Source organism: Planctomycetaceae bacterium (assembly GCA_041398825.1).
Lineage (GTDB): Bacteria > Planctomycetota > Planctomycetia > Planctomycetales > Planctomycetaceae > F1-80-MAGs062.
The window spans coordinates 634,383-865,068 of the sequence record JAWKTX010000001.1 but is presented as its reverse complement, the minus strand read 5'-3'; the positions used below and the strand labels follow the sequence as shown (position 1 = coordinate 865,068).

General features: G+C 54.0%; 168 protein-coding genes and 1 other RNA gene (1 of these 169 running past the window's edge). 78 read left to right on the top strand and 91 right to left on the bottom strand.

Features of this window, described 5'->3' with window-relative positions:
* Positions 1-78: 78 nt before the first annotated feature.
* The 4 genes from R3C20_03080 to R3C20_03065 all read left to right on the top strand — a co-directional run bounded on the left by R3C20_03080 (position 79) and on the right by R3C20_03065 (position 5,007).
* Positions 79-423, top strand: a complete 345-nt coding sequence (locus R3C20_03080; protein MEZ6039462.1) for a DUF3467 domain-containing protein — start codon at positions 79-81, stop codon at positions 421-423.
* Between the two features lie 339 nt (positions 424-762).
* Positions 763-1,410, top strand: a complete 648-nt coding sequence (locus R3C20_03075; protein MEZ6039461.1) for a DUF3467 domain-containing protein — start codon at positions 763-765, stop codon at positions 1,408-1,410.
* Positions 1,411-1,698: 288 nt separating this feature from the next.
* Positions 1,699-3,957 carry a hypothetical protein gene (locus R3C20_03070; GenBank protein ID MEZ6039460.1) on the top strand — a complete coding sequence of 753 codons (2,259 nt, stop codon included), beginning with the start codon at positions 1,699-1,701 and terminating at the stop codon, positions 3,955-3,957.
* Positions 3,958-3,990: 33 nt separating this feature from the next.
* Positions 3,991-5,007 carry a glycosylase gene (locus R3C20_03065; GenBank protein ID MEZ6039459.1) on the top strand — a complete coding sequence of 339 codons (1,017 nt, stop codon included), beginning with the start codon at positions 3,991-3,993 and terminating at the stop codon, positions 5,005-5,007.
* Positions 5,008-5,143: 136 nt separating this feature from the next.
* Here R3C20_03065 and R3C20_03060 read toward each other — a convergent pair whose 3' ends face one another.
* Positions 5,144-5,779 (bottom strand): peptidylprolyl isomerase, encoded by a 636-nt coding sequence (locus tag R3C20_03060; GenBank protein MEZ6039458.1) that lies wholly within the window; start codon positions 5,777-5,779, stop codon positions 5,144-5,146.
* Between the two features lie 434 nt (positions 5,780-6,213).
* Between R3C20_03060 and R3C20_03055 the strand changes: the two genes are divergently transcribed.
* The 3 genes from R3C20_03055 (at position 6,214) to R3C20_03045 (ending at position 9,243) form a co-directional block, all read left to right on the top strand.
* A complete protein-coding gene (locus R3C20_03055) occupies positions 6,214-7,230 on the top strand; it encodes an aspartate carbamoyltransferase catalytic subunit (protein MEZ6039457.1) in 1,017 nt (338 codons plus the stop codon).
* Positions 7,227-8,513: a dihydroorotase gene (locus tag R3C20_03050; GenBank protein MEZ6039456.1), complete on the top strand. Its 1,287-nt coding sequence runs from the start codon at positions 7,227-7,229 to the stop codon at positions 8,511-8,513. The genes R3C20_03055 and R3C20_03050 overlap by 4 nt, the downstream gene beginning before the upstream one ends.
* A 103-nt stretch (positions 8,514-8,616) precedes the next feature.
* Positions 8,617-9,243 (top strand): SET domain-containing protein, encoded by a 627-nt coding sequence (locus tag R3C20_03045; protein MEZ6039455.1) that lies wholly within the window; start codon positions 8,617-8,619, stop codon positions 9,241-9,243.
* 270 nt (positions 9,244-9,513) lie between these two features.
* On the opposite strand, the gene R3C20_03040 is transcribed toward R3C20_03045, so the two are convergent.
* The 18 genes from R3C20_03040 to R3C20_02955 all read right to left on the bottom strand — a co-directional run bounded on the left by R3C20_03040 (position 9,514) and on the right by R3C20_02955 (position 33,233).
* Positions 9,514-11,019, bottom strand: coding sequence for a DUF1501 domain-containing protein (locus R3C20_03040; GenBank protein ID MEZ6039454.1), 1,506 nt, complete (start codon positions 11,017-11,019; stop codon positions 9,514-9,516).
* Between the two features lie 33 nt (positions 11,020-11,052).
* Positions 11,053-14,685 (bottom strand): DUF1553 domain-containing protein, encoded by a 3,633-nt coding sequence (locus R3C20_03035; GenBank protein MEZ6039453.1) that lies wholly within the window; start codon positions 14,683-14,685, stop codon positions 11,053-11,055.
* Positions 14,686-15,132: 447 nt separating this feature from the next.
* Entirely contained in the window at positions 15,133-19,530 is a 4,398-nt protein-coding gene (locus R3C20_03030; protein ID MEZ6039452.1) for a PA14 domain-containing protein, read from the bottom strand.
* A 351-nt stretch (positions 19,531-19,881) separates the two neighbouring features.
* The gene (locus R3C20_03025; protein ID MEZ6039451.1) at positions 19,882-20,937 is read right to left on the bottom strand and encodes a bifunctional oligoribonuclease/PAP phosphatase NrnA; all 1,056 of its coding nucleotides are present in this window, start codon (positions 20,935-20,937) and stop codon (positions 19,882-19,884) included.
* A 109-nt stretch (positions 20,938-21,046) separates the two neighbouring features.
* On the bottom strand, positions 21,047-21,889 hold the full coding sequence (locus R3C20_03020; protein ID MEZ6039450.1) for a hypothetical protein: 843 nt from the start codon (positions 21,887-21,889) through the stop codon (positions 21,047-21,049).
* A gap of 129 nt (positions 21,890-22,018) precedes the next feature.
* Positions 22,019-23,008, bottom strand: coding sequence for a DNA integrity scanning protein DisA nucleotide-binding domain protein (locus R3C20_03015; GenBank protein MEZ6039449.1), 990 nt, complete (start codon positions 23,006-23,008; stop codon positions 22,019-22,021).
* A gap of 147 nt (positions 23,009-23,155) precedes the next feature.
* Positions 23,156-24,361, bottom strand: a complete 1,206-nt coding sequence (locus R3C20_03010; protein MEZ6039448.1) for a DUF1559 domain-containing protein — start codon at positions 24,359-24,361, stop codon at positions 23,156-23,158.
* 15 nt (positions 24,362-24,376) lie between these two features.
* The gene (locus R3C20_03005) at positions 24,377-25,306 is read right to left on the bottom strand and encodes a DUF1559 domain-containing protein (GenBank protein MEZ6039447.1); all 930 of its coding nucleotides are present in this window, start codon (positions 25,304-25,306) and stop codon (positions 24,377-24,379) included.
* Positions 25,303-25,698 carry a hypothetical protein gene (locus R3C20_03000; GenBank protein MEZ6039446.1) on the bottom strand — a complete coding sequence of 132 codons (396 nt, stop codon included), beginning with the start codon at positions 25,696-25,698 and terminating at the stop codon, positions 25,303-25,305. Before R3C20_03000 ends, R3C20_03005 begins: the two co-directional genes overlap by 4 nt.
* The gene (locus R3C20_02995; GenBank protein ID MEZ6039445.1) at positions 25,695-26,009 is read right to left on the bottom strand and encodes a hypothetical protein; all 315 of its coding nucleotides are present in this window, start codon (positions 26,007-26,009) and stop codon (positions 25,695-25,697) included. Before R3C20_02995 ends, R3C20_03000 begins: the two co-directional genes overlap by 4 nt.
* A gap of 303 nt (positions 26,010-26,312) precedes the next feature.
* Complete coding sequence (locus R3C20_02990) at positions 26,313-26,729, bottom strand: hypothetical protein (protein ID MEZ6039444.1); 417 nt, start codon at positions 26,727-26,729, stop codon at positions 26,313-26,315.
* A 94-nt stretch (positions 26,730-26,823) separates the two neighbouring features.
* Positions 26,824-26,970: a hypothetical protein gene (locus tag R3C20_02985; GenBank protein MEZ6039443.1), complete on the bottom strand. Its 147-nt coding sequence runs from the start codon at positions 26,968-26,970 to the stop codon at positions 26,824-26,826.
* A 136-nt stretch (positions 26,971-27,106) separates the two neighbouring features.
* Entirely contained in the window at positions 27,107-28,177 is a 1,071-nt protein-coding gene (locus R3C20_02980) for a type II secretion system F family protein (protein MEZ6039442.1), read from the bottom strand.
* 35 nt (positions 28,178-28,212) lie between these two features.
* Positions 28,213-29,652: a hypothetical protein gene (locus tag R3C20_02975; GenBank protein ID MEZ6039441.1), complete on the bottom strand. Its 1,440-nt coding sequence runs from the start codon at positions 29,650-29,652 to the stop codon at positions 28,213-28,215.
* A gap of 49 nt (positions 29,653-29,701) precedes the next feature.
* A complete protein-coding gene (locus tag R3C20_02970; protein MEZ6039440.1) occupies positions 29,702-30,772 on the bottom strand; it encodes a type II secretion system F family protein in 1,071 nt (356 codons plus the stop codon).
* Between the two features lie 23 nt (positions 30,773-30,795).
* Complete coding sequence (locus R3C20_02965; GenBank protein MEZ6039439.1) at positions 30,796-32,091, bottom strand: GspE/PulE family protein; 1,296 nt, start codon at positions 32,089-32,091, stop codon at positions 30,796-30,798.
* A gap of 42 nt (positions 32,092-32,133) precedes the next feature.
* Positions 32,134-32,649 carry a hypothetical protein gene (locus tag R3C20_02960; GenBank protein MEZ6039438.1) on the bottom strand — a complete coding sequence of 172 codons (516 nt, stop codon included), beginning with the start codon at positions 32,647-32,649 and terminating at the stop codon, positions 32,134-32,136.
* Between the two features lie 20 nt (positions 32,650-32,669).
* The gene (locus tag R3C20_02955; protein ID MEZ6039437.1) at positions 32,670-33,233 is read right to left on the bottom strand and encodes a sigma-70 family RNA polymerase sigma factor; all 564 of its coding nucleotides are present in this window, start codon (positions 33,231-33,233) and stop codon (positions 32,670-32,672) included.
* 233 nt (positions 33,234-33,466) lie between these two features.
* Here R3C20_02955 and R3C20_02950 point away from each other — a divergent pair, with 233 nt between their 5' ends.
* The 4 genes from R3C20_02950 to R3C20_02935 all read left to right on the top strand — a co-directional run bounded on the left by R3C20_02950 (position 33,467) and on the right by R3C20_02935 (position 37,459).
* Positions 33,467-34,471, top strand: a complete 1,005-nt coding sequence (locus tag R3C20_02950) for an aspartate-semialdehyde dehydrogenase (protein MEZ6039436.1) — start codon at positions 33,467-33,469, stop codon at positions 34,469-34,471.
* A 130-nt stretch (positions 34,472-34,601) separates the two neighbouring features.
* Positions 34,602-35,642, top strand: a complete 1,041-nt coding sequence (locus tag R3C20_02945) for a metal ABC transporter substrate-binding protein (GenBank protein ID MEZ6039435.1) — start codon at positions 34,602-34,604, stop codon at positions 35,640-35,642.
* A gap of 63 nt (positions 35,643-35,705) precedes the next feature.
* Positions 35,706-36,497: an isoprenyl transferase gene (locus R3C20_02940; GenBank protein ID MEZ6039434.1), complete on the top strand. Its 792-nt coding sequence runs from the start codon at positions 35,706-35,708 to the stop codon at positions 36,495-36,497.
* 68 nt (positions 36,498-36,565) lie between these two features.
* Positions 36,566-37,459, top strand: a complete 894-nt coding sequence (locus tag R3C20_02935) for a phosphatidate cytidylyltransferase (protein ID MEZ6039433.1) — start codon at positions 36,566-36,568, stop codon at positions 37,457-37,459.
* 18 nt (positions 37,460-37,477) lie between these two features.
* Here the strand turns inward: R3C20_02935 and R3C20_02930 are convergent, their stop codons facing one another.
* The 5 genes from R3C20_02930 to R3C20_02910 all read right to left on the bottom strand — a co-directional run bounded on the left by R3C20_02930 (position 37,478) and on the right by R3C20_02910 (position 43,465).
* Entirely contained in the window at positions 37,478-38,824 is a 1,347-nt protein-coding gene (locus R3C20_02930) for a methyl-accepting chemotaxis protein (GenBank protein MEZ6039432.1), read from the bottom strand.
* Positions 38,825-38,836: 12 nt separating this feature from the next.
* Positions 38,837-39,514, bottom strand: coding sequence for a hypothetical protein (locus R3C20_02925; protein ID MEZ6039431.1), 678 nt, complete (start codon positions 39,512-39,514; stop codon positions 38,837-38,839).
* 200 nt (positions 39,515-39,714) lie between these two features.
* Complete coding sequence (locus tag R3C20_02920; GenBank protein ID MEZ6039430.1) at positions 39,715-40,962, bottom strand: class I SAM-dependent rRNA methyltransferase; 1,248 nt, start codon at positions 40,960-40,962, stop codon at positions 39,715-39,717.
* Between the two features lie 125 nt (positions 40,963-41,087).
* Entirely contained in the window at positions 41,088-42,059 is a 972-nt protein-coding gene (locus tag R3C20_02915) for a pseudouridine synthase (GenBank protein ID MEZ6039429.1), read from the bottom strand.
* Between the two features lie 80 nt (positions 42,060-42,139).
* Positions 42,140-43,465: a hypothetical protein gene (locus R3C20_02910; GenBank protein ID MEZ6039428.1), complete on the bottom strand. Its 1,326-nt coding sequence runs from the start codon at positions 43,463-43,465 to the stop codon at positions 42,140-42,142.
* Between the two features lie 383 nt (positions 43,466-43,848).
* Here R3C20_02910 and R3C20_02905 point away from each other — a divergent pair, with 383 nt between their 5' ends.
* Entirely contained in the window at positions 43,849-45,360 is a 1,512-nt protein-coding gene (locus R3C20_02905) for a serine/threonine-protein kinase (protein MEZ6039427.1), read from the top strand.
* Positions 45,361-45,415: 55 nt separating this feature from the next.
* On the opposite strand, the gene rnpB is transcribed toward R3C20_02905, so the two are convergent.
* An RNA gene (rnpB, locus tag R3C20_02900) (RNase P RNA component class A) lies at positions 45,416-45,817 on the bottom strand.
* Between the two features lie 183 nt (positions 45,818-46,000).
* Between rnpB and R3C20_02895 the strand changes: the two genes are divergently transcribed.
* Positions 46,001-46,477 carry an FHA domain-containing protein gene (locus tag R3C20_02895; GenBank protein MEZ6039426.1) on the top strand — a complete coding sequence of 159 codons (477 nt, stop codon included), beginning with the start codon at positions 46,001-46,003 and terminating at the stop codon, positions 46,475-46,477.
* Between the two features lie 221 nt (positions 46,478-46,698).
* On the opposite strand, the gene R3C20_02890 is transcribed toward R3C20_02895, so the two are convergent.
* On the bottom strand, positions 46,699-47,016 hold the full coding sequence (locus tag R3C20_02890) for a hypothetical protein (protein ID MEZ6039425.1): 318 nt from the start codon (positions 47,014-47,016) through the stop codon (positions 46,699-46,701).
* A 1,075-nt stretch (positions 47,017-48,091) separates the two neighbouring features.
* On the opposite strand from R3C20_02890, the gene R3C20_02885 reads away from it, so the two are divergent.
* The 3 genes from R3C20_02885 to R3C20_02875 all read left to right on the top strand — a co-directional run bounded on the left by R3C20_02885 (position 48,092) and on the right by R3C20_02875 (position 52,233).
* Complete coding sequence (locus tag R3C20_02885) at positions 48,092-49,462, top strand: hypothetical protein (GenBank protein ID MEZ6039424.1); 1,371 nt, start codon at positions 48,092-48,094, stop codon at positions 49,460-49,462.
* Positions 49,425-50,654, top strand: coding sequence for a UDP-N-acetylglucosamine--N-acetylmuramyl-(pentapeptide) pyrophosphoryl-undecaprenol N-acetylglucosamine transferase (locus R3C20_02880; GenBank protein ID MEZ6039423.1), 1,230 nt, complete (start codon positions 49,425-49,427; stop codon positions 50,652-50,654). The genes R3C20_02885 and R3C20_02880 overlap by 38 nt, the downstream gene beginning before the upstream one ends.
* A 292-nt stretch (positions 50,655-50,946) precedes the next feature.
* Complete coding sequence (locus tag R3C20_02875; GenBank protein MEZ6039422.1) at positions 50,947-52,233, top strand: BBP7 family outer membrane beta-barrel protein; 1,287 nt, start codon at positions 50,947-50,949, stop codon at positions 52,231-52,233.
* 86 nt (positions 52,234-52,319) lie between these two features.
* On the opposite strand, the gene nadC is transcribed toward R3C20_02875, so the two are convergent.
* Positions 52,320-53,201, bottom strand: coding sequence for a carboxylating nicotinate-nucleotide diphosphorylase (gene nadC, locus R3C20_02870; GenBank protein MEZ6039421.1), 882 nt, complete (start codon positions 53,199-53,201; stop codon positions 52,320-52,322).
* 68 nt (positions 53,202-53,269) lie between these two features.
* On the opposite strand from nadC, the gene ald reads away from it, so the two are divergent.
* A complete protein-coding gene (ald, locus tag R3C20_02865) occupies positions 53,270-54,379 on the top strand; it encodes an alanine dehydrogenase (protein MEZ6039420.1) in 1,110 nt (369 codons plus the stop codon).
* 29 nt (positions 54,380-54,408) lie between these two features.
* On the opposite strand, the gene R3C20_02860 is transcribed toward ald, so the two are convergent.
* Positions 54,409-55,116: a hypothetical protein gene (locus R3C20_02860; GenBank protein ID MEZ6039419.1), complete on the bottom strand. Its 708-nt coding sequence runs from the start codon at positions 55,114-55,116 to the stop codon at positions 54,409-54,411.
* 444 nt (positions 55,117-55,560) lie between these two features.
* Here R3C20_02860 and nrdR point away from each other — a divergent pair, with 444 nt between their 5' ends.
* From nrdR to R3C20_02845, 3 genes are all read left to right on the top strand, one after another.
* The gene (gene nrdR, locus R3C20_02855; protein MEZ6039418.1) at positions 55,561-56,025 is read left to right on the top strand and encodes a transcriptional regulator NrdR; all 465 of its coding nucleotides are present in this window, start codon (positions 55,561-55,563) and stop codon (positions 56,023-56,025) included.
* Positions 56,026-56,027: 2 nt separating this feature from the next.
* The gene (locus R3C20_02850; protein MEZ6039417.1) at positions 56,028-58,508 is read left to right on the top strand and encodes a ComEC/Rec2 family competence protein; all 2,481 of its coding nucleotides are present in this window, start codon (positions 56,028-56,030) and stop codon (positions 58,506-58,508) included.
* A 293-nt stretch (positions 58,509-58,801) separates the two neighbouring features.
* A complete protein-coding gene (locus R3C20_02845) occupies positions 58,802-60,205 on the top strand; it encodes a serine/threonine-protein kinase (GenBank protein ID MEZ6039416.1) in 1,404 nt (467 codons plus the stop codon).
* Positions 60,206-60,433: 228 nt separating this feature from the next.
* Here R3C20_02845 and R3C20_02840 read toward each other — a convergent pair whose 3' ends face one another.
* Complete coding sequence (locus tag R3C20_02840; GenBank protein ID MEZ6039415.1) at positions 60,434-60,862, bottom strand: hypothetical protein; 429 nt, start codon at positions 60,860-60,862, stop codon at positions 60,434-60,436.
* Between the two features lie 565 nt (positions 60,863-61,427).
* On the opposite strand from R3C20_02840, the gene R3C20_02835 reads away from it, so the two are divergent.
* Together R3C20_02835 and R3C20_02830 are read left to right on the top strand one after the other, a co-directional pair.
* The gene (locus R3C20_02835) at positions 61,428-62,138 is read left to right on the top strand and encodes a sigma-70 family RNA polymerase sigma factor (protein ID MEZ6039414.1); all 711 of its coding nucleotides are present in this window, start codon (positions 61,428-61,430) and stop codon (positions 62,136-62,138) included.
* Positions 62,128-64,317, top strand: coding sequence for a serine/threonine-protein kinase (locus R3C20_02830; GenBank protein ID MEZ6039413.1), 2,190 nt, complete (start codon positions 62,128-62,130; stop codon positions 64,315-64,317). Before R3C20_02835 ends, R3C20_02830 begins: the two co-directional genes overlap by 11 nt.
* A gap of 247 nt (positions 64,318-64,564) precedes the next feature.
* On the opposite strand, the gene R3C20_02825 is transcribed toward R3C20_02830, so the two are convergent.
* From R3C20_02825 to R3C20_02815, 3 genes are all read right to left on the bottom strand, one after another.
* The gene (locus R3C20_02825) at positions 64,565-66,898 is read right to left on the bottom strand and encodes a transglutaminase family protein (GenBank protein MEZ6039412.1); all 2,334 of its coding nucleotides are present in this window, start codon (positions 66,896-66,898) and stop codon (positions 64,565-64,567) included.
* A 50-nt stretch (positions 66,899-66,948) separates the two neighbouring features.
* Positions 66,949-68,223, bottom strand: coding sequence for an enolase C-terminal domain-like protein (locus R3C20_02820; protein MEZ6039411.1), 1,275 nt, complete (start codon positions 68,221-68,223; stop codon positions 66,949-66,951).
* Positions 68,224-68,298: 75 nt separating this feature from the next.
* Complete coding sequence (locus R3C20_02815; GenBank protein ID MEZ6039410.1) at positions 68,299-69,219, bottom strand: sugar phosphate isomerase/epimerase family protein; 921 nt, start codon at positions 69,217-69,219, stop codon at positions 68,299-68,301.
* A gap of 584 nt (positions 69,220-69,803) precedes the next feature.
* Here R3C20_02815 and R3C20_02810 point away from each other — a divergent pair.
* Positions 69,804-72,116, top strand: a complete 2,313-nt coding sequence (locus tag R3C20_02810; protein ID MEZ6039409.1) for a DNA translocase FtsK 4TM domain-containing protein — start codon at positions 69,804-69,806, stop codon at positions 72,114-72,116.
* Between the two features lie 1,878 nt (positions 72,117-73,994).
* On the opposite strand, the gene R3C20_02805 is transcribed toward R3C20_02810, so the two are convergent.
* The 4 genes from R3C20_02805 to R3C20_02790 form a co-directional block, all read right to left on the bottom strand.
* Positions 73,995-74,510, bottom strand: a complete 516-nt coding sequence (locus tag R3C20_02805) for a peptide deformylase (protein ID MEZ6039408.1) — start codon at positions 74,508-74,510, stop codon at positions 73,995-73,997.
* Positions 74,511-75,155: 645 nt separating this feature from the next.
* Positions 75,156-76,139 carry a hypothetical protein gene (locus tag R3C20_02800; protein ID MEZ6039407.1) on the bottom strand — a complete coding sequence of 328 codons (984 nt, stop codon included), beginning with the start codon at positions 76,137-76,139 and terminating at the stop codon, positions 75,156-75,158.
* Positions 76,136-76,426, bottom strand: coding sequence for a hypothetical protein (locus R3C20_02795; GenBank protein ID MEZ6039406.1), 291 nt, complete (start codon positions 76,424-76,426; stop codon positions 76,136-76,138). Before R3C20_02795 ends, R3C20_02800 begins: the two co-directional genes overlap by 4 nt.
* Positions 76,427-76,551: 125 nt before the next feature.
* On the bottom strand, positions 76,552-77,217 hold the full coding sequence (locus R3C20_02790; protein MEZ6039405.1) for a zinc-ribbon domain-containing protein: 666 nt from the start codon (positions 77,215-77,217) through the stop codon (positions 76,552-76,554).
* Between the two features lie 246 nt (positions 77,218-77,463).
* Between R3C20_02790 and R3C20_02785 the strand changes: the two genes are divergently transcribed.
* The gene (locus R3C20_02785) at positions 77,464-77,688 is read left to right on the top strand and encodes a hypothetical protein (GenBank protein MEZ6039404.1); all 225 of its coding nucleotides are present in this window, start codon (positions 77,464-77,466) and stop codon (positions 77,686-77,688) included.
* 18 nt (positions 77,689-77,706) lie between these two features.
* On the opposite strand, the gene R3C20_02780 is transcribed toward R3C20_02785, so the two are convergent.
* The 8 genes from R3C20_02780 to R3C20_02745 form a co-directional block, all read right to left on the bottom strand.
* Entirely contained in the window at positions 77,707-78,246 is a 540-nt protein-coding gene (locus R3C20_02780) for an SMI1/KNR4 family protein (GenBank protein MEZ6039403.1), read from the bottom strand.
* Positions 78,247-78,395: 149 nt separating this feature from the next.
* Positions 78,396-78,761 carry a hypothetical protein gene (locus tag R3C20_02775; GenBank protein ID MEZ6039402.1) on the bottom strand — a complete coding sequence of 122 codons (366 nt, stop codon included), beginning with the start codon at positions 78,759-78,761 and terminating at the stop codon, positions 78,396-78,398.
* Between the two features lie 174 nt (positions 78,762-78,935).
* Complete coding sequence (locus R3C20_02770) at positions 78,936-79,691, bottom strand: sterol desaturase family protein (protein ID MEZ6039401.1); 756 nt, start codon at positions 79,689-79,691, stop codon at positions 78,936-78,938.
* Positions 79,692-80,048: 357 nt separating this feature from the next.
* Entirely contained in the window at positions 80,049-81,332 is a 1,284-nt protein-coding gene (locus tag R3C20_02765; protein ID MEZ6039400.1) for a hypothetical protein, read from the bottom strand.
* A 1,554-nt stretch (positions 81,333-82,886) separates the two neighbouring features.
* Entirely contained in the window at positions 82,887-83,336 is a 450-nt protein-coding gene (locus tag R3C20_02760) for a hypothetical protein (GenBank protein MEZ6039399.1), read from the bottom strand.
* Between the two features lie 108 nt (positions 83,337-83,444).
* Entirely contained in the window at positions 83,445-84,164 is a 720-nt protein-coding gene (locus R3C20_02755) for a hypothetical protein (GenBank protein ID MEZ6039398.1), read from the bottom strand.
* A gap of 2,838 nt (positions 84,165-87,002) precedes the next feature.
* Entirely contained in the window at positions 87,003-87,512 is a 510-nt protein-coding gene (locus R3C20_02750; protein MEZ6039397.1) for a hypothetical protein, read from the bottom strand.
* Positions 87,513-88,991: 1,479 nt separating this feature from the next.
* Entirely contained in the window at positions 88,992-89,192 is a 201-nt protein-coding gene (locus R3C20_02745; GenBank protein MEZ6039396.1) for a hypothetical protein, read from the bottom strand.
* 2,439 nt (positions 89,193-91,631) lie between these two features.
* On the opposite strand from R3C20_02745, the gene R3C20_02740 reads away from it, so the two are divergent.
* The 3 genes from R3C20_02740 (at position 91,632) to R3C20_02730 (ending at position 96,268) form a co-directional block, all read left to right on the top strand.
* On the top strand, positions 91,632-92,612 hold the full coding sequence (locus tag R3C20_02740) for a DMT family transporter (protein ID MEZ6039395.1): 981 nt from the start codon (positions 91,632-91,634) through the stop codon (positions 92,610-92,612).
* A gap of 231 nt (positions 92,613-92,843) precedes the next feature.
* Positions 92,844-94,478 (top strand): phosphoglycerate dehydrogenase, encoded by a 1,635-nt coding sequence (serA, locus tag R3C20_02735; GenBank protein ID MEZ6039394.1) that lies wholly within the window; start codon positions 92,844-92,846, stop codon positions 94,476-94,478.
* A gap of 113 nt (positions 94,479-94,591) precedes the next feature.
* The gene (locus tag R3C20_02730) at positions 94,592-96,268 is read left to right on the top strand and encodes a fatty acid CoA ligase family protein (GenBank protein MEZ6039393.1); all 1,677 of its coding nucleotides are present in this window, start codon (positions 94,592-94,594) and stop codon (positions 96,266-96,268) included.
* Positions 96,269-96,510: 242 nt separating this feature from the next.
* Here the strand turns inward: R3C20_02730 and R3C20_02725 are convergent, their stop codons facing one another.
* Entirely contained in the window at positions 96,511-96,993 is a 483-nt protein-coding gene (locus R3C20_02725; GenBank protein ID MEZ6039392.1) for a hypothetical protein, read from the bottom strand.
* A 382-nt stretch (positions 96,994-97,375) separates the two neighbouring features.
* Between R3C20_02725 and R3C20_02720 the strand changes: the two genes are divergently transcribed.
* Positions 97,376-98,845 (top strand): hypothetical protein, encoded by a 1,470-nt coding sequence (locus R3C20_02720; protein ID MEZ6039391.1) that lies wholly within the window; start codon positions 97,376-97,378, stop codon positions 98,843-98,845.
* Between the two features lie 57 nt (positions 98,846-98,902).
* Here the strand turns inward: R3C20_02720 and R3C20_02715 are convergent, their stop codons facing one another.
* Positions 98,903-99,481, bottom strand: coding sequence for a DJ-1/PfpI family protein (locus R3C20_02715; GenBank protein ID MEZ6039390.1), 579 nt, complete (start codon positions 99,479-99,481; stop codon positions 98,903-98,905).
* A gap of 189 nt (positions 99,482-99,670) precedes the next feature.
* Here R3C20_02715 and R3C20_02710 point away from each other — a divergent pair, with 189 nt between their 5' ends.
* Positions 99,671-100,408 (top strand): peptidylprolyl isomerase, encoded by a 738-nt coding sequence (locus tag R3C20_02710; protein MEZ6039389.1) that lies wholly within the window; start codon positions 99,671-99,673, stop codon positions 100,406-100,408.
* Between the two features lie 84 nt (positions 100,409-100,492).
* On the opposite strand, the gene R3C20_02705 is transcribed toward R3C20_02710, so the two are convergent.
* Positions 100,493-101,482 carry a hypothetical protein gene (locus R3C20_02705; GenBank protein ID MEZ6039388.1) on the bottom strand — a complete coding sequence of 330 codons (990 nt, stop codon included), beginning with the start codon at positions 101,480-101,482 and terminating at the stop codon, positions 100,493-100,495.
* Between the two features lie 751 nt (positions 101,483-102,233).
* On the opposite strand from R3C20_02705, the gene R3C20_02700 reads away from it, so the two are divergent.
* The 3 genes from R3C20_02700 (at position 102,234) to R3C20_02690 (ending at position 104,161) form a co-directional block, all read left to right on the top strand.
* Positions 102,234-102,371 carry a hypothetical protein gene (locus R3C20_02700; GenBank protein ID MEZ6039387.1) on the top strand — a complete coding sequence of 46 codons (138 nt, stop codon included), beginning with the start codon at positions 102,234-102,236 and terminating at the stop codon, positions 102,369-102,371.
* 242 nt (positions 102,372-102,613) lie between these two features.
* Positions 102,614-103,561 (top strand): DUF1559 domain-containing protein, encoded by a 948-nt coding sequence (locus R3C20_02695; protein ID MEZ6039386.1) that lies wholly within the window; start codon positions 102,614-102,616, stop codon positions 103,559-103,561.
* A 72-nt stretch (positions 103,562-103,633) separates the two neighbouring features.
* Positions 103,634-104,161 (top strand): carboxypeptidase-like regulatory domain-containing protein, encoded by a 528-nt coding sequence (locus R3C20_02690; protein MEZ6039385.1) that lies wholly within the window; start codon positions 103,634-103,636, stop codon positions 104,159-104,161.
* A gap of 94 nt (positions 104,162-104,255) precedes the next feature.
* Here the strand turns inward: R3C20_02690 and R3C20_02685 are convergent, their stop codons facing one another.
* From R3C20_02685 to R3C20_02675, 3 genes are all read right to left on the bottom strand, one after another.
* On the bottom strand, positions 104,256-105,161 hold the full coding sequence (locus tag R3C20_02685; GenBank protein ID MEZ6039384.1) for a DUF58 domain-containing protein: 906 nt from the start codon (positions 105,159-105,161) through the stop codon (positions 104,256-104,258).
* A 97-nt stretch (positions 105,162-105,258) separates the two neighbouring features.
* Positions 105,259-105,936, bottom strand: a complete 678-nt coding sequence (locus tag R3C20_02680) for a 7-carboxy-7-deazaguanine synthase QueE (protein MEZ6039383.1) — start codon at positions 105,934-105,936, stop codon at positions 105,259-105,261.
* A 146-nt stretch (positions 105,937-106,082) separates the two neighbouring features.
* Complete coding sequence (locus R3C20_02675) at positions 106,083-107,081, bottom strand: ABC transporter substrate-binding protein (protein ID MEZ6039382.1); 999 nt, start codon at positions 107,079-107,081, stop codon at positions 106,083-106,085.
* A 277-nt stretch (positions 107,082-107,358) separates the two neighbouring features.
* On the opposite strand from R3C20_02675, the gene hisB reads away from it, so the two are divergent.
* From hisB to R3C20_02630, 9 genes are all read left to right on the top strand, one after another.
* On the top strand, positions 107,359-107,958 hold the full coding sequence (gene hisB, locus R3C20_02670) for an imidazoleglycerol-phosphate dehydratase HisB (protein MEZ6039381.1): 600 nt from the start codon (positions 107,359-107,361) through the stop codon (positions 107,956-107,958).
* A gap of 230 nt (positions 107,959-108,188) precedes the next feature.
* Positions 108,189-108,875 carry a GDSL-type esterase/lipase family protein gene (locus R3C20_02665; protein MEZ6039380.1) on the top strand — a complete coding sequence of 229 codons (687 nt, stop codon included), beginning with the start codon at positions 108,189-108,191 and terminating at the stop codon, positions 108,873-108,875.
* A gap of 390 nt (positions 108,876-109,265) precedes the next feature.
* Positions 109,266-110,570, top strand: coding sequence for a glucose-1-phosphate adenylyltransferase (locus R3C20_02660; GenBank protein MEZ6039379.1), 1,305 nt, complete (start codon positions 109,266-109,268; stop codon positions 110,568-110,570).
* 201 nt (positions 110,571-110,771) lie between these two features.
* Positions 110,772-112,040 carry a pyridoxal phosphate-dependent aminotransferase gene (locus tag R3C20_02655; protein MEZ6039378.1) on the top strand — a complete coding sequence of 423 codons (1,269 nt, stop codon included), beginning with the start codon at positions 110,772-110,774 and terminating at the stop codon, positions 112,038-112,040.
* A 60-nt stretch (positions 112,041-112,100) separates the two neighbouring features.
* Complete coding sequence (locus R3C20_02650) at positions 112,101-113,147, top strand: sugar phosphate isomerase/epimerase family protein (protein MEZ6039377.1); 1,047 nt, start codon at positions 112,101-112,103, stop codon at positions 113,145-113,147.
* A 440-nt stretch (positions 113,148-113,587) separates the two neighbouring features.
* Positions 113,588-114,166, top strand: coding sequence for a hypothetical protein (locus R3C20_02645; protein ID MEZ6039376.1), 579 nt, complete (start codon positions 113,588-113,590; stop codon positions 114,164-114,166).
* 64 nt (positions 114,167-114,230) lie between these two features.
* A complete protein-coding gene (locus R3C20_02640) occupies positions 114,231-115,046 on the top strand; it encodes an AAA family ATPase (GenBank protein ID MEZ6039375.1) in 816 nt (271 codons plus the stop codon).
* A 446-nt stretch (positions 115,047-115,492) separates the two neighbouring features.
* On the top strand, positions 115,493-119,263 hold the full coding sequence (locus tag R3C20_02635) for a CRTAC1 family protein (GenBank protein MEZ6039374.1): 3,771 nt from the start codon (positions 115,493-115,495) through the stop codon (positions 119,261-119,263).
* Positions 119,264-119,472: 209 nt separating this feature from the next.
* Positions 119,473-120,087, top strand: a complete 615-nt coding sequence (locus R3C20_02630; protein MEZ6039373.1) for a hypothetical protein — start codon at positions 119,473-119,475, stop codon at positions 120,085-120,087.
* Between the two features lie 162 nt (positions 120,088-120,249).
* Here R3C20_02630 and R3C20_02625 read toward each other — a convergent pair whose 3' ends face one another.
* Complete coding sequence (locus R3C20_02625) at positions 120,250-121,353, bottom strand: hypothetical protein (protein ID MEZ6039372.1); 1,104 nt, start codon at positions 121,351-121,353, stop codon at positions 120,250-120,252.
* A gap of 208 nt (positions 121,354-121,561) precedes the next feature.
* Here R3C20_02625 and R3C20_02620 point away from each other — a divergent pair, with 208 nt between their 5' ends.
* Together R3C20_02620 and R3C20_02615 are read left to right on the top strand one after the other, a co-directional pair.
* The gene (locus R3C20_02620; protein MEZ6039371.1) at positions 121,562-124,495 is read left to right on the top strand and encodes a DUF1592 domain-containing protein; all 2,934 of its coding nucleotides are present in this window, start codon (positions 121,562-121,564) and stop codon (positions 124,493-124,495) included.
* Between the two features lie 61 nt (positions 124,496-124,556).
* Positions 124,557-125,927, top strand: coding sequence for a DUF1552 domain-containing protein (locus R3C20_02615; GenBank protein ID MEZ6039370.1), 1,371 nt, complete (start codon positions 124,557-124,559; stop codon positions 125,925-125,927).
* A gap of 15 nt (positions 125,928-125,942) precedes the next feature.
* Here the strand turns inward: R3C20_02615 and R3C20_02610 are convergent, their stop codons facing one another.
* The 5 genes from R3C20_02610 to R3C20_02590 form a co-directional block, all read right to left on the bottom strand.
* Positions 125,943-126,443 carry a transcriptional repressor gene (locus R3C20_02610; GenBank protein ID MEZ6039369.1) on the bottom strand — a complete coding sequence of 167 codons (501 nt, stop codon included), beginning with the start codon at positions 126,441-126,443 and terminating at the stop codon, positions 125,943-125,945.
* 37 nt (positions 126,444-126,480) lie between these two features.
* Positions 126,481-126,771: a hypothetical protein gene (locus R3C20_02605; GenBank protein ID MEZ6039368.1), complete on the bottom strand. Its 291-nt coding sequence runs from the start codon at positions 126,769-126,771 to the stop codon at positions 126,481-126,483.
* Positions 126,772-127,015: 244 nt separating this feature from the next.
* The gene (locus R3C20_02600) at positions 127,016-128,092 is read right to left on the bottom strand and encodes a hypothetical protein (GenBank protein MEZ6039367.1); all 1,077 of its coding nucleotides are present in this window, start codon (positions 128,090-128,092) and stop codon (positions 127,016-127,018) included.
* 492 nt (positions 128,093-128,584) lie between these two features.
* A complete protein-coding gene (locus R3C20_02595; GenBank protein MEZ6039366.1) occupies positions 128,585-131,974 on the bottom strand; it encodes an efflux RND transporter permease subunit in 3,390 nt (1,129 codons plus the stop codon).
* A 69-nt stretch (positions 131,975-132,043) separates the two neighbouring features.
* Positions 132,044-133,144 carry an efflux RND transporter periplasmic adaptor subunit gene (locus R3C20_02590; GenBank protein MEZ6039365.1) on the bottom strand — a complete coding sequence of 367 codons (1,101 nt, stop codon included), beginning with the start codon at positions 133,142-133,144 and terminating at the stop codon, positions 132,044-132,046.
* Positions 133,145-133,503: 359 nt separating this feature from the next.
* Here R3C20_02590 and R3C20_02585 point away from each other — a divergent pair, with 359 nt between their 5' ends.
* From R3C20_02585 to R3C20_02575, 3 genes are all read left to right on the top strand, one after another.
* Entirely contained in the window at positions 133,504-134,607 is a 1,104-nt protein-coding gene (locus R3C20_02585) for a glucose 1-dehydrogenase (GenBank protein ID MEZ6039364.1), read from the top strand.
* Between the two features lie 60 nt (positions 134,608-134,667).
* Complete coding sequence (locus R3C20_02580; protein ID MEZ6039363.1) at positions 134,668-136,242, top strand: aldehyde dehydrogenase (NADP(+)); 1,575 nt, start codon at positions 134,668-134,670, stop codon at positions 136,240-136,242.
* Positions 136,243-136,307: 65 nt separating this feature from the next.
* Positions 136,308-137,711: an RtcB family protein gene (locus tag R3C20_02575; GenBank protein MEZ6039362.1), complete on the top strand. Its 1,404-nt coding sequence runs from the start codon at positions 136,308-136,310 to the stop codon at positions 137,709-137,711.
* A gap of 54 nt (positions 137,712-137,765) precedes the next feature.
* On the opposite strand, the gene R3C20_02570 is transcribed toward R3C20_02575, so the two are convergent.
* Positions 137,766-138,035 carry a hypothetical protein gene (locus tag R3C20_02570; protein ID MEZ6039361.1) on the bottom strand — a complete coding sequence of 90 codons (270 nt, stop codon included), beginning with the start codon at positions 138,033-138,035 and terminating at the stop codon, positions 137,766-137,768.
* A 66-nt stretch (positions 138,036-138,101) separates the two neighbouring features.
* Here R3C20_02570 and R3C20_02565 point away from each other — a divergent pair, with 66 nt between their 5' ends.
* A complete protein-coding gene (locus R3C20_02565) occupies positions 138,102-138,644 on the top strand; it encodes a DUF2062 domain-containing protein (GenBank protein MEZ6039360.1) in 543 nt (180 codons plus the stop codon).
* A 7-nt stretch (positions 138,645-138,651) separates the two neighbouring features.
* Here R3C20_02565 and R3C20_02560 read toward each other — a convergent pair whose 3' ends face one another.
* The 5 genes from R3C20_02560 to R3C20_02540 form a co-directional block, all read right to left on the bottom strand.
* Positions 138,652-139,386 carry a hypothetical protein gene (locus R3C20_02560; GenBank protein MEZ6039359.1) on the bottom strand — a complete coding sequence of 245 codons (735 nt, stop codon included), beginning with the start codon at positions 139,384-139,386 and terminating at the stop codon, positions 138,652-138,654.
* 432 nt (positions 139,387-139,818) lie between these two features.
* On the bottom strand, positions 139,819-140,784 hold the full coding sequence (gene truB / locus R3C20_02555) for a tRNA pseudouridine(55) synthase TruB (protein MEZ6039358.1): 966 nt from the start codon (positions 140,782-140,784) through the stop codon (positions 139,819-139,821).
* 7 nt (positions 140,785-140,791) lie between these two features.
* The gene (locus R3C20_02550) at positions 140,792-142,414 is read right to left on the bottom strand and encodes a CTP synthase (protein MEZ6039357.1); all 1,623 of its coding nucleotides are present in this window, start codon (positions 142,412-142,414) and stop codon (positions 140,792-140,794) included.
* Positions 142,415-142,724: 310 nt separating this feature from the next.
* The gene (locus tag R3C20_02545) at positions 142,725-143,675 is read right to left on the bottom strand and encodes a metallophosphoesterase (GenBank protein ID MEZ6039356.1); all 951 of its coding nucleotides are present in this window, start codon (positions 143,673-143,675) and stop codon (positions 142,725-142,727) included.
* 134 nt (positions 143,676-143,809) lie between these two features.
* Complete coding sequence (locus R3C20_02540) at positions 143,810-144,331, bottom strand: hypothetical protein (GenBank protein MEZ6039355.1); 522 nt, start codon at positions 144,329-144,331, stop codon at positions 143,810-143,812.
* Between the two features lie 274 nt (positions 144,332-144,605).
* On the opposite strand from R3C20_02540, the gene R3C20_02535 reads away from it, so the two are divergent.
* The 4 genes from R3C20_02535 to murF all read left to right on the top strand — a co-directional run bounded on the left by R3C20_02535 (position 144,606) and on the right by murF (position 150,035).
* A complete protein-coding gene (locus R3C20_02535; protein MEZ6039354.1) occupies positions 144,606-145,559 on the top strand; it encodes an alpha/beta hydrolase-fold protein in 954 nt (317 codons plus the stop codon).
* Between the two features lie 125 nt (positions 145,560-145,684).
* Positions 145,685-146,905 (top strand): glucose-1-phosphate adenylyltransferase, encoded by a 1,221-nt coding sequence (glgC, locus tag R3C20_02530; protein ID MEZ6039353.1) that lies wholly within the window; start codon positions 145,685-145,687, stop codon positions 146,903-146,905.
* Between the two features lie 16 nt (positions 146,906-146,921).
* Positions 146,922-148,472 carry a UDP-N-acetylmuramoyl-L-alanyl-D-glutamate--2,6-diaminopimelate ligase gene (locus R3C20_02525; GenBank protein MEZ6039352.1) on the top strand — a complete coding sequence of 517 codons (1,551 nt, stop codon included), beginning with the start codon at positions 146,922-146,924 and terminating at the stop codon, positions 148,470-148,472.
* A 114-nt stretch (positions 148,473-148,586) separates the two neighbouring features.
* Positions 148,587-150,035 (top strand): UDP-N-acetylmuramoyl-tripeptide--D-alanyl-D-alanine ligase, encoded by a 1,449-nt coding sequence (gene murF, locus R3C20_02520; GenBank protein ID MEZ6039351.1) that lies wholly within the window; start codon positions 148,587-148,589, stop codon positions 150,033-150,035.
* Here the strand turns inward: murF and R3C20_02515 are convergent.
* From R3C20_02515 to R3C20_02480, 8 genes are all read right to left on the bottom strand, one after another.
* Complete coding sequence (locus R3C20_02515; GenBank protein ID MEZ6039350.1) at positions 150,032-150,301, bottom strand: hypothetical protein; 270 nt, start codon at positions 150,299-150,301, stop codon at positions 150,032-150,034. The genes murF and R3C20_02515 overlap by 4 nt on opposite strands.
* Before the next feature lie 61 nt (positions 150,302-150,362).
* A complete protein-coding gene (locus R3C20_02510; GenBank protein ID MEZ6039349.1) occupies positions 150,363-151,781 on the bottom strand; it encodes a sigma-54 dependent transcriptional regulator in 1,419 nt (472 codons plus the stop codon).
* A 73-nt stretch (positions 151,782-151,854) separates the two neighbouring features.
* A complete protein-coding gene (locus R3C20_02505; protein ID MEZ6039348.1) occupies positions 151,855-152,577 on the bottom strand; it encodes an ATP-binding protein in 723 nt (240 codons plus the stop codon).
* Positions 152,578-152,676: 99 nt separating this feature from the next.
* A complete protein-coding gene (gene pnp / locus R3C20_02500; protein MEZ6039347.1) occupies positions 152,677-154,455 on the bottom strand; it encodes a polyribonucleotide nucleotidyltransferase in 1,779 nt (592 codons plus the stop codon).
* Positions 154,456-154,516: 61 nt separating this feature from the next.
* On the bottom strand, positions 154,517-154,801 hold the full coding sequence (locus R3C20_02495; GenBank protein ID MEZ6039346.1) for a hypothetical protein: 285 nt from the start codon (positions 154,799-154,801) through the stop codon (positions 154,517-154,519).
* 413 nt (positions 154,802-155,214) lie between these two features.
* Complete coding sequence (gene rpsO / locus R3C20_02490; GenBank protein ID MEZ6039345.1) at positions 155,215-155,484, bottom strand: 30S ribosomal protein S15; 270 nt, start codon at positions 155,482-155,484, stop codon at positions 155,215-155,217.
* 402 nt (positions 155,485-155,886) lie between these two features.
* Positions 155,887-158,715, bottom strand: a complete 2,829-nt coding sequence (locus R3C20_02485) for a trypsin-like peptidase domain-containing protein (GenBank protein ID MEZ6039344.1) — start codon at positions 158,713-158,715, stop codon at positions 155,887-155,889.
* Positions 158,716-159,043: 328 nt separating this feature from the next.
* On the bottom strand, positions 159,044-159,634 hold the full coding sequence (locus tag R3C20_02480) for a hypothetical protein (GenBank protein MEZ6039343.1): 591 nt from the start codon (positions 159,632-159,634) through the stop codon (positions 159,044-159,046).
* A gap of 225 nt (positions 159,635-159,859) precedes the next feature.
* On the opposite strand from R3C20_02480, the gene R3C20_02475 reads away from it, so the two are divergent.
* On the top strand, positions 159,860-161,302 hold the full coding sequence (locus tag R3C20_02475; GenBank protein ID MEZ6039342.1) for a metallophosphoesterase family protein: 1,443 nt from the start codon (positions 159,860-159,862) through the stop codon (positions 161,300-161,302).
* A 249-nt stretch (positions 161,303-161,551) separates the two neighbouring features.
* Here R3C20_02475 and ispE read toward each other — a convergent pair whose 3' ends face one another.
* From ispE to R3C20_02445, 6 genes are all read right to left on the bottom strand, one after another.
* Positions 161,552-162,421, bottom strand: a complete 870-nt coding sequence (gene ispE, locus R3C20_02470) for a 4-(cytidine 5'-diphospho)-2-C-methyl-D-erythritol kinase (protein ID MEZ6039341.1) — start codon at positions 162,419-162,421, stop codon at positions 161,552-161,554.
* A complete protein-coding gene (locus tag R3C20_02465) occupies positions 162,418-164,751 on the bottom strand; it encodes a TIGR03545 family protein (protein MEZ6039340.1) in 2,334 nt (777 codons plus the stop codon). Before R3C20_02465 ends, ispE begins: the two co-directional genes overlap by 4 nt.
* A gap of 56 nt (positions 164,752-164,807) precedes the next feature.
* Positions 164,808-165,320 (bottom strand): TIGR03546 family protein, encoded by a 513-nt coding sequence (locus R3C20_02460; GenBank protein MEZ6039339.1) that lies wholly within the window; start codon positions 165,318-165,320, stop codon positions 164,808-164,810.
* Positions 165,321-165,621: 301 nt separating this feature from the next.
* Positions 165,622-167,739 (bottom strand): elongation factor G, encoded by a 2,118-nt coding sequence (gene fusA, locus R3C20_02455; protein MEZ6039338.1) that lies wholly within the window; start codon positions 167,737-167,739, stop codon positions 165,622-165,624.
* Between the two features lie 402 nt (positions 167,740-168,141).
* Positions 168,142-169,365: a hypothetical protein gene (locus R3C20_02450; GenBank protein ID MEZ6039337.1), complete on the bottom strand. Its 1,224-nt coding sequence runs from the start codon at positions 169,363-169,365 to the stop codon at positions 168,142-168,144.
* A 41-nt stretch (positions 169,366-169,406) separates the two neighbouring features.
* Complete coding sequence (locus tag R3C20_02445) at positions 169,407-169,805, bottom strand: bifunctional nuclease family protein (GenBank protein MEZ6039336.1); 399 nt, start codon at positions 169,803-169,805, stop codon at positions 169,407-169,409.
* Between the two features lie 245 nt (positions 169,806-170,050).
* Here R3C20_02445 and R3C20_02440 point away from each other — a divergent pair, with 245 nt between their 5' ends.
* From R3C20_02440 to R3C20_02420, 5 genes are all read left to right on the top strand, one after another.
* A complete protein-coding gene (locus R3C20_02440) occupies positions 170,051-171,109 on the top strand; it encodes a DUF1559 domain-containing protein (protein ID MEZ6039335.1) in 1,059 nt (352 codons plus the stop codon).
* A gap of 157 nt (positions 171,110-171,266) precedes the next feature.
* Positions 171,267-171,677 (top strand): hypothetical protein, encoded by a 411-nt coding sequence (locus R3C20_02435; GenBank protein ID MEZ6039334.1) that lies wholly within the window; start codon positions 171,267-171,269, stop codon positions 171,675-171,677.
* 158 nt (positions 171,678-171,835) lie between these two features.
* Positions 171,836-172,600, top strand: coding sequence for a 3-deoxy-manno-octulosonate cytidylyltransferase (gene kdsB, locus R3C20_02430; protein ID MEZ6039333.1), 765 nt, complete (start codon positions 171,836-171,838; stop codon positions 172,598-172,600).
* 44 nt (positions 172,601-172,644) lie between these two features.
* Positions 172,645-173,142, top strand: coding sequence for a M50 family metallopeptidase (locus R3C20_02425; protein MEZ6039332.1), 498 nt, complete (start codon positions 172,645-172,647; stop codon positions 173,140-173,142).
* A 361-nt stretch (positions 173,143-173,503) separates the two neighbouring features.
* Entirely contained in the window at positions 173,504-174,292 is a 789-nt protein-coding gene (locus R3C20_02420; protein MEZ6039331.1) for a DUF6348 family protein, read from the top strand.
* Between the two features lie 183 nt (positions 174,293-174,475).
* Here R3C20_02420 and leuS read toward each other — a convergent pair whose 3' ends face one another.
* Positions 174,476-177,190, bottom strand: coding sequence for a leucine--tRNA ligase (gene leuS / locus R3C20_02415; protein MEZ6039330.1), 2,715 nt, complete (start codon positions 177,188-177,190; stop codon positions 174,476-174,478).
* A 485-nt stretch (positions 177,191-177,675) separates the two neighbouring features.
* Here leuS and R3C20_02410 point away from each other — a divergent pair, with 485 nt between their 5' ends.
* The 8 genes from R3C20_02410 (at position 177,676) to R3C20_02375 (ending at position 186,963) form a co-directional block, all read left to right on the top strand.
* Positions 177,676-178,980: an acetylxylan esterase gene (locus R3C20_02410; GenBank protein MEZ6039329.1), complete on the top strand. Its 1,305-nt coding sequence runs from the start codon at positions 177,676-177,678 to the stop codon at positions 178,978-178,980.
* 93 nt (positions 178,981-179,073) lie between these two features.
* The gene (locus R3C20_02405; GenBank protein MEZ6039328.1) at positions 179,074-179,592 is read left to right on the top strand and encodes a hypothetical protein; all 519 of its coding nucleotides are present in this window, start codon (positions 179,074-179,076) and stop codon (positions 179,590-179,592) included.
* Between the two features lie 218 nt (positions 179,593-179,810).
* A complete protein-coding gene (locus R3C20_02400; protein ID MEZ6039327.1) occupies positions 179,811-180,572 on the top strand; it encodes a creatininase family protein in 762 nt (253 codons plus the stop codon).
* A gap of 410 nt (positions 180,573-180,982) precedes the next feature.
* Positions 180,983-181,978, top strand: coding sequence for an MFS transporter (locus tag R3C20_02395; protein ID MEZ6039326.1), 996 nt, complete (start codon positions 180,983-180,985; stop codon positions 181,976-181,978).
* Between the two features lie 147 nt (positions 181,979-182,125).
* Positions 182,126-183,739, top strand: a complete 1,614-nt coding sequence (locus R3C20_02390) for a peptide chain release factor 3 (GenBank protein MEZ6039325.1) — start codon at positions 182,126-182,128, stop codon at positions 183,737-183,739.
* 153 nt (positions 183,740-183,892) lie between these two features.
* A complete protein-coding gene (locus R3C20_02385) occupies positions 183,893-184,429 on the top strand; it encodes a peptidylprolyl isomerase (GenBank protein MEZ6039324.1) in 537 nt (178 codons plus the stop codon).
* A 132-nt stretch (positions 184,430-184,561) separates the two neighbouring features.
* Positions 184,562-185,719 (top strand): hypothetical protein, encoded by a 1,158-nt coding sequence (locus tag R3C20_02380; protein ID MEZ6039323.1) that lies wholly within the window; start codon positions 184,562-184,564, stop codon positions 185,717-185,719.
* Positions 185,719-186,963: a PQQ-binding-like beta-propeller repeat protein gene (locus R3C20_02375; GenBank protein MEZ6039322.1), complete on the top strand. Its 1,245-nt coding sequence runs from the start codon at positions 185,719-185,721 to the stop codon at positions 186,961-186,963. Before R3C20_02380 ends, R3C20_02375 begins: the two co-directional genes overlap by 1 nt.
* Positions 186,964-187,158: 195 nt before the next feature.
* On the opposite strand, the gene R3C20_02370 is transcribed toward R3C20_02375, so the two are convergent.
* The 4 genes from R3C20_02370 to hflK form a co-directional block, all read right to left on the bottom strand.
* Positions 187,159-188,469: a hypothetical protein gene (locus tag R3C20_02370; GenBank protein ID MEZ6039321.1), complete on the bottom strand. Its 1,311-nt coding sequence runs from the start codon at positions 188,467-188,469 to the stop codon at positions 187,159-187,161.
* Between the two features lie 57 nt (positions 188,470-188,526).
* Entirely contained in the window at positions 188,527-189,534 is a 1,008-nt protein-coding gene (locus R3C20_02365) for a hypothetical protein (GenBank protein MEZ6039320.1), read from the bottom strand.
* Positions 189,509-190,618: a protease modulator HflC gene (gene hflC, locus R3C20_02360; protein MEZ6039319.1), complete on the bottom strand. Its 1,110-nt coding sequence runs from the start codon at positions 190,616-190,618 to the stop codon at positions 189,509-189,511. Before hflC ends, R3C20_02365 begins: the two co-directional genes overlap by 26 nt.
* 63 nt (positions 190,619-190,681) lie before the next feature.
* Positions 190,682-191,737 carry an FtsH protease activity modulator HflK gene (hflK, locus tag R3C20_02355; GenBank protein MEZ6039318.1) on the bottom strand — a complete coding sequence of 352 codons (1,056 nt, stop codon included), beginning with the start codon at positions 191,735-191,737 and terminating at the stop codon, positions 190,682-190,684.
* A 308-nt stretch (positions 191,738-192,045) separates the two neighbouring features.
* On the opposite strand from hflK, the gene R3C20_02350 reads away from it, so the two are divergent.
* Positions 192,046-193,023, top strand: coding sequence for a hypothetical protein (locus R3C20_02350; GenBank protein ID MEZ6039317.1), 978 nt, complete (start codon positions 192,046-192,048; stop codon positions 193,021-193,023).
* 187 nt (positions 193,024-193,210) lie between these two features.
* Here R3C20_02350 and R3C20_02345 read toward each other — a convergent pair whose 3' ends face one another.
* The 6 genes from R3C20_02345 to R3C20_02320 form a co-directional block, all read right to left on the bottom strand.
* The gene (locus R3C20_02345) at positions 193,211-193,717 is read right to left on the bottom strand and encodes an acetolactate synthase (GenBank protein ID MEZ6039316.1); all 507 of its coding nucleotides are present in this window, start codon (positions 193,715-193,717) and stop codon (positions 193,211-193,213) included.
* A gap of 92 nt (positions 193,718-193,809) precedes the next feature.
* Positions 193,810-194,574, bottom strand: a complete 765-nt coding sequence (gene lptB / locus R3C20_02340; GenBank protein ID MEZ6039315.1) for an LPS export ABC transporter ATP-binding protein — start codon at positions 194,572-194,574, stop codon at positions 193,810-193,812.
* Positions 194,575-194,782: 208 nt separating this feature from the next.
* Positions 194,783-196,738: a signal peptidase I gene (lepB, locus tag R3C20_02335; protein ID MEZ6039314.1), complete on the bottom strand. Its 1,956-nt coding sequence runs from the start codon at positions 196,736-196,738 to the stop codon at positions 194,783-194,785.
* A 400-nt stretch (positions 196,739-197,138) separates the two neighbouring features.
* Positions 197,139-198,878 (bottom strand): signal peptidase I, encoded by a 1,740-nt coding sequence (gene lepB / locus R3C20_02330; GenBank protein ID MEZ6039313.1) that lies wholly within the window; start codon positions 198,876-198,878, stop codon positions 197,139-197,141.
* Positions 198,879-198,970: 92 nt separating this feature from the next.
* On the bottom strand, positions 198,971-199,411 hold the full coding sequence (locus R3C20_02325; protein MEZ6039312.1) for a hypothetical protein: 441 nt from the start codon (positions 199,409-199,411) through the stop codon (positions 198,971-198,973).
* A 255-nt stretch (positions 199,412-199,666) separates the two neighbouring features.
* The gene (locus R3C20_02320) at positions 199,667-200,914 is read right to left on the bottom strand and encodes a GNAT family N-acetyltransferase (GenBank protein MEZ6039311.1); all 1,248 of its coding nucleotides are present in this window, start codon (positions 200,912-200,914) and stop codon (positions 199,667-199,669) included.
* 365 nt (positions 200,915-201,279) lie between these two features.
* Here R3C20_02320 and hemE point away from each other — a divergent pair, with 365 nt between their 5' ends.
* From hemE to uvrA, 6 genes are all read left to right on the top strand, one after another.
* Positions 201,280-202,329: a uroporphyrinogen decarboxylase gene (hemE, locus tag R3C20_02315; protein ID MEZ6039310.1), complete on the top strand. Its 1,050-nt coding sequence runs from the start codon at positions 201,280-201,282 to the stop codon at positions 202,327-202,329.
* Between the two features lie 70 nt (positions 202,330-202,399).
* The gene (gene hemG, locus R3C20_02310; GenBank protein MEZ6039309.1) at positions 202,400-203,866 is read left to right on the top strand and encodes a protoporphyrinogen oxidase; all 1,467 of its coding nucleotides are present in this window, start codon (positions 202,400-202,402) and stop codon (positions 203,864-203,866) included.
* Complete coding sequence (locus tag R3C20_02305; GenBank protein ID MEZ6039308.1) at positions 203,866-204,270, top strand: DUF2237 domain-containing protein; 405 nt, start codon at positions 203,866-203,868, stop codon at positions 204,268-204,270. Before hemG ends, R3C20_02305 begins: the two co-directional genes overlap by 1 nt.
* Before the next feature lie 120 nt (positions 204,271-204,390).
* Positions 204,391-206,607: an FdhF/YdeP family oxidoreductase gene (locus R3C20_02300; GenBank protein MEZ6039307.1), complete on the top strand. Its 2,217-nt coding sequence runs from the start codon at positions 204,391-204,393 to the stop codon at positions 206,605-206,607.
* A gap of 1 nt (position 206,608) precedes the next feature.
* On the top strand, positions 206,609-207,196 hold the full coding sequence (gene mobB / locus R3C20_02295; GenBank protein MEZ6039306.1) for a molybdopterin-guanine dinucleotide biosynthesis protein B: 588 nt from the start codon (positions 206,609-206,611) through the stop codon (positions 207,194-207,196).
* A gap of 174 nt (positions 207,197-207,370) precedes the next feature.
* A complete protein-coding gene (gene uvrA, locus R3C20_02290) occupies positions 207,371-214,450 on the top strand; it encodes an excinuclease ABC subunit UvrA (GenBank protein ID MEZ6039305.1) in 7,080 nt (2,359 codons plus the stop codon).
* Positions 214,451-214,777: 327 nt separating this feature from the next.
* On the opposite strand, the gene R3C20_02285 is transcribed toward uvrA, so the two are convergent.
* Together R3C20_02285 and R3C20_02280 are read right to left on the bottom strand one after the other, a co-directional pair.
* Positions 214,778-218,287: an endo-1,4-beta-xylanase gene (locus tag R3C20_02285; protein MEZ6039304.1), complete on the bottom strand. Its 3,510-nt coding sequence runs from the start codon at positions 218,285-218,287 to the stop codon at positions 214,778-214,780.
* 346 nt (positions 218,288-218,633) lie between these two features.
* Entirely contained in the window at positions 218,634-221,456 is a 2,823-nt protein-coding gene (locus tag R3C20_02280; GenBank protein ID MEZ6039303.1) for a PSD1 and planctomycete cytochrome C domain-containing protein, read from the bottom strand.
* A gap of 74 nt (positions 221,457-221,530) precedes the next feature.
* Between R3C20_02280 and R3C20_02275 the strand changes: the two genes are divergently transcribed.
* The 3 genes from R3C20_02275 to R3C20_02265 all read left to right on the top strand — a co-directional run bounded on the left by R3C20_02275 (position 221,531) and on the right by R3C20_02265 (position 223,222).
* Entirely contained in the window at positions 221,531-221,746 is a 216-nt protein-coding gene (locus R3C20_02275) for a hypothetical protein (protein MEZ6039302.1), read from the top strand.
* Positions 221,730-222,107 carry a hypothetical protein gene (locus tag R3C20_02270; GenBank protein MEZ6039301.1) on the top strand — a complete coding sequence of 126 codons (378 nt, stop codon included), beginning with the start codon at positions 221,730-221,732 and terminating at the stop codon, positions 222,105-222,107. The genes R3C20_02275 and R3C20_02270 overlap by 17 nt, the downstream gene beginning before the upstream one ends.
* A 314-nt stretch (positions 222,108-222,421) precedes the next feature.
* Positions 222,422-223,222, top strand: a complete 801-nt coding sequence (locus tag R3C20_02265; GenBank protein MEZ6039300.1) for an ATP-binding protein — start codon at positions 222,422-222,424, stop codon at positions 223,220-223,222.
* 36 nt (positions 223,223-223,258) lie between these two features.
* Here R3C20_02265 and R3C20_02260 read toward each other — a convergent pair whose 3' ends face one another.
* Positions 223,259-224,821: a sulfatase gene (locus tag R3C20_02260; protein ID MEZ6039299.1), complete on the bottom strand. Its 1,563-nt coding sequence runs from the start codon at positions 224,819-224,821 to the stop codon at positions 223,259-223,261.
* A 187-nt stretch (positions 224,822-225,008) separates the two neighbouring features.
* Positions 225,009-227,246 (bottom strand): hypothetical protein, encoded by a 2,238-nt coding sequence (locus tag R3C20_02255; GenBank protein MEZ6039298.1) that lies wholly within the window; start codon positions 227,244-227,246, stop codon positions 225,009-225,011.
* A gap of 509 nt (positions 227,247-227,755) precedes the next feature.
* On the opposite strand from R3C20_02255, the gene leuB reads away from it, so the two are divergent.
* The 3 genes from leuB to R3C20_02240 all read left to right on the top strand — a co-directional run.
* The gene (gene leuB / locus R3C20_02250; protein ID MEZ6039297.1) at positions 227,756-228,829 is read left to right on the top strand and encodes a 3-isopropylmalate dehydrogenase; all 1,074 of its coding nucleotides are present in this window, start codon (positions 227,756-227,758) and stop codon (positions 228,827-228,829) included.
* Positions 228,830-229,118: 289 nt separating this feature from the next.
* Complete coding sequence (locus tag R3C20_02245) at positions 229,119-230,309, top strand: pyridoxal phosphate-dependent aminotransferase (protein ID MEZ6039296.1); 1,191 nt, start codon at positions 229,119-229,121, stop codon at positions 230,307-230,309.
* Between the two features lie 187 nt (positions 230,310-230,496).
* Positions 230,497-230,686: the 5' end (the start) of a DUF1501 domain-containing protein gene (locus R3C20_02240; protein MEZ6039295.1), read on the top strand. Its footprint extends 1,295 nt past the window's final position; 190 of the gene's 1,485 nt are visible here — the first part of the coding sequence; its start codon is at positions 230,497-230,499; its stop codon lies off the right edge, out of view.

Sequence of the window (230,686 nt, the reverse complement as noted above, 5' to 3'; positions counted from 1 at the left end):
GAATGTCGGCTTTGAACCACTCAAACTGAATGATTCGGGCCTGTTGAATTTCAGAAAAAGTGAATGGGAGTAAAATCGGTGAGCGAAGCAAATGAAGGTACACCAGCGTCTGAAGCACCACAGCAACAGCAGCAGGTTCAGGAAGTTGTGGTCGATGATTCTGGCGCGAACGCTGGTTACGCGAACTTCTGCCGAGTTTCAAGTACTCCGGAAGAACTGATTCTGGACCTTGGTCTCAACCCAACGCCATACGCAACTGGCAAGGTTGACGTAAAGGTCAATCAGCGAATCATCCTGAATCACTTCACAGCCAAGCGTCTGTGGAGTGCCCTCTCCATGGCGTTGCAGCGTCACGAACAGGCATTCGGAGTTCTGGAAACTGACGTTCGCAAGCGAGTGAAGATTCAGAGCCCTGAAGGCTAATGCCTTTGGCGTGAGATCCAATCAGCGATCATGACGGGCCACAGATTGACTGTGGCCCGTTTTGTTGCGTGGATCCGTTTCTTCGTCGAGCAATTGTGTTCGTGACTGATGTCGATAGACTGATGGTTATCGGATATAGCCAGCCTATGATCTGAGGATCACTGCAGAAACAATCCCCTGAGTCGTGCAGACAGCAACTTCCAGAGTCGAACCCGGCCATGCCCGGAATTCCAAACTTCAGTCTTCTCGCGCTGCGTGCTGCATTCGGCAATCTACCAATCATTTCGGTTGTTCACCATTTCATGGGACAACGGACCGCTTTTGCGAAGCTGCCCAAAGATGACCAGTAATTCACATCCCGAGGGAACTCCTGGAGACGACGGCCCACAAAGTCAGGAGATCCGGCACAGCCAGATCGGGGCGCTGGTCCCGGCAAATGTGGCCAGAGGCACATTCAGCACGGGAGCCGTTGTCCTGCAGGGTCAGCACGAATTCATCGTGGACTTTTTACTTCGGATGCAGCAACCGCAGCAGGTCGCCGCGAGAATTGTCATGCCACCCGGCGTCGTCGCGCAATTCATTCAGGCTCTTCAGGACAATCTGCGCAAGTACGAGGAACGATTTGGGGAGATTCCTCCGGCCAATAATCCCTCTCCGCCTCCCGGCGCGCAACGTCAGTCTGCCCAGGATTTGTACGACATGCTGAAAATCCCCGAAGATACAATGTCGGGGAATTATGCAAACGCTGTCATGATCGGGCATACCGCAACTGAATTCTCGTTCGACTTCATTACAACATTCTTCCCGCGTTCGGCTGTTTCGCAACGGGTCTTTCTGGCCGCGCCGAACGCCAAAAGATTGCTGGAATCGCTGAACCATTCTTTCGGACAGTTTCAGCAGCGTTTGCAGAATCCTCCGGCACCGCCGACGCCACCAGATACGTGGAATGCCGATCAGGATCACCACGACCCGGATTCGCTGCTCTGATTCTCCCGCAGAAGCGATCGCGAATCATGATTCTGTTCTGCGGAATGCTCGGGGCCAGAACCCGCTTGTTCCGGGCAGGAAATCAGGCAATTGCAGGATCCGACCCCAGGGTTTCAGCGTTCCGTTCGAACTGACCATTGACAGATTCCATCGCTGCCGGGGCATTCTTTCCCTCATCCTCACCGTCTATACTTATGTCCCGTGCATCGGTTTGAACGGACGGATGCGCTGATAGCATCCCATAACTACATCACTTCCCGCTCATTTAAGAAACGTGGAGCGGAGACAATGAAACTCAAACTTAGCCTACCCATTCTGTTGCTGAGCCTGTTTACGGCAACCCCCACTGTACTCACCTGCATGGCGCAGGAGCAGGGCGTTGACGACCCTAAACGGTTTGGCCGATTCATCACGGTGACGAGCCCCATTGACGACCGAATGGTGAGTGAAATCACCAACCTCGCCCTGAAACTGGAGTCGCAGGCCGAACGTGAACAACGCGAAGGTGTTCTGCTGCTGGAGATTGAACCTGGACTCAGCAAGTTTGGTCAGGTTCGGGACCTCGCAAAGTTTCTGACGTCGGCCGATGTCTCACGGATTCATACGGTGGCCTGGATTCCCAGGTCCGTGGATGGCACCAACGCGATTCTTGCGCTGGCCTGCCACGATATCGTGATGGGACCGGATGCATCACTGGGCGACTTCGGTCGCGGTCAGGCTCTGGAACCCGACGAACAAAATTTCATCCTCAGCATCGTGGATCGACGCCGAAATGGTCGACTATCCCGCGGCGTCGCAAAGGCCATGATGGCGCCCAATCTTTCATTAATGCGGGTCACTGTTGAGGACAGCACCGGAAAGACCGAACATCGTTTTCTGACCGAAGACGAAATGCGCATACTTCAGGATCAAAACGTTGTGATTTCCGGCACTGACCGCATCAAGGAACCGGGAAGCCCTGGCTTCTTCAATGCAGACGATGCAGAGCAAGCTGGCTTTCTGGTATCAGCGGTGCGAAAAAACCGCCGTGAAGTGATTGCACTTTACAAGCTTCCCATGGAGGCCATGCGAGACCAGAACAAAGGCAGTGCCGAAGTCAAAGCCAGGGTCATCGCTGTCCACGATATGATCGAACCAATCCTCGGTGAGTTCGTCCAGCGGGAAATGCGAAAGGCGATCGCGGATGGCGCGAATCTGTTGATCTTCGATATCGATTCGCCAGGCGGTTATCTGCATACCAGCGAAGAACTCGCAATCTCCATTTCGGATCTCGATCCCAAAAAGATCACCACAGTGGCATGGATTCGCAATGACGCAATCAGTGGCGCTGCCGTAACAGCGCTCGGTTGCGACCATATTGTCATGCACCCCGAAGCAAAGATTGGCGATGCTGGGGTTATTCAGGAAACGGCAAAAGGCGGCGCCTTCGAACGAGCAGAAGAGAAGATTGTCAGTCCCTTTCTGCAGTTCATGGCCGATCTTGCGCACCGTAAGAATCGTCCGGTCGCGGTGCTTCAGGCCATGGTGGATAAGGATCTGGAAGTCTTTGAAGCCACCCACACAAAAACCGGACAGGTGACCTGGATGTCTCAGTTCGAACTGGATGATTCAAACGGAGAATGGGTGAAAGGCAATGTGATTCCGGAATCCCGGCCGGGCATTCTTCTTACCCTGAATGGTCAGCGTGCATCAGAACTTGGGATTGCCGATGCGCCATGCGAAGATCTTGATGAACTTCGTCAACGATTCGGAGTACCCGATGATGAGCCGCTTGTGGTTGCCCAACGAACCTGGGTCGACACGTTTGTATGGCTGCTGAATACACGATTTGGCGGATTCATGCTGATTACCATCGCCATCATCTGCATTTACATTGAATTACATGTTCCAACGGGATTCTTTGGCATTGTTGCAGCCATCATGTTCTCGCTGTTTTTCTGGAGCCGCTTTCTCGGCGGAACCGCCGGTACTCTGGAACTGGTGTTGTTTGTCCTCGGGCTCGTCCTGATTGCAATGGAAGTGTTCGTGATTCCGGGCTTTGGAGTGTTTGGCGTTACCGGAATCCTTCTTCTGTTTGCTTCTCTGGTTATGGCGAGTCACACGTTTGCAGGGATGACAGCCGGCGAATCGTTTGAAGCCTCGCTCGAAAGCCTCGCCTCGCTCGCTGGTGCCCTGGTGACCGTCGTGGTCGTTGCCCTGCTGCTCAATCAGTTTCTTCCCTCAATTCCGTTCCTGAAGAACCTGATCCTTACCCCGCCCGGCTATGCCGCATCTGCATCCGGCGCACCATTTCTGAAACGGTCACTGGCATCGTCGCCATTGTCACCAGACACTCCGGTGCAGCCCGGCCAGATCGGAACGGCGGCATCAATGCTGCGGCCATCCGGAAAAGGTCAGTTTGGTGTTGACTTTGTCGACGTGGTCAGCGACGGCGGCTATATCGATCATGGATCAACAATCGAAGTCATCCGCGTTGCCGGAAATCGCATCATTGTGCGTGCTCTGGATTCCGGCGGCGAAACCCCGCCTGTGGACTCAGTTGGCTGATCGAGTTCCCCTGCAACTGAAAGTCATGAGACCATGGTTTTTGTATACGGCTCTCGTTCGGTACTGATCTTCGCCATTCTAGGCATCGCATCGGCATGGCAGTCGACAGTAAACGCCCACGATGCCCCTCGCTGCGACAAGCTCGAAACTACCCATTGTCGTGAAACAGAGTCCGACGGCAAGACTGCTGCAGATGATGTGATCTCGCTGCCCGAGCACCTGACACACTGGAAGGCCGCTTTGAAGCAGCCTGTTTTTGAAGGCAGGGCAGGGCACTGGGATGCACTCATTCGGGAACGCGGCTGGATCGTCCGTGACGGGGAAACCTGGCGCCTTTGGTACACCGGGTATAATCCTGAAGTGCAACCCGTCATCAATCGACTTGGATATGCGACCAGTGCTGACGGAATTCACTGGACTCGACATTCCGATCAACCTGTTCTCGATGACGTCTGGGTTGAGGACATGATGGTGGTCCGCCATGAAAAACGCTGGCTCATGTTCGCCGAGGGTCTTGACGATCAGGCGCAGCTGCTGACCTCGGACGACGGAATCGAATGGACACGCATTGGCCCGCTGGACGTGCGACTGTGCAGCGGCCAGCCAATTCCCCCCGGTCCCTATGGCACACCGACCGTCTTTCAGAAAGACAACGTCTGGTATCTGTTTTACGAACGACGCGATGCCGGCATCTGGCTGGCGACCTCAACAGATCTGAAAACCTGGACCAATGTCAGCGATGAACCTCTGATTCTGCCGGGACCAGATGAATACGATCGGCTCATGGTTGCCATGAACCAGATCATCGAAATCGATGGGACTTACATCGCCGTGATGCACGGCACCGGCACAGCGCAAAAACCCCGAGACTGGTGCACAACATTTGCGGTCTCGAGAGATCTGCGAAAGTGGCAGAAATATCAGGGCAATCCCCTGTTGCCCATCGCTGACAACAAATCCAGCGGACAACTCGTCTTCGACGGTCAGCAATTTCGACTCTACACCATGCACGCCCGAATCGACCTGCATGTGCCAACCGGAAACAAGTGACTCGCAACACCTGACCAAGCGATTCCGGTCAGGCTCGGCTCGCCCCCCCGGCGAGGCAGGCACAGTTTGAAATACGAGACAGCCACCCGGCAAGAAATGCCTCACCGGGGGCTGTTCAATTGTCGGTCGGAGCAGATTATTCGGCCGCTGGAACGATGGTCGCTTTCCGGATGTAATCCAGTTTCGGAAAACGAGCTTTCAGATACGCATTGCCCTCGGCGGTAATGCGGCCCTGATTGGGGCTCTGACCATATTCGGAATTGATTTTGTCCACGACGTCCATCCCTTCCACGACCAGCCCGAACGGAGCGAAGCCCATCTGATCCAGCCGTGAGTTGTCGTCGAAATTGATAAACAATTGCGTCGTACGTGTGTTAGGGCCGGCTGTTGCAAAGGTCAGGTACCCGCGTTTGTTGCTCTGAGTTACGGGATCGTCTTTGATTTTTGCAGTTGTCCATTTCGCCTGAACGGCTGGATCGGCATTTAATCCAAACTGCACGACAAAGCCCGGGACGACGCGGAAGAAACCAGCCTCGTCGAAGAATCCAGCCTGAACCAGTTCATGAAACCGGTCCGCGCCGACTGGAGCCCACGATCGTGTCACTTCAACAACAAAATCTCCCCTGGTGGTTTCGAATTTCACCTTAAACTTTTCAGGGCTGGCCGCGGCAGACTGAGGCGTGGTGACCGTTTCGTCTGCCGTACCGGTGAGTGGAAGGACGCTCAGCAAACAAACGCATATCATGGAACGAACAGCAAATCTCAGAGACATAGATTCAATCCTCTTGTGACTGGAATCGGTTTTCAGAACCAGAATCGATGACATGAATGCACGCTGGGGCAGGGACCGTACCGTTTTGGCTCCCTGTTTTACATGTGCAATCGTGTGCCGTGAAATTCTGGTGCGGGAATTTATCTTCAGTGGTCGAGTCTAAAAGGATGTTCGAACAACTGCCACTCATTCGGGAAACGAAGTTGATAGCGAAATCGATGTCCGGGTTTGAAGTGAAGAGATGGTGAGTGATAAAGGCAAGGTGGTCTCAATCATGCAAAACCCCTGGCCTTTTGGGTTTTCATTCCGCTCTTCGTCCCGCATGAATTGCAGTTGTGATTGTGCTGAATTAGATTCGCTTCGCTTGGGAGTGGCGCTTTCTGAGGCGGTCCGGGAAGACGGCTCCATGGGCTTGCGAGCGGCTCGGGGACACAATGCTCTTGTCAGAATTGCCCATGACGGGTCCGTGGGGCGAACGGCATCTGCTGGGACTGGAAAAACTGTCGGCAGATCAGATCCTGACGATCCTGAATCTGGCCGATCACTTTGATCGCGTTACCAGCGGTGGGTCAGGCAAACTTGATCTGCTGCGTGGAATCGTTGTCGCGAATCTGTTTTTCGAAAACTCCACGCGTACGAAAACAAGCTTCAACCTTGCGGCCCGAAGGCTGGGCGCGGATACGGTCGACTTCCACGCCAGCACCAGCAGCCTTTCCAAGGGTGAAACGTTTATCGACACCGCACTCACCATCGAAGCCATGAGTGTTGACCTGGTTGTGTGCCGTCATCGAACGCCGGGAGCCCCACACCTGCTGGCTCGTCATCTGCAGGCCGGCGTTTTAAATGCAGGCGACGGCACTCACGAACATCCGACTCAGGCCCTGCTGGACATGCTCACCATTCGTCAGCGACTTGGCCGTATTGAGGGACTGACCGTCGCACTCGTCGGTGATATCCGGCACAGTCGCGTCGCGATGTCCAATATCCATGGATTGCTGAAGCTGGGAGCCCGAGTGATTGTCTGCGGCCCGGCAACGCTGATTCCTGCTGAAATCACGCGACTGGGAGTCGAAGTCGCCTACAACCTGGACAAGATTCTTCCGGAAGTTGATGTTGTGAATCTGCTGCGAGTTCAGTTCGAACGACAGCGAGGAGCTTTCTTCCCGTCGATCCCGGAGTACGCACACTTGTTTGGGATGAATGGAGATCGGATTCGACGCGGTCGAAAAGAACTTCTGGTGCTGGCGCCGGGGCCGATTAATCGCGGGGTGGAGCTAACACCGGAAGTAGCCGATGGTCGGCATTCTGCCATCCTGCAACAGGTTTCGAACGGGCTGCTGGTGCGAATGGCATGTCTTTCTCTGCTGGCTCGCGAAGCGATGGGGACAGAACGGCCAGTTGCCGCGGCCGCACGCAACCGCTCCCTGAACGAAAAGGGAGGTGTGGCATGACAACGACGCTCATCCGAGGCGGCCGCGTCATTGACCCGGCATCCGGGCAAGACGCCATCGCCAATGTCCTGATCGAAAACGGGCGTGTGACCGAAATCAGTGTGAATGCCGGTGAAGGTCGCCCGGAAATTGACATCATTGACGCCGCAGACCACATCGTTTGTCCAGGTTTTATTGACACACACGTCTCTCTCCGCGAACCCGGCTTTGAAGAAGACGAATGCACAATCACCGGCACAGCGGCAGCTCTCGCGGGTGGATTCACCACGATTGCGGCAATGCCCGACACAGATCCGGTCGTCGATAATCGCTCGTCGGCCGAATTCATCCGATTGCAGGCCGACCGAGCCAACAACTGCCGGGTTTTTCCTATTGGGGCTGTCACAAAAGGCAGCAAAGGATTGGAGCTCGCCGAAATCGGTCAGCTCTGCGAAGGCGGAGCGGTTGGATTTTCGGATGGCAAGCTGCCAATCGCCAACGCAGAAGTCATGCGTCGGGCTCTTGAATATACCCGGATGTTTGACCGTCCGATCCTGCACTTCGCCATCGTCCCCGAACTTGCTGACGGCGGTGTGATGCACGAAGGCTTCCAGTCGACGCGACTTGGCCTTCGTGGTGTTCCGGCCGCCGCTCAGGATATCATGACCGGGCGCGATATTGCTTTGGCGGAATTGACCGGCGGCCGCATCCACCAGATGTGCGTGACAACTCGCGATGCCGTGGAAAGGATTCGCATCGCCCAGTCTCGCGGGATTCGCGTTTCAGCAGATGTCACTCCCCATCATCTGCTCCTCGCAGACAACGTCATGGAATCGTTCGATACACTTTATCGCTGCAATCCACCGCTTCGTTCAGCCGACCACATCGCGTCATTGATTGAGGGTCTGAAAGACGGCACAATTGCTGCAATCTCAGCCGATCATCAACCGCTGGCCATTGAGAAAAAAGCCGTTGAGCTCGATGTGGCCCCGCCGGGGATCTGTGGGCTCGAAACACTCCTGCCCATCTGCATACAGGCATTGATCGAGCCGGGGCATTTAACGTGGCCCGAACTGATTGCCAGACTCACCACCGGCCCGGCCGCTGTACTCGGTCTTGATCACGGCAAGTTACAGACAGGGAAGGCCGCAGATATCACCATCATTCAACCGGACGTCCGTTGGACAATTTGCGCCGAAGCCTTTCATTCGCGAAGCCGAAATACTCCATTCGATCAATGGCAGGTTCGAGGCCGGGTTGTCACCACAATGGTTAATGGAATCATCCGTCATCGCCTGCCCTGATGAACTCTACCAATCCTCGGCTGAGTTACCCGTACCCGGATGCCAGCCTCCGGATTCAGCAGGGTTGCTGAATCGTTTCAACTCCCATTTTCAGGCAACATAAATGCCCACTCGCCAAAGTCCTATGATTGAAATCCGCCGCACCCGATCCAAGGGACGCGGCGTCTTCGCGACACAATTCATTCCCAGAGATACCGTGATTGAAATCGCTCCGGTCCTTGTTCTGCCTGCCGGCGAAGTTCTGGACGATACGATTGAGAGCGTCTTATCGCATTATGTCTTTGAATGGACAAAGAAAACCGTTGCCGTCGCGCTGGGCTATGGGTCGCTTTACAATCACTCCTACACCCCCAACGCTCGCTATGAAGACCGACCGGGACAAATCAAGGCCTACATCGCTGTTCGGGATATCCAACCCGGTCAGGAAGTAACGATCAATTACAACGGCGATGAATTCTCCAAAGAGCCTGTCTGGTTCGATGTTGTGGAAGAACCCCCGGAGTCTTCAAAGAACAGGACAAAGGGCAGCAGCAGGAAAACAACTGTGGCGTCCGCTCGTGGTCAGAAGAAATCCACGAAAGCATCCGCCACGGAAACAAAAAGCAAACCACAGGTGACGACAGCGAAAACACCATCCGCTGCCCGAACGACTCGGCGGAACAGTGAAAGAAATCTGACGCCCACACTGGCAAATGACAGTAAGACGAAGGCCCGTCGGACGTCCAGCTAGCAGACTGTTGAAAAACGGGACTGGCTCAAGCAGGAGACCTTAAAACAGGACGGTTTACAGCCGTCAGCGTGACGGTCCCGATTTTTCAACGGACAGCTGGCAGGCCATAGAAGAACCACGCAAAAGGCATCCCGAAGCGTTCGCAGGGGACGTTTTCACGGACATTCGCTGTACGGCGATCCCGCGCTGACGCATTGGGTTCCGTTGCAACGTCCAGCCAGCGAACCATCACAGACCTATCTGTCTGGAACGCGAAGGGCCAGCAGTCCTTCACGTCAGGATTTCATGGATGGGATGCCCGTAGTCAATCTCAAGCCGCTTTCTCCCGGGTATTTCCAGTTGACGATTATCCAGCCCCAGGAGATGCAGAACAGTGGCGTGCAGGTCAGTGACGTAGTGCGCATTCCCCAGGGCATGATAGCCCAGCTCGTCAGTTTCTCCGTGCACAAAGCCTTTTCGAATGCCCGCTCCAGCCAGCCAGATCGTAAATCCATTCGGATGATGATCGCGTCCATCTTTTCCGCCACCTCGTAATTCCAATCCTGGTGTACGGCCGAATTCGGTACAAAATACGACAGTGACGTCCTCCAGAAGTCCCCGCTGTTTCAGATCGGCGATCAGTCCAGCCACCGGAAGATCAACCGTGGCACATAACCGGGTGTGATTGTCCTTCAGCTTCTGATGAGAATCCCAGGTACCGTAATCAGATGGGTACACCTGCACAAAGCGTACACCACGCTCGACCAGTCGTCTGGCTGCCAGCAATCTTTCTCCTGCCACTTTCGTCGCGTCGTTATCGAGGCCATACATCGCGCGTGTTCCGGCCGTTTCTCCGGTAAAACGGATCGCCTCAGGAACAGCGGCCTGCATACGGAAGGCCAGTTCGTAAGCGCGAATTCTGGCGCGCAGTTCCTGGTCCTCGGGATATTCGACGGCTGTCAGTTCATTCAGGCGGTTGATCAACGCATATTCGCGCTGTTGTTCATCCAGAGTCTGATCCGCAACACGCTGTCCAAATGGCAATGGGTTCTGGGGATCGAGGGTCACCGGCACTCCGGAATATGCAGGTCCCAGATAACAGGCGTCGATTGACTGACGCGTATCCGAGCGAGTCGGGCCTCCCAGCACCACGAACTGAGGCAGGTTTTCATTCAGGCTGCCAAGACCATAGCTGGCCCAGGCTCCTATGCTGGGCTGAGGTTCATCCAGCCGGTGACGTCCGGTGTGAATCTGATTCTCAGCCGCGTGGTCGTTGTCTGTCGTCCACATGTTTCGCACAAAACATAAATCGTCGATCTGTTTGGCCAGGTGAGGCCACCAGTCCGTCATCTCGATCCCGCTTTGACCATGCTTTCGCCAGCCCACCTGCATTGGAAAAATGGTCGGATAGACGTCCCGAACGTTGATTTCTTCGGCTGCAACAGAACGAAATCGCTTCTTCTGCAAGGGTGAATTGACCGGATTATCAAACGGCGTGGCATCGAAGGTCTTCCCCGCAAATTGATTCAGCGCCGGCTTGGGATCGAAAGTTTCCAGATGGCTGTACCCTCCTGAGAGGAAAATCCAGATGACGGACTTCGTCTTCGGCGTCGACATCGTCGGCGGCTTCATCGCCCCCGGGGAAACAGCCTGTTCGTCTGCTTTCAGACGCCCGTCGCGAGCCAACATGGCCCCCAGCGCCATTCCGGTGAAGCCCATGCCAAAGTCAGCCAGGAACACTCGACGCCCCGAATGACTCTGCGAACACACAGGGCAATGACGGTACGAAATCGGCATAAGATTACCTGCAATCAGAATGGCCAGGCGGATTCATCGAATGGTGATAAAGTCGTTGTGATTCAACAAGGCTCTCACAATACTCGACATCGCCCGATGCCGGGCTGCTGTGACATCCTGCGTTGTGACATCCTGCGTTGTGACATCCTGCGTTGTGACTGAAGCAGCCATCACCTGCTGCTCGTAAACCTGCTCGCAGAGTTGTAATTCTGCGGGCGAAGCAGGACGCGACAAGATCTGCAGAAACAGGTAACGAAGGCACCGCCGGATGATCGTTTTCTCATCACGCCGATCACCGTCAGATGGATCACCTGGATCATTCTTAACTGGCAGATCTGATACAGCAGCCCTGGAGAAAACTTGCTCAGCCAGAGTGGTTGATAAGTCATGCATCAGCTGGCTGTTGGTCAGTGCCAGCGCCTGCTGAGGGATGATTGTCCTCGAACGCCGGTAACAATCACCGGGATTGGGAGCATCAAACAGCTTGCCAAGTTCACTCTTGCCATCGTTTTCGGGATTGCAGCTGTAATAAAGACTTCGACGGAAGGTCGTCAGTGCCTGATCATTTTCAAGTTCCTGGCCGCCGATCGTCAGATCAAGTTTTCCTGCGCACGAAAGCAGGCTGTCTCGTACCACCTCAGCCTCCATCCGTCCTGCATTCATGCGCCACAGCAGCCTGTTTTCCGGATCTGCCGCGGATTCCTGGACAGAATTCCCCGCAGAAGAGCTGCGCCGATAGGCGTCACTTGTCACGATCAATCGGTGCAGCGACTTCATGCTCCACCCGGATTCCATAAACTCGACCGCCAGCCAGTCGAGAAGTTCCGGGTGGGTCGGTTTTGCTCCGTTTCTTCCGAAGTCAGATACCGAAGCCACAAGGGGTGCATGAAAGTGTCGCAGCCAGATGTGGTTAACTGCAACACGTGCCGTCAGCGGGTTATTCCGATCTGTAATCCACTTCGCGAGCGCCGTGCGACGACCGGTACTGGAGGTCGGATACTGAACGCCAAAATCCGTATACTCATGAGCAATCTCAGGATCCTGTTCCGCCTGCTCAGCCGCGTTGAACTCCTGTTGTGCGTTCACAAGGGACTGCTGAAAAGACTCAATCTGCTTTTGACGGCTTTCTGCGTCATCAGGCAAGAGCTCTGCTTCGGTGAGCGAAGTTTCTGCTGCCAGCACGGCGACTCTGGCATTAAGAGCATTTGCTGCCCGCTCCTTCCGGGCAGCCTGTTCAGCCAATTGCGCGACCAAGTCAGCGGACAGGGGTTGTCCGGAATCCTGATACTTTGCACGTTCAGCGGCCACTCTGGCATTGATACTTTCAATTTCACAGTTGGCGGCCTTGATCTGTGACTGGTGTAACCGTTCCGGATGCTGCATACATCTCAGGCGTCGCAGAGCAGACTGAACCTTCGCGGCGGCGGCACGCAGTTCGACATGACTTCCATAGGTCGTCACCATAGATGTCGCCGGCGCAGTGCCAATGGTGGAGACTTTCCAGCCACGCATGCCCACCACATCTCGATCCGTCTGATAGTCCGGAGCCTCGAAGTTAATCGTCAGTATGTCGCCGCGGAGCAAATCGTCCGAAGTGCGGGGCGATGCCGAAGCGAGGTTGCGAGGAGAGGTGATAAGGATGTCATCGACCAGCACAACGCTTCCAGTACGAGCATCAAGAAAAATGGCTTTGGTCGGATCTCCAACCGGATTCCATCCGTTCAACGCCACTGGCACGGCATCCACAAGAACCTGGCCATCAGGTTCTGAACGGATTGTCAGATCACATTGATCCGCTGCCTGAAGAATCACCAGCTCAATCACAAACTGAGACTGTCCGTTGCCAAAGTCGTAAGTGCCCACCTGGAACTCGGTGAAGGTGGCCGGACGATATGCCATGATCCGCCCGGCATCGAAACCCACATAGCCCGCGGTCAGTCCCTTCTCAGCATCTTTCGCCAGCTGAAAATTGAAATGCGTGTCCGTTTGCAGGCGACACCGAAATGACAGTTTCGAACCTTCTGGCAGGTGCTTCACATCGGACAGGGTATTGAAGAGAATTCTGCGCCCCGTGCCGGCATCCAGCAGAAGCGACTGCTTACCGGAAATCACCGGAGCCCGCCCGTCCTGAGTCGCACTGTTTGCAGCGTCCTGCAGTTCCAGCTCTGCCAATTGTGCCTCGCGTTCCAGACGTGCGATCAGGTCCTGTTTAACCTCTTTTTGTTCATTCAGCTTGATTTCAGCATCTCGAATGATGTTGTGCTGTTCCTCAATCAGCGATTCGATGATGGATGGACGCAGGCCCGGATACCATGCCGTCAGAGGCAGGTCCACAGGCTGGATCGTGATTGCAGAATCCGACAAAATGTCAGGAACTCCCGGCGATAATGATCCTCGCTCAGTTTCACGATTGCGTTCATCGCCCCCCGTGTAAAACCAGGTCGGAGCATCCGGCGTCTTATCAAAAACTCGCACGGCCCCGAGGCGCACAACCTTTCGCAACGGACCGGAATACACATAGTCCTGAAAAGGTCCCGGATCGGCTTCGCCTGGAACGCGATCCTGGCGAACATCGATCGGTTCAAAAAACGCTCGCAGGCGAAAGTAATCGTCCTGTGAGATGGGATCATATTTGTGATCATGACAGTGGGCGCAGTTAAAGGTCAGGCCCAGAAATGCCTTGCCGGTATGTTCAACGTTGGCTCTCATCCAGTCATTGGGATTCAGGGCATACCAGTTACGAATCAGGAATCCGGTCGCGTATCCGGCCGAATCATTTTCCGGTGCCACCTCATCGCCCGCCAGCATCTGCTGAATCATCTGGTCGTAGCCCAGGTCTTCGTTTAAGGACTGCACAATCCAGTCGCGCCAGCGCCAGATCTGAGGAGCGCTGTTCCAGACATCCGGCACGTGTCGACGACCATACCAGTCGCTGTACCGCCAGACATCCATCCAGTGGCGACCCCATCGTTCGCCGTAACGAGGATCCGCCAGTAGTCGATCCACAACGCGTTCCCACGACTGTGGATGCCGGTCTTGAACAAAGGACATGACCTCATCATATTCTGGTGGAACACCGATCAGATCGAGGTAGACGCGGCGCAGCTGAAGGTGCGGTTCGGCGGGCGGGCGGGCCTGCAGACGTTCCCGCTGTAAACGCGACAGGATAAAGGCATCCACAGCATTTTGCGGCTGTTCCATGTTGCCATCGATCGACGGAATCACCCGCTGCAGGGGCTTTTGAAATGCCCAGTGGTCAGTCGGTTTCGCTTCTGGCTGTTCAACCAATGGTGATCGAGCACCTGAGTCAATCCAGCGCCGCAAGACCTCGATCTGGTCGTTCGACAGCGGAGGCCCGTCGGGAGGCATGCGTTCGGAAGCATCTGACGCGGTCACACGGTCAACGATCAGACTGTCTGCGGCATCTCCAGCGATGATGACGGCTCCGCTAACGCCCCCCGACTTCATCAGGTCGACCGTATCCAGTCTCAGATTCGCCTCCTGCTTCAGGGCACCATGACACGCAAAGCAGCGATTGCGCAACAATGGCTTGACGGTCTGTTCATACGCCACCAGTCCGCTTTCATCAGCGGCTCCCGCAGGCGAAAGAAAAGTCAGTGTTCCGCCGGCAACAGCGATCGCATAAACGAACCAGATTGTTCTCATCGAAAACCCCTGATTCAGACCTGGTGATTTTCCCTGAAGTAGTGACCGGCCCGGCCGATCGGGGCAACTTCACGGAACTCTCGCAATCAGAATCCACTCATACTTCGCAGTAGCCAACACTTAAAACGCGCGAATTGCGTCTTCGTGGTTAACCTCAGACGTACACCTTGTGCCGACTGGCACGGACGCATCAAAATCCCGGGTCAGCGTTTCGTATGTTGCCGCGAAACTCCGCCCCTCACAAGCCCACTCGTGAATTCAGATCTCCCACGAGGCTCGTCGAGCCCCGAGAAACAAGAATCCGACAACCTCTGAGCCTGCAGAACGGCTTCAGGGACGCCAGCCGGAACAGTCGACGTTGTCCCCTCGGTCAATGTTACTACATGCAAACAGTCGCAGAACTGCGGTCGAGTTCATCAAGCAGGCGCAGCCCTTGGAGAGAGCGGACTACTGGGTCGGTTTCTTCTTCAGAAAATAATGAGCTTCCGACGGCCAAAACGAAACAGGCGTCTCAGGACCGTCCGCTTCATCAGCCTGCCGGATTGAAAGATCGTAGAGGCTTCCCTGACGCAGGTCTTCAATGCGAAGTTCGATGCTTTTTTGATCGTCGGCAATGACAACCGAAGAAATCTCGCAACTATGTTGTTCTGAATCCGGAGTTGCATAGCTTCCACCCCAAACACGAGTGTACCCCTGAACGGAATAACTATCCCTCCTGCTGAGACGACCGCTTCCATCAACCGTGTCGAAGAAATGAATTCGGAATCCATTGACCGTTGCTTCGACTTCACGAATACCATTCGGACGCGAGTTTACATCCGGAATCAGTTTTTCAATTCCCCCGGTGTTTGGCCCTCCCTGCCAGCCACTGTCCCAGATGCTTCCAACATACAATTCTCCGGCTGGACTAATGGCTGAGCAAATGGGGCCGATGAAATTTGAGCCGCCAGCGGCCTGATCCGGTAAGCTGAGTGGATAACTGGCTCCCTGCATGACGCCGTTGACTTGCTGGATGTTAAAGCGAATCAGAAACCGCAGGTCGTATTCACATCCCACTCCCTGTCCCGCTAATCCCATCGACTGAAACATCTTTGGAAAGAACAGAATACTATTCACACTGCGGGTCCAGGGGTGCGGGATTTGCAATGCAGGAGTCTCATGAGAGACGCTGTCGTCTGCAAAATGACGTGAAGGCACACCGTAATGGGCCCCCTGAACAATGTGATTGATTTCGTTAAAGGTGTTCTGCACGCCCTGATTGTCGGTCGCGTACAACCGCCCCGAGCCATCAAATGCCAATCCCATCGGATACCGAAAGCCGAATGCTATCGGTGTAATGATTCCGGACGGATCAATTTTCAGGACCGTTCCTCGCCAGCGATCTCGGTTTTCCGGTCGTCCTTTCTGTGAGTAATCGCTTCCCAGTCCCACATAAAGATTCTGATGGGTATCGCGAATCAGCCCGCTGGTCCAGTCATGGTAATCGTCCGTGAGCCCCCATCCTGAGGCAACGACTTCACGGACATCGGCTCTGCCATCACCGTCAGAATCCCGCAGACGCAGGACTTCGGGCTTGTGCGAAACAATCACAGAATCGCCGTCAACAACCACTCCAAATGGTGCGGACAATCCTTCTTCGAACAGCGAAAGGGAATCTTCCGCGCCATCGCCGTCCGTGTCGCGCGCGATCCAGACGTGGCCTTTCAGGGAGGTAAACACCATGCTCCCATCTGACTGCCACGCGATCGCGGTCGGCATAATGTTGGTCGGCAGTGGCAGGCGTTCGCCGCGGAATCCCGGGACGGTGGTGACCGGTTCCGCCGTCGTCATGATCACAGGCAATTCTGTCGCCACAACACGGGGAATGCTTTGAGGAACTATTCCGTTTACTTCAAGCAATCTTCTACCATCCGACTTTTCACCGCTTGCAGGATCAGGTCCTGATTGTTCCATTCGAGCAGTCGGAACATTGGTCGAAGCGATGGACACTCCAGGCATCGTTACAAGTTGCAGATTTGGATCGACATCCTCCAGATAGAATGCCCGAGTCCATCCGGTTTTCCCGTCGAAATCCAGAGCTTCAATTCGCTCACGAATCGTCACGGTGCGTACAGGGGACTGAGGATTATCCCAGGCCGTCATCGCGCTGTGGGGATTCCTGGTCTTTCCTTCGGCTGGTGATCGTGGCTCAGAATTGTCACTGACAGGGAAACGAATTCGGTGCCACAAAGTGACGCCTGTGGCGTCTGTCGTGTAACGCGTCAGTTCAGAGATGCGCCCTTCATCTTCAACGGGTGAAAGAATTCCGGAACCGTTTGTTCGTAACTGAAACAGAAATTCGGGAGGCCCCAAGATATTTGGCTGGCGAATCACCTCGATGCCAGCGGTGCTCCAGAACCAACTCTTGCCCTCTGTTCGCTGGCGAGCGAATTCTCCGATCGTCCATTGCCGAAGCTGAAGAGTGTCCAGATCGATCAACAGGTTGTGCCCATTTCCCAGACCGATGGCAAATGACCGAGCAACCCCTTCGCGGTTCTTATCTTCACCCAGCGTAAACACGTCACGAATGATCCGAGGTGGCTCTCCGGGACCAACGTTCACGAACTGTTCGTATCGACTGACCACAGTGGGTGCGGTAAATCGCGGGTCTCGAATCGCCTTCCAGATCACGCTCATTTGATTCGAAAGATCTTCATCCAGGACTCCCGGAGTGGCTCTTTTGATCGCAGGCATTTCAATCCCGGCGACGACGCGAATGGGATTTTTCATCCACCGCTGAAAGAATCGCGGCCGAAGTCGCTGCCCCATCGTCAACAGATCAGAACCACGAGTTCCCAATGCCACATTTCGTGGTTCGAAAGCACCAGCCTGGTGACAGGCAACACAGTTGAATCCGCCAGCCCCCGTTAACTGGTTGCCGATCAGCAGATCCTCCGTCGATGTCTCTCCGGCCACCGCAGCTTTGACAATGTCCTCGCGTGCGGAATCGGCAGAGTCCGGGATTCGGTCTGCGGTCAGGAAGTAGGCCAGCAATGATTCTGATTCCTCTGGCGTGTGTGCAAATTTCGGCATTCGAACCGACAACCATGGCAGCCGACCGGAACCCTGCTGACCAGCCACGGCCTTTGCAAGGTAGGCGTCATTCAGTTTGTCTCCAACGGCTGTCAGAGAAGGTGGAACAAACGCCTGACTTCGACCGCGAAGAGTGGCGAGCTGTTGCTCAATTTTGCCAGCGATTGCTGAAAGACCGCGAGATTGATCCCTGTCGTGACATGCGAGGCACTGCTTACGCTGAATCACTCTCTGGCCGTGGTCCATCGACGAAAGGCGGTGGACTCCATCGTCATTTGCGCCGCGACTTGAAAGAAATTCCCGATACCAGTCCACAAGAGCCTGGCGATCACGATCATCAAGTGAAAACCGAGGTGTTGACCCTCCCACGCTGTTCTTACTCAGACATCCCCCCGGCTCCAGGTTGTCAACGGACATCTGAACAGCCAAATCCACCCGTGTCTCACGCTCATTGTCCATCCCCGGAATTGCGTGACAGCTGTAGCAACGCAATTGCCGGACCAGTTTCCGACCCGCATCGACATCACCTGGCTCCGTGTTTGTCACATCGCGACCTTTATCGGGACTCTCCGCTACTTTTTTGGACCCCCATGTCAGCGAGGCAGCAATTTGCCGACGCTCATCATCGGACAGGTCGAACACGGGCATACGATGGTCGGAATTCAGGGAAGCAGGATCCCGCAACCAACGCAGGATATACTGGGCGTCACGACGAGCCTCGATTCCGTCGAACGAAGGACCGCTATAAGTGGCATCTCTGGTGGCAGGCATCTCGCTGGCAACCAGTCTTCTGGGCAATTCGTGACACGCGATGCACCCGGTTGATAACAGCAGCTCGTCGCCACGCTGAACATCATTCTCCTTAATCTTCAGAGGCTTTTCGCTGCGTGGCTTCTGCGCAACGGAGAACAGGAACGCGGCTATCTGTTCGGCCTGCTTCTGCGAAAGTGCGAAATGCGGCATTCGACTGTCAGTCAGAATCGGGGCCGTCGAAACAAGGCGATCAATGACGGCACTGGGCGTCGCAGCATCGGCGATTCGAGCCAGATTCGGTGCGGGAAGAACGGGAATATCAGCGGCCGACCGATGGCACGCAGCGCAACGCAGCCCGTCCGATAACTGCGCACCCCGTTGCAGGCTGTGAATCACCGAAATGTCCGGTGACGAAACTGTCTTGCCGAGGTCCAGTTGTTCAAGAATGTCCTGGCTGACGTAAAAGACATCGGCTGGAAGTGGCTCCAGAGTGAATCGATCGGATGACCAGAACAACTGGATTGAAGAGTTGTCAGCGCCTGAACGGAATTCGATCCGGACGGGAAACTCTCCAGCACTCAAACGGCAACTTTCCGAGGTCGCAAAGCCAATCGAATCTGTTTCCGTCTCCAGAACAAGTTGATCTTCGATGTACAGTTTCACCTTGCCCTGTACGCGACCATGAAATCGATACACACCTGGTTCGCGGATGAGAATGACTCCGCGCCAATCGATACGGTATGCCCCCTCACCCACACGAACATCCGGGCTGAAATTCTGCCAGTCGAAAGCAGGGCGTGCATCCAAACGGTAGACCGACTTCCCCGCCTGACTTATTTCCGCAAGGAGACCCGACTGAGGTTCATCATCAAACTCATCAGCAGCAGCGATGGAGCAGGAACCAGAAAGACCAATCCAACAAACGCAACACATCTGGAAAGCGAATGCGATCAGAGCAGTTAGGTCGCATCGGCGAATGGGCGATCCCGAAGAAATATCAGAGCCAATCATAGACAGCATGCGGATCTCCGTCTTTGTCTGGTATGGACGAGGCGGGAGCTCCGCAAGATGAACCAGCGGAGTGGAAGGTCAGTATCGGCTGACGACTATAACGCAGGCTCGGCTGATAGAAAACAAACACGCCGCGAAGCCCAGTATCCACGAAGCCCAGTATCCACGAAGCCGACAAGAGCAGGCACCCAAATATCCGGGACCGCCAACAATTCGTGAACTCAGCTTTCGTGTTGCCGTCGTCTGGAACATCCGGATCTCCTGCGGCGAAGGGGAGGTTCGGCGACAGGCCATCCCGGCGAAATTCAAAGCGCGTGCAATGCAGGCGTGGTATCAGAGTCGACCGGCGGGATGTCGCTGTCAGGAATTCTTTTGGCTATTCACACTTCCAGCAACAGTTTCCGGCGTCTTTGCTTCCTCTGCAGGTGTGGCTCCCAGCATCTCCAGGAATGCCAAACGCATTTTTTCGATGGCGGGTTTTAACGGGCCGGGAAGTGTGGCACCGGAGGCAAGTTTATGCCCACCACCGTTGAATTTTTCTGCTGCTTTCGCCACGTCGTGCGGAGGACGACATCGAAGACTGAACTTGATCTGTCCCGTTTGTAATTCCACCGCTATGAATGCAGCTTCAGATCCTGCAACAGTCAGACACTGGTTCACCAGGCTTTCCGTGTCCGAAGGGACGCTGCCTGTCTCGGCAAGATCGGATGAATCTGCATAAACCCAGTTCAGACGTCCGTCCGCTTCGGTTGTGATTCGCCCCAGAACACGTCCGGCCAGACGAACGCGGGCAAGTGAACACTGTTCATTAACGAGGTTATAAATGATGTGTGGTACAGCCCCTCGATCGACCAGTGAAGCAGCGATACGCATCGTCAGCGCAGTGGTTGACGGAAACCGAAACCAACCAGTGTCGGTCGCGATGGCAGCATACAAAGCGCTGGCCGTCTCTTCGTCAAACTGAACATTCATAGCTTCGGCAGCTTCGAAGATAAGTTCTCCTGTCGCTGCTGCGTTGACGTCTTTGAACTCGATCGCGTTCATGTCGTCCGAACTGACGTGATGGTCGATCACAATCCGTTTCGCGTCGGATGCCTGAATGATGTCGGCCATCGTCCCGATTTGCTGCCACGCACTGGTATCAACGATGATGACGACGTCCACCTTCGGGACATTGGCCTTCGTTATCGATTCGTTGAGTTTTAGAACATGGCCGTCAGCGTTCAGGAACTGCAGGTTCGCTGGCGGAGCCGAAGCATTGACGATGGTAACTTCTTTTCCAAGAGCCAGCAGGATGGCACGCATCCCAAGTTCCGACCCAAGCGCGTCGGCATCCGGCCTGACGTGACTGGTAATCAGAAACGAATTGTGAGATTGAATGGTTTCTTTCAGCAGTTCCCAGTCACAAGACGACACGTGCAGACACTTTCAGTGAGGATGATTTGGCCCTTGATCCGGGAATGGTCGGGGAAATCAACCGGCGAATCAACATTCAATGATGGTGAATTACCGATTCCACTGTGCCTTATTTTTGCCGGGGATTGACAAGTTCGAGATATTGCAATCGGCCAACATGCCACATGTATGACGGGCCGTACCCTGCTTGACGAGGCCATGGATTGAGAATGCTGTTCGCCAAATGTGGTTTTGCGGCTTCGTTTTTCCCCAAAACAACCTCATTCAGACCAACATACAATTCTGAGTAGAACAGCCGCGAATTGCGGTCAGGCGCATCGGCCGGGATTGCGGCCAGAACCTGGTCTGGGGTCATTCGTCCTTCGAACAACTGGTAGACTTCCGGAAACGGTGGACGGTCATCCTTCGCATATCGAAGGAGCTCTTTTCGAGCGAGGTCCGGACCAAAAGCACGGTGGTGCGAAAAGTATCGCCAGATGCCATTCTCACGATCAACGTCGTCAAAAGAATGGTATTTGTCGAACTGGCTTGCCGCTTCCTTTGGCTTTCCGGCATAGAAAAAGGCGATTCCAAGTCGCCAGTGTGACGCGTCCAGGCGGGGATCAATTCTGACCATCGCCCGGTAATCATCGACCGCCTCCTGAAATTGCCCGGAAAAGAACCGCACGTCGCCGCGAGCCGAATACTGCTGAACCGCATCCGCTGCGTGATCGTCGATCTCCATCGGCAATTTCCGGAGGGCTAGCTTTAGTTGCTCCGCCACCTCAGCCTGCAGCATGGCCACCGCATCCGGATCCACGGTTTCCCGCTCGACGGTTTCCCGCTCAACCGTTTCCGCATCGGCCACCGCTGCTCCCTGCCGATTCGCCCTCGATTCATCCCCGAAAATTATCGGCACATCGAGTATCAGAACAAGCACGACGAAGACGGCGTGATTTGTGAGGAATTTCATGCGATTTTCCGATCTGAGCAAAGTCTGGTCGGCCACACATCCAGTGATTCAGAAACGGAGATCCCGTAACCAGCGACATCAGAATTGAACCGGCAGTTTAGAAGAGAAGGTCATGCTCAAAAAGGAATGTCACGAATCCTCATGCCATTTCATCGCGGAATCCATGGGCTCAATTCTCAGGACGACCATCCCGTCCTGGAAGACACGCACCGTACCGGTCGACTCGGAAACAGCGATCGCAATCGCACCGGTGGCCTGAGAAATCTCTGCTGCAGCCCAGTGTCGCGAACCAAGCCCTTTCGAGAGCGTGAGATTTTCGCCCTGTGCCCGCAAGTGACGTCCAGCTGCCTGAACAACACCGTCCGCAGAAATCACGAACGCGCCGTCCATCTGTGCAATTTCTTTGATGCTTTCACGCACGCGAGGATTTCGGATCAGCCGTTCAACGCGGGCATAACCACGAAACGGATCATGAACCTGTTCTGTGGACAACTGCATGACTTTGCGGTGGTTGCCAACCACAAACAAGGTCCCAACGGGTTTTCCTTCTCGCCCTTCGCGACCGATTTCGCAGGCCAGATCCACTACGATCCGCAGGGTCTCAAGAGGCACCTTCGTTTCAAGACGCTGCAGGTCTCTGGACGTGAGTCGTGACAACTGATCAGCCAGGCGAATCTGACTTACGGTATCGCATCCGTCTCTTTCGTGAAGCGAATAGACACAGACAACGATATCCCCAGTCTGCACCAGCTCATCCGCTATGGCTTCCAGAAGCACCTGAGTCATCTGCAGATGACTCGTCTGCGGCTCGTGCAGAATCGGCACCAGTGTGATGTCATCAAGAGTCACAGCTTCCTGAACATCTGCCTTGTCAGCGGCAACAATCAGCCGCCCTCCGCTAAGAAGCTTTGCGACTTCTTTGAAGTCGAACGGATGGTTGGCCAACAGTATCACCGCGGACGCTTTGCTGGCCGCCGACAACTGTCCAGCAGCTTTCAAGACGTTTTCAAAGTGGGGTGATATGGTTTGCCGACTCATGGGGCAAAGTCTACGCAATTCCGCAAGGCGGTCAATGAACTCCCGCAGCTGTTCAAAGCCGAGAATGTACGCAATTGACACTCCGGGAAGTTCAGAATCTTCGCGGCCCGCTGGGAAAAAGAACCCGATGGCCCCATAGGAAATTGCGGGCCCGAAAACGCAAAAGCGTGTGAATATGTTCCTCGCCGGTGTTCCGATCCGCCTTTCGAATCGCTCTTGAAAGCCCTGTCAGAATTCGTCTGTTGAAATGATTTGCCCGTCATTCCGACCGCAGAGCGATTGAAAAACCGCTGGATGAATCATCCTGTCCAGCTGCCGCACGCTTCCATCACAGAAGGCAAAGTTAACACTCGTGTGAAAGCTGTCAAAGCTGCCGACGACCTGCCTGGAAATAACCACTGCGCGCTCTTCATCATCCATCGCGGCCAGTTGTTCAGCAGTGTATTCACCATCCGGAGGAGACTCACCGCGTTGCCAGCTACTATATCTGGAAATGCCAGGCATCGTTCCGCCATTTCGCAGCGTACTCCGATCGCCATAAAACCAGCCATCACCCCTGCGATCATTCGCGTGCTCCCCCAGCAGAATTGTGGTCGCCGTACCGTCCGGAACATCAAGCAGCGAAATTGAACTGTTCAGAAACAGGACACCATCATTGTCAGAACTGATCAGCGTCTCGACGGACGAATGGCAACCCGCGTAATTACCTTCGTATCCAAACCGACCAGGATTACGACTACCCGGGTCCGATGGACATGACAGAAACGGCAAATTGATCTCGGCACCGGTATAACTGAATTTGAAACGAGCAATATATTCTTCAGCAGATTCGATCTCCGGATCAAAATCATCAACTCCGCTGTAGCCCGAGAAGCCACCGCCAAAGTATTCCAGACCAGCAGCCGGGTACGGGGATTCATCCCCGGCAGCGATGTCCGGTTCATTCGCATCGGGCCCGGATGACTCTGCAACGGGTGTCTCTGCAACGGGTCTCTGTGTTTTCAAATACGCACTGGCCTTCGCCAGAGAACGAATTGTCTGATCGTCCAGAAATGAGAGCTCCGGAGACACAAAGTCCACGCGGCGGTAGACCGCATCCTGACCCATGTATGGCAGTATTTGCACGAGCCAGCCAATCCGATAGCCGTCCTTCTGGCCCGTGTAGACCGGGGACGAAGGATTAACGCATCCCGATGGCAACACTCGATGTGACATTTGGTAGCTGTGCAGAGCAACACCAAGCTGCATGAGATTGTTACGACACTGCGTCCATCGCGCTCGCTCCCGTGCCTGCTGAACAGCTGGCAGAAGCAGGGCGATCAGAATAGCAATGATGCTGATCACAACCATCATCTCAAGCAGTGAAAATCCACGCGATCTTCCATGCGGCCTGTTGTGGCCTTTGCAGAAAGCATTCCCCGGCGACAAACTCATCTTATGTCCCTTGCCTTAGAAATCCGCGAGGATCTGCATGTCGTTGCGATTACCCAGATACTGGAACATCCGCACATCGATATTCTCGCTGATGAACCGGACAGAACCATCAGCAAACAGTGTTTGGACCCCGCCGGTGTGTCGGCTGCTGAAGCCGCCGGTTTTCTGATCATCGGGCACTTCCGGCAATGGTTCTCCATCGTCCGATGAAATCCGGTTCAATCCCGCGCCTGGCAATCCGGTCCTTGCGTTCGCTTGCAGGTAATTTGGTGGAATTCCGGTACTTCGCAAGGTTGCAGATGTGCCGGACATCCATCCCAGATCGCCAGGATTCGAATCGAAACGCTTCTCTCCGACCAGAATTGTATTGGACGCTCCATCATGAATCTCTCGATATCCAACGCTGCTGTTCAGGAACATCAACCCATTGTTGTTCACATCAATGGCAACATCATCCCCCCCCGTGCATCCGGCATAGCTGGACCGAGAAATGATTCCTGTCGCGGCCGTATTTGACAAATGGCCGTAGTCGGATGGACAGTGCATGGTGGGAATACTGGCCGTACGCACTTTGCCGTTTTCAGCAGAGTAGGCGCCTTCGGCAAAATTGACGTTCGAGAACAATCCGGCCTGTTCCATCATTGGCAACAACTGCACGATCCAGCTGTGATGGTAACCTGTCGGTGCATTGGCAATGGGGCCCGTCGGATTGACTGTTCCCGGCGGCAGCATTTCATATCCCATGTCATAATTCTGCAGCGCCAATCCAATCTGCATAAGATTGTTCTTGCACTGTGTCCGGCGAGCAGCTTCGCGAGCCTGCTGCACTGCAGGCAGGAGCAACGCGATCAGAATGGCGATGATCGCAATTACAACCAGTAGTTCGATAAGGGTGAATCCAATGCTCTTGCGGCGCGGGATTCGTTGAAGGCAGTCACTGCTCATTGCGGAAACCTTTTCGTTCGAGTCACCTGACAGGGTCTGTTTGAATTTGAGGGGTAAGAGGCGATGACGGTCACCAGGCCATTACTATCTACAGAGATGATAACCCTGCCGGAATTTGTCTCATCAATTGCTCCAACCGGCACTTGCCAGTCTGTCCCGGTCCAGGCCTGATCGGTACGCAGACTGCGTTCCGCCAGCAGGAGGCCCGCATCGCAAAGACGCATGGTTTGCAGGTGCTGCAGTTCGTCCCTTGTATGGCGGCGTTCAGCAAGTACGCGGCGAACTTGCGACAGCACCACAAGTGACAAGACGACCATCACGACAATGACCATCGCCGAAACAGCGCCTCTTCGCAGACTTGCGTCAGGCACACTTCGATAATGAGACTTCATTCAGCAGCCCCCTTTGGCGGTACTTCCTGCTGCCCGGGTTTCGCCAACGGCCAAAGCGCGATGTCTGTCCATCGAGCTTTGGTCCCGACGCTCGGTAAAGGGCGAGCTTCCGAATGGCTGGGCAGCGCGTCGGTCAACCGAAAGATCACAGTTGCGTTTTCGCCTTCAAGAAATGCGGTGGCCGATCCCGTACGAAATACAAAGCGATCACGTCCAACCAGCGTAGCATCACGTTCGACCGTCCTTTCGACAGTTCGTCCATCACATCGCCATTTGACAATCCCTGCCGAAGAACCAGCATCGCCGGGCATACCATCCTCTGATCCCAGCGACGAATGGTTCTCGAAAACCAGCTCCGTTCGCGCAGTGAAATGAAAACTGTGGCGCAGGCAGCATCGTATCGCATCGATTCTTCAAGACGCATCAGCGTCAGCATAACACAGTCCGAGTCAGTTCGTCCCGTGAACCAAACTGAAAGATCGAATGAAGGATCATCCCCACAGTGACGAGCACGGTCCCTGTAAGAAGCAGATACATCAGGTAATAATGAAAGATGGCTCCCTTTCGAGAATACGGCATACAGCTCCGAAGTTGAGCATTTCTGCGGGTCCGTTTCATTCCTGATCCCCCTCGCGTTCCGGAACCACTTCAGGCTCAACAGGCTGCACGTTCAATTCCGCAGACCGGGCAGGTTGTTTTTCACTTTCATCTGGCTTCCAGATAACAACAGAAACCACTGCCGGAGGCTGATGGAGACCAACAGGCATTGAAATCATCAGGCGGTAACAACGCAGCGGAATAGCCGTCGACACTTCACTGATCGTGAGAGCAGATGACGGATAACGATGGCGAAACGACTCAGAGCATTCGCCGGGCAAATGATTCTGGTGAAGAACGGCCTGATGCAGATTGTTCAGTTCTATGCCTGCGTACTGCCGGAACAAGATCGCCTGCCGTTGCTGATTGATGCCATGCAACGATGGCACGAGCACCAGTGACACCACCCCAAGCAACACGGTGCACACAACCATCTCCACGACGAGCGAACCCCGTCGGCACCGAACTTTGCATGAATTTATTTTCAACCGTCGCTTCATCACTTAACCCACACTTCCACGCTGGAGGCTAATGGTTACTGCAAGACATGGGGCAGTTCTCGCAGCGCGTCACGCCACCCTTGTGATACTCACGAACTCCGCACCAGAAGACACCAACATCTGTGATTTCTGAACCACCCGCAGTGGCTTTCCCGGCCTTCAATTGCCATTTCATTGGGGTCTCCCTGACCTTATCTGCTAACGGTCCGCTGGCAAACCGGGACAGGCACGCAGGACGACTGTAAACGATCGTGTTTAAATGTCTCCTGGTCGAGTCAGTCCCGTTCTTCAACAGGCTGCTAACCGAGGACTTACGAAAGGTCATTCAACAACTTAACCAGAGGCATGAACATCGACACCACGACAAACATGACGACAAGCCCGAACCCAAGCAGCACACATGGCTCAAACACATTCAGCAGTCGACCGAGCCAGCGAAAGCGTCTGGTTTCGATGGAACGGCCCAGATGCTTCAAAGCCCAGTCCAGATGCCCGGACTTACCGGCCGCCATCAGAAATGCTTCTTCACGACCTGTGATAAAACCTTCCGCCTTCAGAGCCGTTTCAACCGCTTCGCCGTTTTCCAGCCGGAATCGCACCCCACTTAACTGTGTCGCAGCTCGCCCGGGAACCAACTGGCTGCCAAAGCTATGCACCGTATTGATCAGCGGCTGACTGGATGCGGCTGTAATGCTCAACATTCTCAGTAGTTCCGGGGACCAGAATCGCAGCCAGTGCTGAGACAGCGGAGGAGAACCTTTGGAAATCATTCGAATGGAATACTGCACCCGCAGGATCGCAATTGCCGCAATCATCGCCAGCAACGGCAACAGAAATATGATTCCCCCACTCACCATAAAGTCAGACAGGTCCACCAGCAACACGGTTGTGGCTGGTAATTCTGTATCGAAGTCCTCGAAGATCTTTTTGAACTTTGGAACAATGAAAATGATGATGAACGAAAGCACGCCGATCATCGTCACACCGACCAGCATGGTCCAGATTGCGAGATTTCCAAGCGAGAATCCAACGACGCGATGTGTCCCTGCGGAATCGGAAAGACGAATCGCTTCATCAGCCAGTACCTCAGCCAGACTGCCTGTCTGCTCACCCACTCGCACAGCGGCAATGGTTGTCTCTGGTAACAATCCAGGATTGTTGCTTAATGCCGTCGAAAGCGGTTGTCCCTGTTCCAGAAGTATTCTCAGGGAATTCACTCGATCCGACCACGGACTGCCACTCTCAGCGGCGTGGGATCTCAGACCTTCCAGCAATGAATCGCCATGCCCCGATCCTGAGGCGAGAACAAGCAACAGCGATGCCTGCCGGATCGGCTCAGCACGATTCATGGAAAAGAGAATTGTTTCCAGAACAGAACTCATAGGTTTATTCGATCATCAAGTCTGCGAACAAAAGTTCACGCGAGGTCGTTGAGCAATTTGATCAGGGGCAAAAACAACGAAATCACAACAACGCCAATCATGAACGCTGATATCAACGTTACGGAATACTGCAAAATCAGGCCGATGAAACGGCCGTGCCCCACACTTGCCTGTTCCAGCATTTGCGCCAGAGTATTGAAGTTCGCTGCCATCTTCTGGTCACTCCAGCCGAGGTTCCGGGGCACCGCGGTGGAAATGTCTGAGATCTTGTCCGACGAGTCTCCCGCAGCGACAGCACCAGAATGACTTTGTGGTATCGCCAGAAGACTTAGAGGTAAACCCGATAAGTCCCGAATGGGAATTGTGATCCCCTTTCCGGCTCGCACTTCATCGGCGAGATAAGCCCCCTTGGTACGGACATCGGGGAAAGCACTTGCTGCGGTCGCGGCGCGAAGGGATTCCGATCGATCAATTTCAAACTTCAGCATGGATGCCAATACCCTGGCAACGCGGGCCTGCATCAGCCAGCGAATGGGCGAACCAAAAACAGGGACGTGGCTCAACGCTTCTGCGACCGCCCCGATGGACATTCCAACATAAAGAAACACCAACAAGGTCAAACCAGAACCGGTCAGGAAAAGGAATCCAAACCAGCCTCCGGTTGCAAGCAACGTCGAGGCTCCCACGACGAGCTGTGTCAGATACGGAACTTCGGAACCAAAGTCTTCGAAGATCTTCCCGAATTCAGGCACAATCTGCCACACAATCAGATAAAGCCCCAGCACAAATGTCAGCGTAATCGCGACGGAACTAACGATCGTCATGAGAAACCGATGATGGTAGTACCTCGAGCCCATCAGCTTCGGAACGAGGTCGGCGACGGCCAGTGCCTTCTTCTCGTCGTCAACACCGGATTGAATAACCGCATTGACTTCGACAGGCAGTCCAGCGGCATTCACAAGACTCAGGTTTCCCTGCTCCAGTTGACTTGCCATGGATTCCAGCAAGGATCGAGGACGACCATCCAGATAGTAATGGCCAATCGACCACAAACAGGGAAGAACGAGTGCCGACAGGCACAACAAACAAATGAAAGGCAGATAACTTCCTGGCACAACCAGCGCCCACAATGCTGCAGGAATCAATGCAACAACGCTCAATCCAAACACCCAGGGCATGATACTCAACAAGGGATGCTGGAACGGCTCTGCAGCCATCGCACGGATCGCATCATGGGCGGGCAGTCCGGTCAGAATCGCTTCACGAAGGCGCTCTCCTACTCGCAACTGATGCATCCGGGGCAACTTAGCCTGCTCAGACGCCAGCCGCCGATCCAGTGTCAGAACGTGGCATTGCAGCAACCCGACAGATCGCTGAGCCAGTATCTGACGCAAATGTGGCTCGGATTCAGCCTCCATCGTGCCAAAAACAGGAGTCCCGTTTTCAAGTTTTCCGTTGTAGCGGTATGTTGGCATATTTCGGTATTTCACCGGGTCGATCAGGGGAATTGTTCGATCGCAGAATTCAGGATAAGCTTGCTAACTGCTGATAGATTTCGACGACCGGCCAGAAAATCGAAGCGGAATAGAGAACAACGGAACCACCAGCAACGACCAGAAAAATTGCAATCGGCATCACGACTCGGATCCATGCCGAATTAAAATCCAGCCGCGTCCGATAGTGTTGAGCAATTGCAGAAAGACGCAGCGAAAGGCGGTCAGCATTGCTTGACGCCTGCTTCAGACAAGCCTGAAGCAATGGTGGCATCTGGCCACGCTTCCAGCGTGAATTCACGCTTAAACCGGTCGCATCCCCGTTGAAAATCTTCTCAGCTGCTTTCTGGCAGGCCTGATCCAGATTTGCGGAGCCGCACGCTGCGCCGGCCAAAACCAGAGCATCCGGCAAAGGCATCTGTTTCTCAATCATGATCCCCAGAATGCGTGTCAGGGTGTAGAACCGCATATCCCGAACCAAACCTCCAACGCCGGGGCACAACAACAGCAATCGCTCCGGTCCGCGAAAAGCCATTGAAGAAGCACGGCCGGATATCACCCAGCCCCCCCACAGCAACAGAAACGCCAGGGGAACCAGAAACATAATCTCCGGGTAATCGACAACGATTTCGATGAACCGATCAAGAACAGGATGAAACTCAACCCCCAGGTCCATCGCTGCGGAATAAATCCGGACAAGGCTGAGGCGAGTAAACACGGCAAACATTCCCCACGCCAATGCCAGCACAATCAGTGGATACGTCATCGCATGGACAATCTTCTTCCGCAAGTCTGCCAGATCGCTGGCAAAGTCGCCCATCATTTCAATGGTTGTCCCCAGATCGCCACAATGTACTCCCGCAGCCACAGCCGCGGACAACATCCGGGAAGCTCCACTTTGTTCCTGATCGATGACGTCCGACAACCGTTCTCCATTATTCAAATGCTGAATCATGGATTGCGTCAACAACTCCAGCCGTTTCCCATGGCCCTTGCCAGCGGCAGCCAGATGCTGCTCCAACGGCAGCCCGGCTCTCACGATTAATCGAACCTCGTCGCTGAGATTGCGAATGTCTTCGAGGCTGAGTTGAGATGTCTTCACAGCAGTCTTTCAGAAATACCAAATTACAACTGGGCGACCGGTTCAGAACCAGGCGACATGCCAAGCACACGAAACACTTCTTCTTCCGTCGTCACACCCTCCGACACTGCGTTCAACGCGACATCCCGCAGCGTTTTTATGCCACAACTCTGCACGATACGAGCAAGCTCCCTGGTATCCGACTTCCGCATCACCGCTCGCGCCAGCTCAGGAGTCTCCAGTGTCAGCATTTCGGCAATCACCCGACGCCCTTTGTAAACGTGGTGACCAGCTGCTGCTGCTGATTTGTCTGATTGTTTCTCCAAATCTGATGGATTGACGATCTGACGAACAAGTCTCTGGCATACCACGCTGCGCAAGGAGCTCCGCAGGACATAAGGTTCCAGATGCATATCAAGAAGCCGCGCGATTGCTTCCACACAGCTCCCCGCATGAAATGTTGTCAGAACCAGATGCCCCGTTAATGATGCCTGAAATGCAGCTTCGGCCGTGGCGGGGTCGCGAATTTCGCCAACCATAATCACGTCCGGATCCTGCCGCATTAACGATCGTAATCCCGTCATCAGATCAAAGCCCGACGACGTCCGGACCTGAGACTGAGTCGTCCCATCAACAGCCACTTCAATCGGATCTTCGAGAGTCATCACGCTTCGGCCATCCCCGGAAGCCTGAAGGATTTCTCGCAGACAGGCGTAAACCGTCGTTGTCTTGCCGCTTCCCGACGGCCCTGTCAACAGAATGACGCCATCCGTAGACAAGAGCTGGTGACGCAGTGACTGCTCAATCGACAACGGCAGCCCCAGTTGATCCAGTCGTTTCAGATCATCACTGCCTGCAAAAAGCCGAATGGCGGCTTTCTCCCCGTATAACGTTGGAAACGTGGTCACGCGGATTTCCGTGGCAGAATACTCCCGGGAAACACGCCCCTCCTGAGGAAGATCGGTGCGATAAGTCAGGAGTCCGCAAATCACTTTGAGTCGAGCTACCAGCCGAGTCCCCGTCTCAGCATCGAAGACCGCGACGGCCTGCAGCACTCCATCAAGACGCCACAGCATCTTCATGCCGCCGGAGCCTGGCACCAGATGCACGTCACTTGCACGGGCTGCACGAGCTTCCTTCAGAAGCAGGCTCACAACCTGTGGAACGTAATCTTCCGCCTGTACCGGCAGGTTCGCCATCGCAGCCGTAAAGGATCCACCGGTTTCTTCAGAGATCACGTATTCGAATTCCTGCTGGTTGTCACCGCCGTTGATCACGCCAGGAAACAGTCGTGGTTCCAGATGAATCGCGGAGTGCTGCAAATCATTCAGAACAGCCATGCCTGCAGCAGGAGCCGATGACTCATGGCATCCAGAAACTCACTAGAACACGGGCAGGGCCCCGCATAATTTTTTCTGACGCATTCTCAACTCTTCCATCAGGAAATTGATCTGCCTCTGTTCCTGTGGAGCCTGAGTCTCCTGCCTTTGCCGTTCAACAGGACTCCTCGGTGCAGGAAAATGCATCTGTTCAGCCACGGGAAGATCCCGACTGGTCGAATCCTGATCCGGTGATTCATAACCTGGCGATCCACCGGGAGAACCCTCCGGATGGAATTCCTGCGGACCTTGACTTCCGGTTGGCGTAGCTTCCTGCGTCATCTGATCTGGCGGAACGGGTTGCCTGACAGCAACCATGAACAGCAGGCAGCAGACAATCACGACAACACCGCCGGCTGTCGACCGCGACTTCCACCTTGCAAGACGAATCTCCTGGCCACAACTTGCCATCACCTGCTGGCGCAGGCCGGAGGAAAGTTGTGGTAGTGACGCCGCATCCCGAATCAACTGATGCTCGGGAAGCATCGGATCTGGTAATGATTGCGGTTTGTTTTTCATGACCGTTTCTGTTTGTCCATTTATTTCATGAGCGGTTCCAAACTTCGCTGGAGCTTCTCCATCGCATAGCGGTACCGACTCGCCACTGTATTCTGTGACAAGCCAAGGGCTTCTGCGATTTCAGCGAAGGTCAGATCTTCCCAGTGTTTGAGAATGACAACTTCATATTGAGATTGAGGTAATGTGCCGAGAACTCGCCGGACCCGCTCATTGGTCTCTTCGAAAACCATGGCCGTTTCAGAATCTTCGGATCCTGATGGCCTCGCATCCAGCGAATCACTGCTGGTGATATGCCTTCGCTTCTGAAGAATCCGCAATGCTTCATTTCGAACTGTCCGAATCAGATACGGCCAGGGGGAATCTGCGCGGGCAAGCAAGCGAGGTTTACCAGCTATCCTCGAAAACGCCCCCTGAAGCGCGTCTTCGGCATCCGGCTGATTCCCCGTGATTGTCATCGCAAAACGAACGAGCCGCTGCGCCGTCAAATCAAACATGACTCCCAGCGCGCGCTCCGTGTCACACGTCAATAAATTGACGGTTTCCACAAAGGCACGCTGAAATTCAGAATTGTCTGGGGCAGCCACGGCAGGCTTCTGATTGCGGGGAAATAGAAGTTTGTCTGGCCGAATTTGAATTTTCCCGGGAGATCGATATTTTCCCAGGACCAACCAGACCAAAATACGGCATCGAACGTGATCCACCCGGTGCGGAATCGAGCCAGTCTAGCGTGCATCTCAGGCTTCGCACCAGTCCGGGTGGTCAGCCGTCTCTGTGTTTACACGTCAATTCAACGTAAAGCTCAAGTAAGGACAAGTTTGTGTTTAACACCGTAGCCGTTGTTGGCGCTACTGGCGCAGTGGGCCGAATTATTCTGCAACTTCTGGAAGAACGCCAGTTTCCGGCGAAGAACTTCCGTTTCCTCGCTTCCGCCCGCAGCGCCGGCCAAACGGTCACTTTCAACGGGAAACCGATTCAGGTTGAGCTCCTGACACATGATTGCTTTCAGGGAATCGACCTCCTGATTGGCAGCACGCCGGATGAGACGGCTGCCGAGTACTTTCCGTCCGCTGTGAAGGCTGGCTGCAGGGTGATCGATGAATCGGGCTACTGGCGGATGAAACCAGACGTTGCTCTGGTTATTCCCGAAATCAACCCGGAAGCAGCAATCAAGGCCAAAGGAATCATTGCCAGCCCCAACTGCTCCACCACACAAATGGCGCTCGCCCTGAAGCCGCTGCACGATGCCGCAAAAGTCAAACGCGTTATCGTCAGTACTTATCAGGCAACCAGCGGGGCAGGACTGCAGGGTACAACAGATCTTATGGATGGCAGCCGTGCTGCGCTCGAAGGCGTCAGCTACGAATACAAAGCCTTCAAACACCCCATTGCTTTCAATGCAGTCCCCCAGATCGGTGGTCATAAAGAGGATGGATACACCAGCGAAGAAATGAAAATGGTGTACGAAACAAGAAAGATCCTGGGGGACGAATCGATTCAGGTTTGCCCAACCTGCATTCGGATCCCCGTCAGCAATTGCCACAGCGAATCCATCAACGTGGAAACGGAACGCCCTGTCAGCGTTCAGGAAGCAAGAGAGTTGTTTGAGAAGATGCCGGGCATCACTGTCCTGGATGATCTCGACAGCGGTCTTTACCCAATGCCATCCACCTGCAGCGGTAGCGATGACGTTTTCATCGGCCGTATTCGTCGTGACATTTCAAATCCCAATGCAATTACCTTCTGGTGCGTATCAGATAATCTGCGGAAAGGTGCGGCAACGAACGCAGTCCAAATCGCAGAACTCCTCGCAAAACACGCGTAGTCCCGGCTTTTCAGCCGTCTGCGGTATAGTTTCCGCAATCAATTCGGCGGGACGATCTGTCTCGCCGACGTTTTTGATCAGGGCATTGCAGGACATGCGTCGACTGTTCCAACCCCGCCGATACTCTTCTATGCCAATCGTACCAACGGTCCTACTGATCGTTTGCGTTGGTATGATCGCGGGGTGTTCGAACCGATCCCCTTCAACAGCCAATGATCCTGATGCAGAACAGACGCGCATCAGGACGGTCGCGGTAACTTCCTGGCCCCTGTATGCCATCGCTTCGCAACTTGTCTCAGAGGATGCAACGCCGATCCCGAATGAATTCGGCGATGATGAATCAGGCAATGTCGATCCTGCACCGAGCGTGCACCAGCCGTTCCGCATCGAAGCGGTGGTTGGTAACGGCGAACTCTCGATCGACTGGAAACCATCTCTGGATGACGTCCGTCGAATACAGGATGCAGACTTGTTGCTGATCAATGGCGCTGGCTTTGAACCGTGGCGTGATCGGATCACGCTGCCGCGTTCACGAATGATCGACACGGCTTCCGGTTATTACGACCAGTTCCTTCGCATACCGGATGCATTAACGCATCAGCATGGCCCGGATGGAAAACACAGTCACCCGGGCACAATCTGGGCAACATGGTTGGATGCAGAGCTAATGGCGTCACAAGCCCGACAGGTCGAAGCCGCACTATCGAAACTGGCACCGGATTCAGCAGATGCTATCGCCAGACGAGCCGCTGCACTGCAGCGACAGATTGATCGGCTGGAACAGGCGATCAACAAGCTGGCTGCCGCCACGTCCCGAAATCCTCCTAAAGTCCTCGCGGACGGTCCGCAGTTCAACTATCTGGCCAAGAAACTCGGATGGACCGTGAAATACCTGCACTGGCCATTGCCCTCGACAACAGCCGAACTGAGTGCAGCGGAAGTGGCTGAATTTCAGCAGGCTGTGCAGGATGAGCAGTTTGATGTGTTCCTGGCGGTCACAGGACGCGGACAAGATGTCCAAAACCTGGCAGAATCCGCTCAGCTTCCACTGGTCAGCATCGACCTGTGCGAACGAATTCGCGATGATTCCGGCAGTATCATCGATCGACTTGCGGCAAACATCAAACGTCTGTCTGCGGTGTGCGCCAGCGACGATACCGTCAACAAGTAACTACGAAGCACGTCTGCTCCTTGTGCAATTCAGAGTGCAATTCAGAAGATTCTGAGGCAACGAGTGTCCCCCAATATCCCCTATACTGACGCACAACTGGCAGAGCGAGGGCTGCTCCGCCCGCGCCTGCCCGGCCACATTGCCATCATTATGGATGGAAACGGCCGATGGGCGCAAGGACGATTTCTGCCCAGAATTGAGGGACACCGCCGTGGCGTTAAATCCGTCCGATGCATTGTTGAGGAATGCAGTCGACTCGGCCTGAAACAATTGACCCTGTACTGCTTTTCCAGTGAAAACTGGAAACGCCCCAGGCAGGAACTCAGCCTGTTAATGACGCTGCTCCGGCAATATCTGGTCGAAGAGCGGCAGGAGATCATGGCACAAGGTTTGAGATTTCGAGTGATTGGTCGCGTGGAGGAACTGGATCCGGTTATCCAGTCGGAGATTCGCCAAACGGAAGAAGTCTCTGCAAACAATACCGGCATGATGTTGTGTCTGGCCGTGAATTATGGTGCGAGAATGGAGATCGCGGACGCTGTTCGCCGCATCGGCAGGGAGGTCAGTGAGGGTCGCCTTGAACCTGAAAGTATTAGTGAAAAGACCATCACAGACCACTTGATGACTCAGGGAATGCCGGACCCGGATCTGGTGATCCGAACAGCGGGCGAAATGCGAATCAGTAACTTCCTGCTGTGGCAGATCAGCTACGCAGAGTTGTGGGTTACGAATAAATTCTGGCCCGAGTTTCGAGAGCCTGATCTCTACGATGCTCTGCGGGACTTTGCCTCCAGAGATCGTCGTTTTGGCGGCCTCGCAAACATGCAGGGCGCAGTCGCCAGCGAAAAATCCTGAGGTCGAGTCACCAGCAGACGACGACTCAATCAGCATCCCCCCTCGCCATATTTCACGAAGGCCCTTCTATGCTTGGCTGGCGCGTACTCGTTTCGGTGATCGTTGTCCCGTCATTGATTGCACTCTTCTGGTTCGATTCGACGTTGGGTAGCGCAGCCTGGGGACTGCTTGCATTCTGCCTCGCAGCAGCGGTTCGCAATGCTTTCGAAATGTCGACGCTGATGCGAGTCCGATCGATTCGCCCATCGTTCAGACTAACCGGCACCTGCTCGGCGGTTGTCATTCTTGCAGCCTGGATGCACGTTCTCCTGCCGGGGCACGAGCCGTCAGTCCTGATATCAATGGGATGGATCACAGCAGCCCTGATCAGCTCCTTTCTCGTTCTGCTGGTCCGTGAAGCTGTGGTCTTCTCGGAACCAGGCGCATCGATGGAATCTCTGGGCGCAAATCTGCTGACCGTTGTATACGGAAGTGGATTGCTCGCAATCGTCGCCCAGTTCCGATGGTTTCCTGATGCGTCGATCGCATATTTTGCAATCGGATCCATGGTCATTGCGGTAAAAGCAGGAGATATCGGGGCGTATACCTTTGGACGACTCTGGGGCAAACGCAGGATGGCTCCAAAGCTGAGCCCGGGAAAGACGTGGATGGGCTTCAACGGAGCCTTGTTTGGCAGTATCGCCGGTGGAGGCCTCTGGTTGTGTTTCGGCGGCCAGCTTTTCGAGTCCGCCCCAACACCCGGTCACCCCGTTGTGGTTGTGGCCTACTGTGCGTTGATGGGAGTTGTCGGGCTGTTAGGAGACCTGTGCGAATCATTGATCAAACGGGACACAGGAAAAAAAGATTCAGCAGCTTTGATGCCCGGATTTGGTGGACTGCTGGACCTGATCGACAGCCCGATTTTTGCAGGCCCCATTGCTCTGGCATGGTGGCACTGGCTCCCCCCGGCTGTCCTGCCTTAAAGCGGTTCTGCACGCCATTCAGGACATCATTTCACCGAATTCAGCTTGCCCCGGAGGACGACGCAGGGCGTGGTCATGATTGGGAGCTCCCAGATCGATATCAGCACCGACATCAAAAGCTCTCACCATCCGTGCCATCCGCATCGAAGAAGAACTTGTTTCTTCGCGGATCCTGCAGATCGTTTCATCCGTCGATCTTACAATGGCTTTGACTTCATCAAGCTGGCGGGCAATGTCGTCTGTGGTTTCAAGGCTCTCTCCGACGCGTTCTTCACAAAGCCGAGCCGTCCTGGTAATCCGACTTGCCGCAACGCTGGCCTTGACTGAAAGTTCCTTCACCTGACGGGCAACGACAGCAAAACCCGCCCCGGCAGAAGAATTCGAACGGGCGGCCTCGATCGTCGCATTCAAAGCCAGCAGTCGAGTTTGCTCCGCAATCGTATTAATTTCAGCAATCGACGCCGAAATTTCTTCGACACTGCTGTTGAGTCGGCGCATTACCTCGCGCGAAATTTCCGCGCGCTCAGTTCCGGTTTCAACGACATCCACCGCAGAACTGGCCGTCTGTGACAACACCCCCGTTTGAGAATCAATATCGCTGACCGAGTGCTGCACCCGTAGCATTCCGTTTCGAATCAGCAGCAATCCCTTCTCAACAGCCTCGTGGCTCAACAATCCTTCCGCGCCGCTTTGAATCGCAAACTGAGCGTAGTCCGGATCGATATCCATTGCTCGAACGCAGCGATTGATCGCAGCAAATGTCTGATAGAGGCTTTTGTACTTGCTTCGACTCTGCACGATTGTCAGGATCAGGATCACATCTTCAAACACGACCCAGAGGACATGTTCCAGAATTCGGAGCAGCTGGACTTCGGCAATACCGAATACGGATTGCGGAAAATAAATTCCACGGACAAGATGGTCCAGAGCAAGAGTCAGCGTCGCAGCGACAATCACACCGACATCCAGATATGCGGCAAGAATGGCAAGAGAAACGAATGCATGGAAGTGCATTTCGATACGACCGCCACCGACATGGATCAACACCGCAGTGATCATTGTCTGGGCAACACCGATGATCAATCGAGTACTCTGCTCCCCCGGACGTAGCCAGGCAAGGAATGCGGGAAAAGCAGTAATCAACATGCCCAGCGTGGCAGAAACCCAGACATGAACATGGATGGACGATTCTGTTCCATTCCATGTGTATGGCGTGAGCAGCACAGCCATCAGAATAAGCGCGAATCCCTGCAACGGCAGCAGGTACATGAAGACCCGATCGGTCTGTGCATGCCTCCCCCGAAATGCGTTTTTGACAATGTCTTCCGATGACGTCCCGAGCCGAACCGTTGATGCAGACTTCATAACCAACCGACCTCAATGTACTTCGGTACTGAACGATTTGGTTTCAAACCCCTGACTTCGCTTTTCAACGAGACCCGCCGAATTTCGCTCGTCAGATCCAGAGAACATCAGGCACCCAAAGACGGGAACGTTTGACGTACAGGCTCGCCCGGTCTCCAGCGCGCGAAAGAGTTGCTCTGAACCGGCACTTGGACCACGATGGCCTCGCGACTGCGTAATCCCACCGATGTACAACAGATTCTCATGCGGACCATACAGGGCCAAAGTGCCGGAGGTTGTGATCCCGAATCGACGTGTTTCCACACCGTTCGCGTCGAAATAGACATGGCCTCCCGCGAATTCTCGACACATACGGACAATCGGAGTTTCATCCCAGCCCGATAATTCTTCGGGAGTTCTGACGACGAAAGTCAGGGCAGGCATTGGTGCAACTCTTCGCTGACTCAGCCTGGACCAGAGGGTCTTCAGTTCCTCAAGGGTTGCGATGGTGCATGCGCATTTCGGGTGCACGAAAACAAGAAGTAGTGAATGCTCGAAGTCCGGCGAGAGATCCGTTTCACTCGGCAGCATATTCTGCGTATGCGATAACTCTGCACTGACAAATGTGTAGTTCCAGAACGCACAGATGCCGGAAACGGACAGAACCAGCCAGACGGCAGTCATCCCGTTGATCAACCAGCTGCTTTTCAAGGTTTCCTCCACGTCTTACGTTTGACCACCCGGGTCTGCACCGTCCGCGCAAGGGAAAGATGCAGAAGGATCATCGAACTGCCGTGGATACACTTGTGTGCTATTGCAATCTCCAATGGGCAATCATCACATCGGAGATTTGTTACTCAAAGTTGTAGCAGTGTTAACGAATCGGGTGCCCTGGAAACCCGTCAGGGAAATTACCCCATGATCATCCAAACCGCCTTCAGATACTCTGTCTCGGGACAACTCGAGATGACGGGATGGTCCGGCGCTGCGCCGGTTTTAGCAATGATCTGCATGGATCGGGACGCATAGCGAGCAGGACGCCCGATGGACTCCGGCTCAGTTTCTTCGCCAGCCTGGCGGGACGCAGCGATCAGCAGATCTACGAATTCCGGTTCCGGCAGCAAACCCGCACAGGAACAACTCAGCAGCAGCCCACCGGGTTTTACCAATCGCATCGCCAGCCGGTTCAGGGCAAAGTGCTTGCGAGTACCATCCTCAATTTCCGTACGGGTCCGAATCAGTTTCGGGGGATCCAGGACGACCACGTCGAATAATCGGTCATTCCGAATCATCTCGCGCATGTAACTGAACGCGTCCGCCTGAACGAATCGCACTCTTGCCTGATTCAGATTTGCATTTTCCCGGGCAACTTTCAGCGGCTCTTCATCCAGATCGACCCCAATGACTTCGTCAGCCTTTCCCAGTGTCTTCGCCTGAACCGAGAATCCGCCCGTATAACAGCACAGATCCAGAACACTCCGGCCTTCACAGAACTCCGCCAGTTTCCTTCGGTTCTCTCGCTGGTCACAGAAGAAACCAGTTTTGTGACTGCCATCGAATCGCACTCGAAATCGCGTCCCGAACTCATTAATGGTCACGTAGTCCGGGCACCCCTCTGATTTGAGCTCTGCCGGGTCACAACCCTCCTGAGACAGAAACTGCGGACTACTGCGAACAAGCCAGTGTTTCGCTCCAACCATGGGCGCGAGCTGTTTCAGTAACAATTCCGATCGCTGATACATCCCCAGCCCGAATGCTTCTGCAGAAAGCACTTCACCAAATCGATCCACAACAAACCCGGACAGCCCGTCCGATTCTGCATGGATCACCCGCCATGCGCTGGATTGTTCATTCAGTCGCAGTGTGCTTGTCCGAAGATTCACAGCCGTTTGCAGTCGATGGGTCCATGCCTCCTCCGACGGCAACTGTGGGGTATTCCAGAGTAATCGAACGGCAATTTCACTTCGCGGATTATAGACTCCGTAACCAATCAACTGATGATTGTCCGAATAGACAGCCACCAGGTCGCCGGCCCTGGCATCTTCAATGCGATCAATCCGCTTGCGATAAATGAACGGATGCTGTGTGAAACCTTTCAACCAGACGCCGGGAATTGATCCCGATGCAGGCGGTGAGAGATTTTCGCGCTGGAAGGCCATTTTTGAAGTTGAAGCTGCAGCATCGAACTTAGACTGACCTGAACCTGGCCACACAGGACCAGCAGTGGACTGACGGCGATCACGTGAGGATTTTCCGGGGCGACGCGATTTCAACGGGACGGCTTTCAAGTGGAGACAGAGGGAATTCGATTCAGGAATCGCTGCATATCCATCGGCCAGGGCGATTCGAAATGCAGCAATTCTCCTGTGACCGGGTGCACAAACCTCAGTTGCGTTGCGTGAAGTGCCAGTCGCGGGACTCCACTTTCATCTTTAACGGGTTCACTTCCCATCGGACCGCGGTACTTGATATCTCCACAGACAGGGTGGCCAAGTTCTGCCAGATGAATACGGATTTGATTTGTCCGACCGGTTTCCAGCGAACACTCCAGCTCCGACAGTGCTCCAAGCGAACGTAAGGTGCGGAAGTGTGTGACGGCGTGTTGCCCGGTCCGCCCATCAGGTGAACTCCCCCGCAATCCATCGCCTCGATCCCGGATGAAACAACTTCGTACACTCTGGTCTTCGATGCTTCCCGGAATCAGGCTGAGATATCGCCTGACGGCATCATGTGCGGCGAATTGTTCGATCAGTTTGTACTGCACATTCTCATTGCGGGCAAAGACCAGCAATCCACTGGTATCCCGATCGATGCGATGCACCGAATGCAATTCAGAATCACTCTCAGATCTTGAACGAACGTACTTTGCATCGACCAGGCGAGCAACACACTCGTCCAGAGTGGGTTGTAACAGCTTTCTCTGCGGGCGCCAGTTTTTTTCCGTTGAGCGTCGCAGAGTCAGCATGCCCGACGGTTTTTCGACAACCACCAGCGACTGGTCGAGCCATCGTATCACAACGTCCTTGTCGGAAGGTGGCACCGGCAGCGAGTCCACGTGCACCTGAATGACTTCTCCGGCGGCCACTTTGCGGCCCTCATCCAGGCACAGAACGCCGTTCAGGGACACGCGTCGAGTATTCAGTAATCGTCGAACATCCTTCCAGGACGATCCTTCGATGACTTTTCGTAACACCGACAAAACCGCTCCGGCCGCATCGTCGTCAACAACAACTTCAATTGGCAATACGCTCGACACTCAACAGCAATCTGTAAAAAAACGATTTTGCAACCAGCCCTCAGCACAGGCAGACATGGCGGGCCGGTGCTACCGGCATCTTAACGAGGAAACGGGTGGATTCTCGGGGGCTGGTAGCCGGGAGGCCATTTTCCTGAGATTTCAAACTCACCCACCTGATCTTTCGACGTCAGTTGATGCATAAGATCAACAGCGGTCAGCCCTTTCTGATCAACCAGCACCCTGACCAGATAACGCCCCTCCTGCAACAGCGGTTCGCTGATCTGATCGCCGGATTCTGATGCCCGCTGCACTTCATTGTCCGAAGACCGAACCAAATCGTCCGAAGACCGAACCAACTGGATCGGATTCTGCCACACATTGCCTTTCGCATTGACTCGACTGAAGGCTGTTGCACAACGTTTCTCAGCCCAATGCCCGGTCTTGTCATCCCATACGAAGAAGTCGACCTGAATCGCCATCCCACCGAATTCAGGAGGAACGTTCCTCAATCGAAGCTGTTGCTGAGTCAACTCGAACGTTTCCTCAGGAACGTCGGGCAGATCCTCGACCCTGCTGTAATCCCCATTCCGAGTAGCCGCGTAATCGGTCAGAAAATGGGCAAACTTGCGATAGGTGTCACTGCCGGGAAAAAACTTTGGGCCGCCTCCGTGTTCTGTTAACCCGGCTGCCTTCGTGAGTAATGAACTTTCAACTGGATGCTCCAAATCGATGGCTCCCGTTTCAACCAGTCTTTCGAGTGTTGCAGCCGGGTTACGGGGAACGATCCAGGAAATCGCGTCGACTTCTTCCCTCGTATGTTTGGCATTGATCTTATTACGGTTCAACTCCGGATTATGGCAATTCGCACATCGCCCGGTTTCATTCCAGATACTGTCAATAAAGGCCCTGGTGACCCGGTCGCGTCGCGCGTGATGGATTACTTCCGGCGGAAGAAATGTGGGCGGTTGTGAATTCGCGGACGGACTCAGCAGCGAAGGATTCCGGACCGCGGCCTCGATCCATTCGCTGAATGCAGCGTGCTCTTTCGAGCGGACCGTATCGCGAAGGGACGACGCCTCATCCGGTTTTCGGGCAATAAATGTCAGCAGCTTAGACTGTCCGGGACTTTTGATGTTGATCAGACCTGCTGCCCTCAGAGCTGTAAATGTCGATGCTTCGTCGTGCTGAATGTATTGTGCGAGCTCAACGCCACTCAAATGACAATCACGGCAACTCGAACCATCAGGGGCCGTCGCCAGCGGCAGGATCCGTTCCTGAAAGACACGACTGTCCTGCGCATTCAGGATAACGGGCGTAGCCGCAAGCAAACAGGCGACGGTGCACGCGAAAAAATGGCCACGTGCGACGCACAAACCACGCAGGACGCCTTGTTCTTCGAAATGATCGGGATGGCATGCATTCATGAATGGTCGCTCCGGCAGATGAACGGATTTTCGTTCTCCAGATTCAACTCCGAAGTATGCGGTCAGCCGGTGTGATTTGGAAATGCGCCGAAACCAATAAAACCAACATCTTCATCGCAAAACGACCTCAGCAATCCCCCCTCTCCTAAACCAGCAACCTCCCCCGTCTTCAAAGGATCTCTCTCGTTAACCATGATGCACATTAGAATCAGGGTGAAATGCTGAGGAACGACAAGGTCAGGGCAGCTCGAAAGACGCGCGGAATGACGGAGACATTGGCTCCCGGGACTTTCTCAAGCCGGGTGAAGTCGGTTGTACCACCAGTTCAAAATCTCGATACTGCGGGGCGGGCCGTCCCAAATCAAGCATGCCGGAAGACCGCTGTGGCTGAACACTCCGAAAACTCGAATGATGGTTCACCCCCAAAACGCACCCAGCGTCTCGGTGATTTCGAACTGAAGCGCAAGCTTGGCAAAGGTGGTATGGGCGAGGTCTTTCTGGCCCGGCAGACCAGCCTCGATCGGCTGGTCGCCCTCAAAACCCTCTCAAAAGAGCTTGCGAAAAGAGAGGACTTTGTCCAGCGCTTCCAGAGAGAAGCCAAGTCAATGGCAAAGCTCGACCATCCCAACATCGTCAAAGTCTATGCGGTCGACACGTTCAAAGGCCTGCATTTTGCTGCCATCGAGTACATCGATGGTAAGAGTGCACAGGATTGGCTGGACCAGCTGGAAAAACTCGAAATCAGTGATGCCACGCACATTGCGCTGATCTGTGCCGAAGGGCTGAGGCACGCTCATGAGCTGAACATGGTGCATCGTGACATCAAGCCCGACAACATACTCATTACCAGCAAAGGAATCGTCAAAGTTGCGGACTTTGGGCTGGCCAAGGCGATGGACGAAGACGTCTCAATGACTCAAAGTGGAACCGGGCTGGGTACCCCGCTTTACATGGCGCCAGAACAAGCGAGAAATGCAAAACACGTCGATCAGCGAAGCGACATTTATGCACTGGGAGCAACCCTTTATCATCTGCTGACCGGTCGACTCCCGTATTGCGGGACTTCGACGCTGGAATTGATCATGGCCAAAGAAAGGGGAATCTACCCTTCGGCAAAAAGCCTCCGGCCGGACATCCCGGAGAAGCTGGACTTGATCATCGACAAGATGATGGCAAAGGACCCCGCTCATCGATACAAGAACTGTGAGCTGTTGATTCGCGACCTCAGTGCACTGGGCCTGCACAGCTCCGTGCTGAGTTTTATCGAGGGAGCTGAACCTGTATCTGTCGTGCTTAGCGGAGCGCAGACGGTTGTAGGAGGTATGACCAACGTTTCACCGACGGCCCGCACATCAAAGTCGGTTGCCCGTAAGAGCAGGGCGGACTCGAATGCAAGGACGCAGCTGGCCACAACACCTTCGCGAGTCTGGTTTGTTCAGTTTGAGAATTCAGAAGGCGATCCGGTCGTCGAAAAACACTCGACGGGGCGAATTCTGAAGATGATCGCTGCAGGAATCCTCACCGCAAAAGCCAGAGGAAAGGCAACCGCCGACGGCACATACCTGCCTCTCGCACAGTTCCCCGAATTCACCGAAGCGATTGAGAAACAATTGGCACGGCAGACAGCCGCTGTTCGTAAGGAAGACCTGAACAGCCTTTACTCAAAGGTGGCAAAGGCAGAGGCAAATCGACATAAGTGGCGGACTGCAAAGAATTTCCTGCGAAACCTTGTCGGTGCAACATCTCTGATTATCTGGATTGGCGTCATTCTTGTCGTTGGCGGCCTTCTGTTTGTCTATGGCGGCGAACTTGTGAAGTCTGCCGCTGGCTCCCTTGGGTTTGATCTGCCGGCAGACAGCTCATCAAACAATTCAGCTGGCGAAGTTGAGCAATAGAAACGGGAAGATCGGCGGCGAATCGCTGGTGTGATCACCCAGAGTTTCGGAAAATGCTGGCAGAAGATCGATAAGCCGGGTTCTGTCGAGGGCGTTCATTTATCTGCGATGCCGATTGCTCGGCACCTGACGCGGCCTACCCGAAGGTCAAGCGAAACGGACCGCTTCGCCACCGTCGCAGGACGGTGATTCCTTCTGCTTGGCCTTGCTCCCGATGGGGTTTACCCAGCCGACTCAGTCACCTGAATCGCTGGTGCGCTCTTACCGCACCGTTTCACCCTTACCACGCCGAATACGAAGTCGATACAAGCTCGACATCGCATTCGCGTTCGGCGGTTTGCTTTCTGTTGCACTTGCCCGATCCTCGCGGACGGTGGGCGTTACCCACCACCGTGTCCTTCGGAGCCCGGACTTTCCTCCAGATCCTTTCAGATCCAGCGAACGCCTGATCTTCTGCCAGCTCCGGGAGTCTACCGCCTTTCGCGCACACATGCACGCAATCCGTTTCGACATGCCCCAGCTTTGACTCGACTGCTCTGAATGTTCAAAATGCTGCCAAACGACGGGGAAGGCGGTACGCCCCCCGAAATCCCCGTCCCCGTTCATTCCCCACACAGCCACGACCCGGAATTAACAAGTCATGTTCGGCGAACTGAATCCAACCGGCGGAGGTGATCCAATCCCGCTGCTCGGCCGTAAACTGTTGATTGGACGAAGATCATCGTGCGACATCGTCCTCGCATTTCCCAACGTCTCGTCCCACCATTGTGAGCTGGAACTGAAAGACGGTTACTGGCATGTCCGCGATCTTGGAAGCAGTAACGGGGTGCTTGTGAACGGTGAAAAATGCATTATGAAGCCCCTGTATCCCGGCGATGAACTGGGGGTTGGGAAGTATCACCGTTTTAAAGTTGAATATGTCGTCGGGGCAGATGCGAAAGCCCCGGCCGAGGAAGAAGAAACTTCGATGAGCCTGCTTGAGAAAGCCGGCCTGCAGGCGCAGCAGTCCGAAGATGCCAGAAGCCCGGAAGCGCGGGAAGAGTTGAAACGTCGAAAACAATCCCGGCGTCTCTCTGCTGAAGACGCCTTCATCATCGAATGGTACCCGGAAATCTAAACGGCAGTTTCAATGCGATCTGTCGGTACGACTGTCGAAGGCTGAGTACCGCAGAGCCGCATCCTCTAAAGGATTCAGAAATACATGCTCACCAGAACATCCCCGCCACTGAGGGGAAGTTCTGGTGACAGTTCCAGGCCATCCGACACCTGCGGTCTTCGCGACAAGTGTCCGCCAAATGGCCCCGGAACATCGGACACGATGACGCCACGGTCCGTTGCTCAGTAAGTTCGGGGAAGGATCTCCGGCAACATCCCGGTCCGACTGTCGGGCACCGATCGATATTGCCCCACCTGAGCAGCTCGAACTCGTTGTTCGCCATCGAGACGCGGCCAGACCGGCAGTTCTGTCTGGTCGATCGTGCCGGGTGCAACAGGCGCTGCTGGAACAACGTCCTGTGGAATGCTGTCTGTCGGCGTGAGCTCAACTGGTGCCCCGGGTGGAACCGGTGCAGGGACCAACGGAACGGTTGGTGTCAGATTCGGCACTGCTGGCGGTGCGACGGGCGCGGTATTCTTTTCCAGAAACGGATCTGTCATGGATTCCGCGATGCACGGCTTCTGCTGGTGAGCATCGAGCTGCTGCAGCGTATACAACGTATCGCCGCAAACACCGCAGGACTCGCTGGCACAGCTGTCCGTGCATCCGGGTTCTGTTGTACATCCCGAATCCGATGATCGATGGAAGCAACGAAGCTTCCTGAACAGACAACTTTCACGATGTTTGAATACTTTCAGGACGCAAAGCTTCCGGAGTCGGCCGCCGTCATCATCACACTCAGGATCACCGCAGCCTGAGTCGCTGCAGCTCTCTGTGCACCCATGATCGTCCTGATCGCGCCATGGTGAGCGAACCTTCGCTCCCAAATCGCGAATCAACCCGACACTCTTGACTCGAGAAACGCCGATCGCGGGTGGAACGGGCGGTGGGGTGACTGGACCCGGCTCATAACTCCGATCGGAATCCTGTGAAGGACTGAGCTGCGTTGGTGGCTCGTATTCCCGTGTGTGGCGGGGCGGTACAAAAACCTTCGTTCCGGGTGAGCTGACTCCTGATGATGAAGCAGCTCTGTTCGCTGCACACCCGCTGAACAAGATCGAAGCGGTTGCGCACAAGAGCGAAACCTGTACAAGTCGCATGGTGAGATCCTTACTGCGACGCGTCATGGGACACCAGGCAGACGCGGTTCCGGCATGACACAATTCCAACAAACCTCCTGCCATGACTTTCATCGGCAGCATTTGCTGGAACGCAACCTGTTTCCTGCAGGAAACTGCCGCTCTTTAATTTCAGCAGTCCGAGTGTTTTGGGAAGCGCGAAAAACACGCTCAAGCGGAGCATTCCGGTCGTAACAATCAGGCAAACTGCCACGATCGGCAGCGATCTCAAACAATCCGTCCACAGACGCCGAGCAATCCCTGCCTCATCGCATTTCCGGAATTAAGTCGATGATGGGGTCAGCAAACCTACGATTGCCTGTCAAGCCTGCGGAGTCATCTCTTCACCAGAACCACAATCTGAAAAGTTCACCTCTGAACGTTTGTCCGGTTGCCGGAAAAACTCTTTAGCATACCGCACGTCTGATTTATCGAATGAATCGATGGGCCAACATTCATGACCACTCCCGAGAACACGCCGGATCCTTTTTCCGGCGCGAAAAACTTCACACTTTCCGATCAGCTTGTGACAGGACCGTCAAACTGGTTTCAGCTGCGATGTCCAGCCTGGTGTGAAATTCAGCAAACGGAATCCAGAGTCGAAGTCCGACCTGCAAGGTGGCGCCGAGGTGCAACGGCACTCAGCGACCAGCGAACGACAGACTGCCGTCCGGTATTCACCATTCAAACAGAATGGCTGCCTGCTGTTTCAGTCCCAGAGGAGAGCAGCCTTTCCCGAACCTTTCGCCGTTTCCCCCGCATCGTCGCATCACGCCCCGAATCGGACTCGCCATCGATCTATCCTTCCCAATGCTGGTCCGGTTTGTCACAGCAACCAGCTCAGGGTGGATTCTTTCAGCGACTGTGGCATCGCCCTCAGATCTTTCAATGGTGGTTCTGCATACTGCGCAACGCACAGGTTCAGATCACCGCGTCTGTCCAGTCGGCACCAGGACTCCTCATTGATGAACAGTTCCTGGCAACGTGCATGTCGATGATGGACTCACTGGTGCTGCCCGACTACCCGGCGATGCCAGCTGAAGTGTTCCGTCAACGTGTCATCGATCTTGCGAACCACCGATTTCCCCTGCTCAGATTTCAGGCCGGTGACGCTTTTTCCGTCCAACTCGATCATTCACGAATCTGCCTCAAGAATCTTTACCAGAGGTATGTGGAACAGCCGGAGTTTTTCGAACAGATTTCGCTCCGCGCACTGACCGACATTGTCCGGATGCACGAACTTGGGCCACTCCAGCTCTCTCCTTCGCTGAGTGAAACAACGACCAGGATTCTGCCCATCATCGTCCCGCTTTCCGAAGCGACTCGCAGCGAACAGGTCTACATACCATGGGTCGGCGACCTCGCCATTTCCTTTATTATCGACGACCGATCGACCTGTCGCATTGTCGACTACTCACTTGCTGGCCACTGGCAGATCTCGTCGGAACATCTTTATCAAATCGCCGTCACCAATCTTGCTGAACTCGACCAGCGTTGCCCGCTGGAATTCGCAGTCACCGAGAATCGATCGACACCACTGATGGCGATGCCCGTGACCCGTGATTCATTCAATAGTTCCCGGCTGCTGTGTAACGAGTTCCGGGAACGACTGATCAATATGCTTGGGGAGCAGGTAGTGGTCTCTGTTCCGGAACAGGAATTATTTCTTGCCACTCCACTCCATTCTTCCCCGGAAACCAAAGACGCTCGACAGCGGGTTGACGCCCGCGCGACGAATCCGCAACATCCGCTCTCAAAATGCCTCCTGATCATCTCTGCGGACGGAGTAAGTGAATACACCAAAGAGCGGCCACTCAACTCCAATTAAATCGCGACTTCGTATTTGCTTTGCGGGAGGTGGTTCGGGTGGGCATATCAACGCCGGAATTGCCATCGCAGAGGCCCTGATCGCTGATCGATCTGTCGACTTGCTGTTTCTGACCAGTGCCCGGGAAATTGACAGCAAGATCACGTCTTTATTCGCAGGTTCCCTGCCTGCATCATCCGTGTGTCATCAGATAGCACTGCCACTGCGAACAAGCCTGCCTCTTCCCGCCAACACGGGACGAACCTGGTTTTCTCCCTCCGCCGTTTTACAAGCCGGCAAATGGACCGTTAGCTTACTGAATTCATTCAGAATTGCCGTGAGGGCTTTGAAACGCCATCAGCCGGAAATGATTGTCGGGCTGGGGGGATTTGCCAGTCTGCCAACGGTGGCTGCCGCGAGCCTGCTTGGCATCCCGGTTTATCTGCTGGAGCAGAACAGCGTTCCGGGAAAGGCGAACCGAATCTGCTCTCGATGGGCCGCCGAAATGTGGACTGGCTGGACCATCGATCCAGCATGGTCTCAGACAATTCGTTGTCCCCAAAAACAAACGGGCATTCCTCTCCGACAGGGCTTTACCTGTCTGCAATCGCGCAGAAAGGAAAAACCCGCGCATACCCGTACCGCCACGCGAATTCTGATTACCGGAGGAAGCCTTGGAGCAAGGAGGCTGAACGAACTCAGCCTAAACGCACTTCAGCAGATTAAGCTTCCGGACCATCGCGTCCACGTCATACATCAGACAGGGAATCAATGGTCAGCCGGAGATGCGAATACCAGAATTTCTGACAGTGTCGACTACTTGGCTCTACCATTTCTCAACAACCCTGCTCAGGAAATGGCGGACTGCGATCTTGTTATCTGCAGAGCGGGTTCCATGACGCTGGCAGAAATTGCCTGGATCGGTATCCCCGCCATCATCGTTCCGCTTGGACAATCGGCAGACCTGCACCAGCAGGCAAACGCTCGCGCCTATCAGAACGAATTCGAAGCGGTCGTCATTGACGAGCACAGCCCGGAAGCTGCTGGCCAAATTGTGCGCCTTATTCTGGCCTTCGCTGAATCGGGACATCTGATGGATACCGGCTGCCCACAAAGCCATTCTGTGGGAACCAACAGCGATCGCACCCCGTTCAACAATGCAGCGCAACGAATCGCATCATTGATTATCGCAGCGGCAGAAACTGCCGACTGACGCCTGAAGCATTCGAATCCAGGTCACATTTGCCGCTGAAGACAGCGTCAAAGTCGCTCCAGACCTCCAAACCGGCAGATTCGTTGACATCGAAAGAATTGGGGCAAAGTTCAAAGTCGTCAGGATCCGATATCGACGACAGCGGACTGTGCCAGTGGTTTGGTCCGCATCCGTCAGTGTCTGCCGAGCTGTTTGTTGTCGGCCCCCAAACCTCGAGCGAGTTCCTTCGCAGCGAAGTTCGGGATTCTTCACTGACGACCCATTGTCTCCTTATGCAAAGGTCCGGTTCGAAATGCTCCGTCCGAACCTGTACTCGCTGTTGGCCTCCGTGGTCATCCTGATTTCTGCATCCAGCCAGGCAGCGGCACAATACGGGCCTGCCCCCTATGGAGGCATGCCGTACGGCTCATACGAGTCAGGACATCAGCCATTCATTCAGATGCCGCAATCCGGCCGTCAGGCGCCGATCGTCGACCATTATGTCGAGAGCGCACCTGCATTGTGGGACGATTCCCGGCCAATCGAACACTTCCTGACGGAAGTCTCTCGACGCAGCTGGATCAGGGTAGAGTACCTGCACTGGAATGCCCGGGACCTTGGGAACAGTAAGATCGGAGCTCCCGTTGCAGGGCTTCGGACTGAACAGTTTGAAGGTTTCGACAACCTGAATGGCGGACTGTCTGTAGGTACTTCGATCATCGAAGACAACGGACAACTTTCACTGAACAATATTCCGGGCGTTCGCGGAACCTGGGGTCTGGATCTGAATGGTGGTGCGGCCGAGTTGAGCTTCTTTGGCACGTCGGATCGCGAAGATACATATGCCAATCGCAATATTCGCAACTTCCGAAGTCCGCTCGCACCGGAACTGGGAAATGTGTTCTCGCCGAACGTCATCATTCCTCTGCTGAACAACGGTGGTGTTTCGGATGTCGCAACACTGAATGGGATTGTCATCGACAAGAGCATTGAGGTTTCGATGAGTTCACAGATTTGGGGAGCCGAAGCCAGTCTTCTGACAGAAGCATATCTGCCGGGCGAAGGCTTCAAATGGCAGTGGCTTGGCGGATTCCGCTACCTGAATCTTGACGAAGCATGGAATCTGGATGGACGTTACGATGCGGGCGGAACTGTGACTGAACGAGTGACTCGTGTTATCTCCAATACGTCGAATCATGTCTATGGCCCGGAAGTCGGAGGACGAGCCTCCATTGTCAGTCGATGGATGACACTGAGTGTGACTCCGCGAATTGCATTTGCCCTGAACGACAACTCTGCAGCTGTCACCTCAGACGCTCTGGGCACTGGTATTGCAACCCGATATACCAAAAGCGAAGTAGACTTCACGACCGTGACACAGGTCAGCTTTGCCGGTGAAGTCCATCTGAACCCGCACTTTTCACTCTTCGGGGGATATGACTTCATGTGGATGCCAAGGATCACTCGTCCCTACGAGAACATCAACTGGAATAGCCAGAATGCCCCTGCGGGCGGTTTCATACCAGACATTCAACTGGGCAAGCGGATGAAGAACTACGTACTGGACGGCTTCAGTGTCGGTGCAGTATTCCGCTACTAACAGATTCCACCGGAACTGCATTTAGTGCAACCAGGCCCTGCCGGACGGATTGTCTGGCAGGGCCTTTTCATGCGCAACTGCCAGGTTCACCACGGCCAGTCAAAGCCAAGATCCAGTGCGGTGGCCGAATGTGTGAGACCGCCAATACTGATGCGATCAACTCCCGTTCGGGCAATGGCACCAACGGTTTCCAGCGAAATCCCCCCGGAGGCCTCCAGCAGCGTGGAAGCTGAAAGCTGGTCGCGCAGTCGAATGGATTCTTCAAGCTGCTGGATCGACATATTATCCAGTAAGACGATTTCCGGGTGTTCAACCAGCGCAAATCTGAGTTGATCAAGCGTATCTACTTCGATTTCGATGGGAATCGAATCCCCTCGACTCGCAAGAAACGTGCGGGCCGATGCGACCGCAGAACCAACGTTTCGATCGCCGCGTGCAGCAAGATGGTTGTCCTTGATCAGGATCCCATCGAACAACCCCATTCGGTGATTGTGGCCGCCACCGCAGCGGACCGCATACTTGTGCAGTAGCCGGTATCCGGGGAACGTTTTTCTGGTGTCAAGAATTACAGCCTTCGTTCCGTTCACTTCCCGGACGAACTGCGCTGTCCTGCTGGCGACCCCGCTCAGATGGATCATGAAATTCAAAATCGTCCGTTCTGCCGTCAGAAGTGACCTGACATTACCAGACAGCGATGCGATCACAGTTCCCGGCTGGACTGCGTCACCGTCGGGCACATCGATTCGAACCTCCACAGCTGCATTCAATTGCTCAAGGACGATCGGAACGATGGCCCCTCCGGAAATCACACCTGACTCACGGGCCACAATATTGACGGATGCAGAGAGGTCGGCAGCGATCGTTGACAGGCTGGTGATATCTCCGACGTCTCGCAGATCTTCGTCCAGAGCCATTCCAACTAATCGTTGTGCTGAAGACCTTGTGGCTTCATCGAACACGACTACCATGCTTTATTCTCTTTTCGTTGCCACTCTGTGACGTTCATTCAACAAAAAAACTCGCGGAACATAAACACATGATTGTCGGACTCCCTCGCGAAATCAAAGCAGATGAATATCGAGTTGCAATGTTGCCGATCGGGGCCGAAGAACTGACGCTCGCCGGGCATACCGTACTGGTAGAAAAAGGCGCTGGTCTGGGCAGTGGAATACCGGATGAGCAATACATCGAAGCCGGGGCTCAGATCATTGAGACCCACGAAGAGGTCTTCTCGCAGTCAGAATTGATTGTGAAAGTCAAAGAGCCTTTGGCCTCTGAATGGTCCCTGCTGCGAAAAGGGCAGATTCTGTTTACCTACTTCCATTTTGCCGCGGATGAAGTCCTCACCCGAAACGTGATGGAAAGCAAAGCCACAGCAGTCGCCTATGAAACACTGCGAGGTCGCAGCGGAGACCTGCCACTACTGACGCCGATGAGCGAAGTAGCAGGGCGCATGAGCATACAGGAAGGTGCCAAGTATCTGGAACGACCACAGGAAGGCCGAGGAATTCTGCTGGGTGGCGTGCCTGGCGTCGAACCTGCTCACATCGCAATTCTGGGTGGCGGTGTCGTTGGAAAAAATGCCGCCCGAATTGCCGCGGGCTTTCAGGCGGATGTCGCAATCCTTGACGTCAACGTGGATCGATTGAGGTACCTGGAGGATATCATGCCGCCCAACGTGAACACCCTCTTCAGTGATCGTCACAATATTCGAGAACAGTTGAGGAAGGCGGATCTTGTGATCGGAGGCGTCCTGATACCCGGAGCACGCGCGCCGCGACTGGTCACTGCAGAAGACCTGAAACTGATGAAACCGGGCGCGGTGGTCATTGATGTCTGTATCGACCAGGGTGGGTGCCTCGAAACATCCCGGCCAACAACACACGGCGAACCAACGTACATTGTGGATGACATTGTGCATTACTGTGTCACAAACATGCCAGGCGCTGTCGGCCGAACCAGCACGTACGCCCTCTGCAACGTCACATTTCCCTATGTATTCAGAATTGCCAGCCATGGTCTGATGAAAGCGTGTGGCCAGGACCCCGGACTTGCCGCCGCGGTCAATATTCTGGAAGGAAATGTCACCAACAAGGCGGTTGCCGAAACATTCAGCATTCCGTGGAAAGAATTCAAAGCGATCTGAAAGCTGTTCCCCGGAGATCACAGAACCATTCAGGAGCAGCGTCGCATCTGGTAGCCGTTACCGCTTTGAACAATTTCAAGCAGAATATCCTGCAGTCGGCCACAAAGTCGTACCCGATGCCGTTCAAGATTCTTCTCATTGACGTTGGGGTCAAGGTCCAGAAATGCCTCGCGGCTCAATCGATGACCGTGAGCCCGCCAGAAGGCCATGAACATCGGAATATTGCTTGCGCCTCGAATTCGAATGCTGCCGTTCTTGTCGCTCTTGACAATTAATTCATCACCAAAATCCTCAATCACCGCTCCCAGAATATCGCTTCGGTTCCCAATGCGTTCTTCGGCCCGCTGCTGCATGTCCGCGCGTGCCTGAATTCTTGCCACCGTTTCGATCACATCGTGAAAACCCTCCAGCAGAACTTCACCCGTTCCATCACCTTCCACCGCCTCCCTGAGCGCATCCAGTAGTGGCGCGAGCAAAGTCTGCCTGACGCGGCTGTTCTTCTGGCCGCGACCGAATTCGTAGACCGCCAGATCCAGAGGCTCTGAAAGCTCAATCGCCTCTGCTGCACGAGTCGGAGAGACAAGAAATGCTCGGCGTTTACGATGGGCCGGATCCACTGGCGGAATCAGAACATTCTGCTGCAGCCACTCCACAAGCCGTGACAGATCTTCAGCCATGATCGCTGGAGATTCATGCCATAACTTCGCCTGATTCTTTGCATCAATTCTGGTTGACATATTCTGTTACTTTGTCCGTAGTCGAGTCACTTCCGCAGTCTGAGTTAACTGTCCGTTGAAAAACCGAGACAGGCACGCAGGACGACGGTAAACCATCGTGCTCTAAGGTCTCCTGCTCGAGCCAGTCCCGTTTTCAACAGGCTGTTAGGTTAACGTTGGTCAGGCATGCTGACCGTGCCGTTGCCCCCCTCCGGCTGAACCATCGCGTTTGCTGGTCATTTCAACAAACCCGTCAATTGAATTCACGTCCAGTCGGCAAACCTGACGAGAGTTCTCGCCAATTCCGACACTTCCATCGGACGGGACAGAAAACAGCCATGTCTGAGGTATACAGATTTCCGGCCTGCGCTCTTGCGTTTCCAAGTTGGATATCGCATAGAATTAGCGATTGGTATTCCTCACTGGCCCTGGTCAGCCGCAATTCTCTCCCTTCAGGCCGCCCCAATGCGATGTCCATTTTGCATGTTTGACGAATCGAAAGTCATCGATTCCCGCACGAGTGCGGATTTCTCGATTCGTCGACGACGGGAATGCCTCTCCTGCGCACGGCGATTCACGACCTACGAAAGAATTGAGGAATCGCCGATCAAAGTGATCAAGAAAGACGGCTCACGCGTGGCATTCGATAAAGATCGAATCCGGGCGGGCGTTGAAAAAGCATGCTACAAGCGGCCCATCAGCGCAGAACAAATCGATCAACTTGTTGGTGATGTCGAAGCAGCCATTTACGAAGATGGTCTGCGAGAAGTCCCTTCCCGACGGATTGGTGAGCTCGTCTTTAATCTGTTACGGGACCTCGACAAAGTTGCGTTTGTCAGATTCGCCTCGGTTTACCGCGAATTCAAAGACGTTCACGATTTCGTAGATGAATTACAACCCATCCTCGAGAACCGGCGGCGCGAGCCTTAGTTGTGAAGTTGAGCGTCCCGATTATCGTCGCCTGTTGTCTGGCAGGCGGTATCTGGTTCGGCAGCATCCTGCCAACTTCGCATGGGATGATCGGGGCACTCTGGCTGACGCTTTGCGGACTTCTCGTGGCGTCCTGGTTCGGGAAGGCCCGGACGCATCGAATTCTGTTCATCGGCAGCTTTCTGGCAGGAGCATTGCTGCTTCAACGGCAAGACGTCCATCTTCGTGCGCAAGCCGAACTCTTACCACACAGCGATGAGGGGGTCACAGTTCGAGTTCGCGGACAGATTTCAAGCATCCCCTCAGTTCGAGAAAAAAGAGAATCGTGGCAGACGACAGAAGGACAAAAGCCACTTCAAACGGTGTTTATTCTTCAATCGCAGGAGATCGCCGGGCTGTCAGACGATGGCAACGCGTCTGGAATATCAGTTCGCCCACCGCGATTTCGAGTGATCGTCGACGGAAATGCGCTGAGCCGCGCTGGGTGGGGTGATACCGTCGAATTGACTGGAAAGCTGCTGACCGTATTCCCTCCATCAAACCCGGGAGAAATGAACTACGAGAACTTTCTGTTCCGACAGAGGCTTTCGGGAATCCTTTTTGTTCAGCATCCGTATGCGATGATTCCGGTGGACTCACTTTCGTGGTGGAATCCGCGCCGCAGACTCAATCAGGCAAGGCAGGAGGCCAGCCGTTTGATTTCTCAACACCTGTCACCACAACATCGCCCCCTGGCCGAAGCGCTGCTGCTCGGCAATCGAGGATTTCTGCAGGCATCCTCCGAACGACAGTTCATCCTCAGCGGCACACTACACCTGCTCGCAATCTCCGGCCTTCATACCGGAATTCTGTTCCTGTTTATTCGACGCGTGCTTCATGTACTGCTGGTGCAACACAGCCACGCCCTGATTCTTGCGGCAATCAGCTGCTTACTGTACGCGTTGCTCACAGACCTGCGGCCCTCAGTTCTTCGAGCAACGGTCTTCCTGCTGTTGTCAACGATCAGCCAACTGACTGGTCGCCCAATGCGAACGTCAAACCAGATTGCCGTGACGGTCATCCTGCTTGCGGTTTTTGATCCGGCACTGATCTTCGATACCGGAGCCTGGCTTTCATTTCTTGCAGTTTCTGCACTGGCCTGCGTCGACTCAGCCCGCGGCGCTCGACAAACAGAGCAGGGCGTCCCCATTGACGCAATCACCTGGGAGGAATGGTTTCGCGAACGAGCCGGCAATGCAGGATTGTGGCTGGCTTATCGATATCGACAGATGCTGGCGGTCACACTGTTTTCGATGCCAATGGTCGCTTCACAATTCCATGTCATTTCGCTTTCGGGAGTGCTGATCAACGTTTTGCTGATTCCGCTGACTGCTTTCACAATGGTTGCCGGTTTTCTTTTTCTGCTGTCAGGATTACTGCTCCCCTGGCTGGCCATTCCGCCCGCATTCGTGTTCGGAAGACTGCTTCAGGGACTTCAATCGATCGTTTCATTTGCGGCAGGCTTTGACGCAGGAGCTGTCACAATTGCAGATCTACCGGCATGGTTTTGTCCGACCTTTTACGGGATACTGGCATTTCAGATTCTGACAAGACGCCCGAGACGGCGATACTGCTTGCTGACCATTCAGTTAGTTTGTGTGGTCATCGCATTTCGATTGGCATCTGCGCCGCCAATGCATTCCGGAGAACTGCACTGCACCGTTTTGAATGTAGGGCACGGAAACGCCGCCATCGTGATCACTCCGGAGAATCACGTGATCCTGATGGATGCCGGGGCCTTGAATCGCGGGCATCGCACTTCTGAAACCATCGCCAACTGTCTGTGGCACCTGGGATATCGGATGGTCGATGCGGTGATCGTCTCCCATGCAGATGCAGATCACTACAACGCTCTGCCGGGACTGCTGGAGATGATTCCTGTCGGACAACTCATCACAACGACCGAATTCATTCGTTCCGATGCAGCCCCTGTTCAGGAGTTGCTGGAAGACGTCAAAGATCGCCGGATCCCTGTCACGATCGTTGCGAGCGGCGACCGTATGACACTCGGCGAAACCATGATTACGTTCTTTCGGGCCGATTCTGCGCTCTCACAGGAACTGAATGACAACGAGCTCAGCCTCCTTTCCGTTGCAGAATACAGAGGTCATCGGATTGCCTTTCCGGGAGATCTGGACGGGCGAGGATTCGAACAAGTCAGTCCAGAACTTCCGGAATGCGATCTGCTGATCAGCCCGCATCACGGAAGCTTGAATTCAAACAATTCTGACACGAAACGGGTTTTCCAGCCGGAAACGGTAATCGTCAGCAGCCGAAATGATGCCACAAAGGCTCAGCTTTCCCGGATCTTCGGCGAACGTACGAGATTTCTGTTCACATCGGTCTGCGGTGCCGTCTCAATCAGGATTACGGAGCGACCGCTCGGCAGTGAAGAGTTTCAGGGCAAATCCCCTGGCAGCGTTCGGGTTTCCGGAATGCGTTAGCTGTCGCTGAAAAATCGGGACAGGCTCGCTGGGCGACTGTAAACTTTCGTGTTTTCAGGTCTCCTGCTCGGGCCAGTCCCGTTTTTCAACCGGCTGTTGGACAATTGCATTTTGACTCGCGCAAACTGCTGATTGATCCAGGAATTCAGATCCGAGGACGAATTGCATTTCGAAGTGAATCCGAGTTTCAGAACAGGCCCCCGGCAGAAATGTCATGAACCTTCTGGTACCGTGCTCTGACGAATCCGGCGAGACCCATCCGTTTCCAGTTTGATGAACAAAAAGAACCGCCCGTGGCAAAAGTCTACTGCGTCGCATGCAACGAAGTGTTTTCCGCACGGACCGCGAAATGCCCTCGCTGCGGGTTGAACACCACCCATACGCCCAACGGAACGGCGACCGAAACGCTATTGCTGACCCATGATGGGAAAACATCGGACGAACCGATCGAAATCACGCTCGACCATGATCTGCTGGATGGGCAGCAAATCCACATTTACACCTGCGAACGAATGCTGGGGCGTGGCGGGATGGGCGTCGTCTACCTTGCTCGCAATCAGCAGCTTCATCGCTTTTGCGCCCTGAAAGTTCTCTCCCCGAAACGAGTGTCCAGCGAATTCGACTATATCGCACGATTTGAAAATGAAGCCAGAGCCGCTGCGGCACTTGTCCATGGCAACATTGTCACGACACACGCAATTGGTCGATGGGAGGACATGCACTTCCTGGAGATGGAATATGTCGCGGGGACGTCCCTGCAGCAGGAAATTGACAGCTACGGCGCACTGGGACCGATTCGCTCGACAGCCATGGCCGTCGGAATTGCCAGTGGACTTGCTGCAGCGCACCGAATGGGAATTATCCACCGTGACCTGAAGCCGGACAACGTCATTGTGACGCCGGCCAGCGTTCCAAAGATTGCAGATTTTGGCCTGGCAAAACGAATTGTTGGAGATGACCTTCCGACAAATAACCTTGCAGGCACACCGTACTACATGGCTCCGGAATTATTCGAAGGCAAGCCGGCAACGACCAGCAGCGATGTGTTCGCCCTGGGCGTGTGCTATTACCAGATGCTCACCGGCTGCTACCCCTTTCAGGGTGAATCGATCTCGGAGGTCATGAATGCAATTCTCGCCGGAAACTGCATCAGTGTGCGACGTCGGAATCCTGATATTCCACTCGACATCGCCGAATGTGTCTCACTGCTGCTGGCGCCGGATCCTGACCGACGTCCTCGCGATGGCGGTGCCGCCTCACAACTACTGCAAGCGGTCATGGGAGCGGTGCGCGACCTGGAATCGCTAATCTACGAAGCCTTTCATGACCTGCCTTCGGTCGAATGCCACGAGGATGAGCACGCCAAGTTTCAAATCCGGCTCACACTGCGGAACAATCGCCATCAGGTTGTCTACGTGGAGAATAGCGAGCACGGAGCCGGAGACCGTTTGCTGCTGATCTACTCCGTCTGCTGCGACGCGCGGTCTGATTTCTTCGAACAAGCCCTGAGGCTCAACGCAAGCGTACATCACGGTGGCATTGCAATCCGCGAGATTAACGGGCAACCCTGTTTCGTCATGATCGATACCTATCCCAGGGCCACCGTGGCGGCCGAACAAATTCGCCGCAGTGTCCTTGAAGTGGCTGCTCAGGCAGACGAGATTGAGCGAATCCTCACCGGCCGTGATGTGAACTGAACGGATACGACTGGCTCTTCGCATTCTCACGTCGTCATTGCCGGAAACACCGCCGGATGTCGTAATGACTGCAATCAGTTCTCGACTTCTGCAGTGACGTACGTTGCCAGTTGCCAAAGGATCAATTCGAGTCCGTCCGGACGATTCAGCCATACCGCAATGGCTGCTCCGGTCCCATTAAATTTCCCGCCCAAATGCCGGACCACACTTCATTTCGCCATGCCAAAGTTACATCCAGCTAATCAGCTTCATCCTGAGGTAGTTGAGTTCACTGTCTGAGCAGTCAGTCCGGCGGAAGTCTCCATCCGGGGAAGACAAATTGATGCTGGCAGCTCCAGAATTCATCGCGATCGCTTTCTTCATTCGCTCCAGAATCACCATCGCGCGGTGACGTTCCGTCAGTCCTGCGCATTTGGCCAGATCCACGCGGTGGAGCTCAGAGCAATCCATCAAAGCCTGCTTGACCCGCGTTAACGGAATATCCACAACCTTGCGAATGTCGCGAATCGCTTTGAGTGAATCACCTGATCTGACGACAGTCAGAACCGCAATCAATGAATCACAATCCACGCCATCGTAACACCCGAATTCCTTTTGTGATTGTTCAAATGCAGCGTTGGCCTGAGTTTGCAGACGGAATTGTTCAGCGGTTTCCATGTCTCAATCCAGTTCTTTGATTCAGTACCAGAGGGACGACCAATCAGCCCAAACAAAATCTAACCCATGATCCAGCCTGCCGTCGTACAGAGTTCCTCCACAATTCCCATTCAGGCAGAACCGTCTATTCTGCTGGACCACCATGGGCGACGGCTGCAAGAACGGATTCAGGGTGCCAGAAATCTCGGGGAACCCAACCGGCGTGCTGTTTCGAGGCTGAAGGGCCAATTGAACCTGTTTCCCGGTAAATCTCCCGGCAAACCTGGCTTCGGCCGTCGGATGGCGGAAAAACGGGCAGTGGCCTTCTCAGTATCGATGCCGGTTCTGCAGGCCACGCAAAATCTCAAAAGTCGCGTAAGGAATCCGGCACAGCTTTAGTCTGAGAATCGTAACGATCGATTCTCTGGTTCCATCCTGTTGTCCATCGGTCCATACACTTGGGAAGTCACCCCCGCGACTGCTAAACTGCCGCCGTTCACTCTTTGAAATCATCGACGGCTACAGATTAGGAGGCGAGCTGTGAAGCTCGTGATTTGTTGCTCGTGGTGGCGGGCGGAGGTCAGCAGTGCGGGAGCAGTCTAAATCCGACAATGATCGCGATGCGATCCAGGAGGACGGTACGTCCAGTGATTCCGTTCATGGGTCCGGTGCGAGTCTGTTGATCGATCCCGACCAGTGGGTGGATCTTCATGGCGACTACCTCTACCGCTATGCGTTCGCACGGCTGAGAGACACAAATGCATCAGAAGAAGTTGTGCAGGAAACTTTTCTTGCGGGAATTCGCTTTCAGGACCGCTATAACGGGCGTGGGACGGAACGGGCCTGGCTGCTGGGAATTCTGAAACGCAAGCTCATCGACCATGTCCGCATGCGGGCCCGGTTTAATCGCGATGGAGTTGCTGACGATGGAAGCGATCCCACTCAGCAATTGTTCGATGGAAAGGGTAACTGGAAAGCCGGAGCGATGGCTTTCGATTTACCTGATCAAAAAGTTGAACAAAAAGAACTGTGGGAAGTGGTCAGGAACTGCCTGAATCATATGCCAGCCGGTCAGGCTGACGTGTTTGTCTTAAGTGTCATGGAAAACATGGAATCTGAACAGATCTGCCGTGAACTGGATATCACGCCGTCCAACCTCTGGGTGCGGATGCATCGCGCAAGGCTCGCCCTTGCACGATGCGTCGGTGCAAGGTGGTTTGACGATTCTGCGGACTCGCAATCAGAAAATAAACAAGCTTTAAACGCTGGTGCGGAGGTAAGTGATCATGGGAAGTGATCGTGAGATTTCAGATCTGATTTCGCGGTCGTTGTCCGGCGAATTGTCGGTAGATCAGTCAGGGCGGCTGGTCGCCGGAGTCGAACGCAGTGAACAACTGCGCAACTTCGCACGCCTTTCGAGTTTGATACAGGATTCAGTTTCTGACATCGGCAGAAAATCAGGCAGCGACGAAGCCAGTTCCGTTCTGCCAGGACTTTCATCGGACGCCAGAATTCGTATGAAGCGTTCGATGGCACTTGAACAAATGAAACGCAGCCGAACCGGAAATACCAGCACCGGCGCCAGTCTGGTTCGTACTGTCGGCTACGATGGAAGGACGTTGCCGGAAGTCGAAGCACCTCCTCCATCCAGCCGAATCATGACTTCCAGCTTCGAGTTCATAAGACAGCTGGGAGAAGGTGGTTTGGGAACAGTTTGGCTGGCACGGGACGAACAGCTCCGTCGAGTGGTTGCTGTGAAGGAGATGAACGCCGAAGCTGCGGAAAACCCTCGGGCCTGGCAACGATTTCACCGGGAAGCCCAGATCACCGGACACCTGGAACACCCCAGCGTCGTTCCGCTCTACCAGTTCGGAACAGATACCCGTACCGGTCAGCCATTCTACGCGATGCGGTTCGTCGGTAAACGGACCCTCGTGAACGCGATCGAGGAATACCACCAGCGTCTTGCTGCGGGAAAAGACGTTTCGATGGACCAGCACTACCTGCTGACGACGTTCATCTCCGCCTGCCAGGCGATTGCATACGCCCACAGTCGAGGCGTGATTCATCGTGACCTGAAACCGGAAAACGTTGCTCTGGATAGTTTTGGTCAGGTGATTGTTCTGGATTGGGGACTGGCACGCGTTTCTTCGGATTTTGAAACCTCCATGGGGGCTCCGCTGATCCCGATCAGTCAGGACCATGACTTCGGTCGGACCCTGGCGGGAGAAGTGATTGGGACGCCACTTTACATGGCCCCGGAACAGGCCATGGGCGATCAGGACCGTATCGACGAACGGACGGACGTCTACGGACTGGGTGCAATCCTTTTTGCCATGCTGACCGGTCAGGCCCCTCACCAGGCGGTGACTCAGGCGGATGGAAAACACATCGGCATTCAGGAAATGCTGAAACAGATACCAACTCAGCCAAGTCCCTCACCCGAATCTGTTCGGCCTGCCGTGCCTGCTGGTCTGGAAACAATCTGTATGCGAGCGATGGAGCAGCATCCGCATTCACGGTATCAGTCGGCACTGGAACTGGCTGAAGCAGTGCAGCGCTGGGTGGCCGGAAGAAGCGAACAGCGAGAACAATACAGCAATGCCCGAAGTGAAGGTCGAGAACTGAAGACGAGCCTGCAGTCGACAGTTCGGGATCTGGAGCGAAATGTACGCTTCATGGCGGGCATACCACCCATTCAGGAAATGATCGACGCGCTGGTTGCCGGCTCAGCATCCGGAATGCAGGCGTGGCGTGAACGATTATCCCAGATCTTTCAGGGTCTTCTGCACGCGAACACTGATTTTGCTTCCGTTTCATTCTGTCAGGTTCAGGAAGAAGAATGGCGGGAACTGGTTCGTGTGGAACGCCTTGCGTCTGACTTCAGTACCGTGCGTGCTATTCCAGGCAGCCGCCTTGGATCAGGGCCTCTCACGGATTGTATGCAGACCGCACTCAATCTGAATCCGTTTGAAGTCCACGTTGCACTGTCAAACGATTGCGCCAGTGGGCCGACAACGCCACCCAAACGGCAACAAAAAGTCAGCATGTTGTCCGCAGGAGTGCCAGTGTTCGACCAGAAATCGGAGCATCTGTTTGGCTTTGTCCGCATCGAAACCTCACTCGATCGACTGATTGAAAATGAAATGCGAGAACGCCTGCGTTCGACGTCAGATCTGATTGTTCTGGATAATGACTGCTCTGTTGTTCTCCACCTGAATCAAAACAGCGGACGCAACCGAACTTCAGAAGGTCGGGCCATGACGGACTTTCTGTCAGACTGGCCCGAAATCCGCTTTGCTCTGCGAAACACCGGTGAATTCTATGACGAGCAGAATCATGCGATTCATGCGACGAAAGTCGATCTGATTCCCGGACGCTACTCACTGGCCATTGTCCAGAGTATCAAAGAAAAACTGCTGCCGCGGAAAGAGTGTCAGCGAGTGTCAAACTGCGATGTCCGGGCGGAAATCTAGAACTCGTTCTGCTCTGGTTTGAATCTGCCACAGGAACACCAGGCGGCAATCCGTTCGTCCGATGATTCACTGGCCTTGCGGCACATGGACCTGCACACCTGAGTACGACAACACTGTTGAAACGGGAGTCGTGAGACACTTGAAATTCCCGGTGACTCCCGCAAAACCATGGCCAGCGGGACTGACTGAAATACGCATTGAATTCAGCCGCAAGAACGCCCCTGTCAAATCCCGGCCCGGGCTGGCATCAGGGAGTCGGCAATCGCTGTTGTAGCTGGGCGCGATACTGATACAGCCCATCCTTGTTAAGCGAGGGAATTGGTTGTTCAATCAGCCAGTCGATATCTTCGATTGCTTCAGTGATGCGACCTGTGCGAGCTCTGATTTCCAGCCGTTTCACTCGAGATTCCAGGTCACCAGGATCAAGCAGAACGAGAGTTTCGAGATACCTGAGCACGTCTGAATTGTTTCGATCTGCTTCTGCCAGATTCAGCAGATTGTGCAGCATTCGAACGATGATTTCCGTGGGGGTCCTGGACGCAAAATATTCCGGCTCCAGTGGCAGTCCACGGGACGTGATGATCTTTTCTGCCTCCGGCCGCGTGAGCCGCCGCCCCCGGTCAAACACATCGATGATTTGGTTTTCTGAGGACCCGTCCGTGGGTTCGAATCGCACGACAAAATGCCCCGGCAGGGCGACACCTGCGACTGCCAAATCCAGCCTTCGGGCCAATTCCATGTAGAGAACGGAAAGTGTAATCGGGAGACCTTCCCGATCATCGATGACTTCGTTGAGGTAGCTGTTTGAGGCAGTGTAGTAGTCACGTTTACTGCCCCGAAAGGCGTACTCCTCAAACAGAATCCTGTCCATTGCCTGCAAGGTCTGTGTCTGAGTTGCTTTCTCGGGTAATGTGCCTCTGACTTCGTCTGCCAGCTGATCCAACCGATCGATGTACGGGGCAGGGTCGACCTCTTCGTTATCAAGCACAGCAATAAGCAATGCGGCTTTCATCAAATCCGGCGCGGAATCATTGACCGGATTCAGTGTCTGCAGAAGTGCATCACGTACGACGGATGCATGGACCTCTTTCGCCAGCTCACGAACACGCTCTGCCTGTTTCTCCAGACGTTTCGCCCGAGCCTGCAACAAAGAGGCATAGCCCTGTATTTCCTGCAGTTGTTCAACATCCTTCGCTTCCGGTGGCCGATTCATCGAAAGTCGACCGACCACCTCTTCGATGGTGGCAGTTCCATTTTCATCGGGGAAACCTGAGGGGAGATCCGATGCCACCTTGAATCGCCTGAATTCAGCAATTGTCCCGCGGAATGTCGCCAGGCCAACTCGACCAGATGTGAGGCCATTGTCCTGCGATTCGAGGACCAATTGCTGGTTTAACCAGCAGATCATTCGACCTTCTTCGACTCGAACGCGAAATGTGTTCCATTCCCCGGGGCGATAAGCATCGTGCGGTTCGTTGTGCAGAATGTTCCACGAATAAACATCCGGGCCATCAAAGCGAGTCAACCGTATATTTCCGTCGCTGGGATAGTAGCCATAGTGGCGATCTCCTCCATCCGAATGAAACACCAGGCCAGCAGCTCCGGCTTCGTCAGCGAGCTTGACTTCAACCTGAACATCAAACGGAACGGGGGGAGGATTCGACGTCTGCAGGCAAAGTGATCGGCCGCCAAATGAATTACCGGGCCCATCGACTTTGATCCGCCCCGCGCGCTGACTCCACGCTGCGTCGAAAACAATCTGCCATCGTTTGGGATCCAGCGCACCAATCGTAATCCAGCGTTTCATTGGAATGGGCGTTGGCTCTGCAAGCAGGTCTCGCAAATGTCGAACCGGCACCGCATAGCCGAGACTTCTTTCCAGCGTGGACTTCATCACGACAACTCCGACCACTTCGCCAGCGCGATTGACAACCGGCTCGCCGCTGCTGCCGGGTTCAATGGGCATTGCAAGTTCCAGCAGCCGAATGCCATCAATATCCTGGGTCCCTGCGATAATGCCGCTCACCGTTGTATTGGTCCGGTTGCCGGGATGGCCCACAGCAACCACAGATGCACCCGTTTCAATGGCATCCTCCTGACACAGGGGTAGGGCGTCCATTTCCTTTCCGTCAACTTTGATGATCGCGACGTCAATCGATTCGTGGACGCCGTAAACGTGAGTCGCCTTGGCGGTCTGACCGTTCGGCATCACAACTGCAACCTGTCGTCCATCCCCAATGACGTGGCGTGCTGTGGCAATAAGTCCGTCGGGGGAGATCTCAAATCCTGTTCCGTGCCCCTGCATGCTTCCGTCGCGACCTGTCGCCTTGACGATGACAAGCGACCGATTGATTCGCCTGGACAATTCAGGGATCGTTAGTTCCTTCGGTGCGTCCGATACCTCAACCTGAGTCGCTTCCTCTGCCGTTGTCGGTGGCGTCGGCATCGTCGGCGTCGGGGTTTGTGGTGTGGGCGTCGGTGGAAGATCCTGCGATCGCCCCCTGTCGGCAATCAAAAGCAACGCGACAAGAACAACTGAGACAGTGGCAGGCTTTCCGCGGGATAAGATTCGCAGATTCATAGGACGATCTCTGGTGATTCTGTTTTCCGGGGAATTCAAACGTCACAAACTCAGAAGACAAATTCCTGAATCGCTGCCTCTGTGAACTGCACACTGTATCCCGGTGCAGAAGGCGGCATGTATCGACCGTTCTTCATGCTGACCGGATCGCAAACATGCTCGTGAAGATGATCGGAATATTCCGTCACCCGGTCGTCCATCGATGCCGACACACAAACATAATCTATCATGCTGAGGTGCTGGACGTATTCACAAAGTCCGACTCCGCCTGCATGCGGGCAGACAGGTACCCGAAAACGTTCCGCCAGCAACAATACGGCGAGTACTTCATTGACACCACCAAGTCGACAGCTGTCCAACTGGCAGACCTGCATCGCTCCGCACTGTATGAATTGCTTGAACATGACTCGGTTATGACACATCTCTCCGGTCGCCACGCGGATCGGTGCGATCCCTTCCGCAATCGCTTTGTGACCAAGAATGTCATCCGGCGAAGTTGGTTCTTCCACAAACCACGGATTGAACTCCGCCAGATGCCGCACCCACTCAATGGCCTGAGGAACGTCCCAGACCTGATTAGCATCGATCATCATTCGTGCATGATCACCCATCTCACTGCGCAAAACCCGACACCTCCGAATGTCATCGTCCAGATCTCTCCCCACCTTAATCTTGAAGTGAGACCATCCTCGCCGTTTCAGATCATCACACTTACTCCGAAGAGAGTCGTCCGAATAGCCAAGCCAGCCAGCTGAGGTTGTATAACTTGGATACCCGGAATCGAGCAGCTCCGCGATTCTTGACGCACGTGTCGATTCATGTCGACGAAGCAATTCCAGTCCCTGCGCGGGAGTCAGTGCGTCTGACAGGTATCGCCAGTCGATGCTTGCGACGAATTGCTCCGAAGGCATTTCACACACATACTGCCAGACGGGAACGCCCTTCATTCGCGACCACAAATCCCAAACCGCATTGATAACGGCAGCAGCCGCCAGATGAATCACACCTTTCTCAGGCCCAACCCAGCGCAGCTGACTGTCGCCGGTCAGTTGTCGATAAATCACGACGGGATCCGCCATTAACTTTTCAACACTCGTCCCCACCAGAAGGGCGGCCAGCGAACGAATGCCGGCCACGCAAAGTTCGTTGCCGCGGCCAATCGTAAACGTCATCCCATAACCGTTCAGTTCCCCGGAATTTGTCCTCAGCACGACGTAGGCGGCAGAGTAGTCGGGGTCCGGATTCATCGCATCAGAGCCGTCCAGATGTTGCGACGTGGGAAATCGAAGATCGAACGTTTCGAACCCTGTAATGACAGTATTCATGAAGAAATTTTCGTTGGCGACATATAAACAAAAACAGCGATCTCGGGGCACTCAGTTTCATTCGACCATGGAAGGTCAGTGACGCGGCACGAAATTGCGAAGAAAGGTGTGACTCTGAACGAGCGATGCACAGCGTGCATCCAGGCTGCCTTCGTACGCCCGATCCTCAACTTCAACGCAGACCGGCCCCTGGTATCCGGTGTCCGTGAGAGCAGAAAAGAATTTGCCCCAATCGACATCACCCATGCCAGGCAACTTGGGGGTATGGTAAGAATTTGGATGGGCCAGAATGCCTGCCTGATCCAGTCGATGCCGATCAAGACGAACATCTTTCGCGTGCACATGGAAAAGTTTGTCGCTGAAATTCCGAATCGGCGCAATGTAATCCATCTGCTGCCAGATCATGTGCGATGGATCATAATTCAGGCCGAAATGATCCGAAGGAATGTCGCTGAACATTCGCGTCCAGATATCAGGGGATATCGCCAGATTCTTTCCTCCCGGCCATTCATCTGCAGTGAACAGCATGGGACAGTTTTCGATACCGATGCGCACATCGTTTTCTTCGGCAAGCTGAATCAACGGCCGCCAGGTCTGAAGGAACCGGCTCCAGTTCTCGTCGACCGACTTCGTCCAGTCTCGCCCGATAAATGTATTCACTCGCCCGATATTCAATGCCGCCGATGCCCGAATCACTGTCTCCAGATGCTTAACGGCAGCATTGGCTTCTTCATGATTCGGACTTAAAGGGTTTGGATAATACCCCAGTCCGCTGATCCGAACACCAGAAGAATCCGTCAGATGCTGGATCGCTCGAATCATTTCCTGAGAGATATCAGCGACGTCAACATGAGTGACGCCGGCATACCGACGTTCTGCTTTCCCAACGGGCCAGCAGCAAACTTCGACGCAGTCGTACCCGATCTCCGATGCTTTCTGAAGGACATGTTCGAATGACAAGTCCGGCAGAATCGCACTCACAAATCCCAATTTCATTTTCACGTACTCCCGAAACGGTCATCGTCGAATCTGGCAACAGCAATGCGACGGCAGCAATCCGAATACTGGCCCAGCAAAGATTGTCCTCGCACCGGAATACCGCATTGAAGGTTCAGCCCGATATTCTGCGAATAACCTCTTCAGGCCAGACAAAAGTCACGACATTCAGGACCGGTACAATCAACCGCCGGAAATGCTAGTGGATGCAGCAGCAAAACAGAATTGATCGATTTCGATAAACCCGATCACCAGGTCCCTTCGCGACTGCCGCGGGACTTCAGTGTCAAGTCCTCCCTTCGCAACATTTCTGCCAGCGTCACGAACAACCCTCGTTGTGACCGCTTCTTTCGAACCGTCGACACAGGCGGATCTTCGCCCCGCCTTCGCTGATCGTCCCAGACCTCAATCCCGTTGCGTTTGTTGTCGGCGTGAGTCAATTGATGCCATTTTTCCACAGTCCCCGAAAGTTCTGATGTTACCCTCAATAATGGAAGGCGAACTGGCGCGCTGACGATTCGCCGGACGCTCAACCCTTTACCTCTGCAGCGGCTGCCGCCATCTTGCGAAGAACGAACTGACTGATGGATCTCGAACGACTCAAAACCGATCTGCTGGCACTGGGGCTTCTGGCCCTCGTCGTCTTCGTCGGCTTGAGTTTCGTCAGCTACGACTACGCAGATCCCCCTTCCAGCATGGTGTTTCCTCAACGGCAGGTCCCGACAAACCTGTGCGGAAAGCCGGGCGCGACGCTCGCTTTTCATGCTCGACAGGCCATGGGACTCGGGATCTGGATCGCTCTGGCGTCTCTGATTTCATGGGATCTGAAACTCTTCTCGCGCGAACCATCGCGCAGAACGTTTATCACCGTTCTGGGCATCGTGCTGCTGGTAATTGGTGCGTGTTCGATGCTGCACCTCCTGATTCCCGGATTCTCCTCAGGATCAGCCTACGGAAGCGGCGGAAAAATCGGGGCATGGACAGGCATCCTGTTAACGGAGCAGTTCTCCCCGACCGGAGTCATGCTGCTGGCCGGAAGCGTCTTCATCGCAGGCTGGCTACTCACACCACTTTCAGATCTGACTCGCCCTGGATTTCAGCTGGCGGCAGCGCCCGTGCTGACGGCCTTCAACGGAGCAAATGCGCTGCGCGACCACTTGAAGTCATGGCAGACGAAGCGTGAGAAATCGCCGGCACCACTGCGTCCGCGATTGACCAAAACCGAAGAAGCCGTCAGCGAGGAAGATCTGCCTGATATTCCGGTCCATCAACCCATCGTGGTCGATCAGGATTCTGAGCCGGAAGACGAAAACTCAATCCGCGTCAATAAGCCCGCGGCCCTGACCATTCACGGGGCCGACGATCACGTTGACGAGAACGAACAACGACGCTACGAACTCCCTGATCCCGAAATGCTGGAGTTACCAGAAGACTTTCCTTACGAACTGCTCGCAAGAAAAGCACGCATCGCAGCAGCAACCCTGGAAAAGACCTTCGAAGAATTCGGTCTCAACATTCGAGTATCCGAAATCGACACCGGTCCTGTCGTGACCCAGTTCGAACTGGAACTGGAAGCCGGCCTGCGTCTGAATAAAGTGACCGCCCTTGAAGATGATCTTGCCATCGCACTGCGAGTTCCATCGGTACGTGTTGTCGCCCCGATTCCGGGCAAAAATACCGTGGGCGTCGAAGTTCCCAACGACAAACAGGTCATGGTTCGTCTGCGGGAACTTCTGCAAATCTCTCGCGCAAGCCGTGACGACATGTCCATTCCGCTCTTTCTTGGCAAAGATGTCAGCGGCCGGCCACTCACTGTGGACATGTGCCGAATGCCACACCTGCTGATCGCCGGACGAACCGGAACCGGGAAGAGCGTGTGCCTGAATACCCTGATCCTCTCGATCCTGATGACTCGCACCCCGGACGAGGTGCGAATGCTGATGATCGACCCGAAGATGGTAGAGCTCAGCCCCTACAAACGCATCCCTCACCTGATGCATCCCGTTATCACGGACATGAAGAAGGCCGAAGCCGTCCTCGCATGGGCGGTCGATAAGATGGAAGAGCGTTACGATCTTCTCGCACGAGTCGGTGTACGACACCTGGACAGCTACAACAAGCTCGGCAAACCCAAAGTGCTCGAACGTCTTGGAGTGAATCCCTACGACGACGATGCAGAAAGCATCCCCGAAAAGATGCCTTACATCGTGATCGTGGCAGACGAAATGGCCGACCTGATGATGACGTCCGGGAAGGACGTCGAAGCGCACATCATTCGACTGGCTCAAAAATCGCGCGCGGTCGGAATCCATCTTGTACTGGCAACGCAAAAACCAACGGTCGATGTCATCACAGGACTGATCAAATCGAATCTGCCGGCCCGAATTTCGTTCCAGGTGGCAAGCCGAATGGACAGTCGCGTCGTTCTGGACGAAGGTGGTGCAGAACGACTGCTGGGCAGTGGAGACATGCTCTATCTGGCACCGGGCACCAGTAGTCTGACTCGCGCTCAGGGCACGTATGTCAGCGACGAAGAAATCAACTCTGTCATCGACTTCTACGGCGATATGGAACCGGAGTACAGTGCCGAACTAGCACAGCTGACGTCGGCCGGAGCCGGGTCTTCTGGTTCAGGCGGTGGTGATACAGCAGCCCGCCACCATGATGATCTCTACGACGATGCCATCGACGTTGTCATTCGAGAAGGACGCGGAAGCGTGTCTTTGCTTCAGCGAGCTCTTGGAGTCGGCTACGGCCGAGCGGCTCGAATGATCGACTACATGGCCGAAGACGGTATCGTGGGAGACTACAACGGAGCACAAGCTCGCGAAGTCCTGTACACACCCGAACAGTGGGAACAGACAAAACGCGACCGCCAGCACGACGATGCAGAATAAAGGCAGCGTCTGAAAGCACTCCGGACTGTACCGCCTGCAAACAGGCTTGAATGCCTCGCATTGCCGAATCATCGCGGCGTCTGGTGATGACCGAAGTCGATTCGCCAGCGCAGAAGCTCTGCAGGCCGCCACAAGAATCACACCGCTGACTCACCAAAGCCGCAGACAGAAAACCGTCACCTGCCGCTGGGCGGTCGGCAAATTTGCAGGACTTCCAAATCACCAAAAGCAAGTGGGCGACCGCCTACTCTACCCAAAATCGCCACCATTGGAGATTGCGGCAAGGAAAATCCCCACGGAGCAATTGTCTTGCAAAACCGCGCAGTGATGTGGCAACTAGTTTTGGTTGCCCGTACCAGTCGGAATCAAGCATCCATACTCGCAGGGAACCAGTTTTCTTGACGAAATAGTATCCACCACCCCCATCAGCACCTATCGCAATATACTTTTTGAGCCAAGTCGGTGGAGCAGCCTCAACACACAAAGAAGCCTCGATGGCTGACTCGTGGATATCGCAGACATCTTCTTCCGCTAAGCAAATACCGGCTCCAGTCTCTCGCGTGCATCTGATCGACGATAGCGACTCTGCATGCTCCGCGAAGAACTCCAAAACCGTGCGCGGGACCCGAAATCCGAGTCTTTCTTCAGCTAGAGATTTGGGTGCCATAACTAGCCAAGTTGTTTTCAGGTGTGAGGGAAAAACGATTTAGCCGAAACGACAGCCCTCACCGAGCACGGAGAGACGAATTTTCATTTGTGAAACCTGCAAGCCGTGCTCCGCGTGCACGGATTGGTTACGTTTCTGATCCATTGTCAAAACTTCAGCCACGAATTGCAAGTTTGGGCTCATGCCAGACCAAGTGTGCCTGAACAACGCTCGCAACGGAGTCTGCGGTTATGCCCTTACGTTGGCAGTAGTCAGAGCAAAGCCAGACCACCAAGTCTTTTGCTCCCTTGCTTGCGTTGCATGAATTGCAACACAATGCGATGTTCTCCAGCGTAATGATGGTAGCGTCATTTACGATGTGCTCCCATGTCGCGACACGTTTTCGCGAACCATGATTCGCGTCCGAGTCGAGGAATGCAATCCCGCAGTAAACGCAAGTCTGATCGCGGTCGCGGATTGCACACTCCATTTCGGTAGGGAGTCCCCATCTGTTCATTGTCTGGTCGCGTAACGTCCCACATCAGCAGGTTACGGGAGACGATTTTCCAACGTTAAAAACCGAACCACTGCAACCCTGCTGCATGCGATTGTTCTAGGAAGCTGATTTGTGGCCGGGTTGATTGTAGCGGTAGAAGTATGTGGCGTCATCACGTGAAGTGTGAGTAGCACGGTTCTTTTGGCAACTTCGATTTCCTGCTCGAAAGGACACGCGACGAACTCTTCCAACTGGAGCGAACGAATGGTGTCGGATCTGCTGCTGGCCGGAAGGCCTGATCCGAACTCGGCAAGCCTATGTTGTGGGCCGTGCGGATGCTCAGCAAATTCTTAAACGACAGCGATCCATCAAAGCTCACCGAAGAACAGGGCAAAGACGACAGGCTCTGGATGAGGCATGAACAACGCACTGCACCGGGGACTGAAAATCAAGATCGGCGGCTATCCGTTTCTTTTATCACCTCACCTGCGGGCTGGACGGGAGGTGCTCGGGCAGCTGTGGTTATCTGACACTTGTTTCGGTCCACGGAGGCTTGCAAATCACTCTCAAGGCAGTGATGCAGTTCAAGCCGGATTACGCCCCACATCTGCAGATCGTAAGATATGCGTTTCCAATTTCAGGACCAGTCCACAGCTCTCCTGCATGCGATCGTTGACGTGCGATCCTTGACTTGCGATCTCTGGAACACAGCGCCTGGTTTGCTCAAGTGCATCGCTTAAAAAATGGCTTTATCCTTTATCAGCACACCGTCCAGATGATCCATTTCATGCTGAATAATCCATGAATCACAATTGGGCCCATCGCCCCTTCTGCTGCCATATTCAAGCTCAATGTGCTTTCCATCCATGTTGTACCCGGAAATCACTACATAAGTCTTTCGTTTGACAACACAGGAGAAATTCGGAATTGAACCACATCTTTCAGTGCTGTTGACAGACTGCCCGGCGAGCTTTTCGTACTTTGGGTTGATGACAGTGACGTACGTTTTGCCGAAGGGGACCCAGAGCATTCTGACTGGAAATTCCGTGGTTTCCCAGTAGATGTTATTCGAGGAGATCCCAGCAAAATCATACAACTGCTGAAAGTGAGTCATTATTCTGCAGAGTGCCCAGGCAATATCCATTTCATTTTCAATATCCAGTTCTCTGGCCCTTGCTCTCACCCATTCTTCGTTTTGATCAACGGTCGCAAGCAAGGCACCATGTCTAGTCACCGTCTTATTACCCTTCATACCTGTTCTTCCCGCTATCGACAACAGGCGACTAACGATTCGGCTCTGTCTTCTGGACACCGACAAGTCAAATCGGTTCCGTGGAGGGAGACAAATTTCCCATTTGAAGGCCAGGCCGAGCTCGGATTGCTTCTTTCAGTGTTCGTTCCGCAATTGAGCGAGACCGTCACGATTGGCGGGCGTGTTGCATGCATCGCTTCTGCAAAGCGAGAACATTACGTGTCACATGGCCGGAGCAAGCCGATTGTTTGGTGATGGCGGGTGGGCGAAGGCCCCGGTTGACCCGATTGGTATTTGGCCGCTTTCCTGCAGCATCTGCGTGACGAGAGTCCATGAAACGGCTTGATTTCTACACATACGGAGCAACCCACAGGAAGCCCTGGTGCAACTCTGAGCCGAGTACAGGAAACTCCTCAACTTCAATCCGGAAATGCGTTGATAACTCCACCCAACACACCGCACTCTGAAAACGTTCGTCCGATCCCACGACGACTTGTCCTCAACTGTCGCTTGACGACTCACCGCAAACCGTCGCAGCAGTCAAACGAGGACACATCTTTAACGAATCCTCAGGTGAGGACGCGGCTACCCTCTTATGCTAGCCTAGCAGCCTGTTGAAAACGGGACTAGCTCGAACAGGAGAGCTCAAAACCCGATGGTTTCGAGTTGTCCTGCGTGCCTGTCCCGGTTTTTCAACGGATAGTCCGCACCTGGCTCTGTAACGGTGACCTGTATCTCTATCGGTATCCGGCGTGCCCCGCCGCTGTTTGTGATTAGGATCATCCTGGTTGTTTCAGTTCCAGGACTTTGTGCTTTGAAACGATAGGTGATATTTGATGAAGTTGACGCAGGAACTGCCATTGGCAAATTGACGAACTGGCCGCATCCGATTCGACTGCAGACAACAGCGTTCTCCACTCCAATTATGCGGTAGGCCGTTGATTGCTTTGGAACTGGAATCTGTGCGTCCATCTCCTGCCCTGCCGCGACAGTGACGCTTATGCGAGAAGGACTAAGCTCAAACTCACCGGCCTCAAACGAATATGCGAGTGTAGCGTTGGCGATGCCAAAAGCAGACGGCTGAAATCGATCTTCTTTCACACCGTTGAACTGAAAGTTGTCCACAGTTGCAAACTCAATCACTGTACGTCTCTGACCCTCATCAACTCGAATCTCGACCTTCGATGGTACGTCAAATCCGCCCATGGGATATTCCTCGTACTCAACGTCACCGGAGTAGACTGCCACATTTTGTTTTTCGTCCGACGGATCGGCTGAATAGAACAGCTTATAGGCAACCACCTGATATGTGTGAGAGGGCTCAAAGGTAATCAGCGCGCGATGAAAGCGAAAGATTGTGTGGTCGAGTTCAAATTCGGCAGTGACTGTGTCCCTGTTCTGGCGAGTAGCGGTGAACGCACGGAGAAGCTTTGCGTTCTTACTGTTAATCAGAGTATTCATTGACACGTCAAAAACGTGCGTCGCCGCCAGTGAAACGGGTTTGTTATACCGACGATGATACCGCTTCAGTACCTCGTCATTCGATGGGCCGATGCCACTGATAAAGAATGCAGCGGCCTCGTTCTCTTTGGACAACTCATATGTTCCATCGGGCGATTCTGATCTCACGTGGACCTGCGGATACCCTGCTGGGCGCGCGCATTACTATCGGTGCTGTACTGCTGGGCAGACAAAAAATGAGCCCCGTCAACTGCGTATTCAACAATGGCATCGTACGTTGGGCGTTTATGTTCCGCTCGACACGTAAAATTGGAAAATCGATCTTCAAGTACCTTGAGGGCGGGGCGGTAAGCACTCATGAATTCAACTGGGGCGATCGGCTGGGAAGATTCATCCGCCAATGAAGAAGCTGACCACCACAGTCCTGCAAGGATGAGTATGGACAATCGCGACATGGAATTGGGTCCTCTGATGTGATGCGATCACGCCGATGGTCAGCCAGTTGCCACGGTTGATCTTCGAATGTATGCATGACCGTTCGGCAACTCAGATGCAGCTTCCTGTTACGTCCGCGACTTGATCATTGTTCGAAATCAGACCGGGAAAGAGCCAATAAATGACGTGTCACCGCGGCGGAAAACTCTTCGATCCTATCAACCACCTGCAATCCGGACTGTGGCGCATTGAATGCTACCCGCACCATCTCTGAGCATTGCGCACAGCGGTCCATAGTTTCTGCGATCAGCGTAGCACTGTTACGGTGGTACCAACAAGTGAGTAAGAGGTCGTCGCGTTCATAATCGAGGGTTATGGTCCCTTTCGTTGGCGGGTGCGATTTACTGACAAACTTGAAGCCGGTCTCTGCAATAACTGCTGCAATGCCTGTCTGTACCCGCTTCATCAGCGTGCCTTCATGCTTGATTGGGTTCGGATCGCCGTGCCCACTATGTATTCCAGCGTGAACCTTTCGACATTCCCGGCACCGAACTGCGGTCGCGTACAAAGATCCCCTGGCAACCTCGTAATACCATTGCTGCTGCTGTGCCGACCAGATCTCGCTCTTGCCGCAGTCGATGCAAGTAAATGGCTTGTCAACGTAGAAGAGGACAGGTGCACCACAGGAATTGTTTGGGACTTGCTTCGAGGGATCGGCGATGACGGCACCTTCGGGAAACAGTGAGCGCTCCGCTTTGCGTTTGGCTTCCCGCTTCGCGTCGATCTTGAGTCTTTGACGTTTTCCGCTCATTGCATCCCCTTCAACACGCCTTTGGACGTAACGCCTAAGTTCACGCGGCGGGCTTGATTGTAGCGGTAGAAATATGTGGCGTCATCGTGTGAAGTGTGAGTAGCACGGTTCTTTTGGCAACTTCGATTTCCTGCTCGAAAGGACACGCGACGAACTCTTCCAACTGGAGCGAAAGAATGGTGTCGGATCTGCTGGTGGCCGGAAGGCCTGATCGAACTCGGCAAGCCTATGTTGTGGGCCGTGCGGATGCCCAGCAAATTTTTAAACGACAGCGTTCCATCGACGCTCACCGAAGAACAGCGCAAAGACGACAGGCTCTGGATGCGGCATGAACAACGCACTGCACCGGGGACTTTGAAAACCAAGATCGGCGGCCTCCGTTTCTTGTATCGCCTCACCTGCGGGCTCGACGGGAAAGTGCTCGAACGCTGTGGTTATCTGACACTTGTTTCGGTCCACGGAGGTTTATGAATAGAGGATGACATCACGTCATTGCCACAGCGGGCCGGACGAGAGGGTTGGGCACGGAGAGCCAAACTTGCATTGCCCTGACAACAACCGACAGGCCAACTGATCCAACCATGCCCGACAGTCGTTAGCGAGAATCTCCACGTTGATACCTGCGGTACAACAATTGGTAACCTGACAAACCTGCCCATAGAGATCGCTCGATAAGTCGACGAAAATTCCATCAGGGCCACGGTTGGCGGTCATGGGTAGCCAGTCATTCTTCCACCATGACGCTTCGGGGATTGAAGGCGTCCCCAATCGTCTGCGTTCGTCTTCCAACCCATTCCTCAATGTAGCCCAAATGCCGTATGCGCTGATTGCAGCCTCGATCGCGTAAATGCGATGCGAATGTCGAGTTGAATTCACGGGGTAGAAAAATGCCGTGCCGGTGCCGTTATGGGTTAAGTAGAATTCCTGCAGAGCGGCCGGCAGCGTAATCCCGAGCTGTTCTTCAGCAAGACAAATCGCTTCAGTCGATGCCCCGGCAGGCAGCGCAACACCATGGGGCAAGTGTTGCATCAGAACATCCCAGCTGGCGGATATTGAACGCATAAGTCGTGCAGCGAACGACCCGCATCAGCAGGTTGCGGGAAAAGATTTTCTAATGTCAAAAACTGAACCACCGCAACTCTGCTGCATGCGATGGATACCCGTCTTGAGCGATTTGGCTAATCATCACTCAGTTGGCTGGGCAGAGGCTTGCTGTTCTGCAATCGCTCCGCGTCTTTAATTCGGCGACACTCAGGACAATATGAGATCTTTGCGGATTCAACGAATTCGTATTCACGATCGCGCAGTGCAACCGGCATGTCGTTCGCGTATGGAAATCTGTTGTAGTCTTCAAAGTCAAAAGGCTCAACGTAGCTGACGGTGCCGTACCATGCTGGCTTTTCCTCGGTTTGAAGTGGCGATCTGTGCAAAGAACACACCTTGTTGGGCTCCGTCAATCCGCGACCTTCAGAGCGGATGTGCAACCAGCGAAAGCTGCAAAGAGTGTCAGTGCACAGCACAGGTGCTTCTCGTTGATTTGCCATCACAATTTTCGGTATGCGAATTGATGTGCCGTCACTGGGAGGCGTGAGAGCAGAAGATACCGCGCGGCTTCGGCCATTGAAAGATCGCATTGCTGCGGTGTTAAAGGGAAACAGCACACGTCGCCCGCGAAGGATGTTTCATTGAAAAAACGGGCAATCGCGTGCATAGCTTTGTTACCCGACATTGTCTCGATCTCGGAACGGGGCAGCGAGCATCGAACGAATGCAATGCGTGCTGGAATCATCGAATCCCTTCAATCCATGTGATATGGTCTCGGAAGACGTTCCAAAGGTACCGAAGGTGCGGTCCCAAATAGACAGGACAGATGAAAAGTTGCGTTCGAAATTAACAGGATCACGAGAATGATGCACTGAATGCATCGCAGGTGTGACGATGATTGTGCGTAAAATTGGATCGTATTTCGCGAGATCAATTCTTGAGTGATGCAGCATTGAGACGCCGACAAGTGCAGTCTCGTACACAAGCAGCAGATTCGGGTTTACGCCGAGCACGCACAGAATCGGGAGTCGGATGATTGCACCAACTCCGAGTTCGAGAAAATGAAAGCGGCCTGAAGTTGTCACATCCATTGCGTCGTCGGAATGATGAACTTCATGGAATCGCCAAAGCACGGAAAACTTATGGTTGGCTCGATGCCAAAGATATCCGAAAAGATCGAGCCCAAAGAACGCGACAACCGGAGAGGCAATTCCGAACCAGCTATGATGGAATTTGCCACAGACAGAAACGCTCAAGAGACCGATGGAGAAGAAAAGCAATACGCCATTGACAGCAGCCAAAGAGAGGTTAGCAATTCCGTGCCGAAGACGATTATTCTGCGGGCGGGAAAGATACGTTTCGGCTGTCCAGATGATTGCAAGCCACAACGCTGCTGGTATCAGGCGACTCGCTGCGTGATTGATCCCCATAGCGAAAAGGCCGTTCAGTGCTCGAGAGGCATCTAGTTCGACGGGTAACGAATGGCGATCTCCGCGACGGCAGGGTGCACGCGTATGGATCGAGCGCTGAACTTTGCCGCTTTACGAGTGCTTGTGGTTCGGTTGTTGGCTTGCGGGATTCATCACGATAATGGATCCGCTGCGGAGAAGTTTACCGATGGGGCGACGGGTTGTCACCCTGGGATTGGCGATTTGACGGTGGTTCGGTTCCGGCGGATTCTGGGATTGATTCGGATACGAATTTTGTTCGAGCAACGAATGGGGCGGCATCTTCGGAGTGGCGAAGAGATCGGTTTCTGATACGTTTTGTGTCCTCTTTTGCCGCATTTAGTCAGCAAGCGATTTCAGCTTTGACGACCATCGCAGGTAAAACAGAAAGTATGGATCCACGATGTCAAGAACAGTTTCATCCGGGTCCCATTCGACAACGCGTTGATCCGGATACATGTCTATTGCTAGTTTGGATATTTGACTGCAGGCCTGATAGATACTGGAATTTGACGGAATCTCATCGCGACATGTGTTCGCCATTCGATTCGCCAAGTCTTTTTGGTTGAACGAGAGAGATGGAGGATCAGCGGCCAAAGAAAGAAGGACCGCACGGTAAACATCACCGTTAGAGTTGTCGCTAAAGTCAAATTCTTTTCGTTCCGTTCCCCTGGTATTTGGCCCTTTATGGCACTTTGCTACCAATGAGCTAAAGTCTGTCCTTGACGAAGTCTCCTCTAGTATTTCCCGTCGTGCGTTGTCGTCTATCTCTAATTCTGTCAATTCCGACCGGTAATCACGTTTATCGAGCGAGAAACAGGTTTGCAGGCATAGTGCCTGCATTAGTTGCGGTGACCCAGAAGCTTCTCTGGCGAAAAACTCAACTGTAGCGGGATCGATCTGGAGATTAAGGAGCGGGAAGCCAATTGATGCAATTGCGACAAGATGGTTTGTATCCCAGTACTCCGAGTCTATCGCGCGAATTCGACCTCTCAATTCCGGGTTTCCACGAACGACATCATCCGATCGATGTGGAACCGACGCAGTACAGATCTTGATCCCAAGTCTCGCAGCTTCTTTTATTTCGCGAGCAACTGCCGACTGCACATCCCGGGGCATGTAGTGGAAATCATCGATTAAGATTACGAAATCGCTGTTTGCAATCTCTTTGGCTACGTGCTGCAGACCTGCTCGTGATTTCCTGGTTGATCGTTCGTTTCCTTTACTTCCAGAAACTGCAGCCGACCCACCAATCTCACCTTCTGCAACAATTGGAACTCCGGTCTTCCCTGAAGCTGATGCAGAAAAAGTTCCCCCAAACTCGGTTGATGACGACTCACTGGACTCGTCAGGAACCCCCATCCAATTCAATACACGCTCCCAGAGCATCGCACCGCTTTCCAAACCAGCACCGGTGACGATGATCAATTCAGCTTCACCAACTACCCTCTGAACGAGAACAGTTTTCCCAGATTTTGAAGGCCCAGAAACCGATACGATTTCGCCAGGTGTCTCGAGCGCATCGCGAAGACGACGTTCCATCGCTTCGTCATCTCGAGCAACGTAGGTCTGTACGGGGAAATCACTCGGGGTAAAGACATCAGTAGCTCGTAGAGTAGTCATAAAACTTCGGTCACTTGAGCGGGATAACGAATTGCGATCTCTGCGACGGCAGGATGCTGGCGTATAGATCGCGCGTTGAACTTTGCCGCTTTGCGAGTGATTGCGGCTCGGTTGTTGGCTTGCGGGATTCATCACGATAATGGATCCGCTGCGGAGAAGTTTACCGATGGGGCGACGGGTTGTCACCCTGGGATTGGCGACTTGATGGTGGTTCAGTTCCGGCGGATTTTGGCTTTGATTCGGATGTGACTGTTGTTCGAGCAACGATTGCGGCTGCATTCTCGAAGTGCGCAGCGGCGAAGAGATCGGTTTCTGTTTCGAAGCGATCTGAACATCGACTTGTGCTTTCAGAGACTCTGGCATCCATCCGGCTCCCGCGATCGATACCATGCTGGCCTCGCACCGCTGCGAAAGATGTGTCGCCAGCTTGTGCGACGGACGTATTCCACACGTTCCAATTCCTCACCACAGGGCGGACAACATCGGCCTGGCGAATCGGTGGGTTCCGTCTCCTGATCGAATTCGTGCGGCCATTCTGAAATCAATGGAGGACGTGGAATCGGATCTTGAGCTCGAACAATGGTCGCCGCCGGTACTGACTCGTACGCCAGACAACGGCCTTAGCTGTCCGGTCTGCGATCATCCACTGCGGTCGAATGCTTCACCCTCATCCGCCCGCCGCCGTTGGAACTCCGTGGCCGTTCTTTGGATCTCGCGATCACTCATTTCGAAAGCATTCAAAACTGAGTCCGCTACCCGTCGGCACTGATCCCGAAAAGATCGTCCCAAAGCAGCAAAATGCCGGCCGTCAGGCAACGCAAATCGGCGTCCTGATATTCCATCCACCAAATCTCGCAGCAAGAAAAGCCCGAATATCCCTCCGGGCTCCTTGAACAAACAATTAGAACTCGGCCACGCGAGTTTCTAATCCACTAGGGTTATGTAGCGCGGTATCTGACTATTCTGCCGATCTAAAATGCCCAGGAAACTGAGAGCGAAACTCCTCCCGGAAGCCAACTACGAACGCCTTCATGTGATCGCGTTCGGCTAGAATCGTTAGTATATCATCGACGCTCTGTATGCTGTTCTCTGTCGTCGCCTTTGAGGTTATTACCCTGACCCGGTTGAGCATTGAGGTCATTTCTGCGTTGGAGATGCGCGAGTGATCGGGGTGATACGTTGCGTTCATCCAAACATTAATTGGAGTGCTAATCGCACTGCGCCAGGACTGGGAATCTACGCCCTTTGGTGGAAATTTTTCGAGAGACGTAAACGCTTGAATTTGTTCAGTCTGGATACGAAACCACTCCCACTGTTGCCTTATATGTGAAGTTGCGAGGGCGACTATCACTACGACTGCAACTGATGGGAGCATAATGGAGAACAGCTTTTTGCCATCCACGACGTTCCCCTTGGGGGGCATAACGTCTGCCGTTACCGGGCACGAACGGAAGACTTTGATTCCAGTTGCCGCGTGAATGAGTGCTCCGGTTCACGGCTTTGTTCTGTCGCGGCTGATCCAGAACAGCGATCAGTAATGGAGTAATACGTTGTCTACCATTCTGGCTTGGCCAACCAGATCGTCCCATCATCAATTCCGTACCGGTGTGTGCCAATGCCCGCAACTGTTCCGTCTTGGCGGATAGCCAACACCAAATTAGAATCTTTGAGTCCGTACGCATGCTCAGTTGGACGGTCGATTTGCAACTCCGTCTTCGGATTCGGAGAGATACGCTTATGCACAGTGGAAACATTATCGTCGAGTTTGACGTACGAAGCGAGTTTTTTCAGTTTCTGCTGCGGTGATGATTCGGCGAGCAGAATCGACTCGATGGTTGCACGCGCAGTCGCGTTTGGACGACTCAACCGGAAGGCAACAGTCACAACTAGACAAACACACACGAGCAAAGACAGGTTAATAAGCTTGCGACTCCCAGTGCGTGGATGTGTCATGTTCTTGGCCTTTGTTGGATGCGGGATGGTCACCGACAGAACGACTGCCATCAGCCGATAGCGGGAGAAGAGTATCCATGTCAAGACGCGAGGTACCGCCAGTCCGCTGCATGGCCTTGTTCTGCTTTTGTCGCGATTGTCGAACCAAATGCTTCAGCCCTACTGGTTCTTGAACTTAACTGTACTGACAATCTGTTTGAGTATTGGCCAATCCTCAGTGCTCCGAGTTGAAATCGTGCCAGCGTTGAACTGAAAAATGCTGTCGCCGACATAGTAGTGTGCAGCAAGCCCTTCAACTTTTAAACCCTCCGGGCCATCAAGTTCGCTTTTAAGCCACACGATTCCTGTGGCCTCATCGAGTACCGGCACGCCAACAGTCATGGAAATATTGATGCCGCTTTGCTTCGCAGCCTCTTTTGCCATGGCACTGCCAGAGGCTTCAAACAGGTCCTGTGCCGCCTTAATCTTGTCTTTCGGCATGAGTCGAGCAGGAAGCTTTCGAACAAGGATGAATGGATGCACAAAGAGATCCGCCGCCAACACTTGATATCCGGCGATATAATCAATCTTCATTTTTGGCCCGGAAACCGCCTTGCCTTGGGCGGCCAGTGCGTCTGGCGAGATAGGACCCCAATCCTTTGGGACAACAATTGCGTATTGATTGTTCGATTCTTGAAGCTCTACCCAACCGTCAGGAATCACATCGGGCGATTGCTTCTCTGCTGAAGGTTCCTGCTCGGTTGGCGTAGTGGACACTGGAGCAGCGACGCTGGACTGTTGCACCACAGGTGCTGAGGCGACGTTAGAGGCAGGATCATCACCCGAGGTGCAGCCAATGAAACTTACGGCCAACAACGACGGCACAATGAATCGATTCATTACAGGCTTTCAGACAGAACGACCGCAATCACCCGGCTGCGGCGAGTGATGTTGTAAAGTGTGAAACACGCACCACCGCAGCTCGGTGTGCATTGGATTGTTCTGCGGTTACGAATTTCTCCAGACATCCGTGACCGTTGGGGATCTTGATTACGCGACAACAGCCCCACAATCCCGGGCGCAGTTTGATGGCAAAAGTATCACCAACACTCGGGAAGATTTTTTTGTCAGTTACCATGGATTTTGCCGCAGAACGACGGTGGTAACGGGGCCGCCGCCAAGAACCTATGATTTCAAGACTCGCGGCATCGGTGGCTCCCGTTCACCGCATGGTTATTTGGCTTTGTGCCAGCACTCGGGTCACTGTTCTTCGCACAACGCTGCGGTCTGGGCAGGTGTTTTTGCATTTCCAGTATTGTCGGCGAAATTCCAGTCCTCGCCAACCAATTCGGCGGATTCGTTTCGAGCGGGATATTCAGCCGTGTCTGGTTGTCCTGTGACGCGCATCCACGCGCGATGTGCCGCCGCATAAATTTCCGCCTCGGCATCAATACTTCGGCGAACCACACCGGCGATGCCACATCCGCAAGACTGTCAGGATTCGCGACAGCGTCGTGGTAGATTTGCTTGCCCATTCCAATGAGCCAACACCGAAAATAGTAGAAACCATCGTCGGACGCGCCATTAATAAGATACGCGGCCGCCCATAAATCGGTGCGATACGCTTGAGCCGCGAGACAGTCAAATTCGGTGATTCCGCTGAGCGATCTCCTCCGCGGGCAGTTGAGCTAGCACATCGGTGAGTCGTTGGTCCCAGTCTTCGGCGGATCGTGGATCAGAACAGCACGCGGTGTCGATGATTTGCCAGAACTGATCGTGGGTCATGCTGTTTGCCAAATAACGCTACGGTCAACGTGGCGGCGGCCAGAAACCGTTGCTTCAATTCCGACGTGATCCGCCGCTCACAGTTAAGCCGTTTGTTCTTCCGCGGATTCAGTTGCCACCTGGGCCGACTGAATCCGAGAAGTCAGGATTGGAGGATAGCTTAATCGGGAGTTTTGCATCCACGACGGCCTCCATTACGGACATTGCCTGTGGCGGCGGTTCGCCCGCCCCTTTTTCACGGTAGTACCAAACCACGCCGTTCTTTTCTTTGAGTTCTGCGAAAGCGGTCTTAAGTTCGTCAATGACGACCTGTTTGTCATTCAGCAGGAAATCGTCCCATCAGCGAGCACCTTGACCTTTGCGACATTTTTATCATCAAACGGAGTTGTGTTTGGTCATTCGAACCGAACAGCGGACTTGAAGACCTTGATTCGTTGCCGTCTGTCTGTGGTGTTTTCCGGAGCCGCAACCAACAAGCACAATGCAGACAACAGCGGCAATTGTGATTCAAGCACGTCAGGTTTCAGCAGTGTCATTTTCTCACCATTGGTCGCGTGAGTGGTTAGCGGAAGAACGTCTAAGCTAACCGGGTGGCGGTGAGCGACGTTCCACGTCAATTCGGTTGTTTCGCCACTCGGTTCAAACTGCCGTTCCGGCGTGCCTTTACTGTTGCGAAGTGTTCAGCCGCTGTTCCAGCGAGCGCACAGCCGATTGGTACCACCAGGGCTTTTACCAGGGCTTGGGCATCCACTGCGACAGCCACCAAGGTCGTTCCGGGAAGGTCGGGCGTTTTGCCAGCAGAGGGCACATCATCCGGCCCATTTAGCAACGTGGGGGCAAACTCAAGGTCGCTCCCTTTTTGCCCCCCTGGCAAGGGCGTTCTCGACCAACGCCAATGCACCATTCCAGCGCTGGAGCGTAGCGAACATCGTCGGCGACTCTGCCACCACATCTGGGCCAGCGTCTGCTTCGCGGTATATCAGTTCCTCGTCAGGCGTCGGTACTCGCGGATGCAGTTGCGAGAATCCTTGCGGCGATGGTCGGGCAAACTCACCCCGGAGTCCGACAACGCTATCCCGCCACGAACGCCATCGGCACGAAGTCTGCTAAGGCGTGGAGGGTCAGCTCGCCGAGGCCATCGCCACTTTGGATCGCATCGCCGAGACGAGCATGGCTCGTTCTAAACCTTCCACACCAAGCCTTCCGCCCATGAGTTGCTCGGCGTCTCGTAACATCAGAATGGTCTCAGCTGCCGTCCGAACCAACACTTTCGTGTCATGCCTTCCGAAGATTTCCCATCCTGCGAACCCATATGTCACAATTCCTGCTCTGACGCCGAACGACGATTGCGATGACCGCGGTCGCCGCGAGCGATCATCCCATGGAAAAACAGGCCGTTCAGCGACTCGGTCCATCGCTTGGTTCGTTGCTTCTATCGCGGACCCGGAAGCCGACGGGCAACTCCCATACGCTCACGAGTTCAACAGAAGAATCGCAATCGACACGAAAGTTAAATTGTCCGGCCGGAAGTTCAGTGTAGCAGGGGCCGTCCAATTTCCAGACCCGACCTTTCATCTCGTAGCTGCACGAGCCACTGAGCACATAGACGTGACACGCTCGCGAAGCGCATGCAAACTGAGTGCTGCCTTTGTACAAAGAAGGTGATATTCGAAAATCCCCATTGGCATAGTTGAACGAATGGCCTCAAGAGTCAAGGGCCCGCTGGCTCGATTACGTTCCAGGACGTGAATGTTTCGAACTCACTCGGCATCAGGTGGCCTTGTTGAAGCGGCGAACGACCACAATCACCAGGTTGCCGCCAGCGGCGACAAATTCAGATTCGACCCGGACGGCAAATCCGGTGCATTGTATTGTTAGCTGGCGTTTTCGGGATACGGATACAGTTGGGTCGACGTCGTGCCGTGGCAAAGATTAACCGTGGCCGACCGAAGGTCAAACTGCTTTATGAACCAGTCCGGAAAAGTAGTCCGATGACCATGACTTGAACCAAAGATGTCCAGGATCGGGCTGGAAAGTGATCTGTTGCCACTGTTCTGCGGCGGGTTCGATTTTCCGGATCGGCCCCGTTGCCTTGCCGCATGAATAATCTTTGTCGCCCAAGGCAAACCATGTTGAACCGTCTCGACGACCAGTGACTTGCTGAGAGCGTTTGCCAGCGAAGATACCAATACCGCACAGCGTTTCATTGACGAGTGTTGTTTTTGCTTTGCGACGTGCAGTTGCGTGAGCAGGAATTTCGGTGTGGTCATACCGTTGTGGGAAGATTTCGACATCGAACCCGGGGCCGTCGTCGCGGACGGTAGCGGCACCTGCATCGTCGGCTGCCGTTGTGATTGTGATCGCTGTCGCACAACCGGTTATTGCGTTGTCGAGTGCGATGCAGAGTGATTCAGTGAGCAACGTGTTGATCGCGGCAGGATCGTCGAGCGGACCGACGAACATCGCAGGCCGTCTTCAGACTGCCGTTCAGCCCGTCAATGATCTCGATATCGTCAGGACTGTACTCGGGTGTTGCCATGTGGTTTTGGTTTGCCAGCTAACGCCAGATCAGCCGGTTGGCGCGCGAGTTGACTTACCATGTGAAAGCCGCCGACGCCAACTCGGCTGCATCTTGTTGTTACTTGCGTCCCGCTATTTCAGTATTCGCCGTACGGCCATACCTGCTACGTTTGCGCCGTCAGATGATTTCCGCCGCCAGACGCGGCTCATTCGTGATCTCCCTGGTCCGACCTTGCGCATGAATCTTTGTGGTGCCATCAATCTCTTTGCATCCTTGTCTGCCAGTGACAACAATTCGGAAAAGTCTGCCGCAGATTTTCCAGCAGATCTGGTCTTTTCCACTAATCGGCCGCTGTCTCGTTCAGAAGTTCATCTTACATTTTCTTGGCTTTCGTCAGCGAATGCGATCCATAGCCGTCGTATCTGGGTCACGTAGCACCTGAAACTACAAAAGTCGACAGTAAAACGGTTGCCATCTGGGTGCGCTACAAATGGGTTGCCGACATCGCAGGTTCGCTCCGGAGGACCACAACGACCAAGTATGCGCCAGCAAGTAACGACTACGCTAACGGTTGCCGCAGGTGCTTCATTTCCAAAACCGTCATCCCGGCAACTCGGGTTCAACCGTTTTGTTCGTCGCGACTTTCGGGTTCCAATATACAACGTAGCGCAACGTAGACCACACGATACCGGTTGCCAATTTCGTCACAAAGTGCATTCCATTCGCGTCCGCATCTCGAAAGGTTGATCCAACGTCCCATAATCGACGCATTGTCGAACATTCAGCATTGCCGAAGCGCTCGTGTTCTTCATTGCGCATCAATAGGTGGTTGGTGCTATCCAGTTGTTTTTGGCGTTGGCTTAACTATGTCTTGTCGGAGAAATTAACTGAGCGTAATGGCGTCTGCGTCCACCTGATGTAGGCTGAAATTCAGTAAAGGCCATCAGCAGGGCATTTACAGAAGGAAGTTCGACCGCTTGAGTCGCAATGCATAAGTGAGTCGATCAAACGCCAGTCAGTAGTATGCCCTTGCCAGCAGAGTTAATGTCAATCTATTGCCAAAGATATAGCTCTTTGTTCCATGCAAGAACGAAACGGTCGCGAATCCGACCATTAACAGGCGTTGCGGTGGCAAACGCTGTCATCGAATGGCTGCCTGGAACCGGTTTCCGCTAGCAACGAACGTAAATCCGATGAGATCTTGATCGCCAGTCATCAGCAATGCCTGCGAAGTATAAATTTGTCATCGCTAAAGAAGGCCATCTTATTTCATCGACGAACGCTACACGGAGTAACGTGGCGTGAAACCGTTGCTTCGTTCAGGCAATGATCTGCCGCTCACGTTCAACCGTTTGTTCTTCCGCGGATTCAGTTGCCGCACGGAATGATGATTAGTTCGAGAAGTCAGTTTGGAGGACAGCTTAATCAGGTTTTGCATCCACGACGGCCTCCATTACGGACATTGCCTGTGGCGGCGGTTCGCCGCCCCTTTTCCTGATAGTACCAAACCACACCGTTCTTTTCTTTGAGTTCTGCAGCTTGATCTTAAGTTCGTCAATGACGACCTGTTTGTCATTCAGCAGAATCGTCCCATCAGCGAGCACCTTATTGCTTTGCGACATTTTTTATCATCAAGTGAGTTGTGTTTGGTCATTCGAACCGAACGGACTTGAAGACCTTGATTCGTTGCCGTCTCCGGTGTTTTCGGAGCCGCAACCAACAAGCACCATGCAGACAACAGCGGCAATTGTGATTCAGCTTACGTCGATTTCAGCAGCGTCATTTTCTATACCATGGTCGCGTGGTGATTGTGGAAGAACGACAGATCGTACAGTTTGCGCGGTTGATTTTCCAATGTGTGCACCAGTCCATCAAACACGCTCCGGCTTGCATCTTATTGTTGCCTCTTTTTGACTCACATCAACATCGTCTGCAAACGTCGATGATAGTTTGAACTAACCAAAAGCGGTAGTCACCGCGTAGTTAAAATCGTTCCTGTGACTTTCAGCTCCATACCATTGTCAGGAAGATAGATCGACAGCTGGTAGTGCTGGGTGAGACACGTCGAATTCAGACCGAACTCGTGTCCTTCTTCGGTTGCGCTGAGTCGCTCCAAAGGAGACGGGCGACCCGTAGTCACGAACGCCGAGTTTGCCGGTATGCTACCTATACGATCCACTCCGGATAGTCCATGGTATGTGGCAAAACCGTCACTCGTGAGCGTGATCAACTGCGTTGCCGCCCTCCAGTTTGATTAGATCCGGCCCCCAAAGCCTGGAGTTCGATTTTGGAGAACGGTAGAGAAGCACGAGCCATCTGCTATAAATCAGTGCATCATGCAGCCAATGAATGCGTATTTGCCAGTCGGCTCAATGGGGAGCTGCGAACCATTTTTCGCTGGGTGTATCGACCTGCATAGTGCCAGCACTTTTCTTTTGAACCAATCAGCAGCTAAGAATGGCAGAAGACAGGCAAACAAAATTCGCATCGGATGGCTATGGAAGACATCAACCCAATTGACAAGTAACTCTTCATTATCTTCATAAGCGTGATATCCTGATATTGGAAGGGAAAAAACGCGCGAATAGGCGGTAATATTCAATATCACGCGTGGGCAGATATTGTGCGATTGACGTCTAATCGACGGGTATCACAATACCCGCATGGCTTACAGGTGTCAATGTATCGCCCTTGAATGCTGAAGTTCGTACAAAAAGGGGTGGGGTGGATGTCGCTGCAGCCATGGAACATGCGTCAGCGCGATTCACCTGAGCGAGAGACGCACGCTGGTTTCCGCACTGGTTGGGAGTCGATGCTCTGATAGCTATCCAGCCGCCCGAAGGAAACCATCGAAGTCAACGCGTCGATGCTGATCCGTCGCTGGACCCGCTGCAGAGTGCGATCATAAAGACGTTCATCTTTTGATGTAGATCGTCGGAAGAACGGCGGTGAGAATGCGTCTGATCAGGCCTCCTTTGGGTCGGGTTAAACAGCGGCAGGCACTGTTCTGGAATAGAATGACCGTTCTTGATTGGTTCAGTCATCTGCACTGGCTCGACTGTGACCCGAGGGACGGATGGTTACGCGAGTGGTTGATCCTGCTCACGCTTTGGGTTTCCTTGTGGCACTGTCTTGGAGCACCTGTTGGAATCAGGCAGCGATCTTCGAACGGCGCAGGTCGTGAAGAACTACCGTCGTGAAGAAATGTGTGAGGCCGCTTGTGCTGAGGCCACCCTTCGGGCCGGTTCGGCAATTAGGGACAGACACCTCGCGTGAAGCAGCCTCCCCTTTCGGTCGGTTAAACGAGCAGCGAGCATAGCTCTGGAATGGAACGAACATATGCACTGGCACGACCGCGACAGATGGTCAGGGCAGTTCATCCCTCGCTCACGCTTCGGGTTTTCTTTTTGGCATGTGCGGGGTGATGTCTCACCAAAAGACGCCAATGCTGCCAAAAGGCGGACAACAATTCTGGGGGAACTTGAGGGGTCCAGACGGATGCCTCGAGCCTACGGACTGTTCTTCTGGCGTTTCGTCTTCGCGTCTTCGCGCCTTGGCGACTTTGCGTGCTCGCTCTCCGGTCCCTTGCTGACGCATCGGGTTTCCCGCTGGGCCGGTCTCACGGCGGTGCTGCCGGTTCCCGGACTGAGGCTGTCTCTCGCTCGCTTCGCGGTTCACGCCTGAGTTTACTCGTTCATGTTTCGGGTTTACTTTCGTGTCGTTTTTTGCAGCGGCCTGCTGAAAGACGAAAAGGGTATCGGCACCTGTCAGGCATGTCCCTGGTAACGCCGATAGCAGCACCACCATGATCTATTTTTACATCCGACAACAAAAGCCTCGGGGCATTCAGAGCCTGCAATAAGGCACTCGTCCGATGCATCAAAAATGAAGAATTCCTGAAAACTCTTATCAGGAAACCGGAAAACCCACGCTAAAAGGCCGGTACGTCTTCTGGTCGCGCCGTGTCAGTGGACTATCATTCGGTCTGTTCACTGATCGAGACATCCACTCATTCCGTTCCACCCGGGCGTTCAGAACCGTCTGACCGAACATCGAGACCTATGAGTACCGCCGCCGTTCGTCGTCCGGAATCGACCCAGCCTCCCGTACCGCCGCTGAAGACTGCGGATTCTGACGCCGCCAAAGGTGTCGCACTGGGATTGCTGGCAGCCGTCGGATATTCCGTAGCGAATCTGGCCTTGCGTCAACTGGCGAAAGGGCAGGGCGGTTTCTTCTGGGATGTCTGGATATCCGGAATGAAGGCACTGCCGACTTTTCTTGCTGCGGCTGTCCTGCTGGCGATGAATATTTCGAAGGGCAGAACAACTTTCCCGGCATGGTCTGCCTTTCGACCATTGATCGGGGCGGCGTTGCTGATGCAGTTTGGCGGTAACCTTGGCTTCCAGCTGGCACTGCGTGAAATTGGTTTGGCGATCACAGTTCCGATCGTGTTTTCTTCAATCATCGTCAGTGGAGCGATCGTCGGCCGCATCGTTGTTGGCGATGCCGTCTCTGTGCGCACAGCAATCAGTATGGGACTGATGGTCGCTTCAATCGGATTTCTTTCTGCCGCGGCTCATACCGGCGGTGGAAGCGTTGACCCATCGAAGAGTTCCGCATCCTTTGGAATTGCCATCGCGCTGGTATCCGGCGTCTCCTACGGACTGTGTGGTGTCGTGATTCGGCGCGTGGTGCAGTCAAAACTCCCGATTGAGGTCACTCTTTTGGCATTCAGCGTGACGGGGTTGTTGACTCTTTGTCCCATCAGCGCGGCAAATCTGGGGATTTCCGGGCTTAGAGCGATCAGCGGTCAGGACTGGTGGACAATGATTGCGGCTGGAACGTTCAACGCGGTAGGATTCTTCGCCATCACACACGCTCTTCGATTCCTCACCATCAGCCGCGCCAATGTGGTAAATGCCTCCCAGAATGCCATGTGTGCAGTGGGGGCATTTGTATTTTTTGCGGAACCGCTGACTTCCGTCACGCTGGCCGGAATTGGCCTGACCATCGTCGGTTTGCTGATTCTTGACCGCAAGTAGCAACAACCGGCGGCCGTCATGGCGTCCCGGCGTCTTCTCCCGGGATCCCTGCGTTCAAAACCAGGAATGGTTTCCGGGCAGTCACAAGTTTCCCCTGAAAACGTTCGTCTTCTTGTGATTTAGGCTCGTTACGCTTAGAACACGTGCCCCGCGGATGCGCAGCTGGATGAAAAGGAGCTGCAACCCGCCCAACACGATCCAATCACTCAACCAAGATTCAGAGATTTGCACGTGTACCGAGTTCTCATTACCGACAGTCTGTCCAAAGCTGGTCTGAAGATTCTGGAAGAAACCGAAGGGATCGAACCCGTTGTCAGGAGTGGCTTGACGCCCGAACAGGTTCGCGAAGAACTTCAGTCGTGCGATGCGATCATTATCCGAAGCGGAACCACGCTGACTCCGGAGATTCTGGACGGACAGAAACGGCTGAAGGCAATCGCTCGAGCAGGCGTGGGCGTCGACAACATCAACCTGGATGCCGCCACAAGGGCCGGAATTCTGGTGATGAACACACCTGCTGGTAACACCATCAGTACGGCCGAACACACCTTCGCCATGATGCTGGCGCTTTCGCGCAACATCGGCCCGGCCCACGCGAGTATGAAGGCCGGGAAATGGGATCGAAAATCCTTTCAGGGGCGACAACTGGCCGGAAAAACGCTGGCCGTCATTGGTCTGGGACGAATCGGGCTCAGCGTTGCACAGCGGGCCGTTGCCTTTGAAATGAATGTGCTGGGTTACGACCCGTTTTTGTCCGAAGACAAAGCCAAGGAATTGGGCATTGATCTGTTCCGCGACGTCGATGAAATCATCACTCGATGCGATTATCTCACCGTGCATACGCCGCTGACAAACGAAACCCGCGGCATGATCAATGCCGAACGCCTGAAGAAAATGAAGCCGGGAGTTCAGCTGATCAATTGTGCTCGTGGAGGCATTATCGACGAGAATGACCTCGCAGATGCGATCGAATCCGGCCACGTTGGTGGCGCGGCGATTGATGTTTTTGTGGAAGAACCTCCAACAGACCGACGATTGGTTGATCTGCCACAGGTTCTGGCCACGCCGCACCTGGGTGCGTCCACCGAAGAAGCACAACAACTGGTTGCCATCGAGGCTGCCGAAATGGTCTGCGGCTATCTGCTGCGAAACGAAATCCGCTGTGCCGTTAATATGGCACCGGTTTCCGCGACCGAGATGCAGGACCTGAAGCACTACCTGGACCTCAGCCATCGACTGGGTTTGCTTGGATCTCAGATGATCAAAGGGCAGGGGCTGAAATCTGCTGAAATCATTTTCCGAGGTGATGCAGCCAATCGCAAAACACGACTGATGACATCTTCGTTCACAGTCGGCCTGCTTGAAGGGTCGCTCGACCAGTCTGTGAATATCATCAATGCCACGGCAATCGCTCAATCGCGCGGAATTCCGATTACAGAATCCTCCAGCGGTGACTGCGAAAACTTTTCGTCAATGATCTCGATCGTGCTGACCACCGATCATGGTCGGTTCGAAGCGTCAGGCACAATCTTCGGTAATCAGTTCCTGCGTCTGGTGCGACTCGGCGAATTCCACTTCGAGGCCTATCTCGACGGACTTCTGCTGATCTATCGCCATCGGGACGTCCCGGGCCTGATCGGGTATATCGGTACGATCTTCGGCGAACACAAAGTCAACATTGCGCACATGGCTCTGGGCAGAAAACATGCTCAGCCGGGTGGAGATTCTGTTGCTGTGCTGAACCTGGACAGCGAACCGTCCGCCGATGCCATCGCGCAGGTGCTCAAACATCCGGAGGTCAGCGGTGTCGAGCTTGTGCGACTTCCTTCTGCGGCAGCCGAACTCCCGTGGCAGGGCCAGAGCTAAGTAAAACATCCACAACACCATTCTTTGGGGACGAGGAATTCACGCTGAATGCCGAGGTATTGCACTGTCTTGCGTGAATCCGTCCATTCTGAACGCTCAACAGCAGGCCGATCATGTCGAAGCAGCTGAACATCGCTGACCGGCTTCGACAATCCGCAGAAAGGGCGCCTCAGCAGCGTGCGGTGGTTTTCCCGGAGGGCAGGGATTATCAGGGGCGAGTGGCCTATACGCATCTGACCTTTCAACAACTGGATCAGGAAGCAGACCAGATCGCCCGCGGGTTGATCGAAATGGGCGTGCGACCAGGTCACCGTCTGATCCTGATGGTGCGTCCATCGCTCGAATTCATCGCACTCACATTCGGAATATTTCGATCCGGCGCTGTCTGCACTTTGATTGACCCCGGGATGGGTCGGTCCAGCATTTTCAAATGTCTGGATGAAGTTCAGCCCGATGGATTCATCGCGATTCCCGTGGTCCATGCGATTCGTCGCAGTATGGGAAAACGATTCGCAGATGCCCGGTTCAATGTCGTGGTCGGGCGAGTCAATCACCTGTTGCGCAAGACAATTTTAAAGGCGTCGACCTACCAGCAGCTGATCGATGGCGGACGCAACTCTCAGGCACAATTACCACAGACACAAGCAACCGATCATGCCGCCATCATTTTCACCAGCGGAAGCACTGGCCCGCCGAAAGGTGTCTGTTATGAACATGGGATGTTCAACGCGCAGGTCGATTTGATTCGAGATCGCTTTGACGTCCAGCCCGGTGAAACCGATCTGCCCGGATTTCCACTGTTTGCGTTATTCAACATCGCAATGCAGGCGACGACCGTCATCCCGGACATGGATCCGACACGGCCCGCGAATGTCGACCCCGTCAAACTGCTGGAGGCGATCCACAATCAGAATGTCACTCAGGCCTTTGGTTCACCGGCATTGTGGAATCGTTTTGCCCGCTACTGCGAAGATCAGAACATTACGCTGCCTACCATCAATCGAACTCTTTCCGCCGGCGCGCCAGTTCCGAATCACGTCGTCCGCAGAATGGTTCGTTCGCTTCGCGACAACGCAGATATCTTTACGCCCTATGGAGCAACTGAATGTCTCCCGGTTGCCGTCATTGGTGGTCGACAAGTCCTGAATGAAACAGCTGCACTGACGGCTGATGGTCACGGCACATGTGTTGGCACCATTTTTTCCGGAATGGAAGCCCGGATTATTCAGGCGAGTTTCGAACCGATTTCGGAGATCTCCGAAGCGGTACCACTTCCGACAGGCCAGATTGGCGAGATTATCGTGAAGGGTCCCGTGGCAACTCGCGAATACTTCAGACGGCCTGATGCCACGGCCATGGCGAAAATCAAAGACGGAGATTCATTCTGGCATCGGATGGGCGACGTGGGTTATTTTGATGACCAGTCCCGGCTCTGGTTTTGCGGCCGCAAAGCACACATCGTCTTTGCGCAGGATGGCCCCATGTATTCAGTTTGCTGCGAAGCGATCGTCAGCAACCACCCCCACATCTATCGATGTGCGCTGGTCGGAATTGGACCGAAGGGGACTCAACTTCCGGTCATCGTTGCGGAACCCGAAGCAGGACACTACCCGGCGACGCCAGCTCGTGTGGCGGCGTTGCTTGACGAACTCAAGCAACTTGCCGCCGCGCACCCGCTCACGAGGTGTATTCAGACATTTCTGCTTCACCGAGCCTTGCCCGTTGACACGCGTCACAACGTTAAAATCAACCGCGAACAACTGGCCGAATGGGCGGCAACTCGAGTCTGACGGGGCAAGCGTCCACATGCACTCCGGTGATGTCAGCGATAGCCGGTTCAATCCATCACTTTGATGGTACGTTGTTCCGTGACCAACTGGCGCGTTGGAAACCGTCGCCCCTGGACTGGAAGCCTGTTGAAAAACGGGACTGGCTCGAGCAGGAGACCATTAAACACGATGGTTTCCAGTCCTGCTGTGTGCCTGTCCTGCTGTGTGCCTGTCCTGGTTGTTCAACGGACAGCTAGGCTAGGCTAGTGGTGCCGCGTTTCGTCACAGTCGACGCATCGGGGATCCGGCTGTCGAGCGAGGTACGAAGGACCATACTGGCTTCGTCCCGTGTTTAATGTGTAAGGAGAATAATCCATGCGATATCCATCGCACGGGCGAGCGAACAGATGCCCGAGGCCGCGGGGCCGGAAATCGTCCGGGGCACAGCGTTGACATTGTGTCAGGGTGGCAGCTCTGGGGCGGTACCAGGTTCCATATTTATCAAGAGGCATCATGAAATGACTGAATCCATGTGCCGCGGAACCAGGAGCACCCAAATCGGGATGAGCTCGATAGATGGAGAACCCATTGAACTCCGGAGATCCCTCAAGAAGTTCCGGGGAACTGATCACCGGCATCCCTGAGGAGTCAGGGACAGGAGCCAGAGGGGGGGATTGAGCCGCCGCAAATGGCTGCAGAGAAATGAAAGCGGCTGTGAAGGCCGGCAAGAATCGAGCGAGTCGCATCCTGCGTCTCCCGTGGTTAGAGCATCCGTGACATCTGCGTGACTGCAAAGCGCAACATCATCAGTTTCGGATGATTCCCGCGTCGGAACCAAGCCGTTCCGGCTGGATACAGAGCCTCCGGGTCAGACGGCCGCGGATTGTGGGACTGGTTCTGATTATTCGCAACGTTCTGCCCATCCAGCGCAAAGCAGTCGTTCCGGTTACAACGAAAACGGCCGGTGACAGTCGTGGAAAACGACGGAACGTACCGGCCGGGTACCATGACAAATCGAATCTGTTGAAGAATCTGGTTGTAACGGTCCGGGGATTTCGATCAAATCCCACTAAACAGATCGTTACGGCCCCCCAATTCTTCCCTGCGTCAACTGCTGGAGTTTCGCGAATGTGTCCACCCGATGGTTGCCCAGAGAATCAAGCGCTGAGCACACATCAATCGCTGAGCAATCACCAGTGGAAGCCGGAGCCAGAGGCCGCCGAATGGATTGGCCTGCAGTTGACTCGACTTTGTCACAACAACCCTCTGCTCAACGATTTCTCCAGACTGCTGAATTCCCGAGTTTCCGGCCGACTCATTGACTGGATTGACCACCTGGAGCTGCAGTCGTTGAGTGGCATTGAGGAATCAGGTTACCGAGAAGTTGGCAACGACTGGTACACCCATTCCGGAGCCCTGCTGCCGCCGGTTCAGTATGGTCATCGAGACAACGTTTATCTGAAAGTTGATTCGGTCACTGATTTCGTGGCAGCCAATCGATGGCGTTTTCCCTTCAGACTACACGGAGGCCCGCTGGATCCCGTTCGCTCGGCAACCATTGAACTGGACGCTCCGGCCGGTCTCGGTGTTGTTGAACGCCACGGTATCTCTCCGACAGCCAGCTCCATAACGATTCCTGCTGAGACACGAGTGAAAACGCTTTCAGTTTTCGACGAATTCGTCAATCGTGAACGGACATTCCCTTCCGAGGAACATGGCTTTGATGCACTCACACGACTTGTCGATCAGGCCATCCTGGACGTCGGGCAGGAACTGGCCTGTGATGCTTTCTTCCGTGCCGAAAGATCTTACTGGCAATCGCGTAACCGAGCTGCTCAGGTCCAGTACATGCGGCAACAATCACTGGGACTGGGTTGGGGCAACCACGATCACCATACTTATCGCAGCAGTCGCACATCTTTCCACCGGCTGATCGCGGTGTTCGAACAGTTCGGATTCCAGTGTCGAGAGAGGTTCTACGCCGGCGCGGAGGCTGGCTGGGGTGCTCAGGTGCTGGAACACGGTCCCTGCGGAATCGTCATCTTTGCTGATGTCGACCTGTCCGCTTCGGAACTTTCGAATGATTTCGCCCACCAGCCGCTGGATGAAACCGATACCCCCGGAACAATTGGGCTCTGGTGTGCGCTGCATGGAGAAGCTGTGTTTCAGGCAGGCATGCACCATCTTGAGTGTCAGTTCGATTTTGATCTCGCCCGCGCACAGCTGCTGAAGCAGAAAGTGCGGTGCATGCCCCCGTTTACGGAAACACCATACCTGCAACAATGCTTTACGGAAGGCGAACGCTGGGCCGTTGCTCCATACAAGATTACCCGAGCGCTGGAAAACAATTGGATCACTGACGAACAGGCGCAGCGTTTTCTTGCAGAAGGCGCAATCGGCTCTCACCTGGAGATTCTGGAACGTAACGATGGATATCGCGGATTCAACCAGTCCGGTATCAATGACATCATCAAACGCACGGATCCGCGGGCTTTTGGTGACGATCTCTCGCCACAACAGATCATTGGCCAGATTCTTGATGTGAATGAATCCGTGGCCGATCTCGAGGACTCCAGCGAATTCATTCTCGGTGACTGATCCCCGGTGAATGAATCGCGGTGACTGAATCGCGGTGACTGGGGCCACATCGGAACATCAGCCAAACGGCACGCTCAGCAGCTTCAGAAATTCGCGGCAAAACGCAGGATGTGCTGGCCATGCAGGAGCAGAGACGAGATTGCCATCCACAAACGCGCCGTCGATGTCAATTTGCATGTACTCGCCACCACCCAAAGTAATCTCCGGGCCACAGGCAGGATAAGCGGTGCAGCGTCTGCCTTTGATGATGCCAGCGGCTGTTAAGATCTGCAGGCCGTGGCAAATGGCCGCGATTGGTTTCTTGGCATCATTGAACGTCCGCACAATCTCCAGCACCCGCGGGTTCAGTCGCAGATATTCGGGAGCTCGACCACCGGGAATCAACAGGCCGTCGTAATCTGACAGGTCAATGGTTTCGAAATCTGCATTCAGAGTGAAGTTGTGGCCGGGCTTCTCGCTGTAGGTTTGGTCACCTTCGAAGTCATGAATCGCCGTCCGGATCTGCTCACCCGCTTTTTTGCCGGGGCAGACACAGTGGACGGTCAAACCTGCTGTCAGCAACGTCTGAAATGGCACCATGATTTCGTAGTCCTCAACAAAATCACCTGCCAGCAATAAGACTCTCTTCTGCCCCATTTTCCCGTCCTTTGAATCAATAGCTTCGATCGAGATCAGCCAACATTGAAGCGGATCTCATCCGAAGGTCAACCCACACTTGAATGCGACGGCTGACTCAGAAATACTCCGCTCCTGCAAAGACCACATTCGTGGTCGCAGCCTTCGACATTTCATTCCAAACGCTCACTCTGCTCCCGGATCATTCTAATGACCATGCCTCGAATTTCACGACGCGATCTCCTGCCGACATTGCTGGTAGCATCCTTCCTGGCAGTCGGTTGCTCCGGTGCAAACCGAAATGAAACGGCTCCCCCCGTAATGCAGTCACTTGATGCCCTGGAGTCGCTGGGCGATAACACGAACTCACCTCCACCGATGGGAGCCGCAGCAACCGCATCAACGGCTACGGACGAAGGTACCAACGTCCCCCAGGAAGGCACCTTTAAGGTGAAATTCGAAAGCACGGCGGGCGATTTTGTAATTGAGGTCAACCGGGAATGGGCACCGATCGGCGCGCAACGGTTTTACGACCTGGTTAAGAGTGGCTTCTATGATGAATGCCGATTCTTCCGTGTTGTGCCCGACTTCATGGTTCAGTTCGGACTGAATGGAGATCCCGCGATCAACGGCCAGTGGGACCGTAACCTGAAGGATGATCCAGTGAAGCAGAGTAACGAACGGGGCTTTATCACGTTCGCAAAAACCGCGTTGCCTAACAGCCGAACGACTCAGGTGTTCATCAACTTCAAGGCAAATACATTCCTGGACAGCGATGGATTTGCCCCGTTCGGCAAAGTCATTGAAGGAATGGAAAATGTCGATGCGATCTATTCAGGCTATGGCGAAAAGCCCGACCAGGGACGAATCCAGTCCAGCGGCAACGAATACCTGAAGGGTAGCTTTCCAAATCTTGACTATGTCAAAAAGGCAACCATCATCGAATAGCCGGTGGTCCTGAACCCGAGTGTGCCCCACGCCCCGCCTTCGCACGAAGAGCGGGGCATTTTTTTGTCGGGAGACCAAACCTGTCTATTCGTCGTCGCGGATCAGACTTTCCGTGTAAGTTCCAAAGGAACTCACAACAGAATTCTGCCCGGCTCCATTGATGACCGTTTGATCGAACTTCCACTGCTTGCCGACCATGATCCCTTCTTCAATATCAAATTGCAGTGTCCCCTGAGGCGTCGCCTGAATCAGCTGAGTTCTGATGGATGGGCTATTGGCTGGTGAGAGGACAGACGATGCAAACTTGATTTGCGCAACACCGTCCTTCACGCTCTCCAGCCGAAAGGAACGCAGAATTTCGATCTCGCGAGTAATCTTGTCTGTCACACGCACCCGGACTTTTTGCACATCCGTCCATGAATCTCCGACTGACACTCGTTCCTGAGGAAGAGGCATGAGGAACGTTCCCGCCGCATCGTCATCACGCGGTTCTTCGGCACTTGCCGGAAGCACCAGATGAGCGTCAGGGCTTGCTTCTCCTGTCGCAATCACCTGAAAGCGAGTGGCCTTGCCGCGAAGTCGATCGGCTGTCATTCGAAACATAACAGGCACCTCATCGGGCTTCATCGTCGAATCGAAAACGATGGGCTTGCTTCCATTGGACTGCCACTGCATTCGAATATGCTCATACTGCATAGCGATGTGGGTGACCCCATTATCATCAACCTCATCAACGGTGAACACACGTCGTTGCTGCACCTCGGTCTGATCGGACGTGACCTGCTCCTGCCGACTTCCATTGACGGTGGCGACAGAGGTCGTGCTGTAACGCAGTTTCTGACCTGTCTGGAATTTATATCGCAGCAAGTAGTTCTGGCTGGTCGCATCCGAGGATGCATCTGCGACGTCCGATTCTGTCCCGGAAGAAGACTGGGGCTGAATCGAAGCTGCAGTGGTTTCCGATCTTACTTTGTCTGCATCTTCTGTGGCCGCGAAAGCCGATAGATGCACGGGCACGATCACCATCGCGCAGGTGGCTGCAAGCGTCGGCAATAAACGAAACGGTGTCTTCATCCCTGAACCTCGTATTCCCACGAATCGACAGGTTGCTCCATGCAACCATCGAAACTTCATGAGTGAACTGCGGACTCTGGCACAAAATCAAAATCCAGAGCCATGCGATTGATGCTAACGGATGATTGGCAATCACTGCGAGGGCATTCTGGTGAGCGATTTTCGTCCCTGAACGTCAAGAACAGCCCTGCCTGCGGAATGAATCACAGCTGGACAACAGTCAGGTGCGTTCTTAAGAAAGCTGCAACTCATTCGCTGTCAGATCGTTGCATCAATTTCACGCTCGACGCAGGTACGATTGAGGCAGTTTTCAGCTCATTTGATCACGCCCACATCGGGACACGAATCCTTTGGATGTGGCACGGCCGGTTCAGCCGAAGAACAGCTGGGAAAAGTCAGACTGATGCTCCTCACGTGATTGCCCGGCATGTGATTGCCCCGCACGTGCTGCAGACGCAGAGAAACGCAGCCTCGGCCGCATTACGTCTTTGTGCGAAGCATCAACTCTTGAGAATCCATTTCGGATGGCGGTCGGAACGAAGATATACTGCATTCCCGCAACGCGAGGGTCAGACTGTGGCTGAAAGAAACGCAGACGGTACCGGCCTGGCGACGGCTTCAAGGACGGCATGAACTCGTCATCATCATCGAAGCCGGAATCATCACTCTGCATAATCATGAGAGCTGTCTCACTGATAACTCTGAGAAGACTTCAGACGAATTGGTGAATTTCTACGTGAATACAGATTTGATGGCTGCTGATATTCTCGGACATGCAAACGCCGGACTTGAACGCTCTCCGGCAAATTCCGCCGATGCCATGACATCCCCCGCAGGAATTGCCCCGGAAACCGCCCCCGCGCCAACACTAAACATTCGTCCTCCATAATCACACATGGCATTTTTTCTTATGTCCACAAACTAATAACCGCCAGCAGTAGATGATAGCATCCTACCCCACAGGGCAGACGGTCCTCGTTTTTTTCGAGGTTGAGAACCGGGGAAGAAGGGATCAGCGGTACTCAATTTCTTAACATGGCGAAGTTGAAATGCCCGTGGCAGCTGTGCCAACGACTTTCTTTAAATAGTTCTGTCCACAAAATTTCTTTGCATCGCCTAAAGGAGGCATCGATGGACGTCCGGCGCAAACGTACCGCAGGATTCACACTGATCGAATTACTCGTCGTCATCGCAATCATTGCGATTCTGATTGCGCTTCTTCTGCCCGCAGTTCAGCAGGCGCGAGAAGCTGCACGCCGAACTCAATGTAAGAACAATCTCAAGCAACTGGGTCTGGCGATGCACAACTATCACGACACCTTTGGAGTATTTCCCTATGGGTTTGATCAACGAGAGACTCTCTGGTCAGCGATGATCCTGCCACAAATTGAACAGGGAAACCTCTACGCGACCCTGATTTGGCAGGAAAGCGGCCCGGGTAACTGGGATGCAAATGGTTCGCCGAACGAAAAAGCCTGCGGCACTGTGATCAGTGCATTTCTTTGCCCGTCAACGGCTGACGGTGGTCCACGTGACAACAACGGAATCCCCGGTCGCGTTCCAACAGCCTATCGAGCTGTTGCCGCATCAAATGCATCCTCCGATGACCTGAGCACTCGAGTTGCTCCCTACAACACATCGGCTTATACGGCTCTTGAGATTGTACCGCTGAACGGCATGTTCTACGGCTGCAGTAAAGTGCGTATGCGGGATATTGTCGACGGCACAACCAACACGCTTATGATCGGCGAATCCTATTCTGACACGTACGTCAAAGACGGTCAGCAAATGGATTTCTGGTTGTTTGGTTCACCACAAACCGGCGGATGGAACCCGGGTGGAAAGGGTGGAACAGAATATTCAGAAGGCTTGGGTTCCGCATGCGTCCCAATCAACTCCCGCCTGAATCCGACAATGCATGGCACATTGATGGAAATTTCATTCGGAAGTTATCACGTTGGCGGCGCTCAGTTCACTCTGGCAGATGGTTCAGCACGCTTCATCTCTGAAAACATCGACCTGAACCTCTATCGATCACTTGCCACAATTCGTGGCGGTGAGATTGTTGGAGAATTCTGATCCGCCCCGGGAGAGATCGCCGGGCAGCATCAGGGTTGCCCGGCCGCAAAACAGATTGAAAAAGTGGACACGATGATTGCTAAAATAATCCCCCAAATGACGGCACGCGCGATTCTGGCTTCGGCCATCTGCACAATCACTCTGACCGGCTGCAGCACTGCCCCGCAAATGGACTACAGTAAGGCGAAACTCGTCTCTGTGTCCGGCACAGTGACTCTGGATGGTGAGCCGCTGCCGAATGCTGTCGTCACGTTTGAATCCGTGGTCGACGGAACATTCTCCTTCGCTCAGACTAACAGCAGCGGTAAATACACACTTCAATTCGATTCGCAAATGTCAGGCGTGACACCCGGACAGAAGAAAGTGGCGTTCAGCACGACACGGAAAATTCTTGGGTTGAACTCAGACGACGAATCAGGCGGAGAAGGCGAAGGAAGCGGAGAAGGCGAAGTGGAATCGGCGACACCAACGCCTAACGTGGAACTGGTGCCGGACTGCTACAACAAAGATTCAAAGATTCAGGTTGAAGTCACAGCATCAACAACGACTTTCAACTTTGATTTGAAGAGCGACTGTTCCACAACCGGTGCCACTCCTTAAAAGACCATCGTCAACGACCAAAGTGTCCGGAAGCACGATCGCAACGATTTGCGATCGTGTTTTTTTACGCAGCCCGACAGTTCAGAAAGAGTGGTCATCGGCGAGCATCACGTTCAGCAAGCCACGACCCCAGGGCTGACTGAAGGGGGTCCGTCGTCAACAGGCGTTTGTATCCGACGTTCAGCATGCCACATTGCCGCGACAATTCTTCGGCGAATTCGCGATACAGACGCAGATATTCTCGCCTGAGGCGAAGTGGATCAACGAGGATCCGATGATTCTGTTGCTCAATATTTCGGAATTGAGTTGGGCGTTCGAATGGAAACTCTTCTTCCTCGGGAGCGGCAATTCGAAACACGATCACTTCGTGCCTGGCGTGCCGACATCTTTGTAAAGCGCGGACCAGATCATCCACAGAATCAAAACAGTCGCTGATCAGAATCAAAAGACTGCGTCGTGCAAGTGTCGGCAACAGGCTTTCCAGCACTGAAGCAATGCTGGTTTCAGATTCAGTTTTTTCCTGCTGAAGATGCTGCTCAATCTGCCGGAAGACATTTCGATTACTGGAGGGCTTCACCTGCGATCGAATGGCAGAATCGAAGGTGACCAGGCCAACAGCATCTCTCTGATTCAACAGCAGCCATGCCAGCGATGCGGCCAGCATCCTTGCATAAGAGAACTTCGAAAGCGTTGAACCGGCATATGCCATGCTGGAACTGCAATCGACAATCAGATGAGCGCGAACATTTGTCTCATCTTCAAATTCTTTGACGTAGTAGCGGTTGGTTTTTCCGTAAGCACGCCAGTCAATGTGCCGAATTTCATCGCCCGGATAGTATTCGCGATGCTCTACGAATTCGACACTGCTGCCTTTATACGGGCTGCGATGACGGCCCATCAGCAATCCCTCCACCAACTGCCGGGCGATCAGCTCGAGCGAACCGAACTGAGCGAGTTGAGTTGGATCCTGAGGAATCGGAGAGGTTGGCGTTTCAGACACGTTTGATCCTTCATTCAGCCCTTCAATAGCATCGCTTCAGTTCAGACCATCGCATCAGCTGAAACTGCGCCCGGCGCTTTTCGAACCTTTGCAACTGTTATATTCCCCGCCGATTGCCGAACAATTCAATATGAAGTCGGGACGAGTACTGAAAACCATTTTCTATAGCGGCGGCCTTTAACCATTCCGATTTCTCAGCCAGCTGATCTCGATCCCGAGCCTGCGGCATCAGCCAGATCTGATTCAGCTGAATCTCAGGAAATTCATCCAGATAGCTGCGGACTTCCTGCAAGTCTTCAGGCGAATCGATCACGAACTTGAACACGGCGTTATACCTGGAAACCAATGCGCGCAACACATCGGGCTGATGTCGAATTCGGTCGTGCCGTGATCCCCAGATGGCATCCACCGGAATCGAGTTTTTCAATTTCGGGCTAATCGCCATCAGATCGCATTCGACGTCAAGATCCACCGTGCCAGCCGTTTCAATCGTGACTCGTTTCCCCAATTCACGACAATGCCGACTGAGGGGCACCAGGTCATTGACAAGCATCGGTTCGCCGCCCGTCAAAACCACATCCGGAGACTCAGATGCTGCAACGACATCGCAGAGTTGTTCCAGTGAGTACTGGACGCCTTCAGCCTGCCACGATGTGTACGGCGTATCGCAGAACCAGCAGCGCAGGTTGCACCCCGACGTGCGGATGAACAGGGAGCGAGTACCGGACCACGGTCCTTCGCCCTGGATGGATTCAAAGATCTCAGAGATCAGCACGATTCAACCGAACAGAGAGTAAGGTGCACGGGTTCAACAGCATTGAGACGCATGTCCGAGCGCCACGACCGGGATTCACGTCGCCGAAGAATACCGCACTCCGTGGGGGTTTTCGCAACGTTCGCAGCAATTTGCCCCACGAACCCTTATTTTTCGCCAGATTCCGGAAGGAATTTTGTGGAGAAACAGTCCTCAGCCTTCACCGAGCCCGCTTCAATCTCGCCGACTTCCTCAATCTGCGACACCAGAGTTTGCCAGCGCGTCAGAGACATTTCCCCTAATTTCGTTGATTCCTCGGGCAGGCAGAGCGGCCGCATTGCTGATACACCAAACTCCAGGGCCGCGATACTCATCCCATCGTTCATCGAATGAATGGCTTGATTTGTTTGTGTGGCATCCTGCAGATATGTTTGCCACCCCTCAAGGCAACCATCAACAACCTGCTTTACCAGATCTGGCTGAGTCTGGATTGCTTCTTCCGTTGTGACAAGAAGACTCGCGTACGGATTGAATCCGAGGTCCGACACCATCAGAGTCTTCGGATCGCCTCCCTTCTCCCGGGCGACGAACGGTTCACTGAACACATATGCCTGCTGAGCAAACTTCGGCTTTGTCAGAAACTCCGCCACGGACCCGGAAAACGGAATCATTGTGACGTTTGTCAACGGCAACTTCCTTTTCATCCACAATGCAAACGGACGGGATTCGCTGATTGCGAGTTCCAGATTTGCAAGATCTTCCAGCCGTTCGATGCCGGCACCCTCGTGAACCATGATACAGCGGGGCGAATTCTGCATCGCCGCCATGACAGCGACCAGTTTCGCTCCTCGGGATCTCGCTTTGACGACGTTATCCGCATCAGAAACCGCAAATAGAATTCGTCCGGAAGCAAGATCGGCAATCACCTGCTGGGGTGCCCCCACTGCGCCGGGAATAATCTCAACATCCAAGTCTCTGGCTGAAAAATGTCCATGAACATCGCCGGCGATGAACCCGCCGTGCTCACACTCCGGAAACCAGTTCAATGCCAACTTCACCCTTGTGGTACCATCCTTCAGAGCAACAACCGGCTCAGATTTCGTGCACCCGGTCACACACCAGAATAGTCCTGCCATCAGCAGAACACGTTGAAACACGGCATTCATCGAACTGCGATACCTTTCCCTCAGCGCCAAACATGACCGCTTGTCACCTGCCCAATTGCCCGCGTGATTGTAGGCAGTATCAACTGAGAATAGTCGTGCCGATTGAACGGACATCGCAGATTCTTCCGACTCGCTGGAATCTGCCACCCCAAACACGATGATTACTCGTCGACCAGAGCGAATCATGTGCTCAAACACCTTGCCGACGAACTTCAGCCGTCATGATTGTGGCAGAGTGCTCGATCTTCTTCCTCACTTTTCTCCGTGTGCTTCCATCATGTCAGCAAACCGCTACGCCTCCATCGAACGCAACACATCGGAAACTCAGATCAAGCTGTCTCTTCATCTGGATGGTACAGGCCAAAGTTCCGTAGAGACCGGCGTTGGATTTCTCGACCATATGCTGACGCTTTTTGCTCGACACGGTTTGTTCGACCTTTCCGTCGCAGCCAATGGAGACCGGCATATTGATGATCATCACACAGTGGAAGATGTTGGAATCTGTCTGGGGCGTTGCCTGGGCCAGGCCATCGGCGACAAGAAGGGCATCTCTCGCTATGGTCATATGACGTTGCCAATGGAAGAAACGCTGGTCACATCTGCGGTCGACCTGAGCGGTCGATTTGCGTTTCATTTTGGAGCACAATTCCCGTCGCAAAAAATCGGGACGTTCGATTCTGAACTCGTGCACGAATTCTGGAACGCGGTTGCGTCGAACACCATGATGAATCTGCACGTGCTTCTGCACCATGGCGCCAATAGTCACCATATTGCCGAAGGAATTTTTAAGGCGACTGCCCGAGCCTTGCGCATGGCGGTCGCGATCGACCCTCGCCAAACCGGCATCCCGTCTTCCAAAGGGACGCTGTCCGAGTAAGCGAAGTGAACAACTGGTCTTACCCGCTGGTGCTGTGAAAACTCCGCCGAACAGCAGTGTCCGGCCGTGTCGACTTGAAAAACGCACTCGAGACTCGTCATCCTTCGGAATCAAACTTTTTACGAAGGACCCCATCCATGTCGTGTTTCGAATCAGCCGCCTGCGCAGCACCAGCAGGCAAACCAATCAGGCGGGCGGTAACCTGTCCTGGACCGTCAACCCACGAACTCATGTGGACCCTGCTGTTTGCATTGGCGATGCTGGGAGCATCCGGAAAATGCATGGCCCAGAACAAGGCCGCGCCAGCATCCCGATGGGAAAAAGACATTTCCGAAATGGAGTCCCGGATTGCATCTGGAATGTCTGCAAAGGGGGATATTGTCTTCGTGGGTAGTTCCAGTATTCGGCTTTGGAAGCTGAAGGACTCATTCCCTGAATTGAATGCCTGCAATCACGGTTTCGGTGGCTCAGAAATTTCAGATTCGATTGAGTTCTTTGATCGCATAGTTGCACCCGTTCAACCGAAAGCGATTGTCCTGTACGCCGGTGACAACGATATTGCAAAAGGCAAAACGGCAGATCGGGTCGTTGCAGATTTCCTGAAGTTCGCGGAAAAAAGCGACGCGTCAACCGGCAAACCAACCCCCATTTTTTTCATCTGTATCAAGCCAAGTCTCAAAAGGTGGTCAATGGCGGATACCATCCAGGAGGCAAATCATCGCATCCAGGAGATCTGCTCAAAGTCTGAACACCTTCACTATGTTGACGTCTGGGCATCCATGCTGGATGCCGACGGAATGCCGAAGAAGGACTTGTTCGTCAAAGACGGTCTTCACATGAGCCCTGCAGGCTATGCGATCTGGACAAGGCAATTGGCGACCGCATTCACAGCGGCAGGCATCGCGACAGACAAGTAGCTGCTGGTTCATCACGGACAACTTCTCTGATGAAGAATTCATGCCCTCACCCGGAGGGTTCGTCCGGCGACCACGAATGAGAACAACTATTCCCCAACGGGAGACCTGGTTCGCTTGTTCAGATGTTGACTGGTAACTTCGGGCCAGGTCGCGTAAACCTCGCTGTGTTCGAGGTCACTCCTGCGCTTGGTAATCTGCACGACACGCTGTCGGTATTCAGACGAATACAGACAGCGAACGGACGGCAGGTTTTGCAATGTGATTGTTGCCCGTGCGTCGGAGCCTGAAAACAAAAGACGGGGTAGTCTGCGATACCAGGAATCGCAACCATTTGGAACGATCAGATTACAGCCAGGCCACTTTGACTGACCCAGGAAGGCAGGTGTCAACATGGAAATGCGTCACGTCGTTTGTCTGATTCTCGGCGGGGGAAAAGGCACGCGGCTGCTGCCACTGACCGAAGTGCGATCAAAGCCGGCGGTCCCTGTTGGCGGTAAGTATCGTTTGATTGACGTACCCATTTCCAACTGCATCAACAGCGGCATCAATAAGATGTACGTGCTGACACAGTTCAATTCGGTCAGTCTGCACCGCCATATCCGACAGACATACAATTTCGACTTGTTTCACAATGGCTATGTCGAAATTCTGGCCGCTCAGCAAACTCTGAATGACGTCAACTGGTACCAGGGAACGGCGGATGCCGTCCGAAAACAACTACACGTCCTGAAAGAGCATGGAAATCGCTACGTTCTGATACTGTCAGGCGATCAGCTCTATCGTATGGACTTTCGCAGGATGCTTGCGACGCATGTCAACAACAAAGCAGGGGTCACCATTTCTACTGTTCCGGTAACCGCAGATGCCGCCCGAGGATTCGGCATCATGCAGCTGGACAGCACTGGACGTGTGAACGGATTCGTCGAAAAGCCGAAAGACGAAGCATCACTGGACAAGGTCAGGACACCAGCAGAATGGATCAACCAACAGGGAATTGAGGCCAATGGCCGCGAGTACCTGGCGAGCATGGGCATCTACCTTTGGGACCGAGACCTTCTGGTCGACCTGCTCGAATCCACAGATTATGAAGACTTTGGCCGCGATATCTTTCCAATGGCGATCAAGCATCACCATGTTCAAACTCACCTTTTCGATGGATACTGGGAAGATATCGGTACGATCAAAGCGTTCTTTGATGCCAACCTCGCGCTTGCTGACACCAATCCTCCGTTTCGTTTTGCGGACCGCCTCTCGCCAATCTTTACGCGTCCGAGATTTCTGCCATCCACTCGTATGGAATCCTGCACGATCCGCCAAAGTCTGGTCGCTGACGGCTGCACGATCGGCGAGGGAGCCAGCGTGGATCGATGCGTGCTCGGAATGCGCACACATCTCGGAAGCAACGTCACCCTGAAGAACGTTGTCATGATGGGAGCCGACTTCTATCCGGAAAACGACTCATTTGCGACGCGAAGCCTGAATGGTCCCGTTTGGGGAATCGGGGATAACGCCTACATCGACGGCGCTTTGCTCGACAAGAACGTCTGCGTCGGCCGAAATGCACGTATTGTGGCGAGCGAAGCGCCATCGCCCAACTGCGATTGTGATGAAGTCTACATGCGGGACGGTATCGCCGTGGTTCGCAAGAACGCCCGAATTCCTGACAACTGGTCCTTCGCGAATCGTTCCCAATAGAAGAACGCCGCAGAATCGCTCTGATCATTGCACCAGTATCGACGCACCAGCTGAACGCTCACCATCCATTTGTGATGAGCTTATCCACGTTGGTTTGCAGTCACAGCACGTCCTTGTGCGCTGCGCTCTGTGACTTGCTTTTCACAAATCAATCCGGTTGAATCTCGCCTGTACCAATCCTACCCGTTTTAAGAGGTCGACATGAGCGCGCAGCTGAGCGAGTTTGCTCAATCATTGAGTGTTGAAACTGCCTTCACAGTCCTGGCGGCAGCACGAAAATTAAAAGCAGCGGGGAAGGACGTTGTCGAACTGGAAATCGGTGACAGCCCTTTCAACAGCACCGAATTCGCTCGCCAGTCGGGGCTTCAGGCCATCCACGACAACCAGTCGCACTACTGCCCGTCACCAGGCCTGCCGGAATTTCGAACGGCGGCAGCAACATTCGTCCGGAATGAATTCGCGATTCCTGCCGCCGCAGAGAATATTGCTGTCGGGCCAGGAGCCAAAGTCTTCGAACAGTTCTTCTGTGAAGCTTTTCTGGGACCGGGAGATGGGTGCCTGGTTTTCAGCCCTTATTTTCCAACCTACCTGCCGAATATCCAGAGGCGTGGAGCCCGACCCGTCCTGAAGGCCCTCAAACAGGAAACAGCCTTCCGACCGCAGGTGAGCGACATCGAGGACTTTCTGAACAACGACCCTTCGCCTCGCGCGATTTTCCTGAACAGTCCCCACAATCCAACGGGCGGAATCACGACCGAACAGGACCTGCGCGATATTGCGGACGTCATTCGTGGCAGAAACGTCGCTGTTTTCAGTGACGAACCGTACTGTCACATGATCTGGAAAGGCCAGCACCATTCACTGGCTGCCCAGCCCGGAATGCTGGACCAGTGTGTGGCAGCTTACACCTTTAGTAAATCATATTCGATGAGCGGTTGGCGGCTGGGGTTCTGCGTCTCCTCAGCAGCAATTACCGATGCCATCAGCAAGATGATTAACACCACACTTTCCTGTACCCCGCCGATTGTGCAACTCGCAGGCAAAGCGGCGCTCGAACGTGACACGGCCGAACGCGATCAGGTGATGAAAAAATTTCGGGACAAAGTGGTCCTGCTGACCGAAGCCCTGAACAGGATCGAAGGCTTTCATGCACTGGATCCCACTGCCACGTTCTACGTGTTTCCGAATGTAGCGCCCATTTGCAATCGACTTGGTATCACCAGCCACGGACTCGCACTTTACCTTCTGGAAGGCGCTGACGATGATTTTGGCGTCGCGTGTCTGGGAGGTGAATGTTTCGGCGAGGCGGGTGGAGGCTTCCTGCGATTCAGCTGCGCCGAACCTAACGAACGACTGCAGCAGGCAGTTGATTTTATTCCCGTCGCACTGTCACGACAGGACCGCATTACAAAATGGCTGGAAGACCATCCCAAATTCCGGCTGAGCGAAGCCTACCCCGTGAACTCATGAAAGCGGATAAGTGACTTCCCATTCGGTACCACACAACGCGCTGTCAGGGGATTCAAGAAGATGCCAGACTTGACCAGAAGAAAACTGTTGTCCAGTACCACCGCTGCCGGACTAAGCTGGATCGCCCACAGCACTCACGCCAGCGTGCTGAGACCTGCGTCGTCGTTCGCAGGGACAGCGGCTTCGGCAACCGATGCTTCGGGGAAATCGTCAGCACCCGGAATTGAAGCCAATTCCAGACAGTTCACCATGGATCTCACGCCCGGCGCCATCGGCGTGAAGTCGAACCAGCTCGAAACCATTGAACTCGCACATAAGTATGGTTTCGAATCTGTCAGTCCCGACCCCGGTTTTCTTTCCGGGCTCGACGATAATGGCCGGGAGCAATTGCTGGAATCAATGAAGGAGAAAAATGTCCAATGGGGTGCCGCTGGGCTCCCGGTTGATTTCCGCAATGACGAAGAGACATTTCGCACCGGCCTGCAACAACTGCCCAGGATCGCGACGGGGCTCCAGAAGGCTGGGGTGACACGCGTGGGCACCTGGCTGAAGCCGTTTCATGACTCAATGACTTACGTCAGCAACTTTCGACAGCACGCCCGGCGACTTCGGGAAGTTGTTCGGATTCTCGGAGACAACGGCCTGCGATTCGGGATGGAATACGTCGGACCAAAGACACTGTGGGCTTCGACTCGCCACAGTTTCATCCACACGATGCCCGAAACGAAAGAATTGATTACTGAAATCGGAGAGCCAAATGTGGGCTTTGTCCTGGACAGCTGGCACTGGTTTACATCTCACGAAACACTGGATGATCTGCGTACGCTGACCAACCGGGATATTGTTGCATGTGACCTGAATGACGCACCACCTGATATTGCGATCGACGAGCAGATCGACGAGCAGATCGACAGCCGCAGAGAGTTACCATCCGCCACCGGCATTATCGATCTGAAGGGCTTTCTTGGCGTTCTCAAAGAATTGGGGTATGACGGCCCGGTGCGTTCAGAACCATTCAATGCCGCGTTGAATCAGCTGGATAACGACGCAGCCTGTACTGCGACCGCCGCTGCCATGAGGAAAGCGTTCAGTCTGGTTGGCGGATAAGCTCCGTAGTTCTCAGCCAATCGCAATGCAGCCCTGTGGGAAAGCCAGTCCTTCAGACTCCCTGTTTCCCGGGGCTGAAGCAATTTCGCTTCTGTCGACGGCAATCGGTCCGTTGAAAAATCGGACAGGCACGCAGGACGGCCGTAAACCGCCGTGTTTTAAGGTCTCCTGCTCGAGCCAGTCCCGTTTTTCAACAGGCTGCGATGGTCGTACTTCAGGATCTCCCAATCCGAAGATTCGTCAAGTTCCGTCCATTCACAGGCCGATCAAGACCCAGGGGCGCTGGAATTTCGCTGGACGACAATCGTGCGCGGATTCCGGTGGGAATGCTTCCACGTTGGATTTACCGGTCGTCAATCGTTCGAATGTCGACCAACTGCGTCTTGCCTCTTCGGCAAAAAACGCGCAACACTGCAGGGATGCGGTGCGGGGGACCAGGGATGATCGACCAACAATCGGCCGATTCAGGAATTGCATCAGGCAAACCAGCCATCGCCGGGGCTGAAGTTGAATCAAATGCAGCGGCCTCACATCCTTCAGGATCGAACGTGCCCACTCGCGTCCAGCTGGCATTACTGTGGCCGCTTGAACACAGACGGCCAGCAATCGCAGTTGTCATTCTCGCAATGATGGGACTGGTCTATTCCGAAACGCCACCGCCTGATTCTGTTACGGAAGCGCCGGTGGTGCAGCAGAGTGATTCTCAGGAAGACATGGTTTCAGCGTTCCCTGTCGCTATCCAGGACGAACCGACCAACCCGTTCAGCGACGCAGCATTTCAGTCCCCACCGGAAACAATGCCTCCTCTTCAGATCCCTGTATCCGATCAGGCGATCACTGGTCAGGAACCCCAACAATTCGATTCTGCAGACGTCTACCAGACGCATCGGCAGACGCTACCGGTTCATCTTACGGGCGCGGGCGAACGAACTTTCTACGGAACCGTCGATCATTCGGCTCCACAGGGCCACGATTCTCCCGGGATTCGTTTTCGCGGAGCGATCAACCCCGTTCCGTAGACATGACCACAAATCCTGATTTGCAAACAGCCTCCTTGTGAAACGTTGACTGGAAATATCCGGCATGTACGAATCTTACTGGAATCTGACCCACAAGCCGTTCATCCAACGGATAAACACGTCTGCGATGTACCGCAACCATTCTCAACAGGCAGCAAAACTGCGTCTGAAATACTGCATGGACAATAGTCTGGGCATAGGGATGCTGATTGGACAATCGGGGACCGGCAAGTCCAGCCTGATGAAGTCTTTTGCATCGAGCGGGTTTTCTCCGATCGTCTACGTGCCGTTCTCTTTGCTTGCTCCGGTTGAGCTGCTTCGCATCATCACGGCCGACCTTCAGAATGAAGAAGCGGTCAGGAACATCGACCTGCCGACCGACTCACTACTGAATTCAATCCGATCAAGCCTGATCCGTCTGACGAACGACGGCAAGCAGACTTTAATCTGTTTCGACGACGCTCATCAGATGTCCGACGCCTGTTTAATGCAGGTAATCCAGCCGCTGTTAAGCATCTGTGATGCCGAAGAATCCATCCGTTTATCGATCATTGTCGCGGGCCAGCCTGTGCTGTCCGCAAAACTTCGCAAGCATGTTCAAATTTGCGACCGGATCGCTGTTACGGCCGCATTGCAGGGTTTGACACTGACAGAAACACAGGACTACGTTCGATCTGCTTTACAGGCGGCCGGATCTACGGAACCGATTTTCACCGACGACGCCGTAAACCGCCTTTACGAAGTCACGGGCGGTAATCCGCGAAGGCTCAACAGACTGGCCGACATGGCGTTACTGGTTGGATACGCGGATCAGCTTGATCAGATCACTGAATCAGAAATCGATGCCATCAGTCACGAACTGATGCCAGCAGCCGCCTGATCCGCACGAACGGAGATTGCGTGCGGACGTTACCGGGCGACCGAGGCACTCACACGTCGCTGCGTTCGCAATCCGAAGTGCTTTCTATCGTGGTGTTGCCTTCCGGCTCAAACCACTCTTCTCGCTCGGCCGACGCTTGTCAGGGAGGCAGCTCTCCAGTCAGGCGTCGCTTCTACGTCCAGCCGAGTGATCAGCGAGAGCTTTTCCGGCCCCCTGCATTCACTGACGCGTCGAGGGCAAGTCCACCGAATCTCCTTACCCATGCCGGGCTTATTGCGATGAACGGGCGAGCAAGCGAGAACAAAACTAAGGTATGCTCGACTTTTTCGTTCGTACAGATTCGGTATTCTTCGTAAATCTGGCAGGGGGCGCCGCCACTGAATCCTGTTAACGTCAGACGCCGCTCCCACCATACATGTTGAAGCGGCCTGGTTCGGAAAGTTTGGATGGCTATGGAAGTTCGCAACCTGATTCGAATTGCGTGTATGGCGAGTCTATTCGGCCTGAATACCGGCTGTCGCAACGACGTCGAATCGTCAAAAGATCCCGTGACCGATGCTTCTGCCAACAAGGCCGCAACGAAGTCCTTAACCTCCGAAGATCTCCGCCAGGCCATTGAATTCAAGACCAGGGGGCTTGGGCATCTGGAAAACAAAGAGTGGGCTCCGGCAGAAGAAGCTTTGACCGCACTGGCGAAGCTCCTGCCTCAGGATCGAGCGGCTTTACGAAATTTGGCAGTTGAACGCGTCCTGGCGCTACTGGATCGCGAATCCCCATTCTCTCAATCGAGCGATCCGGATGCCTACGCTGCAGCCATCGCAGGTGCAAAAGAAGCAATCACAGCAATGCGGGCAGCCTCTCCTGAGGATGCGTTGCTGGCCGACCATATGCTCGGGCGTTTGTTAGTTCACAGCGATTCACCGCAACAATCCACGGCCGCAGAAGGAATTGATTTGCTGAGGAAAGCGGCAGAAGCCAGCAACCTTCCGGAGTACTGGTTTGCTCTGGCAGCGGCAATGGAAGGGCATCGCGATTTCAACGATACAGCTGGCCCCATTAATGCACTCATCAAAACCCATGAACTACAACCGGACAACATGTTTGTCGTCCACAAATTACTGGAACGTCAGGCGCTTGGACTCAATTCCAAAGACCCAATGGTCCAGGAGGCAGCCAGGAAAATTCCAGAGACCATACGTTCGGCTCGAAGCCTGGTCGCACCGCTGAATGCATCCATCGTTAAACAGCGGAAGACCGACTTGCTGGAAGTCATTGACAAAGCAATGGCGGGTTTCGATGGCACGAATCACGCGGCCCTGATGGGCACGGCCATGATCACAAAGAACCTGATGTTGCCGGAACTGGCAACACAGATTGACCGAAGACGGATTGACCGCACCGCTGGACTATGTGCTGACCGATTTCGAAAGCTGACATTGTCTAACAACTGCAGGCAAGTTGGCCTGCTGACAGTCAATTCCGAAATTGTCATTAAATCGTTCACCAGGGGCGAAGGACTGCCCGGCGTTCAGGCAGTGTCACAGATTGAATTTCAGGACATGAATCTGGATGGTGTGGACGACCTGATTGTATGCTCGCAGGGAAAGATTCAAATCTATGCGCGCGATGTGGAAACGGACAAATGGACGGCCATTGCAGAAGCTGCCGGCGAACTTCCCTTCAGTGGCTTCAAGCTGGCCGACCTGGACCGCGATTTTGATCGAATGATTTCTGATTTGAAGGCCCCGGTATTACTGCGTGATCGCGATGGAGATCGCAGGACTGTGACGGACCCGGCTGGCAAGCATCGCTGGTTTGATGCAGACCTGGACGTGATTGCCTGGCATGCAACTACGATCAGCCTGTTCAGAAACAACGCGACCGATGACAACGTACGCAGTTTGGAAACCATCACCCAGATCAACCTCCCCGCAACGATCAACGATGTGGAAGTGGCGGACATCGAAGCGGACGGCGACCTGGATATCATCGCCGCAACTGAAGCAGGCCTGACTGTGGTTTTGAATCTGGAACGCTCTGGATTTGAAATCGTGACAGAAAGCATCGCTGCACCAGAATATCCGATTTCGGCGTTAGCAATCGGTGACTGGAATCGTGATGTCGCGATGGATCTTGTTGGAGTCAGCCTCGATGGCGCGGCCGGTACTCTACAGAACATGCTGCACAGTCGCTTCCGCTGGCTGACCGACACGGACGGAATTGAACAGGTGCCCGCGGCATCGGAGGTCAGGATCCTGGATTGTGACAGGAATCAAAGCTGGGACCTGCTGACCTGCGGCCCGCAGGGCCTGACTGTGACAATGACAGCCACTTCGATGACGGGCAGAATGTCTTTGCTTCGAAAGCAGATCGTCACGACAGATGCCGTAACCAGCATGGCTGCAGAGGATGTCGACAACGATGGATTTCCGGATATCATCGCACTGGCAGCCGGCAAGGTCAGGCTGTTTCGCGGCTTGGCCGATGGATCATTCTCGGAAATCACTGGCTTGATTGCTGATGATCTGGATGCCCGAACCATCGCAGTTGCCGACGCAGACGATGACGGTGATCTGGATTTGATTGTGGCGACCAGTGATTCGCTGCATCTGCTGAGCAACGAAGGCGGCAATACAAACGGATGGCTGGATATCGTGGCCAGGAGTGAAGGCAATCCCGAACAGTTTCCTTCGCAGCGGGTGAACATGCACGCGATCGGTGGCGTCATGGAATGTATCGCAGGGACTCACCGACAATCGTTAATCATCGACAAACCAAGGTTGCATCTTGGAATCGGGGATGCACCGAAAGCGGATGCTGTCAGAGTCATATGGACCGACGGCGTCCCTCAGAATATTGTGGTTCCGAATCTTCTGAAGCCGCACGTGGGAGCATTGCATCCACAAATCCTCAAGGGATCCTGCCCGTATATTTACACCTGGAACGGAACGCAGTTCGAATTCTTCAGTGACTGCCTCTGGGCCGCTCCCATCGGGTTGGTTCAGGCAAACGGTGACCTCGCACCAACACGCGATTGGGAATACCTGCTGATTCCGGGGGAACAGCTCGCCGAAAGAGATCAGCAGTACACTCTGCAACTTACTGAAGAACTCTGGGAAGCCGCCTACTTTGACGAAGTCAAGCTGGTTGCCGTGGACCATCCGGCAGATGTATCCATCTTCACAAATGAAAAAGTCGGATCGCCTCAAATGGCGGCCCATCGCATTCACACCGTGCAAAAGCGGCACTTGCCAGCGTCAGTGACTGACGGTCGTGGCAATGATCTGTTACCCGCCCTGAAGTCACAGGATGGGAACTATACGAAAGCCTTCGAACAACGCATCGTTCAGGGTCTGACGGACCAATGGACGATGGAATTTGACCCGGGATTGCCAAACCGGCCTCATAGCCTGCGACTTGTGCTGATCGGCTGGGTCTTTCCTACCGACACATCGATAAACGCAGGCCTCTCCCAGAATCGATCCCTGCAGGGCCCGATTCCACCATCTCTTGAAGTCATTGATACTGAGGGACAATGGAAGACCGCGCGTCCATTCATTGGATTTCCAGGCGGAAAAACAAAGGCCATGGTCATTGACTTGTCTGATGTATTTCTCACAGACGATTTCCGGTTCCGAATAACATCAAGCATGGAGCTTTACTGGGACACAGCTTTCTTCATCGTTGACGAACAGGACGCAGAAACGATTGTTCAGGATTGCACGTTCATCAGTGCTGATCTTCATTACCGTGGCTTCTCTGCCCGCACGTATGCCGACAACGCTTTGTTCCGGAATGGCTATGCACCTGAAGGCTATGACTATCAGGCAGTATCAACACAGCCTCGGTGGCACGCGATGATGGGCCGATTCACGCGTTACGGCGATACAACGCCGCTGATCCATGACGCAGACGATCAAATGGTTGTCATGGGACCCGGTGATGAGCTGACTCTGAATTTCGCGGTACCAACCGGCAGAGTGCCCGAGGGCTGGAAGCGAGACTTTATTCTGTACAACGTTGGATGGGACAAAGATGCCGACCTGAATACAGTTTATGGTCAGTCCAGCGAACCTTATCCGTCCCGATCCATGAACCAGTATCCGGAGACGATCAACATCGATGAGCAGACAGGTTCATCGGACACATTCTCGGAATACATGCAGCAGTGGCAAACTCGCGAATGGTCGCCGAGAGCACTCTGGAAACTCAGGTAAGTGATTTCACAGAAAGCAACTCCCGTAGACAACCTTCGATCAGCACTCAGGAATAGAACTCTCGCCGACGGCTGCACACGTTCTGGTGGATATAGAAAATTCTGACGGCGAAGTCAGATTCTCGTGAACCGCTCTTTGCAAACGCACGTTCCCGTGATTTGTTCATCAATCCCGGAAATCCAGTGCAAGCGGAAGGGGCGAAGGTGAAAATGATCTCAATACAGTGCATTTGCGGCGAAAGATACGACGTCGATGATCGTTATTCCGGCCGTACGACCCAGTGCCCCGTTTGCACCAGCCAGCTTCAGGTGCCCGCTCCAAACGGTCATGAAACCACTGTACTACCGCCCCGACGACGCAAAAAGAAACAGCCATCGGCAAAGCCACGAGCCCGAGCTGTCCCTGCAGATGACTACACTCCCGCCGCGATCGACAACGAAGAAATGCCCGGCGCGGCGGTCGCACCGCTGACGCTGCTGCTGTTGATCAATGGAATGCAGTCCATTCGCCATCTCATGTTCATTGGACTGCATTTTTTTGATGATCGATACACAGGGCTCCTGACGGGCCCCGTCATTCTGGCTTTGATGCAGGCCGTGGTTGCAGCATCGATCGCGGGTATTCTGCTTTGGAATAGAACCGCAGTTCTTGTCGCGGTGATAGCCGCCATCGTCCGCTGCCTGTGCGATGGATGGATCCTGAAGGCACTGGGCAGCAGTGCCATCCTGACTCTCGTGACGCTCATTACCTCGTTGTTGCTTATCCGGCACTATCGGCCCGTCGCCTGGAAGCGTTTGATTCGCAAGACGACGGTTCTGTCCTGACACTCCTGTGCGGTGCCGTCTGACGAAATTGCGCAAGGAATTGCAGAAACACCACTGCGGGCTGAATACGCAATTCGATAGCAGTTTCTGTTTGAATTTCTGCCGACCGACGACAAGAAAATGATCAGGCGTCAGCGCGTGCAAAATTAGGGCTCGCTGGTGTTACCGTGAATTCGACTGTTCCGAGTGACCGATCCCGAATTGATCACCGTGCGCGACGGGCTCACCATCTTTCCAGTCAATCTCCAGCATTTTTTCACTTCCAACATCCCGACCAACTTCGTCCGTCAGAAGAGCCACCTGGTTGAATGTCACCGTTTCAAAGACTTCACCACTGGACGGATAAGCAAAGCGACCATCGATACTGAAAGTCACCCAACCAGGCTGGTCTCGCACCGGCAAACTCTTCATCTGGACCGGTGGTATGACCGTCGCATCGTAAACGTGCAGATGACTGTTGTGACCATCCGTGACCCAAAGCTGTTTTTCATCGGGTGTCAATCCAATTCCATGGCTTGGGCAGCCGTGGCGTTTCACTGGCCCCATTGAAAACCCATTCACTTCGACACGGTGGATTCTCTTCCCCGTTTCAAGATCGCCGATTTCAAATCCCAGGCAATCGTTGATGCAAGCAAACACCAGCGACTCCGACCCGTTGATCGTGAAGGGACGGATATTGTGGCTGAAGGGTCCGCAGGTCTTGAACACAGAATGTCCCTGAGTTTCGACAATCGTCAGCACAGGCGACTTAAGCCCCGCCAAATATGCAAATCGACCACTCGGACCACAGATCGTATTGTGAGCGCCGGAATTCGTTTGAATCCTGTTAATCAAACTGCCATCAGCTGCGTTGACCACGTGCCAATGTCCTTTTTCCAGCGAAGGCACATAAAGAATATGGCCGTCAGGAGTAAGCGACATTCTGTCACAGCCACCGTCATAGAATTTTTCCCAAAGCAATTTCTCGGTCGTCAGATCCAGGCAGCTTAAGGATGTCAGCGTGCTGACATAAATCCGATCGGTCACGGAACTGGCACAGATGCCTTTCACGTTGATGGGCTTTCCACTGGCATCGAGTCCTGATGTTGGAATCCTTTTGACGAACGCATGATCGTTATCGATGTCGAACACCAGAATGCCATGACCACCATATTCAGGGTAGTTGCGAATACCAGGCGACGCGACGTACAGGTATCGACCGTCCTTTAGCTGCCCACACGCAACGGGTGGGCAGAGCACAGCAACCAGAAGCAGGAGAATGCGCATAGCGTTCTTTCTGTTGACGAAGCGACGATTAGCAGTGACGCGAACAACCTGAAGTCTCGCGGCAGTTTCGCAGTCTGTCGATTGTAATTTGAAGTCGAAACGGCAGGTCGGCGAAGGATTGTGTTGTCACAACACAGACGCTCAGCAAGAATACGGCTTCCCGCCGACGCACCGATCATACTTCCCGCCAAATCGAAATCGACCTGCCATGTCTGTTCTTCGCTTCGCGCTGTTTTCGGCCGTGACTTTCCTGTCCGGCAGTCCGTCACTTCCTGCTGAAGATGCCGACGTAGCAACAGTCATTGCACCATTCCTGAAAACACACTGCCTCGATTGTCACAACACGGAAACGGCAGAGGCAAAATTGAATCTGGAAACAACCAGATCCGCTGCGGATATTGTCGACCGACATCAGGTCTGGCAGGAGATCATCCATCGTCTTCAGGCTGACGAAATGCCGCCCGCCGATTATTCCCCGCGGCCATCGGAACAACAGGTTGGCGAGATTGTCAGGCAGATTCGGGAAATCCTGATGTCGGAGGCGAAGCGAAATGCAGGTGATCCGGGTGAAGTACCGGTTCGTCGGCTGAGCAATGCCGAGTACAACTACACCATCCGCGATCTCACGGGCGTTGATATTCAGCCGACTCGAGAGTTTCCGGTCGATCCCGCAAATGAAGCTGGATTTGACAACTCTGCAGAATCATTAACTCTCTCTCCCGCTTTATTCAACAAGTACCTCTCCGGCGCGCGGGAAGTCGTTCAGCATCTCGTACTCAAACCAGACGGTTTTGACTTTGCTCCCCATCCGGTGATGACGGACACGGACCGCGACAAGTACTGCGTGAATCGAATTGTCGACTTCTATCGACAACAGCCAACAGACCTGGCCACGTACTTCCTCGCTGCTCGTCAACTTCAGGTTCATCCAGGCAAGTCAGTGAGATCTGTAGATGCTGTCGCTGCAGAATTTGGTATCAGCGCAAAGTATCTGTCAACGTTAACCCGTCTGCTGATCGATAGCCAGGACGACTACGGACCACTGGAGATCGTACGTCGAATGTGGCGTGAAATCCCTGACAATGCAGATGAATCAACCGCAATGGAGGCATGCCGCAGGATGGCAGAATTTGTGGCCACCGTTCGGCGTCGTCTGGAACCGCCCGTTGAAGGACTCGATGTACGAGGTATTCACCGCGGTGCTCAGGCATTCGTGCTTTGGAAGAATGATCAATACGCAGCCAATCGTCGCCGATTCAACTCAGCGGCTACCATCGACGCCCCTGACGTTGCACCGACAACACTGGAAGAACAGTCTTTGGTGCTTCCAGTGGATGGAGAAGAGCGTCGACAATACTGGAGAGCATTAGCCCGATTTGCAGACATCTTTCCAGATGCCTTCTACATTTCTGAACGGGGGCGCGACTATGTGGGCGTACCACGTGAAAAGCAGGAGAAAGGACGACTGCTTAGCGCTGGCTTCCACAGCATGATGGGGTACTATCGTGACGACGCGCCGCTATGCGACCTGATCCTCACTGAAGACCAGAAGTCCGAACTGGATCGTCTCTGGCGAGAACTGGATTTCATCGCCTACGCCCCCGTCAGGCAGTATCAGGGATTTCTCTGGTTCGAGCGAACAGACTCTCAGTGGATGCGAGATGAAGTCTTCGATTTTGCGAGGCCTGAGAACCTGAACGCACTGGAAGAAAATCAGATCGAAAAGCTGTCTGAAGTTTATCTCGACAAAGCCCGAAGAAATGGTGCTGAAGGAGTCTCAGAACAAGCGATCGTCGATTACTTCCGGAATATGAACGGTGCCATACGGTGGGTCGAACAGGCACATCTGGCAGCAGAGGCTTCGCACCTGGTACAGCTCGAAGTTTTTGCGGCAAAATGCTACCGGCGACCACTTGCGGATACGGAAAAACACGAACTGAAAACTTTTTATCAGTCACTCAGGTCGAAGGACGGGCTGACGCACGAAGAAGCCATTCAGGACACGATTGTTTCACTACTGGTCTCACCTCTTTTCTTCTATCGCACGGATCTGGCTGCGCGGACGAATGATTCCGGTCCGTCCCTCACAATAAATCGACACGCTCTGGATCGCTTTCAACTTGCAAGTCGCCTTAGCTACTTTCTGTGGTCGAGCATGCCGGATGAAGAACTACTGAATCTTGCAGCCAGCGGTCATCTTCAGGACCACGACCAACTGAAATCGCAGGTCAGGCGAATGCTGCAGGATGAACGATCCCGCTCACTGGCGATCGAATTCGCAGGGAACTGGCTGGGATTTCGACGATTCGAAGAGCATAACAGTGTTGACCGAAATCGTTTCCCGCAATTCACCGATGCACTGCGTGCCGCGATGTTCGAAGAACCAGTGCGGTTTATTCATTCGATCATTCAGAATGACAGTCCTTTGCTAGATTGCCTTTACGCAGACTACACGTTCGTGAACGAACCACTCGCACGACACTACGGCCTCGAATATCCCTCATCGCCACCAGAATCGACAGACGATGGCTGGATTCGAATCGAACAGGCGGCACAGAAGCAGCGTGGTGGTCTGGTCCCGATGTCGGTATTTCTCACCCAGAACTCGCCAGGGCTGCGCACCAGTCCCGTAAAGCGAGGATACTGGGTTGTTCGCAAGCTGCTTGGCGAACACATCCCCGCGCCGCCTCCCAATGTCCCGGACTTGCCCGAAGACGAATCAGCGTTGGGCGACCTGACGCTTGCGGCGGCACTTGCAAAACACCGGGATCACGCGGCCTGTGCGGGCTGCCATGACCGGTTCGACTCCGTTGGACTGGTGTTCGAAAACTACGGCCCCATTGGAGAATTGCGATCCATCGACCTTGGTGGTCGTCCCATCGAATCATCGGCCGTCTTTCCAGATGGTTCAGAGGGTAGCCAGCTCGTGGATCTTCAAAGGTATCTGAAGCAGAATCGAGAGTCCGATTTCATTGATGCGTTCTGCCGAAAACTTTTGACCTTTGGTCTGGGACGCAGTTTGTTGTTATCCGATGACCTGCTTCTTGACGAGATGAAAGCAAAGCTGCACACTGACGGCTATCGATTCCGAAGCCTGATCGAAACCATTGTCACAAGCGAACAGTTCCTGATGCGACGCTGAAAACGCGTTGTAGAACATCCCGAACTCTCCATCGCAGGAACCTGAATCAAGCGAAAGAATTATGAATCATCACTCAGGACAAAATCGCAGCTTTCCTCGCCGAATGCTTCTCCAGGGAGCTGGCGTCACCATGGCGTTGCCATGGCTGGAATCCGTCCCGGTCTGGGGAATGACATCTGCATCCGGTTCGACCATCGCCGAATCTGCCGTCGCCGACACCAAAGGCTCGCCAACACCGAAACGATTTGCAGCATTGTTTATGGCCTGCGGGGTCAATCAGGAACACTGGTGGGCCAAAGGGCAGGGCGGAGAAATGGAATTGAGCAAAACCCTTTCTCCAATGGAACCTCTGAAACAGAAGATGAATTTCATCGACGGTTTATTCAACAGGAATGCCACGGGCGTGGGTATCCACCCCGGACAAACCGGAAACATTCTTTCCGGCGCAGCGCTTCAGAAGGGATCCGAACTTCGAGGTGGAATCAGTATCGATCAGCTCCTCGCCAATAGGCTGGGGCAGGAGACTGCTCAGCCGAGTCTGGTGCTTGGCTGTGAACAGCCTGTGACGGGGTATCACGAAACAAACTTTTCGATGGCTTACAGTTCACATATTTCGTGGCAGAACGCAACGTCCCCTGTCCCCATGGAAGTCTACCCGTCACTGGCATTCGACAGCCTGTTTGACAATCGCGGAAATCGACGCAACAAGAGCGTGCTGGATCGGATTCAGGAACATGCTGCGAGCCTGAGTCGTCAGGTGAGCGATGCCGATCGAGTCCGACTGGATGAATACCTGACCAGCGTGCGAGAAGTTGAGAAGCGGATTGACCGCGCAAGAGGAGATCAGAATAAAGCGGCTGAGCGTGCGACGCAGAATGGAACTCCCCTTGTTGCGATGAAGCGTCCGGACAACGGCTTGCCGGAAGATATTCGTGAACACATGAAGTTGATGTGTGACGTCACAGCCATCGCCTTCCAGACGGATAAGACTCGTTTTGCAACTCTTCTGCTTTGCAGAGACATCTCCGGATTGTTTTACCCGTTCCTCGATGTTCGCAACGCTCACCACTCGGCATCACACAACGATAAGTCAGACGACTTTGAACGTATCTCTCGGTACTATGTCAGTCAGATGGCCTATCTGGCGTCAAAGCTCGACACGATGAATGAAGGGAATGGAACCGTGCTGGACCATTCCTGTCTGATCTTTGTCAACAACATGCTGTCCGGCAGCCGACATGATTCCAGCCGGGTGCCGCTATTCACCGTCGGCGGTCTCGGTGGAGCACTTCAAACTGGCAGAAACATGAACTACCAGGACAAAGGCGACGACAATCGAAAACTTTGCAGCCTGTATCTGGCGATCGCAAATCGTATGGGACTTAATCTCGATGCATTCGGCGATGCGACAACGGAACTTCAGGCCATTTAGTCCGACGAGAACAGGTCAAATCATATCCAGCTTGCGGTGGCGTCGTTCCGGCGGCCTGGCGCATTCGGCACAGATGCCGTTGACTTCCAGTCGATGGCCATTCATTCGAAACCCAAATTCACTGGCGACCCGCTCAAGGATCACCGAGATCTCGTCGTTACGAAATTCGACCAGCTTGCTGCACTTGCTGCAGATAAAATGGTCATGCTGTGGATAACCATAGTCGTGTTCATAGACTTCCCGGTCATTAGCTCGGGCAACCTTACGAATCAGGCCGGCTTCTTCAAGAGAACTCAGTGTTCGGTAAATGGTTGCTCGACTGACTCGACCACCATTGATCCGGGGCTTCGATAGCCGGGCTACAATCTGATCAGAATCAAAGTGCTCATGGTCGGCGAAGATTTCGCGAACGATTATCTCTCGTTCCTGCGTCAGACGTTTACCTTTGGTACCCAGGTATTCACGAAACTTTTCAACGGGGGAAACTGCCACATCCTGGGGAGCCAGCTCGCTCACGATAAACCTCTTTGCCTATTCTCTTTTCAGGCGCCGCTTATTGCTGACAGCCGTCTTGTAAATTACTTTCCCTGTCCGGTGTACTACTTTCCGGATCCTGACCAAGTCGCTCAATCATGATCCGAACAGATCGTTCCAGCAATTCATCGGAATCGTAGTCACCAGATTCAACCGCCTTTCGAATTGTCGCAAGACGCTCATCCCTGAGTTGCGCCATCTCCTCTGCAGTGAGGCCAGCGTTCGCTGAAGCCTCTGCCGCATCGGAACCATGGGAAGACTTCTCCCCAGCCTCTGCCAATGCTGCTTTTTGACTTGCTGAGAGTGACATACTGAATCCTCGAAAGGTTGCTGCTCTGGCACGGAACCAGCCCACACCAAATCTTCAGAAACCTGCACAGAACGCACACCATCGTATTGCCGAAACTGGAGATGGTCCAGCACGTTCTGTTAGATCACCGATAAGTCGAAGATTATCCCGAGAATTGGCGCAAACTCAGGAATCTGGGGAGGTTGAGCGTTATCTGCAGGGGAAAAGAAGTGATGAGCCACTGTTTAAGTGGACAGCAGAGGGATCATTCTGACCGCAACCCGTCGTTTTCCTGACCGGTCAAATCCTGTGACGAGCTTTCGGTGGGCGATGGAAATACGGAATTCCAGAGCGGTATATTCAATCGGTCGCCCAGCTTTTCAATCTTTCGATTGATTTTACCGGCCAGTCCACTGTTTGCTTTCCTGACGGCGTGCATCACGAGTGGCTGAAACATCTCGCCGATCTCGCGAGCCACATTACCTTTAACGTGGCTAATTCGATTCACCCGGAAGTGCGTGATATGAATTTCTGCCGTGTCGATCACCGGCGTAATTCGGAGTTGAACCTTTCCGTCTATTGTCCGAACAGTGCGTCCCACATTCACCAGAGCCAGAAGTTTTGCCCCCACATCGACGTCGGCAGAGACGCTCCAGAGAGACAAACCCCAATTCCATTGTTGACGTTGCCCGATTGCTTTGACAAGGACATCGCATTCGACACTGTAGCGCGTCGATTCGGGCTTCGTGAACTCCCCCGTTCCAACCGAAGGTGCCGCGACTTCATCAGTGCCATTGGGCAATTGGGTTACGCGAAGCTGAAATGTGTTTTCGGGGTTGACCAGTCTCGCTGAAACGCGGGCCCAAACGCCGTGATTCACATTCTTCCAGCGACGACTCGTATGAAGCTTGCCACGACTAATATCGACATTCAGGCCTGACTGGATTCGCCGCTGATTTCCCCATCCGTCGTCGTCACTGAACTCCTCAGGCAGGAGAAGGAGGATCATTCCACGGAGAAAATCATGGGCTTCATCTGACAGAGTCACTGGCATCGGCGGCTGACTATCACCGTCGCCCTGCGGGGAAACCGGGATCCGCAGCGGTGGTAACACGGTGTTCCTTCCCGTCGCAGTGTTATCCAGATTTTTCTGCGTGAAACCAGCAGACGGTTCATCAATGGACTGGCTGGCTGGAAGCGACTCTGCTGAGGCAGCGATCGGTGACAGAACCACAAACAACAAGAGCAAGGTCCGCAACACCAGGTGACTTACTCCCTGCAATCTGACGGAATGCCGCTGGCCCCCGATGTCCGGGATGGTAACAGAAGGTTTCCTTTGCATGTCAGAATTCCCATCCGTCGCCTGAAATCGGCATCGGTTTGAATTTATCCAAATCTGTCGGCTGCTCTCTCAGGGGGCGACCTGCAGTCCGTATACTGCCAATGGTATACCCAAAGCGTAAACTAACAACAGGAGCTCGCAAGATCATTCATAAGTCTATTTGCGTTAACTTGGCAGCCTGTTGAAAAACGGGACTGGCTCGAGCAGGAGACTTTAAAACACGATGGTTTTCCGTCGTCCTGCGGGCCTGTCCCGGTTTTTCAACGGACAGTTAGGTTAGCTCTTACGCGCCGGCTTCGCGAGACGTCCCGGGATACGCGACGGCTCTGGACTGCGGTGGTCAGTTTCACGCACGGTGAGAGAAAAGAACATCCATCAAGACACGCCGCTGCCTGATCGAAACCATTGGAACGCATTCTTCAGTGAAGTCACTCGATGCACGCATACCAGCGCCAAATATCGGACGAGATCCACATTGATCGCTGCATTTCATCAGTCGCGGACCTGTTTTCGGGGTCCGTAAATCAACCAATACACGACAGGAATGACGAACAGCGTAAACAGAGTTGAAGTCACGATTCCAAAAATCACCGACCAGGCAAGGCCGGAAAATATCGGATCCAGTGTGATCACCCAGTTTCCCAGAAGGGTTGTTCCAGCGGTCAGAAGGATGGGCCGAGTTCGGATCGCGACACTGCGGATGATTGCTTCTTTCAGCGGATGCCCTTCCTGCATTCCCAAATGAATGAAATCAATCAGGACGACAGAATTACGCACCACGATTCCCGCCAGCGCGATCATCCCAATCATCGCTGTGGCGGTAAAAAAGACAGGGTTCGGATAGCCATCGACAGGTTTGTTGACGACAGCATTCAGGAACCAGAATCCCGGCATAATTCCGATCAGAGTGAGCGGGATTGACAACATCATCACGGGTGGCAAAACGCGGCTACCGGTCTGAAACATCAAAACCATGAAAATGCCAATCAGGGCCGCGGCAAACGCCAGGCCGAGGTCACGGAAGACATCCAGCGTGATCTGCCATTCGCCTTCGCCTGCCCATTCAACCTCAATCCCCTCGGGAACCTGCCACTCATCTCCGCCTCCCCTTGCCAGCCATGTCCGACTTTCGACATCACGGGCTTTGCGATCAGCTTCCGGAGGCAAATTCACCCCGGAGTTCCTTTGATCGGTTTGCATATCAATGATGGCATCCGCTGGAGCACGTCCTGCGACTTCGCCGTAAACAAAAACGACCCGTTTCAGATTCTTGTGATAGATGGTCTTGTCTTCAATCACCTGGTGAAACGATCCGATTGCCCCCAGCTGCACCAAAGCTCCTCCATCTCCCGGAACATAAAGCTCTCGCAGATCATCCAGTGCAGATCTCTGCTGGCGAGGAAGTCGTAGTTGAACATTCAGAGGATCGATTTCACGAGACTGATGCAGGATGGTGGCATTCAGGCCGTTCAGCGCAGCCCCCAGCGTCGACACGACTGTCTGCGTCGACACGCCGCTCATCGCTGCTTTGGGTTTGTCGACCTCAAATACCCATTTCTGCTGATCGTCTTCGGCACTGATGTCGACATCTTCGATGAACGGCTCCCGCTCCAGACGACCTGCAACCAGCCTGGACGCGGCAATCAGTTCTGCGTAGGCCATATCATCTCGCCCGTAAACCTCCGCCGTAATCGTAGCAAGCACCGGGGGCCCGGGCGGAACCTCAACGAGCTTCAGATTTGCGTGGAATCGGCTGGACAGTTCCTTCATATCATTCCGAATGCGAAGAATGAGTTCATGAGACTGTTGAACTCGCAGGTCCTTCGAAACGAGATTGAATCGGATGTCCGCGACATTTGAACCGGACCGAAGAAAGTAATGACGAACCATGCCATTGAAATCCATCGGCGATGAAGTTCCCACCGTAACACAGTAGTTGGTAACTTCAGCTTCAGCGGCTACATGCAAAGCGACTTCCCTTGCGACACTTTCCGTTCTTTCCAGCGTGGTGCCTTCCGGCATGTCGACAATAATCTGAAACTCATTCTTGTTGTCATACGGCAACATCTTCAGGGGAACCATCCGCAAAGCCGGCAGCAAACAGGCAGCAGCAAACAAGACGGCCGTGCCGGCAAGAACCGCCCAGCTGATCCATCGTTTCTCCAGCATGGGTGTCAGTAACCAGCGAAAAATCCGATACAGCGGCCGAGCCGTGATATCAAATTCATCGTCCGGATTTGCATCGTCCATCATTCTTCGAAGTGCGACCATGGCCAGCCAGGGCGTCAGGACGAATGCGACAACCGTTGACATGGAAACGGTCAATGGGACATTCAATGCCATCGGCGCCATGTACGGTCCCATCATGCCCGTAATGAACGCCATGGGAAGAAAACTGGCAATGATCGCCAGCGTCGACAGTAACAAAGCCGGACGCACTTCCTGAACTGCCCTGAGCACCGATTGACGTGGCGGAAGCACGCGCAGTGCGAAGTAGCGAGCGATGTTTTCGACATCGGTAATGGGGTCATCGACAAGCAGCCCCAGCGACAGAATCAACGCAAACATGGTAACTCGGTTGATTGTGTAGCCAGCCATCAGGTTAATGAACAGTGTCAGGCTGTAACAAACAGGAATCGCCAACGCGACAACCAGAGCTGCACGCCAACCCAGAAATACTCCGATGAACACGATCACTGTCAGAACCGCAACCGCAAGTCCCTCGACCAGTTCGTTCACCTTATCGTCTGCCGTTTCGCCGTAGTCTCGTGTAATTTGATAATGAACTCCGTCCGGTAACCATTGCCTGGACAATTCTTCCAGACGATCTTTGACCGCATCGGCTACCCAAACCGCATTGCTGCCTTTCTGCTTGGCAACAGCAATCTGTACTGCAGGAAAGACGTCGTGTGGCTGGCGTGAAACTTCATTCTCATGTGCAGGCCCGAACCCCAGCCAGCTGTATGTGGTTGATTCCGCAGGACCGTCTCTGATGACGGCAACATCATGAAGATGCACAGGACGATCACTCGAAAGTCCGACGACCAGTCGGCCAAGCTCCTGAGTGTCCTGAACGAATCGACCTGCATCGACCACAAACGATTGCTCCAGCTGATCGAATGAACCGACCTGCTGATTCACATTGGAGACCTGCAGGGCCTTCGCAATCTGCAGGATGGAAACCTGCCGGGCAGCCATCGCAGACGGATTTACTTCAACGCGAATTTGTCTTGGCCGACCGCCAACAACCCAGACGCGATTGGTCTGATTAATGGCCTGTAATTCGTTCTGGAATTGCTCGGCCAGTCGCCGCAGTTCGAAATCACCATACTGATCCGTGCGATCTGTCCACAAGGTCGCAACAAGGATCGGAACATCGTCGACTTCGATTGGTTTCACCACCCACCCGGATACACCAGGCGTAATCTGGTCGACGTTCGACTGCAACTTGTTGTAGAGCTTGATCAGCGAATCCTCGCGATCTTCGCCAACGTAGAATCGCACCGTAACGACCGACTGCCCCGGACGCGACATCGAATAAACATACTCGACGCCATCGATCTGGTAGAGCATTTTCTCGACGCGACTTGTGACTTGCTGTTCGACTTCTTCCGCAGACATCCCTGGCGCAGAGATCAGCACATCCGCCATAGGAACTACGATTTGAGGCTCTTCTTCCCGTGGAGTCAGCCAAAGGGACACGGCTCCAAGAATCAGAGAGACGATCGTCAGCAGAATCGCAACGTCTCCCCGCAAAAAAACCTCGACGAGCCGTGTCATCACTGACGAGCTGTCACTGGTAGTGGCCTGTTCAGCCGTCGCGACAGCGGCGAGATCATGACCGGGCATAGAATCTGAAATCGGGGAGGGCTGATCCGTCACGACGTCTTGCCTTTACTGTTGACTCAAACCGGAAACCGGAACACGCACCGCCGAAGAGATGCACGAGCACTATTCAGAGTCCACTCGTGCATTCCGAAGAACAACACGTTCTCCTGCGGACAAGCCGCTCAGCACTTCGACACGGCCGGGAATTCCGACCTGACCGGTTCGAATCAGTCGTCGCTCAAGAGTCTGATCGTCACGAACAACGTTGACAAACTGAAGCTGGCCGACTTCCTGAACGGCCGCTTCGTTCAAACAGAGATGCTGACGCTCACCCGCGGGGATCAGGAGTCGGCCGAACATGCCCTCATACAAGTCCTCTGTACGAGGAATGATTGCTTTCACAAGGAACGTGCGACTGGGCGCATCGGCCTGCGGCACGATTTCGTCAATCGTCGCCGTCACTTCGCGATCCAGAGCGTCGATACGAGCCACCAGTTCCTGACCTGGCTTCAGCCGAATGGCCAGTGATTCCATTACCGGAGCCTCAAGCCGCAAAGATTCGGCATCGTAAACCACCAGCAACGGTCGTCCGGGCTGAGCGGTGTCTCCGGGTTCCGCCAGCCGATCAACAACGCGTCCTGCCCGTGGTGCTCGGATGGTCGCGTACGACAATACGATTCGGGCCGATTCGATGGCTTCCTTTGCTCCCGCAGCCTGAGCCGTCGCGATGTCGTAACGACTCTGCGCGGCATCCAGCGCCGACTGGACTCCCGCATTTCTTTCTCGCAGTTGCCGTTCTCGATCAAGATCTATTCTGGCCTGCGACAATGCCGCATCAGCCGACATTGCAGCCTGCTCGGCCTGCTTCAGTCGCGACTCCAGTTCCTCGCGGTCCAGCTCGATCACAATGTCATCCGCATTCACGATTGCCCCGGCAGTCACAAGCACCTTTTCAATGCGGGCCAGAATGCGAGCTGAAATCTCTGTCCGGCCAGCAGCCTTCAGGGTCCCAACGGACTCTTCGATATCGTCCCTGACGACTTCATGAACGGTATCGGTGTCTTCCCCGTTCAGCCGCGCAGCTTCAGTTGCAACCCGACCGGGCGGAATCTTGTCCGTGAATGCTCCGGCCAGCCACGCGATCATCGCGAGCAAACCGATCATCCCAACCAGCCCCGCCAATGCCCGCATCAGAACAGACGACGTTCTTGATTCACGATTCATAAGACTCATCCTGTTTCTCACATCTTTGATCCATCTGCCAGGCAGCATGAATTGTGCCATACCTGCTCAAGCCCGGACGTCGATAGCCCAATCACTGATCGAATGGCAGGAATTCTCATCCGAGTCGCTGCGACGGGGGGTCGATTGACGCCACTAGTCAGCCTCATAGAATCCGCCTGCCATTTCGCACACGAGCAGTTGTCGGTCATCTCCGATTCTGCCCACCTTCACCTCGTGCGTAGTTGCACACTCCAGACTCATCGCCGCACACTTCCAGTTTCTTAAAACTCCGGATTCGCTCTGCCTGGTCCGGATATCAATCCAGTATTTGTTCGTGTTCTGCTTGAAAGTTGATTGAGATGAAAGCCATCGCTGTCCGACCGGGTACCCCCAATAGCGTGCATCTGGCAGATCTTGCGAAGCCCGCTGTCACGGATATCCCCGATGGTCGAGGCGTCCTGGTTCGAGTGCTGAAGGTCGGCGTCGACGCAACCGATCGGGAAATTAACGATGCGCTGTATGGGAATGCACCGGATGGCTATGACTTTCTGGTGATTGGGCATGAATGCTTTGGCATTGTGGAAGAAGTCGGTCCGGCAGTCACGCGAGTGAATGTCGGCGACTACGTCACGTGCACGGTACGTCGGCCTGGTGGCTCTATCTACGACAAGATTGGGCGATCCGATATCACCAGCGAAGAACAGTACTACGAACGCGGCATCAATCTGCGGCACGGTTACCTGACCGAATACTTCGTGGATGACGAAGAATTCGTTGTACGTATGCCCGTCGGCCTGAAACATCTTCACGTTCTGGCCGAACCCATGAGCTGCGCTGCAAAGGCGGTTGAACAGGCCTTTCTCGCTCAGAAACGGCTTCAAGTCTGGGAACCCAGAACGGCATGGGTGACGGGAGCGGGGCAGATTGGTCTGCTTTCAACTCTCATCCTGCGACTGCGCGGTATTCAGGTCTTCACGCTTGCTCGAGGAAAAAAACCTAATCTGAAAGCGGAGATCGCAGAAGGCTTCGGTTCCACCTACGTCAGCACATCAGAAACATCAATGAAGGAACTGGCTTCCCGGAACGGAAAACCCGACCTGATCGTTGAAGCCACCGGCAGCAGTGCGATTGCTTTTGAAGCCATGGAACACCTGGGACACAATGGCTGCGTGGTCTGGACCAGCATCACGGGTGGACAACGGAAAGTCGAAGTGCCCAGCGACAACCTGAATCTGAACTGGGTACTGGGAAACAAGTTGCTGCTCGGATCCGTGAATGCCAACTTCCGACACTTTGAATCCGGCATCGCCGACCTGGCACTCGGTGAAGTCACATGGCCGGGCGTCATCGAGAAGATCCTCACCACGCCTGTGGATGGTTTGGACAATTACAAGGAAATGATGCGTCTGCTGGTCGAAGACCGCGACGCACTCAAAGTCTATGTCAATGTCGCAGAAGGCTGATACCCGGCGGCTTCCCGACTTCAACGAATCACTCAACAGACCATCGAAAGCAAAACAGTCATGACACAACCCGTACTGATCAACGGCCAGTGGAAAACCAGTTCCGGTACAAAGACCTTCCAGGCAGTCAATCCGGCAACAGAACAGCCGATGCCACAGGTTTTCCCGGTCAGTCCCTGGTCCGAAATCAGCGAAGCGCTGGAGGCCGCAGCCGCGGTTTCACGCGAAACACGCGGCTGGTCAGGAGTACGATTCGCAGAGTTTCTCGAAAGTTACGCCCGTCAAATTGAATCACGATCCGACGCCCTGGTCGAAGCAGCACATGCCGAAACAGCTTTACCCGTCAGCCCGCGTTTGAAAGATGGCGAGCTGCCTCGCACCATTAACCAGCTGCGACAGGCCGCCAAAGCAGCGCGGGAGCAATCATGGTGTCACCCTGTCATCGACACCACCTCGGGAATTCGGTCCGTCTTCGGTCCCATTGGGCCTGTGGTTGTTTTTGGCCCCAATAACTTTCCATTTGCGTTCAATGGAATTGCCGGCGGTGATTTCGCGGCAGCCATCGCGGCCGGTAATCCAGTCATCGCCAAGGGACACTCGTGTCACCCCGAAACCACCCGACTTTTCGCGGAAGCCGCCCTGGCAGCGATTGAGGAAACAGGGATGCCCAAAGCGCTTGTCCAGCTGATTTACCGGACAAGTCATGAAGATGGTTACAAACTGGTGTCCGATCATCGCATCGCCGCCGCCGGCTACACCGGCGCGCGTCAGACAGGCCTGAAACTCAAAGCCGCCGCCGATGCCGCTGGCAAGCCAATCTATCTCGAGCTTTCCAGCATCAATCCGGTTTTCATTCTGTCCGGCGCTCTTGCAGAACGTTCTGACGCTATTGCCGATGAATTCGCCGGAAGCTGCCTCATGGGAACCGGCCAGTTCTGCACAAATCCCGGTGTCGTCGTTTTGCCCACGGGCGAAGCAGGGGAATCATTCCTGAAAGCAGTGGCTGAACGATTCACGACGGCCCCGGTTGGCACCATGCTGGCCGAAGGCGTCCGTTCCAGCTTTTCGTCCGGAGTTCAAACAATTGTTAACGCCGGAGCCACAGTTGTCACGGGAGGACAACCGGGAGGCGGAAAAGGAGTCTGTTTTCAGAATACATTGCTTCGCGTTTCCGGCGAACAGTTTCTGAATGACCCGGCGATTTTTCAGACCGAAGCATTCGGGAATGGTTCCCTGTTCGTCTTCGCCAGCACCGCGAAACAAATGGCCGACATCGCTGAAGCTCTGGAGGGCAATCTGACGGGTTGTATCTATACGGACAATGCAGGCAGTGATGACACCGAATACGCGATGATTGCTCCCGCACTTCGGACAAAAGTGGGCCGTCTGCTGAATGACAAAATGCCGACAGGCGTCGCGGTTAGCCCGGCCATGAATCATGGCGGACCATTTCCGGCGACCGGCCATCCGGGCTTCACATCCGTCGGCATTCCCGCCGCGGTTTCACGTTTCGGCATGCTGCAGTGCTACGACGCTGTCCGCCCATCACGATTACCAGCCATCCTGCAGGATAAGAATCCTGGCGGTGTCTGGCGCAATATTGATGGGAAATGGACCACCGGAGATGTTGATTAACTTTTGAATTTTACAGCCGCAAAATCCAGCGAACATTCACGGGATCGCTGGTGTCGAGGCTCGTCATGAATGCTCGACAACTGGAAAAATTCGGAATCCCGCGTGCAGCGTCGAATGCTGCCATCATTGCCATCCAGCAGTTGATTCAATCCGGCACTGTTCGTCGGAGGGATATTAAGCAAAAACTGCGTCAGATCGCTGTCTCACCGGAATTGTTCCTTGGTGACCCCATTCTTGACGCGCTCGCGAAAGAACTTCGCCAGATTGAAGGTCCTTACGACGGTCCGCTGCCCACCGGCGACGTTCCCGAATACAAGGTTTGGGGCAGCCAGATTGATCAGGCTGCACACCACCAGATGGACAATGCGTGTCATCTGCCAGGGGTTGTTGCGGCCGCTTTAATGCCGGATGCCCATGTTGGATACGGACTGCCAATTGGCGGCGTTCTGGCCGTTCGAAATGCGGTCATCCCTTATGCCGTTGGCGTTGACATCGCATGCCGAATGAAACTCAGCGTGCTCGACATCCCCGTGGAGACCATGGAGAAACGCCCCGAGCATTTCCGAAATGCACTCTTGAACGGGACACATTTTGGCATGGGTGTCAGTCGACCCAAACCAACCAGTCATCCCGTCATGGATGAAGACTGGACAGTGACCCGCGTCACTCGCGAAAACAAGGATCGCGCAAGGAGACAACTGGGGACATCCGGTTCCGGAAACCACTTCGTCGAATTCGGCGTGCTAAGCGTTACGGAATACACGGAGGATCTGCAGCTCGCACCCGGTCGATACACCGCGTTAATGAGTCACAGCGGAAGTCGTGGCAGTGGCGCCTCTGTCTGCTCGACTTATTCTAACATTGCGCGTCGCAAACTGGACAAACGCTGGCAACATGTCGACCGCCTCGCATGGCTGGAGATGGATTCAGACGCTGGCCAGGAATACTGGTCCGCCATGAACCTCATGGGAAAATACGCGTCAGCCTGCCACGACGTTATCCATCGAACCGTCACCTCGCTGCTGGGTGCGAGAACGATGTCAGCCGTTGAAAACCACCACAACTTTGCATGGATCGAAGAGCACCAGGGCGAAACAGTGGTCGTTCACCGAAAAGGGGCAACGCCAGCAGGAGATGGCGTCCTGGGCGTCATCCCAGGTTCAATGGCCGATCCAGCCTTCGTCGTTCGCGGAAAAGGGAATTCTGAAAGTCTGCAATCCGCAGCTCATGGAGCGGGACGCCGAATGTCTCGAAGGCAGGCGACAAACAAGTACAACTTTCGAGCTGTCCAGAAGTCGCTCGCTGCAAGAGGAATTGAGATTCTGTCGGCAGGGGCCGACGAAGTTCCGATGGTGTACAAGAACATCGAGCAGGTCATGGCAGATCAGTCTGATCTTGTGGAATCCATCGCCCGCTTCGACCCGCGCATCGTTCGGATGTGTGGCGATGGAAGCAGAGCAGAAGACTGAAGGCGCTTGGGAAGAAGACTTCGCTCCCGGACAACAGACGCCGCCGCTGCAATTCTACGTAAGCCTTAAGAATCGGGGACTGCCTCGCGATTCCATTTCCGAAAACACCAGTAAAGACGATTCTGCCGACTTTTCCGTGTCATCACAGTGAAAGTCCACCGGCCTGAACTGCCGCCCTTTGGCACTGACGACCCGAAATTCCGGCGTCCATCCATAAATGCGTTCGACGCTTTCTGTTTTGGGCTCATCGTCGCCGCGATAAAAGCTCGATCTCCCCATTAATGCTTCGCAGAAGTCGCCGTATTCTGTTTTTTTGTACGCCACTCTCGCCCACATAAGCCAGGCTTGTGAAGCACAGCGATCGCTGACAGGACCAAGCTGAGGGTTTGCATGCTGGCATCATTGAAAAAACGACTTCAATTGAGCTTGCGGTTCAGCCTGCGCGATATCCTGAAACAGGATGATTGCCCCCGCGCTGTGGCACTCGGTGTTTCCGTTGGCATCTTTATCGGCATGACGCCCACCGTTGGGGGGCAAATGGCGATCGTACTGCTGTTCGCCTGGATGACCAGACGACTCTTTCGATTTAATCGACCAGCTGCATTGATGGCGGTCTACGTATCGAACCCGTTCACGATTCTCCCGCTTTACTATGCACAATATCGCACGGGAGCAGCCCTTGTCGGTGGTCACACATCAATCACGCAAATCGAGCAACTCTTATTCTCATCCGATGGTTGTTGCGTGAAGTTCCAGAGAATGTGTGTGGAGATTGGATCACCGTTGCTTGTTGGAACCGCCATATTCGCCGTCGTTGGCAGTTTGACCGCTTATCCTGCCACACAACTTCTTCTGCATTGGTACCACTCGAAACCAGCCGGAGCCCCCGCGAGTTGCCGTACGCCCGAAATTCGCCGCCTTGTTCGACGGTGACAGGCGATTAGTCCGAGGCAGGATTTGTACGTTGAAGGAAACGGATGATTCCGTTCAATAGCCTCGCATTTTGTTCGTAGCTTTCGCACCGGTGACAGATTCTCAAACAGCCACCATTGGCCAGACATTCGCGCCAACCGTCGGGAAGCCGCCATGCCCCCTTCGAACCGCGGACCACAATCATCGGGCGAATCGATCGAAATCGCAGTTGCCCAATCCATTCGACAAGACAACGGGATGTCCGAAAGCAATCCCGGGAATCAGTCAGCAGCGTGTCCGTTGGAACAAAAAGGCGAATTCCACTGTCAGCGACCAGCACTGCACTTCGCAAAAGACCGTCCCGCACGATCCGTTCGGCATGGTTATATGTGTGAAGACCTCTGTTACCTGGCAGCACGATGATAGAGGCAGCATTCAGCAATGACGCTGTTTCGACTGCGCGTTGTACATCCGCAACAGCATCGTCGAAACTTGGCCAGATCGCACCGGTGAAGCCTCCCGCAAATCCGAGACAGCTCACGGAAATCCCGTGATCGTCCAGGACTTCTCGAATCGCAAGTTCTCCGATCAGATGGGCCTGCTGGCGCCGCACAGCCACAAATCTGATGCCGTGGCGTTCGAGTGAGACAGCTTCGGTCGCAAGTTCCTCAAACGAACGCGCTTGAAGCGGTCGGGCCACCGACAAACGAGACAAGACAGAAACACCCGTCTTGCTCGGCAGGTCTTCCAGGAATACGTCCATGTGTATCGGGGAAGTCGTAAATCAGGTAGATCGATAAAGTTTCGCTCAGGAACAGGCACGACCAGCGTCACGCCGTTTTCAAGAGCAACCGAAGAGCGCCGAATCCTTCCAAGCTGAGCCAAACGGCCTGATGACTAAGAAGATCTGTCGCCGTTGCGGAGTCTCACCGATCCTTCAGTCACTGTAAACATTGCCACGGGTTGCTTCTGAAAACTCTGCTGAATCGTGCAAAATCACGAAAAACATTTCCGTGGGATCAATCGTCAGCCTTCACAACGGGGGATCCCGGTTGCCATCAGACGGATTGGACGCATGTTTGTACCGAGACACGCCGGAATTCTCAGTCCAGACGGAGAATCGGCGACAGAACGAAAGGCCATCGCGTCGGCCCGTTCGAAACCTTGTTACTGACAACGTCCGGATGGGGCATCATCAGGGGCGAACGAAGACAAGTCTTGGATGGATCGTTTTCATTGAGCGTGAGATTTCTCCAACTGCCCAAAGCTGTCCATCCTCTTCCCCCCACAAGGCAACCTGCTCGTGATCAGGAGGTCCATCTTCGGTAGATGGACCAGCAATCCGACTGCGATCGATGAGCACCAGGCGATCGCGATCGACCGGGACGGCCTTGCCACAGAGCAACATAGTGCGATCGGCATCCGTACATCGGTACTGTGACAGGGCATTGGTAATTGTTGATGCCGGCTCAAGATGATCCTGAAGTGTTTCGGTGGAAATTGTGTCCGCATCCAGTGCTTCGGTGATCGAAAATCGTCCGACGCGTGTCCGGACAAGTCGACTCATTAATCCGCCGCACCCCAGCGCCTCACCTAGATCTCTTGCAATCGAACGGATGTACGTCCCGGAGCCGCAGGACACTTTGACCGTCAGCTGGGGCCATTCATAGCGAATGATCTCAATGGAATCGATCTGTACTTCCCTGGCGACCAATTCAACGGCTTCTCCTCTGCGAGCCAGGTCATAAGCTCTTCGGCCATTGACGTGGACTGCAGAGAATGATGGCGGCACCTGCGCAATACTTCCCGTCATTTGATCCAGTGCAGCCTGCACGGATTTTCTCGCTGGGGGACTGGCCTTCAGTTCGACGCTGGCCACTTCGCCCGTTATGTCGTCTGTATTGCTGGTTTGGCCAAGGAGAAAATCGGCTTCATAGACCTTTGTCGTATCCTGCAGGTATGAGATCAGTCGCGTCGCCGGACCTACACAGACCAGCAGGACACCGGTCGCCATCGGATCCAGCGTCCCTGCATGACCACACTTTTCGGGACGGACCAGCTTCTGAACCCGATTGACGACATCACGCGAAGTGATGCCTTCCGGCTTATTAATATTTATGACGCCGAACAACGCCGCATTTCGGTTTACTGAACGATCCATGAAGTCCTCAGGTTGCCGAATTTGTTCGCAGGTGATGTCGCTCCAGAGAAGCTTCGATGAAGCTTCTGAACAGCGGATGCGCGTTATGAGGCTGGGACTTAAATTCAGGATGATACTGGACGGCAATAAACCACGGATGTGACTGCAGTTCGACGATCTCGACCAGGGTACCGTCGGGGCTCGTACCCACAGGAATCAGTCCTGCCTCAACGAATGCCGCTCGATAATTGGGGTTAAACTCGTATCGGTGTCGGTGGCGTTCAGACACTTCCTGGGCTCCGTAGGCAGCCTCAGCCCGACTTCCGGCCTTCAACGCGCAAGGCATCGCACCCAGACGCATTGTTCCACCTTTGTAATTCACATCCTTCTGAGCCTCCAGAAGACAAATGACCGGATTCTGGGTTTCGGCAGAAAACTCACTGCTGTTGGCATCTTCAAGTCCCAGTACGTTGCGGGCATACTCAATCACTGCGCACTGCATGCCAAGACAGATACCGAAGAACGGGATATTGTTTTCGCGAGCGAACTGAATTGCCTGAATCTTGCCTTCGATCCCGCGCATCCCAAATCCACCAGGCACCAGGAGTCCGTCGACACCTTTCAACAAGAGCTCCGGTCCCTGACGTTCAAGATCTTCCGCCTCAATTCGCTTAACAATGACCTGAGCGGAGTTGGCGAATCCAGCATGGTCAAGTGATTCGTAAATAGATTTGTATGCGTCGCGGTGCTCGATGTATTTGCCGACAACGGCAATAGTGACTTCATTCCGCGGATTTCGAATGCGATGGATAAGTTCGCGATAGTCGTCCATCTGCAATGGACCGGCCTGCATACCAAGTTTCTCGATGATCAGCTCATCGATTCCGTGTTCCACGAGTCCAATCGGAACTTCGTAGATGGAATATTCTTTGTCGACCTCTTCGATCACCGCCCGCTTCTCAACGTTACAGAACAACGCGATCTTGTCGGTGTGTTCACGACCAATCGGCCGTTCCGTTCTGACGATCAGGATATCCGGCTGGATCCCAATTTCTCGCAGTTGCTGAACGCTGTGTTGAGTCGGCTTGGTTTTTGCTTCTCTCGCTGCCTTCAAATACGGTACGAGCGTCAAATGAATGAAAAGGCAGTTCTGCTTGCCGATGTCGAGTGGTATTTGACGAATGGCTTCAAGAAAAGGAAGCCCTTCAATATCCCCGACTGTTCCACCGAGCTCCGTAATGACAACATCGACGTCAGGCGTGGCGAGCCGTCGGATACAGGATTTGATCTCGTCGGTGATATGAGGAACCACCTGCACTGTGCGTCCCAGGTATTCTCCGCGCCGTTCTTTGTCGATGACCGTCTGGTAAATCTGCCCCGTCGTGTAATTGGAATGCCGATCCAGCAGGCTTGTTGTGAATCGTTCATAATGCCCAAGGTCGAGATCCGTCTCTGATCCGTCATCAAGAACGTAGACTTCGCCGTGCTGAAATGGGCTCATTGTGCCCGGGTCTACGTTGATGTACGGGTCCAGTTTCTGCATCCGGACTCTAAGCCCGCGACGTTCGAGCAGCATCGCGATAGACGCCGATGTGAGGCCCTTGCCCAGCGAACTAACAACACCGCCAGTGACGAAAATGTGCCGAGTCATATTTTTGCCGCGATCTCTTCTGTCCGTTCGGATGCACAGTCTGTCGGGTGACGGCTCATGTGAGGCAGCGTCTTATCGAGGCCAGTTCCAATTGTGGCCGACTGTGAAAAGGGGTTCTTACAGGACAGAACCGTCCTCCTCAATGATTCCCCGCCGCATTCTCATTGAAGCATCCGAAATCCCTGGAACCCCGCGTTCTGAATTTCGGATATCCGATGCCAACAGGCGTTTTTCAGGCCGACCGTATTGACAAATTCAGACCCAGAGAACGCACATCCGCTGAGCGACTCGCATCGAGTCCGGAAAAGACTCACGACTCTGCAGCAGTGCATTTGATGGAAACAAATTTATCCGGCGACAGTTCCTGCTCACCATCGAATCGATAAGCGCAAAGAAAGCCGTCCTTTGCAATACTGTAATCCAGGCAGGCGACATTGCGTCTCAACGGTTGAGGCACCCTGTCAGGCATCCAGTAGTGCCCGAAAAAAACGGGGGGAGCGTCCTTTGGATAGGGGATTGGCACGGATCGTCGATTGAATGACGGTGGTATGGGTATGTCCTGGAGGGGCGATCGATCGATCGAAGGAAGTGAATATGTCCCCACAGTGTGCCCATCAGTTGGATCAAACCAGCGGATTCGAATCTGCCTTCGATGGCACCCTTCTTTGTCCGTTACCGTCAGTCCGTCGGGAAGTCTGAGTTCCGGGCCCTTCAGTACGCGTTCAACACTGTTAAACAGATCTGCTTCTTCATCCACGGCCAGTTCCAGCAGGCGTTCAGTAAAAGCGCCATGGTTCTGAATGTGCGAGTTGATGGTTGAAATGTCGCCGGGATCCCAACAGGCATGAACCACCCTCAGGCTCCCCATATCCAGCGCCACAGGAAGCGTCCTGAACCAGTCAATCGCCGATTCAAGTTCCTTCTGAGACAGCTGATCCAGTGTTGCCTTGTGCTGGTTTGTATTTCTGTCACTGTGCGATCGGAAAAACTCATTGGCCGCGCTGGATCTGGGCGTGTGAAAAGCGATAGCGTTGAATTCATGGTTGCCCATGACCGCCATCGCGCTTTCGTCCTGGACCATACCGCGAGCAATCGAAAGTACGTCGCGAATACGAGGTCCTCGATCAATGAAGTCGCCACAAAAGATGGCTCGCCTGTCTGGATGTCGATAGATCCCGTTGATTTCTCTGTAGCCCATCGTCTCCAGGAGCACAATCAGCTCGTCGGCATGGCCGTGAACGTCTCCGATGATGTCAAACATTTCTGATCTACTCGAATGGCAGCATTTGCTGCGTCTGAATTTCATGATGGGTCAAATGAAAAAGAACCGCCAGTGCAACCAGCGGTTCTCAACGAAAAACCCCATCAAATATGGATTCGACTGGAAGAGCCAGACTATTCAGCCTTCTTCTTCTTACCCTTGTTTTTCTTATTGCCGCCGTCCTTGCCCTTGCGTTGCTGAGGCAGTTTTTCCTGTTGTTCCGGAGTCAGAACCTTCTTCAGAGCCTCAACAATCTTCCCATTCAGCTCTGTCTGCTCACGTTGCAATGCTGTCAGCTTTTCCTTCTGTTCCGGAGTCAGGTTCATTGCATCCTGACCTGCCTTTCGAAGTTCACCAGCCGATTTGCCGGCATCCTTCGCGGCCTGGGTTGCTTCACGTTGCGCTTTCATCTGGTCCCGGGAGACGATCTCTGATCGCTTCTTGTTGAGGGCCTGAACTTTTTCCGCAAACTCTTTATCGATAGCGCTGATCTTTGTTTTCTGCTCCGCCGTCAGATCCATTCCGGCGACAAAACGCGCGGTCGCAGATGGAGCGGCCTGCTTCTTCTTGCCCTTTTGTCCTTTTTCGTCCGCGTTTGCACCTGAAACGCAGGCAGACAGTACGGCGGCACACACCAACAATTGGAACAGCTTCATACAACAACTCCGAAACGAAGGATCGGTAAGTCCTGAGACACAGTTTTCGGACCACAGCTCAGGAGAATCGCAGGCACAGCATTATCACCACAGTGGCTCGCAAAACTCAATCGTGGCAATCAAAATCCTTCTGCCAACCGAAAACCATTCGAAGATCACTCAGTCACCAGGTAGACGCCCGTCAACCCGGCACGTCAAACGTTCATCCGGGCGCCAGCAAGGTTGCGTTTTTCTTCGAGGTCCCCCCTGTCCAAATTTGAAACGGAAGACGAACATGAATTCGATTCGCACTGGCTTCATCCTATGGGTTTGCCTGGTCACTGCGATGTCGACCGTGCCGGATTTTTCAACATCCTGTTCCGGGGACGAAGACCCGGATGCCATCTACGTTCCTGGGCCGGATTCTCAGGTAGGCGATGTCCCTCATGGCGTCATTCACGAGTCCACGTGGAGCAGCCATATCTTTGAGGGCACAACGCGTGAATACTCGCTGTATATTCCGGCCCAGTATGATGAATCAGCGGCTGCCTGCCTGATGGTGTTTCAGGACGGACACGCTTATGTCGACCCCAATGGCCAGTTTCGCGTTCCTGTGGTCATGGATAATCTGATTCACAGAAAAGAAGTTCCAGTGACCGTCTGCCTGTTCATCAATCCCGGGCACAAGGGGGACACATTTCCCGAGAATCGCTGGAGAGCAAGCAATCGAAGTCTTGAGTACGACACGCTGAGCGACCAGTACGCACGATTCGTGATGGAAGAATTGTTGCCCCATGTTGTTCAGGAGCACGGTCTGAATCTATCAAACGATCCTGCGGATAGAGCGATCTGTGGTATCTCAAGCGGTGGGATCTGTGCGTTCACTGCGGCGTGGGAGCATCCCGAATGGTTCGGCAAAGTCTTGAGCCATGTTGGAAGTTTCACGAATATCAGGGGAGGGCACAATTACGAAGCGATGATTCGAAAAACCGACAGGAAACCCATTCGGATCTTTCTGCAGGATGGCTCCAATGATTTGAATAACCAGCACGGTAACTGGTGGCTGGCAAACCTGCAGATGGAATCCGCCCTGGCCTTTAAAGCCTATGATTTCAAATTTGTCGGTGGCACGGGAAAGCACAGCGGCAAACATGGTGGTGCAATTCTTCCGGATTCTCTCCGTTGGCTTTGGCGAGACCGAATTACTTCAGAGGTCAGGAAGTTGGATGATCGCCCTTTGCCTGAGTGAATCAAGAGACTTGTCAAAGTCGGATGCGGGACCATCTCTTGTGGATCCGAGCGACCACCTGATACAGTGCCGGTGCCCTGATTCAACGCAAATTGGAATGCGGCGACGTTGGCAAAGGAAGTAAAATGCACGATGTGCTGGCAGTAGTTCTGGCGGGTGGCAAAGGTTCGAGGCTGGATCCGCTCACGCGTGATCGCAGTAAGCCTGCTGTTCCGTTCGGTGGGTGTTTTCGAATTATCGACTTTACTCTTTCGAATTGCCTGAACAGCAGCATCCGAAAAATCCTGGTTGTTACGCAGTACAAGGCTGCCAGCCTTGAACGACATATTGAGCTGGGGTGGCATTTCCTGCCCGCAGAACTGGGGGAATTTGTCAGTATTCGTCCGCCGGAGCAACGAATTGACGACAATTGGTACCTCGGCACCGCCGACGCCATTTATCAGAACATCTACACAATCGAGAAAGTCCGTCCGCGACACATCGTCGTGCTGAGTGGTGATCACATTTACCGAATGGATTACCGCAAATTTGTACAGGATCACATCGCTGCGGGAGCTGACGCGAGCATCGCCTGCCTGCCGGTCCCGCTGGAAGACGGGGCTCGATTCGGAGTCATGCAAATCGATGAAGAAAACCGAGTCGTAAAGTTTCGCGAAAAACCTGCTGAACCGGATGCCATGCCGGGGCGCCCGGATACCTGCCTGGCATCCATGGGGATCTACGTTTTCAATACAGACTTCCTGTTCGAGCAACTTTGCATCGACGCCAATCAACCGGGCAGTAATCGAGATTTTGGGAAGAACATCATTCCGTCAATGATCGAATCGGCTCACGTGCATGCGTGGCTGTTTCAGGACAAAGACGGAAACCCGGAGTACTGGAAAGATGTTGGAACACTGACCTCATATTTTGAGGCAAACATGGATCTGGTTTCCGTGAAGCCCGACCTAAACCTGTACGACGCCGGATGGCCGATCAGGACTTATCAACCTCCACTGCCACCGCCGAAGTTCGTTTTCAACGACTTACACCCGAACACACCAAGGATCGGGCATGCAATGGACAGCCTGGTTTGCTCCGGAACCATCATCTCCGGTGGGGCGGTGGCTCGTTGTATTCTGTCGCCTCGCGTGAGAATCAACAGCTATTCAACGGTGACAGACTCCATCCTGTTTGAAGGGGTCGAGGTTGGAAGGCATTGCCGAATTCGTCGAACCATCATCGATAAAGGGGTCAAGGTACCGGACGGGACTGAGATCGGGATGAATCCCGAAACGGATCGCGCCCGAGGACTCACCGTAACGGATGATGGCATTGTGACCGTACCCGGCAATATTCGCTTTTAGACTCGGGCTGAATGCGATGTCCATTCAGTCGTTGAACTTCACCATCAGTTTAAAGGATGTGCTGCCGGGCGCGGTGTTCCTGAACTGTGAGGATATCGTTGTCCGTTCTGCATCTTCAGACAGTCGAAGCATCCAGTCTGGTGATCTGTACGTTGCCATCCGGGGCAGACAATTCGATGGGCATCGCTTCATCCACGAAGCTGCCAGTCTTGGCGCTTCAGGTTTACTGCTGGAAGTCGCTGACCCGAACGTCCGGATTCCGCAATGCCTCGTCCGGGATACGCGCCAAGCGTGGTCAAGACTTACGCTCGCGCTGAAGGGGAACCCCGAACGCCACCTGTTATTTGCAGGTATCACAGGAACCAACGGGAAAACAACCACCGCCTGGATTCTGCGTTCTATTCTTCAAGCATCGCAACTCAGCACAGGATTGCTGGGGACAGTCGAATACCACGATAGCGTTCGACGTGAACCTGCGACACTGACAACTCCTGACTCAGCAACCACAGCCGAATGGCTGCAACGCATGCGAGAATCCGGAGCCAGCCACTGCGTGATGGAGATCAGCAGCCACGCTCTTGATCAGTCAAGGTGTTGCGGAATTCCGCTCAGTGTCGCGGCAATCACAAACGTAACACACGATCACTTTGACTACCACGGCACTTACGATTTGTACCTGCAATCGAAAGTGCGAATCCATGAAATGCTCATACCCGGCGCGCCATTACTTCTGAACGCGAACGATCGCTCAACAGGTCTCATCAAAGGCCGTCTCAACAACCGTCAGCGAATAATCACGTTTGGAGAGAGCGCTGCGGATGATGTTCATTTCGTATTGCGGGAAAATGTGCTGATACTGCATTTGTTACGCCGCACTCTGGAAACAGAGATGCAGTTGTTTGGTCAACACAATGCGATGAACTGCCTGGTTGCGGCAGCCATGGCAGAAGAACTGGGCGTCACCCCGGAGTGCATTGCGTGTGGGATCAATCACCTGGAATTCGTTCCCGGCCGATTGCAGAGCATTGAAAGCGGGCAGCCTTTCAGGGTGTTTGTTGATTTCGCTCATACGCCGGACGGACTGGCACAATGTATTCTCACAGTTCGCTCACTTACGAAAGGGCGAGTCATTCTGGTCTTCGGGGCAGGCGGAGATCGCGATCGAGGGAAAAGACCGGCCATGGCGCAAGCATCAGCCTCGGCTGATGTTGTGATTGTCACGTCCGACAATCCGCGCGCAGAAGACCCCGACCAGATTATTGCTGACGTTCTGAATGGTTTCGCTGATTTCCCCCCGGAGAAACGGAATCCTGGGCATTCCGAAACCATGGTCAAATCTTTGACAGACCGACGTGTGGCGATTGAGGCGGCGATTGAAATGGCAGAACCTGAAGACTCCGTTATCATCGCTGGCCGTGGCCACGAACCATTTCAGCAGTGGGGTCACAAGTTATTGAAATTCGATGATTCTGCAGTGGCATTGGAGATCCTTCAGTCGAAGTTTCACGGCAAGCAACCATCAGCCGTTTGTATTTCTGAGTCACCTGAAAAGTTGCACGATGCCTGATGTCAAAATGAGCTTTCAGCGTGGTGGTCTGTCCATCAGGAGTGTTTTGTGAGTGATCTGTTCAGACGCCATTCTGCTGATTCGCCTCTTTCGCAGAACGTCGGAGGGTGAATCGTGTTTCCCATCACCCTGGCTCGCGTCATTGAGATCGTTGGTGGCCGTTTCCATTTGGGGACAGATTCGCAGTCCAACACAAATCCGGATTCGATTCTGCTGTCAGGAAATGCATCGATAGATTCAAGACAAATCGCAGAAGGGGATGTCTTCTTTGCATTCCCCGGATCCGGCAGGCATGGCATTGAATTTGTTGATCAGGCAATGGCCGACGGCGCTGATTGTGCCATTGCCGAACACGCAGCCAACATCACAGGAGTCACTCAAAGTTCAATGGTTCTTGTTCCTGACGTGCAGCGAGCGTTGTGGCAACTGGCTGCATGGAATCGGTCAGAATTTGATGGGGCGATCATTTGCGTCACCGGAAGTGTTGGAAAAACAACAACACGACAGCTGATTCATACCGTGCTTCAGGAAGAGGGGCACTACTGCGGTATTCAAAGCGATCGAAACTTCAACAATCATCTGGGGGTTCCGCTGACCCTGCTGCGTCTCAACCGGGATCACCAGTTCGCTGTGGTCGAAATCGGTGCCTCCAGCAAAGGAGAAATCAGCAAACTGGCGGCACTGGCAGAACCAGAAATTGGCGTCGTGACGCGCGTTGGCCCAGCCCATTTGACTGGATTTGGAAGTGTTGACGCGATTCAAAGCAGCAAGCGTGAGCTGGTCGAGGCCGTGGCTGAGTCGGGGTGTGTTGTTCTGAACGCCGATGATGCACTTGTAAACTCAATGGCGATTGCGGCCAACTGCCGCGTCATCAGAGTATCGATCAGTGAGGTGAAGAAACTCCGTTTCAACAACGGAGTGATACAGTTTGAATGGGATCACCAGCCGTTCGCAATTCGCGTCACGGGCAGCCATCTGCTGATCAACGTGCTTCTGGCAATAGCTGTTGGACGCGAGATGGGTGTCAATATCAGGCAAATGGCAGAGCGTCTTTGCCACTTCATTCCCAACGCTGGACGTGGTGCGATGTGGGCCGGTTCAAATTTGACGGTTGTTGACGATAGTTACAATGCATCCCCAGCAAGCGTCGCAGCAGCCATCTCAGCCCTTGGTCACTGGCAAGGCAGTCGTCGGATTCTGGTCCTGGGTGATATGCTGGAACTTGGTGAACAGGCGGAGCACTATCACACCGTTGCTGGAGAGGAAATCTATCGTGGTGGCATCGATGTGTGCCTGCTGCTGGGAGATTTCGGTGAGTGTGTGCGGAAAGGATGTCTGAACGTTGCCGGATGCTGCGGAACGCAAATTGCCTGTTTCGGAAGCGATATCCGGGGTTTGTGTGCAGCACTGGAGTCAGAATTGACTCGATCCGCATGTAAAACTGTCGTCTGGGTCAAGGGATCACGCGGCCTGCAGATGGAGCGTGTTGTGGAACATCTGCGAGAACAATTTGGGTTGAATCCGTTTGAACCTTCCGCCCAGCGGTTCGAACCTGGTATTTAATCGCGTGGCTTCAGCAGGCATTGACGCTGAAAGAAAAGGATGAATTGTTCGCCCTTGTCCGGAGACGGCACCGCACTGACCAGTTGCCACCCACGATCACCAAGATCGGCAAAAGCACTGCCTTTGAACATGCCATCCTGATCTTTCTCCAGATACAAAGTCCGGTATTCCATCTGTCGAGGAATCAATGCATCGAAGAGAACTCGAGTGACGATTTCTGCAGACCAGATCGTCAGGATAAGCAAAAACAGTTGACGGTAGCTCATGTGGAAATCCTTCCCGTTTTGAATTCTGTTTGAACTTTGACCGGATCCGGACATCGCAGGCTCACCGTTTCAGGTCGTATTCCTTAATCTTTCGGTAAAGGGTGCGTTCGCCGATTTCAAGCATTCTTGCAGCCTCTTCCCGGTTTCCATCCGCCAGCTCAAGCGCGCGTTCGATGTAGTATTTTTCGACTTCCGTCATGGGGCGTCCGATGAGTCCGTCTGCTCCGGAAACAAACTCGTTTTCGGTATCGGCGGAAATCTCAGGGACAAGCATCGATATTTCCGGGGGAAGACCATCGATATCCAGGATCCCGTCCGAATCCAGAACCAGCATCCTCTCGACACAATTTCGTAATTGGCGAATGTTGCCTGGCCACTGATAGGCCAGCATCGCTTTTCTGGCTCCTCTGGAAAAGCCCTGAACTTCACGGCCGGTTCGTCTCGACAATTCCCGCAGAAAGTGTTCCATCAGTAATGGGATATCCCCGGGGCGTTCTCGCAGGGGGGGTAAGTGGATGTTGACGACGTTTATCCGATAGTAGAGGTCTTCTCTGAACGCTCCCTCGGCGACCATCTTCTTAAGGTCAGCATTCGTGGCGGCTACAAGCCGAACGTTGATATTCAGCTCATCATTTGCCCCAAGGCGGGTAATCTTGCGTTCTTCCAGGACACGCAGAAGTTTTACCTGGGTGTCCATCGGCATTTCGCCGACTTCATCGAGGAAAAGTGTGCCGCCATTGGCGTATTCGAATTTACCGATACGGCGACCAGCAGCACCCGTGAACGCGCCTTGCTCATGACCGAACAATTCGCTCTCCAGGATACTGTCCGGCAAAGCAGAAATATTCAGGGGGACGAATGGCTTGTTCTTGCGTGGGCTGTTTTGATGCAGCGCCCGAGCAACCAGTTCTTTTCCCGTACCGTTTTCACCCTCGATCAGCACGGTACTATCGGTCGGAGCGACATTCTTCAGAATCTCAACGATTCCATGCATCTGTGGGCTGTTGCCAATGACTCCTTCAAAGCCAAATCTCTCATCGAGTGATCGACGAAGTTCCGCATTACGACGAATCAGGCGGAGTCGGGCAGAAGCCTTCTCAACCGCCGAACGAAGCTCTCCAATGTCCAGTGGTTTGGTCAGATAGGTGTAGGCACCGTGCTGCATTGCTGTGACGGCAGATGTAATGGAGCCATGGCCAGTCAGCACAATCACTTCTGCATCGGGCAATTCTTCCTTTGCCTGTCGAAGGATCTCCAGCCCATCAATCTGTCCCATACGCAGGTCGGTAACAATGACATCCCATGACTCCGCTGCAATCAGTTGCGAGCCCTGTTCTCCTGAAGGAGCCACACGGCAATCGCAATTGATGCGAGCAAGACTGTCGGCGACAGCCTGAGCATGGGCTTCGTCGTCATCAACGATCAGTACTCGGACAGGGATCGTCGAAAGATCCGATGCTTCATTTCGGTTTGCAGTCATTTGTGATCAGGGTTGATTATTCGATTCAACGCAGTCTTTAACGACGTAAATCTGAGATTTGATTGAAGTGGCGTTATGCCGCAGGCGACTGAGGCAACACGATTGTGAATCGTGTTCCTTTTCCCGGTTCACTTTCGCAATAGATACGTCCGTGATGGGCTTCAACAATTCGACGCACAGTCGGAAGTCCCAGTCCACTGCCACCGTTTCGAGTCGAGAAGAACGCCTGGAACATCTTTGCAAGCGTCTTCTCATCCATTCCACTACCTGTATCAATAACTTCCAGAACGACGTCTTCATCTTTCGGGTAGGTCAGGAAGTCAATTGAACCACCATTCGGCATTGCTTCCATCGCATTGCGGCCAAGATTCACCAGAACCTGCCGGATCAATGACCGATCAATCAGCACCTGTGGCAGGTTACTGTGAATGTGTGGTCGAAGCTCGACACCCTCGCTTTGCGCCTGAGGTTCCAGAAAGCCAATGTATTCAAGAACAGCATCGTTCAGGTTTGTTGATTCAAGTTGCAATTCGCCGGCACGAGCGAACTGAAGAAATGCGTTCAGAATGTCTTCCAGATTTCGACATTCCGTCTGCAGGTTTCCGATACGTCGGGCCATCCTTCGAGCCCGGGCCGAATCGTCACCTTCGAGTTCCTCTGCGAGCAACTCCAGATTCATCCCCATCGTCGAAAGCGGGTTCCTGATTTCGTGGGCCAGGCCACCCGCAAGCGTCGCGAGCTCAAGGTTCTGAGCCTGCAATCGTTCACGTTCGTCCGGTGTCACGCTCTGATTCATAAGAAGTGCTTCAGACTGGGGCAGGCCACCGAAAAGAGAACACCACGCCGCTCAGGACGTGGGTTCTCAGTCTGTGACTGCCAGCTTGCTGGCTGATGATCAGGCGTCGTCTTCCTCTTCTTCACTTTCTTCGCTGGCCGCCAGTACCGCCCGACGCGAAAGTTTCACTCGGTTCTGATCGTCAACCGCGATCACTTTGACCTCAAACTTGTCACCAACTTTGCAAATATCCGTGACGTTCTTTACGAATCCGTCGGACAGTTCACTGATGTGGCAAAGTCCGTCTTTACCGGGAGCGATTTCAATGAATGCTCCAAAGTCTTTGATCGAGGTCACCGTTCCATTGTAAATACGCCCCACCTGAATCTCTTCGCAAAGCGCTTCGATACGTGCCAGAGCGGCATCTGCAGACTGGGCATTGGCCGCCGATATTGTGACCTTCCCGTCTTCTGCAATATCGATGGTCGCACCGGATTCTTCCTGAATCGCGCGAATGGTTTTTCCACCCGGACCAATCAACAGTCCGATCTTTTCCGGGTTGATGGAGGTCTGTACGAGTTTCGGAGCTGTCGCAGAAACTTCGGTCCGTGGCCGTCGGATGACGGTCAGCATTTCTCGAAGCAATTCCTTACGCGCCTTCAGAGCCTGCTCGAGTGTTGCGCGGATGATTTCCTCGCTGATGCCTTCTGTCTTCAGGTCAAGCTGAATACCAGTGACGCCACGTCCCGTTCCGGCAACCTTAAAGTCCATGTCGCCGAAGTGGTCTTCGTCCCCCATGATGTCGGTCAGCAGAGTGAACTTGTCGCCTTCGTCCACCAGACCGATGGAGATCCCAGCGACGGGCTGAAGAATTGGTACACCAGCGTCCATCAGTCCGAGCGTTGCACTGCAGACAGACGCCATGGAACTACTGCCGTTTGATTCCAGGATGTCCGAAATCACACGAATGGTATACGGAAACTTCTCAGTCGGCGGAATAACAGGAGCCACTGATCGTTCTGCAAGACACCCGTGTCCAATTTCGCGGCGACCTGGCCCACGAATTGGTCGGCATTCGCCGACGCTGAATGATGGGAAGTAGTAGTGAAGCATGAATCGTTGTGACTCTTCACCAAACAGTCCATCGCTCTTCTGCTGATCTCGTGTGGTACCCAGCGTAACGGTTGCAAGCGACTGAGTTTCGCCGCGAGTAAACAACGCCGATCCATGTACACGAGGCAACTTGGAGACCTGGCTGTTCACGGCTCGAAGATCAGCATGACCTCGGCCATCAAGTCGAACACCGCTCAGGATGAGATCACGAACAACGCGAGACTCAAGCTTGTAGAACGCTTCACTGAACTGAGCACGAGTCAGCCCGTCTGCCGTTGTATCCGCCTCTTCAGGGAAGTATTTTTCGATCAGCTGCTTCTTGAGTTCGCTGACCTTATCCGCACGCTCATGCTTCAACTGCGTCGCTTTGGCAGCTTTCAGGCTGTCGTAGGCATCCGCCCTGACGATAGCATCGAAAGGATTTTCGGCAGGTACAGGGAACTCTACGGCTGGAAGGCCAAGTTCCTTCACCAGATCTTCCTGCAATTTGCAGAGAATCTGGATCTGCTTATGAGCGAACATAATTGCGTCGCCCATTTCTTTTTCCGGCAATTGCTGGGCGAAACCTTCGATCATCAGGACCGCTTTACGAGAGCCGGCGACGATCAGATCAAGTTTGCTTTCCGCCATTTGCTGAACGGTTGGCATGACAACCAGTTCGCCATCAATCAGCCCAATACGAACCGCTGCGATCGGACCCTTGAATGGCATTCCCGAAACCATCAGTGCAGCGCTGGCAGCGTTGATGCTCAGCACATCCGGATCATTCTCGCCGTCGGGCGACATGACATTGGATTGAATCTGAACTTCGTCCCGGAAGCCCTTGGGGAACAACGGGCGAAGGTGGTCAGTCCGTCAGTCGGCATGTGAGAATTTCGCGGGTGGTTGGTCGGCCTTCGCGTTTCAGATATCCGCCTGCAAACCGCCCGGCCGCCGCAAGTCTTTCTCGATAATCAACCGTCAGCGGAAAGAAGTCCGTCCCCGGACGTGAGGGCCCCGTCTGCGCGGCGACAAAAACACTCGTTTCACCAAACTGAATCAGTACCGCACCGCTGGCCTGCTTAGCCATTTCGCCTGAAGTAATAGAGACCGTTCGGCCCCCCAATTCGCACTCGACAGTTACTTTCTTCACAATCAATTCCTCACCCGGACCAGCCGGCATACGGACTGCATCATCTGGGCAGGAACGAGATCAGATTATCGCGTGTGCAGCAACTTCACGGCATCAGAGAGAGATGCAACCGACGCATCGCCTCACGACGCGTCAAGTGCAGAAAACTTGCTGAACAACATCAACAATGACGCACCGAGATCCGAAATACGTGGCGGCACTTACTGCGTGCCAGTTCACTGGATATCGATAGGGTGCGGGGCGTTCAGCCAGTCCGAAACTTCCGACAACTCAAAGTCGCCACAGGATGCGGCAATCCGCTACGAACCTGCGGCAGCAGTCAAACTCACTACAAAAACAACACAGACACAAATTGAATCAAACAAACAGAAAGGCGTCGCGGTGCTTTCAACACTCGCGACGCCTTCAATTGACTACTTACGAATATTCAATCGAGTAATCATGTCCACATAATGCTGCGGATTCTTTCGCTTCAGATAATCCAGCAGCTGACGACGGGTACTCACCATGGCCAGCAAACCTCGACGGCCAGCGTAGTCTTTGGGGTGAGTCCTCAAATGTTCGGTGACAGCCTGAATGCGCGCTGTCAACACCGCGATCTGTACGTGAGGTGAACCAGTGTCACCCTCTTTTTGTGCAAACTCAGCGGTGATACGTTGCTTCTCTTCTGCCGAAATCGACATCAAATCCCTAACTATTTCCAACAATTGACCTGATGACTGTCGGGGTTCACCATCGCAGTTTACCTGCGCCCGAGTGCCCTGGAACGATCAGCCATTCTGACAAGAATCAGCAGCACGGACCGACCGCACTGCCATTTTGGCGACATTCTACTGATGACTCCGTTAAAATCAATCCACAAGACCTGCAGGAACTCGAAGGAACACCCGCAGGCTGGAACGATCCAGTCAGTTTCGGCCAAACCTGGCTCCCGGAACAGTCTTTTTCCGCCGAAATCCACAATCCTCACTCCGGAGACCGACGCTAACAGCCTTTTGAACAAAGGGACTGGCTCAAGCAGGAAACCTTAAAACACGATGGCTTCCAGTCGTCCTGCGTGCCTTTCCCGGTTTTTCGACGGACAGCTAACGCGAACGTACGGCATCCAGCGCTCGCTGGGCCGTATGACGCATTGAAAAATCCGGTCCGGTCGCAATCTTCTCAAGAAATCGCTCACACTTCGCCGTGCCAACTTTTTGAAGCACTTCCAGTAAATCACGCTTCACAAACGTGTCCTTCGTACCCTCAAAATGATCAATGACGATTTCTTCCACAGCAGGCCCACACTGGATCAGGGCAGCCTTGGCATCGCTTCGGATGGAGGATTGATGCATCGCGTCGATGAGGACCGGATACATCTCCGGCTTGCCTGTGGCCACCAGAGTACTGAGAGCCTTCTTCTGAGCTGCATGCAGGAGTCCATCGTTTGCTTTAAGGATTTCTACCAGTTCGTCGTACTCTTTTTCTGTCGCCCAGTGGGCAAATGCTTCCGTCGCTGACTTCGCAACGAATGAACTACTGTTCTTCATATGTTTTCGAGCCACAACCAGCACGCGAGACCGCATTTCTTCCACGATAGCAATGCCTGCCAGTTTGCCGAGCGGCGATGATGCCCCACTTCCACCTTCAGCCTTCTTAATCTCGTCCAGAAGTTTATCCACCAGTTCCTTATTCGGGACGGTCGCTTCCTGCTGCCTTTGCTCCTGAGCTTCCTTCGCCTTTTGCTGAAGAGCCTCTCGTTCCTTTCTGACTTCTTCCGGGTCTCGCAGATTCCACGTGACCGTCAGAGGAAAAGACGTATGCCCATCTTCGTCATTCGATTCCATGGTGGCATTGTATTCGAGGCGTTGTGCAATGCCTTGCTCCACATCAAACACGAGTGTTCCATTGCCACGAATACGCATGTAGGGCTTCGCCGGGTTGCGGGTTGTAGTGTATTCGTACGTCTTCTGGATCGAGATTTTTCCGTTCAGCTCCTGACCTCGCTGATAGCCAACACGTTCAATAGCGGGGATCGTGTCCAGTACCTCGTCTGGTTTCTCTCGCCCAAACATCCCGCGTGGACCTCCAAATGGGCTTGGTATCGGTGGGCCAAAACCTCGTCCGAACGGACCGTTGTCACCCCGTTTAATTCGTTGAAGTGTGCCGGATTCTTCACGTGCCCATTGTGATTCAGAATGAGCATCCAGCTCCTCGATAAACATCATTCCAATTGGCCCGAGTACAAAAGGAAACTGCTCGTCTCCCTTGTAGCTCAGGACTTCGCCAAGCCCGTTCACCTGAAGACTGCCTCGATCGGATCGGGAACTCGGGAAAGACGGAAATCCGCCCATGCGGAAGGAGCCCGGTGAGATGCTGCGAGTTTCTGTGTAACTGCCGCTGTACTGAAGGGAAACAGTTTTTCCTCCGCTGCTCCCTTTCACTTTGATGTAACAGACACTGGGGCGCACTTTCTGGAATACAGCCGGACCGGCCAGTGAAGGTCCGCGATTTACAGTACTCGCAGGGATTTGGTTTGCGGCCATCAGCTTTCGAAGTTCATTCGCCGGGGCAGCAAACCCAACGGCAGTCACCGAAGACCCTGCCAGCTTTGCGCTCGCAACCCCAATGACTTCGCCCGCATCATTGACCACAGGTCCTCCGCTGTTGCCAGGATTAATAGGAGCGTCCACCTGGATCCGCTGGCCATGCTCGGGATCCATAATGATGCCTGCGACTGTTCCCGTGGTGATTTTCACATCCGTCCCGAGGACATCTGAGAGCGGGAACCCAATCACGCGCACAGATTCGGCCAGCTGAACGCGGTCTGAGTCCTGAAACTGTACGGGGATCAATCCCGAGGCATTGACCTTGATGATTGCCACATCGGTCTTTGGGTTCACCGCGACAACAATGCCGGGCCATGTTTGACCGTTGAGCTGAACATCGATTTTTTTGGCACCTTCGATCACGTGGGCACAAGTCGCAATGTACCCATTCGCGGTCACGGCGAATCCAGTTCCGGAGCCTTCATCATCAGGAGCATTCGCATCGCCAGTCACCTTGTAGGTGCAGCTTCCGTTGACTCGCACGCTGCCATTTCCGTCCCCGGCTTTGATGCTGACGGCATAGATGTGTTCGTCACCCACTTTCCATTTGTAAATCAACCGACGATTGTCAACGACGGCAGCCACCGCTCCGGCGTTGCCCGGAGGAATGATGCTCGGAGGTGGATTCTGTACCGGTGGTTGGTATCCGGGTTGTTGCGGTGGAGCTGCTGGTGTGATCCCGGCCACCGTTCCTCCACCCGGGACAGGCGTATTCGCGGGAGCAGGTGTATTTGGCTGCGGGATGGTTGCCGGGTTATTAAAAGTATCCGGGCGAACTTCCGCCGGGACCGTCAATGCCCCTGCTGGTTGAATTTCCGGATCCGCATTGGCGACGACGGTATCGTCAGTGTTCCTCCCGAAGTACCAGCCAGCGCCAATTGCGCCGATGATGCAGACGACGGCAAGTACGACCAGGGGTGTTTTATTTCCGCTGCCTGCTTTTGCGGTGCTTGAAGGAGATTCCCTCTTCCGTCGACGCGGAGGTGGCGCCGTCGGTTGATTGTATGTGTCTTCGAATTCGTCGAATTCATCATAGGCGCGGGGGGCTGGCTTCCTGGGTTTCGAGCCGGCGCTGCGAGTGCGATTCTCTCTGGTGTTCACGGGGGCAGCAGGCTTTCCGGGTGTTTGCCGGCGGGGTGCCTGCTGGCGGGTCGGGCGTGCACTCCCGGCCTGCGGCGTACCGGCTGGCTGCCTGGGCGTAACCGGCTGACCTTCAACGAGTATGCGCTCGTCACATTGAGGACAATTGAACTGGATGTCGCTCGCCGACTCACGTACACGCAGTTTCGAAAGGCAACCCGGGCATTCAACGATTATGTGGCTCATTGCTTGTGTGTCCGTGATTAACGTCGGTCAGAAACCGAAACTCCTGGATCGTTCCGCATTGTGACGATGAAATTCTGCAATTTCGAGCGAAAAGCCAACGTTCTGTTTACTATGCATCGACCGGGCCGGGGAAAGTCTTTGGGGCAGGGCAGTGAAATCACGCTGCAGGCAAACGATTGGATTCTCTCCGCGAATAAACAGCCTGTGGTCAGTCGTCGAGGACCTCACTGTCCGTTGAAGAATCGGGCCGCCACGCTGGACGGCTGTGAACCGTGGTGTTTTAAGGTCTCCTGCTTGAGTCAGTCCCCTTCTTCAACGGGCTGCTAAGCTAAGCTAAACCCGGGGGCAGGCGGGCGGAAGTGTCCGCTCGCCACAGGGAATCCGGAGGAGAGAGGTTTTCTACAATCCTGCGGATTTCCAGAGTAGCTGCCATCGCTGCTTCGATCGTTTCCAGCCACCGACTGTCAGTCGCACGTCGCAACGCAAGGCGGGCCATGGCGACAGCGGGATCACCATCTGTCGCGAGTGGATCGGGAGGTAAATGATCGTAGTAGCGACGGAACATCGTTGTAGAAGCAAAAAACTGTCGAAGTCCGAATCGATCCGCCAGAGCAGCCTGTAGCCGGAGACAAGCGTGCTCGTGAATTCTTTTGGACGAATCAAAACTCTCCAGGCCCCAGTCCGGTTTTGTCAGGCTTTCAGGGCCTTCGCATAATGCGTGGCAAATCTCATGCAGGATCATCTGAGCCAGGCAATCATCGGCATCCAGAGTTTCCGCAGTTCCAATTGTCAATGTCTGTCTGCCGTCCCAGGAGGCATTGACTTCGTGACTGCGTTGCACCTGCATCCCCAATTGCACTGCCGCATGAATCCAGATCAGGTCGACAGGATCCGCATATGCTCGGGAAATAGATCTCACAATTCGCATCCTCTAAACTAGACCGGGCACAGTCGGCATGCTACGAATGCTGACAAAGCCAGACAGGTCATTACACGTTGAGCTGAGACTTTGAAACATTCCCCCGCCACCGGGAAACTCCCAAAAACCAGTTGAGCCATCTGTATCTGCCTCAACATGACGACCATCGGTCGTCACCGGGCAGGATTCTGGCCGCCTTAATTCCTGAAACAAACTGAGTTCGATATGAATTTCCAACTTCGCTTCCATCGTTCCATTTCGTGTCTTGTTTCCTCCTGCCTGTTGATTGCGATCGAATGGCAGGTAGCGAATTCCTGTTCCGGCGGTCAGGAACCAACCAGCAGCCCCATTGTTTCCAACACAACCAGTCAACTGCGATCACCTGCTGAAATGTATCGCCCAAGCGTCACCCCAGACAGGATTATCCTGACGTGGAACGGTGATCCCGCCACCACTCAATCGGTGACTTGGCGAACATCCTGTGAGGTCCAAAAGGGGCTTGCACAGCTGTCACTGGCCGATCCAGGCCCTGACCTGGAAAGTGAGGCTCTCTCGTTCGAATCCCAAATGGAAGATTTGAGCACGGATCTGAACATGGCGCGTTATCACAGCGTCACGTTTCGTAACCTGCAATCCGGAACGAAGTATGCCTACAGAGTTGGAGATGGCGTCAACTGGAGCGAGTGGTTTCAGTTCCAGACCGCAAGTCAAACATCGGAGCCATTCTCTTTTCTCTACTTCGGTGACGCTCAAAACGATCTTCGATCACGCTGGTCACGCGTGATTCGCGAGGCCGCAAGAACAGCTCCTCGTGCTCGTTTCATGATTCATGCGGGCGATCTGATCAATCGCGCTGAAGCAGATTCCGAATGGGGCGAATGGTTTGGAGCAGGAGCATGGCTGAACGGAATGATTCCAAGTCTTCCTGTCCCGGGGAACCACGAGCAAGCCGGTTCAGCCGGCAATCGACGACTGACCCACCATTGGCGACCGCAGTTTACCTTGCCGGAGAATGGTCCCGCAGGGCTTGAAGAGTCCTGCTACACACTCACATTTCAGGACCTGCGCATTGTTGGATTAAACAGCAATGAAAAGCAGGAAGATCAGGTGCAATGGCTTGATCGCGTACTGACAGAAAATACGTCGCCATGGGTCATTTGTACGTTTCACCATCCAATGTTCTCCACAGGAAAGGACCGCGACAATACGGCACTCAGGAAACTCTGGAAGCCTGTGCTTGACAAACATCGCGTCGACCTTGTCTTGCAGGGGCACGACCACACTTACGGGCGAACAGGCCTGGAAACACCCACAGCAGAGGTTTCAGAAACAGTCGAAGCAAACGCGGCCTCAGGCCTGAACAAACTGCAACTGTACACCGGCAGCGTGTATGTCGTGTCTGTCAGTGGCCCCAAAATGTATGGTTTGCAACGGCACGAATTTATGCCTCGCCAGGCTGAAGATACGCAGCTTTATCAGGTCATCCACATCAACGGAGACGAACTTCAGTTCGAAGCATGGATGGCAAATGGCGAACTCTACGACGCTTTTACCCTGCGAAAGAACGACGGGCAGATCAATACGCTGATTGAACAGGTTCCAAATGTCCCCGAACGTATCAGATTGCCTGCCGTCAGACAGAAAGCTGCTGCAGTATTCGGAAAGTAACCCGCCGACTCAGGGCATCCAGCCTTGGTTCAACTGCCAGAAAGTGTGGACATCATGCTGGTTTGCATCAACCGAGGATTGCCGCGCTGGCAACGACCCGCCTTCGCTCCCCAGCTGCAGGACCATAACATCAACAGGTCGACGCGCACCCAGTTGTGCTCGTCTGACGATCTGGTTGTGGCAGGAATCAAACAGACATCCGCCTTAGCTTAGACTGGCAGAGTCACCCCAAAGGATTTTGCATGGGCGTCAGCACTTCAGAACCCAGGTCCTGAAGTCGGTCTCGAGTGTCAATTTAGCTTGAAGCGAGTTTGCCGCGAATTCGTCATCAACCACCACAAAGCAGGTCGAACCACTTCCCGACATGAAGACAGAATTCTGGCAGATCTGTTGTACGTCATCCATCATTCTCGCCATTGAAGGATTCACTTCACGAGCGGCACTGGTCAGCCGATTGAAGCAGTGTTGACGAAGAGTCAAAGGGTCACCGGCAGTTAACGCGTTGCCGACAGTTTTTGCCGACATGGGCGTTTCCGGAACCGTGGAATTCTGAAAGACGTCCTGTGTGCGATTGCCCTGAACTGGCTTCATTGCGACGAACCAGAATTCACCTTTCAGAGCAATCGGTTCCACCTTTTCGCCCCGGCCATGACAAACAGCCGCCCGATGTCCGCTGAGCAAAAAGTTGATATCACTGCCCAGCTGTTCTGCCAATGCGTGCAGGGCGTCTTCCGATAGCGAAGTTCCCCAGAGAGAATTGAGTTGCCGGATTGTTGTAGCCGCATTGGATGAGCCGCCTGCAAGTCCGGCTTCGGCAGGTATTTGCTTCGAGACTGTAATATCAGCTCCTGATGTGCAGCCTGTTTGCTTTTGCATCAGCCGAGCCGCGCGAACGATCAGATTGGACTCATTGAGTGGAAAGGCGTCTGCCGAGATTCGGCAGGAATCTTCATGAAGATGAAGATTGATGTCAGGGTCCGAGCGAAGCGCGAATGTGATCGTGTCGCAAAGCGACGTTCGCAGCATGACGGTTTCCAGTTCATGAAAACCATCCCCGCGGCGGGAAAGAATTTCCAGGAAGACATTCAGCTTTGCCGGGCTGGAGGCCTTGATCGTCAAGGTTGCGTGCCTGAAGAAGTTGGAGTGCCGTTGGATGGATTGGGCTGGTTCAGGAAACTTCCAAATCCACGAAGTCCGGAGATCGGTGATGCAGTACCAGATTGTGCCTGCGTCCCTGATGAGCCGCCAACTGTGTTCACCGGAAGTGCGCCGGGAGAATTTGGTTGTTTCGGGGGCGATAGACGCAGGCCGGGAAATACGTCACGTACAGAATTCGACGGGCGAGTATCCTCAACACCTGTCGCATTTGCCTGGGCCGGGTTCGGAGCAGTTACCGCGGGAAAAAGAGTTCCAAGCGACCGAGGCAGTTGTGTTCCCATCAACGGTCCGCTGACCGGTTGTCCGCCGTAACCAGTCGCTCCATTTGCAGGGCTCGCACTTCCTGAAAGTGGGACCGATAATATTCGGGATGCATCGCCGGGCAGCGATTTATTGATCAGGTTTGGAATCGCATTCTCGACCGATCCTCCGGGGATCTTCCTGGCAAGGCTGTCCGGGAGCCCACCGGACATGACAGCATTCATGTCGTTCATCGTGCGGTCGACCTGTTGCTTTTGCTTGTCGGACAGGAATTGTGAATTGGACGCCGTTCGTGCAAGCGTGTTGATGTCCACTTTGCCGGACCTGAACGTTGCAACGATCGACTGAACCTCCTGAACCTGCGCGATTAACTCAGCATTGTCGTCCCTGAGTCGCTGAAACTCACTGGAGAACCGAGTCGAAAGCTTCGACACCTGATTTGTGGCGTAGGCATTCACATCGGCAATCAATCGTTCCCTGGCCTGATCGATCTGATGTGCAAACGCCAATTGGACCCCATCAACGATTTGTTTTCCAAGGTCCGACTCAATCTGCATGGTTGGTTTCAGAAGTGTTCCACCAAGATTCATCGATGCATTGACCTGATGAATGGAATTCAGCGCTTCACGAGCTGCCGTGAGAAACTCAGGCCGAATCCCTTCGCTGGCGGTCAGGCTGGCATCGTGAAGGACAGACTGAAGTTGAACTCTGCCAGCGATTTGCTTTTCCACAACGGTGAGATCCATTCCCCATGACACCTCGCCAAGGCGAGCTGTCAGCATGGCTTTTTCAGGCTTTCCCGTTGCAAGCGGCTGGCCCTGAGGCTTACTGTAGGCCGCCTGAATTTGAGTGACCGGCTTTTCCAGCCGTGCATCATATGTCACCATCATCGTGATTGGTGAATTGCTGTCTGTCCGCAGCCGAAAGACACACGGACGCCCAAGTAATGGCGCATCTTCGGTGACATCAGCAAGCTGGGCTTCAAACGGTACCAGCTCGCCATCGATCTCTACTTCGCCTGAAACGGTCAGGTTCTGAAGGTGAAAGTCCGGGGTTGGATTCAGAAGTGGAAACTCAAAATCCTGACCACGCTGACGTTCCGGTTCGGTCTGTTCAGCAAGTTCCTGTTTGTACTGCCGTGCAAGTTCGATCCAGGAGAGCAGTTGCTGCAATTGCAGGTACATCTGCTGACCAATCAACGATTCAGTGACACGACGAGTGTCAGGTTTCATCATCGAAATGGTTTCCCTGACCATTTGCTGATCGTTCTGACGCGCCTGATCAAGGCGGGCAAAGTCAACGCGCACTTCCGGAGCGATTCCCGTCAGTTCCTCACGGATAGCCTTCGCTTCCATAGAGAGTTGTTCGGCCTTCCGCGCAATCTGAAGATACTGCTCAACCATCCTGAGCGGATCACCCCGTCGAGCTTGATCAAATTCCAGTTTCAGCTGTTCGAACCGCGGCTTAAGCAGCTTGGCTCGGTCTGTCATTTCGTCGAAGCGCTGGTCCCATTTCTCATAGACTTCCGTACCGGTGCGATATGTTTCCAGACGATTGGGGTCGATCTGCGCCTTCGCCTGATCCAGGAGTCCCGTCAACCATTCTTCCCCGGCACTGCGTAGTTGCTCCTCCATCCAGGATGGCTCTGAGTTCTCTTCTTCTGGTTCCGGTGGCAGATCCAGTTGTCCGTCATCTGAGCGAGCAGTGTGAAAGCGGACGCCACGAATGTGTCCCTCTTCCACCACGAACTGGCGTCGAAGAAGCGGATCTCCTGCAAGCCTGAGCTCCAGCGAATCAAACTGCACCATGTTCGTTCCGGGCCGTGACGCACTGGCCAGTGCCACTCCATCAACCACCAATCGGGGCGGGTAGACTTGCGAACGGATTGAGGCAACATCAACCCGTGCCCCGGTGACAGATTGAAGTGTCTGCACCGTCGCGTAGTGCATCAGTGGATCTTTGCCCCACGTCAGGAATGCCCAAACGATGGCGACGATGATCAGTCGAGGTATCACGTATGACCAGCGCACTTGGGGAACTCCAAAACGGACATCAGGCTGAAAACCAGAACGCAGAAGTAACTGATTTACTCAACGGAACCCAGACGATCTGCCCACTCAGCACCAAGAAGGACTTTCGCGAGCCGCCAGTGACGAGCATGTTCGGAAAGCAGGTCGGCGTAGTGCTCAAATACCGGTCGAGAGCTGCGTGACAGTGGCCACAGCAGCCCTAATCCCAGCAGAAAACTGCCCATAACAATCGAGTTATTAAAGTCAGTCCACGGCATCACCGGCGTGTTGTAAAGCTGGATCCAGAACTGCTGAAGCGATGGCAATGAAAGAACGAACCGTCCGATCGCATCAGACACGGGATCAAACCAGGACGCTGCAAAGGTCACGGCTATTGCAGTCGCAGTTGCAACTCCAAGATTTACGCGCAACATCGCCACAACCATACCGAGGGCGATCGCGAGAAGGTTGCCTTTCGGCACAAGACCGACAAGCACACCAAGTGCAAAACCCCAGCTCATTTGAGCGGGCGTCGACTGGGTAAGAAGAGCCTTTAACAGAACTCGGACAGGCCGTAGTACAAAGAACATGCGGTTTCCTCCCACAGCGCGAAACGCGGGCTGGTTGATCTGAACCCGGCTTCCTCCACGCGAATCCGCCAATGTGCCGCTGAAGCAGATTCGGGTCAATACGACATCGCTCCACTGCCGGACGGGATGGTGTCCCTGAGATTCGATCGAGTCGATGAATCAGCACTTTCTGCCGCTCGCAACTGACACTCCGGCCCGAAAGGCAAGTCGCAAAAAAAAAGAGGCCACTCGGTCTGCCGAGTGGCCTCTTTGTCCGGGTTCAGCATGTCACTGCTGACCATGTTGTGAATGATGCCCGAAACTATTTCGCGGCCGCTCGAGCTTCTTTTTCCTTCATGCGTTTCTCGAGGATCTCTCCCTGGAGTCCGCGTGGAACCTGTCGGTAGCACTGGAATTCCATGCTGAATGTTCCCTTGCCCTGAGTCATGGAACGCAGCTCATTCGCATAGTCGAACATACTTCCAAGTGGCACTTCTGCGTTGATCACGCACACAGCGTCGTTCACTTCGGATGAAGTGACGATGCCGCGTTTGCTGCTGATGTGCCCTGTCACAGCTCCCTGATATTCATCCGGAGTCTCGATTTCCAGCTTCATGATCGGCTCCTGAAGCGCCATGTCAGCCTTCTTCAGTGTCTCTCGCATACATGCGAAGGACGCGATCTTGAACGCCATTTCGGACGAGTCGACGTCGTGGTAACTTCCATCCTGAAGTCGCATGCGAACGTTTACAACTTCGTACTCGCCCAGAGGTCCCTTGACCAGGCCCTGCTGGAAACCGGCATCACAAGGAGCGATGTATTCACGGGGAATTCGACCGCCGCTGATCTCGTCGACGAATTCGTAGTGAACTTCCGAAGTCTCAGGAAGTGGCTCCAGAATACCCACAACGTGAGCGTACTGACCGGAACCACCAGATTGCTTCTTGTGCTTGTAATTGAACTCAACAGCCTTGGTCGGTGTTTCGCGATAAGCCACGCGCGGCTCACCGATGATACATTCACACTTGTATTCTCGCTTGATGCGCTCGACATAAATATCCAGATGCAGCTGCCCCATCCCTGCAATCAGCGTCTGGTTTGTCTCTTCGTCAGTCATCACTCGGAACGTTGGGTCTTCCCGGCGGAATCGCTCGAGCGCCTTGCCCAGCTTGTCGGCGTCGTCGCGTTTCTTGGGTTCAATCGAAAGCCGAATGACCGCATCGGGGACAAAGATATTTTCGAGAGAGACGTTGATTCCATCGCCAAGGAAAGTGTCACCAGAGGCACAGTCCACACCAACGACAGCGATGATATCACCTGCTTCTGCTCCATCGATTTCTTCGCGGTCATTCGCGTGCATTCGCACGAGTCGACCAAATCGAACCCCACGACCGGTACGAGCATTCGTGTAGGTGTTGCCTTTGACAATCTTGCCCTGGTAGATTCGCATGTAGGTCAGCTGACCGAACGCTTCCACAACGGTTTTGAAGGCCATTGCAACCAGCGGTTCATCGGTTGAATCGCTGAGCACGACTTTCGGATGCTGACCATCCTCACCCACGGGCTTGCTGTTGTCGATTGCGTACTTGTCGCGGTCCAGCGGACATGGCAGATAGTAAGTGATTGCATCAAGCGCGAGCTGAACACCGCGGTTCTTGTAGGCACTGCCCATCAGGACAGGAGTAATCTGCTGAGCCAGCGTTGCCCGGCGGACAATTGCCCGGATCTGATCGACAGAGACCTCAGATTCTTCCAGCAGCGCTTCCATCAACTCGTCGTCGTGCAGTGACAACTGTTCGAGCATCACCTGACGACCTTCTTCAGCGGCAGCCTTCAGTTCATCAGGAATTGGTTTACGAACGACGGTTTCGCCTTCTGATCCTTCGTGGTAGCAGGCTTCCATCGTAATGAGGTCAACAACACCTTCGAACGCAGACTCAAGACCGATTGGAATTTGCAGTGGAACGGGTGTGGTCTTCAATTTGTCCTGCATCTGCTGCATAACCTTTTTAGGGTTCGCACCAGTGCGGTCCATCTTGTTGATGAACGCGATTCGAGGCACGCCGTATCGCTTCATCTGGCGGTCAACAGTCAGAGACTGACTTTGTACCCCACCAACAGAGCACAGCACCAGGATGGCACCGTCCAGAACGCGCAAACTGCGTTCGACTTCCACTGTAAAGTCAACGTGGCCTGGCGTGTCGATGATGTTGACGACATAGTCATTCCACTCAACACGCGTTGCGGCTGAGGTAATTGTAATCCCGCGTTCGCGTTCCAGGTCCATATGGTCCATGGTCGCGCCGCCGTCTCCGCCTTTCACATCCCGGATCTTGTGAATACGACCTGCGTAGTAGAGCATTCGCTCGGTCAGGGTCGTTTTACCAGAGTCGATGTGAGCCGAAATACCAATGTTGCGGAGTCGGGCCAGGTCAGCCATGTCAGAACTGTCCTAAGTGTGAAAGAGAAAAACAAAGACGGATCGCCGGACGAAATCTCCCCCCAGGAATTCCGGCAGGGAAGATGCAACGCACAGCTGTCGGCAGGTTGCAAGTGCAAATTGCCTCATGGCCTGAATCGTCTTTGACCGCGTTTCAGCTAATCAAACCACACGAATTCGAAATTCAGCAGATCCCAAACCCCGCGCATAACGACTCCGACCTCGCCAAAAAGCGATGGCGGATGGTATCGGCGCAAAATCGGCCAGAAAAGAGGAAGACCCCCGAAATCACCTGACACGCATACCTTTACCGAACTCGGGACGATCAGAGTCTCAGGAAAAACACGGGCATCGAACCTCGAAGCCAGAATGCTGACACTGGTTCGGGCCGGCCGAGTCCAACTATTCCGCTCGCTCAATCGGCATGCTCAGTCTGTTGAATTGATCGAATCCACGCCTCATTTGCCATGCCGTGACGCTCCACGCCTGAACCTGTGTTTGCTCGAATTCCACAGAAATTCGGGTGTCTGGCAGTTTGATGAGGCATTCACCGTGAATGACACAGGTCATATCCAGCTTGTCGAAGACCGGACGAGTTCGGGACTGCACGGAATCGGATTTCACGTGAGGAATGATGGTGGCCTTACCTCTCCATAAGTCAAGCTGCACCGAATCGGCCAGGAACCTGACCGGAGACTGCGTCTGATGGTTGCCGTCCGGGGGCAGATACCTTCCGTTTCCCGAAAGGCCGACATGCTGACGCGAATCGGCCTGATTTCCAGCAACTGATCCGCTCGGCGGAACTTGTGAATCGCTCTCCACAGCGCCTTCATCCTCCACGGTGCTGTCCAGCCGGATTGCGACTTTCATGCGTCCCAGCAGACCAAGGGGTACCTCCTGAATTACGTCCCGTGATTCCGTGGAAGCCCCATCGAACCAAAATGGTGTCGCCAGCCATGAAGCGAGGACCTCGGCCGAACCACATTCGCGAAGAATGGCTTCCGCTTCGGGATTGAGCCCGGTCAACCGATTCAACAGTCCAGCAAAATCATCCTGGCCAATTTTCCGCACCGAACCATCATGATTCAGAGCAATTGAAAATGTAAGCCCCCGAAGCGACTCCAGAACCTGTTCACTCGTTGTTGTCTGAATCTCTTCTGACGAATCAGTCGATCCTGCATCAACACTGCGACTTGCGTTTGCAATGCCGACATTCAGAAGAATGCTTCCATCCGGATGAGCCGACATCACGCGGTATTCGAGTCGGATCTGGCTTCGTTGCTTCGTCTCAAAGAAACGATTGCCATTTTCCTTCGAGGTCATCGTGGTCTGACGTGTGGTATGAACATCAACCTGAAACGCGTCGCCAACCCGAAGATCCCAGATGGTCCCGAAGACAGGCGCTGGCGCAATAATCGCACCGTCCGTAACGGCCCGCTGCCGCAATCCCGGTCGGGCAGCAGGACCTGTGGGCGGTTGTGCAGCAGCCTGCTTTTCGTCGGCAAACGCATGGCACGAACCGGCCCCCAGAATTGTGAACAGCAGCACACTCGCGACACACGAAACGCGATTTCGAATTTGAATTTGATCAAGCATTAAGAAGCTCATATGGGTCTTCTCTGGCATGTCGGTCTTCTCTGGACTGTGTGGAAGCAAACGCCCCCGGATTACCCAGCGACTTCCAGCACGTGTTCTGCCACATACACTGGAATCGCCGGCTTGTAGTGGACCGCAAGAGCAACCGCATCGCTCGGGCGACAGTCGATTTCGTGAAGTGCGTCGGCGGTACGGATTTTCAGCGTGGCAAAATATGTGTGATCCTTCATGTCAGATATCAGCACCTCCTCCACGGTCCCATTGAGGACTTCGATGACATTCTTCAGAAGATCGTGGGTCAGAGGGCGAAACGGTGCTTCCTCCAGAAGTCTGCGGTTAATTACCTGGGCCTCAAAAGGCCCGATCAGGATTGGAAAGGTTCGGTTACCACCAACCTCTTTCAGGTAAATCGCCTGTTGATCGTTAATTTCCGAAATGATGATTCGGCTGAGTTCCATCCGGACGGGCACTGGGGTTTTCTCCCGGGTGTAGATGCGTCTGAAGCGGCATGTGAAAGGTCTGTCCCCTGTCGCGTTCTCTGCGCTTTCAGTTTGGATGGATGATGATAGCGGACGGACGAAATCAGGTCGAATCGATTCGTGAAATGTATGTTCAGAGTGGCAGGGCAGGAATTGACTGTGGGCACCGTGTGTGCTCGAATGTTCATCACGCGATCTGTTCTTTTCACGTTTCTCATTGTGAAGGAGTTTGACAAATGCGCCTCGCGTTGTCCCATCGTAGCAAGAAGGGTGGATTCACTCTCATTGAACTTCTGGTTGTGATTGCGATCATTGCCATTCTGATCGCGCTGCTTCTGCCTGCAGTTCAGCAGGCGCGTGAAGCCGCTCGCAGAACTCAGTGCAAGAACAACATGCGTCAGATCGGTCTTGCCTTCCACAACTACCACGATACACACAGCCGGTTTCCGCTCCCCGCGGTCGTCGGACTGACTCTGGGAAGTGGCCTGGATATTCGCCAGGGTTCAAGTTGGTGTACCATGCTGTTGCCATACATTGAACAGGCGAATGTCTACTCCATTTATGACTCCCAGCTATCGCCCTATCACCCCAATAATGCAGCCGCCGTATCAACGATTATCAACGGATTTGCGTGTCCTTCAGTCCCGCGCAGCGAGATGACACATACGATGTCAATCCCCGGTGGCACGACACTCGGGGCCGGGTACCCCCCGACTTCAGCCACGATTTCGATCACTGGCGGTGTGCTGGACTACGACACTCTGGATGGCGTTCGGGGGGACTTCAATTCGTTTGCCTACGCGGGGCATTCGCCTGCAGCGGATCGAAAAGGCTGGGGAACCTGGACCCTGCGCGTTCTTGACCTGCCGCAATTCAGCTCGGGAGGCACCGGCGGAAAAATTCGCGACATGACTGACGGAACTTCGAACACCATCCTGGTAGGCGAAGTGGCGAATCGAGCGAAGCTGTTCCGCAAGAAGACAGAAATCTCGCCATCAGCAGACGCCGAGGCCTACGCACAATCCCTGACGGGCAGTGGTATGTGGGCGGATATTTTCAAAGGCGACACATGGATCAACGGGCGACTTTACGACGGAACGAATGGATCCGATGGTGGCCCCTGCGCCGTGAATTGTTCGAACGCTCGAACAGCAGGATTGTATTCCTGGCATGTTGGCGGCGCCCATGTCACGCTGGCGGATGGCTCATCACGATTCATCAGTGAAAATGTTGATAACTACATTCTCGCGGGCCTAATCACTCGCGGTGGGGGCGAAATTGCGGGCGAGTTTTAAGCTGCTCGCTGTGATGGAGATCTCGACATAACCTCCGCAGGTCCAGCCGCGCACAGCCGGATGCTGTGCGCGGCGTTATGTTTTCTCTCGGGAAAGGTCTACTGAATTGATGTGGCTCAAGGCAAAATCTACTCGTTCCTCATTGCTCTTCTTTTGCATGAGTCTGTGCGCTGCTGGTTGCGGTCGGGAGCCTCAGCGTGGTGTTACAAGGGTGGAAACGGTACCGGTCACGGGCATAGTCCTTGTTGATGGGCAACCCGCAAACAATCTTCGCGTATCCGCTGTTCACTCCACGGCGACTCAGGGACTGGTTCCTCACAGCCCCGGCGGATACACGAAGGAAGACGGTCGGTTTTCACTTTCAACTTACGAGTCCGGCGACGGCGTTCCACCGGGAGACTACAAGCTCACGTTCGTCTGGGGTGAAATCAATCTGATGAACGGCCAGTATAGTGGTGACAAACTGAAGGGTAAGTACGCCGAACCGCTCCGGTCTGCCCACCCGCTTCAACTGTCATCTGGTGACAATGCGGTCGATATGGGAACCATCGAACTGAAATCCAGATGAGTTTCCCGGCCGTTTTTCGTTGTGATGTGAGAAATCAAAATTCAACTCTGAATGCAGCCGACGGAAGTCGTGAAGATCCCAGTTGCGGAAACAAGCTCACTCACCGTAAACTGACGTTGTCCGTGAATTAGCACGGCACGCAGAACAGGGAGGTTTTCGTGCAAATCGTGGGTATCATTCCGGCCCGACTTCAGTCAACGCGACTTCCTCGCAAGCTGCTGCTGAATGCGACGGGCAAACCGCTCATTCAATATGTCTGGGAAACAGCCTGCGCGTGTCCCGAGATTTCGGAGGTTCTCGTTGCCACTGACAGCAACGAGATCGCGGAAGTTGTGCATCATTTCGGTGGGCAGGCCGTCATCACGGGAGAGCACCAGAGCGGGACCGACCGCATTGCCGAAGTCGTGAGAAACAGATGTCCGTCCGCAGATATTATTGTGAATCTGCAGGGCGACGAACCCGAACTACAACCGTCTGTGATCACGTCATTAGTTCGACAGATCATTGACAACGACTCCCCAATGGCCACGGTTGCTGCTCCGTTGACCGATGCCCGAAAGGTGCTTGATCCGTCCTGTGTCAAGGTGGTTACCGACGTGAATGGCAGGGCCATGTACTTCAGCCGTTCGCCGATTCCGTTTAGCCGTGACGTCCCGATGGAAACGTTCTTCAGCGATGACGAGCCATCGCCATGGCTGCAGCATGTTGGCTTGTATGCGTACCGCCGTGAATTCCTGCTTCAGCTCACAATGATGCCGCCATCGCCGCTCGAACAAATGGAAAAGCTCGAACAGCTACGTGCCCTGCAATGCGGTGCTGCCATTTCTGTGGCTGTGGTCGACCATGCTGCCGTCGGAATCGACACACCGACCGATTACGCCGAATTCCTCCAAAGACACTCCGCTCTTCGGGTTGCTGCCTGACCATGAAAATGACAGTGGAAAATTGTTTGAGGACATGACATCGCATGGATATTGATGAGGTCACTGCATGGCACGAAGCTGGACACGCATTCGCTGCGGTCTGCCTCGGGGCAACAGTGGAGTCCATATCCATCAGTCCTGACCGGGATGATGGCCCCCTCCGTTCCGGAGATACAGTCGTTCGATGGGAACACCGTAGAGTGTCCGAACGCCAGCTGATGGAACGAGAAGTGATGGTTATTCTGGCAGGACCAGTGGCTGAGATGATTCATCGCAACGAGTCATTTCACCCGGCAACCGTTGCTGAATGGGCCATGGACTGGCAACAGGCATGGGAAAAAGCGTCATTTGAAAAGTCATCGCCGAAACGTCTGGCAATGCTCGAACAAACTACACTTCAACTCTATCGGGTATTTCGGCAGGATCAGAACTGGGCCATCATCGGAGCCATTGTGGATCACCTGCTGGCCTATGAACAAATGGAAGGCGAAACAGTTCATGAGATCTGTGAGTCTGTCGAAGGATTGTTGAGGAACGGCTGACCCCTGATCTACCCATGACGACCATCTGATGGTCCCGATCTGAAGCGATGTTCGCGTTTGGAAGAAGCAACGCATGTTCCATGATGTTCATTGACTGGTTTGTGTTCGGTTTCCCAATCTGCTGCAATCTTTTCCCAACGCTGATTGTGAAGAACCTCACCTGTCGCCATAACTCAGCCCACCGCGTCGGAAGGCGGGATGCCAGTCGTTGACACTTGCGCGACACTCGTAACGTTTCGCGGGTCTCGCAGTATGACTATTGTGCCGGGATACAAAGACTTGCCTGAGTCCCGGCATTTTGACTAATCATTCATTCCTGAGCAGATGAAATCGTCAAACGATTTCAAAGGAAACAGCTTCGATGCGATCGCATTTGCTGTTGATTCTTGTATCGACAATGCTGGCTGGCTGTAATAACAACCCGTCCGGGACCGAACTTTCCGGCGGAGGTCCTGCTGGCAACGACATGACTCCCGAACAGGACCTGGGATTAAACGAGCCGTTACCGGAATCAGAACAATACTTCCGCGACTGGTTAAAGGGCCATGGTCACGAGGACCTTGTCACCGACGACAATGGAGTCGGTCTGAAAGACAGTCCCGTCCGTTTGAAGGCAACGCTCTACGGGGTGAATGAAGAGGGCGATGGGATCAGTGTTGAGACCCGCTTTGCTATTCTTCTGCCGGACGGTCGCGAAATCATCGAGTTTCTGGCCGGGATGGGAGAAACCAGGGAACAGGCGATCTCAGACACGTTTCTGAATTTCACGGTGACAACATTCCATGGAGTCTACTCTGGATTTCTGAATCCCAATGACGAACACATGGTTCCCGTGGACGTGCAAATCAATGGAAAGGTGCGTCCCGTGATTTCCGGCGATGTCTACATGCGAAGTTCCGAGGAGAATCGTGAATCGGTCGACCTGCAAAAAATCAGTGAAGAAGTCCGCAGGATGCTTTCGACATTACCTCTCGATGAAAAATCGCACTGGATGAAAATTGTCTATGGGCAGGCAGACGGACAGGTGATTTCTGTCTCAGTCACACTTGATAATCAGCCAGACGACGCGCTGACGGCAACGCTGGCAGAGCTCAACTGGCCCAGGACGGAGCAATTCTACATGGTCAAACAGTTTGTCGTGATCCCCTGAGCACTCGACGCGCACCAGGTTCACGGAGGCTCGCCGTATCGTCGGCCGAACTGCGCACGGCAACTTCAGGCCGGATGCAGACACAGCGCAACTCGCTAATGAAGGGCAAGGCCACCAAAGCTGGCCACCTTGCCCAATCCCGATGTCACAGTCCGATGTCACAGTCCGATGTTAATCCGGCGGTTAACGAACCACAAAGTTCACCATGCGACCGGGAACCGCGACGACTTTGACGATGGTCTTTCCTTCCAGATTCTTTTGAACCGCCTCATCTGCTTTTGCGGCCGCCTGCATCGCATCGGAATCTGCATTAGCCGCCATGATAATCTTTGCTCTGAGCTTACCATTCACCTGGACCGGAATTTCAATCGTATCCTCAACCAGCAGTGTTTCGTCCCATGCTGGCCACGATTCAAAGGCCAGCGTACTGCTGTGCCCCAGCACAGACCAAAGTTCTTCCGCTGCATGCGGAGCGAATGGGCTGAGCAGCAGGACAAATTGTTCGAGTACAGATTTCGGACGAACATCCTGCGTCAGCATGAAGTTAATAAACTCCATCATGCGACTGATCGCCGTGTTAAAACTCAGCCGATCGATGTCCTGTGAAACCGCTTTGATGGTCTTATGAAGTACGCGTAATTGTTCTTCGGTGGGAGCGACTTCCTGAACAGAAAGGTTCAGCGTGACTTCCTCTGCGCGTTCATCGACGATCATTCGCCAGACACGGCTGAGAAACCGATAGACACCTTCGACGCCGCTCATCTGCCACGGCTTCACCTGTTCCAGTGGGCCCATAAACATTTCATACATACGAAGCGAATCAGCGCCGTATTCGCGAACAACGTCGTCAGGATTGATAACGTTGCCACGTGACTTGGACATCTTCTCCGCTTTACCGCTTTCGTCCGGCTCCCCCAGAATCATGCCCTGATTGACAAGTTTTTGAAAAGGCTCCGGGGAGCTGACGTGGCCACGGTCGAACAATACCTTGTGCCAGAATCGCGAATACAGCAGGTGCAACACCGCGTGTTCAGCACCACCAACATACAGATCGACAGGCAGCCAGTATTTTTCCTTTTCCGGGTCGATAAAATGTTCGTTGTTCCTGTTGTCACAGAACCGAAGGTAATACCAGCAACTGCCAGCCCATTGAGGCATGCTGTTGGTTTCTCGTTTCAGCTTCACACCGTCCTTATCCGTTTTGTAAAGCCATTCGTCGGTGGCTTTGGCGAGCATTGGTTCGGGTGTACCGGTTGGTTTAAAGTCTTCCATATGAGGATGCAGCACAGGCAGTGATTCGGGCGAATCGGCTCGCATCAGACCGGTTGGATTACCATCGGCATCCAGTTCGTGCCAGATCGGAAACGGTTCACCCCAGTATCGCTGGCGACTAAACAGCCAATCGCGAAGGCGGTAGTTCACAGCTTCTCTGCCAATGCCGGCCGCAGTCAGGTCTCTTGTGATCTGAGCCTTGAAATCAACGGTGGCAAGTCCGTCGTACTTTCCGGAATTGACCGCAACTCCTGTTTCGGTGAAAGCGGCATTCTTCGTATCGGCCTCGTGCCCACTGTTCGGCGCCGGGGCAACAACCTGAGTGATCTCGATACCGAATTCCCTGGCAAACTCAAAGTCACGTTCATCATGAGCAGGTACGGCCATGATCGCTCCAGTGCCGTAACTGATCAAAACGTAGTCTGCGATCCACACCGGAACTTTGGTTCCATTAACCGGATTGATCGCGTATCCGCCAGTGAAGACACCGGTCTTTTCTTTGGCCAGATCGGTCCGATCGAGATCGCTCTTCAATGCGGCTTTCTGGCGGTATTCTTCCACCTTTGCTTTTTGTTCCGGACTTGTGACGACATTAACCAGAGGATGCTCCGGGGCGAGAACCATGTAGGTCACACCAAAGAGCGTATCCGGACGAGTCGTGTAGACACGAATCGTGTCGGCAGCAGGTTCATCCGGGAATGGTTTCCCCGACAGTGGAAATCCGAACGCATTCAGGGCAGAACCTGCGGATGACTCCGGAGCGTCATGTCCACTCTCAATTCGAAAATCCACTTCAGCACCAACGCTGCGCCCGATCCAGTTCCGCTGCATATATTTGATGGATTCCGACCAGGACAGATTTTCGAGTTCGCTGGCGAGTCGATCGGCATAGGCAGTAATGCGAAGCATCCACTGCTTGAGCGGCATGCGAACAACCGGATATCCTCCACGCTCACTCTTGCCGTCAATAATTTCCTCGTTAGCCAGCACGGTGCCAAGAGCAGGGCACCAGTTCACAGGAGCCTCTGAAACATAGGCCAATCGATGTTTGTCCTGATACCGCCGGACGGCTTCGTTACCAGCGGCGGAGACGTCATCCGGGATGGGCAGTTCGCTGATCGGCCGACCTCTGCCTGTGCGTTCCACGCCATCAGGACCTGTCCATTTGCAGTTGGAGTCGTACCAGGTGTCGAACAACTGCAGAAAGATCCACTGGGTCCAGCGATAATAGTCCGGGTCGGTCGTGGAAAGTTCACGCGTCCAGTCGTAACTGAATCCCAGCATCTTCAGCTGGCGTTTGAAGGTCGCGATGTTTTGCTCAGTCGTGATGCGAGGATGCGTGCCTGTTTTGACCGCATGTTCTTCCGCAGGCAACCCAAACGCATCCCAGCCCATTGGATGCAGCACGTGTTTGCCCTTCATGCGAGCATGGCGGCAGACAATATCGGTTGCGGTATAACCTTCCGGATGCCCAACATGCAGGCCACTGCCGGACGGGTAAGGAAACATGTCCAGCACATACAGTTTTTCCTTCGACGGGTCCGGGCCATCCATCTGAAAGATCTTGTTGTCGTCCCAGTATTTTTGCCAGCGAGCTTCAATGCGTTTGGCGTCGTAACGAGGCATGATCGGCTTTACTTATCTGTTTGCAGTGCTGTTTTACGGTCGAGACTTCATTTAAAGTCGAGACTTCACGGTCGCGAATGGGCCAGAAAACGGCCCTTTCAGGAACCGAAGTTTACGGAAGGACACCGCCGACGCAAAACGAGTTCTGTTCGACAATCAGATTCAAAAATTCAAACGGACACGGCAGACGGCAGCTCCGTGATTCGCTGGGTTTCACATGCGGGCGAAGCAACCCGTCTGGGCGAATGACGACAAACCGGACAGAAGGCCCTTCGGTCATGAATTCCCGTATCTCGGTTGACGCAGAGCCTGCACACTGCTTTTCTTCCGCTCAGGAATCACCTGTTTGCCTGACGGGAATCCGGCACCGGGTCGTGCGGACATGGCGGGATTGTCACATCATGGGACCGCGTTCTGCGTCCGTTCGTCGGTGCTCGGCCAGTTTCAGTTTCTGCGGATCCAAATACGAAGCGGATGAAAACACAATGATGAATCTTTTCAGCCAGCGACACCTGATCGGGTTGTCCGTTTGCCTATTTCTGATGGTGTCTCCCATGTCGGACGAAGTCTACGGCGATGAGTTCAATTACGACGAATCCAAAGTGCCGCAGTTCACGTTGCCCGATCTTTTGAAGGCTCAGGACGGATCGGTTGTCGATTCCGCGGAAAAGTGGGTGAAAATTCGTCGACCGGAAATCCTGCAGCTGTTCGCGGATCATGTTTTCGGCCATCTCCCACCGGCCGTGAACAAACTTCGCACGCGCATTCGCAGTGAAAAGAACGACGCAGTTCAGGGAAAAGCAATTCGCAGGGAAATCACGGTCTTCTTCACCAGCGAAGACGACGGCCCACAAATGGACATGCTTGTTTACACCCCCAAAAGTGCAACCGGGCCGGTACCTGCATTTATCGGACTCAACTTCAATGGTAACCACACCGTGGAGGACGATCCGGCAATTCACATCACAACGTCGTGGGTTCGCAACAACAAAGATCTGGGAATTACGGACAACCGGGCCAGCGAAGCCTCGCGTGGGAAGTCTTCCGGGCGATGGCCGGTAGCAGAAATCATTGGTGCGGGCTACGGGTTGGTAACCATCTACTACGGGGATATAGACCCGGATTTCGACGATGGCTTCAAGAACGGCGTACATGCCATCTGGCCGGAAAGCCAGAACCGCACCGCGTCAAGCGGTGGCTCAATCAGTGCGTGGGCATGGGGCTTAAGTCGAGCCCTGGATGTGCTGGAAGTCGACCCGCTGATTGATGGCAGCAAGGTCGCCGTGGTCGGTCATTCTCGACTGGGAAAGACATCACTCTGGGCAGGTGCCACAGATCAAAGGTTTGCGATGGTGATTTCCAACGATTCCGGCTGCGGTGGGGCGGCACTCAGTCGCCGTGCGTTTGGTGAGACGGTGAAGCGCATTAACACGTCATTCCCGCATTGGTTCTGCATGCAGCATCGTACCTACAACGATAACGAAACCGCCTCTCCCGTTGACCATCATATGTTAATTGCACTCGCTGCCCCCCGACCGATTTACGTGGCGAGCGCTGAAGATGACAAATGGGCAGACCCGCGCGGCGAGTTCCTCTCCGCTCAACTCGCCGGATCTGTCTACGAATTACTCGGCAGGAAAGGGCTCCCTTCCAACAGCATGCCTGCTGTGAATCAGCCTTTGGTGGCCGACGTCGGTTATCACATCCGAACGGGTAAACACGATATCAATGAATATGACTGGGCCCAATACATCAAATTTGCCAATCAGCATTTGAAGGGGAATCATTAAGAAAGCCCAGGTGACCTCGGATTGACAGCTGGGGACATAATCAGGAGTAAACTCATTGGTATCTTCGATTTCCTGAAACGAAAGCAACCAGAAGTGTCCCTTGAAACGACATCTGAAGAATCAGGACCTTCTTTCCATTACACACTGGCTCATTTTGCACTGCGCACAGTTGCCCTTGCGGATCCGCTGCGATTCCTTGCGATTGTGGCGTCCCCGGATGGGTTTCGTTTTCTCCAGTCGCTGATCGATCAGGTTGCAGACCACCTGAAGACGGATCCCCCGTTTGATGTCTCGGAGATTTCGTTTCATCCGAGGCGAGTAAAAAACCTGCCGTGCATCGTGCTCGTGATGCCGTCTCCGACAGAGGTGGCAGAGGCTTACATGGTCGCCTGTGTGCTGATGTCGCATTCGGGAAAACCTCTGGATGCCAATATTCGGCCAGATGATGTGACGGGCCGATATTTCACACTCGAAAAAGGTTTTCACATGGACGGCTCACCTCGCACGGTGCTCGCGGAGTGGGATCGGCAAGGGTCACATTCAAACTTTGGTGACGGTCCCGACGTAACTGTCGATGCATTTCTTGAAGCTCTGGCAGGCTTCAACTTTTGAATCAGATTGTGTGCAGATTGCGGATCTGCAGTGAGAGCGCCATGCCTGGCTCTCCAGCCGGAAACCACTGAAATGCTGTTCCGTCGGTTGTCTGGATCATCTGTTCTCACACAAAGTTCCTGCTTCGGAAGTTGCTGATCGTTTGCGATTGAGTATGGTGCGTTTCGTTGATTGCGAAATGCTGCTCCATCTGCTCCTTCCCGATTCAGGGCCCGCCCATGAACCTTGCCGACCTGACCTGGCCAGCTATTGATGCATTGGACCGAAAAACACCGATTGTCCTGCCGATTGCAGCACTGGAACAACACGGGCGGCATATGCCCGTTTTCACCGACAGTTTGCTGTTAGGTGAAATCATGAGACGTGTTCAACGATTGCCGGTTGCTTCGCACATTCTGTTTGCTCCGCTGCAGTGGTTCGGCAATTCGCATCATCATCTGGATATGCCAGGAACAATGTCGGCGTCGCCGCGCCTATATCTGGATTTGCTGCAAGACATGGCGGAAAATTTCATCGTCCATGGATTCCAGCGGATCGTTTTTGTGAATGGTCATGGCGGAAATACAACACCATCCCAACAGGCGTGTTTCGAGCTTCGGCAAAAGTACCGCAATCGGAGTGATCTTCTGCTGGCAGCCTTAACCTACTGGGATTCCGCTCGACCATGCGACACAATCGACGGTTTAACTCAGAACGAAATGGGGCACGCGTGCGAATGGGAAACAAGCATGATGCTGGCACTTCGCCCGGAACTGATTCACGGAAATCCGGATGATGTGCCGGAAGTGCCGTTTGGTTCCGGTGCATCCCCTGGTTATCGAGGCTGGACAATGCCGGACCGAAGTACACCCGGACATATTGGTACGCCTGCTGACGCGACTGCCACGAAAGGCGAAGCGTTGTTCGAGGTGTTTGCCACTGGGGTCGCCGGATTCCTGCACCGAGTCTCCACATGGGACGGACAGCACTGGAACGTCTGACGATTGAAAGTTTCATCGGCCCAGAAATCCCATCCAGGCCGCCCGTCATAAAATCGAGAATGAACCCAAAACCTCCGGAATAGCAATGCTCCCAAACGAAGAAAAAACCTGGTGGCCCTGGGCTGTTTGTGGACTGTTGCTGCTCGCAACGATGCTCAATTATATGGACCGGCAGGCACTGTCGATTGTCGCGCCGACTCTGAAGACCGAGCTTGGAATTAATGATGAGTATTATGGCGGCATCGAAGGGAAATTTGGGTACGCCTTCGCGGCCGGCTCACTGTTCTTTGGATTTCTCGCTGATCGACTGGGGCCCAGATATCTGTATCCGTTTGTGCTGGCAGGCTGGTCATTTGCCGGGATCGCCACGGCGGCGGCAGGGAATCCCGAAATCACCAATCGCTTCTGCAATGCATCGGAATCACCGGACCTGGGTATCTACAGGTACCTGTTGCTTTGCCGGATTGTTCTGGGCTTCTTTGAGGCTGGACACTGGCCCTGCAGCGTTACTGACAGTGCGAGCCATTCTGGGGAAAGAATCGGACGGCAGCGTGGGATCACTGCAGAGCGGGGCATCGCTCGGAGCCATTCTGGTTCCCGTCTACATCGGGATCACAGAAAGCTGGGGCAAAACATGGGAGTTCCCATTCTGGTCCATTGGAATCGCTGGCTTGTGCTGGATCCCAGCGTGGTTTGTGCTGATCCGAGGTCGAAATCTGATGCAGATCAAATCGGATGTGCAGAGCAATGCAGCAGCAGGGTTGCCGGCGGGCGGGAATCAATCAATGGCAGGCAACAGACTGGTTCGCTGCGTGATTTGCCTCGCCATCATGATTGGATCACTGAATATTAGCTGGCAGTTCCTCCGCGCCTGGATCATCAAGTTTCTGGTGGAATTTCATGGATACACGGATACGCAATCTCGCGTTGTTAATGTCGTTTACTTCATCGCCGCTGACGTTGGGTGCCTGCTCAGCGGAGCACTGATGACGGCTCTGCTGATGCGTAACTGGAAGAAGCAAAATGCGCGTCTGCTGGGCTTCTTCCTGTTCTCTTTGCTGACCATTTGTGGAGCGGCGATTCCTTACGTCCAGCCCGGGATACTAATGATGGTATTACTCTGTATCACCGGCGCCGGCATCCTTGGGTTGCACCCGTTTTACTATTCACTGGCTCAGGAGTTATCTGCCCGTCATATGGGTTCGCTCAGCGGATTGCTGGCGGCCTTCGGATGGGTTTGCTCAGGCCGAGCTCAGGAATTGATCGGTAGGGAAATTGAAGCCACGGGGAGTTACGAAAGGGGCCTTTTGATGGCGGGTCTCGCCCCGCTGATCGGATTTGCCTCTCTGGCGTTTCTGTGGCCTAACGACGAACAGGTCGAACCGACTGCAGCCACGAGCCCCTGATCATCTCACCCGGCAGACAACTAAAGGCGGCTCGTTTTCACAGGAATCCGATGTGTGTGCCGACGAGTGACGGATTTTCGGATCGCCACTCGCTAAGATCCCGTTTCGCGGTTTCTTGTCTCTGCATTCTGGATATTCGCAACGCCCATGTCTCAGGTTGACCCCGTCGTCGCTCGCGAAACTGCGATGCGACGAACATTTGCAATTATTTCGCACCCGGACGCCGGTAAGACGACGCTGACAGAAAAGCTGCTGCTCTACGGTGGCTGCCTGGAGGTGGCTGGCGCAGTGCGCGGTCGCAAGACTCAGAAGTCAGCGACTTCGGACTGGATGGCCCTTGAAAAACAGCGGGGGATTTCAGTCAGTTCCACTGTGCTGGCGTTTGAATACGACGGTGTGCAGGTCAATCTTCTGGACACCCCCGGTCACCATGATTTCAGTGAAGACACCTACCGTACACTCTGCGCGGCCGACTGCGCTGTAATGGTGATCGACCTTGCGAACGGAGTCGAAAGTCAGACAGAGAAACTGTTTAACGTTTGTCGAATCCGAAAAATTCCGGTTTTGACTTTTGTGAACAAAGTCGATCGCCCCGGGAAGGAAACTCTGGAAGTTCTGGAAGACATCGAAAGTAAACTGGGGATTGTGCCTGTCCCGGTAAACTGGCCGCTCGGGACAGGTTTCGACTTTCGCGGCGTGATCGATCTGAAGACGAAGATTGCCCACCTGTTTGAAGAACGAGATAACCTCCACCGGCTTGGCTCACGCCCGGTGCCTCTTGCTGAAGTTGATACTTCGACAATGCCCCAGGGCATCGTCGAGCAGGCACTGGAAGAGGTTGAGCTACTGGAAGCTGCCGGGGCTGAGTACGATCGAGAACGGTTTCTCAACGGAGAAGTTTCCCCTGTATTCTTCGGCAGTGCGCTGACCAATTACGGTGTCGAGGAATTCCTGAAGGGGTTCTTGAAGCTGGCTCCCGCTCCGCGCGACCGTAACAGCGACATTGGAATGGTGCCGACAACACGTCCGCAGTTCGCCGGTTTTGTGTTCAAAATCCAGGCAAACCTTGACCCCAGACACAGAGACCGCATTGCTTTTCTGAGAGTCTGTGCGGGGCGATTCGAGCGTGAAATGGAGGTCTTCCACCCTCGACTTGGTAAGAAGATCAAACTCAAACGAGCCCACAAATTATTCGGACAGGAACGAGAAACCATGGATGAAGCCTATCCGGGCGATATCATCGGGCTCGTCAATCCGGGTGAATTCCATTTGGGGGATACGATCTGTGTCGGGGAGCCATTGAATTTCGAATCCCTTCCACAATTTTCGCCGGAATTCTTTGCAACAATGATTTGCACAGATACCGGTCGTCGCAAGCAGTTCGAACGTGGGCTCACTCAGCTGATGGAAGAGGGCGCAATTCAATTGTTTAACAGCCCCAACACGGCCCAGAAACAGAACATCATGGCTGCCGTCGGGGAACTTCAGTTCGACGTCGTGAAATTCCGTTTGAAATCAGAGTATGATACCGAAACCGAGGTTCGGTGGATGAACTACAAGGTAGCTCGCTGGGTTGTGCCAAAGCCTGATTGCAAGTCTGAGCTGAACCTGCTGTCATCCAGCCGGATGGTTGAGGATCAATACAGCCAGCCAGCCGTCCTGTTCCTTTCTGAATGGGAAGCTCAGCATTGTGAAAAACAAAACCCGGAGTGGGAATTTCTGACGATGCGATTTCGAACCGGTACCCCGGTTGGGAAGTAGTTTCCCAGGGGTAAGGTTTCGCCTGCTTGTTTACTTGTACGACCAACACGTTATTCACCAGGACTTTCGTTTCGATTTGCCTGATGGCAATGCCAAACGAAATCCAGAACCAGATTCTTTATCTCAGCCATGATCTTTAGGAGATTTTTCAGGATGGCCGCCAACCGACAATCTGAAGTCACAGCCGCAGTGAAAGACATTGACTTCGAAAAAAACGATTACCAAATCGAACTGAAGACGAATCATGGAACAATTACACTCGACCTGCTGCCTGATGAAGCTCCCGGCCATTGCATGAATCTGATGGGCCTTGCTCGGATCGGATTTTACAACGGAGTATCGTTTCACCGGGTCATCAATGGGTTCATGATTCAGGGTGGTTGCCCCAACGGTACTGGCACGGGAGGTCCCGGCTATACCATCAAGGCCGAATTCAACGAAACACCTCACGTTGAAGGTGTGCTTTCCATGGCCCGAACGAACGATCCAAACTCGGCTGGTTCGCAATTCTTCATTTGCCTGGGGACTCACGACTACCTTGATCGTCAATACACGGCATTCGGACGAACGGCTGATCAGAGCAGCCTGGATGTTGTAAAAAAAATCGGAAATTTGCCGACGGATCGGGGTGACAAGCCTACAACACCTGCAGTCATCGAATCAGCCACCGTGGTCGCAAAGCCGCGATAGATCGACTTACTTTCGGTAAAGGGTTCCAGAAAATGTCGCTCCGGAATCTCTAACAAAACTTCGACTCTGTCTCGAAGTTGGGCTGCTCGTGTGAACAAGCCTGCAGGAAAACTGAATCAGTGGAGTAGCATCATGTACTTTCGGTTGTTCGTGCTGTCGGCGTCACTGCTGACAATTTCGATGACAACGGGCGAGGCATTCGCATCCGATGACATCGACAATGCGATTCAGTCTCTTCGAAGTGTCAAGCCGGGAAGCATCGGCGCGGCAAGTGCTCGAAAAGGACTGATCACCCTGCGATCAGCAGGGCCGCAACAGTTGCTTCCGCTGTTAAAGGCCTTCAGGGGAGCAGACCCCCTGGCTGCCAATTGGCTGAGGAACGCGTTCGATACCGCCGCCAGCTCAGAACTCAGCGAAGGACGTCGACTTCCGCAGGAAGAACTTCTTGCTCTTGTATCGGACCGATCGCAGTCTCCGACGGCAAGGAGACTCGCCTATGAGTGGCTGCTCCGGCAGTCGCCTGAACTTGAAGACCAAGTGATCCCGGACATGCTGATGGACCCAAGCCCGGAATTTCGCAGAGATGCCGTTGCAAGACTCATCGAGCAGGCGAAGTCAGCCAACGACGCTGACACCGCTGCAAAGACTTATGCCGAAGCAATGAAAGGCGTCGTTCACGAAGATCAGGTCAAGGAGATCAGTAAAGCCCTGAAGGCAGCTGGTCAGCCAGTCGATGTGCAGGGTCACTTCGGCTTTCTTGCGTCATGGAAGATCATTGGTCCTTTCGACAACAAGGATGAGAAAGGATTTTCCGCTGTCTATCCGCCGGAGACCGAAATCAACCTCGATGCCGAGTACGACGGACAGTCCGACAAAGTTAAGTGGCAAGCGATTACAACAGAAGATGACTTTGGTGTCGTCGATATTGCAAAGCAGCTGGAGAATTACAAAGGCTCACTGATGTATGCAACGACCACATTCACGAACGAACGTGAACGTGACGTGGAAATTCGACTGGGAACTCCGAACGCATGGAAACTCTGGGTCAATGGTGAACAGGTCTTTGAACGTGAGGAGTACCACAGAAGCTCACAGATGGACCAGTACAAAGTTGAAGTTCATTTGAAAGAAGGCCCGAATACGATTCTGATCAAGGTGTGCCAGAACGAGCAAAAGCAGGAATGGGCACAGCGTTATCAGTTTCAGGTTCGAGTTTGTGATGCGACCGGAGTCGGCATTCCACAGGTCGTGAAGTCAGCAGAGGTTCGCAAACAGGGAGCACGGCAATAATGAAACAATCTCCGTACACCATGTGCTGGGGCTCAGTATTTGTCGCCCTGACATTCGGTATTTGCCTGCATTCGAATACAAACGCCGGTGCCAGCGACTGGCGACAATTTCGTGGGAACTTGTCCAATTCTGTCGCGGCCGACTCGAACTTACCCACTGAACTCAGTGGAGGAACGGTTGCCTGGAAGAAGCCGTTGCCGGGCCGCGGTTTATCAGGCCCGATCGTTGTTGGCGGGCGATTGTACCTGACCGCAAGTTCAGGGTACGCTCAGGACAGGTTGCATGTACTGTGCTTCGACGCGGAAACTGGCGAACAGATCTGGGAACGACAGTTCACGGCAACAGGCCGGACCGGCTGCCATGACAAGATGTGTAACGCAACACCAACAATGGCCAGCGATGGCACTCGCGTCTTCGCGTTCTTCAGCAGCAACGACCTGATTTGTCTGGACCTGGACGGAAATCTGCAATGGTACCGCGGGCTGGGAAGCGAATTCCCAAATGCCAGTAACAGTTTGGGAATGTCCAGTTCTCCAATTGTCATTGGAACTTCAGTTGTAGTGCAGGTCGAAAGCGATGCAGAGGCTTTTGCCTGCGGTATCGATGCGGAATCTGGTCAAACGAAATGGCAGATTGAACGGCCGCGTGCAGCAAACTGGACGTCCCCCACAGTCTTGCCTGCAACTGAAAGCCATCCTGGCCTGGCATTACTTCAGTCATCCAAAGGTGTGGCTGCTGTCGATCCTGAGACGGGAGAAACTGTGTGGAATTTCGATAAGGGCGCGTCAACAATTCCCTCATCCACCGTTTCTGAAGGACGCGTAATCATTCCGTCCAATGGACTGACGATTCTTCAGCCGTCCGAAGACGGGAAATCGTTTGAGCAACTTCTGAATGAATCCAGTCTGAGCCCTTCGACTCCAAGTCCGGTCGTTGTGAACGGAATCTCCTATACGATTAATTCAGCAGGAGTCGTCAGTGCCGGAGATCTGAAAGACGGCAAACGGATCTGGCAGTTGCGTTTGAAAGGCCCTTTCAGTGGAACGCCCATCGTTTCGAATGGGTACCTGTATGTCTTCAATGAAGGCGGGACTGCCTTTGTCGTCAAACTGGGCTCCGACAAGGGGGAATCAATCAGCGAACTGGATTTAGGCGAAACGGTCCTGTGCAGCCCGGCGGCATCGGGCAATTCACTTTATGTTCGAAGTGACGGCCATCTCTGGAAGTTTGCAGATCCTCAATAGTTTTCCTGTCCACAAACAGATTCAGGCGGGAATTTATCAGGACGTGCCGCGAAGTTTAACGATGGAGCTTTGAGCAAAATCGCCGTACTTCCACGGAAATTTTGCGGACAGCTTTGTAGTCGGAGCGGGAGCAACTTTGGCTGCTCCCGCTTGCCGACCGACTGGGTCAGCCTTCATTATCAGTCGAGCCTGATGTCAGTTGCGACCCGGTACCATTGGCTGGACCCACGCTCGTTCAAATTCGCCCGGCTCAGATGGATTCGGGTGTTTTTGGGACGAATAGACGACGGCTCGAACATAGATTTCGTTGCCGCTGCATTGATATGAAGCTGTGACCCCTTCCACACTTTTGAGGACACGGCCAACGTCTTTGCTGTACCGACGTGTGAATTCATCTTCCAATTCAGGCGCCAGCGCTGCTGGATCGGATGAATCGTCAAATCCCTTGAAGGTCCCGATAAAGTCTGTCCGATAGGTGAGTCCCTCCTGTGGTCGAATTTCGATCGACAACGTCCTGCCATCCGCTTTTATGCGTTCCAGACTGACACCACTACTGGAATAGAAGTTTCCCGATTCGATCGCTGTGACCAGGGCATCGGGCGTGAGTTCACTGGCCAGAACCATTACCCAGCCTCGACCCGGCTGACTACCACCATCACCGGGCTTCCGGTGGTAGGCGTGTCCATCATCGGTGGCCAACCCATACATTAAAGGAAGGTCCAGCTTTGCCAGTCTCCAGGTGTTCACGATATCCCAGATCTTTTCGGTTGATGCGTGGACGCTGTCGCCGGAATTATGAACGCCCGGATGCCCGTTGTAGACTTCAAAGAAACGTTCACCAGCGACACGCATCAATTGGCGTGCGGTGACGGCGTAACCAAAGTTTGGGTGATTCAAATGAACCAGCGTCTTCACTCCGGTGCGTTCACGTCTGGCCTGAGCAGCTTCGACGTTTCTCTGGATGACCTCCGTGATACTCTCACCGCCAAGAGGTGGCAGCAATTCATCCACATTGGTCGCGCACATATGGACCGGGAGATTCTTGTACTTGTCAGTAATCTCTTCTCCCTGGATTAACAGGTATTCCTGAGGCACGGCGAGGCGATCAAAGACCTCATCGAAATTCTTCAACCGCACTTCCTGACGCCCATCCTTTTCACGGGTATCGATCCAGTCCGAAGTGAACTTTGCCTCAAGCTTTTTGAATGCATCTTTTCCGCCCTTGTTTTTTTCGACATCGATCCATCGCTCCTTGTTGTGCAGAACGTTGTGATCTGTGAATACAAGAAACTGATAACCGCGTTCCCTGTACCACGAGGCGATCATTTCCGGATAGTCATCCCCGTCACTCCACAGTGAGTGGGTATGCATGTTGCCTCGATACCAGTGTAGTCTTTCCCCGGCTTTCAGATCTTGAGCCTGCAGGCGGAAAGAAGTCATCTGTAGGAGGACCAGAAGGACCAGAATGCATCGTGGCAAAGAAAGAGCGAAACGCAGGGTCGACATGAATTGACTCCGTAAGGTAAGTTCATAAACGCTGTTCAGCATTTCATGCTGGCAGGTTTAATCTTCAAGCCTCACGTTGTCGATCAACAGGATCGAGTTTTCTTCTGGTTGCCCTGTAAACCATTCCACCCGATGGATTGCACTCAGATCCATCACGCGGTCGTTCTTCAGCGACGAAACCTCATCGAGTCTGATCGCAATGTGTAATTCAGATTCTGCGGGTACCGTAAAGGACTTCTGAAAACGATCGTCGGGGTCAAAACCACTTCGCTTATGCAGTTCGTCCTGAATCTTGAGTGTGATCTGCTGCGATACTCTCCCGGGATTACGAATATCGAATGAAAATTGTCGATACTCGCTCCAGTCCGGAATCGGCCAGACCAATGTTGCACCGGAAAACCGAGCTCGACGCAAAGTCACCATCAGACAGTGATCGCCATCAGTTGACCAAATCGATGTTCGCTCAAGCCTGCTGTTAAGGCCATGCCAGATTTCGATTTCCCGATCGCGTTCCAGTGAAGAGAGCAGGGGCATTTGCTGTCGCTGAATCAGACTGTCGACGATCGTTGCCAGGGGAGACCACGACGAAGCAATCAACACAAGAACAGAAGCTGCCAGTGGTGCCGAGCGTTTTGATCCCGGACTCTTCATTGCCAGGACAAAGAAACATGCAGCCAACAGGCCCAGCGTGTTGGCCAGAACATCCCCCAAACTCGAACTACGACCAACCAGTCCCTGCCCAATTTCTCCGGCAACGCCAAGAATGACCAGAAATAAAGCTGTGAACAACAGGTTCGAAATCGTCACATGCCGGACTGGCTGAAACCAGTTCCCCAGTCCCACAGCAGCAGGATCCTGGACGCCAACCACTACAAGCAGCACGATGCAAAACGCCGGGGCGTGAGCAAGGTTGAACAACTCTGCCCAGATGCGGCCGTCCCACGGAAACGGAAACAACAGCCCGAGCGCACCGACGCCCAACACACCGAGCACAATCAAGACACGCGATGCCACCAGCTTTGCTCGAGGGTGCCGCCCATCATTGGGCAACATTTGAACGTTCATGGTTGTCGCCGGAATTGGTCGGGGGCAGTTTGTCCGCCTTGCCAGGCTCCTTTAATAGTCGCAGCAAGTCATTGTCGGTGGTCAGGATCATCCGCGTGTCTGCCCCCAGCGATTTCTCGTAAACTTCCAGTGTTCGCTGGAACTGGTAAAAGTCGCCGGTAGTACGAAGCGCCTGCGCATATAGCTCAATGATCTCTGCCTCCACTTCCCCCCGGATCCGTTTACTCTGTTCTTCACCTTCTCCGAGGATCTTCTCAACCTCGGCACTCGTCTGGTTCAGAATCTCAGCCTTACGCTGAACCCCTGCATTTTTGTGCCCGGAGGCAATCGAATCCATGAACGCCTTCAGGCGTTCAAACGCAGCAATACGAACAGACTGAACAAAGCCAATACTGGAGATTCCGACATCGACAAGTTCGATTCCGCGGTCCAGTGAATCACCGTTGCCTTCAGCACCGTCACCCACGATTTGCGAACGAATCCGATTCCGAATCTCATCCAGAATCTTTTCTCGACCAAACCGAATATCAGTGACCTCGCCCGCATGGATCACGTCGTGTGATGTCATTGGAACCGACGCGCTGTCAGTAGCGCTCGTCGCCGACACAGGATCCATTCCCAGTGAATAGGTCAATTCACGGTTACTGCTTCGAACAACCTCTGACAAATCGTAGGATGTAATGACGTCACGAACACCAGCACGAACCCGTTGTCGCACTTGTTGTTCAGCATTGTCCAGGGTTTGAAGCACCCGAACAAACTTCTCCGGATCCGTAATTCGCCAGATCGCCCAAACCGAAACTTCAATTTTCTTACCATCGCGGGTTGGAAGATCAACCAGCATGTCATCGCGGGCATTCGCCCAGAACTGTCGAGTCCGGGGAACGCGGCGTACTTCCTGAATCAGCGGAATTTTAAAGTACAGGCCGGGCTCCTGGATCCCTCGAACCGGCTTTCCAAACTCAACGACAACAGCCATCTCGCGCGGACTGACGGTAAACATTGAAGACATCGCTAATGCAAACAGCATAAAAGCGATAAACGCAAGATGCGAAGTCCTGAAAGATCGAGCATCCGCTGACATATTGTCACTCACTTGAAAAAGGCCCATAGAATCCGAAGGGCGTAAATTCTAAAAACGCTTCAGTCAGTCGTTGTCTCGGTCCAGCTGAAGCAGAGGCAGAAGCTGATTCAGATCCGAATCAATAATCGTTTTGTCTTTGACAGAAGAAAGCACTCGTTCCATCGATTCCAGGTAAAGTCGGCGGCGCGTCTCCTCCGGGGCCTTGGCGTATTGTTCATACTGGGCCATCAGCGAATCTATTTCGCCCTTCACTTCTGACCGCCGCCTTGCCGCATATCCTTCTGCCTCGCGAATCGCTTTGTCGCGTTCAGCATTGGCTTTGGGTATCAGCTCATTTCGCTCGCGACTGGCCTCATTGATGTATTTATCCCTCAATTGCACGGCTTCATTCACCGCAGCAAAGGAAGGTTTCACCTGCTCAGGTGGAGTAACTCGCTGCATTTGAAGGTCGGTGATCCGAATACCGCATTCGTAAGTATCAAGAATGCGCTGAGTTGCGAGTTCGGCTTCCTGGCCAATCTCACTTCGCTTTCCTGTCAGTACTTCATCGATCGAATAGTCACCGACAAGTCGATTCATCACAGTTCGCCCCACAACACTGATCACTCCCTGCAGGTATTCGTCCTGCTCCAGTGAAGAATCGTGAAACGTAAACAGATACTGTTGTGGATCTGATATCTGCCACTGCACAGTCCATTCGACGGCTGCTGCATTCAGGTCTCCGGTCAGCATCAGGACATCTTCTTCAGACACATCCGGAGCCACACGACTGGATTCCGCCCCAATCGGCAGGCGCAGGGTGCGTTCTCGCATATCGACGGAAAGCACTTCGTCCACGAAGGGGATACAAAAATGAAGCCCCGGCTCTGATGTGGTCAGAAACTTTCCGAACCGCAGAACAACCGCTCTTTCACTTGGTTCCACGGAATACATCGACCGGCTTCCGAGCACCAGAACCGTCACAATCGTCGCAACGAGAGCAAGCACGCGAACAAACCGTACCACATCCTGCCTGTTAATTTCGATTCGCTGATTGTTGGCTGTCACAAAGAACTCCCTGGCGTGAATCGTGTTTACAACTCCGGACCGGTCAAAGTCCGGATTCCGTAAAACTGCCACTGAAAACGGGCACAGGAGCGTCTGGATCACGGAAATCTACCAATTCACCCAAATTCCCGACGCGGAATCTCTTAGTGCGGATCCTCCCCGCATTGGAATCAATGCCATCGGCAGGACTCGGTCCAGAGCTCCAACCGGTACAGCCGATAAATCTTTCGGGCGCACTCATGTTTCGCCCAATTCACCTGTCTTTCCTTCAGAGAATAACCGCAGGAGTACCGATCAGATTCTATAGGTCCCTACACCCTCACAAATTGCCTCATCATCAGGCATTCTCAAACATCAGGGACGGAAAGAGACTCGGTACGATGAACTGCGAACTCACAATCATTGGAAACGACAAGTCCGCATTCGAAATGGCGGACGTGGCAACTGCAGCTGGAAAACAAACACTGGTTGTCCTGCCCGAAGCCAGGCATTCGGCATGGATGACAGCACAAGCCCTGCGACACATCGTCACGAACCTGATGGTGGATGCCACCTTCGCACGTCGCCAATTGATGAAGTCCCTTGCTACACCCAAACTGCTCAAGCGTATGGTGATGCGGGCTTTGACAGAACAAACCTATCTCGCGATCGATCGGCTGGATGCAATCGGCGCCTGTGTGATACCGGGCGAAGCCAGATTCGTCAGTTCCCGTGAACTAACGATTTCAACAGGAATCAACTGCGGCCAGCGCTCTGTCGTATCTGACAACATTGTCATCGCGACCGGGGTTCGACATACGGCCACGCATCGCCCATTGGGTCTGATGCCATTTCACCGTCCGGAATCTCTGTTCGAAGGGCAAATGTTGCCCCGGACTTTGACTATCGTCGGTGGCGACGAACCGGGTGCAGGACTGGCCGCGTTGTTTAGCATGTTCGGTGTTCAAACTCGGCTTCTGACGCAGGACTCAGAGAGCAATATGGTTGAACTGGCAGAGGACGCCGGAGTCGAGGTGATCACACTCGCCACGAATTTCGAAGACCTCGCAGATGAACTGGTGAAACCGGCTTCGCTCGACGTTGTTGACTTCCGACGGGAAGTGGGCTTCACGGATCATCTGAATCTGCCGTGTATTGGCGTCGAAACAGATGAAAACGGTCGACTTTGGTGCAACAGTTCGCTGGAGACGTGGACCACAGGCGTCTTCGGAATCGGAGAAGTTGTCGGATTCTCGTCCGAACCCCCGGCGTCATCATTCCGCCAGGCTTCCCGGATTCTGAATCGAATCACTCACCGAATTCCACGGCCGAATTTCCTTCGCAGTCCAGCGGCAATACCTCGCACTGCTGGATACTAGCAGCCTGTTGAATAACGGGACTGGCTCAAGCAGGAGACCTTAAAAACACGATGGTTTCCAGTCGTCCTGCGTGCCTGTCCCGGTTTTTCAACGGACAACTAAGGGCCGGAGAGTCCACAGCGCAGTCTGACCGAAAGTTCAGACCTCAGAGGTTCCGCCGCTGAGCTTAACAGGCCGTCGACACTGGCTAAAAGAACTCATCGTAGGCCAGCAGGTCATCTTCAGTAATCAACTCGTACTGGCGTTCCCTGAGCACACGCAGAGCTTCATCCAGCTCGTTGACGTAAACGGCAACTGCTCCGCGACCATTCTTTCGATACATCAGTGGATAAACATAATGGACGTTCAGCTCTGCCGACATCAGGCTGCCAAGAACTGACGTGTGAGGCTGATCCGTGTTCGGCAGAAGGACACCGATGATATCTGTTTCAAACATGGTGACATTGGCAAATGTCAACAATTCATGTGCCCGCTCGTAGTTGTTCACGATGATGCGAGCCACTGCACAATCAGCAGAATCCAGAATACTCAGCGCGACGATTCTCAGGTCATCCCGTTCGACACGGCGAAGAATATCGTGCAGAGATCCGACACGATTCTCCAGGAAAACGATAAACTGCCGCAGGCATGGCCAGTCACGTCCTCGCGAAGTTGCGGGTCCCACAGATGCATCATCACCAAACGCTGAACTCATTGGCATCTTCCTCTGCGGTCCACACAGACAAACAAACGATAACCGAATCAATGGCGCAAACTGGAAAGCGGTTCCTTCGGAATGGCAAACATCTACGCCGACTTACGAAATGAGTCCCGACCGCCAATAATAGATTCGGCATCAAAGCGCTTCCCAAAATAGTTTGCGATTGCATTGGGATCACTCAAAACAGTTTCGGCGTCGCCAGATACCAAAACCCGACCTCCGCAGATGATGTAACTGCGATCCGTAATGGTCAGAGTCTCGCGTTCGCGATGGTCAGTCAAGAGAATCGAGATACCCCGATTTTTCAGGCCTGTGATAATGTCCTGAATGCTGTGAATCGTGACTGGGTCAATTCCCGTAAAAGGTTCGTCCAGCAGAATGATTTGCGGATCGCTGGCAAGGGCTCTTGCGATTTCCAGCCGACGTCGTTCTCCCCCGGACAATGAACCGGATCGTTGAAGTCGCTTTTCAAACAGACCGAACTCGGTCAGAAGCTGTTCAATTCGCTCGCGAGCCTGCTTCCTGCTGTACCCGCGAAACTCAAGTATTGCCTGAATATTCTGCTCCACTGACAGCTTTGCGAAGATGCTGGGATCCTGAGGCAGGTAACCGAGTCCCGCCTGCGCGCGACGGTACATCGCCCATTGAGTGACGTCCTCATTCCCCAGAAACACCCGACCTTCTGTTGGCGAAATAAGTCCACAGGCCATCCGAAACGAAGTGCTTTTTCCTGCTCCGTTCGGTCCCAGCAGTCCCACAATCTCTCCGCGTTCGACGTGAAAACTCACACCGTCTACGGCTCGCTTGCCAGGGTAATCCTTCACCAATCCTTCGCATCGCAGCAGCGTCATAAAGAATCCTTCTTTGTATGTGCGGCCGACGGATTATGGCGAATACCGCAAATTCCCGCTACCGGATTTGCGTCCTTCCGGTCAGGGCAGGGTACCCGATTCATTCGGAGAAGGGCTCAACCATCAGACAGAAGTCACTGAGTCATTCATAAAAACCGCTGTCAACCCTCAAAAATGGGGAACATTTCCGTCACTGCCACACCCATCCTCAGCGAATCTTTTTCATTCTGGAGAAGTTGGGGTAAAATGGAAACCGGTACATCGGGTAGTCCGAGCGTGCCAAACCATCACGGGTCTGAACGGTATGTTTCGTCAGCGTGAAGCCTTCGCCGCCATTCAGGAACGGAATGCCGTGCGGCCAGAAAATGAACAGGGCTTCGCCGATCAGATCCTGTTCCTGGACCGCGTAACGGTGGGCGTAATGACCGTTCATCGGTCGACTAAAATAGTCGAAGAGCCGACTGTCTTTGCTGGCCGGAGAATTGTCGCCGAACATCAAATACTCGCCATCACCAAGATGATAGTCGGACAGCGAGCCGTAATCGGCAATCTGCCGTGAAACGAGTTCGTCGTACAACGACGCGTACACGCGTGGGTTCCTCACAGCAGACATCAGATTGAACATTTCATCCGGCGGAACCTCTCCAACTACATTTCTGCCTTCTGCCCAGGTGCCAGGTCGTGGCGTCGTCCCGTTCGATTCCTGAAAAGCAATCGTATCGTTGCGATAGTAGATGTCGCGTTGAATCAACAGGTCAGAAACCTGAGCTTTGATGCCGCTGGCCGCTATACCAACAGGTGTCAGGTCATCCAGTGTTGCTTCACCCGGTTCAACAATAGTGAAGGCCGCATCATCGCCAAAATCAACAAGATCGCCGTTCACCCACAGGCAGAGTCTGTCGTCGACATTCGCAAAGACGACTTCGTACGTCCCTGAACCATCAATGGACGTAACCGCCGTGGCTTTCAGTTCAGGATTGTCGGCTTCTTCGTCCACAACCCGATTAATCACAAGCAATTCGGCATTTCCCGTCTCCGGAGAGATCCTGCACCGGTACCAACGCTGCCCCTCAATCAATTCCAGCATGATCTGAGCACCCGGTCTGATTTCCTCGATCTGCAGTGTTGCATTGATCGTCAAATCACCGACCCAGAACAGGCCGTCATCGTAAGACCGATGCGCCATCGTAAATGAATTGAACCCGCAAAAATCCAGAATCAGCGACGGCTCCAAAGGACGGTCCAGGCGGCCATCATCACGAATCTGCACCCAGTCACGATCCGTCGGAATCAGGTTTCTGTAGCGTAACCAATGGAGTTCTTCATCTTCTGCGTCAACGGCATAGGTGCGATGACTGCGGTCACATGACCAGGCGTTCTCCGTTTCCTGCCAGACTGCTAAAGAGACGTCCGCATCTTCCGAATGGACATCAATCGTCGATCGATCCCTGGCTGCGGCTGGAATCCAGCGTTCACCACCGCCAGCTTCCAGCAACACGGGCGAGGGATGATTGTCGTCGTACACAACCAGTTGAATGTCTTTCTGACGAAACGGATCGTCTTTCCGAAGGATGCGCCAGGGATCCGAATCCAGCTTTCTTGCGTACAGATTCCCCTGACGAATTCGCACGGTTTCATTCGGCAGGCCGACTAATCTCTTGATGTAGTTAACATGCGCTTCCTCAGGATTCTTGAAGACAACGACATCGAATCGATCGAAACTCGCGCATTGTTTGTTAACCAGAATTCGATCGCCGTTAAACACCGGAGCATCCAGAATGTCGTTGACATAGTGGCAGTTCGGACATTCAGATTTGTCAACTCGCGCAACGACGACACCGGAATCCTGATCGATTTCCTGACTGGCGCCGACCGCGTACGCATACTGGCAACTTTCGCACGCAACTTCTTTGTGCCGCCCATAAAGAGTGGGAGCCATTGAGCCTGTCGGAATGACATACATCTCCGCCTGAAATGTCTTGAACAGGAAGGCCAGTACAAAGGCAATGGCGACAGCCTCCATTGTTTCGCGGGCCTCTTCCATGGGAGTCAGCTTGCGTCGCGCAGGTTTCTTTTGCGGCGAAGCAGACTCTTTGGCAGCCGTCGAAACCGTCCGTCCAACATCGTCTGAAATCGTTCCTGCGTCCGGTTGTTCAGGGGGCATCGCTGATGACTTGCCTTTTTGTGACATCCCAGGTTTCCACGAGTCCGCACCAGAAGCGGCCCGTCCGAAGAATCATTTGTTTGAAAACTGAATCGTGACTGACCAATCTGCCTGCCATTCGCCCAACACATGAAAATCCTGGTCAAATCCTCGTGCCGAAGTGCAGGCTGACGGACGTCGGGTCAACACCTGAAGCCTGATCCGCTTCTAAAACCCAACCCTGAAGCCTGTCCCTGAAACGCCGGGCCCTGAGAATTTGCTCAGGCGTTGCTGGAACTTTAACGACATCGGAACACCCTCGGGATTGCAGTCCGTTTGGAGTGCAGTGAAGAATGGACTCTGCTGCCTGACCACAAATTCTCTTCTTTCAGGCCGTTGCCGCGAACCTTCACTCGCACGATTAGTGAATGTAGCGAATCCTGTCCCAATCAGGAATTCGAAGGGGCACCTGCCACCCATTGAAATCCAAAACCGCCGGGCGGGAAGGCAGATGAAGCAGAAATGGCTTGCCCAGGAGCATATTGTGCGGGACAAACGGATCCATCCAGTTGCGACTATCCGCCGAAACAGGACTGTTGTCTCCCATGACGAAATAACTGTTTTCGGCAACAAGACAGGGCTCTTCCACCGCATTTCGACGACGTCCGGGCGTGTAATAGACGTCGCGATACATTCTCAGCTGACGAATGGAAACGTCAGTCCCATTCACTTTGATTCCCCATCGCCCCTGCTGTTCCCTCAACATCGCACTGCGCAGAGCGCGGTCGGAATTTGTCACCGTCCCACTGGTGTTGATTGGCGCCGCACCGATTTGCCCTCCGACACTCAGGCCGGATTCATCAGCGAACCAATGCGGGTCGCCCACTTCTCCGGGATCGATCAGAAATGGCACGAGTACCTGATCACCGTCTATTGCAAAAACAACCTGACTGTCAATATTCGACGCTTCAATAGTGACAACGGTCGGTCCGTCTTCCGATCGCTGCAGGGCTGGCAATTGCCGAGTCTGCAACGGCTTATCAATCCCATCTGCCAGCAACGCGATTACATTTTCCGCTGGAGATAAAACAACTCGAAAGACGGACGAGGCCACAGGAATTTCGACGACGATTTCCTGCGGCGTCTCTGTCCACGAGAGCGTTGCTTCCAGCATAAGGTCCGTGACAGGATACTCTCTTGACGAAATCAATGCGTTGTAACCATATCGATCCGTCACCGAGCAAAGGTGGGACAACGCGGCCAGTCGGTGTACTGCGTTCCTGAACTGTTGGTTCGTGGCTTCTCGAATCAGGTCCCGCTGCAATTCCAGCGGCATGACACCCTCACAACGAAGAACCTGCCGTTCACGATCATACTCAACGCGGCTCGCCCAGCCGAGGGGCAAACTTCGAAACCGTTCGAGAAATGCCGCCCAGTCTACTTCTGCATCCTCAGGACTGACAGGCGTCTCTACAAAATGCCCACCACCGAACCACCGCCAGGGACGAAAACTGAGACTTGCTTCGGCATCAGACTGACGCAACAGGTCATCGGCAGGAAGACTGCCACTGGATGGATCTGCCACCGCATCGACCGTCGTCGGAACAACGTCCCATGATTCATCCAGATCCCAGGACATTTCCCACAGGGGCGAATCGGCGAGATGACGAAGATCACTCACCGCAATACGCATGTCACGTTGGGTTCGGTAATCTTTACGAGCAATGCGACCATCAATGAACACCTCGCCATGCGAGATCCTGACCTGCTCTCCGGGTAGACCGATTGTCCTTTTGACGTACGCCTCTTCTGGAGAAGCCGGGTTCCTGAAAACAATTGTCTCCCACCGTTTCGGCTGACGAAAATCGAACACGTGCTTCTGCACGAGAAGTTGATCTCCATGGCTGACCGGCACTTCAGAGACTGAAATATTGATCTGTCCGCAGTTGGGACAAGACGCATACTTTCGCGTCCCATCAGTCGAGTCAGCGGTCAGCTCCATCGGATCAACAGACTCATCAAACGAAACGCCAAATGCAAATGGGAATTGGCAGCTGGGACACACGGTGCGTTTATGAAAGCCACGAAGTCCCGGTGCCATCGATCCCGTTGAAATCAGGTAACCTTCGAGCACAAAACCACGCAGCAGAATCACGGCCATCACGAAGCAGGTGATTAAATCAACGCTCGAACGCAACCAGGCGCGATTGGAAACTTGATTCTGTCTTGTCGCAGATGGCACGGGCCGAAACCTCAGAAACCATTCAGACGCAATTGGACTTCGTCAGCCTTCGATACGCCTGAATCCGAGTCCGACGGAATCGAAAACCGAACGTGACTGCGGTATTCCGACACAACAGAAACCGGTACCAGCGAACCTGCACTCGCACTTCGAAGAATGGTCGGTCCGGGAGAATCCAGCATACCATTCGAAAACGGGAACGGTTGTGATCGCGGTGAATGATCACTTTGCACAGGCAGTGAAACGACTCGAGAATCAGTTGAATTCGTATGTTGCGAACGCTCATTCCTGACAGACAATTGGAACCCCATAAACGGAGTTGGAGAATCACTGTTCATCTGCAGAAACGAACCATCGTATTTGCAGCCCGCGTTTGCCACGATCACAAGGACAGACAAAACGCAGCAAACACACGATGAGTGAACCGACTTGCTGTCTCTCTTTCTGTTCATTCTGATTTCCACGGAACAGGCGATCTTGCTTTCAAGTTCACTGCTGGCGTGCAGTCAATCACGCCCATCAGACGAACATGTTCCTGGATCAGCCGCGTCGGTGTCTACGCGAATCTCCCGCGGTGACCGTACAGAAGCCCGCAGGGAATCTGTCCAGGAAGCCCACGACCACGGAACCGGCAGATACTGCCGGTCGAACCGTCTACTTCAGTGACGCCCTCCAGAAACTGCGTTTCTGTTCTCCAGTCGGACGTTTCACGCCGCGCGTCGAACCGGCTCACCCTCATCCCGGAACTCCTCCACAACCCGCCTCGGGAACAAATGCGAAAAGACCGAGGTAATCAACAGTCTTGTCCAAAGAGAGGTACCTTTAATGCAGAGGCTGCGAGAAGACTGGCTGCACAGGAGCTTGGATCGCTTGAATTCATCCACCGTTTGCCCCCAGCTGACGAGTTCAACATTTCGATTCAGCGATTCCTGCATCAAAGCGTACATGATGTTGAAGTAAAGGGAGTACTCAGCATTACGGCTGTAATTCACGCCAACGTACATCGCATAGGCAACTTTGCCAGCGACGAGAACATTGCCAAAAGCGAGCACAGTAGTACCATCCATCAGGAAACAATAGATGCTGTCGTCGCCAAACTCAGCAGACAGTTCCTGAAAGAAAGCCTGTGAAAGAGTCTCCAGGCGATGTTCTGATTTTCCGAGGACAGCTTCATACAGCCGATGAACATCGTCCGAATACAGGGCTTTCACTTCCAGCGGATCCGTTGTGACATGCAAACGGATTCTGTCCTGCAGCTGCTTGCGGGTCTTGCGAATATCCCAGCGTTTCTTCTTGTGATGCTTTGCTAAAAAGCCCTCGAACGACGTCGCTGTGGCTCTGTGCTCGTTCATGGGCAAGCTGTCCGCAGACAAATACCCATGCGTCTTCAGCAGATCGACCAACCGGGATTCATCGCCCGTGAATTCTTTGAAAACAATAAACCGTGCTCCCGACTGCCCTGCGAGATATTCCATCGCGCTGTTCACGCGATCAATCACATAAGGCGCGGATGCCCCCGGCTTGATGCGAAGATTGCTTTGTCCTGCCGAAACCGGCATGCCACAGAAAAGAATGGGATGTGTATTCAGTGCGGGTACGATCTTTGAGGCCAGCTTGAGCCCCCGAATCGGAAGACTTTCGTCGGCAAGCAATGTTCCCTGAATACAGGTTTGCCATGCGCAGAGTATGGCGCACGGCTGACCAGCGTCATCACAAATCAGCAAATACCAGAACCGATCTTTGTGCGACAACGACCGCTCCGTGATCCGAAGCATTCGAAGGTCCATAAAGACGTCTTCGTGGTGCCTGACCTGTTCCCAGGCGTTCGCGTCAATCGCATCGACCGTCGGCCAGATTGTGACACCCTTCATGACCCCAATCGATAAGATTCCTCCGTCCATCTTCTCCCCCGGCAGTGTACTTTTCTTCAGATAAACTCCAGGGGATGAATCCACCTGATCAATGCACCCGCCTTGTTTATCGACGAGCGGCCGATGTCGCGCCAACCAAATGCAACATCGGCCGGACAGACTCCAGTCGTGCTGCCTCACCGCGGCGAGTCAGCATTCTGACGCCCTGAAATCAGGAGGAGAACGGCCAATGCCGCCGAAGTTCCCACTGACTTTCTCGGAAAAGTATGTATTCGTAAGGCGGAACTGGCAGATCCGGGAATCCCGTAAATGCGATCAATCGCGTCTTTCCGGACGAATCCACGGTCGCAGGATGCCGTGCCGCCGTTGAACGTCTATCATCCGGCCACGCATGGTCTGACAACGGTCTGCGAGCACTGAATGTTCAACCTTTGAAGAGGCAAGACGGAATGTCTTCGGTTCAAGCAGTAGTCAATAACAGCCGATTCATGAAAGCCGTTCGGCGCGAAGCGGTCGATACAACGCCACTCTGGATTATGCGTCAGGCGGGTCGCTACCTGCCCGAATACATGGCTGTGCGAAGCAAAGTTACCTTCATGGAACTCTGCAAGACGCCGGAACTCGCATGCGAAGTCACTGTCACAGCCCAGCAGGTTCTGGGAGTCGATGCGGCCATCCTGTTCGCTGATCTGCTCCCAATTCTTGAACCAATGGGCATCCATCTGGAATACATGAAGGGCGAAGGCCCCGTCATTCATAACCCACTGCGAACCTCAGCCGAAGTTGACCGATTGTGCGCTTTGGAGTCTGTTGATTCCCTGGATTACGTGTTTCAGGCGGTGAAACTCATCCGCGCGGCGCTGGCAAGTGACATTCCGCTTCTCGGATTCGCCGGTGCACCGTTCACATTGGCGTCTTACTGCATCGAAGGCGGCGGCTCGAAAAACTACATCCACACAAAAACAATGATGTACAACGATCCCGGCGCCTGGGACGTCCTGATGTCCCGACTGGTGGACTCGGTCATCATCTATCTCAAGGCCCAAATTGAAGCGGGATGTCAGGCAGTGCAGGTCTTTGACAGCTGGGCCGGATGCCTGTCCCCTGCTGACTATCGCCGCTTCGTGATGCCGCACACGAAGCGACTGATTGAATCCGTTTTGCCGCACGCCCCGGTCATCAATTTCATGACGGGCAATCCTGCGCTGATTCCTCTGCAAAAAGACGTGGGGGGCACCGTCATGGGCATCGACTGGCGTGTCGATCTTGGGGAAGCATGGAACACATTCGGTCCGGAATTTGCGGTGCAGGGCAATCTGGATCCCGTTTCACTCTACGCCGACATCCCTGTACTCAGACAGCGCGCTGCGGATGTGCTGAATGCCGCGCAAGGGAGAAACGGGCACATCTTCAATCTCGGCCATGGCGTCATGCCAGACATGAATCCGGATCACGTGAAAGCGCTTGTCGAAATCGTTCATGAACTGGGTGCGCGTTAGCTGACTTTCCGCAGCCGCATCCCTGAATACGCGGTCGTATCCGCGTCCCACGAAGGATGGCAGTTTTGAAATGACTTCTGACCCGGCGACTGCGTCGAAACATGTTTGTGTAATTGGCGCAGGTATTACTGGCCTTGCGACGGCGTGGCGACTGGCCTCCAGTGATGATCGAATCCGAGTCACAGTACTGGAATCGGGTGATCACGTCGGGGGAATCATTCAGACCATCCGGCGCGACGGATTCCTGATCGAGCTGGGCCCCGATTCGTTCATTACGAACAAACCGGGAGCCATTGACCTCGCAAGGCAGATCGGTTTCACAGAGGAACTGATCCCCACCGACGAAACCTGGCGGCGCAGTCTGGTTCTTCGCAAGGGCAGGGCACTCCCGGTGCCCGATGGTTTCATGCTGATGGCACCCGCAAAACCGATGGCCATCATGACAACTCCGATTCTGTCGATGAAGGGAAAGTTGCGTCTGCTGGGCGAAGCCATGGTCCCGCGCCGCAGGGAAAGCACGGACGAATCGCTCGCCAGTTTCGTCCGTCGCAGGTTTGGCGCCGAGACGCTCGATCGACTTGTGCAGCCTCTGGTCGGCGGCATCTATACATCCGATCCGGAAAAGTTAAGTCTTCAGGCGACGCTGCCACGGTTCGTGGAAATGGAAAAATCACATGGAAGTGTGATCCGGGCGACGCTGGCAACACAGAAGAAATCAAAGAACGCGGCCGAAGCAACATCCGGCAGCGGTGCACGATACGGACTTTTCCTCACCGCTCGAAACGGGCTTACATCGATGATGCAGGCGATCGCCGAGGCCTGCATAAAAACCGGCCGAGTCACATTTGAATTCAACCGACCTGTGCGTGAAGTCACGCCGGCAGCAGAAACGACCGCCAGTCACTCGAGCCGATGGCATGTACTCATCGACGGCGAACCTGCTCCGCAGACATTTGATGCGGTGATTCCAACATTGCCAACTTACCTCATCGCCCGACTCCTGCCCGATACTCGTTTCGATGCACTTCGAACGGCTTTGCAAACAATCGAATACGCATCCAGCGCCATTGTTGTCAGCGGTCACCGCCTGCGCGATTTCACCCACCCGATGGATGCATTCGGTCTGGTGATTCCGCACAAGGAAGGGCGTGAGATTCTCGCGGTTTCGTTTACCAGTCGTAAGTTCCACGGTCGCGCTCCGGATGGCCACATTCTGCTGCGGACGTTTGTTGGCGGGGCAATGCAGCCGCATTTGATGTCAAAGACAGATGACGAAATTCTCAGGATGGTTCGTCAGGAACTAAAATCCATTCTGGGAATGAAGGGCGATCCTGTTTTTGAACAGGTAGCTCGCTATAACAACGCAATGCCCCAGTACCATGTTGGTCACGCCGACCGTATTCGTCGGATTGAACAGGAAGTCGCGTGTTTCAAAGGTTTGGAACTGGCGGGCAGTCCCTATACTGGCGTGGGCATTCCGGATAGCATCGCAAGCGGAAATTCGGCAGCAGACAGAACTTGTATTGGATTATGGTAATGGCGAAGAACGTCTTTGGCGGTGACCTGCTTGTTTGTTCATCAAATCCGCTGACAGGATTCTTTCGCAGCGGGAAGTGCGAAACCTGTGGCGACGATGCCGGGATGCATACGGTCTGTGCGGAAATGACGAAAGAATTTCTCCAGTTTTCGTACGACGCTGGAAACGACCTGTCGACGCCCCGCCCGGAGTTTCGTTTCCCGGGCCTGAAACCCGGTGACCGCTGGTGCCTTTGCCTGCCACGATGGATCGAAGCGTTTGAAGCTGGAATTGCCCCAAAACTGATGTTGAAGGCGACACATATTTCAGCCATCGAACACATTTCGATGGATGTGCTGCTGCAATACGCGCTTGATGCAGACGATTACGTTCCCGACATGGTCGACGACATTGACCCCATGTAGGGTTCCTGAATGCTGTCCGCTGTCATACGAACCTGAGTCGTTGGGCTTCAGGTCATCCGGACCCCATTCGATACAGATTCCTTTTATAATCACCATTGCACCTCAGATTTGAATTCGCCAATGAAAACACCTCGATACGGTGGCGGGTGGAAGGCCATTGCTTACAGCATGAAAGTGGCTAGTCGTGTCGGCTGGTGGAACATGTGGAAAGCCATGCGGTCGCGCAATACCTGCAAGACCTGCGCTGTTGGAATGGGTGGGCAGCTTGGCGGAATGGTGAATGAAGGTGGTCATTTTCCGGAGGTCTGTAAGAAATCGTTTCAGGCGATGGGATCTGATTTGCAAAGCCCGATCCCGGATGATTTCACACAGCGCGTCAGCATCCATTCCCTGAGATCCATGACTCCGCGGCAACTGGAATTCTCTGGTCGACTCGCGCAACCGCTGCTGCTTGAGCGTGGCAGCACACATTACCAGCCCATCAGCTGGGACGAGGCCATTCAGCGGTCGGTTGAGGCCCTGAAAGATGCCGGACCCCAGCGCAGTTTCTTCTATGCAAGTGGGCGATCATCGAACGAAGCCGGATTTCTTCTGCAAATGATGTCTCGGCTGTTCGGCACAAACTACGTGAACAACTGTTCGTACTATTGCCACCAGGCAAGTGGCGCTGGTCTGGGATCAACAATTGGAACAGGAGCAGGCACGGTTCGACTGGAAGACCTGGACAAGGTTGATCTCTACATCCTGATCGGAGCAAATCCGTCGTCGAATCATCCGAGACTCATGAGAACCCTCATGAACCTTCGCAGACGCGGAGGAAAAGTCGTGGTCGTGAACCCCGTCAGAGAACTGGGACTCACACGGTTCCGCGTCCCCAGCGATGTTCGAAGCCTGCTCTTCGGCAGTGAAATTGCCAGCGACTATCTTCAGCCACATATTGGCGGCGACATGGCGTTGCTGGTAGGAATCGCAAAGGAGGTGATCGAACAAAACGCTCACGATCCGGACTTCATCCGTCAACATACAGAAGGATTCGACGATTACCTGGCCAGTGTCCGGCAAACATCCTGGGAACAGATTTGCAATCAATCCGGAATCGACCGCGCGACCATCAGCAGCATCGCCAGGCAGTACATCGCTTCGAAGAATACAGTCATTGGCTGGTGCATGGGAATCACGCACCACCTTCACGGAACCGCCAGTGTGCAGGCCATCGCGGCATTGCTGCTGCTTCGTGGAATGCTTGGACGGCGCAACGCTGGCGCAATGCCAATCCGAGGGCATAGTAATGTGCAGGGGCTGGGCTCCGTCGGAGTCACTCCGGTGATGAAGCAATCGATGCTGCAACGGTACGAACAGAAACTCGGGATCACCCCTCCCACTTCTCCCGGATATGACACCATGGCCTGTATGCAGGCGGCCCACCGCGGTGAAATGGATTTTTCACTGTGTCTTGGCGGTAATCTGTACGGCAGCAACCCCGATTCGCAGTTCGCAATGCAGGCCATGCAAAAGCTTAAGACAATTGTCTACATGTCCACCACACTGAATACGGGGCATGCCTGGGGAACAGCCGATCAAACCATCATCCTGCCCGTTCTGCCGCGAGATGAAGAACCGCAAACAACGACCCAGGAATCGATGTTCAGTTTTGTACGACTTAGTGACGGTGGAAAGGCCCGCATGCCCGGGCCACGCAGTGAGGTTTCCATTCTGAGCCAGATCGGACAACAGTTACTCGGTCCCGAAAGCAAGCTCGACTGGAAATCATTGGAAAGCCACAGCGCCATCCGGGAATTAATTGCCGATCTGATACCCGAATATCAGCAGTTGAAGACACTGGATTCTGGTGGCAAAGAATTTCATGTGCCGGGACGTGCTGTCGAAGACTATCAGTTTCCAACCGCTTCGGGGCGTGCGACCTTTCACGCCTTCCGGCTGCCCGAAACAGTGCGGCCTTCCACAACCGATCAGCAATCCGAAAATACGTCCCTCACTCTCATGACACTCCGTTCCGAGGGACAGTTCAACAGCGTGGTCTATGACGAAGAAGACCTGTATCGAGGACAGGAGCGGCGCGATGTTATCCTGATGAATGCCGACGACATACAGCGAATGCGGCTTCAGGCAAACGATCGTGTGCGAGTGACCAGCGCAGCGGGAGAGATGCGTTACATTCTTGTGCGGCCATTCGATATTCGGGCTGGTAATGCCGCCATGTATTATCCCGAAGCCAATGTTCTGGTGCCCCACGCAGTCGATCCACTTTCGAAGACACCGGCATTTAAGTCGGTTGCAATTTCAGTGGAACGAGAATCAAACGAAACATCAGCCTGACATGTCGGAAACCAATAACGATGCCTCTGCCGACGTTCAAACGACGAAGGCTGTTCCGCGAGTTCATATTGTCGGGCGAAAAAACTCCGGCAAGACAACGCTTGTCTGTGAACTGGTCGAATTTCTGACGAGGCAGGGTCTGCAGATCGCAACCGTCAAACACACGCACCATCATCACGAACTCGATACACCCGGTAAGGATTCGCATCGTCACCGGGAATCCGGAGCAGCAGCAGTTGGCATTCTTTCTCCGCAAATGTCAGCCGTCTTCATCCCTGCCGACCCGGCTCAACATTCTGATGACCGTGAATCCCGTTACGACGCCCTGCACTCGGCATTCGCGCACTGTGACCTTGTCATTGTCGAAGGTGATCTGCACACGTCCGCCGCGCGAATCGAAGTCTGGAGAGCTGCTGTATCAGAACTTCCGTACGCGGCCACGATGCCGGAAATTCGAGCCGTTGTCACCGACGACGTGTTACCTGCTGACACAAAATGCGGTGATGGCTCGCAGTCGACGATTCTCCCTCGCCGAGATCTCCCCGAAATTGCTAATTTCATCAGGTCTCTGGTCATGACGAACGCGTGATTTGCGACACCGGTCGATACGAGGCGCCCTGAAGAACTCGGGGTGAACGATGCCTGAGAGGCAGTTTCAGCCACGTGACGAACAGAAAAATGTGATCTAGAATCCCGCGGCTTCGCCTATCCCAAAAGTCCTGTCAGAACACAACAAGGCTCGCTGCCCGGCGTTTTGAAATCTATGCTCAACTCAGACATCGTCATCAAGGGTGCCCGCGAGCACAATCTCCGAAATATTTCGCTCAGCCTGCCGCGCAACAAGCTCATCGTGATGACGGGAGTCAGCGGTTCCGGAAAAAGTTCGCTGGCCTTCGATACGCTGTATGCAGAAGGTCAGCGTCGCTACGTCGAATCGCTGTCCACCTATGCCCGACAGTTTCTCGGGCAGATGCCCAAGCCGGACGTCGATTCTATTTCGGGCCTCGCTCCCTCGATTTCCATCCAGCAGAAGTCGACCAGCCGCAACCCGCGCAGCACGGTTGGCACTATCACCGAAATCTTTGACTATCTCCGGGTACTCTTTGCTCGTGTCGGTCAGGGATACTGTTACGTCAGTGGTCAGCCCATCAAAGCCCAGTCGACAGATTCCATTATCGACAGTATCCAGACCCTTCCAGCGGGCTCAAAGTTTCAGATTCTTGCCCCCATCGTGCAGAACCAGAAAGGGGAATTCCGTGATCTGTTCACCGATCTGCTGAAACGTGGCTATCTGCGCGCACGCGTCGATGGAGAATTCGTATCTTTATCCGACGACCTGAATCTGCGAAAGCACCACAAGCACAACATTGAAGTTGTGATTGATCGCCTTGTTGCTGGAAACGTCCAGCGGGCACGTTTGGCAGAGGCGGTGGAGCAAGCCCTGAAGCTGGCCGACGGACGACTGATCTGCGTGAGTGAATCAGACGGAGACGCCACCCCGTTCAGCAACCCTAAAGTCCGGAAGAGTCGGAGTAAGGAACCAGAGGCAGACAACAACGCGACCTCGGCTTCTTCGGACGTTGTTCTCACAGAGCGACTTTACAGCGCCCGCTATGCGTGCCTGGAAAGTGGCATGAGTTATGAACCGCCAACACCACAGCTGTTCAGCTTTAACAGCCCGCTCGGAATGTGCCCGGATTGCAATGGTCTGGGCATGCGACACAGCTTCCCGCTGCACCAGCTAATCGTTGACGATACGAAAAGCATTCAAAAAGGCGCAACACTGCTGTTGCCGGCATGGACCAAAATTGGTCGATGGCCGCGTCATATTCTGTCCGGGGCCGCAGAAGCAATCGAAGAAATCTGCAGCCTGCCTGCAGGTTCAATGCTGAAAACCAAATGGAAAGACCTTCCCGAGAAAGCTCAACAGCTCTGGCTGTATGGCACCGGCGATCGACACATCACATTTACCTGGCGAACCCGCGGCGGGGCGTGGAAACATGGCGGCACCTGGGAAGGCTGGGTCAATCGGCTGCTCGAAAGTTTCCGAACAGCCAAAAATCCAATGCGCCGTCGCCAGCTTGAAAAATACATGGAAGTCCTCACCTGCAGTTCCTGCGATGGCGAACGTCTGAACAATCAGGCGCGACATGTCAGATTGACGACCGCCAGCAAGACATTTCTTGCGAGAACAAAGCGTGAGCCGACGAGAAGCCGGAACGAAAAGGTCAACCGCATCGGAGAGCTTTCGCTGCCTCAGGTATGTGCTCTGAGTATTCAGGAAGCAGCTGAATTCTTCGAAGCACTTGTTTTGGATCCAACGCAGCAAATCATTGCCGAAGAGGCATTGAAGGAAATACGTGGCCGACTGGGCTTCCTGCTTCAATGTGGTCTGCATTACCTGTCACTGGAGCGATCTGCACCAACACTTTCGGGAGGCGAATCGCAACGAATTCGACTCGCCGGACAAATTGGATGCGGATTGGTAGGCGTTGTTTATATCCTGGATGAACCCAGCATCGGCCTGCATCCACGCGACAATACCATGCTGCTGGAAAGCCTGCAGCATCTGCGTGATCAGGGCAACACGGTGATCGTTGTCGAACATGACGAAGAAACGATGCGAGCGGCAGACTATGTGGTCGACTTTGGGCCTGGTCCCGGCATTCGAGGTGGTGAACTGGTTGTCGAAGGGACTGTCGATGATGTTCTGAAATCAGAACGAAGTGTGACCGGTGCTTATCTGTCTGGACGAACTCAAATTGAAGTTCCCAGAGTCCGCCGGGCCCCCGATGGTCGCGGCGAATTGGTCGTGCACAACGCTCAGCACAATAACCTGAAAGGCCTCACAGCCAGATTTCCTCTGGGACGATTCATTTGCGTCACGGGTGTCAGCGGCTCGGGCAAGAGTTCGCTGACGAACGACATTCTCTGGCAGGTGATCAATCGTGACGTCAACAAGGGTAACGGAGATCCGGGCTCGCATGACCGAATCGAAGGCCTTGAACTTCTGGACAAAGGTATTGACATCGACCAGTCTCCAATTGGCCGAACACCGCGTTCAAACCCGGCAACCTATGTCAAAGTCTTCGACGAAATTCGCAAGCTGTTTACGCAACTGCCCCAGTCAAAAATGCGTGGCTACAAATCGGGGCGATTCAGCTTCAATGTGGCGGACGGCCGTTGTGAAGCCTGTGAGGGCCACGGGGCAACGAAACTGGAAATGGACTTTCTGGCCGACATCTGGGTCCCGTGCAATGTGTGTGAAGGGCGACGATTCAGCCACGAAACACTTGAGGTGAAGTTTCGCGACCACAGCATTGCCGACGTTCTTAATCTGGAAATCCGAGACGCCCTCAAGCTGTTCGAAGCATTTCCAAAAATCACTCGACTTCTGCAGACGTTGTGCGACGTCGGACTCGACTACATGCGACTCGGACAGGCGTCGCCAACTCTTTCCGGCGGAGAAGCGCAACGCATCAAGCTGGCACGGGAACTGGGGAAGCGTTCGACGGGCAGGACGCTCTACATGCTGGACGAACCCACGACAGGCCTGCATTTTGCAGACGTACACAAACTGCTGGAAGTGCTGCACAACTTCGTCGAAGAAGGCAATACCGTCGTCGTCATTGAACATAATCTGGATGTCATTAAAACCGCAGACTGGGTGATCGACATTGGACCAGAAGGTGGAGCAGGAGGCGGCCAGATCGTTGTCGAAGGTACTCCGGAGGAGGTCGCACGATGCCGTCAGTCCCACACCGGTGCTGCGCTCAGGGCAGTGCTTCCCGGGATGAAGCCGAGGGCAAAAAAATCGACCAACAAACAGGACCGCAAATCCGGATCAGATCCGTTTATCATGTCGGAACGGATCCAGATTACCGGTGCCTCTCAGCACAACCTGCAGCATATCAGCCTGCAGGTTCCGCGGGGACAGATGAGTGTCTTTTGCGGGCCCAGCGGCAGCGGTAAAACATCACTGGCCATGGACACACTTTACGCGGAGGGCCAGCGCCGGTACGTGGAAAGCCTGTCTGCCTATGCCAGACAGTTTCTTGGCCAGATGCCAAAACCGCGAGTTGACAGCATTCAGGGATTGAGCCCGGCTATCGCGATTGAACAAAAGACCGTCGGTGCGACCCCACGCTCGACCGTTGGCACGGTGACGGAAGTCTACGACTACCTTCGGGTTCTATACGCGCGGCTCGGAACCCTGCATTGTCCCAGGTGCGAAGTGCCAGCTCGAAAACAAACGACCGATGAAATCGTTGACAGTATTCTTCGCCTCGGTGCAGGTGAAAAGCTGTTGCTTCTGGCTCCCGTCGAAGTCGATCGAACAATGCCATTCGGTCGTGTTTGGGAACGTTTGCAGGCAAATGGATTTGCTCGCGTGCGGGTTGACGGCAGAACGCATCTGCTGGATGCAGTCCCGGATATCGATCATCGACGAAAACATGACGTCGCCGTTGTTGTGGACCGAATTACAGTCGACAGGAAATCCAGAGGACGCATCACCGATTCGATCGAAGCCGCATTGAATCTTGGTAAAGGTGTCATTCAGGTCGCCGTTTCTCAAGCGGGTATCGAAGAACCCGACTGGACGATCCACCGATACAGCCTGCACCTTTCCTGCCCGAATTGCCAGGCGTCATTTGAACCGCTGGCACCCCAGAAATTCTCGTTCAACAGCCCACTTGGCTGGTGTCAGGCCTGCGAGGGTCTCGGAACTGAATTCGGGGCCAATCAGTCACTTCTTATCACCAGTCCGGAACGCAGTTTGATGGATGGAGCCGTTGGCGTCTGGCCCGATCCAAAAACACACAGAGCGTTCGGACGCATGCTTCAGTGTATCAGCGATGAAACAGGGCTGCCGCTGGATAAACCCTGGTACCTGCTAAGCCCACAGCATCAACGCTTCGTTCTCTACGGCGACAGCGAGCGTTGGATGGAAATCAAAGCTGACACCAGTGAACCGACCAAAAAACGGAAAGCGGTTGAAGCATCGAAGGTTGAACGCATGCCGGGATTTCGCTTCCGTTACCGCGGGCTTTATCCTTCCATCGAAGCGGCCTCCCGACTTTCGTATTCGCACCGACGATCGCTGATGGAAATGGGTGGTCAACGGGACTGTTCGCTTTGCAATGGGACGCGGTTACTGCCAGTACCGGCCGCTGTTCGGTTGCGTGAGGTCACGCTGCCGCAACTGTGCCGCATGCCGCTATCCGCCGCCCTGAATTTTCTGGAATCGCTCAAGCTGAATCGTGATGAAAAGAAGATTGCAGGAGACCTGCTGAATGAAGCCGTTCATCGGCTGAACTTTCTGGTCGACGTTGGGCTCGACTATCTGACACTGGATCGGGGAATGCCAACGTTGTCCGGTGGTGAGTCGCAGCGGATTCGACTGGCCGGACAAATTGGTCGATCCCTGACCGGTGTACTTTATGTTCTTGACGAACCGACAATTGGCCTGCACCCGCGTGACAATGGCCGATTGCTGGCCGCGTTGCGACGTCTGCGGGATCTTGGAAACACGGTCCTGCTGGTCGAACACGATCGGGAAGTGCTGGAAGCAGCGGATAACCTTTACGACTTTGGCCCGGGAGCGGGTCGACTGGGCGGTAATGTTGTCGCACACGGATCTCCTGCCGCCATCAAAAAGAAATGGTCCGGTTCACTGACCGGCGACTATATGAGCGGCGTGAAACAGATTCCGGTACCTCTGACACGCAGAGTCATCCGAACGACGGACTCAGAAACCGGGACGGATTCCAGGCCAAACAAAGCAAGACAAAAAACCGGAAAATCGAACTCGAGATCTACGGCAACCACATTGGAAAAATCCGCTCCGGCACCGACACCCGCTGCACAATTTCAGCCCCAAAGTGGCGTGTGGTTGTCTTTGCTGGGAGCCTGCCAGAACAATCTTCGCAATGTCGATCTGCACATTCCGCTGGGAACTCTGGCATGCATTACCGGAGTCAGCGGCTCCGGAAAAAGTTCACTTCTGATGGACACTCTGGCTCGTGCTGTCGCAAGACGACTGAACCTTTCGACTGAAGCCCCCGGCCCGCATCGCGATCTTCTTGGCATCGAACATCTGAGTAAGATTGTGATTGTTGACCAGAACCCAATCGGTAATACACCCGCCTCAAATCCTGCAACATACACTGGGGTATTTGAAGAGATTCGTGAGCTTTACTGCCGGATGCCCGAATCAAAAGTTCGGGGCTACAAACCTGGTCGTTTCAGCTTCAATCGCCCCGGTGGGCGGTGCGAAGACTGCGAAGGCATGGGCCAGCAGAAAATCGAAATGCACTTTCTGCCCGATGTCTGGGTTGAATGCCCGACCTGTCGAGGCAAGCGATTTAATGCCGAAACTCTGACCGTGAAATTCAACGACTGCAGCATTGCGGATGTTTTGGAAATGCCCATCGACAAAGCACTGGAGGTTTTCCAGAACGTGCCAAAGATTCGTGCACCGCTCGCGACACTGAACGCCATTGGACTCGGTTACCTGACACTCGGTCAGTCTGCTCCGACTCTCAGTGGTGGCGAAGCGCAGCGACTTAAACTGGCGGCTGAATTGTCAAAACCGAATCGGGGTCGAACACTTTATCTGCTGGATGAACCTACGACAGGCCTGCATTTCGATGACATTGCTCGACTATTGACGGTACTGAACAGCCTGGTCGAACAGGGCAATTCAGTTGTGGTCATTGAACACAACCTTGATGTCATCAAGACCGCGGACTGGATTATCGATATCGGCCCCGAAGCAGGCGCCGAAGGTGGCCGAATCGTGACGCAGGGGACGCCCGAAGACGTCGTTAACTATGCAAAAATCACAGCAGCAAATACATCGACAAAGGCGGCCGCCCCGTATCGTTCGTGGACTGGCGAATTGCTCGCTCCGGTGCTCGCTGAATCTGCAACCGGCACTATTGAAACACTCAATATTGCAGAGCTTGCGAAGAAGAAGTCGACCGATGTCAGTATCGAAGAACTTGGGAAGGCAGCTCGGCTTCCGTGGGAGGTCGACGGCCCCAGGTGGCACATCCACGACCGTGTTTCCCATGCCGGTGACCCCTGTCGATGGGACGGCCAGGCGCTGAAATATGTAACCGATCTGCTTTCGAAGAAGAAACAGCTGGCCGCTCCCAACTGGAACCATCGATCAACTGTTGAGATCAAAGGCAACGCTGGACTCGGCTGGTTCCTGCATGCACGGACCGGAGGCGAATGGTTACTTCCATTGTGCTTCCGGGTCAAAAAGAACACATTTACAACAGAACAACTGGACGCTGATCTCGGGCTGCTGCCTCTGGATGAAATGAAAGACGTCCAGGCCTATGGGCGTGAAGCCCGTGTTAAGGTACGAAATTTGAAGACGGCCTGGCAGGAAGTGACTGTTAAGGTCTGGGATAAGAAGGAGATCGATACAGCAGAATTCCGCAGGTTTCTGGATGCTGCTGCAGCCGCTTTCGTCGAGCAATCATCGAAGGAAAAAGCAAATCCTGACGACCTGATGCCCTGGAAGCAGCTCGGCCGCAAGTGGCATACGATGCGAAAATCGCTTCCGCTGAATGGCCGGATTCCCTGGGAATTTGAAGTCATCGAAACACTTCTGCCTCTGGTTGAATCAACATTCGCAGAATGCGACACAGACTACAGTCTCCGCAGTAAGATCAACTGGAATCGCAAATCCGATGGACTGTTAATGGCCGAGCTTCACACCAAACGGGCCGATGGCGTTGATCTGATTGTCTATACAGAACACGATTCGATCACAATCGGCTCAATCGCCGAACTGGGATCCGAACAGGAGATCAAGAAGTACCCGTGATGGTCACGACGCCGTTCGACTGCGTTTTACGAAAAAATCTGCAGGCCGCGGCCCGTATGGATCACCGAATTCCTGAGTGCAGCGGGATGATGGGCCCAGCGATGATGAGACCAGCACCTGCCAGGAAACTGAACTGGCGGGCGACGATAAGGCGAAATGGCACGTCATCCGCCGAAGCATCCTCACGTGCACGTGCAGGGGCAGGGGGCGAGCAGGCTTATCGAAGCATCACTGCGCAGCACCGATGTCAGCCGCAGCCTTTGGCACCCACAACGTTCAATCGATTTCATCAATAGCGTTCATCCGTTTGAACGCCCCGAAACAGCTTTATTTCGCAGGATCTTCATCTACTGCGGAAGAGGACTCACGCGATTCACCTGCCTCCCGTGCATTGACAATTGCCGCATACGCGGGCTTCACATGATTGTTCGCATCGAATAACAAAGGGTGCTGCCCCCTGCGCCATGTGCGACGATCATTCAGTCCCCAGAAAGTCACTCGTTCAATCACTTTCTCGTGCTTCCTGAAAATTTCAAACAGCTTCGAGTAGTCTTCGGCCTGAGCATTGAGGTCTTCAATCGAAGCCGGCGTGGTTTCTCGACTTCTGCGGCCGCCAATACCACCCCCGAACTGCCCACCGGATGCACCACGGATCGTGACATCCAGTTCGGTGATACTGACCTTCAAACCAAGCGAAGCATAGTCAGCGATTGCTCGATCAATGGCTTCGAACGGAACACTGCCACTGCGCCAATGCCCCTGTATTCCAACCGCATGTACCGGCGCTCCCTCTGCAAGCAGTCGCTTCAACAGCACCATTGAGCTTTCATGCTTTGGCCCGGCCTCAATATTGTAGTCGTTGTAGTACAAAACGGCTTCAGGATCCGCCGCATGCGCGAACTGAAATGCGAGCGTCAGAAATTCCGGGCCTAGTATCTGCATCCACTTTGAATCACGGAGGTGTTCTGTCTTCGCCGATTGAGCATTGCCTCCATCGTTGATTGCTTCGTTGACCACGTCCCAGCTTTGGAGTTTTCCTTTGTAACGCCCGACAAGAGTTTCAATGTGGTTCTTCATCCGCTGCCTGACAACCTCCCTGTCACCACCCTCAAAAAACCAGTCAGGAGTTTGCTGATGCCACACAAGAGTATGCCCGTGTGTTGTCATCCTGTTTTGCTCAGCCCATTGAAGCAGAGCGTCCGTCTGCTCAAACTGCCACCGATCTTCAGCAGGGTGCACCGGTGCGGGTTTCATACAGTTTTCCGGCGTGATAGCTCCAAAGTGCTCAGACGCCAGCTGGAGCTCTTCGTCGGAATAACGGGTGGGTAAGTCACCAGCCATTCCAACCAGAAACGAATCTTTGAAGGCCTCCTTTATCACACGGTCAATCCTGACCTCGGACGGGGTGGAACCAGATTCCGGCGGCGTGGAGTTTACGCTCTCAGCCATGACCTGTCTGGCAGCCGACGATCGTCTTGCAGTGGCCTTTTCGCTGGCAAATTCTCCCACTTTTCGTTGAAACACGACGGTATCTCCGTCGATGTGACCGGTGTATTGAATGCGAATCTGATTGCCGCCAAAGTTAAGTTCTTCAACGAATGAGACCGAATTACCATTCAATTCAACATCGGTGAATTCAATTTCACGCGATCGGCCGGATAACTCGGCTCTGGCTTTCGCAACAACCTGACCGCCCTGTCGGTCGAACGTCATGATGTAATCCTGGATTCCAATCTGCGTATCGAATTTCACATTCCAGGTACCCGAGAGTTTGTCTTCCGGCTGAAACAGCATTGCCCCAAATTCCCGAAGACTACGACGCCACGTCTGCCACTCGTGGGCGGTTGCCGGCGACAGATAGTAGTGAGCGTTCACGCCCAGCTGCTTCAGCTGTTCCACGCTGTCTTTCGGATCACCCCCTCGACGAGTTCGGCCGCCATCCACTTCTTTGCTGCCGTAACTCACGAACACGAGCTTCACGTTTTCCCTGAAGCCTTCAGTGCTTTCCACATCCTCCCCGGAAATTGTCGCGCCGCTGAAAAGCCCGATCTGCGAGAATTTGTCGAGATTACGAAGCGTGATCAGACGTGTTTCCATACTGCCCATCGAAAGACCTGCCATAGCACGATTGGGCTGATCTGTCAGTGTGCGGAAATGCTCGTCGACATAAGGAATCAATTCATCGACCAGAACGGTCTCGAAGTCGGTGATGTCGAAGTTTCGCAATCCACCCATGCGAACTTCGTTGGTCATGCCGTAGGTCATCACAATGATGAATGGTTTGGCTTTTCCTTCGGCAATCAGGTTGTCCATGATCAACCCTGCGTGTCCCTGGACGCTCCATCCGTATTCGTTTTCACCCCAGCCGTGTTGCAGATAAAGCACTGGATAACAGGTTTCGGGGTGGCTGTCGTAGCCTGGCGGTGTGTAAACAAACGCCCTCCGTTCGGCATTCGTACTTTTGGAATGAAAGAAGACTTCGCGAATCTGTCCATGAGGCACATTCTTCAGCGCGTAAAACTCCTGGTCATGGGCAGGAATCTCGATTCCGCTTCCCCATCGCATTGCGCCAAAGTAGTACGTACTGTTGGGATCTGGGACATGAGCACCATCAATAATTAACTCATAGTAGTGGAATCCTTCATCCAGCGGCCGGGAATATCCAATCCACGCGCCGTCCTCGCCTTTGACGAATTCAGTGCTGTCGCGAAATGTTGTCGAAACACTTTTTGCTTCGGGGGCCACAACGCGAAATTTGATGCGTCCCTGCGAGTTCACCTGTGGGTATACCTTGCCGGACTGGTTTGTTGTTGCCGGCCTGAAGTCGTCAGCAATGCCTTCGGGAGTGGTGTTCGATGCCTTGATGTCTGGCGAGGTCGGCACAGCGGTTGTGCTGCTCTCCGCGTCCATCTGTCTCTTCTGTTCGGCAGACGTGTCCTGAAACAGGAGTTGGGCAAAGTGATAAAGATTGTTGCGCCAGTGAGTCGGATCGTGCCCATGTGTATCGACGTTCCAGACGTGTGGAACATCATGCTCTTTGAGGTAACGCTGCAATCGCTGACTAAACGAAATCAGGCCGTCCTTGTTTCCGCAGGACAGCCACAATAGTTTGAGTCTTTCTTTAGTCTTTTGAGGTTCGGGCACCAATTCCTGAGGAGTCTTCGTGTTGGGCGCTGACGAGAACCCGCCGACCCAGGAAAACGTATCCAGGTGGGTAAGGCCGAAATTCAGCGACTGTCCACCGCCCATCGACAGGCCAGCCAGAGCTCGGTGTTCTCGATCTGCCTGGACGGAATAGCGTTTCTCGATCGCCGGGATGACATCTACCAGCAGGTCCTTTTCAAACACGGCAAAGGCCGGAGCACTTGCCATCACGTTTCCTTCAGCGCGATCATTCTTCTGCGCTCGCCCGTTGGGCATCACAACGATCATCGGGACGGCTTTTCCATCGGCAATCAGATTGTCGAACATCACATCCGGAGTCGCAAAACGCTGCCATTCGGTTTCGTCCCCGCCGATGCCGTGCAACAAATACAATACCGGGTACTTCGTTTCGGATGTGTATCCCGGAGGCGTGTAGACATTCATCCGACGAACTGTGCCAACCGTTTTGGATTCGTATTCAATCATCTCCAGTTTGCCACGTGGGATGTTCTCACGCGTCTCGACGATACTGTCCGCAGGATCTGGATACGTCTGCCTGTCGTCGGGGCCCAGTTCAATCGGGCCACCGAAACCGCCACGGCGGCCCCGCTCCGGGTCTTGCCCCTGTACCTTGTCAACGGTGGCGGCCAAAGGAAGGGCGCCGAGCAGAATCAGGAACAGAAGTTTTCTCATGGCGGTTCACTCGAAAAGACACAGAGAGGGGGCGATGTCAGACAAGAAGGTTCATCGGCGGGTGGGATGGACCGCTGAAATGTTCAGCTGACCTGCAGTCGGAACCACTTCATGGCACCAACGTTCCATCCCCAGACACACGATTCCTCGAAAGCCTATCATCTCAACGAATGCGGAACAACAAGCGCAGGGGTGAGAGACTTGCCAGGATTTCATACTGCCTGAGAGCCACACCAACACGATCCAAAAGACAGCTGACACAAAGAGCGGCAGTCCGGTTATGGACGAGCCGGGACGGCTGGTTTAAATCCGGGTTTGATCCGCACTGGCCGGGTGTGAGATCACTTCACGGGATAAACAGGAATTCGTTGCTGTTCAGCATCGCTCGGCAAAACGCTGTTAGCCCATACTGATCGATGAAGCTCAGACTGTCTGTCAGTTCATCAGGTGTCGGCTGTCGAGCGAAGCAAAGCAAGAACGCGTGTTGAATGTGCTTTGATGTATCACCTGAATGGTCGGCTCGCAGGCGTTCAGCGAAGGCTGCCGACTGCTGCAGTACAAAACTGCTGTTCATCAGATTCAGAGCCTGCAGCGGCGTTGTTGAACGGCTGCGTCGAGGAACCGATGAAGCCGCATCCGGACAGTCGAAAATACCAAACACAGAATCCTGTTCCTGTCGCACCTTCGTTTGGTAAATCATCCGTCGAAAATCATCACCGCTGTATTTTGATTTCGGGTGATAGTGCCGAACATTCTCCATTTCCACTTCGAAAGCGCTGAAACCCGGCCCATACATCTTCAGATTCAGCAGGCCCGTCACGGAGAGAATACTATCGCGAATCGGTTCTGCCTCGAGACGTCTTGGCGGAAATCGCCACCAGAGTTGGCATCCGGCATCCCGCAGCATGCCTGCGTCGTTCGGAGAACCGGCCTGCTGCCAGGTGGCAGATGTCAGAATCAGGCGGTGGATGTGCTTCACAGACCAGTCATGATCCATTAGCTGCCAAGCCAGAAAGTCGAGCAACTCCGGATGTGTTGGCTTCACTCCACCTTTGCCAAAATCGCTGGGAGTACTCACCAGTGCCTGACCAAAATGCCATTGCCAGATTCGATTGACGATGACACGCGCGGTCAGCGGATTCTCGGGCGACGTGATCCAATCCGCAAGAGCTTTCCGTCGCTGCTGTTCGGAAGTGTCATCATCTATTCCCAGGTCACCCAGCACTTCAATGGCAGACGGAGAAACCTGCTCGCGCTTTGCCATCGGTTCTCCGCGAAACAAACGATACGTCGGCTGCGGTGCTTCAAACGTACCAGCGTATACGGTGGAGGAATCACGCAATTGCCGCCGCCGTTCTTCAGCAGCATTAATCCGTTCAAGCAATTGTCGGCCGTGCATCGCCTGGGCATCAGAAAGCCCTGTGAAATCATATTCGACTGGTGATGGCCTGCCCGAATATGGTTGCCGATCATCCGAAGATGCGATCTCGCGCCACTGATCATCCCTCGTTGCAATCTCAATTTTGTAACCAACAGCAAGGCGGTCACGGAACTTCTTTTCCCGATCCCGTCCCCAGACAATTCGATGGATCGACCGAGGCTCTGGAAACTCAATCTGCACCCAACCCGCCCCGGATTCGTTGGAAATCCAGCTGTGGGAGTTTCCATAAAGACCATCGTTGATGTGTTTTAATTGATGAATTTCATAGCCGGGCAGGGTAGTGGAACAGGTCGCAACAGCCCCGGTGCTGGCTAGCGCTACGTTCTGGACGCCGCTGAAAACTTCAAGTTCATCAAGACAGGGCTGGGCTCCCGTTGTTGACGTGATTGTGAATCGAACGATCTGCGTTTCAACAGGCTCGAACAATTCCTCATTAAAATCCGAAGCGACGGCTGGGCGTGAGGCCTGATTCCGTTTCAGAAAAGGTTTCAGTTCGCCACGAAGTCGAGCGACTTCAGCATCCAGGTCCTTCAATTCGATCTGTTGCTCCATTGATGGTGGAACGGAACGATTCCCGTGTCGTACACCGGTAAAAATCGCCTGCAGACCGTAGTAATCCGTTTGCCGGATGGGATCGAACTTATGATTGTGGCATCGGGCACAGCCAACAGTCATCCCCAGAAAGGCTGTGCTGGTCGTGTTGATCATGTCGTCCAGTTCGTTCTGACGCTGCATCAGGGTGAGAGCAATATCCGGGCTCTTCACGATATCTACAGGGCCTGCCACCAGATAAGCCGTCGCTTCGGGAACCCCAATCGCATCGCCGACCAGCTGTTCACGCAGAAACTGATCATAGGGTTTGTCGTCATTGAATGAGCGAATCACGTAGTCTCGATAAGGCCAGGCGTTCGGACGTTCGCGATTCGTCTCGAAGCCATCGGTTTCTGCAAAGCGAACGAGGTCCAGCCAGTACCGAGCCCAGCGTTCGCCGTAATGCGAACTCTGCAGCGTACGCTCAACAAGATTGTTCCAGGCTTCGGGCAGGTCGTTGTCGGAAAAGGCACGAACACTCTTTGGACGCGGTGGAAGTCCCAGCATGACCAGAGACAAACGCCGTGCTAAGGTAGCTCGATCAGCACGCTTTGAAGGTTGCAGGTCCCTTGAAACCAATCCTTTGGCAATAAAGGCATCAATGGGGTTCTGTCGCCATTCTGCCGGCCAGGACTCAGGGACCTGCGGAATCTCGGGCTGGCGTACTGGCTGGAACGCCCAGTGGTTCAATTCAGAGGCAGCGACTTCTTCATCGGATGGCTGGTCTGCACCATACGGACCGGGCCAGTGTGCTCCCTGTTCAATCCACTTCTTCAGGACAGCAATTTCATCCGACGTCAGGACGTCATCGACATCCTTAGGCGGCATGACCTTATCCGGCTGCGCGCCTGAAACCAGTTGAATCAGATAACTGCCTTCGGCGTCTCCGGGCAACACAGCCGGTTCCCCCGAATCACCCCCGCGCAAAAGAGCCCACTTGCGATCCAGCCGAAGCTGACTTTCGCGAGTCTCTTCCCCGTGACAATCGAAACAATGTGATCGGAGTACAGGAAGGACCTGCTGCTCGAAATCCACCTGATCAACCACCGAACTGTCCAGCGCAGATACAGCGGATGCAGACAAGAACACGCTGAGCAACACAGACAGACTTTTCAGGCGGCGACGAACCACTGTCATCGAACTATCCCCTGGTGTATTGGTGGGATTGGCGGGTGGGAAATGCATTTTACAGGCAGACGGCTTTGGCTGCCATGAAGCGCCTTTCCTGGGTGTTGCCGACAAAGAGTTTCTGCTTCGACTCAAAGGATGTCCATGCGCAAACGAAAGCTGTGCAGCAGGAATCGAATGAGACGAGAAAAACAGTAGCCAAAACTGGCGTTGCCTTCCGGCAGGATTTGCTGGTAGCTTTCCCTGGCTGGCCTTTGCCGGCGAACAAGGACGTCCAAGCGCATGCCTTCCAGAATTAGACAACCCATCGGTCTCTTTGAACCAACCGGTGTTTCACCGATCAAGGTGTCTCTGCGCGTGGGCTGCATCATGCTACTGATTTTGCTGGCCGGCTGTGTCAATGCTTTCAGCACCCGATTCCCAACTGCTTACACAGCATCACCTTACGCCGAAAACATGGCCTACCAGCAGACCAATCCATTTCCCGATCCCAACATCGGGCCATCCATGGACAGCACGCCGCGCGAATATAATCGACCACGAACTGAACCTCGCCGAGCTGCTGAACAGCGACTGATGCAGGGGATTCCGATTGGCCCCGAATATGTGCCGCCCGGACCACCTCGAAGCGGCCTGCAGCGGCCTCAAGCCGTTTATTGACCCGCACCCGTGCATGTTTTGAATTTGGAAGTCACTTCATTGAGCAGTCCGAACGAACAGCGCTGATTCTCCGATCGGATGTGAATCAGCTTCAGAACCGCTCGGCATCACTCCCTGTTTTCAGGTGGGCAGAACGGACCGTTCATCCCATTCCGGCAACATCTGCCGAATCATTCAGGACCGAACGACCTCGGTATCGCGGTGCGACTGTACATACTTTGACTGGTTTGCCGATAAGGAAAGATGTCTTCGAGCGAAAACCCAATCGCCGAAGGTCGCAGAGCAACTGAATTTCAGCTGAAACTGACTGATCCATGGCGAGCCCCGAGCAGAGAATTGAAGAACTCGAAAAACACCTCCAGCAAATGGAGGAACAGCTATTCCAGGCACAGCGGCTGAGTTCCGTCGGAGCGTTGGCATCCTCGATCACGCATGAATTCAACAACATTCTGACGACCGTCATCAACTACGCCAAAATGGGCTTGCGGCACAACGATGAAAAGACGCGAACGAAAGCATTCGACCGGATCCTGAATGCGTCTCAACGAGCGTCGCGGATCACGACCGGCATGCTGGCCTACGCACGCAACAATAGTGACCGACAGGAACCAGCAGACCTCAAGAAACTTCTGGACGACGTTCTTGTGCTCGTCCAGAAGGATCTGCAGATGCATCGAATCGGCGTCGACATGGATATTTCCGGGAGCGTGTGGGCGAATGTGAACAGTAGCCAGATTCAGCAGCTCCTTATGAATCTGATCGTCAACGCGCGCCAGGCGATGAATGAGCATGGACGTCTGAAACTGACGATTCGTGATAACCCTGATGAAGGCTGGGCCGAAGTGTCCGTCGGAGATACCGGGTGCGGAATTCCAGCGGAACAGCTGAAACACATCTTTGAAGCATTCTACACCACCAAGAAGGCCGATGCGCGGGGGCAGGGCGGGACTGGTCTTGGCCTGTCGTTGTGCCGACGAATCATCGAAGCACATCAGGGACGCATCCGCGTCGAAAGTGAAGTCGGCAAGGGAACTACGTTTACCCTCAAGCTGCCCCGGAGCCAGTCGCCTGCCGGGCTCATCAGCACCGCACTGCCGGAAGCGGCTGCCAGCTGACGACTTGGTGGATGGCATCATCATAGTCGCGCGGGATCATAGTCGCGCGGGATTGACGGGCGATTGGGGAACAGTTCCCGAAGCCTTGCCTTCGAACTGTTTGCGCAGGCCGCTGGTCAGGATTTTCAGATCCGATTTTCCGGCCAGATTCCGAGTCTCGCCCGGGTCGTTCCACTGGTCGTAAAGCTCAACGCCATCCTTCCCTTCGTTCCATTCGGTGTATCGCCATCGATTTGTTCGAATGCTGCGGCCCATCACCATTCGATTGGGTTCTTTGTCCGAGACGCCTGGCCGCAGGACCTGTGTGAATGCGGGGAAGTCCCATTCTCGTTTTGGATCACGCAGAAGGGGGACCAGGCTGTGTCCCGTGGCGGTAACCGGCGTTTTCAATCCGCTGAGATGAGCCACGGTCGGCATAATATCAATGAATTCCACGATACGATCGCAGGGCTGTCCATTTCCCGAGGCGGTCCTGCCGCCGACCGTTCTTTTAATTGTGACTCCGGATTCAGATCGACCGGAATGCTCCGGCGGTACCTGAGTCAGAACTTTGTCCGGCGCGAAGATAATCAGTGGTGACCGGGCAGATTCTTCGAACAGAGTGCGTTTCTGCCAGACTCCTTCGTGCTCACCGAGGTGATAGCCATGATCGCTCCACACGACAACGATTGTGTTGTCAGTCAGCCCCATGTGTTCCACTGCGTCCAGCAATCGGCCGACCTGAGCGTCGACAAACGAAACACAGGCGTAGTAAGCCTGTAATGCTTTTCGGCAGGTCACGGCATCCAGACCATAGTTTGGCAGACGACAGTTATGGGCAAAGGCCGCCGGGGGAATATCATCCCGATCACCGGGCAGGGCAAATGGTAATTGAATCGCTTCGAGCGGATACAAGTCGAAATACTTCTTAGGCGCGACGTAGGGAGTATGTGGTCTGAAGAAGCCTACACCCAGGAAAAATGGGCGATCAACGACATCAGGGCGACTGTTCTTCTCCTGATGCTGCGCCATCCATTGAATCGCTTCGCTCGCAATCATGCCATCGGTCTGCTCATCATCGCTGCCGTCTGCCTGAAGCCAGCTTAGCGCTGCGCTGACGGGGCGATGCGGTGTTGGATTGGTGATCAGGATTTCATCCGCAACGTCGCGACCCTTCGGATTGATCACTTCGTCCCAGGATATGGCATCATCCAGACCGTTGGTGCCGATCCCTGCGGGTACGTTGTAGTGATACAATTTGCCAACCCGAGCGACGGACCATCCATTCTGACGGAACAATTGAGGCAGCGTTACGATGTTTGCCAATTCGTCCCGAAAGTGTCGATCTAAATCGTAGACGCGAACAGCGTCCGGACGAGCACCGGTCAGTACCGACGCTCGGCTGGGATTGCAGAGCGGCAACTGGCAGTAGGCATGGCTGAAGCGAACTCCCTTTTCAGCAAGACGGTCAAGGTGCGGACTCCTGACGACAGAGTTTCCGTAGCAACCAAGACACCCGGCCAGATCATCAATGGCGATCAGCAGGACATTTGGTCTGGTCTGCGTTTGAGAATCACCTGCAACGCCAGGTTCGCTGACGCTGCCAACAGGGAATGCCATGGCGACGCTGCAGGACGATGACAAGACCATCGCCATCACACATACCGCAGAGAAACAGAATTTGCCGTACAATCGGAATTTCGGGTGAAGAGTCATTGACGGCTCAATCCGTTCTTACGGGGGTTCCGGCGTGTCGAGTTCCAGCGAGGGTTCAGCCTCCACCGTTCCGAGACAGAGGCTGCTGAAACTAAGGGATCAGTTTACCGTCGTTCCGATCGATATATCGCTGCCAGCGGCGAATTGATTCACGGCGGCGGCCTGAGTCAGCATCGGCGTGGTACCCGTAACGGTCGCCAACAATTTGTTCCATTCGATAAAAGGCCAGCTCACGAGTTGCCAGGCGATCGCTGGAAAGCAGAACGACCAGTTCGGCACAGATATCCGGTGACCGGAATTCATCACTGCTTAAGCCACTGATCAATTTGAAGAGCACCGGCACTTCGTTCATCGGGAGCCGATTTTCGAGGTTCCGTCGGACCAGCTGCGATCCCGCTTCGGTCTGCAATGCAATTTTCTGAAGTCCATCAATGGCCGCTCGCCTGACAAGTTCTTCTTCTGACTGTAACAGGATTGTCATCAGAGTGCTGACGTCCCGCGAAGCCGCAACGACACGCACGGCCGCAGAACCAATCAGGGGATTGCGGTCGCTGTAATGCTGCAACGCTGGTTCGGAAATCGTTTCGGACGAAGCGAACGCGGCACTGATCTGATCGAGAATCTCTGTTTCCTGCGGAACTGGTGGAGATGTCACATCATTAACCCAGTCCATAATAGCGCCTCGTTCTGCCGCATCCGCCAGATGCAGTTCGGCGACGCTGCCATCATCAAGCGACTTCCAGAACGCAGACTGAGTCTTCGTGAGTTCGAGGCTCGATTCAGTCGCGGCATGCGACAACCGGATGGCGCCCTCCACAACAAATGCCTGAACATGAAAGTCCGAGTCCCACGGAATCAACTCGTCATCGATCGTGTCATTTGCCACTTCGCTGGATACGGCAGGAGCAATAATATCGTTTCTGACTGGCACCACGTGCAGAGCGACTTTGGTATCTGCAGTTCCCAACGACAATTCGACCTGGCCTTTTCCAAACTGCAGTACGACAGGCACGCTCGCATCATCGGCGATATTTGAGGGCTCTCGTGACAGCAGAAAGCGTCCTTCCACCGGCACAAGCCCAGAGGGTTCTGCATTGATCAGACGAAACACACTGCCGCCGGGAACCAGCATTTTCCATCCGGATTCATCCAGAGAAACGGTCGCGGAAAAATCTTCCGGCATGGCCAGAGCCACACCCTCAACATCCGAACGCCAGTCTCGAAGTCTTAACTGATCCAGAGAATTATTCGGAGCGAATCGAAGCAATCGCATCCATTCGCCGGAGTCCTGATTGCGTCCCAGCAGCATGCCATAGTCGTCACGCACAGTGACTCGATGCTGAACCGTTGAACGAACTGGATCCGGCACGGAATTGTCGGGCTGCGTTCCACCAACTGAATTGTCGGCTCCAACGGGAAGCGACCCTGCCTCTTTGCTGGCGACGTTCGTCATTGCCGCGTTTCCCGGAGGATTCGCGTTTGCCGCAGGCTGTTGCCCCACTGGTTTCGGCTCACTGACAGACGGAGTCATCCCAGGTGCTGAAGCGACCTGCGTTGAGTCAGCCGGGATTGCCGGGAACGGATCTCCGTTATCAGTGGGATTCGCCGGCGTGGCTGCGATATCCGTCTCCACATCACTATCCACATCTGTGGCTTTATCATTGCCGTCGCTACCGGGTGGCAAACCAGCAGCTTCCCCGGCGTGATTCGCCGCCAGAAGTGGCCCATCAGGATCCGGTCCCGGTGGACTTGTCAGGTGCTGATCCGTAATGACAAATCCAAGCCAGACAAGGGCCATCGCCCCCAGAATCAGCACGGGAAACCGACGTGATGCAGCTGGTCTGGCTGCCTGCGGAGTCCATTCGGGAGCTGGTGTCGCTGGCTTTGGATCGGCTGCGTTTTTTTCCACCGAACCATTATTCGAAGACTGCCTGGCGGGCTGACGAACCTTGCCAGCCGGATCCATGGAGTACAAGCGGTCGCGCATCCGCGATTCCAGAGGCACAGGGTCCCTCAAAAGTCCGATTGTCTGGTGTGTTGCAGCCACTTCAGCCAGATTCACATCAGACTTCAGGATTTCCTGTTCGATTCTTGCAACAAGTTCGGGCGTCAGCTGGTCATCCAGGTACTCGGCAACCAGGTTCGCGTCAATCATGCGAACCGATTCTGAAGTCGCGGCCAGTCGCCGACGGCGGACGACTTCCCGGATACGCTCCGCAAGTTCCGTCGCAAACGGACTCTTCGCAATTTTTTGCCCAATCTCCTTTGCATTGGCAGGAGGCAGACGGTCATCCAGGTAGGCAAGCAATGTACGCAGTGTGAGTCTCATCGTCGTGGTTCCCGTCGTTCTGTTGAGTTTCGGGTCTTTGTATCCCTGCAGGCGTGGTCCCGAATTCCTCTCGATTTGTCTGTGGCAGAAAAGTCAGGCTTCGCAGAGTCGGGCTTCGAACAGTCGGGCTTCGAACAGCCAGCCTTTCCATCCACAGGCGAGAAAAACAGTTATGAATCGCCTGTCCTTTCGCCTGAGAAACGGGCCGAATTCCGTGCGCATTCGCGTCACCATCAATAGTGCGAATCCGAATGAGGTTTCGTTCAGAAATCTGGGAAATTCTCGCTGCCGACGGGTGAAAACCTGAATTCCCGGCCGACTGAATCAGTCCAGATGGCGTTTTGCAAAGCAATTCACTTCATTCCGGAAGCCGAGCGTCCGGCAAAGTTGAAACGTTTTCGGCGTGCTCTAACCTGTGTCGCAACAGACGTGTCGAAAGATCCGTACAGTTAATTCGCGGCTGATGTTTCGCATTCAAGTCAATTTTCAGTGGTTGGAGAAGGTGGTCGATGGACGCTCGGATTGTATTGCTGCCCGGTGATGGAATTGGCCCGGAAATCATTGCTCAGGCGAAACGGGTTCTGGAAGTCATCGGCTCCCGATTCGGTCATTCGTTCGATTTGCCGGAACATGCCATCGGTGGGAATGCGATCGATGCGTGTGGGGATCCACTGCCGGATGAAACGCTGAAAGCCTGCAAAGATTCACAAGCGGTCCTGCTGGGTGCCGTTGGCGGCCCAAAATGGGACGACCCGTCTGCGAAAACTCGACCGGAGAAAGGATTGCTGAAAATCCGCCGCGAGATGGGTCTATTCGCCAATCTGCGTCCCACAAAGACATGGGATGAACTGGTGGATGCATCGCCGCTTCGTCGCGAAATCGTTCAGGGAACAGATATTCTTTTTGTTCGCGAACTGACTGGTGGAATCTATTTCGGAGAATCCGGTCGAAAAGAGCACGCGTCCGGCGAAGAAGCGTGGAATGTGATGACCTACACCACAGGTGAAATCGAACGTGTTGTTCGAGTTGCCGCAGAAGCCGCTCGCAAACGACGTGGGAAACTCACTTCCGTGGATAAAGCAAATGTGCTTGAAGTCTCGCGACTCTGGCGTCAGGTTGCCGAACGGGTGATGAAAGCCGAATTCCCCGATGTCGAATACAGCGTCGTCCTGGTGGATGCGATGGCGATGCATCTTATTTCTCGTCCGCGTGACTTCGATGTTGTGGTGACCGGCAATCTCTTTGGAGACATTCTGACCGACGAAGCATCGATGTTGCCGGGATCGCTGGGACTGCTGCCATCCGCATCCATTGGCTCCGAAGGACCGGGGCTGTTCGAACCGATTCATGGTTCAGCGCCTGACATTGCCGGCAAGAACCTTGCAAACCCGCTAGCGACGATTCTGGCAGCAGCCATGATGCTGCGTTACTCAATGAATATGAATGCCGAAGCCGACGCCATTGAAGACGTGGTCAGTCAGGTATTGAAAGCCGGCCATCGAACACGCGACATTGCCGGAGGCGGAGCATTCATCAGCACAACGGAAATGGGAGACCTGATTGTGAAAGGACTGGGGGCCTGAATGCAGCGCTGTGTTTTGGAAATTCCGCAGTTACTGGAACGCAGCGTGCCGACATTTGCCCTGGAAGATGTCCATTCTATGGCCGGGATTGCATTGGCATCGCCCGGCATCTCGCCAACAAGAATCCACACGTCGTTTCAAGACCACACATTTGGGCGTCAATCATAGCGGAGCTGTGAGCCTCTCCGAGCATCAGGAGTCTCATGACTGCTGTGATACGTTTTGAAATGTCCTGTATTACACCAACATTCATTTATTGTTTCACTTTTCTTTCGGGACGACTGTCGCCATGCACACGTCTGCACTTGTGAATTTGCTTAAGCCATCTGAAACTCTGGCCGCCGCGGCAAAGGCCCGCGAACTGCGGGCTCGTGGCATCGATGTGATGGAATTCACACTGGGAGAACCCGACTTCATTACCCCAAAACACATCCGCGATGCGGCGGTGCAGGCGATGGAGGCGGGGCACACGCATTACACAGCAGCAACCGGCATCCAGGAGTTGAAACAGGCAATCTGTGACGCTTTCCAGCGCGACCACGGAGTGACCTACAAGCCGTCGGAAGTGACAATCTCGAACGGCGCGAAGCATTGTCTGCACAACGTATTAGTGGCCGTTTGCGAACCCGGCGATGAAGTCATTATTCCGACGCCGTACTGGGTCAGCTATTCGGCACTTGTTGAGCTTGTCGGCGCCAGACCTGTCCTCGTCGAGACTACCGAGGCCGAAGGATTCTGCCTTTCTGCAGACAAGTTTCGAGCCGCCTGCACTCCCAAAACCCGCATGCTGATGCTGAACAGCCCCAGCAATCCGACCGGCGGCGTCTACCCTGTTGAAATGCTCGAAGCGCTGGCTCAGGTCGCGGTGGAAAAAGACATCGTCGTCTTGTCTGACGAGATTTACGACAAGCTCATCTACCCGGGCTATTCATTCCGTTCATTCGCATCATTCGGCGAAGAAGTCCGAAAGCGAACCGTCATTGTGAACGGCGTTAGCAAAGCCTACGCAATGACCGGATGGCGAATTGGCTGGACTCTCGCGCCAGAGAACGTCAGTGGAGCCATTAACAAGCTTCAAAGTCAGCAAACATCCAATCCCTGCAGCATCAGCCAGTACGCCGCTTTGGCGGCACTAAACGGTCCGCAGGAATGTGTCGCAGAAATGAATGAACATTTCATCAAGCGTCGTGAGTATGTGCTGAGTCGCCTGAAGGCAATCCCGGGTTTGACGATGGCGGATCCTGGCGGAGCGTTCTACGCATTCTTCAATGTCAGCTACTATTTCGGTAAGCCACTGATGGGTGGACCCGCTGTTGATAACGCCACTGATTTCTGCACCGCACTGCTGGAACGCGCTCACGTCGCCACTGTCAGCGGTGATGCGTTTGGTGCACCCGGCTACGTTCGCATGTCCTTCGCAACCAGCATGGAAAATCTTCAAAAGGGCCTGGATGCGCTGGAGCGTTTCCTGACATCGTAAGCCGATTTTGGGCGAACCTGACATCGTGAAATCAGCATCCTGCCTGGGAGTCAGCGGAATTCAGCATTCGGGTTCAGCGACCAGCGAATCTGTGGCATCTGCACCTCCATCGGGCCCCGTGTTTCCAGAACACGGGGCCTTTTGCATATGATCCGGCTTCCCAACGAGAGAATTACCGAGGTCCAACATGCTGAATCGCCGCCGATTCCTTTCTGACTCCGCAACTGGTTTGAGCCATATCGCGCTGGCGTCCCTGTTCGCGCAGCAGGGACTTCTGAAGGCCAGCGATGAATCCGGACCGACCACAAGCATCTCCGGAAAATCTCCAATACGTCCGGAGATTTCACCTGACAACCCATTTGCAGCTCGCGCACCAC

What these genes read in the sequence shown, in the direction of transcription:
- R3C20_03075 (MEZ6039461.1), top strand. Translation starts at nt 763, where the DNA reads ATGACCAGTAATTCACATCCCGAGGGAACTCCTGGAGACGACGGCCCA.
- R3C20_03070 (MEZ6039460.1), top strand. Translation starts at nt 1,699, where the DNA reads ATGAAACTCAAACTTAGCCTACCCATTCTGTTGCTGAGCCTGTTTACG.
- R3C20_03065 (MEZ6039459.1), top strand. Translation starts at nt 3,991, where the DNA reads ATGGTTTTTGTATACGGCTCTCGTTCGGTACTGATCTTCGCCATTCTA.
- R3C20_03060 (MEZ6039458.1), bottom strand. Translation starts at nt 5,779, where the DNA reads ATGTCTCTGAGATTTGCTGTTCGTTCCATGATATGCGTTTGTTTGCTG.
- R3C20_03055 (MEZ6039457.1), top strand. Translation starts at nt 6,214, where the DNA reads ATGCTCTTGTCAGAATTGCCCATGACGGGTCCGTGGGGCGAACGGCAT.
- R3C20_03050 (MEZ6039456.1), top strand. Translation starts at nt 7,227, where the DNA reads ATGACAACGACGCTCATCCGAGGCGGCCGCGTCATTGACCCGGCATCC.
- R3C20_03045 (MEZ6039455.1), top strand. Translation starts at nt 8,617, where the DNA reads ATGCCCACTCGCCAAAGTCCTATGATTGAAATCCGCCGCACCCGATCC.
- R3C20_03040 (MEZ6039454.1), bottom strand. Translation starts at nt 11,019, where the DNA reads ATGCCGATTTCGTACCGTCATTGCCCTGTGTGTTCGCAGAGTCATTCG.
- R3C20_03035 (MEZ6039453.1), bottom strand. Translation starts at nt 14,685, where the DNA reads ATGAGAACAATCTGGTTCGTTTATGCGATCGCTGTTGCCGGCGGAACA.
- R3C20_03030 (MEZ6039452.1), bottom strand. Translation starts at nt 19,530, where the DNA reads ATGCTGTCTATGATTGGCTCTGATATTTCTTCGGGATCGCCCATTCGC.
- R3C20_03020 (MEZ6039450.1), bottom strand. Translation starts at nt 21,889, where the DNA reads ATGAAATTCCTCACAAATCACGCCGTCTTCGTCGTGCTTGTTCTGATA.
- R3C20_03010 (MEZ6039448.1), bottom strand. Translation starts at nt 24,361, where the DNA reads ATGAGTTTGTCGCCGGGGAATGCTTTCTGCAAAGGCCACAACAGGCCG.
- R3C20_03005 (MEZ6039447.1), bottom strand. Translation starts at nt 25,306, where the DNA reads ATGAGCAGTGACTGCCTTCAACGAATCCCGCGCCGCAAGAGCATTGGA.
- R3C20_03000 (MEZ6039446.1), bottom strand. Translation starts at nt 25,698, where the DNA reads ATGAAGTCTCATTATCGAAGTGTGCCTGACGCAAGTCTGCGAAGAGGC.
- R3C20_02995 (MEZ6039445.1), bottom strand. Translation starts at nt 26,009, where the DNA reads ATGCCCGGCGATGCTGGTTCTTCGGCAGGGATTGTCAAATGGCGATGT.
- R3C20_02990 (MEZ6039444.1), bottom strand. Translation starts at nt 26,729, where the DNA reads ATGGTTGTGTGCACCGTGTTGCTTGGGGTGGTGTCACTGGTGCTCGTG.
- R3C20_02985 (MEZ6039443.1), bottom strand. Translation starts at nt 26,970, where the DNA reads ATGAAATGGCAATTGAAGGCCGGGAAAGCCACTGCGGGTGGTTCAGAA.
- R3C20_02980 (MEZ6039442.1), bottom strand. Translation starts at nt 28,177, where the DNA reads ATGAGTTCTGTTCTGGAAACAATTCTCTTTTCCATGAATCGTGCTGAG.
- R3C20_02975 (MEZ6039441.1), bottom strand. Translation starts at nt 29,652, where the DNA reads ATGCCAACATACCGCTACAACGGAAAACTTGAAAACGGGACTCCTGTT.
- R3C20_02965 (MEZ6039439.1), bottom strand. Translation starts at nt 32,091, where the DNA reads ATGGCTGTTCTGAATGATTTGCAGCACTCCGCGATTCATCTGGAACCA.
- R3C20_02960 (MEZ6039438.1), bottom strand. Translation starts at nt 32,649, where the DNA reads ATGAAAAACAAACCGCAATCATTACCAGATCCGATGCTTCCCGAGCAT.
- R3C20_02945 (MEZ6039435.1), top strand. Translation starts at nt 34,602, where the DNA reads ATGCCAATCGTACCAACGGTCCTACTGATCGTTTGCGTTGGTATGATC.
- R3C20_02935 (MEZ6039433.1), top strand. Translation starts at nt 36,566, where the DNA reads ATGCTTGGCTGGCGCGTACTCGTTTCGGTGATCGTTGTCCCGTCATTG.
- R3C20_02930 (MEZ6039432.1), bottom strand. Translation starts at nt 38,824, where the DNA reads ATGAAGTCTGCATCAACGGTTCGGCTCGGGACGTCATCGGAAGACATT.
- R3C20_02920 (MEZ6039430.1), bottom strand. Translation starts at nt 40,962, where the DNA reads ATGGCCTTCCAGCGCGAAAATCTCTCACCGCCTGCATCGGGATCAATT.
- R3C20_02910 (MEZ6039428.1), bottom strand. Translation starts at nt 43,465, where the DNA reads ATGAATGCATGCCATCCCGATCATTTCGAAGAACAAGGCGTCCTGCGT.
- R3C20_02895 (MEZ6039426.1), top strand. Translation starts at nt 46,001, where the DNA reads ATGTTCGGCGAACTGAATCCAACCGGCGGAGGTGATCCAATCCCGCTG.
- R3C20_02890 (MEZ6039425.1), bottom strand. Translation starts at nt 47,016, where the DNA reads ATGACAGATCCGTTTCTGGAAAAGAATACCGCGCCCGTCGCACCGCCA.
- R3C20_02885 (MEZ6039424.1), top strand. Translation starts at nt 48,092, where the DNA reads ATGACCACTCCCGAGAACACGCCGGATCCTTTTTCCGGCGCGAAAAAC.
- R3C20_02875 (MEZ6039422.1), top strand. Translation starts at nt 50,947, where the DNA reads ATGCTCCGTCCGAACCTGTACTCGCTGTTGGCCTCCGTGGTCATCCTG.
- nadC (MEZ6039421.1), bottom strand. Translation starts at nt 53,201, where the DNA reads ATGGTAGTCGTGTTCGATGAAGCCACAAGGTCTTCAGCACAACGATTA.
- ald (MEZ6039420.1), top strand. Translation starts at nt 53,270, where the DNA reads ATGATTGTCGGACTCCCTCGCGAAATCAAAGCAGATGAATATCGAGTT.
- R3C20_02860 (MEZ6039419.1), bottom strand. Translation starts at nt 55,116, where the DNA reads ATGTCAACCAGAATTGATGCAAAGAATCAGGCGAAGTTATGGCATGAA.
- nrdR (MEZ6039418.1), top strand. Translation starts at nt 55,561, where the DNA reads ATGCGATGTCCATTTTGCATGTTTGACGAATCGAAAGTCATCGATTCC.
- R3C20_02840 (MEZ6039415.1), bottom strand. Translation starts at nt 60,862, where the DNA reads ATGGAAACCGCTGAACAATTCCGTCTGCAAACTCAGGCCAACGCTGCA.
- R3C20_02830 (MEZ6039413.1), top strand. Translation starts at nt 62,128, where the DNA reads ATGGGAAGTGATCGTGAGATTTCAGATCTGATTTCGCGGTCGTTGTCC.
- R3C20_02825 (MEZ6039412.1), bottom strand. Translation starts at nt 66,898, where the DNA reads ATGAATCTGCGAATCTTATCCCGCGGAAAGCCTGCCACTGTCTCAGTT.
- R3C20_02820 (MEZ6039411.1), bottom strand. Translation starts at nt 68,223, where the DNA reads ATGAATACTGTCATTACAGGGTTCGAAACGTTCGATCTTCGATTTCCC.
- R3C20_02815 (MEZ6039410.1), bottom strand. Translation starts at nt 69,219, where the DNA reads ATGAAATTGGGATTTGTGAGTGCGATTCTGCCGGACTTGTCATTCGAA.
- R3C20_02810 (MEZ6039409.1), top strand. Translation starts at nt 69,804, where the DNA reads ATGGATCTCGAACGACTCAAAACCGATCTGCTGGCACTGGGGCTTCTG.
- R3C20_02805 (MEZ6039408.1), bottom strand. Translation starts at nt 74,510, where the DNA reads ATGAAGGGTAATAAGACGGTGACTAGACATGGTGCCTTGCTTGCGACC.
- R3C20_02795 (MEZ6039406.1), bottom strand. Translation starts at nt 76,426, where the DNA reads ATGTCGCGATTGTCCATACTCATCCTTGCAGGACTGTGGTGGTCAGCT.
- R3C20_02790 (MEZ6039405.1), bottom strand. Translation starts at nt 77,217, where the DNA reads ATGAGCGGAAAACGTCAAAGACTCAAGATCGACGCGAAGCGGGAAGCC.
- R3C20_02785 (MEZ6039404.1), top strand. Translation starts at nt 77,464, where the DNA reads ATGCCCAGCAAATTTTTAAACGACAGCGTTCCATCGACGCTCACCGAA.
- R3C20_02780 (MEZ6039403.1), bottom strand. Translation starts at nt 78,246, where the DNA reads ATGCAACACTTGCCCCATGGTGTTGCGCTGCCTGCCGGGGCATCGACT.
- R3C20_02775 (MEZ6039402.1), bottom strand. Translation starts at nt 78,761, where the DNA reads ATGGCAAATCAACGAGAAGCACCTGTGCTGTGCACTGACACTCTTTGC.
- R3C20_02770 (MEZ6039401.1), bottom strand. Translation starts at nt 79,691, where the DNA reads ATGGGGATCAATCACGCAGCGAGTCGCCTGATACCAGCAGCGTTGTGG.
- R3C20_02765 (MEZ6039400.1), bottom strand. Translation starts at nt 81,332, where the DNA reads ATGACTACTCTACGAGCTACTGATGTCTTTACCCCGAGTGATTTCCCC.
- R3C20_02760 (MEZ6039399.1), bottom strand. Translation starts at nt 83,336, where the DNA reads ATGGCAGTCGTTCTGTCGGTGACCATCCCGCATCCAACAAAGGCCAAG.
- R3C20_02755 (MEZ6039398.1), bottom strand. Translation starts at nt 84,164, where the DNA reads ATGAATCGATTCATTGTGCCGTCGTTGTTGGCCGTAAGTTTCATTGGC.
- R3C20_02750 (MEZ6039397.1), bottom strand. Translation starts at nt 87,512, where the DNA reads ATGTTCGTCGGTCCGCTCGACGATCCTGCCGCGATCAACACGTTGCTC.
- R3C20_02745 (MEZ6039396.1), bottom strand. Translation starts at nt 89,192, where the DNA reads ATGTCGCAAAGCAATAAGGTGCTCGCTGATGGGACGATTCTGCTGAAT.
- R3C20_02740 (MEZ6039395.1), top strand. Translation starts at nt 91,632, where the DNA reads ATGAGTACCGCCGCCGTTCGTCGTCCGGAATCGACCCAGCCTCCCGTA.
- R3C20_02730 (MEZ6039393.1), top strand. Translation starts at nt 94,592, where the DNA reads ATGTCGAAGCAGCTGAACATCGCTGACCGGCTTCGACAATCCGCAGAA.
- R3C20_02725 (MEZ6039392.1), bottom strand. Translation starts at nt 96,993, where the DNA reads ATGCGACTCGCTCGATTCTTGCCGGCCTTCACAGCCGCTTTCATTTCT.
- R3C20_02720 (MEZ6039391.1), top strand. Translation starts at nt 97,376, where the DNA reads ATGTGTCCACCCGATGGTTGCCCAGAGAATCAAGCGCTGAGCACACAT.
- R3C20_02715 (MEZ6039390.1), bottom strand. Translation starts at nt 99,481, where the DNA reads ATGGGGCAGAAGAGAGTCTTATTGCTGGCAGGTGATTTTGTTGAGGAC.
- R3C20_02710 (MEZ6039389.1), top strand. Translation starts at nt 99,671, where the DNA reads ATGACCATGCCTCGAATTTCACGACGCGATCTCCTGCCGACATTGCTG.
- R3C20_02705 (MEZ6039388.1), bottom strand. Translation starts at nt 101,482, where the DNA reads ATGAAGACACCGTTTCGTTTATTGCCGACGCTTGCAGCCACCTGCGCG.
- R3C20_02700 (MEZ6039387.1), top strand. Translation starts at nt 102,234, where the DNA reads ATGGCTGCTGATATTCTCGGACATGCAAACGCCGGACTTGAACGCTCT.
- R3C20_02695 (MEZ6039386.1), top strand. Translation starts at nt 102,614, where the DNA reads ATGGACGTCCGGCGCAAACGTACCGCAGGATTCACACTGATCGAATTA.
- R3C20_02690 (MEZ6039385.1), top strand. Translation starts at nt 103,634, where the DNA reads ATGATTGCTAAAATAATCCCCCAAATGACGGCACGCGCGATTCTGGCT.
- R3C20_02675 (MEZ6039382.1), bottom strand. Translation starts at nt 107,081, where the DNA reads ATGAATGCCGTGTTTCAACGTGTTCTGCTGATGGCAGGACTATTCTGG.
- hisB (MEZ6039381.1), top strand. Translation starts at nt 107,359, where the DNA reads ATGTCAGCAAACCGCTACGCCTCCATCGAACGCAACACATCGGAAACT.
- R3C20_02665 (MEZ6039380.1), top strand. Translation starts at nt 108,189, where the DNA reads ATGTGGACCCTGCTGTTTGCATTGGCGATGCTGGGAGCATCCGGAAAA.
- R3C20_02660 (MEZ6039379.1), top strand. Translation starts at nt 109,266, where the DNA reads ATGGAAATGCGTCACGTCGTTTGTCTGATTCTCGGCGGGGGAAAAGGC.
- R3C20_02655 (MEZ6039378.1), top strand. Translation starts at nt 110,772, where the DNA reads ATGAGCGCGCAGCTGAGCGAGTTTGCTCAATCATTGAGTGTTGAAACT.
- R3C20_02650 (MEZ6039377.1), top strand. Translation starts at nt 112,101, where the DNA reads ATGCCAGACTTGACCAGAAGAAAACTGTTGTCCAGTACCACCGCTGCC.
- R3C20_02645 (MEZ6039376.1), top strand. Translation starts at nt 113,588, where the DNA reads ATGATCGACCAACAATCGGCCGATTCAGGAATTGCATCAGGCAAACCA.
- R3C20_02640 (MEZ6039375.1), top strand. Translation starts at nt 114,231, where the DNA reads ATGTACGAATCTTACTGGAATCTGACCCACAAGCCGTTCATCCAACGG.
- R3C20_02635 (MEZ6039374.1), top strand. Translation starts at nt 115,493, where the DNA reads ATGGCTATGGAAGTTCGCAACCTGATTCGAATTGCGTGTATGGCGAGT.
- R3C20_02630 (MEZ6039373.1), top strand. Translation starts at nt 119,473, where the DNA reads ATGATCTCAATACAGTGCATTTGCGGCGAAAGATACGACGTCGATGAT.
- R3C20_02625 (MEZ6039372.1), bottom strand. Translation starts at nt 121,353, where the DNA reads ATGCGCATTCTCCTGCTTCTGGTTGCTGTGCTCTGCCCACCCGTTGCG.
- R3C20_02620 (MEZ6039371.1), top strand. Translation starts at nt 121,562, where the DNA reads ATGTCTGTTCTTCGCTTCGCGCTGTTTTCGGCCGTGACTTTCCTGTCC.
- R3C20_02615 (MEZ6039370.1), top strand. Translation starts at nt 124,557, where the DNA reads ATGAATCATCACTCAGGACAAAATCGCAGCTTTCCTCGCCGAATGCTT.
- R3C20_02605 (MEZ6039368.1), bottom strand. Translation starts at nt 126,771, where the DNA reads ATGTCACTCTCAGCAAGTCAAAAAGCAGCATTGGCAGAGGCTGGGGAG.
- R3C20_02600 (MEZ6039367.1), bottom strand. Translation starts at nt 128,092, where the DNA reads ATGCAAAGGAAACCTTCTGTTACCATCCCGGACATCGGGGGCCAGCGG.
- R3C20_02590 (MEZ6039365.1), bottom strand. Translation starts at nt 133,144, where the DNA reads ATGAATCGTGAATCAAGAACGTCGTCTGTTCTGATGCGGGCATTGGCG.
- R3C20_02585 (MEZ6039364.1), top strand. Translation starts at nt 133,504, where the DNA reads ATGAAAGCCATCGCTGTCCGACCGGGTACCCCCAATAGCGTGCATCTG.
- R3C20_02580 (MEZ6039363.1), top strand. Translation starts at nt 134,668, where the DNA reads ATGACACAACCCGTACTGATCAACGGCCAGTGGAAAACCAGTTCCGGT.
- R3C20_02575 (MEZ6039362.1), top strand. Translation starts at nt 136,308, where the DNA reads ATGAATGCTCGACAACTGGAAAAATTCGGAATCCCGCGTGCAGCGTCG.
- R3C20_02565 (MEZ6039360.1), top strand. Translation starts at nt 138,102, where the DNA reads ATGCTGGCATCATTGAAAAAACGACTTCAATTGAGCTTGCGGTTCAGC.
- R3C20_02560 (MEZ6039359.1), bottom strand. Translation starts at nt 139,386, where the DNA reads ATGGACGTATTCCTGGAAGACCTGCCGAGCAAGACGGGTGTTTCTGTC.
- truB (MEZ6039358.1), bottom strand. Translation starts at nt 140,784, where the DNA reads ATGGATCGTTCAGTAAACCGAAATGCGGCGTTGTTCGGCGTCATAAAT.
- R3C20_02550 (MEZ6039357.1), bottom strand. Translation starts at nt 142,414, where the DNA reads ATGACTCGGCACATTTTCGTCACTGGCGGTGTTGTTAGTTCGCTGGGC.
- R3C20_02545 (MEZ6039356.1), bottom strand. Translation starts at nt 143,675, where the DNA reads ATGTTTGACATCATCGGAGACGTTCACGGCCATGCCGACGAGCTGATT.
- R3C20_02540 (MEZ6039355.1), bottom strand. Translation starts at nt 144,331, where the DNA reads ATGAAGCTGTTCCAATTGTTGGTGTGTGCCGCCGTACTGTCTGCCTGC.
- R3C20_02535 (MEZ6039354.1), top strand. Translation starts at nt 144,606, where the DNA reads ATGAATTCGATTCGCACTGGCTTCATCCTATGGGTTTGCCTGGTCACT.
- glgC (MEZ6039353.1), top strand. Translation starts at nt 145,685, where the DNA reads ATGCACGATGTGCTGGCAGTAGTTCTGGCGGGTGGCAAAGGTTCGAGG.
- R3C20_02525 (MEZ6039352.1), top strand. Translation starts at nt 146,922, where the DNA reads ATGTCCATTCAGTCGTTGAACTTCACCATCAGTTTAAAGGATGTGCTG.
- R3C20_02515 (MEZ6039350.1), bottom strand. Translation starts at nt 150,301, where the DNA reads ATGAGCTACCGTCAACTGTTTTTGCTTATCCTGACGATCTGGTCTGCA.
- R3C20_02510 (MEZ6039349.1), bottom strand. Translation starts at nt 151,781, where the DNA reads ATGACTGCAAACCGAAATGAAGCATCGGATCTTTCGACGATCCCTGTC.
- R3C20_02505 (MEZ6039348.1), bottom strand. Translation starts at nt 152,577, where the DNA reads ATGAATCAGAGCGTGACACCGGACGAACGTGAACGATTGCAGGCTCAG.
- pnp (MEZ6039347.1), bottom strand. Translation starts at nt 154,455, where the DNA reads ATGTCGCCCGACGGCGAGAATGATCCGGATGTGCTGAGCATCAACGCT.
- rpsO (MEZ6039345.1), bottom strand. Translation starts at nt 155,484, where the DNA reads ATGTCGATTTCGGCAGAAGAGAAGCAACGTATCACCGCTGAGTTTGCA.
- R3C20_02485 (MEZ6039344.1), bottom strand. Translation starts at nt 158,715, where the DNA reads ATGAGCCACATAATCGTTGAATGCCCGGGTTGCCTTTCGAAACTGCGT.
- R3C20_02475 (MEZ6039342.1), top strand. Translation starts at nt 159,860, where the DNA reads ATGAATTTCCAACTTCGCTTCCATCGTTCCATTTCGTGTCTTGTTTCC.
- R3C20_02460 (MEZ6039339.1), bottom strand. Translation starts at nt 165,320, where the DNA reads ATGTTCTTTGTACTACGGCCTGTCCGAGTTCTGTTAAAGGCTCTTCTT.
- fusA (MEZ6039338.1), bottom strand. Translation starts at nt 167,739, where the DNA reads ATGGCTGACCTGGCCCGACTCCGCAACATTGGTATTTCGGCTCACATC.
- R3C20_02450 (MEZ6039337.1), bottom strand. Translation starts at nt 169,365, where the DNA reads ATGCCAGAGAAGACCCATATGAGCTTCTTAATGCTTGATCAAATTCAA.
- R3C20_02440 (MEZ6039335.1), top strand. Translation starts at nt 170,051, where the DNA reads ATGCGCCTCGCGTTGTCCCATCGTAGCAAGAAGGGTGGATTCACTCTC.
- R3C20_02435 (MEZ6039334.1), top strand. Translation starts at nt 171,267, where the DNA reads ATGAGTCTGTGCGCTGCTGGTTGCGGTCGGGAGCCTCAGCGTGGTGTT.
- R3C20_02425 (MEZ6039332.1), top strand. Translation starts at nt 172,645, where the DNA reads ATGGATATTGATGAGGTCACTGCATGGCACGAAGCTGGACACGCATTC.
- R3C20_02420 (MEZ6039331.1), top strand. Translation starts at nt 173,504, where the DNA reads ATGCGATCGCATTTGCTGTTGATTCTTGTATCGACAATGCTGGCTGGC.
- leuS (MEZ6039330.1), bottom strand. Translation starts at nt 177,190, where the DNA reads ATGCCTCGTTACGACGCCAAACGCATTGAAGCTCGCTGGCAAAAATAC.
- R3C20_02410 (MEZ6039329.1), top strand. Translation starts at nt 177,676, where the DNA reads ATGATGAATCTTTTCAGCCAGCGACACCTGATCGGGTTGTCCGTTTGC.
- R3C20_02400 (MEZ6039327.1), top strand. Translation starts at nt 179,811, where the DNA reads ATGAACCTTGCCGACCTGACCTGGCCAGCTATTGATGCATTGGACCGA.
- R3C20_02395 (MEZ6039326.1), top strand. Translation starts at nt 180,983, where the DNA reads ATGCATCGGAATCACCGGACCTGGGTATCTACAGGTACCTGTTGCTTT.
- R3C20_02390 (MEZ6039325.1), top strand. Translation starts at nt 182,126, where the DNA reads ATGTCTCAGGTTGACCCCGTCGTCGCTCGCGAAACTGCGATGCGACGA.
- R3C20_02385 (MEZ6039324.1), top strand. Translation starts at nt 183,893, where the DNA reads ATGGCCGCCAACCGACAATCTGAAGTCACAGCCGCAGTGAAAGACATT.
- R3C20_02380 (MEZ6039323.1), top strand. Translation starts at nt 184,562, where the DNA reads ATGTACTTTCGGTTGTTCGTGCTGTCGGCGTCACTGCTGACAATTTCG.
- R3C20_02375 (MEZ6039322.1), top strand. Translation starts at nt 185,719, where the DNA reads ATGAAACAATCTCCGTACACCATGTGCTGGGGCTCAGTATTTGTCGCC.
- R3C20_02370 (MEZ6039321.1), bottom strand. Translation starts at nt 188,469, where the DNA reads ATGTCGACCCTGCGTTTCGCTCTTTCTTTGCCACGATGCATTCTGGTC.
- R3C20_02365 (MEZ6039320.1), bottom strand. Translation starts at nt 189,534, where the DNA reads ATGAACGTTCAAATGTTGCCCAATGATGGGCGGCACCCTCGAGCAAAG.
- hflC (MEZ6039319.1), bottom strand. Translation starts at nt 190,618, where the DNA reads ATGTCAGCGGATGCTCGATCTTTCAGGACTTCGCATCTTGCGTTTATC.
- R3C20_02350 (MEZ6039317.1), top strand. Translation starts at nt 192,046, where the DNA reads ATGAACTGCGAACTCACAATCATTGGAAACGACAAGTCCGCATTCGAA.
- R3C20_02345 (MEZ6039316.1), bottom strand. Translation starts at nt 193,717, where the DNA reads ATGAGTTCAGCGTTTGGTGATGATGCATCTGTGGGACCCGCAACTTCG.
- lptB (MEZ6039315.1), bottom strand. Translation starts at nt 194,574, where the DNA reads ATGACGCTGCTGCGATGCGAAGGATTGGTGAAGGATTACCCTGGCAAG.
- lepB (MEZ6039314.1), bottom strand. Translation starts at nt 196,738, where the DNA reads ATGCCCCCTGAACAACCGGACGCAGGAACGATTTCAGACGATGTTGGA.
- lepB (MEZ6039313.1), bottom strand. Translation starts at nt 198,878, where the DNA reads ATGGCCGTGATTCTGCTGCGTGGTTTTGTGCTCGAAGGTTACCTGATT.
- R3C20_02325 (MEZ6039312.1), bottom strand. Translation starts at nt 199,411, where the DNA reads ATGAACAGAAAGAGAGACAGCAAGTCGGTTCACTCATCGTGTGTTTGC.
- hemE (MEZ6039310.1), top strand. Translation starts at nt 201,280, where the DNA reads ATGTCTTCGGTTCAAGCAGTAGTCAATAACAGCCGATTCATGAAAGCC.
- hemG (MEZ6039309.1), top strand. Translation starts at nt 202,400, where the DNA reads ATGACTTCTGACCCGGCGACTGCGTCGAAACATGTTTGTGTAATTGGC.
- R3C20_02305 (MEZ6039308.1), top strand. Translation starts at nt 203,866, where the DNA reads ATGGCGAAGAACGTCTTTGGCGGTGACCTGCTTGTTTGTTCATCAAAT.
- R3C20_02300 (MEZ6039307.1), top strand. Translation starts at nt 204,391, where the DNA reads ATGAAAACACCTCGATACGGTGGCGGGTGGAAGGCCATTGCTTACAGC.
- mobB (MEZ6039306.1), top strand. Translation starts at nt 206,609, where the DNA reads ATGTCGGAAACCAATAACGATGCCTCTGCCGACGTTCAAACGACGAAG.
- uvrA (MEZ6039305.1), top strand. Translation starts at nt 207,371, where the DNA reads ATGCTCAACTCAGACATCGTCATCAAGGGTGCCCGCGAGCACAATCTC.
- R3C20_02285 (MEZ6039304.1), bottom strand. Translation starts at nt 218,287, where the DNA reads ATGAGAAAACTTCTGTTCCTGATTCTGCTCGGCGCCCTTCCTTTGGCC.
- R3C20_02280 (MEZ6039303.1), bottom strand. Translation starts at nt 221,456, where the DNA reads ATGACAGTGGTTCGTCGCCGCCTGAAAAGTCTGTCTGTGTTGCTCAGC.
- R3C20_02275 (MEZ6039302.1), top strand. Translation starts at nt 221,531, where the DNA reads ATGAAGCGCCTTTCCTGGGTGTTGCCGACAAAGAGTTTCTGCTTCGAC.
- R3C20_02270 (MEZ6039301.1), top strand. Translation starts at nt 221,730, where the DNA reads ATGCCTTCCAGAATTAGACAACCCATCGGTCTCTTTGAACCAACCGGT.
- R3C20_02265 (MEZ6039300.1), top strand. Translation starts at nt 222,422, where the DNA reads ATGGCGAGCCCCGAGCAGAGAATTGAAGAACTCGAAAAACACCTCCAG.
- R3C20_02260 (MEZ6039299.1), bottom strand. Translation starts at nt 224,821, where the DNA reads ATGGCATTCCCTGTTGGCAGCGTCAGCGAACCTGGCGTTGCAGGTGAT.
- R3C20_02255 (MEZ6039298.1), bottom strand. Translation starts at nt 227,246, where the DNA reads ATGAGACTCACACTGCGTACATTGCTTGCCTACCTGGATGACCGTCTG.
- leuB (MEZ6039297.1), top strand. Translation starts at nt 227,756, where the DNA reads ATGGACGCTCGGATTGTATTGCTGCCCGGTGATGGAATTGGCCCGGAA.
- R3C20_02245 (MEZ6039296.1), top strand. Translation starts at nt 229,119, where the DNA reads ATGCACACGTCTGCACTTGTGAATTTGCTTAAGCCATCTGAAACTCTG.